General features: G+C 41.4%; 214 protein-coding genes and 2 tRNA genes (2 of these 216 only partly in view). 106 read left to right on the top strand and 110 right to left on the bottom strand.

All coding sequences use genetic code 11. The features are described 5' to 3' along the window. Window positions 1-16 carry the 3' portion of a 3-keto-disaccharide hydrolase gene (locus SKC37_RS10145; RefSeq protein WP_377981361.1) on the top strand. 692 nt of this gene lie to the left of the window's left edge, so 16 of the gene's 708 nt are visible here — the last part of the coding sequence; the start codon falls outside the window, past its left edge; it ends in the stop codon at window positions 14-16. Between the two features lie 86 nt (window positions 17-102). On the opposite strand, the gene SKC37_RS10140 is transcribed toward SKC37_RS10145, so the two are convergent. Continuing rightward, window positions 103-1,110: an SMP-30/gluconolactonase/LRE family protein gene (locus tag SKC37_RS10140; RefSeq protein WP_377981360.1), complete on the bottom strand. Its 1,008-nt coding sequence runs from the start codon at window positions 1,108-1,110 to the stop codon at window positions 103-105. 49 nt (window positions 1,111-1,159) lie between these two features. Here SKC37_RS10140 and prmC point away from each other — a divergent pair, with 49 nt between their 5' ends. From prmC to lpcA, 5 genes are read left to right on the top strand one after another with little or no spacing between them, the layout of a single operon-like run. Continuing rightward, window positions 1,160-2,005, top strand: a complete 846-nt coding sequence (gene prmC / locus SKC37_RS10135) for a peptide chain release factor N(5)-glutamine methyltransferase (RefSeq protein ID WP_377981359.1) — start codon at window positions 1,160-1,162, stop codon at window positions 2,003-2,005. Between the two features lie 50 nt (window positions 2,006-2,055). Further along, complete coding sequence (locus SKC37_RS10130; protein ID WP_377981358.1) at window positions 2,056-2,670, top strand: LemA family protein; 615 nt, start codon at window positions 2,056-2,058, stop codon at window positions 2,668-2,670. 2 nt (window positions 2,671-2,672) lie between these two features. Further along, complete coding sequence (locus SKC37_RS10125) at window positions 2,673-3,095, top strand: TPM domain-containing protein (protein WP_377981357.1); 423 nt, start codon at window positions 2,673-2,675, stop codon at window positions 3,093-3,095. An 8-nt stretch (window positions 3,096-3,103) separates the two neighbouring features. Further along, on the top strand, window positions 3,104-3,856 hold the full coding sequence (locus SKC37_RS10120; RefSeq protein ID WP_377981356.1) for a TPM domain-containing protein: 753 nt from the start codon (window positions 3,104-3,106) through the stop codon (window positions 3,854-3,856). Window positions 3,857-3,869: 13 nt separating this feature from the next. Next, window positions 3,870-4,442: a D-sedoheptulose 7-phosphate isomerase gene (lpcA, locus tag SKC37_RS10115; RefSeq protein WP_377981355.1), complete on the top strand. Its 573-nt coding sequence runs from the start codon at window positions 3,870-3,872 to the stop codon at window positions 4,440-4,442. Here lpcA and ftsA read toward each other — a convergent pair. The 17 genes from ftsA to SKC37_RS10030 form a co-directional block, all read right to left on the bottom strand. Beyond that, window positions 4,439-5,767 (bottom strand): cell division protein FtsA, encoded by a 1,329-nt coding sequence (gene ftsA / locus SKC37_RS10110; RefSeq protein WP_377981354.1) that lies wholly within the window; start codon window positions 5,765-5,767, stop codon window positions 4,439-4,441. The two genes, lpcA and ftsA, sit on opposite strands and share 4 nt — an antisense overlap. Before the next feature lie 45 nt (window positions 5,768-5,812). Continuing rightward, a complete protein-coding gene (locus tag SKC37_RS10105) occupies window positions 5,813-6,586 on the bottom strand; it encodes a cell division protein FtsQ/DivIB (protein ID WP_377981353.1) in 774 nt (257 codons plus the stop codon). A 13-nt stretch (window positions 6,587-6,599) separates the two neighbouring features. Further along, a complete protein-coding gene (murC, locus tag SKC37_RS10100; protein WP_377981352.1) occupies window positions 6,600-7,976 on the bottom strand; it encodes a UDP-N-acetylmuramate--L-alanine ligase in 1,377 nt (458 codons plus the stop codon). Continuing rightward, window positions 7,973-9,055 (bottom strand): undecaprenyldiphospho-muramoylpentapeptide beta-N-acetylglucosaminyltransferase, encoded by a 1,083-nt coding sequence (gene murG / locus SKC37_RS10095; RefSeq protein WP_377981351.1) that lies wholly within the window; start codon window positions 9,053-9,055, stop codon window positions 7,973-7,975. Before murG ends, murC begins: the two co-directional genes overlap by 4 nt. Continuing rightward, a complete protein-coding gene (locus tag SKC37_RS10090; protein ID WP_377981350.1) occupies window positions 9,055-10,251 on the bottom strand; it encodes an FtsW/RodA/SpoVE family cell cycle protein in 1,197 nt (398 codons plus the stop codon). The genes murG and SKC37_RS10090 overlap by 1 nt, the downstream gene beginning before the upstream one ends. After that, window positions 10,244-11,569: a UDP-N-acetylmuramoyl-L-alanine--D-glutamate ligase gene (murD, locus tag SKC37_RS10085; RefSeq protein ID WP_377981349.1), complete on the bottom strand. Its 1,326-nt coding sequence runs from the start codon at window positions 11,567-11,569 to the stop codon at window positions 10,244-10,246. Before murD ends, SKC37_RS10090 begins: the two co-directional genes overlap by 8 nt. A gap of 151 nt (window positions 11,570-11,720) precedes the next feature. Further along, window positions 11,721-12,554 (bottom strand): translation elongation factor Ts, encoded by an 834-nt coding sequence (gene tsf / locus SKC37_RS10080; RefSeq protein WP_377981348.1) that lies wholly within the window; start codon window positions 12,552-12,554, stop codon window positions 11,721-11,723. 12 nt (window positions 12,555-12,566) lie between these two features. After that, complete coding sequence (rpsB, locus tag SKC37_RS10075) at window positions 12,567-13,376, bottom strand: 30S ribosomal protein S2 (RefSeq protein ID WP_130895015.1); 810 nt, start codon at window positions 13,374-13,376, stop codon at window positions 12,567-12,569. Between the two features lie 78 nt (window positions 13,377-13,454). Then, window positions 13,455-13,844, bottom strand: coding sequence for a 30S ribosomal protein S9 (gene rpsI, locus SKC37_RS10070; RefSeq protein WP_130895016.1), 390 nt, complete (start codon window positions 13,842-13,844; stop codon window positions 13,455-13,457). Between the two features lie 14 nt (window positions 13,845-13,858). Continuing rightward, window positions 13,859-14,302, bottom strand: a complete 444-nt coding sequence (rplM, locus tag SKC37_RS10065; RefSeq protein ID WP_377979181.1) for a 50S ribosomal protein L13 — start codon at window positions 14,300-14,302, stop codon at window positions 13,859-13,861. A 223-nt stretch (window positions 14,303-14,525) separates the two neighbouring features. Then, window positions 14,526-15,869, bottom strand: coding sequence for an acetyl-CoA carboxylase biotin carboxylase subunit (accC, locus tag SKC37_RS10060; protein WP_377981347.1), 1,344 nt, complete (start codon window positions 15,867-15,869; stop codon window positions 14,526-14,528). Between the two features lie 3 nt (window positions 15,870-15,872). Next, window positions 15,873-16,337 carry an acetyl-CoA carboxylase biotin carboxyl carrier protein gene (gene accB, locus SKC37_RS10055; protein ID WP_377981346.1) on the bottom strand — a complete coding sequence of 155 codons (465 nt, stop codon included), beginning with the start codon at window positions 16,335-16,337 and terminating at the stop codon, window positions 15,873-15,875. Between the two features lie 35 nt (window positions 16,338-16,372). Continuing rightward, the gene (gene efp / locus SKC37_RS10050) at window positions 16,373-16,936 is read right to left on the bottom strand and encodes an elongation factor P (protein WP_377981345.1); all 564 of its coding nucleotides are present in this window, start codon (window positions 16,934-16,936) and stop codon (window positions 16,373-16,375) included. Between the two features lie 6 nt (window positions 16,937-16,942). Continuing rightward, window positions 16,943-17,944, bottom strand: coding sequence for a beta-ketoacyl-ACP synthase III (locus SKC37_RS10045; protein WP_377981344.1), 1,002 nt, complete (start codon window positions 17,942-17,944; stop codon window positions 16,943-16,945). Window positions 17,945-17,949: 5 nt separating this feature from the next. After that, window positions 17,950-18,894, bottom strand: a complete 945-nt coding sequence (gene plsX, locus SKC37_RS10040) for a phosphate acyltransferase PlsX (RefSeq protein ID WP_377981343.1) — start codon at window positions 18,892-18,894, stop codon at window positions 17,950-17,952. 126 nt (window positions 18,895-19,020) lie between these two features. Then, complete coding sequence (gene rpmF, locus SKC37_RS10035) at window positions 19,021-19,212, bottom strand: 50S ribosomal protein L32 (protein ID WP_377979187.1); 192 nt, start codon at window positions 19,210-19,212, stop codon at window positions 19,021-19,023. 14 nt (window positions 19,213-19,226) lie between these two features. After that, the gene (locus tag SKC37_RS10030; RefSeq protein ID WP_377981342.1) at window positions 19,227-19,766 is read right to left on the bottom strand and encodes a YceD family protein; all 540 of its coding nucleotides are present in this window, start codon (window positions 19,764-19,766) and stop codon (window positions 19,227-19,229) included. Between the two features lie 88 nt (window positions 19,767-19,854). On the opposite strand from SKC37_RS10030, the gene SKC37_RS10025 reads away from it, so the two are divergent. Both SKC37_RS10025 and SKC37_RS10020 read left to right on the top strand, forming a co-directional pair. After that, complete coding sequence (locus SKC37_RS10025) at window positions 19,855-20,472, top strand: phosphatase PAP2 family protein (RefSeq protein WP_377981341.1); 618 nt, start codon at window positions 19,855-19,857, stop codon at window positions 20,470-20,472. Next, window positions 20,450-22,063 (top strand): ArnT family glycosyltransferase, encoded by a 1,614-nt coding sequence (locus SKC37_RS10020; RefSeq protein WP_377981340.1) that lies wholly within the window; start codon window positions 20,450-20,452, stop codon window positions 22,061-22,063. The genes SKC37_RS10025 and SKC37_RS10020 overlap by 23 nt, the downstream gene beginning before the upstream one ends. On the opposite strand, the gene SKC37_RS10015 is transcribed toward SKC37_RS10020, so the two are convergent. Next, the gene (locus tag SKC37_RS10015; RefSeq protein ID WP_377981339.1) at window positions 22,064-22,474 is read right to left on the bottom strand and encodes a nucleoside-diphosphate kinase; all 411 of its coding nucleotides are present in this window, start codon (window positions 22,472-22,474) and stop codon (window positions 22,064-22,066) included. It lies immediately after the preceding gene. A 71-nt stretch (window positions 22,475-22,545) separates the two neighbouring features. Between SKC37_RS10015 and SKC37_RS10010 the strand changes: the two genes are divergently transcribed. The 10 genes from SKC37_RS10010 to SKC37_RS09965 all read left to right on the top strand — a co-directional run bounded on the left by SKC37_RS10010 (window position 22,546) and on the right by SKC37_RS09965 (window position 32,675). Then, complete coding sequence (locus tag SKC37_RS10010; protein ID WP_377981338.1) at window positions 22,546-23,574, top strand: DHH family phosphoesterase; 1,029 nt, start codon at window positions 22,546-22,548, stop codon at window positions 23,572-23,574. Window positions 23,575-23,584: 10 nt separating this feature from the next. After that, window positions 23,585-24,424, top strand: a complete 840-nt coding sequence (locus SKC37_RS10005; protein ID WP_377981337.1) for an FKBP-type peptidyl-prolyl cis-trans isomerase — start codon at window positions 23,585-23,587, stop codon at window positions 24,422-24,424. A 4-nt stretch (window positions 24,425-24,428) separates the two neighbouring features. Next, window positions 24,429-25,274 carry an FKBP-type peptidyl-prolyl cis-trans isomerase gene (locus SKC37_RS10000; RefSeq protein WP_377981336.1) on the top strand — a complete coding sequence of 282 codons (846 nt, stop codon included), beginning with the start codon at window positions 24,429-24,431 and terminating at the stop codon, window positions 25,272-25,274. A 2-nt stretch (window positions 25,275-25,276) separates the two neighbouring features. Further along, window positions 25,277-26,155 carry an FKBP-type peptidyl-prolyl cis-trans isomerase gene (locus SKC37_RS09995; protein ID WP_377981335.1) on the top strand — a complete coding sequence of 293 codons (879 nt, stop codon included), beginning with the start codon at window positions 25,277-25,279 and terminating at the stop codon, window positions 26,153-26,155. Then, entirely contained in the window at window positions 26,155-26,754 is a 600-nt protein-coding gene (rdgB, locus tag SKC37_RS09990) for an RdgB/HAM1 family non-canonical purine NTP pyrophosphatase (protein ID WP_377981334.1), read from the top strand. The genes SKC37_RS09995 and rdgB overlap by 1 nt, the downstream gene beginning before the upstream one ends. A gap of 55 nt (window positions 26,755-26,809) precedes the next feature. Continuing rightward, window positions 26,810-29,329 carry a DUF5686 and carboxypeptidase-like regulatory domain-containing protein gene (locus SKC37_RS09985; protein WP_377981333.1) on the top strand — a complete coding sequence of 840 codons (2,520 nt, stop codon included), beginning with the start codon at window positions 26,810-26,812 and terminating at the stop codon, window positions 29,327-29,329. A gap of 102 nt (window positions 29,330-29,431) precedes the next feature. Then, window positions 29,432-30,076 (top strand): glycerol-3-phosphate 1-O-acyltransferase PlsY, encoded by a 645-nt coding sequence (gene plsY / locus SKC37_RS09980; protein ID WP_377981332.1) that lies wholly within the window; start codon window positions 29,432-29,434, stop codon window positions 30,074-30,076. 20 nt (window positions 30,077-30,096) lie between these two features. Continuing rightward, window positions 30,097-31,467, top strand: coding sequence for a dipeptidase (locus tag SKC37_RS09975; RefSeq protein ID WP_377981331.1), 1,371 nt, complete (start codon window positions 30,097-30,099; stop codon window positions 31,465-31,467). 1 nt (window position 31,468) lies between these two features. Further along, on the top strand, window positions 31,469-32,293 hold the full coding sequence (gene murQ, locus SKC37_RS09970) for an N-acetylmuramic acid 6-phosphate etherase (RefSeq protein ID WP_377981330.1): 825 nt from the start codon (window positions 31,469-31,471) through the stop codon (window positions 32,291-32,293). A gap of 58 nt (window positions 32,294-32,351) precedes the next feature. After that, window positions 32,352-32,675, top strand: a complete 324-nt coding sequence (locus SKC37_RS09965) for a c-type cytochrome (protein WP_377981329.1) — start codon at window positions 32,352-32,354, stop codon at window positions 32,673-32,675. A 52-nt stretch (window positions 32,676-32,727) separates the two neighbouring features. On the opposite strand, the gene SKC37_RS09960 is transcribed toward SKC37_RS09965, so the two are convergent. Genes SKC37_RS09960 through yihA form a run of 3 tightly spaced genes read right to left on the bottom strand, consistent with a single transcriptional unit; the run spans window position 32,728 to window position 34,352 of the window. Continuing rightward, window positions 32,728-33,204 carry a GNAT family N-acetyltransferase gene (locus tag SKC37_RS09960; protein ID WP_377981328.1) on the bottom strand — a complete coding sequence of 159 codons (477 nt, stop codon included), beginning with the start codon at window positions 33,202-33,204 and terminating at the stop codon, window positions 32,728-32,730. A gap of 5 nt (window positions 33,205-33,209) precedes the next feature. Continuing rightward, complete coding sequence (locus tag SKC37_RS09955) at window positions 33,210-33,704, bottom strand: DUF5606 family protein (protein WP_377981327.1); 495 nt, start codon at window positions 33,702-33,704, stop codon at window positions 33,210-33,212. 33 nt (window positions 33,705-33,737) lie between these two features. Beyond that, complete coding sequence (yihA, locus tag SKC37_RS09950; protein WP_377981326.1) at window positions 33,738-34,352, bottom strand: ribosome biogenesis GTP-binding protein YihA/YsxC; 615 nt, start codon at window positions 34,350-34,352, stop codon at window positions 33,738-33,740. Between the two features lie 164 nt (window positions 34,353-34,516). Here yihA and SKC37_RS09945 point away from each other — a divergent pair, with 164 nt between their 5' ends. Beyond that, window positions 34,517-34,804: a four helix bundle protein gene (locus SKC37_RS09945; protein WP_377981325.1), complete on the top strand. Its 288-nt coding sequence runs from the start codon at window positions 34,517-34,519 to the stop codon at window positions 34,802-34,804. 230 nt (window positions 34,805-35,034) lie between these two features. Further along, entirely contained in the window at window positions 35,035-36,066 is a 1,032-nt protein-coding gene (hemE, locus tag SKC37_RS09940; RefSeq protein WP_377981324.1) for a uroporphyrinogen decarboxylase, read from the top strand. 46 nt (window positions 36,067-36,112) lie between these two features. Here the strand turns inward: hemE and guaB are convergent, their stop codons facing one another. Beyond that, on the bottom strand, window positions 36,113-37,582 hold the full coding sequence (gene guaB / locus SKC37_RS09935; RefSeq protein ID WP_130895041.1) for an IMP dehydrogenase: 1,470 nt from the start codon (window positions 37,580-37,582) through the stop codon (window positions 36,113-36,115). Window positions 37,583-37,735: 153 nt separating this feature from the next. On the opposite strand from guaB, the gene SKC37_RS09930 reads away from it, so the two are divergent. Genes SKC37_RS09930 through SKC37_RS09885 form a run of 10 tightly spaced genes read left to right on the top strand, consistent with a single transcriptional unit; the run spans window position 37,736 to window position 45,505 of the window. Further along, entirely contained in the window at window positions 37,736-38,104 is a 369-nt protein-coding gene (locus SKC37_RS09930) for an NADH-quinone oxidoreductase subunit A (protein WP_223131237.1), read from the top strand. A 47-nt stretch (window positions 38,105-38,151) separates the two neighbouring features. Beyond that, entirely contained in the window at window positions 38,152-38,700 is a 549-nt protein-coding gene (locus SKC37_RS09925; RefSeq protein WP_130895043.1) for an NADH-quinone oxidoreductase subunit B, read from the top strand. A gap of 2 nt (window positions 38,701-38,702) precedes the next feature. Further along, window positions 38,703-39,200, top strand: coding sequence for an NADH-quinone oxidoreductase subunit C (locus SKC37_RS09920; protein ID WP_377981323.1), 498 nt, complete (start codon window positions 38,703-38,705; stop codon window positions 39,198-39,200). Window positions 39,201-39,209: 9 nt separating this feature from the next. After that, window positions 39,210-40,445: an NADH-quinone oxidoreductase subunit D gene (locus tag SKC37_RS09915; RefSeq protein WP_130922892.1), complete on the top strand. Its 1,236-nt coding sequence runs from the start codon at window positions 39,210-39,212 to the stop codon at window positions 40,443-40,445. Between the two features lie 3 nt (window positions 40,446-40,448). Continuing rightward, window positions 40,449-40,934, top strand: a complete 486-nt coding sequence (locus tag SKC37_RS09910) for an NADH-quinone oxidoreductase subunit NuoE family protein (RefSeq protein WP_130922893.1) — start codon at window positions 40,449-40,451, stop codon at window positions 40,932-40,934. Between the two features lie 8 nt (window positions 40,935-40,942). Continuing rightward, window positions 40,943-42,283: an NADH-quinone oxidoreductase subunit NuoF gene (gene nuoF, locus SKC37_RS09905; RefSeq protein WP_377981322.1), complete on the top strand. Its 1,341-nt coding sequence runs from the start codon at window positions 40,943-40,945 to the stop codon at window positions 42,281-42,283. A gap of 20 nt (window positions 42,284-42,303) precedes the next feature. Further along, window positions 42,304-43,335 carry an NADH-quinone oxidoreductase subunit G gene (locus tag SKC37_RS09900; RefSeq protein ID WP_377981321.1) on the top strand — a complete coding sequence of 344 codons (1,032 nt, stop codon included), beginning with the start codon at window positions 42,304-42,306 and terminating at the stop codon, window positions 43,333-43,335. After that, window positions 43,336-44,460: an NADH-quinone oxidoreductase subunit NuoH gene (gene nuoH / locus SKC37_RS09895; RefSeq protein ID WP_377981320.1), complete on the top strand. Its 1,125-nt coding sequence runs from the start codon at window positions 43,336-43,338 to the stop codon at window positions 44,458-44,460. It begins immediately after the preceding gene. Between the two features lie 4 nt (window positions 44,461-44,464). Further along, entirely contained in the window at window positions 44,465-44,983 is a 519-nt protein-coding gene (locus tag SKC37_RS09890) for a NuoI/complex I 23 kDa subunit family protein (RefSeq protein ID WP_377981319.1), read from the top strand. 6 nt (window positions 44,984-44,989) lie between these two features. Beyond that, window positions 44,990-45,505, top strand: coding sequence for an NADH-quinone oxidoreductase subunit J family protein (locus SKC37_RS09885; RefSeq protein ID WP_252623960.1), 516 nt, complete (start codon window positions 44,990-44,992; stop codon window positions 45,503-45,505). 265 nt (window positions 45,506-45,770) lie between these two features. Here SKC37_RS09885 and SKC37_RS09880 read toward each other — a convergent pair whose 3' ends face one another. Then, window positions 45,771-47,372 carry a hypothetical protein gene (locus tag SKC37_RS09880; RefSeq protein WP_377981318.1) on the bottom strand — a complete coding sequence of 534 codons (1,602 nt, stop codon included), beginning with the start codon at window positions 47,370-47,372 and terminating at the stop codon, window positions 45,771-45,773. Between the two features lie 121 nt (window positions 47,373-47,493). Here SKC37_RS09880 and SKC37_RS09875 point away from each other — a divergent pair, with 121 nt between their 5' ends. Then, entirely contained in the window at window positions 47,494-48,345 is an 852-nt protein-coding gene (locus SKC37_RS09875; RefSeq protein ID WP_377981317.1) for a WG repeat-containing protein, read from the top strand. Between the two features lie 152 nt (window positions 48,346-48,497). Here the strand turns inward: SKC37_RS09875 and SKC37_RS09870 are convergent, their stop codons facing one another. After that, window positions 48,498-49,190 carry a hypothetical protein gene (locus SKC37_RS09870; protein ID WP_377981316.1) on the bottom strand — a complete coding sequence of 231 codons (693 nt, stop codon included), beginning with the start codon at window positions 49,188-49,190 and terminating at the stop codon, window positions 48,498-48,500. 157 nt (window positions 49,191-49,347) lie between these two features. Here SKC37_RS09870 and SKC37_RS09865 point away from each other — a divergent pair, with 157 nt between their 5' ends. Beyond that, window positions 49,348-50,403, top strand: a complete 1,056-nt coding sequence (locus tag SKC37_RS09865) for a sensor histidine kinase (protein WP_377981315.1) — start codon at window positions 49,348-49,350, stop codon at window positions 50,401-50,403. A gap of 10 nt (window positions 50,404-50,413) precedes the next feature. Continuing rightward, window positions 50,414-51,121, top strand: coding sequence for a LytR/AlgR family response regulator transcription factor (locus SKC37_RS09860; protein WP_377981314.1), 708 nt, complete (start codon window positions 50,414-50,416; stop codon window positions 51,119-51,121). Here SKC37_RS09860 and SKC37_RS09855 read toward each other — a convergent pair. The 11 genes from SKC37_RS09855 to SKC37_RS09805 form a co-directional block, all read right to left on the bottom strand. Continuing rightward, window positions 51,099-53,003 (bottom strand): TonB-dependent receptor, encoded by a 1,905-nt coding sequence (locus SKC37_RS09855; protein ID WP_377981313.1) that lies wholly within the window; start codon window positions 53,001-53,003, stop codon window positions 51,099-51,101. The two genes, SKC37_RS09860 and SKC37_RS09855, sit on opposite strands and share 23 nt — an antisense overlap. Before the next feature lies 1 nt (window position 53,004). Further along, window positions 53,005-53,775: a hypothetical protein gene (locus tag SKC37_RS09850; RefSeq protein WP_377981312.1), complete on the bottom strand. Its 771-nt coding sequence runs from the start codon at window positions 53,773-53,775 to the stop codon at window positions 53,005-53,007. Window positions 53,776-53,795: 20 nt separating this feature from the next. Next, complete coding sequence (locus SKC37_RS09845; protein ID WP_377981311.1) at window positions 53,796-54,560, bottom strand: glycosyltransferase family 2 protein; 765 nt, start codon at window positions 54,558-54,560, stop codon at window positions 53,796-53,798. Beyond that, window positions 54,547-55,752 (bottom strand): glycosyltransferase, encoded by a 1,206-nt coding sequence (locus SKC37_RS09840; RefSeq protein ID WP_377981310.1) that lies wholly within the window; start codon window positions 55,750-55,752, stop codon window positions 54,547-54,549. The genes SKC37_RS09845 and SKC37_RS09840 overlap by 14 nt, the downstream gene beginning before the upstream one ends. Continuing rightward, a complete protein-coding gene (gene wecB / locus SKC37_RS09835; protein WP_377981309.1) occupies window positions 55,752-56,891 on the bottom strand; it encodes a non-hydrolyzing UDP-N-acetylglucosamine 2-epimerase in 1,140 nt (379 codons plus the stop codon). The genes SKC37_RS09840 and wecB overlap by 1 nt, the downstream gene beginning before the upstream one ends. Before the next feature lie 122 nt (window positions 56,892-57,013). Continuing rightward, a complete protein-coding gene (locus SKC37_RS09830) occupies window positions 57,014-58,384 on the bottom strand; it encodes an McrC family protein (RefSeq protein WP_377981308.1) in 1,371 nt (456 codons plus the stop codon). Continuing rightward, entirely contained in the window at window positions 58,377-61,172 is a 2,796-nt protein-coding gene (locus tag SKC37_RS09825; RefSeq protein ID WP_377981307.1) for an McrB family protein, read from the bottom strand. Before SKC37_RS09825 ends, SKC37_RS09830 begins: the two co-directional genes overlap by 8 nt. Window positions 61,173-61,235: 63 nt before the next feature. Continuing rightward, window positions 61,236-61,592, bottom strand: a complete 357-nt coding sequence (locus tag SKC37_RS09820; protein WP_377981306.1) for a KTSC domain-containing protein — start codon at window positions 61,590-61,592, stop codon at window positions 61,236-61,238. A 15-nt stretch (window positions 61,593-61,607) separates the two neighbouring features. Then, complete coding sequence (locus SKC37_RS09815; RefSeq protein WP_377981305.1) at window positions 61,608-62,822, bottom strand: glycosyltransferase family 4 protein; 1,215 nt, start codon at window positions 62,820-62,822, stop codon at window positions 61,608-61,610. Then, the gene (locus SKC37_RS09810) at window positions 62,819-64,315 is read right to left on the bottom strand and encodes a lipopolysaccharide biosynthesis protein (protein WP_377981304.1); all 1,497 of its coding nucleotides are present in this window, start codon (window positions 64,313-64,315) and stop codon (window positions 62,819-62,821) included. Before SKC37_RS09810 ends, SKC37_RS09815 begins: the two co-directional genes overlap by 4 nt. A 49-nt stretch (window positions 64,316-64,364) precedes the next feature. Further along, on the bottom strand, window positions 64,365-65,459 hold the full coding sequence (locus SKC37_RS09805; protein WP_377981303.1) for a glycosyltransferase: 1,095 nt from the start codon (window positions 65,457-65,459) through the stop codon (window positions 64,365-64,367). Between the two features lie 71 nt (window positions 65,460-65,530). Here SKC37_RS09805 and SKC37_RS09800 point away from each other — a divergent pair, with 71 nt between their 5' ends. Beyond that, on the top strand, window positions 65,531-66,457 hold the full coding sequence (locus SKC37_RS09800) for an NAD-dependent epimerase/dehydratase family protein (RefSeq protein WP_377981302.1): 927 nt from the start codon (window positions 65,531-65,533) through the stop codon (window positions 66,455-66,457). Here the strand turns inward: SKC37_RS09800 and SKC37_RS09795 are convergent. Beyond that, complete coding sequence (locus SKC37_RS09795; protein ID WP_377981301.1) at window positions 66,444-67,145, bottom strand: class I SAM-dependent methyltransferase; 702 nt, start codon at window positions 67,143-67,145, stop codon at window positions 66,444-66,446. The two genes, SKC37_RS09800 and SKC37_RS09795, sit on opposite strands and share 14 nt — an antisense overlap. Further along, a complete protein-coding gene (locus SKC37_RS09790) occupies window positions 67,135-68,247 on the bottom strand; it encodes a tetratricopeptide repeat protein (protein ID WP_377981300.1) in 1,113 nt (370 codons plus the stop codon). The genes SKC37_RS09795 and SKC37_RS09790 overlap by 11 nt, the downstream gene beginning before the upstream one ends. An 82-nt stretch (window positions 68,248-68,329) precedes the next feature. On the opposite strand from SKC37_RS09790, the gene SKC37_RS09785 reads away from it, so the two are divergent. Genes SKC37_RS09785 through SKC37_RS09760 form a run of 6 tightly spaced genes read left to right on the top strand, consistent with a single transcriptional unit; the run spans window position 68,330 to window position 74,622 of the window. Then, on the top strand, window positions 68,330-69,571 hold the full coding sequence (locus tag SKC37_RS09785) for a M16 family metallopeptidase (RefSeq protein WP_377981299.1): 1,242 nt from the start codon (window positions 68,330-68,332) through the stop codon (window positions 69,569-69,571). Beyond that, the gene (gene ispF, locus SKC37_RS09780) at window positions 69,568-70,047 is read left to right on the top strand and encodes a 2-C-methyl-D-erythritol 2,4-cyclodiphosphate synthase (RefSeq protein WP_377981298.1); all 480 of its coding nucleotides are present in this window, start codon (window positions 69,568-69,570) and stop codon (window positions 70,045-70,047) included. The genes SKC37_RS09785 and ispF overlap by 4 nt, the downstream gene beginning before the upstream one ends. A gap of 1 nt (window position 70,048) precedes the next feature. Then, window positions 70,049-72,301, top strand: a complete 2,253-nt coding sequence (locus SKC37_RS09775; protein ID WP_377981297.1) for a RelA/SpoT family protein — start codon at window positions 70,049-70,051, stop codon at window positions 72,299-72,301. A gap of 47 nt (window positions 72,302-72,348) precedes the next feature. Next, the gene (locus SKC37_RS09770) at window positions 72,349-72,834 is read left to right on the top strand and encodes a Fur family transcriptional regulator (protein ID WP_130895069.1); all 486 of its coding nucleotides are present in this window, start codon (window positions 72,349-72,351) and stop codon (window positions 72,832-72,834) included. 9 nt (window positions 72,835-72,843) lie between these two features. Further along, complete coding sequence (locus SKC37_RS09765; RefSeq protein WP_377981296.1) at window positions 72,844-74,124, top strand: adenylosuccinate synthase; 1,281 nt, start codon at window positions 72,844-72,846, stop codon at window positions 74,122-74,124. 9 nt (window positions 74,125-74,133) lie between these two features. After that, window positions 74,134-74,622 carry a hypothetical protein gene (locus SKC37_RS09760; RefSeq protein WP_377981295.1) on the top strand — a complete coding sequence of 163 codons (489 nt, stop codon included), beginning with the start codon at window positions 74,134-74,136 and terminating at the stop codon, window positions 74,620-74,622. A gap of 208 nt (window positions 74,623-74,830) precedes the next feature. On the opposite strand, the gene tsaD is transcribed toward SKC37_RS09760, so the two are convergent. Beyond that, the gene (tsaD, locus tag SKC37_RS09755) at window positions 74,831-75,847 is read right to left on the bottom strand and encodes a tRNA (adenosine(37)-N6)-threonylcarbamoyltransferase complex transferase subunit TsaD (protein ID WP_377981294.1); all 1,017 of its coding nucleotides are present in this window, start codon (window positions 75,845-75,847) and stop codon (window positions 74,831-74,833) included. Between the two features lie 32 nt (window positions 75,848-75,879). Between tsaD and SKC37_RS09750 the strand changes: the two genes are divergently transcribed. Further along, window positions 75,880-80,361 carry a translocation/assembly module TamB domain-containing protein gene (locus tag SKC37_RS09750; RefSeq protein ID WP_377981293.1) on the top strand — a complete coding sequence of 1,494 codons (4,482 nt, stop codon included), beginning with the start codon at window positions 75,880-75,882 and terminating at the stop codon, window positions 80,359-80,361. Between the two features lie 47 nt (window positions 80,362-80,408). Here the strand turns inward: SKC37_RS09750 and SKC37_RS09745 are convergent, their stop codons facing one another. Continuing rightward, window positions 80,409-81,353 carry a hypothetical protein gene (locus SKC37_RS09745; protein WP_377981292.1) on the bottom strand — a complete coding sequence of 315 codons (945 nt, stop codon included), beginning with the start codon at window positions 81,351-81,353 and terminating at the stop codon, window positions 80,409-80,411. 130 nt (window positions 81,354-81,483) lie between these two features. On the opposite strand from SKC37_RS09745, the gene nadB reads away from it, so the two are divergent. Next, a complete protein-coding gene (gene nadB, locus SKC37_RS09740) occupies window positions 81,484-83,064 on the top strand; it encodes an L-aspartate oxidase (protein WP_377981291.1) in 1,581 nt (526 codons plus the stop codon). Here nadB and udk read toward each other — a convergent pair. After that, window positions 83,047-83,670: a uridine kinase gene (gene udk, locus SKC37_RS09735; protein WP_377981290.1), complete on the bottom strand. Its 624-nt coding sequence runs from the start codon at window positions 83,668-83,670 to the stop codon at window positions 83,047-83,049. The two genes, nadB and udk, sit on opposite strands and share 18 nt — an antisense overlap. Window positions 83,671-83,729: 59 nt before the next feature. Then, a complete protein-coding gene (locus SKC37_RS09730) occupies window positions 83,730-84,233 on the bottom strand; it encodes a hypothetical protein (protein WP_377981289.1) in 504 nt (167 codons plus the stop codon). A gap of 45 nt (window positions 84,234-84,278) precedes the next feature. On the opposite strand from SKC37_RS09730, the gene SKC37_RS09725 reads away from it, so the two are divergent. Together SKC37_RS09725 and SKC37_RS09720 are read left to right on the top strand one after the other, a co-directional pair. Continuing rightward, complete coding sequence (locus SKC37_RS09725) at window positions 84,279-84,779, top strand: gamma carbonic anhydrase family protein (protein WP_377981288.1); 501 nt, start codon at window positions 84,279-84,281, stop codon at window positions 84,777-84,779. Beyond that, window positions 84,779-85,228, top strand: coding sequence for a SixA phosphatase family protein (locus tag SKC37_RS09720; protein WP_377981287.1), 450 nt, complete (start codon window positions 84,779-84,781; stop codon window positions 85,226-85,228). Before SKC37_RS09725 ends, SKC37_RS09720 begins: the two co-directional genes overlap by 1 nt. Before the next feature lie 314 nt (window positions 85,229-85,542). Here SKC37_RS09720 and SKC37_RS09715 read toward each other — a convergent pair whose 3' ends face one another. The 6 genes from SKC37_RS09715 to SKC37_RS09690 are packed head-to-tail and all read right to left on the bottom strand — an operon-like array spanning window position 85,543 to window position 91,840. Beyond that, window positions 85,543-86,070, bottom strand: coding sequence for a YfiT family bacillithiol transferase (locus tag SKC37_RS09715; protein WP_377981286.1), 528 nt, complete (start codon window positions 86,068-86,070; stop codon window positions 85,543-85,545). Continuing rightward, the gene (locus SKC37_RS09710; RefSeq protein WP_377981285.1) at window positions 86,063-87,763 is read right to left on the bottom strand and encodes a D-alanine--D-alanine ligase family protein; all 1,701 of its coding nucleotides are present in this window, start codon (window positions 87,761-87,763) and stop codon (window positions 86,063-86,065) included. The genes SKC37_RS09715 and SKC37_RS09710 overlap by 8 nt, the downstream gene beginning before the upstream one ends. Window positions 87,764-87,770: 7 nt before the next feature. Beyond that, window positions 87,771-88,013, bottom strand: a complete 243-nt coding sequence (locus SKC37_RS09705; protein ID WP_223131273.1) for a NifU family protein — start codon at window positions 88,011-88,013, stop codon at window positions 87,771-87,773. Between the two features lies 1 nt (window position 88,014). Continuing rightward, complete coding sequence (locus tag SKC37_RS09700; RefSeq protein WP_377981284.1) at window positions 88,015-89,094, bottom strand: Mrp/NBP35 family ATP-binding protein; 1,080 nt, start codon at window positions 89,092-89,094, stop codon at window positions 88,015-88,017. A gap of 23 nt (window positions 89,095-89,117) precedes the next feature. After that, window positions 89,118-90,080, bottom strand: a complete 963-nt coding sequence (locus SKC37_RS09695) for a GSCFA domain-containing protein (RefSeq protein WP_377981283.1) — start codon at window positions 90,078-90,080, stop codon at window positions 89,118-89,120. Further along, window positions 90,080-91,840 (bottom strand): DUF885 domain-containing protein, encoded by a 1,761-nt coding sequence (locus SKC37_RS09690; RefSeq protein ID WP_377981282.1) that lies wholly within the window; start codon window positions 91,838-91,840, stop codon window positions 90,080-90,082. Before SKC37_RS09690 ends, SKC37_RS09695 begins: the two co-directional genes overlap by 1 nt. Before the next feature lie 88 nt (window positions 91,841-91,928). Between SKC37_RS09690 and SKC37_RS09685 the strand changes: the two genes are divergently transcribed. Both SKC37_RS09685 and SKC37_RS09680 read left to right on the top strand, forming a co-directional pair. Beyond that, window positions 91,929-94,571 carry an MGH1-like glycoside hydrolase domain-containing protein gene (locus SKC37_RS09685; protein ID WP_377981281.1) on the top strand — a complete coding sequence of 881 codons (2,643 nt, stop codon included), beginning with the start codon at window positions 91,929-91,931 and terminating at the stop codon, window positions 94,569-94,571. Next, entirely contained in the window at window positions 94,558-95,031 is a 474-nt protein-coding gene (locus SKC37_RS09680) for a RidA family protein (protein WP_130895086.1), read from the top strand. Before SKC37_RS09685 ends, SKC37_RS09680 begins: the two co-directional genes overlap by 14 nt. A gap of 1 nt (window position 95,032) precedes the next feature. On the opposite strand, the gene nadA is transcribed toward SKC37_RS09680, so the two are convergent. Together nadA and nadC are read right to left on the bottom strand one after the other, a co-directional pair. After that, on the bottom strand, window positions 95,033-96,019 hold the full coding sequence (gene nadA / locus SKC37_RS09675; protein ID WP_377981280.1) for a quinolinate synthase NadA: 987 nt from the start codon (window positions 96,017-96,019) through the stop codon (window positions 95,033-95,035). Continuing rightward, a complete protein-coding gene (nadC, locus tag SKC37_RS09670) occupies window positions 96,016-96,870 on the bottom strand; it encodes a carboxylating nicotinate-nucleotide diphosphorylase (RefSeq protein WP_377981279.1) in 855 nt (284 codons plus the stop codon). The genes nadA and nadC overlap by 4 nt, the downstream gene beginning before the upstream one ends. A gap of 82 nt (window positions 96,871-96,952) precedes the next feature. Here nadC and SKC37_RS09665 point away from each other — a divergent pair, with 82 nt between their 5' ends. From SKC37_RS09665 to SKC37_RS09655, 3 genes are all read left to right on the top strand, one after another. After that, on the top strand, window positions 96,953-97,282 hold the full coding sequence (locus tag SKC37_RS09665; RefSeq protein ID WP_377981278.1) for a hypothetical protein: 330 nt from the start codon (window positions 96,953-96,955) through the stop codon (window positions 97,280-97,282). Between the two features lie 208 nt (window positions 97,283-97,490). Next, entirely contained in the window at window positions 97,491-100,421 is a 2,931-nt protein-coding gene (gene secDF / locus SKC37_RS09660; protein WP_377981277.1) for a protein translocase subunit SecDF, read from the top strand. 66 nt (window positions 100,422-100,487) lie between these two features. Continuing rightward, entirely contained in the window at window positions 100,488-101,939 is a 1,452-nt protein-coding gene (locus SKC37_RS09655; RefSeq protein WP_377981276.1) for an APC family permease, read from the top strand. A gap of 119 nt (window positions 101,940-102,058) precedes the next feature. On the opposite strand, the gene SKC37_RS09650 is transcribed toward SKC37_RS09655, so the two are convergent. After that, window positions 102,059-102,781 carry a DUF3800 domain-containing protein gene (locus tag SKC37_RS09650; RefSeq protein ID WP_377981275.1) on the bottom strand — a complete coding sequence of 241 codons (723 nt, stop codon included), beginning with the start codon at window positions 102,779-102,781 and terminating at the stop codon, window positions 102,059-102,061. A gap of 145 nt (window positions 102,782-102,926) precedes the next feature. Here SKC37_RS09650 and SKC37_RS09645 point away from each other — a divergent pair, with 145 nt between their 5' ends. Then, window positions 102,927-104,519 (top strand): peptide chain release factor 3, encoded by a 1,593-nt coding sequence (locus tag SKC37_RS09645; protein ID WP_377981274.1) that lies wholly within the window; start codon window positions 102,927-102,929, stop codon window positions 104,517-104,519. 132 nt (window positions 104,520-104,651) lie between these two features. On the opposite strand, the gene SKC37_RS09640 is transcribed toward SKC37_RS09645, so the two are convergent. The 5 genes from SKC37_RS09640 to SKC37_RS09620 all read right to left on the bottom strand — a co-directional run bounded on the left by SKC37_RS09640 (window position 104,652) and on the right by SKC37_RS09620 (window position 108,503). Further along, on the bottom strand, window positions 104,652-104,828 hold the full coding sequence (locus SKC37_RS09640; protein WP_377981273.1) for a hypothetical protein: 177 nt from the start codon (window positions 104,826-104,828) through the stop codon (window positions 104,652-104,654). A gap of 155 nt (window positions 104,829-104,983) precedes the next feature. Next, entirely contained in the window at window positions 104,984-105,301 is a 318-nt protein-coding gene (locus SKC37_RS09635) for a hypothetical protein (protein ID WP_377981272.1), read from the bottom strand. A 154-nt stretch (window positions 105,302-105,455) separates the two neighbouring features. Then, on the bottom strand, window positions 105,456-107,192 hold the full coding sequence (locus tag SKC37_RS09630; protein WP_377981271.1) for a phospho-sugar mutase: 1,737 nt from the start codon (window positions 107,190-107,192) through the stop codon (window positions 105,456-105,458). Window position 107,193: 1 nt separating this feature from the next. Next, window positions 107,194-107,967, bottom strand: a complete 774-nt coding sequence (gene dapF / locus SKC37_RS09625; protein ID WP_377981270.1) for a diaminopimelate epimerase — start codon at window positions 107,965-107,967, stop codon at window positions 107,194-107,196. Between the two features lie 8 nt (window positions 107,968-107,975). Next, on the bottom strand, window positions 107,976-108,503 hold the full coding sequence (locus SKC37_RS09620) for a DinB family protein (RefSeq protein ID WP_377981269.1): 528 nt from the start codon (window positions 108,501-108,503) through the stop codon (window positions 107,976-107,978). A 75-nt stretch (window positions 108,504-108,578) separates the two neighbouring features. Here SKC37_RS09620 and SKC37_RS09615 point away from each other — a divergent pair. From SKC37_RS09615 to SKC37_RS09585, 7 genes are all read left to right on the top strand, one after another. Then, window positions 108,579-108,655: transfer RNA gene (locus SKC37_RS09615), tRNA-Asp, on the top strand. Between the two features lie 200 nt (window positions 108,656-108,855). After that, window positions 108,856-111,561: a substrate-binding domain-containing protein gene (locus tag SKC37_RS09610; RefSeq protein WP_377981268.1), complete on the top strand. Its 2,706-nt coding sequence runs from the start codon at window positions 108,856-108,858 to the stop codon at window positions 111,559-111,561. A gap of 192 nt (window positions 111,562-111,753) precedes the next feature. Next, on the top strand, window positions 111,754-113,070 hold the full coding sequence (locus SKC37_RS09605; RefSeq protein WP_269007218.1) for a sugar porter family MFS transporter: 1,317 nt from the start codon (window positions 111,754-111,756) through the stop codon (window positions 113,068-113,070). 4 nt (window positions 113,071-113,074) lie between these two features. Continuing rightward, window positions 113,075-113,995, top strand: coding sequence for a carbohydrate kinase family protein (locus SKC37_RS09600; protein ID WP_377979256.1), 921 nt, complete (start codon window positions 113,075-113,077; stop codon window positions 113,993-113,995). A 26-nt stretch (window positions 113,996-114,021) separates the two neighbouring features. After that, the gene (locus SKC37_RS09595) at window positions 114,022-117,159 is read left to right on the top strand and encodes a SusC/RagA family TonB-linked outer membrane protein (protein WP_377981267.1); all 3,138 of its coding nucleotides are present in this window, start codon (window positions 114,022-114,024) and stop codon (window positions 117,157-117,159) included. A 60-nt stretch (window positions 117,160-117,219) separates the two neighbouring features. Further along, window positions 117,220-118,926 (top strand): RagB/SusD family nutrient uptake outer membrane protein, encoded by a 1,707-nt coding sequence (locus tag SKC37_RS09590; protein ID WP_269007215.1) that lies wholly within the window; start codon window positions 117,220-117,222, stop codon window positions 118,924-118,926. Between the two features lie 101 nt (window positions 118,927-119,027). Continuing rightward, window positions 119,028-120,485, top strand: coding sequence for a glycoside hydrolase family 32 protein (locus tag SKC37_RS09585; RefSeq protein WP_269007214.1), 1,458 nt, complete (start codon window positions 119,028-119,030; stop codon window positions 120,483-120,485). 653 nt (window positions 120,486-121,138) lie between these two features. Here the strand turns inward: SKC37_RS09585 and SKC37_RS09580 are convergent. From SKC37_RS09580 to SKC37_RS09540, 9 genes are all read right to left on the bottom strand, one after another. Beyond that, window positions 121,139-123,316, bottom strand: coding sequence for a B12-binding domain-containing radical SAM protein (locus SKC37_RS09580; RefSeq protein WP_377981266.1), 2,178 nt, complete (start codon window positions 123,314-123,316; stop codon window positions 121,139-121,141). 51 nt (window positions 123,317-123,367) lie between these two features. Then, window positions 123,368-124,561 carry a hypothetical protein gene (locus SKC37_RS09575; RefSeq protein WP_377981265.1) on the bottom strand — a complete coding sequence of 398 codons (1,194 nt, stop codon included), beginning with the start codon at window positions 124,559-124,561 and terminating at the stop codon, window positions 123,368-123,370. Next, a complete protein-coding gene (locus SKC37_RS09570; protein WP_377981264.1) occupies window positions 124,558-125,091 on the bottom strand; it encodes a hypothetical protein in 534 nt (177 codons plus the stop codon). Before SKC37_RS09570 ends, SKC37_RS09575 begins: the two co-directional genes overlap by 4 nt. Before the next feature lie 20 nt (window positions 125,092-125,111). Then, a complete protein-coding gene (locus tag SKC37_RS09565) occupies window positions 125,112-127,619 on the bottom strand; it encodes a DNA cytosine methyltransferase (protein ID WP_377981263.1) in 2,508 nt (835 codons plus the stop codon). Window positions 127,620-127,769: 150 nt separating this feature from the next. Continuing rightward, window positions 127,770-128,651, bottom strand: a complete 882-nt coding sequence (locus SKC37_RS09560) for an energy transducer TonB (protein ID WP_377981262.1) — start codon at window positions 128,649-128,651, stop codon at window positions 127,770-127,772. Window positions 128,652-128,714: 63 nt separating this feature from the next. Then, window positions 128,715-129,056 carry a hypothetical protein gene (locus SKC37_RS09555; RefSeq protein WP_377981261.1) on the bottom strand — a complete coding sequence of 114 codons (342 nt, stop codon included), beginning with the start codon at window positions 129,054-129,056 and terminating at the stop codon, window positions 128,715-128,717. 11 nt (window positions 129,057-129,067) lie between these two features. Beyond that, the gene (locus SKC37_RS09550) at window positions 129,068-129,505 is read right to left on the bottom strand and encodes a hypothetical protein (protein ID WP_377981260.1); all 438 of its coding nucleotides are present in this window, start codon (window positions 129,503-129,505) and stop codon (window positions 129,068-129,070) included. A gap of 251 nt (window positions 129,506-129,756) precedes the next feature. Continuing rightward, complete coding sequence (locus SKC37_RS09545; RefSeq protein ID WP_377981259.1) at window positions 129,757-130,449, bottom strand: alpha/beta hydrolase; 693 nt, start codon at window positions 130,447-130,449, stop codon at window positions 129,757-129,759. Further along, window positions 130,449-131,756, bottom strand: a complete 1,308-nt coding sequence (locus SKC37_RS09540) for a flavin-containing monooxygenase (protein WP_377981258.1) — start codon at window positions 131,754-131,756, stop codon at window positions 130,449-130,451. The genes SKC37_RS09545 and SKC37_RS09540 overlap by 1 nt, the downstream gene beginning before the upstream one ends. Before the next feature lie 119 nt (window positions 131,757-131,875). Here SKC37_RS09540 and SKC37_RS09535 point away from each other — a divergent pair, with 119 nt between their 5' ends. Then, the gene (locus tag SKC37_RS09535) at window positions 131,876-132,304 is read left to right on the top strand and encodes an ACT domain-containing protein (RefSeq protein WP_377981257.1); all 429 of its coding nucleotides are present in this window, start codon (window positions 131,876-131,878) and stop codon (window positions 132,302-132,304) included. Window positions 132,305-132,337: 33 nt separating this feature from the next. On the opposite strand, the gene SKC37_RS09530 is transcribed toward SKC37_RS09535, so the two are convergent. Both SKC37_RS09530 and SKC37_RS09525 read right to left on the bottom strand, forming a co-directional pair. Further along, window positions 132,338-133,243 carry an alpha/beta hydrolase gene (locus SKC37_RS09530; RefSeq protein WP_377981256.1) on the bottom strand — a complete coding sequence of 302 codons (906 nt, stop codon included), beginning with the start codon at window positions 133,241-133,243 and terminating at the stop codon, window positions 132,338-132,340. Window positions 133,244-133,250: 7 nt separating this feature from the next. Then, window positions 133,251-134,564 (bottom strand): serine hydrolase domain-containing protein, encoded by a 1,314-nt coding sequence (locus SKC37_RS09525; protein ID WP_377981255.1) that lies wholly within the window; start codon window positions 134,562-134,564, stop codon window positions 133,251-133,253. A gap of 219 nt (window positions 134,565-134,783) precedes the next feature. Here SKC37_RS09525 and SKC37_RS09520 point away from each other — a divergent pair, with 219 nt between their 5' ends. Together SKC37_RS09520 and SKC37_RS09515 are read left to right on the top strand one after the other, a co-directional pair. Next, window positions 134,784-135,986 (top strand): hypothetical protein, encoded by a 1,203-nt coding sequence (locus SKC37_RS09520; RefSeq protein ID WP_377981254.1) that lies wholly within the window; start codon window positions 134,784-134,786, stop codon window positions 135,984-135,986. Further along, window positions 135,980-136,843 carry an EamA family transporter gene (locus tag SKC37_RS09515; protein ID WP_377981253.1) on the top strand — a complete coding sequence of 288 codons (864 nt, stop codon included), beginning with the start codon at window positions 135,980-135,982 and terminating at the stop codon, window positions 136,841-136,843. Before SKC37_RS09520 ends, SKC37_RS09515 begins: the two co-directional genes overlap by 7 nt. On the opposite strand, the gene SKC37_RS09510 is transcribed toward SKC37_RS09515, so the two are convergent. From SKC37_RS09510 to SKC37_RS09500, 3 genes are all read right to left on the bottom strand, one after another. Next, window positions 136,840-137,136 (bottom strand): hypothetical protein, encoded by a 297-nt coding sequence (locus tag SKC37_RS09510; RefSeq protein ID WP_377981252.1) that lies wholly within the window; start codon window positions 137,134-137,136, stop codon window positions 136,840-136,842. The two genes, SKC37_RS09515 and SKC37_RS09510, sit on opposite strands and share 4 nt — an antisense overlap. Before the next feature lie 90 nt (window positions 137,137-137,226). Next, window positions 137,227-139,605, bottom strand: a complete 2,379-nt coding sequence (locus SKC37_RS09505; RefSeq protein ID WP_377981251.1) for a zinc-dependent metalloprotease — start codon at window positions 139,603-139,605, stop codon at window positions 137,227-137,229. 62 nt (window positions 139,606-139,667) lie between these two features. After that, a complete protein-coding gene (locus SKC37_RS09500) occupies window positions 139,668-140,618 on the bottom strand; it encodes a phytanoyl-CoA dioxygenase family protein (protein WP_377981250.1) in 951 nt (316 codons plus the stop codon). A gap of 116 nt (window positions 140,619-140,734) precedes the next feature. On the opposite strand from SKC37_RS09500, the gene SKC37_RS09495 reads away from it, so the two are divergent. Next, window positions 140,735-141,580, top strand: a complete 846-nt coding sequence (locus SKC37_RS09495; RefSeq protein ID WP_377981249.1) for an AraC family transcriptional regulator — start codon at window positions 140,735-140,737, stop codon at window positions 141,578-141,580. Here the strand turns inward: SKC37_RS09495 and SKC37_RS09490 are convergent. After that, entirely contained in the window at window positions 141,572-142,528 is a 957-nt protein-coding gene (locus SKC37_RS09490) for a Fic family protein (RefSeq protein WP_377981248.1), read from the bottom strand. The two genes, SKC37_RS09495 and SKC37_RS09490, sit on opposite strands and share 9 nt — an antisense overlap. A gap of 85 nt (window positions 142,529-142,613) precedes the next feature. Further along, complete coding sequence (locus tag SKC37_RS09485; RefSeq protein WP_377981247.1) at window positions 142,614-143,522, bottom strand: nuclear transport factor 2-like protein; 909 nt, start codon at window positions 143,520-143,522, stop codon at window positions 142,614-142,616. Between the two features lie 174 nt (window positions 143,523-143,696). Between SKC37_RS09485 and SKC37_RS09480 the strand changes: the two genes are divergently transcribed. Beyond that, window positions 143,697-144,188 (top strand): ester cyclase, encoded by a 492-nt coding sequence (locus SKC37_RS09480; RefSeq protein WP_377981246.1) that lies wholly within the window; start codon window positions 143,697-143,699, stop codon window positions 144,186-144,188. A 23-nt stretch (window positions 144,189-144,211) separates the two neighbouring features. Here SKC37_RS09480 and SKC37_RS09475 read toward each other — a convergent pair whose 3' ends face one another. Then, entirely contained in the window at window positions 144,212-145,327 is a 1,116-nt protein-coding gene (locus SKC37_RS09475; RefSeq protein ID WP_377981245.1) for a helix-turn-helix domain-containing protein, read from the bottom strand. A gap of 117 nt (window positions 145,328-145,444) precedes the next feature. On the opposite strand from SKC37_RS09475, the gene SKC37_RS09470 reads away from it, so the two are divergent. Then, the gene (locus SKC37_RS09470) at window positions 145,445-146,794 is read left to right on the top strand and encodes a 3-oxoacid CoA-transferase (protein ID WP_377981244.1); all 1,350 of its coding nucleotides are present in this window, start codon (window positions 145,445-145,447) and stop codon (window positions 146,792-146,794) included. On the opposite strand, the gene SKC37_RS09465 is transcribed toward SKC37_RS09470, so the two are convergent. Beyond that, a complete protein-coding gene (locus SKC37_RS09465) occupies window positions 146,791-148,185 on the bottom strand; it encodes a Gfo/Idh/MocA family oxidoreductase (protein ID WP_377981243.1) in 1,395 nt (464 codons plus the stop codon). The two genes, SKC37_RS09470 and SKC37_RS09465, sit on opposite strands and share 4 nt — an antisense overlap. Before the next feature lie 183 nt (window positions 148,186-148,368). After that, on the bottom strand, window positions 148,369-149,421 hold the full coding sequence (locus SKC37_RS09460) for a helix-turn-helix transcriptional regulator (RefSeq protein ID WP_377981242.1): 1,053 nt from the start codon (window positions 149,419-149,421) through the stop codon (window positions 148,369-148,371). 85 nt (window positions 149,422-149,506) lie between these two features. On the opposite strand from SKC37_RS09460, the gene SKC37_RS09455 reads away from it, so the two are divergent. Beyond that, on the top strand, window positions 149,507-149,779 hold the full coding sequence (locus SKC37_RS09455) for a hypothetical protein (protein ID WP_377981241.1): 273 nt from the start codon (window positions 149,507-149,509) through the stop codon (window positions 149,777-149,779). Here SKC37_RS09455 and SKC37_RS09450 read toward each other — a convergent pair. From SKC37_RS09450 to SKC37_RS09420, 7 genes are read right to left on the bottom strand one after another with little or no spacing between them, the layout of a single operon-like run. After that, the gene (locus SKC37_RS09450) at window positions 149,776-150,660 is read right to left on the bottom strand and encodes a PorP/SprF family type IX secretion system membrane protein (RefSeq protein WP_377981240.1); all 885 of its coding nucleotides are present in this window, start codon (window positions 150,658-150,660) and stop codon (window positions 149,776-149,778) included. The genes SKC37_RS09455 and SKC37_RS09450 overlap by 4 nt on opposite strands. Next, window positions 150,661-156,147 (bottom strand): putative Ig domain-containing protein, encoded by a 5,487-nt coding sequence (locus SKC37_RS09445; RefSeq protein ID WP_377981239.1) that lies wholly within the window; start codon window positions 156,145-156,147, stop codon window positions 150,661-150,663. A gap of 54 nt (window positions 156,148-156,201) precedes the next feature. Then, window positions 156,202-157,113 (bottom strand): bile acid:sodium symporter family protein, encoded by a 912-nt coding sequence (locus SKC37_RS09440; RefSeq protein ID WP_377981238.1) that lies wholly within the window; start codon window positions 157,111-157,113, stop codon window positions 156,202-156,204. Between the two features lie 31 nt (window positions 157,114-157,144). Continuing rightward, window positions 157,145-157,873: a hypothetical protein gene (locus SKC37_RS09435; RefSeq protein WP_377981237.1), complete on the bottom strand. Its 729-nt coding sequence runs from the start codon at window positions 157,871-157,873 to the stop codon at window positions 157,145-157,147. Next, window positions 157,870-158,406 carry a YceI family protein gene (locus SKC37_RS09430; protein WP_377981236.1) on the bottom strand — a complete coding sequence of 179 codons (537 nt, stop codon included), beginning with the start codon at window positions 158,404-158,406 and terminating at the stop codon, window positions 157,870-157,872. The genes SKC37_RS09435 and SKC37_RS09430 overlap by 4 nt, the downstream gene beginning before the upstream one ends. Then, entirely contained in the window at window positions 158,403-159,314 is a 912-nt protein-coding gene (locus SKC37_RS09425; protein WP_377981235.1) for a DUF5777 family beta-barrel protein, read from the bottom strand. Before SKC37_RS09425 ends, SKC37_RS09430 begins: the two co-directional genes overlap by 4 nt. After that, on the bottom strand, window positions 159,314-159,745 hold the full coding sequence (locus SKC37_RS09420) for a Rieske 2Fe-2S domain-containing protein (RefSeq protein WP_377981234.1): 432 nt from the start codon (window positions 159,743-159,745) through the stop codon (window positions 159,314-159,316). The genes SKC37_RS09425 and SKC37_RS09420 overlap by 1 nt, the downstream gene beginning before the upstream one ends. Before the next feature lie 152 nt (window positions 159,746-159,897). On the opposite strand from SKC37_RS09420, the gene SKC37_RS09415 reads away from it, so the two are divergent. Together SKC37_RS09415 and SKC37_RS09410 are read left to right on the top strand one after the other, a co-directional pair. Next, window positions 159,898-160,494: a DUF4956 domain-containing protein gene (locus SKC37_RS09415; RefSeq protein ID WP_130895125.1), complete on the top strand. Its 597-nt coding sequence runs from the start codon at window positions 159,898-159,900 to the stop codon at window positions 160,492-160,494. Beyond that, on the top strand, window positions 160,487-162,604 hold the full coding sequence (locus SKC37_RS09410; protein ID WP_377981233.1) for a TonB-dependent receptor domain-containing protein: 2,118 nt from the start codon (window positions 160,487-160,489) through the stop codon (window positions 162,602-162,604). Before SKC37_RS09415 ends, SKC37_RS09410 begins: the two co-directional genes overlap by 8 nt. 109 nt (window positions 162,605-162,713) lie before the next feature. Here the strand turns inward: SKC37_RS09410 and SKC37_RS09405 are convergent, their stop codons facing one another. Then, window positions 162,714-165,143 carry a TonB-dependent receptor gene (locus tag SKC37_RS09405; protein ID WP_377981232.1) on the bottom strand — a complete coding sequence of 810 codons (2,430 nt, stop codon included), beginning with the start codon at window positions 165,141-165,143 and terminating at the stop codon, window positions 162,714-162,716. 267 nt (window positions 165,144-165,410) lie between these two features. Further along, a complete protein-coding gene (locus tag SKC37_RS09400; protein WP_377981231.1) occupies window positions 165,411-166,814 on the bottom strand; it encodes a PQQ-dependent sugar dehydrogenase in 1,404 nt (467 codons plus the stop codon). 76 nt (window positions 166,815-166,890) lie between these two features. On the opposite strand from SKC37_RS09400, the gene SKC37_RS09395 reads away from it, so the two are divergent. The 5 genes from SKC37_RS09395 (at window position 166,891) to SKC37_RS09375 (ending at window position 175,434) form a co-directional block, all read left to right on the top strand. After that, on the top strand, window positions 166,891-169,539 hold the full coding sequence (locus SKC37_RS09395; protein WP_377981230.1) for a M14 family metallopeptidase: 2,649 nt from the start codon (window positions 166,891-166,893) through the stop codon (window positions 169,537-169,539). Then, window positions 169,523-170,452, top strand: a complete 930-nt coding sequence (locus SKC37_RS09390) for an alpha/beta fold hydrolase (protein ID WP_377981229.1) — start codon at window positions 169,523-169,525, stop codon at window positions 170,450-170,452. Before SKC37_RS09395 ends, SKC37_RS09390 begins: the two co-directional genes overlap by 17 nt. Next, window positions 170,453-172,132: a cellulase family glycosylhydrolase gene (locus SKC37_RS09385; protein ID WP_377981228.1), complete on the top strand. Its 1,680-nt coding sequence runs from the start codon at window positions 170,453-170,455 to the stop codon at window positions 172,130-172,132. It abuts the gene before it with no gap. A gap of 67 nt (window positions 172,133-172,199) precedes the next feature. Beyond that, window positions 172,200-173,831: a carboxylesterase/lipase family protein gene (locus SKC37_RS09380; protein ID WP_377981227.1), complete on the top strand. Its 1,632-nt coding sequence runs from the start codon at window positions 172,200-172,202 to the stop codon at window positions 173,829-173,831. A 4-nt stretch (window positions 173,832-173,835) separates the two neighbouring features. Further along, on the top strand, window positions 173,836-175,434 hold the full coding sequence (locus SKC37_RS09375; protein WP_377981226.1) for a carboxylesterase/lipase family protein: 1,599 nt from the start codon (window positions 173,836-173,838) through the stop codon (window positions 175,432-175,434). A gap of 65 nt (window positions 175,435-175,499) precedes the next feature. On the opposite strand, the gene SKC37_RS09370 is transcribed toward SKC37_RS09375, so the two are convergent. Then, complete coding sequence (locus SKC37_RS09370; RefSeq protein ID WP_377981225.1) at window positions 175,500-175,763, bottom strand: heavy-metal-associated domain-containing protein; 264 nt, start codon at window positions 175,761-175,763, stop codon at window positions 175,500-175,502. Window positions 175,764-175,837: 74 nt separating this feature from the next. On the opposite strand from SKC37_RS09370, the gene SKC37_RS09365 reads away from it, so the two are divergent. Together SKC37_RS09365 and SKC37_RS09360 are read left to right on the top strand one after the other, a co-directional pair. After that, entirely contained in the window at window positions 175,838-176,455 is a 618-nt protein-coding gene (locus tag SKC37_RS09365; RefSeq protein WP_377981224.1) for a flavin reductase family protein, read from the top strand. Further along, window positions 176,439-176,891, top strand: coding sequence for a hypothetical protein (locus SKC37_RS09360; protein WP_377981223.1), 453 nt, complete (start codon window positions 176,439-176,441; stop codon window positions 176,889-176,891). The genes SKC37_RS09365 and SKC37_RS09360 overlap by 17 nt, the downstream gene beginning before the upstream one ends. Here SKC37_RS09360 and SKC37_RS09355 read toward each other — a convergent pair. Both SKC37_RS09355 and SKC37_RS09350 read right to left on the bottom strand, forming a co-directional pair. Further along, complete coding sequence (locus tag SKC37_RS09355; RefSeq protein ID WP_377981222.1) at window positions 176,883-178,097, bottom strand: BaiN/RdsA family NAD(P)/FAD-dependent oxidoreductase; 1,215 nt, start codon at window positions 178,095-178,097, stop codon at window positions 176,883-176,885. The two genes, SKC37_RS09360 and SKC37_RS09355, sit on opposite strands and share 9 nt — an antisense overlap. Then, window positions 178,094-178,459, bottom strand: a complete 366-nt coding sequence (locus SKC37_RS09350) for a cupin domain-containing protein (RefSeq protein WP_377981221.1) — start codon at window positions 178,457-178,459, stop codon at window positions 178,094-178,096. The genes SKC37_RS09355 and SKC37_RS09350 overlap by 4 nt, the downstream gene beginning before the upstream one ends. A gap of 107 nt (window positions 178,460-178,566) precedes the next feature. Between SKC37_RS09350 and SKC37_RS09345 the strand changes: the two genes are divergently transcribed. Further along, a complete protein-coding gene (locus SKC37_RS09345) occupies window positions 178,567-179,211 on the top strand; it encodes a Crp/Fnr family transcriptional regulator (protein WP_377981220.1) in 645 nt (214 codons plus the stop codon). On the opposite strand, the gene SKC37_RS09340 is transcribed toward SKC37_RS09345, so the two are convergent. Both SKC37_RS09340 and SKC37_RS09335 read right to left on the bottom strand, forming a co-directional pair. Then, window positions 179,177-180,241, bottom strand: coding sequence for a hypothetical protein (locus tag SKC37_RS09340; protein WP_377981219.1), 1,065 nt, complete (start codon window positions 180,239-180,241; stop codon window positions 179,177-179,179). The genes SKC37_RS09345 and SKC37_RS09340 overlap by 35 nt on opposite strands. 431 nt (window positions 180,242-180,672) lie before the next feature. Then, window positions 180,673-181,893 (bottom strand): serine hydrolase domain-containing protein, encoded by a 1,221-nt coding sequence (locus tag SKC37_RS09335; RefSeq protein ID WP_377981218.1) that lies wholly within the window; start codon window positions 181,891-181,893, stop codon window positions 180,673-180,675. An 83-nt stretch (window positions 181,894-181,976) separates the two neighbouring features. Between SKC37_RS09335 and SKC37_RS09330 the strand changes: the two genes are divergently transcribed. Beyond that, complete coding sequence (locus SKC37_RS09330; protein WP_377981217.1) at window positions 181,977-182,231, top strand: hypothetical protein; 255 nt, start codon at window positions 181,977-181,979, stop codon at window positions 182,229-182,231. A gap of 33 nt (window positions 182,232-182,264) precedes the next feature. Here SKC37_RS09330 and SKC37_RS09325 read toward each other — a convergent pair whose 3' ends face one another. From SKC37_RS09325 to SKC37_RS09315, 3 genes are read right to left on the bottom strand one after another with little or no spacing between them, the layout of a single operon-like run. Then, a complete protein-coding gene (locus tag SKC37_RS09325; RefSeq protein ID WP_377981216.1) occupies window positions 182,265-183,524 on the bottom strand; it encodes a prolyl oligopeptidase family serine peptidase in 1,260 nt (419 codons plus the stop codon). Window positions 183,525-183,536: 12 nt separating this feature from the next. After that, window positions 183,537-184,163, bottom strand: coding sequence for an acyl-CoA thioesterase (locus SKC37_RS09320; RefSeq protein ID WP_377981215.1), 627 nt, complete (start codon window positions 184,161-184,163; stop codon window positions 183,537-183,539). A gap of 14 nt (window positions 184,164-184,177) precedes the next feature. Then, on the bottom strand, window positions 184,178-185,182 hold the full coding sequence (locus SKC37_RS09315) for a proline iminopeptidase-family hydrolase (protein ID WP_377981214.1): 1,005 nt from the start codon (window positions 185,180-185,182) through the stop codon (window positions 184,178-184,180). 81 nt (window positions 185,183-185,263) lie between these two features. Here SKC37_RS09315 and SKC37_RS09310 point away from each other — a divergent pair, with 81 nt between their 5' ends. The 3 genes from SKC37_RS09310 (at window position 185,264) to SKC37_RS09300 (ending at window position 187,237) form a co-directional block, all read left to right on the top strand. Then, window positions 185,264-185,917, top strand: a complete 654-nt coding sequence (locus SKC37_RS09310) for a glycosyltransferase family 2 protein (RefSeq protein ID WP_377981213.1) — start codon at window positions 185,264-185,266, stop codon at window positions 185,915-185,917. A 2-nt stretch (window positions 185,918-185,919) separates the two neighbouring features. After that, window positions 185,920-186,654, top strand: a complete 735-nt coding sequence (locus SKC37_RS09305) for a hypothetical protein (RefSeq protein ID WP_377981212.1) — start codon at window positions 185,920-185,922, stop codon at window positions 186,652-186,654. 199 nt (window positions 186,655-186,853) lie between these two features. Then, on the top strand, window positions 186,854-187,237 hold the full coding sequence (locus tag SKC37_RS09300; protein ID WP_377981211.1) for a DUF805 domain-containing protein: 384 nt from the start codon (window positions 186,854-186,856) through the stop codon (window positions 187,235-187,237). Window positions 187,238-187,320: 83 nt separating this feature from the next. Here the strand turns inward: SKC37_RS09300 and SKC37_RS09295 are convergent, their stop codons facing one another. Continuing rightward, entirely contained in the window at window positions 187,321-188,475 is a 1,155-nt protein-coding gene (locus SKC37_RS09295; protein WP_377981210.1) for a dipeptidase, read from the bottom strand. 13 nt (window positions 188,476-188,488) lie between these two features. Next, the gene (locus SKC37_RS09290; protein WP_377981209.1) at window positions 188,489-190,024 is read right to left on the bottom strand and encodes a glycoside hydrolase; all 1,536 of its coding nucleotides are present in this window, start codon (window positions 190,022-190,024) and stop codon (window positions 188,489-188,491) included. A 64-nt stretch (window positions 190,025-190,088) separates the two neighbouring features. Here SKC37_RS09290 and SKC37_RS09285 point away from each other — a divergent pair, with 64 nt between their 5' ends. Further along, a complete protein-coding gene (locus SKC37_RS09285; protein WP_377981208.1) occupies window positions 190,089-190,340 on the top strand; it encodes a 4a-hydroxytetrahydrobiopterin dehydratase in 252 nt (83 codons plus the stop codon). A 1-nt stretch (window position 190,341) separates the two neighbouring features. On the opposite strand, the gene SKC37_RS09280 is transcribed toward SKC37_RS09285, so the two are convergent. Beyond that, window positions 190,342-190,797: a hypothetical protein gene (locus SKC37_RS09280; protein ID WP_377981207.1), complete on the bottom strand. Its 456-nt coding sequence runs from the start codon at window positions 190,795-190,797 to the stop codon at window positions 190,342-190,344. 27 nt (window positions 190,798-190,824) lie between these two features. Then, window positions 190,825-191,157 carry a hypothetical protein gene (locus SKC37_RS09275; protein WP_377981206.1) on the bottom strand — a complete coding sequence of 111 codons (333 nt, stop codon included), beginning with the start codon at window positions 191,155-191,157 and terminating at the stop codon, window positions 190,825-190,827. A 92-nt stretch (window positions 191,158-191,249) separates the two neighbouring features. On the opposite strand from SKC37_RS09275, the gene SKC37_RS09270 reads away from it, so the two are divergent. The 4 genes from SKC37_RS09270 (at window position 191,250) to SKC37_RS09255 (ending at window position 195,273) form a co-directional block, all read left to right on the top strand. Then, window positions 191,250-191,702 carry a hypothetical protein gene (locus tag SKC37_RS09270; RefSeq protein WP_377981205.1) on the top strand — a complete coding sequence of 151 codons (453 nt, stop codon included), beginning with the start codon at window positions 191,250-191,252 and terminating at the stop codon, window positions 191,700-191,702. A 5-nt stretch (window positions 191,703-191,707) separates the two neighbouring features. After that, entirely contained in the window at window positions 191,708-192,637 is a 930-nt protein-coding gene (locus SKC37_RS09265; protein WP_377981204.1) for a proline iminopeptidase-family hydrolase, read from the top strand. A 105-nt stretch (window positions 192,638-192,742) separates the two neighbouring features. Then, window positions 192,743-194,836 (top strand): PQQ-dependent dehydrogenase, methanol/ethanol family, encoded by a 2,094-nt coding sequence (locus SKC37_RS09260; protein WP_377981203.1) that lies wholly within the window; start codon window positions 192,743-192,745, stop codon window positions 194,834-194,836. 14 nt (window positions 194,837-194,850) lie between these two features. Next, window positions 194,851-195,273, top strand: coding sequence for a nuclear transport factor 2 family protein (locus tag SKC37_RS09255; RefSeq protein WP_377981202.1), 423 nt, complete (start codon window positions 194,851-194,853; stop codon window positions 195,271-195,273). A 36-nt stretch (window positions 195,274-195,309) separates the two neighbouring features. Here the strand turns inward: SKC37_RS09255 and SKC37_RS09250 are convergent, their stop codons facing one another. Beyond that, window positions 195,310-196,089, bottom strand: coding sequence for a 3-keto-disaccharide hydrolase (locus tag SKC37_RS09250; protein ID WP_377981201.1), 780 nt, complete (start codon window positions 196,087-196,089; stop codon window positions 195,310-195,312). Window positions 196,090-196,220: 131 nt separating this feature from the next. On the opposite strand from SKC37_RS09250, the gene SKC37_RS09245 reads away from it, so the two are divergent. After that, window positions 196,221-196,817, top strand: a complete 597-nt coding sequence (locus SKC37_RS09245) for an SOUL family heme-binding protein (RefSeq protein ID WP_377981200.1) — start codon at window positions 196,221-196,223, stop codon at window positions 196,815-196,817. A 1-nt stretch (window position 196,818) separates the two neighbouring features. On the opposite strand, the gene SKC37_RS09240 is transcribed toward SKC37_RS09245, so the two are convergent. Together SKC37_RS09240 and SKC37_RS09235 are read right to left on the bottom strand one after the other, a co-directional pair. Beyond that, window positions 196,819-197,580, bottom strand: coding sequence for a hypothetical protein (locus tag SKC37_RS09240; RefSeq protein ID WP_377981199.1), 762 nt, complete (start codon window positions 197,578-197,580; stop codon window positions 196,819-196,821). A gap of 68 nt (window positions 197,581-197,648) precedes the next feature. Further along, window positions 197,649-198,410 carry a hypothetical protein gene (locus SKC37_RS09235; RefSeq protein WP_377981198.1) on the bottom strand — a complete coding sequence of 254 codons (762 nt, stop codon included), beginning with the start codon at window positions 198,408-198,410 and terminating at the stop codon, window positions 197,649-197,651. A 102-nt stretch (window positions 198,411-198,512) separates the two neighbouring features. Here SKC37_RS09235 and SKC37_RS09230 point away from each other — a divergent pair, with 102 nt between their 5' ends. The 20 genes from SKC37_RS09230 to SKC37_RS09135 all read left to right on the top strand — a co-directional run bounded on the left by SKC37_RS09230 (window position 198,513) and on the right by SKC37_RS09135 (window position 218,140). Continuing rightward, entirely contained in the window at window positions 198,513-198,857 is a 345-nt protein-coding gene (locus SKC37_RS09230) for a hypothetical protein (protein WP_377981197.1), read from the top strand. 51 nt (window positions 198,858-198,908) lie between these two features. Then, entirely contained in the window at window positions 198,909-200,105 is a 1,197-nt protein-coding gene (locus tag SKC37_RS09225) for an acetyltransferase domain-containing protein (protein WP_377981196.1), read from the top strand. A gap of 86 nt (window positions 200,106-200,191) precedes the next feature. Next, window positions 200,192-201,553 carry a glycoside hydrolase family 30 protein gene (locus SKC37_RS09220; protein ID WP_377981195.1) on the top strand — a complete coding sequence of 454 codons (1,362 nt, stop codon included), beginning with the start codon at window positions 200,192-200,194 and terminating at the stop codon, window positions 201,551-201,553. A 165-nt stretch (window positions 201,554-201,718) separates the two neighbouring features. Continuing rightward, window positions 201,719-202,651 (top strand): 5'-nucleotidase, encoded by a 933-nt coding sequence (locus SKC37_RS09215; protein WP_377981194.1) that lies wholly within the window; start codon window positions 201,719-201,721, stop codon window positions 202,649-202,651. Window positions 202,652-202,665: 14 nt separating this feature from the next. After that, window positions 202,666-203,073, top strand: coding sequence for a hypothetical protein (locus SKC37_RS09210; RefSeq protein ID WP_377981193.1), 408 nt, complete (start codon window positions 202,666-202,668; stop codon window positions 203,071-203,073). Window positions 203,074-203,148: 75 nt separating this feature from the next. After that, window positions 203,149-204,096, top strand: coding sequence for a transglutaminase domain-containing protein (locus SKC37_RS09205; protein ID WP_377981192.1), 948 nt, complete (start codon window positions 203,149-203,151; stop codon window positions 204,094-204,096). 121 nt (window positions 204,097-204,217) lie between these two features. After that, window positions 204,218-205,198, top strand: a complete 981-nt coding sequence (locus SKC37_RS09200; RefSeq protein WP_377981191.1) for a hypothetical protein — start codon at window positions 204,218-204,220, stop codon at window positions 205,196-205,198. A gap of 26 nt (window positions 205,199-205,224) precedes the next feature. Further along, entirely contained in the window at window positions 205,225-205,869 is a 645-nt protein-coding gene (locus SKC37_RS09195) for a hypothetical protein (protein WP_377981190.1), read from the top strand. Window positions 205,870-205,893: 24 nt separating this feature from the next. Continuing rightward, window positions 205,894-206,619: a hypothetical protein gene (locus SKC37_RS09190; protein WP_377981189.1), complete on the top strand. Its 726-nt coding sequence runs from the start codon at window positions 205,894-205,896 to the stop codon at window positions 206,617-206,619. A 21-nt stretch (window positions 206,620-206,640) separates the two neighbouring features. Then, window positions 206,641-206,937: a WYL domain-containing protein gene (locus tag SKC37_RS09185; RefSeq protein ID WP_377981188.1), complete on the top strand. Its 297-nt coding sequence runs from the start codon at window positions 206,641-206,643 to the stop codon at window positions 206,935-206,937. Window positions 206,938-207,348: 411 nt separating this feature from the next. Continuing rightward, on the top strand, window positions 207,349-207,906 hold the full coding sequence (locus tag SKC37_RS09180) for a restriction endonuclease subunit S (RefSeq protein WP_377981187.1): 558 nt from the start codon (window positions 207,349-207,351) through the stop codon (window positions 207,904-207,906). Window positions 207,907-207,912: 6 nt separating this feature from the next. Then, on the top strand, window positions 207,913-209,472 hold the full coding sequence (locus tag SKC37_RS09175; protein ID WP_377981186.1) for a type I restriction-modification system subunit M: 1,560 nt from the start codon (window positions 207,913-207,915) through the stop codon (window positions 209,470-209,472). After that, on the top strand, window positions 209,469-210,749 hold the full coding sequence (locus tag SKC37_RS09170; protein ID WP_377981185.1) for a restriction endonuclease subunit S: 1,281 nt from the start codon (window positions 209,469-209,471) through the stop codon (window positions 210,747-210,749). The genes SKC37_RS09175 and SKC37_RS09170 overlap by 4 nt, the downstream gene beginning before the upstream one ends. 4 nt (window positions 210,750-210,753) lie before the next feature. Then, on the top strand, window positions 210,754-211,176 hold the full coding sequence (locus SKC37_RS09165; protein ID WP_377981184.1) for a hypothetical protein: 423 nt from the start codon (window positions 210,754-210,756) through the stop codon (window positions 211,174-211,176). Between the two features lie 19 nt (window positions 211,177-211,195). After that, window positions 211,196-211,357, top strand: coding sequence for a restriction endonuclease subunit S domain-containing protein (locus SKC37_RS09160; protein WP_377981183.1), 162 nt, complete (start codon window positions 211,196-211,198; stop codon window positions 211,355-211,357). Between the two features lies 1 nt (window position 211,358). Next, window positions 211,359-212,441, top strand: coding sequence for a DUF4917 family protein (locus SKC37_RS09155; RefSeq protein ID WP_377981182.1), 1,083 nt, complete (start codon window positions 211,359-211,361; stop codon window positions 212,439-212,441). A 23-nt stretch (window positions 212,442-212,464) separates the two neighbouring features. Beyond that, window positions 212,465-212,698, top strand: a complete 234-nt coding sequence (locus tag SKC37_RS09150) for a DUF2188 domain-containing protein (protein WP_377981181.1) — start codon at window positions 212,465-212,467, stop codon at window positions 212,696-212,698. A gap of 231 nt (window positions 212,699-212,929) precedes the next feature. Then, a complete protein-coding gene (locus SKC37_RS09145) occupies window positions 212,930-216,157 on the top strand; it encodes a type I restriction endonuclease subunit R (protein WP_377981180.1) in 3,228 nt (1,075 codons plus the stop codon). Beyond that, window positions 216,157-216,852 carry a M48 family metallopeptidase gene (locus SKC37_RS09140; RefSeq protein WP_377981179.1) on the top strand — a complete coding sequence of 232 codons (696 nt, stop codon included), beginning with the start codon at window positions 216,157-216,159 and terminating at the stop codon, window positions 216,850-216,852. The genes SKC37_RS09145 and SKC37_RS09140 overlap by 1 nt, the downstream gene beginning before the upstream one ends. A 193-nt stretch (window positions 216,853-217,045) precedes the next feature. Further along, complete coding sequence (locus tag SKC37_RS09135; RefSeq protein WP_377981178.1) at window positions 217,046-218,140, top strand: Fic family protein; 1,095 nt, start codon at window positions 217,046-217,048, stop codon at window positions 218,138-218,140. Window positions 218,141-218,174: 34 nt separating this feature from the next. On the opposite strand, the gene SKC37_RS09130 is transcribed toward SKC37_RS09135, so the two are convergent. Further along, complete coding sequence (locus tag SKC37_RS09130; protein ID WP_377981177.1) at window positions 218,175-218,555, bottom strand: DUF2237 family protein; 381 nt, start codon at window positions 218,553-218,555, stop codon at window positions 218,175-218,177. Between the two features lie 119 nt (window positions 218,556-218,674). Continuing rightward, window positions 218,675-218,749: transfer RNA gene (locus tag SKC37_RS09125), tRNA-Val, on the bottom strand. A 148-nt stretch (window positions 218,750-218,897) separates the two neighbouring features. On the opposite strand from SKC37_RS09125, the gene SKC37_RS09120 reads away from it, so the two are divergent. Then, on the top strand, window positions 218,898-219,710 hold the full coding sequence (locus SKC37_RS09120; RefSeq protein ID WP_377981176.1) for a TerC family protein: 813 nt from the start codon (window positions 218,898-218,900) through the stop codon (window positions 219,708-219,710). Here the strand turns inward: SKC37_RS09120 and SKC37_RS09115 are convergent. The 9 genes from SKC37_RS09115 to SKC37_RS09075 all read right to left on the bottom strand — a co-directional run bounded on the left by SKC37_RS09115 (window position 219,703) and on the right by SKC37_RS09075 (window position 230,079). Then, window positions 219,703-220,110, bottom strand: a complete 408-nt coding sequence (locus SKC37_RS09115) for a lipocalin-like domain-containing protein (RefSeq protein WP_377981175.1) — start codon at window positions 220,108-220,110, stop codon at window positions 219,703-219,705. The two genes, SKC37_RS09120 and SKC37_RS09115, sit on opposite strands and share 8 nt — an antisense overlap. Window positions 220,111-220,282: 172 nt before the next feature. Beyond that, entirely contained in the window at window positions 220,283-220,696 is a 414-nt protein-coding gene (locus tag SKC37_RS09110; RefSeq protein WP_377981174.1) for a thioredoxin family protein, read from the bottom strand. Window positions 220,697-220,887: 191 nt separating this feature from the next. Further along, complete coding sequence (gene dnaN / locus SKC37_RS09105) at window positions 220,888-222,012, bottom strand: DNA polymerase III subunit beta (protein WP_377981173.1); 1,125 nt, start codon at window positions 222,010-222,012, stop codon at window positions 220,888-220,890. Between the two features lie 107 nt (window positions 222,013-222,119). Further along, complete coding sequence (gene gldG, locus SKC37_RS09100) at window positions 222,120-223,778, bottom strand: gliding motility-associated ABC transporter substrate-binding protein GldG (RefSeq protein WP_377981172.1); 1,659 nt, start codon at window positions 223,776-223,778, stop codon at window positions 222,120-222,122. 61 nt (window positions 223,779-223,839) lie between these two features. Then, complete coding sequence (locus tag SKC37_RS09095; RefSeq protein ID WP_377981171.1) at window positions 223,840-225,957, bottom strand: peptidylprolyl isomerase; 2,118 nt, start codon at window positions 225,955-225,957, stop codon at window positions 223,840-223,842. Window positions 225,958-226,052: 95 nt separating this feature from the next. After that, on the bottom strand, window positions 226,053-227,180 hold the full coding sequence (locus SKC37_RS09090; RefSeq protein ID WP_377981620.1) for an aspartate aminotransferase family protein: 1,128 nt from the start codon (window positions 227,178-227,180) through the stop codon (window positions 226,053-226,055). 92 nt (window positions 227,181-227,272) lie between these two features. Continuing rightward, window positions 227,273-228,214 carry an N-acetyl-gamma-glutamyl-phosphate reductase gene (gene argC, locus SKC37_RS09085; RefSeq protein WP_377981170.1) on the bottom strand — a complete coding sequence of 314 codons (942 nt, stop codon included), beginning with the start codon at window positions 228,212-228,214 and terminating at the stop codon, window positions 227,273-227,275. Window position 228,215: 1 nt separating this feature from the next. Next, window positions 228,216-229,409 (bottom strand): argininosuccinate synthase, encoded by a 1,194-nt coding sequence (gene argG, locus SKC37_RS09080; protein ID WP_269001566.1) that lies wholly within the window; start codon window positions 229,407-229,409, stop codon window positions 228,216-228,218. 7 nt (window positions 229,410-229,416) lie between these two features. Then, on the bottom strand, window positions 229,417-230,079 hold the full coding sequence (locus tag SKC37_RS09075; protein WP_377981169.1) for a GNAT family N-acetyltransferase: 663 nt from the start codon (window positions 230,077-230,079) through the stop codon (window positions 229,417-229,419). Between the two features lie 223 nt (window positions 230,080-230,302). Here SKC37_RS09075 and aat point away from each other — a divergent pair, with 223 nt between their 5' ends. Next, window positions 230,303-230,686, top strand: the 5' portion of a protein-coding gene (gene aat, locus SKC37_RS09070; protein ID WP_377981168.1) for a leucyl/phenylalanyl-tRNA--protein transferase. Its footprint extends 225 nt past the window's final position; only the first 384 of its 609 coding nucleotides appear in the window; it begins with the start codon at window positions 230,303-230,305; the stop codon falls past the right edge of the window.

The following is a 230,686-nucleotide window of genomic DNA, read 5'->3' as shown; positions in this document are numbered from 1 at the left end:
GATTAGAAAATTATAAGAAAATGAAAGGCCTCGATTTTGTGATTGAGGCCTTTTTTTATGTTTTCGCACGGATTCGAGCGGATTTGTACGGATTCGCGCGGATTATTTCAGCCCTTTCGTTTTCGTCTTCACCCGCAATAAATTCATCTTCGAAGTAATGAACAAGGTCGATCCATCTTCGCCAAAATTCACATTCGAGTTCGGGTTCCCCGTCTCAATTCGTCCTAGTAATTTTCCCGCTGGGCTAATGATTAATATTCCCCCAGGACCTGTCGTCCAAATATTGCCTAGCTTATCCAGCTTCATCCCATCGTAACCGCCGCGGATTCCTTGCTTAGCTAGTTCTGCTGCGTCGAAGAATACGGATGGTTCGCCTAAATTTCCTTTCTTGTCTACCGGGAACGCTAAAATATGGGATTCTTTCGGCTCAGATGACCCCACATACAAGATGCTCTCGTCTAGGTTCATCGCTAGGCCATTTGGTCTCGCCATTTTATCGTATTGTAAACTCAATTCGCCTTTTTTAGAGAGGCGGTACACGCCTTGGAAAGCGATTTCTTTCGCAGCTTCTTCTTTTCCGCGGCCCGGTAAACCGTAGGGTGGATCGGTGAAATAGTAGTCTCCATTATTAGCTTGGATGACGTCGTTCGGGCTATTGAGTTTTTTGCCCTCCCATAATCCAGACAGTGATTTTTTTGATTCAGGTTTTCCCAAAGACATTTCGGCAATCCTCCTGTCCCCATGTTCTGCGGAAACGAGATTTCCTTTTTGGTTAATAATTAAGCCATTCGCACCGGGTTCGTAGGAATAATATTCCTTTCCTGAATAGCCTGATGGAGTTAGATAAAGCACGGCACCTTTCTCCGCGGTCCATTGGTAAATCTTATTTTCAGGTACATCAGAAAATAATAGATAGCCACCTTTCTTCACCCAAACAGGCCCCTCAGACCAGGTATATCCCTCTGCCACCACCTCAATAGGGGTGGAGGGATCGATAAGGGTTTTGACAGATTCATCATAGACGTGAATCTTCCCTATCGTCTTGTATTGTGCGTTCACCGCTGTGCTTAATCCCAGGATTGTGATGAGCGGTAGTATTAATTTTTTCATAGCGTTTTCATCGGTTTATAATTCGTAAATTTACCCAAATTCTCCACAAATGAAATCGATTGCCAGTCCTATTCTCATCCAACAAATTACCGACGCGATTACGCCTCATTATGAGCCCTCAGAGGCCCGTGCGATTGCCTTTCGTTGCTTGGATTTAGGTTGGAATTTGAGTTCGATGGATATTATCTTGAAAAAAGAAGTGGACTTGCCGGTGGATTGGGATAAACGATTAGCACGCTTAGTGGCTGGGGAACCCTTGCAATACGTCATGGGGAAGACCTATTTTCGAGATCATTTGTTTCAAGTGAATGCAGATACCTTGATTCCGCGTCCGGAAACGGAAGAATTAGTGGACCTCGTTTTGAGCCACGCTCCCGAGAATGCCTCCGTTTTAGACGTAGGGACTGGTTCCGGTTGTATTCCTATTTCCTTAAAATTAGAACGGCCCTCGCTTTCTGTGGAGGCTTGGGATATTTCTACCGCTGCTTTAGGTATAGCTCGCCAAAATGCGAACGCTTTACAAGCAGACATCGAATTTAAACAACAAGATATTTTTGACTGGTCCACTTCTGAGGGTACTTGGGAGGTGATTGTATCGAATCCACCTTATGTGACAGAGGGGGAGAAAAAAGAGATGGCGAATCACGTGGTAGACTTTGAACCGCATTTGGCCCTATTCGTACCTAATGACGATGCCCTGAAATATTATGAGGCATTAGCAGACTTTGCTCTCGAAAGATTAACACCTAGAGGATACCTATGTCTAGAAATTAACCAGTACTTTGGAACTCAAACCGTAGAGCTCTTGTTTAGCAAGGGTTTCCAAGAGGTCAAGCTATTGCAGGACTTCAAGGGGAATGACCGGATGATTGTGGCACAGAAATCAGGTCTTTAAAATTTAAATAGTATTTTTGTTTCAGTTAAAACCAATTAAAATTTAACAAGATGAATAAGACAGTAGTAACGTTATTGATTGTTTTGGGAGTGATTGTATTCTTTTTTGGCGTCCTGTTTTTCTGGGGCGTAGGCGCACGTAACAGCATGGCCACCAGTTCCGTTGAATTAGATGCAAAATGGGCAAATGTGCAAAGTGCGTACCAACGCCGTTCGGATTTAATTCCAAACCTAGTAAAGACCGTTCAAGGCGTAGCTAATTTTGAGAAATCAACGTTAACAGCGGTAATCGAAGCGCGAGCAAGTGCCACACAGATGAAGTTAGATGCGAAGGATTTAAGTCCGGAGAATATGCAAAAATACCAGGCGGCTCAGTCTTCTTTAGGCGGTGCTTTATCGCGTTTAATGGTAGTAGCTGAAAATTACCCACAATTAAAGGCAACAGAAAACTTCTCTGAATTGCAAGCTCAATTAGAGGGAACGGAGAATCGCATCAAAGAAGAGCGTGATAATTTCAATTCGGCAGTGCAAACCTATAATACTTTGTTAGTGACTTTCCCGAATAGCTTAATCGCCTCATTCTCTGGTTTTACGCAGAAAGGTTTCTTCCAAGCGGAAGCAGGTTCAGAGAAAGCGCCAGAGGTTAATTTTGACGAGAAGAAATAAGGATGTTGTCAGCAGAGCACCAAAACCTAATTTTGCAAGCCATTCAGGACGCTGAGTTACAGACGTCTGGAGAGGTTCGTGTACACGTAGAAAGTCATTGCGCCGGACACCCGATCGATCGGGCAAAGGAGGTCTTCTTTCAATTAGGCATGAATAAGACGGATTTGCAGAATGGGGTTTTGGTGTATTTGGCCATCAAGGACCGCAAGTTTAGTATCATCGGGGACAAAGGAATCGATGCGAAAGTGCCGGCGGAGTTTTGGGAAACGATTCGCGATGAAATGCGGGCCTATTTAGCGAAGAATGAATTCGGAGCTGGATTAGCGCACGGCGTGAAGCGCACGGGAGAGGTCCTAGCGGGCTTTTTTCCCTACGAGGCGGGAGATGTAAATGAATTGTCGAACGAGATCTCCTTTGGTCTCTAATGTCTCTTATGCGCAAAATTTTACTACTCCTATTGTTCATTAGTTCCGCTGCATTCGCTCAAGAGGGCATTCCTGCGAAACCGAATGGCTATATTTTAGATGAAGCGGGTTTGTTGAATCCCGAGGAAGAGAATGCGCTCGAGCAGAAAATGCGAGGTTATGCGGATTCGACTTCCACTCAGTTCGCAATTGTTCTTGTCAATTCGACGAACGGCCGCGATCCCTATGATTATGCCATCGATATCGGTAAAACATGGGGTGTAGGCCAAAAAGGCAAAAACAACGGCGTGGTCATCCTCGTAGACATGCAAGATCGCAAACTGCGCATTGTCACAGGTCGCGGCATCGAAGATGTTTTGCCAGATGCCATTTGCAAACGGATTATCAACCGGACATTAAAGCCCACATTCAAGGCAGGGGCGTATTACCAAGGTTTGGATGAAGCTACCACCGAAATGATGCGTCGTGCTAGCGGAGAATTCAAAAATGAAGATAGTGGCGAGGGGGAACCTCAAGGGATTCCGCCCGTTGTGATGATCTTCCTTATTTTAATTGTAATTACGATCATTCAAGCTCTTCGCAAGGGTGGTGGTGGTCGTGGACCTGGATCACGCGGAGGCGGCATGTTCTTTCCTCCAATCTTTTTAGGGGGTGGAAATTACGGAGGTGGTTCCAGCGGAGGCGGTGGAAGTGGGGGATTTGATTTCGGTGGCTTTGGCGGAGGGGACTTCGGCGGAGGCGGTGCCGGCGGCGATTTTTAATTATCTTTGCATTATGAATAACCTGATTACTCAATCACTTCAAGAGTCACAGCAAGTATTAGCTGATTTTTTAAGCAATCCTGCTAAGATCGATTCGATCGAAAAAGCAGCGGATGTGTTAGTGAATGCCTTGAAAAAGGGGAATAAGATTTTGTCTTGTGGAAATGGTGGGAGCCATTGCGACGCAATGCATTTCGCGGAGGAGTTATCGGGTCGCTACCGGGAGAATCGTCCCGCTTTAGCGGCGATGGCGATTTCGGATCCATCTCACATCTCTTGCGTGAGTAATGACTTTGGTTATAATTATATCTTCTCTCGCTTTATCGAGGGCCTAGGAAACGCGGGGGATGTCCTAGTGGGCATTTCAACCTCCGGGAACTCTGAGAATATTATTGAGGCGGTGAAAGCAGCTCAGGCGAAAGGAATGGAGGTTGTTCTTTTGACTGGTAAAGACGGCGGAAAATTAGCGGCTTATGGTTGCCACGAAATAAGAGTGGACCACTTTGGTTACGCAGATCGCATTCAAGAAATCCACATCAAAGTGATCCACATTTTGATTCAATTGATCGAATCACATTTGTTCTAGTACGAGGCGTTACCGCCATCATCGTCCCCCATTACGACATCCACCATTTTGCGGAACAAGTCGCCTATGCGAGGTCCTTGTCTAGGAGGGGTCGGAGGAGTATAAGGTCCTATTTCATCGGTATTTTTAGGCTCTTCCTCAGGTTCCACCGTTTCTTTCTGATCGTAATATACCTGCACTAATCCGATAACGGTTGCAAAGGATGGATCTTTGATTTCAGTGGCAATAGCTGGGTTCGTAGAAGTGGCATTCGGATCTCCGATGCGCGCGTCTAAGCCCGTATATTTTTGGAACAATTCATCAATGTAAGGTAATTGAGCTCCGCCACCAGTTAAAACAAGGCCAGCTTTCAATTGCTTGATGTCTGTCTGCTTTGAAATTTCCGCAACGATAATCGCTGCTAATTCTTTCAAACGCTCTTCGATAATGATCGCTAGATTCTTAACGGACACAGGATTTGCCTTACGGCCTGCAATACCTGGAATCATGACTACCTCGTTCACAGGAATATCTTTTTGAATCGCTGATCCAAAACGTACTTTTAAGGTTTCTGCGTGATCACGCGAAATCTCTAATCCTGCTTGAATGTCATCTGTGATTAAATCACCACCCCAGTTTAGCACGACAGCGTGCTTTAACCGGTTATTTTGGAAGATACTAATCTCTGAAGTGCCACTGCCTAAATCAACTAAGACAACACCCTCTTGTTTCTCCTCTTTGTTTAAAACAGCGCTCGCGGTAGCTAAAGAACTGAAATACACATTCCCTTTCTTTAAATGCTTCGTTTCAGCAGATTTTAAACATTGAGTCAGCAATTCGTTTTTGCTAGGATTTGCTGAAATGAAGACGAAATCGGCTTGAATTTTTTGACCAATTTGACCGATAGGATCTAAGGTATCTGGCAAGTTGCCTACTTTAAATCCAATAGGTAACGTATGTAAAACGCACGGATTTTTATCAGCAAAAGTCCGCTTAGCTTCTTCGAAAAGGCTCATGACCTCATTCGCAGAAACAGCTTCTCTTTCGTTTTTACGTGTTTTAGATAGCGAAAACGGTTGCACTTTGATATGCGATCCGGATAAGTTCGAGGCGAAGAAATGCTCTGAATTTTTCCCATCTAAAACGTGGGAAATTTGATTCATGGCTTCAGAAATTGCGGCCGTTGTTTTGCTAATGTTAACAATCTCTCCGTTCAACACATTATTCGTATTGATAGCGGATCCAGTAGCTAAAATCTCTAATCTGCCTCGGTCGTTTTGCTTTCCTGCAATGGCTCTCACATGAGAACTACCAATATCTAAACCAATAATTAAGTCGTTACGCATTGTATTTTTTTTGTAGAACGGATATTAAATTAAAAAATTTGGGTCTTATTCGCAAATAAGCTGATTCTTATATTTTAGCTGTACCCAAGTGTACTTATTCCAACCCTTGTTCGGGACAACTTTCTGATAAAAAATTAATAATTTCTTGAATTTGTTTTCAATATTCATCGGTAGGCCAAAGTCGATGCGCGTCGTACCTATCGTAGGGATAATTACGATACCGCCATCTTTTGCCACAATGATTTGGGAAATTTGGGCTTTCCAAAACGGATTGTTTTCTATGAACTGAAAGAAAGGGATTAACGTCTTTCCGCGCTTGTCTGTTAAGCTGCGCTTACCATCGAAATAAGGTCCACCGGTGACTAAAATACGCGGAGTAAACAAAGGACTTGTCCCAATAAACTTCCCATCTTCTGAGATGTATTGATCTGATAAAGGGGAGGTGCCTATGGTTGAACGAACGATACGGGCGATGGGCTTATATTCTTTGACAGAGATCGAAATGACGCCACTAAAATCGTGGTGTGCTTCACACGATTTAACTAAGGGAATCCGCTTTACGCGCTCTTCAATTTTGCGTAGCGAAATCTGCGTGATAGGTTTGTCTAAGAAATAATCAGTTCCTTGTTCAGACACCATTAATTTGATGTCTTTTTTGCTCAAAAGCGCTTTTTCATTCTCTGAATCGAGGTTGATTTCAACGCCTTTACAAACCACTTGGTTAAAACTGATTTCTGCAAAAACGACAGCCGTTAGTACGAGGGTGAATAATATCACCATCCCGATCACTTGCTTAATTAACGTCGCGTTTGCTTTCATTTGAAAAATAATACTAAGATAAGCTCAATTTTAAATCATTCAAAAGAAGATCGATATCTCCTGCCCCCATCGTGACTAAAAGTTTCGGTTTTTTGGCATCGATCACGTGTAGTAGATCTGCTTTCGAGATGACCTGCTTAGCGTCCAGCTGTATTTTGCTCAACAACCAATCCGACGTAACACCCTCCATCGGTAATTCGCGGGCTGGATAAATATCCAATAAATAGAGTTCGTCAGCGATGGCTAGGCTTTTGGCAAAGTCATCGATAAAGTCCCGAGTTCTCGAGAACAAGTGTGGCTGGAATACGGCCGTAATTTTCTCTCCAGGATAGAGCGCTCTAACTGAATTCAAACAAGCAGCGATTTCTGTGGGATGGTGAGCGTAGTCATCGATCATGACATGCTCATCCGACTCAACGTGGTATTCAAAACGGCGTTTCACCCCTAAAAAGGAGGCAATACCTACCTTAATCTCTTCGCCAGTCACACCTACCTGCATCGCTAAAGCAGCAGCTGCTAAGGCATTTTCAATGTTATGGAATCCGGGAATTCGCATGGGAATATCGATTACTTCACCACCGGGGTAAGTCATATCAAAAATCATTCGGTGATTTTCGATGCGAATATTATGGGCCTGAAAGTCCCCGGTATCAATTCCAAAAGTAGCGTCACCCAAAGCAGACTGTAAGCTTAATCCCTTTTTCTGGATGAAGAATCCGCCGGATTTAATTTGGTTCACAAATAATTGAAAGCTTTCTAGGACAGAATCTCCATCCCCATAAATATCTAAGTGGTCTGCATCCGTGGAAGTTACCACCGCAGCTTGTGGATGAAGTGTCAAGAAAGAACGATCATATTCATCCGCTTCTACCACGCAGACGATATTTTCTTTCGAGTGGTTGGGGATAAAGTTGGTGCCATAATTAACGGTAATTCCTCCTAAAAAGGCGGTAACGTTTTTGCCGGCGCTGATTAACAAATGGGTTAAAAGCGACGAAGTGGTTGTTTTACCATGCGTTCCCGCTACGGCTAGGGTAGGGATTTGTTGAGTAATCCAGCCTAAAATTTCAGAACGCTTGTACAGGCGAATGCCTTTAGAAAGCAAATGGTTCATCTCTACGTGATCCTTAGGAATAGCGGGCGTATAGATAAATAAACTATGCTCTACGTCTGATAAACAGGCTGTTGGAATTAAGTCAATCGTGTCTTCGTAATGAATGTCCATTCCCTCTTCCGCTAATTTTTTCGTCAATGGGCTCTCGGTTTTGTCATATCCAGCGACTGGAAATCCATTGTGCAAAAACCAGCGAGCAATGGCAGACATGCCAATTCCACCGATGCCTAAAAAATAGACTTGTTTTAAATCGCTAAGGCTTAACTCTTTTTTCATGCTTGTAAAATGGATAGGGCAATTTCGTGGGCAGCATTCGGCTTGGCTAGCTGAAGACTATTTTTTTCTAAAGTGCTTAAGTCGGTTTTCAGTGCCGCTAAAGCTGCCGAGACTAATTTCTCTTTGACCTCCACATCGCGAACTAGAATAGCGGCGTTTTGGGAAACGAGGCTTTTCGCATTCTCGGTCTGGTGATCTTCCGCAGCGCTCGGTAACGGCACTAAAATACTTGCTTTGCCTATAAGACAAATTTCAGATACAGAAGAGGCTCCGGCTCTCGAAATGACTAAGTCAGCCATCGCATAAGCGAGGTCCATTTCATAAATGAATGCGGAAACATAGGTATTGGGGTGAAAGGAGGCCGCTTGTTTCGCGGTGGATTCAAAGGCAACACCTGTCTGCCAAATCACTTGAATACCAGCTTTTACTAATTGATCTAGCCCTGCTAAAATACTCTGATTAATGCTTCGAGCTCCCTGACTTCCGCCGATAATCAAAATGGTTTTTTTCGCTGGGTCCAATTGGAAGTGCGCAGCCGCTAGTTCTTTTTTGCCTGCTGCATCAATCAGATCTTTCCGGACAGGATTTCCACTGAGGGTAATTTTCTCCGCCGGGAAGAATTTTTCCATCCCGGGATAGGCCACAAAAATGTGTTCTGCTTTAGCGGCTAAGGCTTTATTGGTAATTCCCGCAAAGGAATTTTGTTCTTGAATATAATAGGGGATACCTAGAAATCTGGCAGCTAATAAAAGCGGTCCTGACGCATAACCACCTACACCTACAGCCACATCGGGCTTGAAATGTTGGATGATCCTAACAGATTGCCAAAGACTCTTGATCAATTTGAACGGAAAGAATAGGTTCTTCCAAACTTGGGTTCTTTGAATGCCGACGATAGGAAGACCGATGATTTTGAAGCCCGCTTTGGGCACTTTTTCCATCTCCATTTTTCCCTCCGCTCCCACAAATAAAAATTCGATGGCGGGGTCGATTTCTTTCATTGCATTCGCAATAGAAATCGCCGGGTAAATATGCCCTCCAGTTCCACCTCCAGAAATAATGACGTGTTGAATGGACATTAGGCAAGAGCTGTTTGGGCAGGTGCTGGTGCGGATGCCGTGGCAGGATCTTTATCTTTACTAACCGCTAAAATAAGCCCAATAGAGACCGCCGTAAATATGAGGGATGTTCCACCCGCAGAAATCATAGGCATAGGTTGGCCCGTCACTGGTCCTGCATCTACCGCTACTAACATGTTAATAAACGCCTGGAATACAATCGAGAATGTTAGCCCCGCAGATAATAATCCGCCAAAAGGCCGGACACTATATTGTATCGCTTTCGCCCCTCGGTACATGAAAATCAGAAAGAGGAGCGGTATGGCAAGTCCTCCCACGATACCATATTCTTCGATGATAATGGCATAGACGAAATCGGATTCTGCCTGAGAGAGAATATACCGTTGCTGACTTTTTCCCGGTCCTTTCGGATGAATAGCGCCCGTGGCAATGGCAAACAAACTTCGGGTGATTTGGTAATCTTCATTTTTACCTTTGCTCACTTTTGATTCTGCATCAGCTTGGCCTCTGCGTTGAATATAATTCTCGATCCGCATCTTAACTGTTTTTGCTCTTTGACCAATTTCAAAGTACACCACACCCACCGCTAGGAATGCAACCGCTGCCACAATTAAACCAATTTGTTTAGCAGGTACACGTCCAAAGTACATCAGGATAATACTGGTCAAAAAGATCAATACGCTCGTAGAGAAGTTAGAAAGCATAATTAAGAAGCAGGAAATGCCAATCTTAAATAGCATTCGAATAAACATGACGTAATTATACGATTCTGGATCAGCCTGTTTAGAAGAGAAATCTTTTGCCAAACTGGTAATCAGGCACAATTTAACCATGTCCGAGGGCATAAATTGAATCGGTCCTACCGCCACCCAGCGATTTGCTCCACCGATGGTGGGGCCAAACAACAAAGCTACTACGACTAAGCCCCATGAAAATAGCAAGGCTAAATCACTGAATTTGGCCACCCTACTGTAATTGATTTTAGAAAAGTAGGACATCAAATAAAAGGAAATGCATAGGATGGCAATCGTCTTGAAAAAGCTCGTAAGCGGTTCCAACGGACCATCCATCGCCATCTTCGCTTTGGCCGAGAATTGAATTAACAAACCAAACGCATTTAGAATAAATACGATTAGCCAAATTTTATAATCCCCTTTTAAGTGGTCTTTGAAGAAAGCTTTGATTTTACTATCCATGGATCAGTTGTTTTACTATGTTCTTAAATTGATCTCCTCGATCTTCGTAATTCTTAAATAAATCAAAGCTAGCGCAAGCCGGCGATAGTAATACGACATCACCTGGTTTTGCCCACTCTTTTGATTTTATGATGGCCCTTTCGATAACCCGCGTCGAAAAAATTTGGGGTACTATACCTCCAAAATGGGATTCTAATTTAGAATTATCGTCCCCTAAACAAATTAATCCTTTCACTTTCTCCTTTACTAGGGGATCCAATACCTCGTATTCATTCCCTTTGTCTACACCACCCATAATTAAGATTAATGGTTGCTTGTAGCTATTTAAGGCATAATATACCGCATCCACATTCGTGGCTTTCGAGTCATTGATAAATTCCACCCCATCCCATGTTCCACATGATTCTAATCGATGCGGGGCATTTTCAAACAACGGTAAGGACGCTAAAATTTGTTCATAGGCTACACCAGCCTCATGCGCTGCTAAGATGGCCACGGCCATATTGATGGCATTGTGAGGTCCCTTTAAAGGCGCGTCAGCTAAAGTTAGTGCTGCACCCTCGAATTGAATGGAATCTGCAGTAATATAGGCGTCTGCTTTCGTGTGAAAACTAACCGTTTTTAAACGTGCACTTGTGGGAATTGTAGTGGCATGTGCTTTGATGACCTCATCATCTGCCCAAAATACACAACTCGTGTGTGCATCTGCATTTTGGAATATTCTAAATTTCGAGGCGATGTAGTTCTCAAATTGGTATTCGTAGCGATCCAGATGATCTGGAGTGATGTTCAATAACACGGCCACGTCGGGTTTGAATTCAAAGCAACGGTCTAATTGGAAGCTGGAAATTTCCAAGACATATACGTCATGTTGATCTTCCATCACTTGCTTCGCAAAACTTTGGCCTATATTGCCTGCCAAACCGACTTTAAGTCCTGCTGATTTTAGGAAATGATAGGTTAGTAGGGTAGTGGTTGTTTTGCCATTCGAACCTGTAATAGCAACAATCTTCGCTTTCGTGTAGCGCGCCGCAAATTCGATTTCTGACACAAGGGAAATCCCTTTTGCCTTAATGGCCTTAACTATATCCGTTTTTTCTGGAATTCCTGGGCTGATAATGATCTCTTGAGAGGCTAAAATTCGCTCTACACTATGTTCACCCGTCTCAAATTCAATTTGGTTTTCATGTAAGGTTTGTTGGTAGTTTTCTTTCAACGCACCCGCGTCGGATAAAAACACGTCAAATCCTTTTGATTTAGCTAATAGAGCGGCTCCTACGCCACTTTCTCCCCCACCTAAGATGCTGATTAATGCCATGCTCGACTTGAAATTATCCGAAATTGAATTGAGTTACAAGTTAGAAAATGTCCCGCATTCTATCAACTCAAAATGAGCATCCGGCAGAATTTTTCTGACAAAAAAAAGACCCACCGTTTCGGGTGGGTCTTTCCTATGAATTCGAGTGGAATTAAACCAAAGCGATACGTTTGAACGAAGAAATCGTTAAACCTTTTTGCGTTTGCTCTAATAGTTGACGAATCGTGATCGATGAGTCTTTTACGAATTGTTGGTTCAATAAAGTTTGCTCTTTGTAGAACTTCTCTAATTTACCTACCGCAATTTTCTCTAACATCGCCTCCGGCTTACCTTCTTGACGTGCTTGATCTTTTCCGATTTCGATTTCTCTTTCAATAGTCTCAGAATCTACTCCATCCTTGTCTAAAGCGACAGGTTTCATCGCCGTGATTTGCATCGCGATATCTTTACCTACTTCAGATACATCTGCTCCTTGCACATTTTCGAATGCTACTAAAACACCGATTTTGTTATTCGAGTGAATGTAAGAAACCACTTTCTCAGCTGATACGTTTTCGTACGCTGCTAAGGTGATTTTCTCTCCAATTTTACCTGTTAAGTCGATGATGTGACCTTCTACTGAACGTCCATCGGCTAATGGCTCAGCTAATAAATCATGCGCTGAAGGAGCGTGAGACGCTGCTGCTTTGTCAATGATTGATTTAGCTAAATTATTGAAGTCAGCTACTTTAGAAACTGGTTCAGTTTCACAAGCTAAAGCGATTAATTTACCGTTCGAGTGATCTGCATTAAGTGCTACTAATACAACACCTTCATTAGTTTCATTGTCCGCACGTTTCGCTGCTACTTTTTGACCTGCTTTACGAAGGATATCTACTGCTGCTTCGAAGTCACCATTGGCTTCAGTCAAAGCTTTCTTGCAATCCATCATTCCGGCACCGGTCATTTGACGTAACTTGTTAACGTCTGCTGCTGTAATTGACATATGTATGAATATTTATTCTTGTTCTGCTTCTTTTTCGTATTTAGCCGCTACCTTAGCTGCCTCTTGTGAATCGTCGTCCGCTGCTTTTTTAGCTTCTACTTCTTCCGCCTCACGAGCATCATCCTTATCTTGTTTTCTTTCTGCTAAACCTTCTTCGATCGCTTTAGAAATGGCAGTGATGATGATAGAGATAGACTTGTATGCATCATCGTTTGCTGGGATTGGATAATCAACTAAATCTGGGTTAGAGTTCGTATCACACATAGCGAAAACTGGGATACCTAATTTCTTAGCTTCAGAAACCGCGATGTGCTCACGCTTAACGTCTACTACGAACAATGCCGCTGGAAGACGAGTTAAGTCAGTGATACCACCTAAAACACGCTTTAATTTTTCTTCTTCACGAGTTAACATTAAACGCTCACGCTTGGCGATTGTCTTCACGATAACTTCGTCTTTTAACATTTTATCAATGCTAGACATCTTCTTGATAGACTTACGTACAGTCGCGAAGTTAGTCAACATACCACCTAACCAACGGTCAGTTACGTACGGCATTTTTAATTTATCTGCTTCTGTCGTCACAATTTCTTGTGCTTGTTTCTTCGTTGCAACGAACATTACCTTACGGCCTGAACGTACAATCGAACGAAGAGCTGCTGAAGCTTCTTCTAAAGAAGAGATAGTTTTATTTAGATCAATGATGTGGATACCATTTTTCTCCATAAAGATATATGGAGCCATTTTAGGATCCCACTTACGTGTCAAGTGACCGAAGTGAACGCCTGCGTCAAGCAAGTCGTTGTAGCTTAATTGTGCCATTTTGGTTGTTTAAAAATGTGAATAATAAAAAGGTGGAAAAGGCATCGGCAACAGACAAGCCTTTTCCACGAACAAATCTTAACGCTTAGAGAATTGGAATCTCTTACGAGCTTTCGCACGTCCTGGTTTCTTACGCTCCACCATACGTGGGTCACGAGTTAAGAAGCCTTCTTTTTTCAAAGGAGAACGTAATTCAGCATCTTGCGTTTGAAGTGCACGTGAAATCGCCATACGAAGCGCTTCAGCTTGACCTTTGATTCCACCACCATCTACGTTAGCAGTTACATCAAAAGAACCTACTGTGTTCGTTAAAGCGAAAGGTTGATTAACAACAATCTGAAGAATTTCAGATGGGAAGTAATCAGCTAATACACGGCCGTTGATTTTAATCTGGCCTTTACCTGGTGTCATAGAAATACGAGCTACTGCCGTCTTTCTTCTACCGATTTTACTTGTTATTTCTGCCATTTTCTTAGTGTCCGTTAAAACTTAATTTCTTTTGGTTGTTGAGCTGCGTGAGGATGTTCTGATCCTGCATAAACGAATAGGTTGTTGAATAAAACACGACCTAAACGGTTTTTAGGTAACATACCTTTTACGGCTGATTCGACAACACCTCTTGGGTTTTTAGCTAAAACCTCACGTGGAGTTGCGAAACGTTGACCACCTGGGTAACCCGTGTGACGGATGTACACCTTGTCTGTCATTTTCTTACCAGTTAAGCGAATTTTGTCCGCGTTGATAACGATAACTTGATCGCCACAATCAACGTGTGGAGTGTAAGAAGGCTTGTGCTTTCCACGAATGATTTTCGCAATTTCAGAACAAACACGTCCCAAAACTTGATTTTCTGCATCTACAACAAACCAAGCTTTCTGTACAGTAGCTTTGTTTGCGGAGATGGTTTTGTAACTTAAAGTATCCACTTGTTTATAATTTAACTGTTTGAATCGTTTCCACCTAGACCACGGAATTTGTCTAAAGGAATTGATTATGACCTATTTTATCTTTCAAACGGGCATTCAATCGAAAAATGGGAGTGCAAATTTATAAAATCTTGATTTGATATGCAAGTGTCTAAAAGAAAATGTTTTAGAACAAAAAAAGGAGGCCTACAAGCCTCCTTTTTCACTACCTTTTTAGGTCAAATTATAAATCGCTCAAATCGAAGCTTTCCATGAAAGCCGTCGTGAATTGACCCGACTTAAACGTAGGATCATCCATCAACTTGATGTGGAAAGGAATCGTTGTTTTGATACCCTCAATCACGAATTCTTGCAAGGCACGCTTCATACGAAGTAATACTTCTTCCCGGCTTTGGCCTGAAACGATTACTTTCGCAATCATTGAATCGTAATTCGGTGGAATGGTATAGCCAGAATATACGTGAGAGTCAATACGAACTCCGTGGCCACCTGGAAGGTGAAGATTCGTGATCTTACCCGGTGATGGACGGAAACCGTTCGCTGGATCTTCCGCGTTAATACGGCATTCTAAGGCATATAATTTAGGGAAGTAGTTTTGGCCCGAAATCGCGATGCCCGCTGCTACCTTAATTTGCTCCTTAATTAAATCGAAATCCGTTACCTCTTCCGTGATCGGATGCTCTACTTGGATACGGGTATTCATCTCCATGAAGTAGAAATCTCCGTTTTTGTCCACTAAGAACTCGATCGTGCCCGCGCCTTCGTAACCGATGGCTGTAGCACCTGCGATCGCTGCCTCACCCATTTTCTTGCGCAATTCTTCTGAAAGGGCAGGGGATGGAGTTTCTTCGCACAATTTTTGGTGACGACGTTGAATCGAGCAATCGCGTTCTGATAAGTGACAAGCTTTGCCAAATTTATCTCCCACAATCTGAATCTCAATGTGACGAGGCTCTTCCACGAATTTCTCCATGTACATCGCATCGTTTCCAAAAGCCGCCGCTGATTCCATCTTCGCATCTTCCCATAGTTTGTCAAATTCTGACTCCTCCCGGATGATACGCATCCCGCGGCCACCACCACCAGCTGTCGCTTTGATGATTACCGGGTATTTGATGGCTTTCGCTAATTCTTTTGCTTCTTCTACGGTGTCGATCAAGCCGTCAGAACCCGGAATAACCGGAACACCTGCGCGCTTCATCGTCTCTTTCGCTGTCGCTTTGTCTCCCATCGAATTAATCATGTCTGCCGAAGCACCGATGAACTTAATCCCATGTTCTGAACAAATACGTGAGAATTCAGCATTCTCAGAAAGGAAGCCGTAACCCGGGTGAATCGCATCAGCTCCAGTCACTTCTGCAGCCGAAATAATCGCCGGGATACTCAAATAAGATTGTCTGCTGGGCGGAGGTCCGATACAAACGGCCTCATCCGCAAAGCGAACGTGTAAACTGTCGCGATCGGCGGTAGAGAAAACAGCCACCGTTTTGATGCCCATCTCCTTACAAGTCCGAATAATACGCAAGGCAATTTCCCCGCGATTCGCTATTAATATCTTTTTAAACATAGATTACGCTTTTTCAACCAAGAATAAAGGTTGATCAAATTCTACAGGACTTGCATTATCAACTAAGATTTTAACGATCTTTCCAGAGATCTCTGAATCGATTTCGTTAAATAATTTCATCGCTTCGATCACACAAACCGTTTTTCCTGGAGCGATTTCCGTTCCTACTTCTACGAAGTTATCTTTATCTGGACCTGGAGCACGGTAGAATGTACCGATCATAGGAGACTTAACGGTATATAAGTTATCTGCTACGGGTGCAGGTGCTGCTGGAACCGCTGGCGCCGCTGCTGCCGGAGCTGCCGCTACTGGAGCCGCTGCTGGTGCTGCAGAAACCACACTTACTACCGGTGCTGCTTCTCCGTGTTTCTTAACAGAAACTTTTAAACCTTCTGTTTCGATGCTAACCTCCGCTAAGGGAGATTTAGCGATATAATCGAGTAATCGTTGAATTTCTTTAGTATCCATTCTTTTTGTTAATTAAACGCTACAAAGGTAGCTAATTATTTTACACGCTCAGCGTATGAATAGGTTCTTGTATCTACTTTAATTACTTCATCTTGTTCGATGAAAATAGGCACGGTAATCGTTGCTCCTGTTTCTACCGTTGCTGGTTTCTTAGGGGAGTTAGCCGTATCGCCACGAACACCTGGCTCTGTGTACGTTACCTTTAATTCTACAAATGGAGGCAATTCACATGATAAAGCAGCATCGTTTTCCGTGTTGATCAAAATCTCTACTTCTTGTCCTTCTTTCATCAAATCAGCCATCACACATAAATTCTCATTTAATAGAATTTGCTCGAATGACTCTTGGTCCATAAAGTTAAAACCAAACTCATCCTTGAAGATGAATTGGAATTTTCTACGTTCTACACGTACTGGATAGATTGCCACGCCTGAGTTAAACGTGTTATCGATTACTTTCCCTGAAGTTAATGAACGTAATTTAGTCCGAACGAAAGCCGGGCCTTTTCCTGGTTTTACGTGAAGGAATTCAATGATCGAGTATAAGTCATCATTGTATTTAATCACCATCCCATTTTTAATGTCTGCTGTAGTTGCCATTTCTAATTATTTAGGGTCGTATGCCCATTTAACGTAAGCTGATCCCCATGTGAAACCTCCACCGAAGGCCGCTAAGATCAGATTATCTCCTTTTTTTAGTTTGTTTTCGTAATCCCAAAGACAAAGCGGAATTGTCGCCGCCGTCGTATTTCCATATTTCTGGATGTTCAACATCACCTTATCGTCACTCACACCCATGCGATTTGCTGTCGCATCAATAATACGTTTGTTCGCTTGGTGTGGAACTAAGTATTTAATATCGTCACCCGTCAAGTGATTGCGCTCCATGATTTCTGCCGAAACATCTGCCATACGCGTCACCGCAAATTTAAATACGGATTGACCCTCTTGGCGAATGTAATGCCATTTTGCTTCCACCGATTCTACCGTAGGAGGGTAGGCGCTACCGCCCCCTTTTTGCATTAAGGACTCACATCCTTCGCCATCCGATTTCAAGATAAAGTCTTGTACGCCTAAACCTTCTAAATTAGGTTCTAACATGACCGCTGCCGCTCCATCCCCAAAAAGAATGCACGTCGTACGATCCGTATAGTCCACAATCGAAGACATTTTGTCCGCACCTACTACGATGATTTTCTTGTAACGACCTGATTCAATGAAGGCAGTACCAGCACCTAAAGCATTTAAGAAACCAGAACAAGCTGCTGCTAAGTCAAAGGAAGCCGTTTCACGGATGCCTACTGCCTTGCAGATCAAGTTCGAAGCGGAAGGGAAAAAGTAATCTGGAGTTACCGTCGCGCAGATTAACATATCTACTTCTTCTGGCTTGGTATTGGTTTTCTTCAAGAGATCCTCTACCGCTTTGGCCCCCATAAAAGACGTTCCCAGGCCTTCGCCTTTCAAAATACGTCTTTCTTTGATGCCGGTGCGAGAAGTGATCCACTCGTCGTTCGTATCAATGATTTTTTCTAATTCTTGATTCGTCAGCACATAATCCGGTACATATCCTGCGACACCGGTGATGGCTGCACTTATTTTTTGGCTCATATTCATTATTGGTTCTCGATGGCGGCCTTAATCTTACCGCACACATCTGATTCTACAACGGATCTACAAAGTTTGATCATGTTTTTGATTGCCAAAGGACTAGACGCCCCGTGTGCAATAATCACATTCCCATTAATCCCGATGATCGGGCTACCGCCGTATTTTTCGTAATTCGTATTCTCCACAAAGTCATTCGTGATTCCCTGGTCTTTCATGATCTTGTAGATAGATTCCCCCATCTTCAAAATAATGTTTCCTGTAAATCCGTCCGTCACAATAACGTCTGCTTTGTTCTTGAAGAAGTCTTTTCCTTCTAAGTTTCCAATGAAGTTGATCTTCTTGTTCTCTTTTAAAAGGGCGTGTGTCGCTAGCGAAAGGATATTTCCTTTTTGCTCTTCCTCGCCTATGTTCATCAAGCCCACACGTGGTGCTTTCTTTCCCGTAGTAGCCTCAAAATACACTGAGCCTAAAACCGCAAATTGATCTAACATCTCTGGTTTGCAATCCGCATTCGCGCCAATATCCAGCATTAAAGCGTAGGTGCCGTCCTCTTGCGGAACGAAACCGGCTATCGCTGGGCGAGAAATTCCTTCGATGGTTTTTACAGAAAATAAAGAACCGACCATCATAGCGCCGGTATTTCCTGCAGAAGCAAAGACGTCAGCTTTGCCTTCTTTTAAAAGATGAAACCCAACTCCGATACTGGAATTGGGTTTTTGAGAAAGTGCCTTGGTCGGATGTTCACCCATTTCAATTACCTGATCCGCGTGAATGATGGCAATTTGCTTGCCTGCATACCCGTGTTTCGATAATAATTGCTCGATGGTGTCCTGTGGACCTACGGCTAATATAGTGTCGTCGTTTGAAAGACTAGATAACGCTAAAAGTATTCCTTCAATTACAGCTTCTGGGGCATAATCCCCGCCCATCACATCAACGGCTATTTTCATTTAATTATGTTTAATTACTAAAGCTTTTGGCAAAAATAGCATTAAATTTAGTCAAAAAATAGCATTTTAACGGGATTTTTTCAGTTTTACTGAAAAAACAGAGAAAAGCTGCAGTCTACCAGGGAATTACTTAACCGTGAATCCTTCTACGATCATTTTTCCTTTGTAGAACAAGTTACCTTCATGTACGTGAGCACGGTGATAAAGGTGAGTTTCGCCTGTTTGTGGATCAACTCCTAAATGTCTTGGAGTTCCGAAATCATGCGCTCTTCTTGTATCACGACGAGTTGTAGAGATTTTTCTTTTAGGATGTGCCATTGTATTGTTATTTATTAATTATTGTCTGTTAATTTTTTTAATGCTGCCCATCTTGGATCCATTTCTGGCTCCTGATCGGCTTTATTTTCGTCTTCTGGGTCTGTTGTATAAATCAACTCGCCGTCTACATTCTCGTCTAAAGGTTTCACAAACCGCGGGTGCAACTTTTTCATAGGCACCTGCAAGGCAATGAAATCAAACAAATCTTGCGATAAATCTAATTTAGGCGACTTTCTGTCTAACAAGAATAAGTTGTCTCCCATATCTTCATTGTGATCCGAATATTTATAAATAATCTTCTCATCAATGTGGATGGGGAATTCAAATTCCTCATTTGATCGATCGCAAATTAATTTCAAATGGCCATCGATAACCAGTTTCACCTGTATCATCGTAGCCGATTTATCTAACGTCGCTTTCGCGTTAAATTCGCCCTTTTGGACCCATTCCTGCTCGAAAGCAGCGAAAAATTCATCATTCCCAATGAAGGAATACGGGTATACTTTATCCTCTAAAGAAAGTATCGGTATCTGGTATGCTTCTAGGACGTTCATTTTCACTCTTGGGTAAAAAAGAATGCGAAATTACGAAAATATTCGAAAACAGCAATAGTAGCGCTGAACAAATTCGTAATTTCGAGGCATGAAGCATTGGAGTCCGGCTATAAAAGCATTTTTAGCAATCTTTATTTTTTACGAAGTACTCGGTTGGCTTTTCGTGGGTTCATTTGAACGTATTGATCAGCTTCAACTCATCAACGGAAATAACTCCTCTCTTGCTGACTTGGCCTTTCAAGCGCTGACTGCCACGGCTGAAGTCGTTCTACCCGTTTTGCTTTTGGTTTACTTGTTTCGTTTTCAGAAAGCTTACGCTTTGCCTTATGTGTATTCCTATGCCTTGTCTACTGGTTTGATTCAAGGATTAAAGCATCTGGTGTTTACGGACGCGCTGCGACCTTTAGCCTTTTTTGCTGGTTCCGGTGTGAAATGGCACCTCATTCCCGGACTTCTAATCAGCGAATACAATTCAATGCCATCTGGTCATACAGGGGCTGCCTTTTTTATGTTTTTCTGGGTGGCGGTGCTGTTGCGTCGCTGGTTCTGGGGAGCGCTGGCTGGCTTAATGGCCGTGGGCGTTGCTTATTCCAGAGTCTATTTATTTCAACATTTTCCAGTGGATACCCTCGTGGGGGCGGCCATCGGAGTAGGCTCATCGGCCTTATTTTATTCGATCCACTATGCTAAAAGCAGTTCAAAGTAAACCTTACCTTTTCTGGGCCCTCGTGGGAGCGGCAGTTTATATTCCTTTTTTAGGGTCGACACATCTATTCGATTGGGATGAGGTGAACTTTGCGGAGTCTGCCCGGGAGATGATCGTGACGGGGGATTTTTTAAGCGTACAAATTAATTTTCAACCCTTCTGGGAGAAGCCACCTTTGTTCCTTTGGTTACAGGCTTTGAGTTTTATGGCCTTTGATTCGTTCTCAGGTCAATCAGACATTTCGATGGAATTTGCCGCGCGTTTTCCCAATGCGATCATTGGGATTGCCACCCTTTGGTCACTGTATGCGATAGGGAAGAAGACCTGGGGCGCGAATTTTGGGAACCTTTGGGCATTTTCTTATCTGGTCGCGATTACACCGCATGTGTATGCGAGTTCCGGGATTATCGATCCGCTTTTCAATTTGTTGATTTTTTTAGGGGTTTATTTCTTTTCGGAATTTTTTCAGGATGCGACGCGTTTCAGAAATGTCATATTTGCCGGTATTGCCATTGGTTTAGCCTTGTTGACCAAAGGTCCCGCGGCATTGCTCCTTTGGGCATTAACCCTCTTTTTTGTAGGGATTTTGTACCGTTCGAGAGTAAATGGCCGCTTGTTCACCGGTGCGGTTGTTGCAGGATTGATCTCTGTATTTTTCTTTGTGGCTTGGTATGGTTTGATTGCCTATAAATTCGGCTGGCAGATCATTGAGGATTTCTTTACCTACCAGGTACGCTTGATGACCACGGGGGATGCAGGGCATGGTCAGCCCTTTTATTACCACTTTATCGTCTTGTTGATTGGATGTTTCCCGGTGTCGATTTGGGCGGGGGCTCGTTTGTTTCGTTGGAAGCGCGAGGAATTGGACTTTTCGAACTGGATGAAAGTTTTGTTTTGGGTGGTTTTAATTCTATTTAGTATAGTGAAGACGAAAATTGTGCACTATTCCTCTATGTGTTGGATCCCGTTGACTTATTTCTCTGCGGTGGTACTGCAAGAATGGCAGGCAGGTGGATTTCGCTTTAATTGGAAATACAACACGGCGATAGGCTTTGTGGGTTTATTATTAGCGACGGTGTTGACTGCGGTTCCATTCATTGGCCAAAACGCGGGCCTCATTTCTCCCTACATTAAGGACGTATTCGTGCAAGGGAATTTACAAGCACCCGTATATTGGGCGGGTTGGGAGTTTTTGATCGGCTTGGTATTTGCTGTAGCCGTGATCTATTACCTGTTCACAAAGAAATTACATACCTTAATGGCAGCTTCGCTAGTGACTATTATGGCTTATATGGCGATAGTTGTGCCTAAAATTGAGGGATATACGCAGGCGACCGTGATTGATTTTTATATCGCAAAGATGGGCCAAAAAGTCTACATCGAGCCCGTAGGTTTCAAGTCCTACGCTCAACTATTGTATTTTCAAAAGCCCGCAGGAAGTCCCGCGGGCGATGAATTATTGGCGGCGAAAAAGCTGGATAGACCGGCTTATTTCATCCTGAAAGCAGATGCAGAAGATAAGTTTAAATACCATCCGAACTTGATCTTACTAAAAGAAGAGAATGGATTCCTCTTCTACAAGCATCGCTAATTAAACTCCTGGGAAGAAGAATGCTCCTTCGATGGCTGCATTCTCGTCTGAATCAGATCCGTGAATGGCATTAGCCTCCAGAGATTTGGCAAATTGCTTACGAATAGTTCCTTCTGCTGCTTCAGCTGGATTCGTGGAACCGATGAAAGTGCGGAAATCAGTTACCGCGTTTTCTTTCTCCAAAATCATCGGGATAATCTCGCTCTTCGACATATAGTCGCATAGGCTTTGATAAAAAGGACGCTCGCTGTGAACAGCATAAAATTGACCCGCTTGCTCTGGGCTCATTTTTAATTTCGTGATGGCCACAATTTTGTAACCAGCCTTTTCGATTTGTTGAATGATGGGACCTGTGTGACCGTCTGCGACCGCATCCGGCTTAATCATAGTGAAAGTTCTATTTGTTGACATGGGTATAATTTTGAACAAATTTATCTCTAACTTTGCGTTTGCCCAAATTTATTTCCGGCAAGCCCCATTTTATGACCTCCATTTCTGAGTTAAAAGCCTTACTTATTCCCGGCACAAAAGCTGTGATTGCCGCCCATTATAATCCGGATTCGGATGCAATTGGTTCGACTCTTGCTTTTCAAGGGTATTTAGCGAAAAAAGGCATTCAGGCGACAGTGGCAGTGCCCTCATCTGTAGCTGCAAACCTACAATGGATGCCCGGGGCGGCGGATATCTTGACTTACGATGAGCTTCTTCATAAGGTGCAAATCGATGCGCTGGTGGAAGACGCTGATTTTATTTTCTGTCTCGATTTTTCAGGCATTCAAAGGCTGCACAATATGGCACCGGTGGTGCGTAAGTCGAGGGCTAAAAAGGTGGTCATTGATCACCACTTGGATCCGGAAGACTTTGGTGACTATTATTACCACCGAACGATTGCGGCGTCTACCTGTGAGTTAATCTACGATTTAATCTTGGAGTGGGGCGATGAAAATCTGTTGGATCCAGCGATCGGATCTTGTTTGTATTCCGGCATTATGACGGATACCGGCTCTTTTCGTCACCCGAATACGACCGCTCATGTGCATACGGTGGTAGCAGCTTTGATTGAATTAGGGGTGAATACCAATGAGGTGCACCGCAAAGTATTTGACTCGTCTAGTATCGATCGGTTGAAGTTTATTGGTCATGTGTTGGGCCAAAGAATGGAGTATTTGTCTGAGTATCACTTAGCTTTCCTGTGGATTACAGCGGAGGATTTAACAAAATTTAATTCCCAAGCCGGAGACACGGAGGGTATCGTAAATTATGGCTTGCAAATCTCGGGATGTGTTTGGTCTATCCTAATGATAGAGCGTCCAGATGGCGTAAAGCTATCATTTAGATCCATTGAACCTTTTGCCGTGAATAAATTTGCATCCACTTATTTTGAGGGCGGAGGACATAAAAATGCGTCCGGAGGACGTTTTTCTGGGGGAAGTTTAGAAGAGGCGAAGAAAAAACTAATGGAAGTGTTACCTTTGTACCTTTCTGAAATAAATCGAGTTAAAAATTTATAAATTCAAAATCATGCGTAAACAACTAGCAGTAATTTTAGTAGCGGCAATGGCACTAGCTTCGTGTAACAATGTCGAAGTAATTGACGGAGTTAAAATCCAAAAACACGAACATGATGATAGCGCCGCTAAATTAAAAGAGGGTGACATCATTACGTTTGATTTAGTGATCAAAAACGATGCCGATTCAACCATTAAAGATTCTCGTAAGGAGGGCAAACCATTACAAGATTTAGTTCCTCCAGCTGCACCGGCAGGCGCATTTAAAGGGTCATTTGAGAATGGCTTACGTCTATTGTCGGTTGGTGATAGCGCAACTATCTTCGTTCCGGTAGATAGCTTGTTCAAAGATGCAAACCAACCCGTTCCTCCATTCTTGAAGCGCGGTACAGATGTTCGTTTCATTGTAAAGATCAAAAAATCTCAATCTCGTGCAGAATTCGAAAAAGAGATGACGAAATTATCAGCTGAGCAAACAGGCAAAGACGCGAAATTAATCGAGGCTTATGTGGCAAGCTCAGGTAAGCAATTTACGAAGACGTCTACCGGTTTATATGCTTCGATCTCAAATCCAGGAGCTGGCGAAAGCCCTCAAATGGGAGAGTCATGGGTAGTTAATTACATCGGAACGTTCTTAGATGGAAAAGAATTTGACAAAGGGGCTGGTGTAGCAATGCCTCCAGTAGGTCAATTAGTTCCAGGTTTCAATGAAGCGTTAATGTTGTTGAAAAAAGGAGGTAAAGGTACTTTTGTGATCCCATCAGCGTTAGGCTATGGTGCACAAGGAGCAGCTCCACGAATCCCTGCAAATGCTATTTTAGTATTTGAATTAGAAGTATTGTCTAAGAAATAATTGAATGAAAGTTTTAGGATTCCTATTTATTGCCCTTTTTACGTTTTCATGTCTCTCTGATATAGTATTAGAAGATGATTTGAAAGCGAAAGAAAATCAAACACAGATTTTAGCCTATTTTGCTGGTCAAAATCAAACACCAGCTGCCTTGTCTGATGGGGGCTATTATTTTGTGACTAAATCGAATCCAACGGGGGAATTAGCGTCTAAAGGCGACTCGCTATATGTGCATTATGAGTTCTCTAACCTGGTGACAGGGAAAGTACTAGATAGCACAAATCGGGCGACTAATTCTCCTTATTTTTTACGTTACGGCAACGGTAATCCTGTTTTTGTTTCTTTGCTGACAGCACTGAAAGAGGGGGAGGAAGCCACTTTGGTGATTCCTGGCACGGCTCAGGCTTTCCCAGACTTGCCGGCCTACACGCCCATGAAAGTTAAAATTAAGTCGTATGTGGTAAGAACACAGGATGATTTAATCCGGGATTATATCACCCGCAATGGCTTTACCGTAACGGATACGCAAACTGACGGTCTTCGTTACATACGTTTGCAGGCTGGAACTGGTGATATTCCAGCTCAAGGAAAAGTAGTTAAAATTAAATACACGGGTCGTTTCTTAAGTTCGAAAGCTTTTGATGGCAACATGGCTCGCACAGACAGTCTGAGCGTGACCATCGGAGGAACGCAAACGGTTCCAGGTTTCCAAATGGGAATTGAGAAAATGCGTTTAGGCGAGAAAGCGGTTATTGTGTTTCCGTCTGCACTAGGTTATGGAGCGAATGGGAACAGCAGTATTCCGGGGTATACGCCTTTAAGTTTCGAAATCTACGTGGCTAAAATTGAATAAGCATGTTGAAGTATCTAGTTTTATTTTTCGCGTTAGCGGTAGCTATATCAAGTTGTTCTGTAGAAAATCCTGTTGAACAGGAGGTTTCTAAGAATAATACAGATATTCAAAACTATTTAAAGCAACGTAATCTAACCTATCAAAGTACGGCAGATGGTATGTATTATTCCATCACTTCAGCCGGTGCAACCACAGCTCCATCCGTAGCTGATTTAGTTACTTTACATTATAAATTGACATTGTTAGATGGGACCTTGGTTGATTCGACCTCTAAGGTCGCCAATCAATCGAAGTCCATTGTATTCGGTGTCTCGCAGAGTTTGTTCACCTTGCCGGTTTCGTTCATGAAAGCAGGTGATAAAGGGACTTTTTTGTTGCCATCCTCTCTAGCGTTTGGGGCTAATACATTCGGGAATGTGCCTGCTTATGCCGTTATAAAAGCGGAAGTAGAAGTAGTTTCCATTAAGAACCAAGCGGATCAAATTACGGCGATGCAAACCACTTATGGATTTACAACACCTGAAAAAACCACTTCAGGCTTAGTTTTTCAAAAGACGGTAGAAAATCCAACGGGAGCAGCCATCGTGACTGGCCAATTAGTGAAAGTGAATTATACTGGTCGTTTAGGCTATGGATATATTCAAACGGATGCGTCCAATAAGGTTGTATATGATTCCAAATTCGGTTCAGGCACCTTGTCTTTCAATGCAGGCGCTGGACAGTTAATTCCGGGATTTGAGGAAGCGGCTTTAAAATTAAAGGTGGGTGAAAAAGGCAAAGCTATTTTACCGCATACACTTGCTTATGGTGCCGCTGGTAATTCCTCGATTCCAGGTTACTCTCCCTTGTATTTTGAGATCGAAGTAGTTTCCGCTCAATAGTGCTCCCCATTCTTTATTTAGCCACTCAAAACAAGCACAAAGTCGAAGAACTTCGTGCGTTGCTGGAGAATCACTTTACGGTACGGGATTTGAGTTCTTTGGCACTCACAGAAGAGATTCCTGAAACAGGAGCAACTTTGACGGAGAACTCTCTCCAAAAAGCCCGATATATCGCGGAGAAATTCCAAGTATCTTGTTTAGCAGATGATTCAGGACTCGAAGTGGAGGCATTAGGTGGAGAACCTGGCGTCTATTCTGCCCGTTATGCGGGAGAGCCTAAAGACGATCAAGCGAATCTCCAATTACTTTTACACAACCTACAGGGAAACACAAATCGAAACGCCCGTTTTGTTACGGTATTGACGTATTTCGATCATAGTTCATACTATTCTTTCGAGGGAGAGATTCAAGGTACGATTGTGAAATCGCCACGGGGTACTCAAGGCTTTGGTTATGATCCGGTTTTTCAGCCCGAAATGGAGTCGCGTACTTTCGCCGAAATGACCTTGGCAGAGAAGAATAAAATCGCCCATCGGGCACGTGCTTTGGAGAAATTCAAAAACTTCTTAGACGAAACACAGAAATGTGCCGACGTATAGCGAATTATTCGCTTAGCTTGCTATTTTTGTAACGTTTGCAAATAAAAAACCCTCCATGAAATTGAAATTCAGCATTTTGCTGGCCATTTTCTTATACTTAACGGTTTTCCAGTCTAGTGGTCAATTTGTGATCAAAGGACGTGTGTCGGACGCAAAGAATGGTGACCCAATTCCTTTTGCTTCCGTAGGACTTGTGGGGGTTAGCCAAGGCGCCACCACAAACTTCCAAGGGGAGTTTACCCTTAATTCAAAATATTCTGCTGATAGTCTTTTTGCCTCGTTTGTAGGCTATAAAAAGCGTGTAAAGAAAATCACACGGGGGGCTAATTTACAAGAAGTTGACTTTCAGTTAGAGCCTACGGGCCGCGAAATGGCGGAGGTGATTGTGTATTCGGGTGAAAATCCAGCATTCAAAATCTTGCGCGGAGTGATTCGTAACCGCGAAAAGAATGATCGTTCTAAGTTAACAGCCTATGAATATGACTCCTATGCGAAGATGGAGTTGGATGTTGATAATATCTCCGAAAAATTCAAAGAAAAAAAGGTGATGAAAGACATCGCTCAGGCGATTAAGAAATTTGAAAAAATAGCTGGAGAAGATGGTAAGCTGATCATTCCTACCTATATCTCGGAGTCAGTAGGTAAGTTTTATTATTTAGAAAGTCCGCAACGTAAAAAGGAAACAATCACTAAGACCAACATTAAGGGTGTGGGGGTCAAAGATGGTTCTTTAATTTCACAGTTAGTAGGAGGGAATTTAGTGGCGAATTATAATTTCTACCAGAACTACGTGGGCTTTTTTGGCAAAGACTTTGCTAGTCCCATCGGGGAAAATTGGAAAGGAAATTATAGCTATTTTCTAGGTGACACCGTGAATGTGGATGGTCATGTTTGTTACCAATTGGATTTTGATCCTAAGAATCCAATGGATTTGGTATTTAGAGGGCAAATGTGGATTGATACGACTTCGCTAGCGCTAGTTCAAATCGATGCAGCGGTTGACAAAGGAGCAAATTTAAACTTCATCGATAAGATTAAGATTTCACAAGAATTAGAACAAACGAGTTCGGGTGCTTGGTTGCCCGCGCGTACCCGATTCCTGATTGACTTAGAAGAAATTACGAAAGGAAGCGCCGGGATGTTATTGAAGATGTATATCTCTAACAAAGATTTCGTGGTCAATAAACCGCGCGAATTGGGCTTTTATGATTTAACTACAGAGGTCGCGGAAGATGCGATGCAGCCCAATCCTGAATTTTGGAAGTATGCTCGTCACGAACCTTTGAGTACACAAGATTTAATGGCATCTGCCTTGATTGATTCTGTACAAAATCTCCCTATAGTTCGAACCTATGTGGAGATCGCGGAAATTATTCTAAGTGGATACAAGAAATTTAATGACATCGAGGTGGGGCCTTATGTGTCTAGTTTTGCTGTCAATAAAATTGAAGGTGCTCGTTTTCGCCTGGGTTTTAGAACGAATGCAAACTTTGATAAACACTGGATTTTAAGAGGAAATGTGGGTTTTGGGACGAAAGATCTAGTCCCTAAGTATGCAGCTGAAGTGAATTACCTATTCTCGAAAAAGAAATGGACCGTCGCTGGTATTCGACATTCTTATGACATCGAGCGAGTGGGTCTAACTCCTGAGTTGATTGGGGACAATAAATTATTTTACTCTTTTACTCGTTGGGGAGCCTTTTCTGGGGCGTTCTTTAGGAGGGAATCGGAAGCCTTTTTCTCGTCGGAATTATTCAAAGGTCTGACGGTAACCACCTCCTTGAATACACGTTCTTTTGATCCCTTATTCCGTTTTCAATACCGATTAAATCCAGAGTTGGGGCGTGCGTCCGCGGTGCAGGATTATTACCAAGAGACTTTTGCGACCGTGGAACTTCGATTCGCGAAGAATGAGACATTCATCATGAATGGAAATGAGCGGATTACTTTAGCTACGAAGCGAATTCCGGTGATAACCCTTAAATACCAGCATGGGTTTAAAGGCTTTTTAGGAGGAGATTTTACTTATGATCGAGTTACTTTAAAAGCGCACCAAACGTTCCGTTTAGGTACCTTAGGGCGCTCAGATTATACTTTTACTGCCGGTTATACCCCCTCTAATTTACCGGCGCCACTCTTGTTTCCTCATTTAGGTAATGAAACGTTCTTCTTTGTGCGGTCCGCTTATTCAACGATGAATTATTTTGAATTCGTCAGCGACCAATATGCGTCCCTCCAATACAATCATAATTTTGAGGGATTATTGTTTAACCGCATTCCCTTGATCAAAAAATTAAAATGGCGTTTCATTGCTTCTGGTAATATTTTAATGGGAAGTCAGCGTACGGCGAACCGTGAAATTATGAAAGATGTGAATAGTCCTTTACGTTCGAAATTCTTAGATCAATATTCGTTTGATTCTTTGGACCCCAACAAGCCATTTGCGGAAGTGGGCTACGGTATTGATAATATTTTTAAAATTTTACGCGTACAGGCCTTTCATCGATTGACCTATTTAGATCATGGTAATCCTCAGCGATTTAGGTTGATGGCCTCGGTTAATTTCTCTTTTTAGAACATTCCAAAGACAAAAGTTTAAACATTTCAAGAATGTTTTTGCTGTATTTGATTTCATAAAATTGGAGCCCTATATTTACAAGGTTACAACCATTCTATTATGCTTTTAATTCTCGTAGGTCTATCATTATTAAGTTACCTGTTAGGGTCTATCCCGACGGCAATTTGGTATGGTGATCGCTACCACGGGATTGATATTCGCGAACATGGGAGTGGTAATGCAGGTGCAACCAACACCTTTCGTGTCTTAGGTAAAAAGGCGGGTTCGATCGTTTTGTTTGTGGATGCCTTAAAAGGCTTTGCCGCAGCTAGTTTAGCCACCGTTTTATATTCTTTCGGTTTAGTGGATTGGCAAACCTGTGTAACGCTGAAAATCTTGTTTGGATTCTTAGCTATCATTGGCCATCTTCTGCCCGTTTTTTGTGATTTCAAAGGGGGCAAAGGGGTTGCAACGACCTTAGGGATGGTTATCGCCTTACATCCGCAGGCAGCTTTAGTGAGTAGTTTGGTATTTTTGCTCGTATTTGCCATCTCACATTATGTTTCTTTAGGTTCGATGGTAACCTCTTTAGTTTTTCCTCTATTGCTTCAATTTGGGGTGTTTGGGAAAGAATTACCCATTTTGATTTATTTCGGATTTATCATTTCCTTTTTAGTGATCTTTACGCACCGTAAAAATATCGGTCGAATCATTTCAGGAACCGAAAATCGGATGTATCTTATTCCTCGAAAAGGACGTTTATAGCCTTTCTATCTTCATTTATTATGCAATCAACACACGAATTTATTGCCGCTCACAAGGATCGGTTTTTGGCGGAGCTTTTGGACTTATTACGTATTCCTTCGATTTCGGCGGATCCGGCTTATGCAGGTGACGTACGCAAGGCGGCGGAATGGGTAGCTAACAATTTGCGCGCTGCTGGAGCAGACCACGTTCGATTAGAAGAAACACCAGGTTACCCAATTGTCTATGGAGAGAAAATGGTGGATCCGTCTGCGCCTACTGTTTTAGTCTATGGTCATTATGATGTGCAGCCAGCAGATCCGTTGGACCTGTGGGATAATCCTCCTTTTGAACCGGTCATTAAAGAGGAGGTCATTTACGCACGTGGTGCTTGTGATGATAAAGGGCAGGTTTTTATGCATTTGAAAGCATTTGAAGCTATGCTAGCCTCTGGTAATTTGACGTGTAATGTGAAGTTCATGATCGAGGGTGAGGAAGAAGTGGGCTCTGATAATTTAGGCAATTTTGTCGCGGCGAATAAAGAGCTACTGAAAGCAGATGTTATTTTGATCTCAGATACCGCTATTATTGCGAACGATATTCCGTCCATCGATGTGGGATTACGTGGATTGAGTTATATGGAAGTGGAAGTGCATGGTCCTAACCGCGATTTGCACTCCGGTGTTTATGGCGGTGCAGTGGCGAATCCGATTAATATTTTATGCCAAATGATTTCCTCGATGCATGATGAATTCAATCACATCACCATTCCTGGATTTTACGATGGGGTTCTAGAGGTAAGCGCGGCTGATAGAGCAGCGATGGCACAGACCCCTTTTGATTTAGAAGCTTACCAAAAAGATTTAGGCATCGATACCGTTTATGGGGAAAAAGGATTCACGACGATAGAACGTGCCTCCATTCGCCCAACGCTAGATGTCAACGGAATTTGGGGAGGATATACAGGAGAGGGAGCCAAGACGGTATTGCCTTCAAAGGCGTATGCTAAAATCTCAATGCGCTTGGTGCCTAATCAATCTTCGGCTGAAATTACGCGTCTATTTACGGAACACTTTAAAGCGATTGCGCCTAAGGGAGTGAAGGTGAAAGTGACTGCTCACCACGGTGGAGAGGGTTATTTGATGCCTACAGACAGCCTTGCTTTCCAGGCGGCTTCAGAGGCAATGACGACCACTTTTGGGAAAGAACCCGTGCCTACAAGAGGTGGCGGTAGTATTCCGATTGTGGCCTTGTTCGAAAAAGAATTAGGGATTAAGTCTATTTTGATGGGTTTTGGCCTAGATTCTGATGCAATTCATTCTCCTAATGAGCATTATGGTCTATTTAATTTTTACAAAGGGATAGAGACGATTCCTCATTTCTTTAAAAACTTCGCGTCATTATCGAAATAATATGTCTGAAAATTTAAGTGCTTTAGCAACAGAATCTACCTCTACGTATGACAACCTAGAGCAACAAACGGTAGATACGATCTTGCGTCAAATCAACGCGGAGGATAAAACGGTTCCTTTGGCCGTCGAAAAAGTCATTCCAGCGATTGAAGCTTTAGTGCACGAAATCGTTAAGCGAATGAAGCAAGGCGGTCGTCTGTTTTATATCGGTGCTGGAACTTCTGGTCGCTTAGGCGTAGTCGATGCATCTGAATGCCCACCTACTTATGGAGTGCCGCATGACTGGGTTATCGGATTGATTGCTGGTGGCGATTCAGCCATTCGCAAGGCAGTAGAGAATGCGGAGGATGATGAGAAACAGGCTTGGCTGGATATGGAAGCTTATGGTATCGACGAACTAGATACCGTGGTAGGAATCGCAGCTTCTGGACGAACGCCTTATGTAATCGGAGGTTTACGTGATGCAAACGCACGTGGTATATTAACGGGATGCATTGTCTGCAACGCTGGGAGTTCCGTGGCTGCTGAAGCGAAGTTCCCTATTGAAGTGGTGGTAGGTCCTGAATATGTTACAGGAAGTACTCGAATGAAATCTGGGACAGCCCAAAAACTCGTTTTGAACATGCTATCCACCGCCGTGATGATCCAATTAGGTCGTGTAAGAGGAAACAAAATGGTGGATATGCAGTTAAGTAATCACAAATTAGTCTTGCGTGCAATTCGTATGGTTCGAGAAGCAACAGGCGTTAGTGATGAGGTGGCAGCAGACCTTTTAGAAAAACACGGCAGCGTACGAAATGCAGTAGATGCAATTCAAGCAAAATAAATTGGGATAATAACGCTTTAATCCCTTAATTTGTATCATAATTAATCAAATACCTCGTATGAAAAACATATCAAAACTTATTTTAACATTTGTGTTCGGAACAATGGCTTTTGGCTTTCAAGCAAAAGCAGAAGATTTTCCTGCAGACATCAAGCCTTTAATGACTAAATATACTTGCTTCGCTTGTCACAAAGTAGACGCTCGTTTAGTGGGTCCAGCTTACAAAGATGTAGCTAAGAAGAAATATTCAGTAGATAAAATTGTTGCTTTAATCGCAAAGCCACAACCAGCTAACTGGCCAGGTTACCCTCCAATGGCACCTATGACAGTACCTAAAGAGGACGCAGTTAAATTAGCGAAGTATATCAACTCGTTGAAATAATTGAGCTAAACAGATAAAAAAAGCCCTCGAGAAAATCGAGGGCTTTTTTGTTTTATAAAGCTTTCAGCATCCAGATGTCACATCCATCGTGACCACTGTTTCCCAACGGATGATCAAGTGGAGCGAATCCTACTTTTTCATAAATGGAAACGGCCTTTTTTAATTCTGGCATCGATTCCAGGTAGACATGCGTATAGCCATTTTCTTTTGCCCAGCTCATCGATTGCTCCATCAATTGTTTACCTAATCCGGTTCCTCTTGCTTCTTTCGCTACATAGAGCTTAACAAGTTCGCAGGTACCTTGAGGTAAATTTTCCGTGGGGAAAATTCCGCATCCGCCCACGACTTTCTCGTCTCGAATGGCTACGTAATAAAACGACCCGGTTGTTCGGAATAATTCGTACAAGGCATCCGTAGTCGGATCAAAATAGACCGTACCCGGCTTATTCGCCCCAAATTCCGCTAAAGCCGTACGAATTACTTTCGCCAGTGCTTCATTATCTCCGGATTCAATGGGCCGAATCTGCATATTGATTATTTTGCGGCTTTCTTCGCGGCTGGTTTTTTCTCTGCTTTTTCAGCTGGGGCTTTCTCTGCCTTTGGTGCTTTTTCTGCTTTTGTAGCTGCTGGGAATAATTCTGGCGTATTAGCTACCAAAATCAAATACCAGCTTAAGATTTTTTTGATGTCTGACGCGAATACGCGGTCTGTATCGTAGTTAGGAACTACAGTTGCTAAGGTGCTAAATAATTCAGCATCACTTGCTTTTTTTGCCTCGATAGGTAAAACGCCATTGAATTTAGCGTGGATTTGTAAGAACAAATCAGCTAATGGTAAAGTGCTATCTTGGTGATCATCTAAATACAAAGAGATGTCCTTTAAAACTGAGATACGTGTTTGACCACCTACCACTGATTTTTGTTTCGCAGCGTCCAAAGTCTCCACAATCACACCTGTCCGCGTAGGTTTTAATACTTTGTACAATCCACTTTTTCCCGAGATATGGGCAACTTCATTCAATAAATCCATGTTTTTTCGCTTGTTATGGGGGCAAAATTAGTACTATTTCCCTATTCTGTAAGGGGATGTTTGAATTAATTCATCGATGGACTTCAAAATATCCTCGCGACCTACGTGCTTTTCCGCCGAAGTAATGAACAAAGGAGGAAGTTCATCCCACATTTCTAATAGGAAGTTTTTGTATAAGTCCACACTTTCGTTCACTTGCTTTTGAGATAACTTATCAGCTTTCGTAAATACGAGATAAAACGGAATTTCATCCTCCACCATACGGCTCATGAACTCAATATCCACCGCCTGAGGCTTCAAACGAATATCAACTAACACAAACAAGCAGGTCAAATTCTCCCGATGAATTAAATAATCAAAGATCATTTTCTCAAACTCCTTGCGTTTTTCCTTGCTGACTTTTGCAAAACCATAACCCGGTAAATCCACTAAATACCACTTCTCATCAATAATGAAGTGATTAATCAATTGCGTTTTTCCAGGAGTTTGAGATGTTTTCGCTAAACCTTTATGAAAGGTTAATGAATTTATCAAAGATGATTTTCCCACATTCGAACGGCCAATAAAGGCAAATTCAGGAAATCTTGCTGGAGGGCAATTCTTAAAGTCGGTGTTACTGGTAACGAATTTAGCGTTAATCTGAGCCATGGGGCGGGTGATGATGAGGTACAAAGGTAAGGAAAATAGTCCGAAGGGAAAGAGTCCGATGGGAGGGAGTCCGAAGTCCGGAGTAGATTAGTTAGAAGTCCAAAGTAGATTATCAGATTATTGATACGATAGATATCCTAAAAATCGTTTAGGAAATAAACTATATGCGAGTTTCTAGGTTTGAGGATCTACTTGTTTGGCAAAAATCAATTAATCAATCTCTTTTAATATATAGATATTATGCAAAAAATCTAGATTGGGGATTTAAAAATCAAATTCAAAGAGCCTCAGTTTCTATAGCTAATAATATTGCAGAGGGGTTTGATCGAAGTTCAGACAAAGAGTTTAAAAGATTTTTATTTATTGCGTTAGGTTCAGCAAGTGAAGTGCGGTCGATGAATTATTTAGGCTTTAAATTGAACTATATTTCAATCGAAGAATATAATGAATGAAATAATCAATTAATTGAAATTTCAAAAATGTTAAATGGTCTATCGCGGTCGCTAAACCGGAACGAAATAAAGTATCTCTAATTCCCTTCGGACTCCGGACTCTTTCCCTTCGGACTCCGGACTCTTTCCCTTCGGACTCCGGACTCTTTCCCTTCGGACTCTTCCCCTTCGGACTTTTTCCCTCCGGACTCTTTCCCTTCGGACTATTTTACCTTAACTTTGTGTCAGATATGGAAAAACTACAAAACGATCTTCTTCTTCGTGCCGCGCAGGGTTTGCCTGTGGAGCGAATCCCGGTTTGGGTGATGCGTCAGGCGGGGAGGATTTTACCTGAATATAGAGCGGTGCGTGCGAAAGCAGGTTCTTTTATTGGTCTAGCGACGCATCCAGAAATGGCGGCGGAGGTGACGATTCAGCCGGTGACGCGTTTTGGGGTGGATGCGGCGATAATCTTTTCTGATATTTTGGTGGTGCCGGAGGCGATGGGTTTGCCCTACGTGATGGAGGAGCAAAAGGGTCCGGTTTTTCCGGAGGTGATTCGGTCGAAAGCGGATTTGGCGAAGATTAGGGATGCAAATCCGGAAGAGGATTTGAAATATGTATTAGATGCGATTAAGATCGTGAAAAAGGAGTTGGCTGGTAAGGTACCTTTGATTGGTTTTGCCGGCGCGCCTTTCACGATTTTCTGTTATATGGTCGAGGGGAAAGGGTCGAAGACGTTTTCGCAGGCCAAAAAGATGTTATATGCTGAGCCTGAGTTAGCGCATGCTTTGTTGCAAAAGATTACGGATTCTACGATTTCGTATTTGAAAGCACAGGTCGCGGCTGGGGCTAATTTAGTTCAGATTTTTGATTCATGGGCGGGGATTTTGTCTCCTGCGCAATATTCGGTGTTTTCAACTCCTTATTTAAAGCAAATTTGTGATGCGGTGACGGAAGTTCCGGTGACGCTTTTTGCCAAAGGCGCATTCTTCGCTCGCGAGGAAATGGCGGCACTTAATTGTGCGACCATTGGTTTGGACTGGAATATGGATATCGCGGAATCACGTCGATTAGTAGGTCCTAACAAGACTTTACAAGGAAATTTAGACCCTTGTGCTTTGTATGGCGACTTTAAGACAGTAGAAGCGGAGACTAAAAAGATGATTGATCAATTTGGGACGCAGCGTTATATTGCGAACCTAGGTCATGGGGTTTATCCCGACATTGACCCAGACAAGGTTCAGTGCTTCGTGGATACGATTCAGAATTATCAAGCATAAAAAAAGCCCTGAGAGATCAGGGCTTTTTCTTTTATAGACTAAAATCTTATTTCGCTGAATAGTTAGGCGCTTCTTTCGAGATGCTCACATCGTGTGGGTGACTTTCTTTCACACCGGCTGAAGTGATTTTCACGAACTTCGCTTGTTGCATCGCTTCGATGGAAGAAGCTCCGCAGTAGCCCATGCCGGCTTTTAGTCCACCGACCATTTGGTATAAGATCTCCGTCACCGAACCTTTGAAAGGTACGCGACCTACGATTCCTTCTGGAACTAATTTTTTGATATCGTCTTCCGCATCTTGGAAATAGCGGTCTTTCGATCCGTCTTCCATAGCTTCTAAGGAGCCCATTCCGCGGTATGATTTGAATTTACGTCCTTCCAAAATAATCATCTCACCTGGTGCCTCGTCCGTTCCGGCTAAAAGAGAACCGATCATGACGGTGCTAGCGCCGCCTGCAATGGCTTTGGCCACATCACCTGAATAACGGATACCGCCGTCAGCAATGACTGGGACATCGTATTTTTGTAAAGCTTTGGCCGCTTCATACACCGCCGTCAATTGTGGCATACCCACACCGGCGATAATACGCGTCGTACAAATACTTCCTGGGCCTACACCCACTTTCACCGCATCCGCTCCCGCTTCTGCTAAAGCAACGGCTGCTTCACCTGTCGCGATGTTACCTACGATCACATCCAACGTAGGGAATGCTTTCTTCACTGATTTCAAGGCATCGATGACGCCTTTCGAGTGACCATGAGCCGTATCAATACTGATAACGTCGACGCCCACTTGTACTAGGGCTTGCACGCGGTCTAATAAATCTGGCGTTACACCCACCGCTGCACCTACGCGAAGACGACCTAGTGGATCTTTCGATGCCAAAGGATGAGACTTGCGCTTCAATATATCTTTATAAGTAATCAATCCGATCAATTTGCCATTCTTGTCGATGATCGGTAATTTTTCAATTTTGTATTCTTGCAAAATGCTTTCGGCCTCTTCCATGCTGATTCCTTCTTTGGCCGTAATCAAATTGTCTTTCGTCATGATCTCTCTAACTGGACGAGCGGTTTGCTTTTGGAAACGTAAATCACGGTTCGTCAAAATGCCCACTAATTTTCCGTCATTATCGATCACAGGGATGCCACCGATCTTGAATTCCTTCATGATTCGTTGTGCATCTCCTAAAGTAGAGTTGTCTTTCAAGGTCACCGGATCGATGATCATGCCTGATTCAGAACGCTTTACCTTCCGAACTTGAGCGGCTTGCTGTGCAATCGTCATGTTCTTATGGATGATCCCGATGCCACCTTCTTGCGCTAAAGCGATCGCTAAATCAGCTTCCGTAACGGTGTCCATCGCCGCAGAAACAATCGGAATGTTTAACCAAATGTTGCGCGTAAGGCGTGAGGAAGTACTTACTTCACGGGGTAAAACCTCGGAATAAGCGGGAAGCAAAAGTACGTCATCGTACGTTAAGGCTTCGAAAAGAAATTTAGTGGAATCAAGCATAGCAAATAATTTGTACCGGGTGTTGAATGAGTGCCCTTATTTGCAGGACAAAATTACACGAAATTTCTTAAATAATTCAATCCTTTTCTGAAATTTTCTCCCAGATTTAGATTTTTAGCTGTAAATTGCGGCTTGAATTTTTAAGCCTTCGTAATGAACTATCAACCTCAGGATTTCCTTCCTATTTTTGTTCAGCTAGCAGCTGCTTTGGCATTTATCGTCGCTACGATGTTAGCCACTCACGCATTGGGTCCTAAAAGACACTCTAAAAAGAAAGATGATGCTTTCGAATGCGGGATTGAATCCATCGGTGATGCACGTACCCCTATCTCAGTTAAGTATTTTTTAGTAGCCATTCTTTTTGTGCTATTTGATATAGAAATCGTCTTTATGTATCCTTGGGCGGTTAATTTCAAACAATTGTCTTGGAACGGTTTCTATGAAATGCTCGTATTCATGGGCTTACTATTAGTAGGCTTCTTGTACGTATTGAAAAAAGGAATTTTAAAGTGGGAAAAATAAACATATTGGTCTTGCCAAAGTTTATATATTCAACAGATAATTAAGATATGAGTAATTCAACAGTTCAAGTGGCTGAAGCGCCTCCAGGAGTAGAGGGAGCGGGTTTTTTCGCTACGTCTTTAGATAGTTTAGTGGGTTTAGCACGCGCTAATTCACTTTGGCCTTTACCTTTCGCAACATCTTGCTGTGGTATTGAGTTTATGTCGACGATGGCATCTCATTATGATATCGGTCGTTTTGGTGCGGAGCGTTTAAGTTTCTCTGCCCGTCAAGCGGACGTTTTGATGGTGATGGGAACCATCTCTAAGAAGATGGCGCCGGTTGTAAAACAGGTATATCTCCAAATGGCTGAGCCACGTTGGGTATTGTCGGTAGGGGCTTGTGCTTGTTCTGGCGGTATTTTTGATACGTATTCTGTACTGCAAGGAATTGACCGTATCATCCCAGTGGACGTATATGTGCCAGGTTGCCCGCCACGTCCGGAGCAAATTTTGGATGGCTTTATGCAGATCCAAGAATTGGCAAAAAATGAAACTACGCGTAGAAGAAATGAACCAGAATACAAGGCTTTATTAGCTTCTTACGGAATCGAATAAGTATGAACGATCAGATAATCGAAGCGCTTCAAGCGCAGTTTGGCGAAGAAGGTGTTTATGGAATAGGCGAGTCACACGGCATTTTGCAGGTGACTACGGCGGTAGAAAATATCGTTCCCATGATTCACTTCTTGTATGCACACCCGGTATTTAAGTTTCAATTTTTGACGGATTTAGCAGGAATTCATTTTCCGGAGGCTAAAGGTCAGGAATTGGGAGTGATTTACCATTTACATTCTTTGGAAAATAACGTGCGTCTTTGGATTAAGGCTTATGCGCCTATCGAATCGCCTACTTTCCCTACGATCACCGGCCTTTTTGCTACGGCTAACTGGATGGAGCGCGAGGCGTTTGATTTTTATGGTATCATCTTCGAAGGTCACCCTAATTTGACCCGTATCCTGAATATGGACGAGATGGATTACCACCCGATGCGTAAAGAATATCCGTTGGAGGATGCGACGCGTCACGATAAGATTGATGAATTGTTTGGACGATAATAAAAAGACATGTCTGAAATAGCTTTAGTAAACAGCCCTAATGTAGGATTAGATAAAACACAAAAAGGGGGACCTTATGTGAATGAATTATCTACGTTAAACTTAGGTCCTACGCACCCAGCGACGCACGGTATCTTCCAAAACATCTTAACGATGGACGGAGAAACCATCGTAGACGCTGAGCAAACGGTGGGTTATATCCACCGGGCCTTTGAGAAAATTGCAGAACGTCGTCCTTTCTACCAAATCACGACTTTAACAGACCGTATGAACTATTGTTCAGCTCCTATTAACAATATGGGCTGGCACATGACGGTAGAGAAATTGTTAGGCATCGAAGTTCCTAAGCGCGCGCAATACATGCGTGTGATCATGATGGAACTTGCGCGTTTGACGGATCACATTGTGTGTAATTCCATCCTAGCGGTAGATACCGGAGCCTTAACGGGTTTCTTGTACGTGTACCAATGGAGAGAGTTTATCTACGAGATTTACGAGGAGATGTGCGGTGCACGTCTGACGACGAATATGGGTCGTTTTGGTGGTATGGAGCGTGATTTTACGCCTGTAGCGATTGAGAAAATCCAAAAATTATTAAAAGAACTTCCAGCCGCTTTGAAGGAATTCGAAGGCATGGTAATGCGTAATCGTATCTTCATGGACCGTACCCAAAACGTGGGCGGTATTTCAGCTGAGCGTGCCTTAAACTACGGATTTACAGGTCCTAACTTACGTGCTGCAGGTGTCGATTATGATGTACGTGCCATGAACCCGTATTCTTCGTATGAAGATTTCGAATTCGATGTGCCAGTAGGTACAAAAGGCGACACCTATGATCGTTTCTTAGTGCGCGAAGAGGAGATGTGGCAAAGTTTGCGCATCATCCAACAAGCGATGGACAATCTTCCAGAAGGAGCTTATCACGCAGATGCACCACACTATTATTTACCGAAAAAACAAGACGTCTACCAAAACATGGAGGCCTTGATCTACCACTTCAAAATTGTGATGGGAGAGATCGATGCACCGGTAGGTGAGGTTTATCACTCAGTAGAAGGCGGAAACGGGGAATTAGGTTTCCATTTAGTTTCTGACGGAGGTCGTACGCCCTACCGTTTGAAATTCCGTCGTCCCGGATTTATATATTACCAGGCTTTCCCAGAGATGATCAAGGGAACCACCCTTTCAGATGCAATCGTAACGATGTCATCGATGAACGTAATTGCAGGAGAGTTAGATACATAAGACATGAGCAAGATTGTTTTCCCAGCAGAAACGCTGGAATTAGTGAAAAAAATTATCGCCCGCTATCCGGATGGAAAGCAGAAGTCGGCCTTGTTGCCTATTCTTCACTTAGCGCAAGCGGAGTGGAAGTGGTGCTCGCCGGAGGTAATGGATTATGTAGCGTCCCTACTTTCCATTTCTCCAATCGAGGTATACGAGGTAGCGTCATTCTACACGATGTTCCACTTGGAACCGGTAGGAGAGCACGTGATTGAGTATTGTCGTACGGGCCCTTGTTGCTTAATGGGTGGCGTGGAAGTATACGATCACTTGAAGAAACGTTTGAAAATTAACACCGGCGAAACAACGAAGGATGGCAAGTTTACCATCAAAGAAGTGGAGTGTTTAGCCGCTTGCGGTTGGGGTCCTGTATTCCAAATCCGTGAAAAATACTACATGCACTTAACGAAAGAGAAAGTGGATGAAATTATAGATGAACTGAGCAAATAAGGCCTAGGATGAAGATATTAACCGAACATATAGACGTACCTAACATCGACACGATAGACGTGTTCATGAAGCATGGTGGGTATTCAGCGGTCAAAAAAGCGATTAAAAAAATGACTCCTGACGAAGTCACGGAAGAAGTGAAAAAGTCAGGTCTACGTGGTCGTGGAGGCGCAGGTTTCCCGGTAGGTATGAAGTGGTCGTTTTTGGCTAAGCCTGAGGGTGTGCCTCGTTATTTAGTGTGTAATGCGGACGAATCAGAGCCTGGTACGTTCAAGGACCACTATTTGATGTGGAAATCTCCACATACCTTGATCGAAGGAATGATTGTTTCTTCGTTTGCCCTAGGCGCAAACACCTCGTACATCTATGTGCGTGGCGAATTGATGTATGTGATCAACATCCTTGAAAAAGCGATTCAAGAGGCGTACGATAAAGGATTATTAGGTAAGAATATTTTAGGTTCAGGTTACGATCTTGATCTTTTTGTTCAACCTGGTGGTGGTGCTTATATCTGCGGAGAAGAAACCGCTTTATTAGAATCCTTAGAAGGTAAACGAGGTAATCCTCGTAATAAGCCACCTTTCCCAGCGGTGAAAGGTTTATGGCAATGTCCTACGGTAGTGAATAACGTAGAATCTATCGCAGCCACTTCGTGGATCGTGAATAACGGTGGCGATGCCTATGCGGCGATTGGTGTAGGACGTAGTACAGGAACGAAATTAATCTCGGCTTCTGGTCACATTAAGAAACCAGGTGTTTACGAGATCCCATTAGGAATTACGGTCGAAGATTTCATCTACTCAGATGAATGGTGCGGCGGTATTCGCGATGGACATAAATTAAAAGCAGTCGTAGCCGGTGGTTCGTCTGTGCCGATCTTGCCAGCCGAGTTAATCTTGACGACAGCAGCTGGAGAGAAGCGTTTGATGACTTATGAATCTTTATCGGATGGTGGTTTTGCTACCGGTACGATGTTAGGTTCAGGTGGTTTTGTGGTGATGGATGAGACAGCTTGTATCGTTCACAATACCTTAACGTTTGCGAAGTTCTACCACCACGAGTCGTGTGGACAATGTTCTCCATGCCGCGAAGGTACGGGTTGGATGGACAAGGTATTAAACCGCATCGAGCACGGTCAAGGTCGCAAAGAAGACATCGGTTTGTTAGTCGATGTAGCGAAGAAAATTGAAGGAAATACGATTTGTCCATTAGGGGATGCGGCGTCTTGGCCAGTGGCTGCGGCGATTCGCCATTTCCGCGATGAGTTCGAGTGGCATATTGAACACCCAGAATTAGCGACAAAACCAGGCGCGGTATTTATGCGCAAGGGGGCTAGTTGGACAAAATAATTTGGCAGAAATTAACGAATATGAAAGTTACGATAGATAATATCACCCTTGAGGTAGAACCAGGAACCACCATCATGCAGGCAGCTCGCATGATCGGGCCTGAGGTTGCTCCGCCAGCTATGTGCTATTATGAGCCTTTGAAAGGTTCAGGTGGAAAATGCCGTGCTTGTTTAGTGAAAGTGACAGCGGGTTCTGAAAAAGATCCTCGTCCGATGCCTAAATTAGTTCCAGCCTGCATTACAGCCGTTCAAGACGGGATGATCGTGGAAAATACGGTGAACGAAGACGTGTTAGAAACACGCAAGGGCATCGTGGAATTTTTGTTATTAAATCACCCATTGGATTGCCCAGTGTGTGACCAAGCGGGTGAATGTCACTTGCAAGATTTCTCTTTCGAGCACGGTGTTTCATCGACGCGTACGGTAGAAGAGCGTAATACGTTTGAGCCGACGGATTTAGGTCCGAACATTCAGCTGAACATGAACCGTTGCATCTTGTGCTACCGTTGCGTGTATACAGCGGATCAAATCACAGATGGTCGTGTTCACGGGGTGATGCACCGCGGAGATCACGCGGAAATCAGTACCTACATCGAGAAGGCGATTGATAACGACTTTTCTGGTAACGTGATTGATGTGTGTCCGGTGGGCGCTTTGACAGATAAAACCTACCGCTTCAAGAGCCGTGTATGGTTCTCGAAGCCAGTAGATGCGCATTGCGAGTGTGAGAAATGTTCAGGTAAAGCTACGATCTGGTACAAAGGGGAGGAAGTAATTCGCGTGACGGGTCGCAAGAACATGTGGGGCGAAGTAACGGATTTCATTTGTAATGGATGTCGTTTTGACAAGAAAAAGACGTCTGATTGGGTGATCGAAGGACCGACGAATGTGTCTCGTCATTCGGTGATCTCAGCGAATAAATATGGTGCGAATTTGATTAAGCCAGCGTTCCCAGTGTTACAGGCGGCGCGCGATTACAAGCAAATCAATGATGATCGTGACCGTAGTTTTGTAGGCATTCAACCTGCTTTACCTAAATCTAAAAAGAAATAGATGGACTTATTTGATTCAGTATTTTTGGCCAAAGCTTCTTTCATAGGGATCGTATTCGCGATCACTTTGGGGATTGCAGCCTATTCAACGTATTTTGAGCGTAAAATTGCGGCGTTTATGCAAGACCGTATCGGACCAGATAGAGCGGGTCCCTTTGGGATTTTGCAGCCTTTAGCGGATGCGGTGAAGATGTTCATGAAGGAGGATTTCATCCCGGCGAACTCTAACAGGTGGCTGTTTATTATGGGCCCGTGTTTATCCATGTTAACGGCGTTGATGACTTCGGCGGTGGTTCCTTTTGGAGACACGATCACGATCGGAGATGTAACATTTGACTTACAAGGTATCGATGTGAACATTGGTATTTTATGGGTATTCGGTATCGTTTCTTTAGGTGTTTATGGCATCTTAATTGGTGGCTGGGCATCTAATAACAAGTATTCTTTATTAGGCGCGATTCGTGCTGCATCCCAAAACATCTCTTACGAATTAGCGATGGGTCTTTCGATCATCGCGATTTTGATGATGACAGGTTCCCTTTCAACCAAGGCAATCGTGGAGGCGCAACAAAACGGTCACTGGAACATCTTGTACCAACCGATGGGCTTTATTATCTTCTTGATTTGTGCCTTCGCTGAATGTAACCGTACGCCATTTGACTTACCGGAGTGTGAGACTGAATTAATCGGGGGATACCATACGGAATATTCTTCTATGAAATTAGGCTTCTATTTGTTCGCGGAATACATCAACATGTTTATTTCAGGAGCAGTGATGGCGACGCTTTATTTTGGTGGCTATGATTATCCAGGAATCGATTTTGTAACAGCTCAATTAGGTGCTACGGCAGCGACTTTGATCGGAGCAGGAGCATTGATTGGAAAGGCTTTGGCCTTCGTATTCATCTTTATGTGGGTACGCTGGACATTACCCCGTTTCCGTTACGATCAATTAATGGGCTTAGGCTGGTCAGGCTTAATTCCTTTAGCGATGTTTAATGTGGTGGTAACCGGATTAGGTATTTTATTAGACCAACAGATTCTAATTGGAATCGGTGGAGTGGTCGTTTTCATCGCGGGAATCGTGGTGTACGATCAATTATTTGTGAAGAAAAAATTAGCATAGCGATATGAAATTAAGTAACCGATCGAAGGTAGTCGAGCAAGGCGAAATGACTTTAGCGGAACGTATGTATCTTCCTGCCATCGTAGGGGGTATGGCGACCACGTTAAAGCACTTTTTCTCTAAACCGGTGACCATTCGTTACCCAGAGCAAACGCGTTATTTAGGGCCGATTTACCGCGGTCACCACATCTTGAAGAAGGATGAGCAGGGGGCAGAACGTTGCACGGCTTGTGGTCTTTGTGCCGTGGCTTGTCCAGCGGAGGCTATTTCTATGGTCGCTGAGGAGCGCAAGAAGGGTGAAGAGAAATTGTACCGCGAAGAGAAGTATGCCAAAGTATACGAGATCAACATGCTTCGTTGCATTTTCTGTGGTCTTTGCGAGGAGGCTTGCCCTAAAGAGGCGATCTTCTTACGCCACGATCAAATGGTTCCTGTGTTCAGTAGCCGCGATGAGGTGATTTACGGGAAAGATAAATTAGTTGAAAAAATGGACCAACGCTATTTGCGTGGGGGCTGGAAATAAATTCTTATGGAAATTTCTAATATTTGGTATTTTCTTTCAGGTTTAACTTTACTAAGCGCCTTAATGGTCGTTTTAGCAAAGAACCCGATTCACTCGGTCTTGTACCTAGTGTTTACTTTCTTTTGCATCTCAGGACATTACGTTTTGTTAAATGCACAGTTCTTGATGGCGGTGAATATCATCGTTTACGCGGGAGCTATCATGGTTTTATTCCTTTTCGTGATCATGATGTTTGATCTGCGCAAGAATCAACCAGAATCTAAATCTAATTTGACTAAACTAGCAGGCTCAGTAGTTGCAGGCTCCTTATTAGTGGTTTTAATCGCTTTAGTGCGTCAAAATAACTTCCAAACTCCTTTAGCGGATGGATTTGTGTCCCAAACGGGTATGGTTGAAAACCTAGGAAAGGTCTTGTATTCTGAATACTTGTTACCTTTTGAGCTGGTATCTATCTTGTTCTTTGTGGCGATGGTGGGTGCGGTGTTGTTAGGTAAGAGAGAAGCAGGTGAAAGGAACTTTTAAAGCATAAAGAATAAAGCACAAAGTATAAAGTTTGTATTAAAAAAGGGGGTCAATTCGATCCCCTTTTTTAATGATTTCGTGTAGCTCATTTCACATACGTATCCGCGCAGCGGATTCTAACTTTGTACTTTATTCTTTGTGCTCTATGCTTTAAATCTTTACTCTCTACTCTATTATCTATACTCTATAAAGAATAAAGTTTGTATTAAAAAAGGGGATCAATTTGATCCCCTTTTTTACTGATTAAGACTCGGTGTTTTTGTATTTACCTCACAGAAACACTAGCTACTTTGTGATTTACGACCTTAATGTATAGTTTCTTACTCCGATCTAGGAGTGAATAAAGTGAAAGGCTGAATCCATTTGTAAAGGTAGATCTGCTATAAATTTCCCAAAGTTTTAACGGTATGGGTAATAAGTCTTCCGGCATATTGATGACCACATTCCCATTCAAGGCTTCATTTACATACCTAGCCCCATATTTTTTAGTTAATTGATCTATAATTTTTTGGTTTTCTATTTTTTCATCAATGTTACCTACTAATCTTTGGAAAGCATTTAATGCTTCGAGTGCTACTCCGCGTTTCGTATACTTAGCAGTTGTTCCATAGGCTCCAGTTGAATGTCGAACAAAGGAAGACGCTTGAGAATTTCGGCTATACTCTTTAAATGGTAAGAAGTTGATGAAGTTAAAATTTAGATTATCGACTCTGGTATCATATTCTTTACCAAAAAAGGAGATTGTATTTGCTGACAATTTCTGGAAAAAAGGGAGTTCGTTTTCATAAGCTATTACCCTTAATTCGGGATTAGCATGACTCACGATTTCGGTGATATTCATCATTAACATACTATTCCTTGAAGATGGAACTAACGACATGACAAAAGTCGATTTTCCGAAATATTTTTCTTCAATCTTTTTAGCCCAATAGTCTATCGAATTGTATTTTGAATAACTTTTGAAATTTTTATCCACCTCGGCGGTTTCCTTGTCATAAGAAACGCCATAGGGTAAATTAATGCCTATAAATGTTAATAAAGTATCGCTTTCGGCTAAATCAATCCTTGAGATTGCTTTGTGAAACCATACGGAATCAACTTCCCAGTTGCCATTCCCAAAGGAGGATTCCGGCACTTTAGCTGCATTTTTTAGATCCCTTGTGTTACCAATGGCAAATCCCTCTGAAAATATTTTTTCAGCGCTGCTATAGTTCAATTCTTGATCATAAATGACTTTGTATTTTACTTTGAATAAGTACAAAGAATCCGTTGGAAATAGTTTTTTCTTGAACTCTTTTAATCGGTCATTTACGAGAGAATCTTTTTTTAACTTTTCGGCTAGTTTTTCTTTCGCCTTATTTTCTGCAATATTCAAAGCTCTTCTTCTGTAATCACTCGTTAAAAATCCCTGTTGGAGCCATTTTTCTTTGTTTACGAAATTGTATATTATTAGCGTATCTTTTACTATCTCCGGCCTAGTATATGACAATACCTGGTATTTATAACCTATTCGATCAATTTTATGATCTTTTAGTTCAAATGATGGATCGATTAACAGATCCCCTTTAATTATAGCGTACTTTGGTTTGTTATTTTTAATAAATAACGAGTCGCTCTTACCGATGGTTGCAATATAATAGTCATATACCCCATGTAAGTTGAATTTTTCGAGATTTTGATATCCGATGAAATTTAACATGACTATTTCACTAGAATCACCAGATTCGGCCTCTATAATATATTCGTTTTTCGTTAAAATTTCATTGAGTTTACTTTGGTCTGACAAATCAGGAGCTGATGAATCTTGAGCATGTCCCTGCTCCATGCATTGTAATAGGATCACCAATAGGATAATTATCTTTTTCATGTACCTAAGGTATTAAAAGTTGATTAGCCCTTTTTGTCCAAATAGGTACAAATGAATCCTGGATTGATTTTTCTACTTAGTAATGTATATCATTGCAATTATGAACAATTAACAATTGAAAATGAAAAGTACTAAAACACAAGCTCTGATTTATGTAGCATTGATGCTACTTACACCTCTCTTTGCTCACAGTCAAAATTGGCAAGTTAAAAGGCAAATTGTCGACGGTGCTCTTAAGTGTGGTTATGTCGACAAATCTGGTAAAATAGTCATTGATTTAAAATTCGGTCAAGCACAAGATTTCATAGATGGCCTAGCTGTAGTAGGAGAGCAAGCATTAACTCCTAATGGGAGATCCAAAAAGAAAGTTATTAATACAAAAGGCGACTACATCATCAATGAAGAGTTCGATAATGCTACTAATATTGGGAACGGTTTAGTCGTTGTAGGAAATAATAATAACAGGGGAGATTATAGTTATGGCTTATTGTCTAAAACTGGCAAAATCATTGTGCCTATGGGTGAATATAGCGACTTTAAAGACCCAGCAGAGGGTTTAATTGTTGTTCGCGCATCAGCAAATGGACTTTACGGTGTCATAGATTATACAGGTAAAACAATTATTAAGCCTCAGAATAACTATACACTTTGGGATAAATTTCAGTTTGGTGTGGTGGTTATTGAGGGTGTTAAGCGATTTCAGCACGGTCTAATGGATAAAACAGGAAAAGTGATCTTAGATCCTTTAACTCATAAAATTGAAATAGGAGGAGATTTTAATAAATCAAAAGTGGCCATAATAAAAAAAGAAAACCGATATGGCCTTATAAATTCCTCAGGTAAAATATTAGTCGAACCCATTTATTCTAGAAATAGCGGACTAAAGGATGATGGTATTAAATTGTCTAGAATGGATGAAAGTAACCATTTGGTTACAGATAAATTTAACGGCCAAGGGATAAAACAAAAATAGCCTTGTATCATGAAATCATAAAAAAAGGGGATCAATTTGATCCCCTTTTTTTATGATTATTAGCAACACATTTCATAAATGTATCCGCGGAGCGGATTCCAACTCTATACTTTAATCTTTGTGCTCTATGCTTTAAATCTCTACTCTATTATCTAATGAGCATTCGCGGAGCGAATGCGTTTGTCAAAAACCCCCACTTTCACCCCAATCGTACCAGCTGCTCTTGACATTCCGTCTGTTTTCTCTTCCCCAAAAGCTAAGCGGTAATTAGCACCACCGAACACTTTTACGTATTTAAATAGATTGACTTCAAGGTTAATACCTGGTTGCACACCTAAAGCACGTGGGCCATTTCTGTAAGGATCATTTCGGCCCCAGTTACCACCAAATCCCGGTCCTGGCTGTGGCATCGAACTCATATAACTGTGTGTGTAGTTATAAAGCGGAGCCTCCTCCTGAATACGTCCAATAGCTAGAGGGAAACTTAAATGAAACACCTTATTAGCCATAGGTGTGATTTCCATCGTCAAAGCATTAAATCGACGACGTGGTTCATCAGCATAGCGATTCGGGTCATCATTGCGTGGATTCGAATTAAAAGAAGCAATACCTAGAGATAATTTGTTGTTCAAATGAACTTGAAATCCCATGGAACGTTCTGGACCACCTTTGCCGAAAAGCATTTGAGATTGTAGTGATAAACCGATAGACGTCAGTTTATGCGGTTTGAAAAGCGTCTTCATGGAAGAAGATGATGTGTCTTTTTTTATTTTGAATACCGTTTCTTGGCCAAAAGATTGAAATCCAATGAACAACAACAATGCAAGGCGAATTGAATGTTTCATATTTTGTTTTATTTTTTACGAATGTACAAATTATAACGTTTCGATATTTCTAATTAGATGCATGGGCTGTATTTGAAGATTAACGGTCTTATTCTATCGATGAGGGGAGCAGGTGGATTCCACTTATTTGGCTAGATTTGTAAAAATCATTTGTGCTATGTGGCAGGTTATTAATTCTAGGAAAACGAAGCGCACCTTTCAGGTGTTGTTTAACCTGATTCTTTGGGGAATGTGGGTGGGTTTACCTCTATTAAGTCCTGTCCATCAAACGCACGAGGTATCACATCCGCATCCGCATGATAATCCAGAGTTTTCCGAGCATATCTGGGTGGAGCTGATTACTGTGATGCCGTTGTTCTATGTGATTACGCTACTTTTGATTCCTTTTGTTTTTAAAAAGAAAGGCATTTGGTTCTTCTTTGCTAGTTTAATACTAACAAATGTGGCGTTCTTTTTAGTCCAAATGTTGTTCCACCACTTGTTCTTAGAATTTGAACATGAGCATGGTACTGCACCGGAGATTTTGGGCGCTTTCCCGCTCATCATGGTTTCTGCGATTGCGTCTGCTTATGGTTTATTGTTAGAGTTTTTAGAGCAAGATGCGAACAAGGAAGAACAGAAAAATGAGCAGCTGAAATCAGAGTTAGCGTTTTTGCGCTCTCAGATTAGTCCGCATTTTATCTTTAATATCCTGAATAGTATTGTGTATTTGATCAGGACCAAAGCCTCTGAAAAAGCAGAAGATGTAACGATGCGTTTGTCTTCTTTGATGCGCTATATGTTGTATGATTCGGACCAAACAATGGTTCCATTGACTAATGAATTTGCCTATTTAGAGAATTATATTGATCTCCAAAAAATGCGCTTTGACGGGAATGTTGATTTTAAATTCCAAGTGAATGGGGATGGAGCAGGCCATTTAATTGAGCCAATGTTATTAATCCCTTTTGTGGAAAATGCGGTAAAACATGGCGTGGGTTTAGTGGATAAGCCGTTTATCTATGTTACCCTAGAAACGACAGATCACGGTTTGCATTTTCAGGTTAAGAATAAAAAGGGAAAAGAAGAACAGGTTTTTAAAGACCCTAGTTCAGGAATTGGGTTGAAGAATGTGAAGCGACGTTTGGAATTATTATATCCGAAAAAACACGAATTAGTCATTGAAGAGGACGACGTGAATTTCTCCGTGGATCTACACTTAACATTGAAATAAGATGGTAAAGATGAATTGCGTTGTCGTAGACGACGAGGTAATGGGACGTAAATTACTGGAGGAAAATGTGAAGCAGATTCCATTTTTGAATCTAGTGGGTTCTTGTTCGAATGCGTTCGAGGCGATGGAGGTGCTGCAAAAGGAGCAGGTTGATTTGTTGTTCTTGGATATTCAAATGCCGGGTTTGTTAGGGACGTCGTTCTTGTCTTCTTTGGCCGTAAAACCTCTCGTGATTTTCGTGACTGCTTATGCGAATTATGCAGTGGAAAGTTATAATCTGGACGCTGTAGACTACTTAATGAAACCGGTGAGTTTAGATCGGTTTGCCTTAAGTGCAAATAAGGCGTATCATATTTTTGTAGGTAAAACGGTGGTTGAAAAGGAGCCTCTAGAGGACTTCTTTTTTGTGAATGTGGAATATTCACTCGTACGAATTTCGATTCCCATGGTGACACATGTGGAGGGTTTGAAAGATTATGTGAAGATTTATGTGGAGGGAGAGCGTTTTCCTATTTTGACCAAACAAACAATGAAAAGTGTAGAGGCTAAAGTCATGCCACATGGTTTCATGCGCGTGCACAAATCATTTATCGTGAATCTTCAGAAGATCGAATCGATTAAGCAGCAACGCATTAAAATCGGTAATTACGAAATCGCAGTGAGTGATTCCCATTTAGCGGAATTAATGGAGCGACTTAACGCGAGTAGGCTAGGTTAAGTTGAAGTCCAATGTGAAAGTTTCGACCCGGAGAAGGATTATAAAAGCGCCCTCCTGTAGCGTTTAAATCTGGTCCGGAGGAATAACGCTCATCTCCTAGATTATCAACCGCTGCCCAAAGTGTCCAGCGCTTTTGCGCATAACTTATTTTTGTATTCCAAAGTCGATAGGAGCCCATTTGCTCCGTATTAGCATCATTCAAGAATTGGTAATCCACGAATTGAAAATTTTGAACCAGACTTATACCTAATGGGTGTCGCCAAACCAGTGTAGTTGCCTGTTGGTAAGGAGTCGTTCCCGTTAAGAAATTCCCATTCGCAAATCGGAAGTTTTGCCAAGTATGCGATTGTTCTAATGTCAAAGTAGGGTGGATCATCCAGGTGCTAATAAGTTCCAAACCTTGTTGGGTCGTAGAACCAGCGTTCGTAAAATAATCTGATCCATCAGCCGCTCTTCTTAACACGATGGTTTCGTCCAGATTAAATTGATATACGCTCAAATCCCAGTTGAATTTCGTGTATTTACCTCGGTAAGTGATTTCGTGGTTCCAGCCTTTCTCTGCTTTTAATTCAAGATTAATTTCCCCTGTCGACGGTCGTAATTCACTAATGCTGGGAGGTGAATAGCCATGTGCTACTTTGGCAACAATACTCTGATGCGCCCCTAATTTACGTAGAACCGCCAAACGTGGGGAGAAGATGGCTTCGTTCCCGATATACTCCGTCCAATAGCTGCTCAAGCTACCAGAGAAAGTGAAGAGCCAATTCGCCAACCCGGCATATTCATTTTGCAGGAACAAACTACCTTGCTGGACATGGGTATTTTGGTTCAGTTGCAAGGTGTCTTTTACACTGTTTCGATTCCCAAAAGTCGAACTATTCATCTGGCCATTTTGGTATTCAAATCCCAGGTCGCTGTTAATAACTCCTTTTCTGTGGAGTACTCCGCGCGTGGAATAATTGGGTTCATGGCGAACTTCATAATTCCGTATCGTCGGATTTTCGATATCGTTTACCTGTAGTGCCTGACTCAAATCCCAAGCCCATAGGTTATTCAGCACTTGAGATGCCCGAGCACTTAAGCCATAACTTTTTATTTTAAAGGTCGCCCCTTGCTGTTGCGCACTCTTGAAAGCGCCTGCCGCAGGTCTAGCCTGCTGAGGATTCGCAAGGTATTGGGCTTTTGTCAGGCCACCCGGAGTTTGGTAGGCTAGATCAACATAATAGGTGCTTAGATCTAAATTGAGATCTTTCGCAAAGCTGTGGTGGAATTCGTAGGAAATCCATTGCTTCTTCATCGCAGATTGTGCTCGGTAACCCTCTTGCTGATTAAAGGAGGCGTAGAGTCGATGATTTTCAGCGGATAAATCGATGGCCGTTTTCATTCCCCCTAAGGAATGGTAAACCGTCTCCGCACTCAAGGCATTTCCACTTGGTTCACTTTCAAATAGTAGAGCTCCTCCAGTTCCTGCTCCATAAATTCCAGCTGATGGGCCTTTCGTGATGGTTAAGTTCGAAAACAATGCGGGTTCTAATAAGGAGATATAGGTGTTATTCCCGGCATCTGTGAAAGGAATCTGATTCCAGTAGACTTTGGTATTTCGAACGCCAAAGGGTGCCCTAAGTGAGCTACCTCTTATCGCAATTCGGTAACTACCTGGAGATCTTTCTTCCATCCGAATACCTGCCATTGAATTAAGCGTGGATACAAACTGAGTTGAGCTATAACGCTGAAGATCTGCACTCCGTACAAAGGCATCTGGGGTAGTAAGTGCACTTCGTTTTTGCTCAAACACATAGACTTTTACTTCCTCGAGGACTTTCGTTGAGTCTTTTTGGGCCAAAACTGGAAGGCAGAAAAGGAGCAGAATGAATTTCTTCATGTTAGAAGAAATAGGTTAGTAAGGTAGAGGGAATAATCGCTTGAGAAGCTTTGATCGATTTTGATTTTGGATTTTCTGCCCCACCTAAATTGAGTGTTTCTAAGTTCAATGTCCAACCGAATTTACCTTTAATTACTTGTATTTTAGCCTTGAAATTCAAGTGCTTATCAGAGACTAAAGATTGGTAAGGAACGCCCACGTAGCGGCCGTATAAGGTTACTTCCTCATACAATGGTTCAAATACTTGTGCTTGTATGGTTACAGCCGTTTTACCTGGGATAATAAGGCCTGCGCCAGCACTAATCCCGTGCAACGAATATTTTTCCTCCTCGATATATTCAGACTTTAGGGAGCTGATTTTTCTGGCTAATGATCGACTGTAAAAACTTAGTAGGGGTGTTAGGTGGACCTGCTTTTTGTTCTTGTGAGTATTCCAAATAACGCCAGCTTCCGCTTCTCCACCTCGGTAGCCAGCCTGCAATACTTCATTAGGTTGAATTGGTTGATTGAAATTGTTCATCGGAGGTTCGATGAACGTGTAGGTTTGTCGATCGATCGCTGTTCCAGTGAGATTACCCATCGTTTTTAAGGCGATGAATGTTTTGCGATTTTTTTCAGGATTTTGGAAAGAGATTTCCGCGGCGAAATCCAAGGTCATTTGTTGTTCGTGCCACGAAATGAGGGAGGTTCCCACACCCGAATTAAAGCGGAATTTTTGTCCAAAGTTGACAAAGGTAATCGCGAGAAAAAGGAGGGTTAAACGAAATCTCATAGAAACAAATATAGCAGTATTTACCAATACTTACCTCGTTTCTTCAAGGCAAAAATCAATCCTCTGGTAATGATTACCAAGTGGTTGATTAAATTAGGTAGTAAGCCAAAATGCGATCTCAATACTTGGTATCTTTCTTCCCAGGATCTCTTCAAATTTTGCACAGAAGCGCCTCCCATCAAATAGGTGCAAATGGGAGTGGCGGATTTCAAAATGTGCTGGCTTTTTTTCAATACTTGTATCTCCCAATCGATATCAGAACTTAAGCGATATTCCAGATTAAATAAGGGAGCAATGCTACGCTTCGCAATGAAAGCCTGGTGGCAAACTAACATGCCGAAACGAAAGTTCCGCCAAGTTAAATTAAAGGGCAAACGATGTGGTGTCACCTCACTGCGCAAGCCTAAAGATTCACCGTCGTTATTTACAAAAACTGCCTCGCCGTACAGGACATCCGGATTTTCTCCCAGTTCTCGTAAGATATTTTTCAAAGTCGATGAAGACGCAAATGTATCGCCCGCATTCAAAAACAGGATATAATCCCCTTTGGCGAGTTGCATCCCCTTATTCATCGCATCGTAAATTCCCTTGTCTTTCTCAGAAATGAGTTGATTAATCTGGGCCTTATTTGCCTCAATAATGGCTAGGGTACGGTCTTTCGACGCCCCATCCACCACGATATAATCGATTTCCTCCGCACAACCTTGTTCGAATACACTTTTTAAGGTGCGTTCGATATAGGCCTCTGCCTGGTAGGTGATGGTGATGATACTAAGCTTGGGCATAATAGGCGAGGTGTTGTTGGGCAACGGTAGTTTGGTCGTATAATTGTAGCGCGCGTTCCCTAGATTTTGTTCCAGCGGAAGTAGACTCGAGACACCATTTTATGCCTTTTGCCAAATCTGCTGGGTCAAATGCCGGGGCCACATAGCCAGTCACTTCGTGTTCAATCATCTCCGGAATTCCTCCCACTTCGAATCCGACGCAGGCTGTGCCACAAGCCATCGCTTCCATAATTGTATTGGGTAAGTTTTCTTCCAAAGAGGGAGTGACAAACACATCTGCCGCGGCATAGATATTACGCATTCGAGCTGGGTCTGAAATCTGCCCGAAATTATGCGCTTTCAAAGGTAATTCTTCCGCCATCTCTCCACCCACAATCAGAAGTTCAGTGGTAGCAGCATCCAAATATTGCAAGGCCTCTTTCAAAAGATGAAATCCTTTTGCCGGCGCATTGACACGCATGGCAACGAAAAGGACATATTTCTTGTTCGGATCTAATCCCAAGCTAGATGCATTAGGCGAGAAGAATTCCGTATCAATTGCATTCGGGATGGTTTTGATATCATGACCTCCTAAGATGCTACTTTGTCTCGCTCTATTTCCTAGCCAATCGCTGCAAGTGATGATATGTAGGTTTTTCTCCGCAAACCCAGTTTTCTTAGCCTCCCACATTCGGTGTGAAAGATCAGTCGGATTCGGATTTTTCAAGAATTTGCAATCCCCACAGCTTTGTTGAAAATGCTCGCAAGCACCGCTGTGGTGACAGCCTCCGGTAAAGGCCCACATATCGTGCAAGGTCCAGAAAACTGGTTTATTTAGTCTAGTCAGTTGAGTAATATTGCTCACAGATAAGAAACCAAAATTCACCCAATGCAAATGGACAATATCTGCCTGTTGGATCAGCGGATGCTTCGAAATATCACTCCCAAAAACGCCCGGATTGAATAGGAATCGAATCGATTTGTCTTTTTCGAATCGCAGAAAGAACAAGCGCTCAGCGATGAATTTCAACCAAGAAATCAGGCCATTGCCGAATTTTAGGGCGCTGGAAGTGCTCCCTTTTTCTCTCACAAGGTAGTCGACTTGATGGCCCTCTTTTTCCAAAGCTACTTTCAGTCTGCCCGCCGCAATCCCAGCCCCGCCATTGCTGTCGTGGTAGGAGAGGAGGACGATATGTAGCTTTTTGGCAGACATTATGCAAAAATTTCAGCTAGTTGAGCGGCTATTCTTTCGGCTGCCTTACCATCCCAAAGCGGAGGAATACTCCCTTTCTTCACCTTGCCAGCCAATATCTCTTGCAAGGCTGCATAGGTTTTCTTTGGATCTAAATCGGATAATAATTGGTTTGTACCTAAAGTCACGGTGATCGGACGTTCCGTCGAATCGCGGAAAGTTAAACAAGGGACTCCTAAATAGGTTGTTTCCTCTTGAATGCCGCCTGAATCGGTTAAGATCGCCGTCGCATTGGACATCAATTGAATGAATTCTAAATAGCCCAAAGGCTCCGTCATAATCAAGTTTTGCGCCTGATCTAATCGCTCCGCTAAGCCAAATTTCTCCATGTGCGCCCGAGTTCTCGGGTGGATAGGAAAAATGATTTTCGTGTCCTTGCTGCTTAATTCAATTAACTCTAGAATGGACTCAAGTCCTTCTTTCGTATCCACATTCGCTGGGCGGTGCATGGTCATGACGATATAGTCGGCAGTGGTCAGTGGGGAGTCGGCAGTCGATAGTCCGGAGTCCGAAGTCCGTAGGCCGAGGTCTACTAAGATAGTGGTGGTTTTCGCTTTCTCTTGGTAGCGCACCAGCGAGTCAATCATCACATTGCCGGAGAAAAATACACGCTCATCTGCCACTCCTTCATTTTTCAAGTGTTGTAAACCGCTTTCCTCTGTCACAAACAAATAATCCGCCACGCTATCCGTCAAGATACGGTTCAGCTCTTCCGGCATAGTGCGGTCAAAACTGCGTAATCCAGCTTCCACGTGAGCGACTTTGATACCCATTTTGATGGCTACTAAAGTACAGGCCAAAGTCGAAGTAACATCTCCCACCACAATAATCAAGTCTGGTTGTTCCGCTTCTACAATTTTCTCAAAAGCGACCATAATCTTGGCAGTCACTTCCGTGTGGCTTCCACCCCCAATTCCGAGGAAGAAATCCGGTGTAGGTAATTCCAGTTGCGTAAAAAACACATCACTCATCTTAGCGTCAAAATGCTGACCCGTATGAACGATCTTCGATGTCCATCCGGTTAACTTTTGGATCGCACGATGTAGCGGTGCTACTTTCATGAAATTGGGGCGCGCGCCGACTACTTGGATTACTTTCATTATTACTGATTTATAAACTTAAAATTACGGATTTTAGATTAGAGATTTGAGAGTATAGAGTAGAGAATAACCTAAGATATATTGATTTGAGCTTAATTTAATTCGAAGAGTTTTATGAATTTTTATTCAAATGCCTTTAGATCAAGTATTTTTTCTAGTTTATCTTTCAATTCAGTTTTTGTAGTCTCGAAAAGTTCTTTCAGGTTAGTTTTTGTATTTAGTTCCTTATTCAAGAGGCTAATGTTAATAATCGGTAATTGAAATGCTTTGATTGAAATCTCTTTATTGTTAGCTAAAGAGTCTTTAATGAGTATTTCAGTTGAATTCTCTTGATTATGTTTTATGGTGTCGGGATAAAAAAGAATTATTTCATCAACTTCAAAACGAATCGCATAGGCAAGCATTTGATAGATATCATTTTGAGAAATTCCTTTTTTAGGATCTTTTTCGTCAGAGTAGACAATTTTATATTTAGTGTCCGCTATAAGAGATTTAAATTTAGTTTTTAAAAATAAATCTGGTTTGAGGTTAAAGGATTTTGATTCATCAAGATATATATCGCTGCGTTGAGCTTTTGCTTCTATTAATGGAATCTCCTTTTGGATAAAACCAAAAATGAAATCTTCGAAGATATACTCCATCGGAAGTAGGAAAGCGAAGAGTTTTAAGCCATTTTTATGGTCAAAAGATATGCTATTTGAGAGGAATAATTTGCAGTAATCTCTAACTATTTCAAATTCCCCAAACATTGGGTTAAATGTCATTTTTTCGCACTGCTCAGCACTAGCTTTTTCGTCAGTTACCTCGTCCAGTATAAACAAAATTTCCCTTAAATTCTTTTTGTTATCTGAGCTAGATGACGCATTGATTAATAAATTTGAGACATATTTAATTATCCGGTTAAATTCATTGTCAAATATAAATGCATCAAATGTGCAGTTTAACTGATGCCATCGGCCTTTACTGATGTTTTCATTTATATATTCATTTATATTTAAGCGGCCTTTCATGAACGTTAATTCTTTATTTACCTCCTCGTATTGTTGGTAAATAGAATTGCTCAATAGTTCTCTAGTGTATTTCGAGAATAAGTAAATTAGGACTTCAAAAAAATCACTTTTTGTGCTGCCAAGTGGAGCTTGGTAATTAGGGAATTTGATTTTCTTACAATAGCTCAACCACCATAAAATGTGGTTTTGTATTTGATTTACTTCTTCAGGTTTATATTCTTTTCCTGAGTCGAAGAAAATTTTAGGCAAAAGATTAATTTTATTGCCATTATAGTTAATTACACCAACGTATTTATTTGATTTTAATTCGTTCGATTTATGAATAAATTCGATAAATCTTTGCGATTCGATTTTCTCCTCAAAGTTTTCTGTATAAAAAGAATTCTTTTCACGGTTTGCCCAAATTTCATCTAAAAAACTTTCTAGACCATCAAAATTATCTTTGATGACTATCTTGTTTTGATATTCAAATAGATTAAACACGTTTCCCGGAAATTTTTAATGGCCAAGAATTTTCAACTATTTGAAGACCTGCATTGTATAATATTCCTTTTACTTCTTTATCATCATTCATAAAGTATTCTAAAAGAAGAGGAATTACTTTTTTATTCATTCTCTGTACTAAATCTTTATTTTCACCCATAAAATAAGCATGTCCAATTTGGAAGTCATGGCCTTTAGATTTTATTATTTGCTCATTTAATTTGAGTAATATATCCTTATCGTAGATTTCAGCACCTTCAATTTCATACATCGGGTACATTGATTCAAATTCAAAACGTCTTCTTAGCGCAATGTCTAGTAATGCAATAGATTTATCAGCAGTATTCATCGTTCCTATTATGTAAAGATTAGATGGAACCACAAAATGATCTCCTGACGGTAGTTTTACTTCAAGTGGAATATCCCCATGAGATCTTTTATCTGGTTCAATTAACGTGATAAGTTCTCCGAAAACACGCGAAATATTAGCTCGATTAATTTCATCTATTATTATGACGTAGTTTAATTGGCTGTTCGATTGTTCATTTTCAATTAAATATTCACAGATATTGTATAAAGTACCCTCTATTCCAAAATAGTATTTTTCTACACTACTATTAATCAAATGTGGCAGGTCAAGATCTTTTCTCTTTTTAATATCATCAAGAGTGATTTTGTTTGACTTAATACCCTCATACAAATCAATAATTAATTGATAAGGTACGTACCTAACAGACTTTGTTTTTTCAGAAAATAGTTCAACAATATCATCATTAGACTTAATTACTCTATAGTCTTTTAATGTTGTTCCTACTGGAATGAAGTACGAATTTTGTTTTGCTTTATCTGCAATTCGTTTAAATACACCATCTTTCTTATCAAAAGTTAAGGAAGATTTATTGTCCGTTTCAGGTCTTAATCCTTGAATAAAGTCCTCATAACTATAGTTTTGATGGAATGTGATAAATTCAATCCTATTATGAAGATTATCATTGAAAACCTGCAATGCCTCTTGATATGAATCGATTTTCTTGTTTTCAATAATTTCTGCAGCCCTCAAAATTGTATGGTATGTTTTACCGGTGCCGGGTGGGCCGTAAAGAATTGTGTTTAGAGGAAAATTCATATGATTGTAGGTTATTGGTTCATTATTTTCGAAAACGTAGTTTTCAAATTCAATATTATTATATTTTCTATAGCCTGATCTCGAAGAGCGTGATAATTCTTCTTTTATCGATTCGATTATAGATTCCCATTCTGATGGGGTGGGATTAAGCGTTTCTAAATAGTTGTAAAATGGTGGTGGAGTTCCACCATTAAAAGGTTCACTTTTTTCATGTAATGGATTCTTTGATATTACCCCGAAATTGCCTCTACTTTCTGATGCGTATAGGTTAAAGCAATATCTCTGTCCCACTGTAAAATTCAAGCTTTTTTCCCTGACACTGAAAACAACTCTTTCGTCATTTATTGAAATAGTCATTCGCTTTAGAATTTCCCTCAAATTGTCTATAAATGAATCAAATATGTGTCTTTCAAATTGAGATTTAACTTTTTCGAAAGCACTTAATGATTTTGTGTCTCCAAAAATAAGGTCAATGTGTTCTATTTTGGATAAATGATGAACAGTTGATCCATAACCTCCTAGTTCATATTCTCTATAAATAGGAGCCTCTAAATATTTTACATTAATTCTATGACCAAGATTATTTTGGTCATAGCTATAAACCTTACCCTCCTCGTTTGCAACAACCTCACAAATGCCAACAATAGATAAGAATCCTTTATTTCCTTTAGGTGACCCACTTGCTTTAACCGCAATTTTGTCACCTATCTTAATGCCTAGAAAGTGTTTTAATGCATTGATTGAACTTTGACTTTCATTCCCTTCTTTTAAATATTCGATGATTTCATTTTCATCTGATAAATAGAAGTCATTCAAATCTAAATGTGAGGCAAATCCGACTGATATAACTTGATCTGCCCTCATTTGTTGAAACATATCTATATCATTATTCTCTCCATATTTTGAGCCAATTATAAAGTAGTTTGGCTTTCGCATATAGCCAATAATTAAATCAAAGTAATGAATATTTAGAATCTTGCTTTTTATGTATTTGTAATTTTTGTCATTTTCCTCTTTGATAATATTTGACTTACTTAATTTATGAGCGAGTATAGTTCCAATTGCCCCCATATAAGCTCCTAGGCTTACATGTTTTGGATTATCAAAAGTTTTATAGAATTCACATAAACTATCATAATCATCTTTTTTCTTAAGGACTTCTCCTAGAATATTTTTCCAATATTTATAATACACTGGAAATTGATTCGGATTTTGACAGTGTTTGATTATTGAAAATAAATGAACAATAAATGAATTTAAATTTTTGTTCAAGCCAAAGTTCAATTCAGAAAATTTATTTGTCCTTTTTATTGTGTTAAACAAATCAAAAAGTACTAGCAGTCTTCCATTATCAAGTTCCGCACCCTCTTTAAAATTATTTATTCGATTAGCAATTCTTACAATCCCATTGATTTGACTTACAAAAGTTGAAAGTTTCGAACTGTCATTAGCGGAAAATAGATAGTTAGGTGATTTTAGTTTTGAAATTACATAATCGATATCTGATTTAACACTTCCAGTTAACCGGTGTGTTTTATCCTCTAAGTTTTTTAACCATTCTTTTTCTCGGTTAAACTCAAAATCATATTCGGTTTTGTAATTCTGTTTTACATTTTTAAATGTAAGATTACATTCGTCAATTATCTCTTTTAATTCTTTCATTACATTGCTTTTAAAGCCTATGTTACTTTAAATTTGCCAATTAAATTACATAAAAATAGTCTACTAATTCACTGATAATTGATACCTATTTTTGATTTTTAGGTTATAAAAACTTCCATACGAATTTGTATTTTTAAAGTTGTTCCAAACACGTATAGGGAGGTCTTTGTGTATATAGATTTGTTTATCTGTTCTGATTATAAAATAACCATTTTTATTGTCGCAACTAAAATAGGATGCACTCCTTATCCAAGAGCTTTTTGAGGTGTTAATTTTTTCAGTAAAAATAAACTTTGTGCTTTTGATTTTACTTAAGGCTTCGTTGAAATTGTTAAAATTTGATTGTAGTTTATTGCAGTCTTGCTGTCCTAAGGAGGAAATTGAAATAAAATATAAAAGATTTAAAATTAATATTTTCATTCTTTTAATCCCCATTTAGATACTGGATTTGACTAATTCCCGCCCCATCGCCCCCCTAAACGCCTCCATGTAATTCCCCAGCACCGAATGTATATTTATCTCCTTTTCAATAATCTCCCTAGACCTTTGGCCCATCTTCGTAATCATCTCTGGATTTGAAAAAAGCTTTTCAATTACCTCTTGCAGACTTTCTAAAGAGCCCGATTCAAAATAATGTCCATTGTTTCCCTCCCGTACTAAGCGTTTTTCGGTGCCATCTGCCACGGAACAAACGACGGGTTTCGAGAAACACATCGCCTCATTAATAGACAATCCACCCATGCCGGCTAAGACATAGATTCCCGATTCGCAGGTGATTTTACCTAGTTCTTTGGGGTCATAAATACCGCCATGAAACTGGATGAAATCGTGTCCTGAAGCCTGCGCTCTTAAAGGTTCCAGCTCCGGCCCGTCACCTACAATACTTAATTCGGTCTGCGGGTATTTCGCACGTAAAGCAATTGTCGCTTCGATCAATAAATCGACTTGTTTCCATTTGACCAGACGTCCGATATGCAAAAGTCGGAATGGATTAGCGGCAACGTCTTTTAATTCGTTCGCAGTATGTAAAAGCGCATCGGTGTCTGGGGAATTCGCCGTGATAAATACTTTCTCAGCCGGAACGCCATAGCTTCCGTGTAAAGCAACGGCCTCCTCTAAATAATTGATGTGGGCGTCTACCAGGTTGGAGAAACGCTTTCTCGTTTCGCGCACGATGAAGAATTTTAATCGGGCCAAAAGAGAGGGATTCGATTGGTGCGCTTGGTTGTTTTCCGTTACACCGCCGCCTTGTAAATAATAGGAGATGGCGTTGTCGTAATGAGGAACTTGGAAGGGAATCTCTTTGGAAATAAGCGCCACTTTGTGCTTGCGCAAGAAACGGTACCAGCCGGGGTAAAAGACAAAAGAGGCTTGGTAGGGCCAGTTGACCATTAAGACGTCTGGTTTTTCTGCCAAAATCAATTCCTTCAACCCGCGGAAAAACTTCTTTCCATAATAGGTCGTATATTCCTCGCGACGGAAAACCTTGAATTCGATGCCTTTGTCCGACGTATACACCCCAGCGCCCAGCGTAGCCCCTTTTTCTGTGGGCACCACTACGCAAACCTCCACCCCATAATCGCGTTGCAATTTGTTTAGGACTAGGTTATAATAGTGAGGCAGGCCACCGGCCAGGGACATTATTTTCATTTCTTAAACCAATTAGTAACTAGCTCGCTGATGTCAGGAGATAGCTTGAATTTCGTGACGGCTAGGATAAATAATCCACCTATCGCGGCACTTCGAATTCCCACATTTAGTAGCCAAGCTATCACAGGGCTGCCTTCGATGACCGGGATTTGGGAAACAACGAAGTAGATCAACACGCTAACGATTAGAATCCCCAGGGATCTAACATCAAACGGTTGTAGGTCTAGTTTCCACCAGATAAAGCCAAATTTCAATACATTATAGCCAGCCAAAGCTAATAAGGAAGCTAGAGCAGCACCGTTATAAGAATAAATAGGAATCAGAATCAAATTACCAACCACTAAACCTACCGCGAGAATGATGTAGAAGAGGAGGTCGTAACGGTAGTATTTGGAGTTAATCAATACCTCTGAATTCAGGCCCGTTCCCATATCGATGATCTTGCTTAAGCCCACCATTAGAACTACCCAGCGGCCTGCTTCGTAGATTTCGTGGCGTGGAATGATGGTGTAGATGAAGTCCAAATTACACCAGATCAACAGGAATAAAACGCAGCCGATGAGCAAGAGATTTAGGGACGATTTTTGGTAAATATCCTGAATATTTTCGCGGTCATTCCGGTTCCAAGCCTGGGCTAAAATGGGCGCCGCAATCGCCGCAATGACATTCCGAGGAATCGAAATCATGATTGCCATCCGGGAATTAATGTCAAAAATCGCCGTCGTGCTCAAACCGCCCATATAGGCTGGTAACATAATCTTTTCGATGTGCTGAATCAGCGTAAAACTCGCCCCCGCTAAAATCACCCAGCCACCATACGATAGCATTTCTTTAAAAACTGGGGTGCGTAAAAACGAAAAATCTACTTTGGTATAAAAGCGCTTCAGCTGCTTAATATAGGCTAATAAGCCCGCGACAGCGACTACATAGGAAAGCGTAATCGCTAAAATCAACTGATTGAATGTCAAATAGCCGAGAGCAAAAGCAATGACTAAAACCCCATTCGAAACCCGTAGATACAATTCCCGGATAATCGCCGGCACCACAATGCGCAGATGCACTCGGGCATAGGCTTCGAGCACACTCATATAGAGGTAACTAGCTGTTAGCGGAATAATGTAATAGAAATACTGGGGTAAAAGCGGCGAATTCGTCCCATATGCCTCGAAAAACAGTGGTTTTAAGGCTAAATATCCTAACACAAAAAGAGTTAAACCGAATAGCGGCGCGACGAGCAGAAAGGTGAAAAACCCTTTATGTCCATTCGCCGGATCATCGAAGTGCGGGAAAAAACGCACCGCAATGTGCGGAATTCCCAGCTGAGTAAACGAAGCAAAAATAAGGGGAATGCTGACCAAAGCACCGGCAATCAAGCCCACCTGCTCCTGCGAAAGAAACTTATTGTACAGGAAGATCACGTTAAAAGTCCCAATCGCCGTTCCCAAATAGGTAACGATTGAACCCTTTAAACTTTGTCGAATGACGATCCCCATGCCTTGTTTTGAATGTAATTTACAAAAATACGATTTTGCGGGGCATTCTTTATACGAGAAGACCTTTGATTTTCGCGGATAGCTTTACCACGTCATAAGCCTCCTCCATGTGTTTACGTGCAGCGACACCATAGGCACGCGTCGCCTCGGAATCTAAGGCTAAGGATTTTAGTGCAGCAGCCATTCCCTCCACATCGTGTTCATCCACCAAAAGCCCCGTTTTACCCTCGATGACCGCTTCCGGAATACCGGCGTGTCTAGTAGAACAGATAGCTAATCCGCAAGCAGAGGCTTCTAAAATGGCTACCGGAGTTCCCTCGGAATCCCCGCTAGGCGTTAAGACCGAATGCTGAATGAAGACGTTAGATTCCTGTAATAAGGGCAGGTAGTCAGATTGCCCCATCGCTCCTAGGAAATGAATATTATCAGAGAGACCTTGCGTAGAAACATACGCTTTCGCTTCTTCCCACAAGGGGCCATCGCCTATCATGCGTAATTGCGAATCGGGAAAATCACGCAACAAAATCTCAAAGGCTTGAATGCTTTTCAAGGATCCTTTTTTCTCTGCAAAACGTGCGACTGAAATAACGTTGAATCCAACTTTCGGAGTACCAGGGATGAACCTTGACGTATCGACGCCGCAAGGAATCACATGTAAATTCGGTAATGGACCGGCGATTTCTTCCAAGTTCGCTCTCATGGATTCAGCCACACAAATGATGGCTTTCGCACGCGGTAAACTGAGGGCGTAACGCGCACCATAAGTCGCTAAAGTCTTTTTTTCTGCTGCATCGAATCCTAAAAAGACGACAGAGTAAGGAATGCCTTCAGCGAGGCACGCCTCGTAGATATTAGTGCCTAAAGGACCGTAATTCGCTAAGAAGGCGTCTGCTTTATGGACGCGTAAAAAGCGCCTTAAGTAATAGGTATAAATCTTCTGATAAAGTCCAGGAATGATACGGCGCAAAATACCTCTAACCGCTAGAATAGAAAATGGAAATGAAAAGAGAGAGCCGCCAGCCTTTAATCGGCTCGGTTGCCAGCCCTCGTATAGGACGTGAATGGGTTCTAATTGATTGATCTGCTCTTCGATAAAGGTCTCGGAGTACGAAAAGAAATTAGAGCGGGCAATGATTAAACGCATTCAGGGCTGATTTTTAATGCAAAACCGAAATTAGCTAAATTTTTCGGCTATTTTTACAGCAAATACGCGTCATGGAGAAAAATTTAGTCGTTGGAGGAAGTGGTTTTTTGGGCTTGAATTGGCTGGCTTATTTGCAGCAACACGGTGCAGGTAGTAAGGTCGTAGTTTTCGCGCACGAAAAACCGGCTGGCATTGAATTTCCTTCTTTCGTGACGTTCGTTGAGGGCGATTATGCGGATGCGACAGCTTTGGGTGACTTATTTAGTGCCCATCATTTTGATCGCGTATTCCATTTTGCCTCTTCCATTATACCTGCCATTTCTTCTGAAAATATTCGCCAAGACATCGAGTCTAACTTGTTGCCTACCATCGGTTTGATGGAGATGATGAAAAAGCACCAGGTGTCTAAATTGCTTTATTTATCCACAGGTGGGGCGGTTTACGGGAATGTAACGGAAGAAAAAGTAAAGGAAGAGTATCCTTGTAAGCCTATTTCATCATACGGGATTATCAAGCTAGCCGTGGAGCATTACATCGAATTGTATGCGAAATTATACCAAATCGATTACTTGATTTTGCGCTTGTCTAATCCATTCGGCGAATTTCATCGCTCGCCTAAACAGGGCGTGATCAATATTGCGGTTCGTAAGGCGCTGAGAGGAGAGGTGATGACGGTTTGGGGGGATGGGTCGCAGGCCAAAGATTATATCTACGCCGCTGACATCGGTCAGGCCATCGATGGTTTGATCAAAGCGGGTGTAAAAAATGAAACGATCAATGTGGGTTCAGGCGAATCACTCAGCTTGAACGAGATAATAAATCGCATTCAAACGAAACTGCCCGCATTCGTAGTCGAATACAAAGACGCGAAGTTGACGGATGTGCAGAAAATCTGTTTAGATACGTCGAAATTAGCGTCGAAAATGAATTGGAAAATCACCTCATTCGATCAAGCCTTAGAAGCTACCATCGCGTACGAAAAAGCTAGACTTTCTTAGCCACCAGCACAAAAGTGCAGGCATCCTCATTGCGTGATTTAGCTGTGATGATCTTATCGAAAAAGATGATCAAAGGTTGCAGCATTAAGGACAATAAGAAACGAAGCGGCTTAGGCAATTTGAATAAAAGGCCATCTTGGAATAATTGCAATCCCATCGCAGAACGCCCTAAAATTCCTTCGAAATAAACCACTTCGAATCCCGCTTCCGTCACAATTTTTTTCAAACCTGTCGAAGTCCAACGCCAAAAATCCGTCGGATCCGGGTGAAACATCCAATATCCGTGCGTAGATAAAATCAATTTGCCTTCTTTCTCTAGGATGCGGTGTGCTTCTTTTAAATAGGCTTTCGGGTCTTCCACATGTTCTAAAACTTGTGTTGATAAGACGAATCCGACGCTTTCTTCTGGCATATCGATGATCCCGGCGGGGTCTACGACCACATCGGCTTTCGTATTATAAGCTAAATCTAGACCGATGTATTGTTCCACAAAAGGGGTGAAAAGCGGCTCGTAAGGTTTGTTTCCACAGCCATAATCTGCTAGTAATTGATGTGGCGAATTGCGTACATACAAGGAAATGACACGTTCTAATTGCTTGCGCAACTGGATGAGGTAGTAGTAGCGCGCGGACATGCGGCCCGTGATTTTGGGGTATAAGCGTTCAATGCCAGCTTCTCTACTTTCCATGGGATAGGCGTTTATATTCAATGAGCGAGTTTTTATATTCAATATAATCCGCTGATTGTTTGACGTATTTTCTAAATAAATGGGGCTTATTTTCTCGGTAAGAAACCCGAGCTAAACCTAGGTAGGCGAGCCCTCGGATATCTTTGGTCAATCTTTCTTCGAAAGGAAACGCGATCGCTTTCTGATACCAATATTCCGCTTTTTTCAAGTCCTTGCGTTGCACCTCTTCCCGCATTCCCCGTAAAGTATAGGCGGCACCTGTATAATAGCCTGATTTTATGGCCTCCATTTTTTCAATGTAGGGTTCAGCCTCTTCGAATTTTCCACTCAAAGTTAGTAGTTCGGCTCTTTGCAAGATATACCAGTGGTTGTTCGGGAAATTCTCCACTAACTGTTGGTTGTAGGCCAAAGCTCGGGCGGGATTTCCCTCATATTTATTTTGGACATAGCCCATGTAGAACAAACATTCATTTTTTACAAATAACGTTCGCCGGGTTCCGGCCTCCAGTTGCGTTAGGCCTAATCGCTTATTGCCATCTTGGAATAGAAACATAAAGGGTTTCAATACGGGATGAATTTCTGGGTAGGCGACGCTGTAATAATTGTACATCCCCGATGAATAAAGGAGTTCGGGTTGTTTGTCTGTATTCTGCATGCCTATTTTTAGGAATCCGTAGGCTTTTTTGGCGTAGGAAACGACTTTCATGAAGTTCTGTTCATCTGCTTCATAAGCCGCCAAAAATCCGAGGGAGGCCGTGCAAAAAAAGGACGCTTCTAGGTCGTTTTCATTCTTATTATACAGATTTTGGGCTAATTCATAGGCTTTCTCTAAATGCGCTAAGTAATTTTTACCTTGAGCTGGATGGTCTTTTAAAGGGAAATATTGTTGTTCCCATTGCATCGCTAATAATAGGTAGGGAGCTGGGTGACGCGGGTATTTCGCTTTTAAGGAATTGAATATCGCAGAGGACTCTTTGAAATCGTATTGATATAGGTTGTTTAGGCCTTGAGAAATTTGCGCTTTCGCGGCGGGATCTTGCAAGATTTGGGCTTGCAATTGACTACAAAATAAAAGTAAAAATAGAAGTAACGCCCGAATCATGATAAATGTTTACCCCGCAAATTTAGTTAAGCTATGTGGTTTTTGGGTCGATTTTTTTACTTTTGTTTATAAACCCTACGACATGATTTCATTTGAACAATTTACGCTTGCAAACGGACTTCAAGTCATTGTACATGAAGATCCGTCTACAACCATGGCGGTATTAGATGTGATCTATAATGTAGGTTCTAGGGATGAGGATGAGAATCTAACCGGCTTTGCTCATTTATTCGAGCACTTGATGTTTGGAGGATCAGAAAATATTCCCTCTTTCGATACTCCCTTGCAAAAGGTAGGAGGTGAAAACAATGCCTTTACTACCCCTGATTTAACCAATTATTACATAACCGTTCCAGCTCAGAATATTGAAACAGCGTTTTGGCTGGAATCGGATCGAATGAAACAATTAGCTTTCAATGCGCAAAGTCTGGAAACCCAGCGTAAAGTGGTGATTGAAGAATTTAAACAGCGTTATTTAAATCAGCCATATGGCGATTTATGGTTAAAATTTAGACCCTTAATTTACCAAAAACACCCCTACCGCTGGCCCACGATCGGGGCTGGGATTCAGCACATTGAGGAGGCTCAGATGAGTGATGTGAAAGCTTTTTTTAAAAAGCACTATGTTCCCAGGAATGCCGTACTTGTTGTAGCTGGTCGAGTGAAAGTTGATCAGGTAAAAGCCTTGGCTGAAAAATGGTTCGAACCAATTCCCGCTGGCGTTAAACCGGAACGTAATTTGCCTCAAGAGCCCATTCAAACAGAAGATCGCTCGATGGAAATCGAAGCAGATGTTCCGGCAAATCGCCTGTATAAAGCTTATCGAATGGGTGGCAGATATGAGCCAGGTTACCATGCCATCGACTTGATGGCAGATTTGCTCGGACGTGGCGAATCCTCCTTTTTATATGAGCAGCTGGTTCAAAATCAACGTATTTTCGATACGATTAGCGCTAGTTTGACGAGCTCGATCGATCCGGGATTAGTTGTTATCAGTGGACAGGTTGCTGACAACATCAGCTTAGAAGCGGCTGAAGAGGCATTAGAAAAAGCGATTCAGAAATTTGCTACCTCGAGTATTGCGGAAAAAGACTTGCAAATGGTGAAGAACCAGGCGGAGGCTAGTTTGGTTTTTGGCGAGGTAGAGGTGTTAAACCGAGCCATGAATTTAGCCATGGCGGCGAATGTGGGCGATCCAAATTTGGTAAATACGGAGGCTGAAAAATTAGCCAGTGTTCAGAAAGAAGAATTGGAATCTTGGGCCAATAAATTGTTTATTCAAGGCAAATCGAATACCTTATACTATAAAAAAATAGCCAAATGAAAATTCGCGTAGGTCAAGGTTATGATGTGCATCGCTGGGTAGAGGGTCGTCCTTGTATCTTAGGTGGAGTGGAAATTCCGTCCGAGAAGGGGCCTTTAGGTCATTCGGATGCGGATGTGGTTTGTCACGTATTGTGCGACGCCTTGTTAGGGGCCGCAAATATGCGCAATATTGGGTATCATTTTTCAGACAAAGACCCATTGTGGAAGGGAGTTGCTTCGACGCTTTTATTGAAAAAAGTGATGGAGATGATACGCGAGGCAGGCTGGGAATTAGCGAATGCGGATGTGACGGTGATCTTGGATCAGCCGAAGTTGAATCCGATTATTCCGGCCATTAAGGATAATTTAGCCTTAGTGATGGGAGTGGAGGTAGACCAAATCTCGGTGAAAGCAACCACTTCAGAGGGCTTGGGTTTTGTGGGTAGAGCAGAAGGTATTTCTGCGATGGCAGTGGCCCTTATTCAGAAAGATTAAGATGCAGATAGATTTAGAAAAGGAACGTTTAGAGATTTTGAAGCGCTACCGCAAACTTTTGCGGACGGCAAAGCCTTTTTTAAAGGACGACGACGCAAAGCAAATCAAAAAAGCATTCTTGATTTCAGCGGAGGCGCACAAAGAAATGCGCCGTAAATCCGGCGAACCCTATATCTATCATCCCTTAGCTGTAGCGCAGATTTGCGTGGAGGAAATTGGACTCGGAACTACGTCGATTATTGCTGCGTTAATGCACGATGTGGTGGAGGATACGGATACGACTTTGGCCGATATCGAAAAACAATTCAATCCGAAAATTGCCTCCATTATTGATGGATTAACGAAAATCGCGGGGACTTTTGAATATGGAACCTCTCAGCAGGCAGAGAACTTCCGCAAGATGCTTTTGACGCTTTCAGATGATATTCGGGTGATTTTGATCAAGCTTGCGGACCGTTTACATAACATGCGGACACTGACGAGCATGGCGAAAGAAAAACAGTTGAAGATCGCTTCGGAAACGATTTATTTATATGCGCCTTTAGCTCACCGCTTAGGCTTGAATGCGATTAAATCGGAATTAGAAGATTTAGGTTTGAAGCATACGGAGCCGGTAGCCTACAAAGAAATTGCTGATAAATTGACAGAAAATAAGCGAAGCCGTGAAAGCTTTGTGGAAAATTTCATCAAACCAATCAAGAAAACATTGGACGAGCGTGGATTGAATTATACGATCAAAGGCCGCCCAAAATCCATCTTTTCTATTTACAATAAAATCAAAAAAGGCAACACGCCGTTTGAAAAAATATACGATCTTTTTGCGGTGCGCGTCGTTTTAGATGTGCCCGTTGAAAGGGAAAAATCTGACTGTTGGGAAGTGTATTCTGTGGTGACGGATCATTACCGCCCTAATCCGAGCCGTTTGAAGGACTGGGTTTCTACCCCTAAATCGAATGGTTACGAGTCTTTGCACACAACTGTCATGAGTATGCCTTTTGCGCACGATAAAGAAGGTCGTTGGGTGGAGGTGCAGATTCGTTCGAAGCGAATGGACGAAATTGCGGAGAAAGGGGTGGCGGCACACTTCAAGTACAAAGGAACGGATACACGGACGAGTAAGGCGTTTGAGTCATGGCTTTCGCAGGTGCGTGAAGCTATCGAAGCAAACGACAAGAGCCAATCTGCAGTGGAATTAGTGGAGGACATTAAGAACTCGCTTTACCACGAGGAGGTTTTTGTCTTTAGCCCGAAAGGCAAATTGATTGTTTTGCAATCCGGTGCCACGGCCTTAGACTTTGCTTTTGAGATTCACTCGGAGGTAGGGGCGCGTTGTATAGGGGCCAAAGTAGGCGGAAAACTCGTTCCCTTATCCCATAAATTACAGAATGGAGATCAGATCGAAATCCTAACCTCTTCGAAGCAAAAACCATCGGAAGATTGGTTGCGCATCGTGTATACGACAAAGGCGAAAGCACGCATCAAGGACTTCATCAAAGAAGAGAATAAATCACATATCATTAAGGGGCGCGATTTGATTGAGCACCGCCTGAAGCATTTGGGTTATCCTTTATTGACTTTAGAAATTACGAACCAGTTGCGGGCTTATTTTAATGCCAAAGACGCGAACGATTTGTTCTACCGTTTTGGCAAAACCTACATCAACATCGACCAGCTAAAGCACTGGAAATTAGATCGGGAATTACACGAAAGAAAGCAGGCTGAGAAATCGATTCAAGCGCCTATCGTGGATAGCAAATCCTTTAGAAAGGAGATGCAGCAATACCACAAGGAGCGCAAGGAATCGGATACCTTATTGATCGGAGAGGATATGGATAAGGTAGATTATACTTTAGCCAAGTGTTGTAATCCGATTTCAGGCGATGAGGTGTTCGGATTTGTGACCATTAATGAGGGGATCAAAATTCACCGGGCAGCCTGTCCTAACTCGCCAGAATTACTTTCTCGTCACGGAGATCGAGTGATTAAAGCACAATGGACGTCTCAAATAGCGATGTCATTTGTCGTGGATTTGGTTATCCGTGGTATCGATCGAGTAGGACTTGTGAATGATGTGACTCGTTTGATTTCAGAGAAGCTTCAAGTAAATATTACGGGTCTGAATATTGGGGTGAAAGATGGACTATTTGAGGGTCAAATATCATTAATGGTACAAGACACCGATCACCTCGATAGCTTAAGCGCAGAAATGGAACAAGTTCCGGGCGTAATTGAAGTGGAGCGAAAAGTTTCTTAGTTTTTGTCCGTTATTTTTGCTTATTTTACGTCGTTTTTTTTCCATAAATGTCCCAAGAATTAGATAAACTAGATTCAGTAAAAAAGATCTTCACTGCCTACCTGGAAAACAAGGGTTTGCGGAAGACTCCGGAGCGCTTTGCGATCCTGGAAGAGATCTATTTACGGGACGATCACTTTGATGTGGAGGAGTTGTATATCTCCATGAAAAACAAGAAATACCAAGTCTCAAGGGCTACCGTTTACAATACGCTCGATGTGTTAGTGGAATGCGATTTAGTGGTGAAACACCAGTTTGGACGCAACCAGGCACAATTCGAAAAGTCTTATGGACGTCGTCAACACGATCATTTAATCTGTACCGATTGCCACAAAGTCACCGAATTTTGTGATCCTCGGGTACAAACTATCCAAAGTTTAGTAGGTGAAATGCTGCAATTCAATGTGATGCACCATTCCCTTATTTTTTACGGTTCTTGTACCAACAAGAACTGCGAACACCGAGCAAATTACCAAGCAAGAAATCAAGAATAAAACAATATTATGGCAGTTGATGTATTATTAGGCTTACAATGGGGTGATGAAGGGAAAGGAAAGATCGTAGACGTTCTAGCACCCAAGTATCAAGTAGTAGCGCGTTTTCAAGGCGGACCTAACGCGGGTCACACCTTAGAATTCGACGGTTTTAAGCATGTTTTGCATCAAATTCCATCGGGAATTTTCCGCCAAGAAGTTCAAAACATCATCGGAAACGGCGTTGTTTTAGATCCCATCATCTTCAAAAAAGAGATCGACGGTTTAGCGCATTTCAATTTGGACTTACGTAAAAACTTAGAGATCTCGAAGAAAGCATCGATCATCTTGCCTACGCACCGTTTATTGGATGCGGCATATGAAAAAGCAAAAGGGGATGCAAAAATCGGTTCTACTTTGAAAGGAATTGGACCTACTTACACGGATAAAATCTCTCGTCAAGGTTTACGTGTAGGGGACATGATTTCGCCTGATTTTTCTGCCAAATACAATGCATTAGTTGATCGCCACAAAGCGATTTTGGACGTATATAAATTCGAATACGATTTAGCGGCAGCGGAGAAGGAATTCTTCGAAGCGGTTGCTTTTATGAAAGAGTTCCACCTAGTGGATTCAGAATACTCTGTTAACCATGCCATCACCGCAGGAAAAACGATCCTAGCGGAAGGCGCACAAGGTTCACTTTTGGACGTAGACTTCGGTTCTTATCCATTCGTTACTTCCTCTAACACGATCACCGCGGGTGCTTGTACGGGTTTAGGTGTCGCGCCTAAAAATATCGGTGAGGTTTTCGGTATCTTTAAAGCGTACGCAACACGCGTGGGTTCAGGTCCATTCCCTACGGAATTAGAAGACGAGGTAGGCGAGCGTATGCGGGTGGAAGGCCGTGAATTCGGTTCTACGACTGGTCGTCCGCGCCGTTGTGGTTGGATCGATTTGCCAGCACTTAAATATGCCATGATGATTAATGGGGTGACTCAATTAATTATGATGAAGGCAGACGTATTGAATATCTTTGACGAGATTCAAGTGTGTACCGCATATGAAATGCCAGACGGTACAATTACAGACCAAATCCCTTTCGAAATCACCGATATCAAAGTAAAACCGGTGTACGAAACATTAAAGGGTTGGGCTTGCAGCTTAGAAGGCATGCGCGATTTCAACGAATTGCCTGTCGCTCTAGCGGATTACATCAAATTCTTAGAAAAACACTTGAACCTACCTATTAACTTCATCTCGACAGGTCCAGACCGCGAGGCTTGTGTGTTAAGAGGTTCATTAGCATAAATCATCAAAATGGAGGGGATTTCAGTAGCTGATTTGTACAAGTTCGACGAGATCTATTGGGTCCCGCAGGATAAGTCAGAGTCACAGCTAGCGGAATCCCCTGCTATTGAAGTCGCGCCTGATACCATAGCGGAAGTAAAACCTAAGGTTTCTACCCCTTGGGTCGTTGTAGGCCAAATTGCCGAAACCGAACTTTCCCGCCTGAAGCTTATTTTTTCTGCGCCTCCATTAGTACTAGGGCCATCTGATTGGTCAGTATACACGCCATCGGACGAAGAACCAAGCTTCTCTGAATTCCTGAAAGAGACGAGCGCAAAACGCTATATTTTTATCGGTCAGCAACCCGCTGTTTGGCAAGGAGAATTACCTACCACCGAGATTGACACCATTGAATCCAAATTAGTCTATTTCTTTCCACGCTATATTTCGTCGTTGACTGATGCGGAGAAGACGCTGAAGATGGCGTTTTGGAATGCGTTGAAGGAGATGAAAGGGTAATCACGACTGCGTCGTTTAGTCGCTGCTTCGCAGCTTAGTCATCGCTTCGCGATTTAGTCGGCGCGATGCGCCTTGGTCACGACTAAGCTGCGTAGTTGCGACCCTTTGACCAAGCGACGAATTCGCGACTCAGCCGTAGGCGACTAAGTCACAAAGTGACGACTCATTGACTAAATCGCGTAGCGATGACTAAGTCACAAAGTGACGACTAAGCGAGCGGCTTCGCAGCGAGCTCATACCTCGCCAACGGACTCACATCCTGCCCACAAAATTCCCCCGCTTCTGCCTTAAAGTGACCCGCCATGGCGATCATGCCTGCGTTATCTGTGCAGTAACTAAAAGCTGGTATGAAAACTTCCCAACCTAATTCTTGACCCATTTCGGTAAGTCTTGAACGCAAACCGGAGTTAGCGGAAACGCCACCGGCGATGGCGATTTGGGTGCAGTTCATTTCTTTCATCGCTTTTTTTGTTTTGCGAAGAAGCATGTCGATGAGGGATTTTTGAACAGAGGCGCAGATGTCTGCTTTGTTTTCTTCGATGAAGTTCGGGTTGTTTTTGACTTCTTTTTGTAGGAAGTAGAGGATGGCGGTTTTGATGCCAGAGAAACTGAAGTTCAAACCAGGCATTTCACCTAAGGAGAATGGGAAGCGGTCGGGGTTACCCTCTTTGGCCAACTTATCAATTAACGGACCACCTGGATAAGGTAGGCCGATCAGTTTTGCCGTTTTGTCAAAAGCTTCACCCACAGCATCGTCTTGTGTTTCGCCAATCACCTCCATCTCGAGGGCTGATTTTACCCAAACCAATTGCGTATGGCCACCACTAACGGTCAGGCATAGGAAAGGAAAAGAGGGTCTGGGATCCTCAATGAAATGCGCCAATACGTGCGCCTGCATGTGATTTACCTCGATTAAGGGAATGTCTAGACTCAAGGCTAACGACTTCGCAAAGGAGGTGCCGATTAATAAAGCTCCTAAAAGCCCTGGGCCCCTTGTGAAGGCAATGGCATTCAGTTCATTTTTGTTTATATTTGCTTTTTGCAGGGCCTCTGTCACGACAGGGATGATCGATTTTTGGTGAGCTCTGCTGGCTAATTCGGGAACGACGCCTCCCCATTCGGTATGGATGAGTTGTGTCGAGATGATATTAGACTTCAAAACGCCATCTACCATGACGGCAGCCGAAGTTTCATCGCAAGAAGATTCAATAGCCAGTAGCTTCATAAAAATAGAATTCTGCGCAAAAATACGGCAATATGGTCAAATATCTCAAAATCTTCGTCAAAACAATCCTATATGGGTTGCTGGGGATTTTTTTGCTGATTTTTGCTGGTATTTTACTCCTTAGAGCTCCCATTAACCAGACTTTTTTGGCGAATTATTTGACTCCTAAGATTGAAAAGGCGATCGGGTATCCCGTTAAAATGCGGGGAATTCAGGTCAAGTTTTTTGACGAAGTCAGTATTGTAGGTTTAGAAGTTAAAGATCCCTGGGGGGCAAAAATGATCCAAATTGAACAGCTAGATGTGAATTTTAGCATCACGCATTTGTTCTTGCAGCCGGGAAAACCGAGTTTGGATTATGCCCGTTTGACACGTCCAAATGTTCATTTGATTTTTGAAAAGAAGTCGGGAAAAATGAACATAGAGGAGTTTATTTTGCGATTAGAAAATTGGATATCCGGTGGTGTGAAAGTTCCGAAAAAAGGGCCGGCTTCAATATTTACTATACCCGAAGCAGAAGTAATTGATGGATCTTTTACACTAGATGATAATACCGTTAAAAACGAGGCGACCCGCCGACATTTTGATATTTCGCACTTTACATTAGCCAAAGTGTATTCCAAAGTCAAGAATTTTTACATCAAGAATGATACACTTGGTCTACAAGCGATTGGTTTGCGGACAAAAGACCCGTTAACAGGTTTTGACGTAAAAAGTCTGAATACGGTGTTTATGATTTCGGATCACCAAATGCGTTTCGACCAATTGGATTTGCGCTTTAATGATTCGCGTGTGACTCGGAAATTTGTCGTGAATTACCGCGATATGAGTTCGATGACACGTTGGATTACGGACGTGGATATGCAAGCGGATTTCAATGGTGCGCTGGTGAAAGGGGAGGATTTAGGTCGTTTTGTCGAGGCGATGTACGAGTACAAGGGAATGTATCGATTGAAAGGTGCACTGAGCGGAACGGTGGCGAAATTGAATTTAAAGAAATTTGAATTAGGCTTTGGTTCTAAAAGTGTGTTAAAAGGAGATTTTGGCTTTAAAGGCTTGCCTAATGTGGGCAAGACTGAGATGGATTTTACGATGAGGTCGTCTTTGTTTTATCCACAAGATTTAGGGACCTATATTACGAAGTCGGCGGCTGAAAATATGGCTATTTTAGGCCCAGTGGCTTTTGATGGGCTTTTCAAAGGGAATAATAAAGTTTTCAGAACCGCTGGAAAATTAAAGACCGGCCTGGGTTATGTGGAGGCGGATGTCAAGATGAATTTGCAAGATTCTATGGCATTTTCGCGCTATGATGGAAAGATCAAATTGCAAAAATTCAAGTTAGGTAAGTTGCTTGGGATGGAACCGGTGTTAGGAACCTTGGATGCTGAGGGTCACCTGAAAGGAAGTGGTTTTGCTAAGAAATCAGCTAATATTGATTTTGATGGAAAGGTGTCTGAAATCTATTTTAATCAATACCTCTACCATAAAATTGCTTTAAAGGGGAACTTCCAAAAACAATTATTTAAAGGAGATGTGATTGCCAAAGACACCAATCTCGTGGCGACTATGTCAGGTTTAATTGATCTTCGAGGGTCGAAACCGGTGTATCAAATGCATGGCGAAATTACCCGGTCTAATGTGCATAAATTACGTTTAATCGATACCCCCATCAGTGTTTCTACTGATTTTGAATTAGACTTTAAGGGTGATCGATATGATGATTTGGAGGGCCGTACGCTCTTTTCTAATACGACTCTACGGACCCCCAATAAACCAGATTTATATGTGGAGTTAGTGACGTTATCTTCACAAAATGGACCCCAACAAAAGCGACACTATAAATTGACATCTGATTTAGTTTCGGCAGAAATAAGTGGAGATTTCACCCCAAGTCTTTTGCAATCTCAGCTAGGTCAATTAGCGAAAGAATATGCCTTATATTTCCAAAAAGGAGCTGACGAACGCTGGGGATATTATGCCACACAAAAGCATGAAACGGAGACGAAATACAAAGCGGACTTTACCGTAGTTTGTCACCGGATTGATCCGATTTTAGCGCGTTTTTTCCCCTCTGTTCAAATTGGAGAAAATACCGTTTTCTCAGGAAATATAGCCAAAGGACGAACCCTTTCGGTGAGTTTGGAGGCTTATCCAGACACCCTGGTTTTTGGTGGATATCATTTTTATCAATCTGTTTTTTCTTTCCAAAGTTCTAAATTTTTAGGGGCTCCCGAAGTATCCTCTAGTCTCGTTTTTACGTCTAGAAAACAGCAATTAAACTTCTTAACTCCCACGGAGAATTTTAAATTGGATGCGCTCTGGGATCAAGATCGAATAAATTTTGGGCTTGATTTTAAGCAACAGGGGGAAGAAAATTCTGCTCACCTTGCCGGTGCTTGGGCCTTTGAAGAGGAAGGCTTGTCTCTTAAATTTAAGGACACCTACTTCCGTATTTTAAATCAAGACTGGGCGATGGATGCGGCCAATAAAATCACTATTCGGGGTCCTGAATGGAAAGCTGATCGAGTGGTTGTTTCTAATCAAAATCAATCCATTTCCTTACAAGGCAGCCTTTCAAACGATACGACGGAGACAATTAAATTGCGGGCAAATCATTTTCAATTAGCGACCTTAAAGCCGTTGTTTGCCACCAAGACCCAAGGAGAATTAAATGGGGAAATTGCCATTCAGGATTGGTACCATCATACGCGTTTGGATTCTTGGTTGTTAGTGGATTCGCTTCGGTTGAATAAGTTTTATATCGGTAATTTGCAGGGTGTGGGAACGTATTTGGCTGATGAAAAAGTGATGGATTTGAACCTGAATTTGAATCGCCAAGGTGAAACTGTTTTGTCCCTGACAGGGGGATACAAACCTTTTGAAGAAGAACAAAAATTAAACATAAAGGCGGAATTAAATCAAACAGATTTGCAGATTTTAGAGCCTTTTACAGAGGGTGTTTTCTCCGGTTTGAAAGGTTCCGCTTCGGGTAATTTACATATTGGAGGATTGCCTACTAAGCCTGAAATAACAGGCGATATCGTGTTTTCGAAAGCGGGGGCTGTCTTTGATTATTTGAAAACGTCCCTGTCTGTATCAGATACGGTAAACTTTACGCCTAGAAAAATTGTAGCTAAAAATTGGACGGTGCTAGATCCAGAGGGGAATAAAGCCTTGGTGAATACAAACCTATTTTTCCCAGAGGACAAACCCTTTGAATTAGATATTCAGGCGAATTTAAATCGCTATAAATTGTTGAATACAAGCCGAGAACCCAACTCCATTTATTATGGTTTGGGCTACGCTTCTGGTCCTATGCGTGTTTCCGGAACAATCGATAATTTAGTAGTTTCAGCTGATTTAAAATCGGAAAAAAGTACGCGGTTATTCATTCCTTTGGATCGGGAGGAAGATGCGACAGAGGCGGAGGATTATTCGTTTGTTTCTGATTTGAAAAAACCTACGACTGATCAAGCAGTAGCGAATGTATCGTCGAAATTACAAGAGGATGGGATTACCCTTGATTTGCGTTTAGCCTTGACTCCGGAGGCTTACGGGGAGGTGCAATTTGATGCAAAGAAAGGGGATGTGATGCGAATGTATGGCTCGGGTAATATCAAGATGAATTTGGACAAAAAAGGAGCGTTCAAAATGGTGGGGGATTATGCGATCGATCAAGGGGATTACACGTTTACTCTTCAGAATTTAATCAATAAAAAATTCGCGATTCAACGCGGTTCGAAAATATCTTGGACGGGAGATCCACTAGAAGCGAATGTGAATATTAAGGCGATCTATACGCAATATGCATCCTTATTCCCCATCTTGTTAGATACCACGAATAAAGGCAATTTACCGGAGTTTAAGCGACGGTATCCAGTGGATGTGACGATCAGCTTGCAAGATCGCTTATTGTCCCCTAGCGTGAACTTTGATATCGGTATACGAGACTACCCGAAAGACATGACTTTGAATGGGGCGGTTACCGCTTTTACAAACCGAATCAAAACGGATGATCAGGAGCTGACTCGCCAGGTGAGTAATATCTTGTTATTTGGGCAATTGGTTTCTCCTTTTGGTGGAAGCGGTTTGGCCTTGGGTAATTTGATGGGAAATTTCACGGAAATGTTGTCGAATCAATTAAGTAATTTGGCCTCCAAAATCAATAAGGATTTAGATATTTCTGTGTCTCTAGGCGGGGGAGCTTTGAACCAAGATATTCTGTCGAACTTACAATTGCGCGCTTCTTATAACTTTAATGACCGTCTACGCATCACCCGAAGCGGTGGGTTTACGGATGCTAGAAATCAAACGAGTCCGCAGATTTTAGTAGGGGATTGGGCTTTGGAATGGTTTGTTCGTCCGGACGGCAGCCTACGGTTAAAAACGTATAACCGCAACGTTCAAACGACAATCTTAGGATCCTTTAACTCCTATCAAATCAACCAAACAGTGGGCGCCAGCTTGCTGTATAACAAGGGATTCAATACATTCTTTTGGCAAAAGAAGAAATAAAAAAGGCCACCCTTTCGGATGGCCTCTCTTATAAAATTTGGAGGAAATTATTTTACCTCAAATGCACCTGTTCCGATTTGGAAACCCTCTGCATATAATTCAACTGAATATTTACCTGGCTTGTAAGCAACACCGCCACGAGGGTAAGTAACTGCTACTGTTTGGCCATCATTCGTATATTGGAAAGATTGTTTAGCAGTATAAGCTACTTCTTTACCGTTGATAGAGATACGGCCAGAACCGATCGCTTCATCTGACAAGGTAGCACCTTCGCCATCGATTACACGAACGTAAACCGTCTTGTTCTCTAATTTGGTGATCGGGTTAGTAGCTAAGCTAAATAACACTTTCAATTTCTCGATTTTCTTTCCATTCAAACGTGCTCTCTCTGTTTCTTTACCTTTTGCATTCACCGCTAAAACCTTTAAGTTTTGAGCTTTCAACGCAGCTGCGATACTCACCTTGCGCGCTAATTCTTTGTTGCGTTGGCTAACAGAAGATAGCGTATCGTTTAACGTTTGGTTTTGTGTTTTTAAACCAGAATTCTCGTTGTTTAACGTCGTGTTTTGCGTCGTTAACGTTTGATTGCTCTCTGTCAAAATGCCGTTTTGCTTTTTCAATTCAACGATTTCTCCGTCTTTAGTCGTTAATACCGCGTTGTATTCCTTGATCTTCGCTTCGTAAGAGGCGATAGTCGCGTGGTTTGAATTCTTTAAAGAGGCTTTATCTTGTTCTAGTTGAACTTTCAACGCTTCTAAATCCGCTACTTGGCCACCTAAAGATTTGATTTCAGCAATTTTAGCATCTAATTGCGTCGAAATTGAGTCTAATGAAGAGCGCGTGTTAGCTAATTCGGTTGCTTTTTGCTCGATTTGAGCAGCTTGATCCGTTGTTGTTTGGTACGAACGGAAGTACAAAACTCCTAATACTGCCGTTAGCAAGGCTAAGACAATAATGGCTGTTTTTGAATTGTTGTTAGGCGATTGTTCCATTTGGTATAAATTGATTTTTAAGGGTTTATAAATTTTAATGGCGCAAAATTACAAAATAAAGTCCACAATTCCGGGGGTATTTCGGATTGAAGACTCTTTTTGATTAATTTGCAGTACATATTTGTATCCTATGCCTACATACGACTTTATTGTCATCGGTTCTGGAATTGCTGGTTTATCCTATACGGTTAAGGTGGCTGACTATTTTCAGGAACGTCAAATTCCCATCAAAATTGCCTTGATTACGAAGACTGTGGCCGAAGAAACGAACACAAAATACGCGCAAGGTGGGATTGCAACGGTTTGGGATACAGCCGATTCTTTCGAAAAACATATCGACGATACGATGGTGGCGGGGGACTTTGTGAGCGATCGCAAAGTGGTGGAAATCGTCGTAAAAGAGGCGCCTGAACGCTTAAAAGAGTTGATTGCCTACGGTACGGATTTTGATCGCCAAGCGGATGGGTCTTTTGATTTGGTGAAAGAGGGAGGCCACTCCGATAAGCGTATTTTACATCATAAGGATTCCACCGGAAATGAGATTGAAAGGGCTTTATTAGCCAAAGTAAAATCGTATGCCTGCGTGGATTTCTTCACACATTATTTTGCCGTAGACTTAATTACCCAACACCATTTAGGAGAGAAAGTAACGAAAGATACGCCGGGTAAGAAGTGTTTTGGGGTATATGTATTGAATCTCAAGACGAATAAAATTGAAACCTTTTTAGGGAAAACTACCCTATTGGCCATGGGCGGAATTGGTCAAGTCTATCAATCGACAACCAATCCCACGATAGCGACAGGCGATGGAATCGCGATGGCTTATCGGGCAAAAGGTTTTGTGCAAGGAATGGAATTTATTCAATTTCACCCTACTGCCTTATATCATCCAGGTAAAAAACCTTCTTTCCTTATTTCTGAAGCTGTTCGCGGACATGGAGGTATATTGAAGAACCAAGATGGGTCTACTTTTATGGATAAGTACGATGCGCGCTTGTCTTTAGCCCCCCGAGATATTGTGGCGCGCGCGATAGATTCGGAGATGAAAAAGAATGGAACAGACCACGTTTTCTTAGATACACGCCACATCCCGAAAGAAGAGATTCTACAGCATTTCCCGATGATTTATAATCATTGCTTACAGGTATTGGGAATTGATATGTCCAAAGAAATGATTCCAGTCGTTCCCGCACAGCACTATTTATGTGGCGGAATTATTGTCAACGAATCTAGTCAAACGAACATCGAAAACTTATATGCTGCCGGTGAATGTTCGTTTACAGGTCTGCATGGAGCGAATCGTTTGGCCTCGAATTCCCTGTTAGAAGCCATTGTTTATGCTCACCGTGCTTTTGAAAAATCGGTTTCCGAATACGGTACGCACGTATTACCGGATGGTATCCCAGCTTGGAATGATGACGGCACACGTCATCCAGAGGAGATGGTTTTGGTAACAGAAATGACCCGCGAATTAGAGTCGATTATGTCGAATTATGTGGGAATTGTTAGAACAGATCGCCGCTTAAAAAGAGCTTATGATCGCTTGGAATTGATCTATTTAGAGCATGAAGAATTGTACCGTCAATCGAAAATCACGGTGCCAATGTGTGAATTACGCAATATGATTAATGTGGCCTATTTGATTATCAAACATGCCCGGGCACAACGCGAAAACAAAGGCTTGCACTATAACCTAGATCTGATTCTTTAGGTAAGAGACGATTACCTCTAATCCTTTTTCGAAGTGGTGATTGTTCGGAATCACGATGTCGCAACTGCGTTTGTGTGGCCGAATATATTCTTCGTAAGTAGGCTTCACGTGGTATTTCCAGCGGTACATGACATCTTGTAAATCATAACCACGCTCTTCATTATCGCGCTTAATTCTGCGCTTTAATTTGATTTTATCTTGGGCGTCAATAAAGATTTTGAGGTCCAAAAGCTGTGCCACCTCCGGGAAGTGAAACACAAAAATCCCTTCTACCACTAAGATTTTACGGGGATGAAAATGCAACATGTCAGGCACTTTCTCCGTGTTGTTGAAGGTGTATTCTACCCGACTTACTACTTCGCCATTACGTAATCTTTCGATGTCAGCCGCAAAAGCTTGGTCATCTATCGCACCGGGCAAATCAAAGTTCTCAATACCATTGTGATCTTTGGTTTGGTGCTCAATGGGGCGGTAGTAATTATCTTGAGACAAAAGACAGATGTCATCCGTCTTAAACTGTTCCATTAATCGGCTTAAGAAGAGGGTTTTGCCAGAGGCGCTACCTCCGGTGATACCGATAATAAAAGGACGTTCGATTGTTGACATGTGTATTAATTCCGCTGCAAATTTGCGAAAAGGTTTTTATTTAAGCTAAAAAACGCCTTTCATTTTCGGAATTTGAGGTAAATGGCCACCTCATCTTTCGTCTTTGTTTCCACATATTGCAGCCCGGATTGCTCGAATTCATCGATAATTTCCTGTTCAAAAAACAAGTCTTTTCCACAGCCCTCATGTTGTAGTCGCTCTGTTTTTGAGATTTCTTCTTCTATGATGACGATGCCATTCTCGTTTAATGAACTTTTAATTTTCGAAAGCATAGATGGGCGATCTTCGAATTCGTGCCAGGCGTTAAAGACCCAAATTTGATCTTTTTTCTGCAGGTTCTCTGGATTTAATTCGACCTCCGTTTTCCAAGGCAATCCCGTTTTTTCTGTAAAATAGTCAATGCTCTCTTGTATATCCTCCTCATTTACGAGTGGATCTACCAGTGCGATGTGGTGTGCAGGGTAATGTAGGCAGAGGCTTACTTCCCACCAGCCATGACCACACCCGATCGAAGCGAGGTGATCTTCCTTTTGCCAAAGCCCAAATTCGTAGAATTCTTTCATTGGCTCGCAATTTAAGGTATATTTGGTCAATAAAATAAAAACAACATGGCGATTTTTATTGCACCGACGGCAAGCGTAATGGGCCGCGTTATTGTCTCAAAGGATGTGTCTGTCTGGTATGGCGCAGTGATTCGTGCAGATGTGGAGGAGATTCACCTAGGCGAAGGATGTAATATTCAAGATAACGCCGTTTTACACGCAGATGAGGGTGATAAAACCATCATCGGGCCTCACGTCACAGTTGGTCATGGTGCCATTGTACACGGAGCAGAAATAGGGGAGGGGAGTTTAGTAGGAATGCAGGCTACGGTGTTAAATAGGGCCAAAGTAGGTAAGTTTTGCCTCATCGGTGCTCACGCATTAGTCACGGAAGGAATGGAAATTCCAGATTACTCGCTCGTTTTAGGTACACCCGCTAAAGTCGTCAAGACCCTCAATGAAGACCAAATCAATCGCCTAAAATATGGGCCACCTCATTACGTAAAAATGGGTGCCGAACATAAATCAGGCAAATTCCCTTTATTAACTGCAGCAGACTTCGAATAATGGAACTCATACTCATTCGCCACGCACACGCGGGTCCACATACGGCAGACGACAAAGGTCGCCATCTCTCAGAAAGAGGCATCGAAGAAGCTCTCCTTTTAGGCGAATGGATGCATTTGAAGCAATTTCCTGCAGGGTTTTGGTTAATCTCAGACGCCATTCGAACACGAGAAACGGCAGAATTACTAGGCAAGCCCTTTTCGGAATTTGAGTTATCTGAATTTTGGTATATCTCTAGCGGTCCGGATTATTTGACTGAAATCGCAAAGCGAACGGAACCCATTTTGTACCTTGTCGCGCACAATCCATCCATTTCTTATTTAGCCTCATATTTAACCGGCGATATGATTCAAATGGAAACAGCCGGTTGCGTATCTTTGCATTTTCCGGGTCTAAGCTCTTGGTCAGAAATCACCAAAGGCTCCGCCACCATCACGCATCAACTATGAACAAGAATCAGAAAGTATTTCGTTGGGTGTTAATATTATTTACTCTCCTGATGATCGCGTTAGCGGTTCAGATGGCAAGCAATACGACTGCGCCCTGGAATAAGAAAAAGCATTCTAGTCGGTAGGTAGTGGTCATCGCTTTGCGATTTAGTCACGACTGCGTCGTTTAGTCGCCGCGCTGCGGCTTAGTCGTTAAATATTTCATAAACGCATCGCCGCAGGCGATTCCAACTCTATGCTTTATTCTTTGTGCTTTATGCTTTAAAAGAGAGCTGTAGATTTTTCTCTCTACTCTCCACTCTCTAATCTATACTCTAAAGTACGCTTTCAATGTGCTTCAGATGATGCGTGCAATGCCACGCATAAATGCCCAACACTTTGTCTAAAGGGTAGGTAAACCCGCGTTCAGGATGTAAATAGGTTTTCTTCCAATCCGATTCGGTTAATGTTTCCATTAAGTATACCCAACGCAAGTGGATGTAGCGTAAACCCTCAATAGACCAAGCGATAGGTGCTTGATTGCCGTCTGGCATCGATGCCCAATCGTCTTCGCTGTAGGGTTTGATGGTCGGATTTTCTTCTGTTAATGCCATTTTGAAACGGATGTAGCTGTTCATATGGCTATCCATTAAATGGTGGATAACTTTTCGTGCTGACCAGCCGCCGTCACGGTAAGGTTTTTCTAATAAAGTTTCATCAACCCCCTTTAATAAGGATGTTAAATCGTCAGCTGTCGTTGCGATCGTTTTGATCCAAGCAGCTCTGATTTCTGGCGTAATAACCTCTGGCTGTTTGTATTTCCCGATTGGGTATTGCAATGGGTTCAATTCTGTACTAGACATTCGTATAAAATTTAGTGATGTCGATAGCTGCTTCTCTCGTATTTGCAATCAAGGGATGAACCCCTGTTTTGATGGCTTCTAGCATTTCTTTGGCCGTATCTTTACTCAAATGTGCGACGTGTAATGTAAGTAAAGTTTCGCCTTCTTCGATTTCTAAAGGAGTGCAAACGCGGAAATTTTCTGTACCAAGAGCGGCTAACTCCGCTGCCTGAACCTTAATGGCTTGGAAGCTGGCTTCTAAATCCTCTTCGGATGTACCGACGATCTCCAATACCTGGACTTCTTGTGCTGCTTTCGCTTTCAAGGAGGCTGCAATGGCTTCATCCAAGCCTTTTAATTGCTGGCATAAGACAAAGTAGTTTTTGCCCGTTCTTAAGCGCTCGCGGATGGATTGGCGGATGAAGTAGGTCAAAGAATCTGTCACATTAAGCCCGATTTCGGCCATTTGCTTGAAGATTAATGAGCTAGGCGACATGCCTGGAATCGTGTTAGGATCGTGTAAAACGACAATGCCATTCGTATCTAAGAATCCATCGATGCGGGTACAAACGCCAAAGCCCAAGTCTTCAAAAGCTTGTTTTACCTGCGCTTGAATCACTTGAAGGTGAGCAAGGCTCGCATGCATGGGGATGCGTTTGCGTGTTAATTTTGATTTGTATTTGGCATTAAAATCAAACACTTCAACCGATTCATCGATGACGATTTCGGTAGGAGGTAGGGCCACTGCCTGTCCGGCAGGGGTTTGGATGACACCGCAGCTAAATTCGTTTCCATTCACGAATGACTCTAATAAGATGGCATCCTCCGAGTGAATAGATTGAATGCTTGCTTTTGTAACGGTATGCGTGAAGTACTCGCGTAGGGCTTCTAATAAGTGAGCCGGGTGGTGGTAAACTTGTTTTTGGAACACGACTGGGAAACCAATTCCCTCGTCTAGATTCACCATTTTTTGCAATAAAGCTACTTGTGCCTCGTCGTCTAGTTTAATCCACTCCTCGCGGTAAATTTCCTCGATGAAAAGACATTTCTTAATGGCTTGATCGAAAATTTCGAGGGAATCCTCTTTCACGAAAGCAAGACCGATGGAGGATCCTTGGTGAGGAGCTTTGGCCACAAAAGGGATACCGATTTCTTTTTTTACTTGCTCGAAAAGAGTTTCGCGACCATACTTGTTATAATCATCTCTTTGTAAAACGAAAAATTTCTTCTCCAAACCAACGGACTTCTTCAGCCATTCATTTTGTTTGGCTTTATCAATACCAATAGCCGATCCTAGTACACTAGGTCCCGAATAAGGAATGTTGTACCACTCTAATAGTCCCTGAATACTGCCGTCCTCTGCACCTGGACCGTGCATCGCGATGAAGGCAAAGTCAAAGTGTTTCGCAAAATCAGCTGGCTGAATAATCGTGCCGACTTCTTTTAAGAGAGCCGTAGCATCCGCATCTGGCAAAGATTCGATGTAAACGTTGAAAGGAGCTGTTTGTAAGCGTTTAGGTGGGTAAAATGAACGAATCGATTCCTCGAAAATGAGCTCTTCCTTGATCAAGATGAAATTGCCTAAGCTATCCACAAAAACGGGGATAGGCTGAAACAAAGCCTTGTTCAGGTGGGCCATGGCTGTTTTGCCTCCTAAAAAACTGATCTCCCGTTCACGTGCGGGGCCACCAAAAAATATTCCTATCCGCATCATATGCCTTTTAGGGTTTTACTTCTTCTACTGCTATAATTTCTGGGACATCTCTTCGGATGGCCTCTTCAACCCCTGCTCTAAAAGTCATAGCTGACATATTGCAAGATTGACAATTGCCTGTCAGGGCTAATTTAAGCACATTTTCTGGCGTGATTTCGACAATTTCTACATTGCCACCATCGGCTACTAAATAAGGTCTAATGCTATCTAACGCGGTTTGAATGCGATTATGTAATGGGTGATTTTCCATATTAAGAGGCTTGATTCGCGTTAGAAATGGCTACTTGCTGCGCTAAATTTGCGGCAATCGACGCAAATGCATCGGCACTTGGGCCTTCGCTCGACGCTATAGGTTTGCCATCGTCTCCTGCTTCGCGAATCGCTTGAATTAAGGGAACCTCACCTAAGAAAGGTACCGCGTATTTTTCGGCTAATTGCTTTCCGCCATCCTTGCCAAACAAATAATATTTGTTTTCAGGCAATTCTGCCGGAGTGAAATAGGCCATATTTTCAACTAAACCTAACAAAGGAACATTGATGCCTGCTTGCTTGAAGAAGGCTAATCCTTTCGTGGCATCGGACAAGGCGACTTTTTGAGGAGTCGTGACAATCACCGCGCCGGTTAGTTTAATTAGCTGAACTAAAGTTAAGTGGATATCAGAGGTTCCGGGAGGGAGGTCGATTAGTAAATAGTCTAATTCATCCCAGTTTGTATCCCCAAAAAACTGACGCAAAGCCTGCGTCATCATTGGTCCTCTCCAAGGCACGGGACTTTCTGTAGGGGCTAAAAAACCCATTGAAATCATCTTGATGCCATATTGCATGATAGGTTGTATGCGGTTCTTTCCGTCTACTTCCGTCACTAAAGGTTGTAAATCTTCTGCCCCAAACATCACCGGAATCGAAGGTCCAGAAATATCGGCATCTAAAATGCCCACTTTCGCACCAGCATTTTTCAAGGCCATGGCTAAGTTTGCCGTTACGGTAGATTTACCTACGCCACCCTTACCGGATGCTACCGCAATCACGTTTTTAACGCCAGGAATAAGGGGGTCTTTAGAGGTCAAAGTGGTTACTTCGGCCGTCATATTAATGACGATTTTGAGATCTGGATGCACTAAGTTGTGTATCGCGTCCTCGCAATCTTTTCTGATCTTTTCTTTCAGTGGACAGGCAGGTGTCGTTAAAACGACTGTAAAGCGAACCTCGCCCACGCCTAATTCCACGTCCTTAATCATATTCAAGGTCACTAAATCTTTCTTTAGATCTGGCTCTTGAACGGTACTCAAGGCACCTAATATAATCTCTTTGCTTACGCTTAATTCTCCCATGAATCTCTTTTCCTTTTCAAACCTCAAATATACGTGTTTTTTATTTCATGCGCGACGTATTCGGCGATTTTGCACGTATCAATTTCTTGGTATTTTTCTGCATTTAATTCCGCTAATAAGACTTCTAGTACACGACGGTGATCGATTAATTTAGATGGATGTGGTCTGTGTGCCAAAGTTCGGTAGATGGAATCCCACCTCTTTGTAATGGTCTGTAGTTCTGGGTCGAAATAGGTCGAAACAAATCGCTCCCAAATATAGTCTTGCGCCTGCTGGTTCGGATGGATCATATCTGCCTCATAGAAGCGGTAGTCGCGCAATTCATCCAGCATAATTTCGTAGGCTGGAAAATAGTGTACGTTCTCGAATTGTTTAGAAACGATGTCTGCCGCTACGCGTAAAGTAGACTTAGAAACTTGGTTCTCCGTCATTCCGTCTTTGGTGTGGCGAACAGGGGAGACGGTTAAAACGACTTGCGTTGTAGATGGGAGAGAGGAGAGTAGAGCGCAAAAATTGGAAACTATCTCATCCACCGTTGATAATCGTTTTTCGAAACGATCTGATGGCATCTTGTGGCAGTTAGCCACCGTTTTATTTAGATGTTTGTCAAAATAACTAAATGAAGTTCCCCAGGTAAGGATTAAAAAGTCAGACGAGCCGGCGAAAGAGGTAACCTCCGTTGCCACGGAGTGAATGTCTTCGAATAATTCTGTGGAGGAAGTCGCTGTAAATATAGAATGGTAATCCGGGTGCAAAAAATACCCACCTTGCTCATATAAATCTTCCGAAATCTCCCCTGACAAAGCCCTTGATATCGCAAAAGGATGGAATAGAGTGCCAAAAGGCTGCGTCATTACCTCCAGCGGCAATTTACTCAAACGCGATCCCATCGAGGCGGCAAAACAAGAACCCATCGTCAGCACCCGACTCTGATGATTCATCAGAATGGGTGCTGCAGGAATGGGGAAAGTGGTTGTTAAATTCATTATTTCACAGAAGTCGCCCAAGCGTTCATTTTGGTTTCCAAAACGTCTAAAGGCATATTTCCATCCTTCAAAAGTTCGTCATGGAAATCTGATAACTTGAATTTAGGGCCCATTTCTTTCGTCAAACGCTCGCGAATCTCGCGGATTTTCAAGGCGCCGATTTTATAACTCAAGGCTTGCGCTGGAATCGCCATATAGCGTTCGATTTCAGCGATCGTGCCTTCCTCGCTTAATGGCTCATTATCCATCATGTATTTGATGGCTTCCTCGCGTGTCATATTCTTCGAGTGCATTCCTGCATCGACAACTAGTCTGATCGCGCGGTGCATTTCATCCCCTAAGGCTCCCATATATTGGTATGGATCTGTATAAAGGCCTAATTCCTTGCCTAAACTTTCGGTATATAATGCCCAGCCTTCTGCATAAGCAGAGTTGCCTCCGAAGCGACGGAACTTAGGTAAATCAGCATTTTCTTGTTGCAAGCTAATTTGGTAGTGATGTCCTGGGATCGCTTCATGTAAGAATAAACTTTCCATTCCGGAGGTGAAATTGAATTTTTTTGCGTCCAAAATAGGTACATAAAAGATCCCCGGACGAGTTCCGTCTTCTGATCCTTGGAAGTATTCTGCTGATGCTGATGCAGCACGGAAAGCTTCGGTTTGGCGAATTTCAAATGGTGTCTTCGGTACGCGACCAAACATCGTCTTTAATGACGGTTCCATCTTCTTATGAATGGCATGGAATGCGGCTAAAACCTCTGCCGGAGTCTTATATGGGTAGAATTTCGGGTCAGTCTTCATATGTGTGAAGAATTCTGCTAGCGTTCCTTTGAAGCCTACTGCATTCTTCGTTTTCTCCATCTCGGTACGAATACGCTTTACTTCGCTTAAACCAGTTTGGTAGATTTCGTCTGCCGGTTTATCCGTGGTCGTTAACACACGGATAAGGTATTGGTAATACGCTGCGCCATTTTTCAGGGCACTAATTCCTGTTGTAGTACGTGCTTTTGGCAAGTATTCATCCTGTAAAAAAGTAGCTAAACGAGCGTAAGCTGGAAGAATTTCGTTTTGAATCGCCGCCGTGTATTCTGCGGTAAAACGCTTTTTGTCTGCTGCTGAGAAAGAGGCCGGGAATTGCTTTAATGGACCATAGAAAGTGGATTCCTTGATGTCCTTAACAGCGAAAGAGGTTAATTGAGGGATGATTTTGACTACCAAAGCTCGTGGCAACATGTAATCCTCCTTCATTCCTCTACGGAAATAAACAATCGAAGAATCTAAATAGGCCACCCCTCTTTTCATACGTTTAGCCCAGTTTTCATAATCCTTTACCGTCTTGAAAGGCTGCATTACTTGGCCCGAGCCTAATTGAGCAAAAGTTAGGTGGAAGCCATAGAATTGATTCAACGGGGTCAAATTATCTGGATAAGTCAATCCCTCCAAGCCTAATTTGATGTCGCGCGTCAATAAATCATAGGTGATTTGATCGTTTGCGTTCGGATCTGCACGATTTAAGGCAGCTAAAGATTGCTGGTATTTTTCTAAAACCGATTTGACTAATGCGCGGTGGCTGTCTGTAAAATCGATGTTTAATTGATCATTGTAACGGTTATCACCGTTTGCTGTCGCCGATCCGGGATTGAGTTTTAATTGCTCTTCATAATAATCGCCTACGATGGTGGCTAATTCGGAAGAGGGTTGATCTGACTTTTTGCAAGCGAAAAAGGTCATAAGAAGACCTAAGTAGAGGAGTTTTTTCATAGTGAATTTGCTGATTTTAGAGGCAATTTACGTAAATTGGTCTTTGCATTTATACCTAAGTTACGAATTTATACATTAAAGATTTACTATGTCAGGATTGGGAGCGGAGCGCGCACGATTACAATTACGAAACGACAATAAAGGTTGGAAAAAATGGGGTCCTTATTTGACGGAACGTCAGTGGGGGACAGTGAGAGAGGATTATTCAGCCCATGGAAATGCCTGGGGAACGATTACACACGATATGGCTCGGTCTAAGGCCTACCGCTGGGGTGAAGAGGGAATAGGCGGTATTTCAGATAATAAACAACACGTTTGCTTTGCTTTTGCCTTTTGGAACCACCGAGATCATATTTTAAAAGAACGCTTTTTTGGTTTAACGGGATCGGAATCGAATCACGGAGAGGACGTTAAAGAACTCTATTATTACCAAGATTCGACGCCTACGCATTCCTACCAAAAAATGCTGTACAAGTATCCGCAGCACACATTTCCCTACCAAAAACTGATTGATGAATCCTTAAAGCGAAATCGTCAAGAGCCGGAGTACGAGCTTTTGGATACGGGGATTTTTGATAATAATGAATACTTCGATATCTCGATCGAATATGCGAAAGCGGACGAACAAGATATTTTAATCAAAGTAACCGTGGAGAATCGCTCTAAAGTGGCGGCGCCCATCACGGTTTTACCTACCATTTGGTATCGCAATACCTGGTGCTGGGGTTACGAGAAATACAATTACAAACCACTTTTAACGGGTGTAGGAAATTCGTTCATCGAAGTAGATCACCGCGTGGTGGGGCGTTTTAAATTGTATGCTGAAGATGCGGATGAATTCCTTTTCTGCGACAATGAGACTAATTTTCAGCGCTTACATAATTCAGATAATCTGTCGCATTTTACCAAAGATGGGATTAACGAATATATCGTCAACAAGAATAAACATGCGGTAAATCCGAACCATATCGGGACGAAAGCTTCTGTTAAATACACGGATAAAATTCCAGCTGGAGGCAAGAAAGTTTACCGTTTGCGTTTGAGTAATATCACGCAACGAGAGCCATTTGCGGATTTTGACCAAATTTTTGAAGACCGTATTATCGATGCGGATCAATTCTATGCGGAATTGCAGAAAGGAATTGAGGACGAGAATCTGCGTACAATTCAGCGCCAAGCATATGCTGGGATGCTGTGGACGAAGCAATGGTATTACTATAATGTGTTCGAGTGGATTAAAGGTGATCCTTCGATGCCGAAGCCTGATGCGAGCCGGAAAAATGGTCGAAATAGCACCTGGAGGCACATGTATGCGGCGAATATTTTGTCGATGCCGGATAAATGGGAGTACCCGTGGTTTGCGGCCTGGGATTTAGCGTTTCATACTTTGCCTTTGGCCAGATTAGATCCTGATTTTGCCAAAAGACAGCTAGCCGTTATCCTCCGCGAATATTACATGCACCCGAATGGCCAAATTCCGGCCTACGAATGGTCTTTCTCCGATGTAAATCCTCCAGTGCACGCCTGGGCAACCTGGAAAGTATACGAGATCGACAAGGAAATGAATGGCGGAAAAGGGGACGTAGTCTTCTTAGAGCGTATTTTCCACAAACTATTATTGAACTTCACCTGGTGGGTAAACCTGAAAGACGAAGGAGGAAATAACATTTTTGGGGGAGGATTCTTAGGAATGGATAACATCGGGGTGTTCGACCGCTCCGCTCAATTACCGACCGGTGGACACTTAGAACAGGCCGATGGAACGGGTTGGATGGCAATGTACAGCTTAAACATGCTACGCATTGCTTGCGAAATCGCTCTAGAAAATCCGGTATACCAAGATATGGCCTCGAAATTCTTCGAACACTTCTTGCACATTGCCGGGGCGATGCAGTCGATTGGTGGTGATAAGTTAAATCTATGGGACGAAGACGACCAATTCTATTATGACATGTTGCATAAAGAAGATGGATCTGCGGAATTATTGAAAGTGCGCTCCATGGTAGGTTTGATTCCTCTGTTCGCAGTAGAGACCTTGACATCTGAGATGCTCGAGAAATTGCCGGCCTTCAAACGCCGCGTGGAATGGGTTTTAGCTAACCGTCCAGACCTAGCGAATTTGATTTCGCGTTGGTATGAACCCGGAAAAGGAGAGACGCGTTTGCTTTCAATCTTGCGGGGTCACCGGATGAAGATGATCATGAAAAGGATGTTCGATGAGACGGAATTCTTATCCGATTTTGGCATTCGTTCTTTGTCCAAATTCCACAAAGAGAACCCATATAAATTTGCCTATGAGGGAGGTACGCTGCAGGTTGATTATACGCCGGCAGAGTCTACGGGCGATATGTTTGGCGGAAATTCGAACTGGCGCGGACCTATTTGGTTCCCGATGAACTACTTGATTTTGGACTCCTTATCGAAGTTTTCTGACTATTATGGTTCAGACTACGAGGTAGAATTCCCTACGAATTCTGGCGAAATGATGAACATCAAAGACGCAGCGCGTGGGGTTTCTGAGCGTTTGTTAGCGATGTTTGTGCCCGGGAAAGACGGTAAAACACCGATGTATGGTGAATACGATAAGTTCAAAGATCCGCATTTTAAAGATTCACATCTCTTCTTCGAATACTTCGACGGAGATACCGGAAAAGGATTAGGCGCGAACCACCAAACGGGTTGGACGGGCTTAATCTCCGAAATAATCAGACAATTACATGGCAAAAACTAGTCCAGAGGAAAATTTTGCGGCCTTAGGCCTGACACTTCCACCAGCTCCTAAACCTTTAGGCGTATACAAACCGGGTTTACAGGTAGATCATTTCTATTATGTTTCAGGCCATGGCACGGTGCAGACGGATGGCTCTTTGATCATCGGTCGCATCGGAAAAGACTTGGATATAGAAGAAGGGAAACTAGCGGCGAGGCAGGTGGGTTTAGCGATTTTGGCCACCTTAAAAGCACAGTTAGGATCTTTGAATCGAATCAAACGCGTCATTAAAGTCCTTGGAATGGTCAATGCAACAGACGATTTCTTGCGTCATCCCTATATTATCAACGGATGTAGCGAATTATTCGCCCAGGTGTGGGGAGAAGAAAATGGCATAGGCGTTCGATCCGCGGTGGGAATGGGGACTTTGCCTGATAATATTCCGGTAGAAATCGAAGCAGTTTTTGAACTGAACGACTAAACTAAGCGGAAACCTCCAGCATCGCTTTCAAAGCCTTGTAAGCTGGAACGCGCGTTGCTTCTGGTAAATTGATTTCCGGCAACTCGTAATACAAGGCATTATACAATTTCTCCAGCGTATTCATCTTCATGTATGGACATTCGCTGCACGCGCAGGTGTTTTGCTCGTTTGCAGGAGCTGGAATCAAGTGCTTGTGCGGCACCGATTGCTTCATCTTGTGCAAGATTCCCGCTTCCGTTGCCACGATGAAGGTGGAATTAGGCGATGTTTCTACGAATTTCAACAGGGCCGTCGTCGATCCCACATAGTCCGCTTCTTTCAAGATCACTTCCTTGCATTCCGGGTGCGCGATTAACAACGCCTCGGGGTATTCTTGCTTTAGTACGGCTAATTTTTCTAAAGAAATATCGATGTGCACCATGCAAGCTCCTTCCCAAAGGATCAACTCACGACCCGTCTTGTGAGCCACATAGCGACCTAAGTTCGCGTCTGGAGCAAAGATGATTTCGCGATCTGCAGGAATGGATTCCACGATTTGAACCGCGTTTGACGAAGTACAAATAATGTCTGTCATCGCCTTGATATCCGCAGAGCAGTTAATATAAGAAACCACCACAGCATTCGGGTGCTTCGCTTTCAAAGCCGCAAACTCAGCCACTGGTACGGAATCCGCTAAGGAGCAACCTGCGTTAAAGTCTGGAACCACCACTTTTTTAGTAGGATTTAAGATTTTCGCTGTTTCGCCCATGAAATGAACACCACAGAAGACGATTAAATCCGCCTCTGTTTTCTCAGCAGCCTGGGATAAACCTAAGCTGTCGCCTACGTAATCCGCCAGTTCTTGGATTTCACCATCCACATAGTAGTGTGCCAAAATTACCGCATTTTTCTCCTTCTTTAAGCGTTGGATTTCGGTGATGAGTTCGACACCTTTAGGGGTAGAACGGGCAATGTAGCCCACAGAGGTTGCTTCTTCTAGTAAATTCATTTCGCTTTTAGGCTTAAATCTAAACTCTTCACTTGGTGGGTTAAAGCCCCCACGGAAATATAATCGACCCCGGTTTCGCCATAGGCGCGGAGTGTTTTTTCATTGATACCACCAGAAGCTTCTGTTGTGAAACGTCCGTTAATCTTGCGAATCGCATCGCGCAAACGATCGGGAGTGAAATTGTCCAACATGATGCGTTGAATTCCTCCGATGGCCATCACTTCGTCTAATTCTGTCTCGTTTCGTACTTCAATTTCAATCGCTAAAGGCTTTTCGAGTGTCTTGTTGTAGCTAAATGCTTTGTCTAAAGCCTGCTTTATCCCTCCCGCAAAATCTACGTGATTATCCTTGATCAAGATCATGTCGAACAAACCATAGCGGTGATTGACTGCTCCACCTATTTTGCATGCCCATTTTTCAGCCAAACGGAAGTTAGGTGTGGTCTTTCTTGTATCTAATAATTTTGCTCTAGTTCCCTCTAGTATATTGACCAAAGAGCGTGTGTAGGTCGCAATACCCGACATGCGTTGCATGCAATTCAGAACCAAACGTTCTGCTTTCAAGATCGATTGAGGCGATCCACTTACTTCTAAGACCACTTGTCCCGGTTCTATCCAGGTTCCATCCTGGATAAAGACCTGTACCTGTAAGCTAGGATCAACTTCTTTAAAAATAGCGCGAGAAAGTTCAACTCCAGCCAAAATTCCCCGATCTTTCACCTTTAGTTCCGCCGTTCCTTTTGCATCCGCTGGGACCGTAGAAAGGGAGGTGTGATCTCCGTCACCCACATCTTCCCGAAGGGCTGACTGAATGAATGCTTGAACGTAAGATGGGTCTTCGTAGTTGAACATGCGTCTATTTTACGCTCCAAAATTACGAAAATTACCCGGAGAATTGATTTCTAAGAAAAATATCCTATTTTTGCTACCTACAATGCAAAAGAAGGTTAAAATATCCCATCTCATCCTGTTTATCCCGGTGCTTTTTTGGCTCGTGGCTAAGCCTATTTCCCTGTTCGCAGTAGAGACAGGTGCAGTAAAGACGGAGAAGACTTCTAAGCAAACGATTGTAAAGGCCGAACAGCATGTTTATCAGTCTGCTACCACTTTACAACTCGATTTTCCACAAGATTGGAACTTCACCAGCCCTACCGAAATCTTCGTTGCGCGCTCGATGCAAGCCATTAAATTGCCTGCATTCACTCATCGCACGCAATTCTTACGAATTTTATTTACCCAATTTATAGCCACTCTGGCGCCGTGAGGCAATGAGTCCGAAGGGAATGAGTCCGAAGTCCGGAGGGGATAAGTCCGTAGGGTGGTAGTCCGAAGTCCGGAGGGGATTAGTCCGAAGGGAATGAGTCCGAAGTCCGAAGGAAATGAGTCCGAAGGCATCATTCACCATTTACCATTCACCATTTATTTACCATTTACCATTTACCATTTACCATTCACCATTAACCATTTAAGTTATGCGTTACAAAAGTGCCATTATTTGGCTGTCTACGATTATTTCAGCCTTATGTATTTTCTTCCTATCGTTTACGTGGAAGTCTAATCAATTAAAAGAACAAGCTATCCAATATGCTACGACGGCAGATGGCAAAGTAGATGCGGCGAAGCGTTTACATTTCATTGATTCCCTTTGGAAACAACCGGTATATATCGGATATACCTTACAAGAAGTGACTCAGTATGCTTTGCAAAAAGGTCTTGACTTAGAAGGTGGTTTACACGCGGTTTTAGAGGTTTCTCCAGCAGAAATCTTACGTGCCTTGTCAGGTAAGTCGAACGATCCAGCATTCGAGAAAGCCTTAGCAGCGGCAGGTGCGGCGCAAGCGACTTCGACGAAATCGTTTAACGAATTGTTCTACGAAGAATTCGCGAAGGCGGCTCCTAACCAAACTTTGGCATCCGTATTTGCTAATTCAGTGAACCGCGGTAAAATCTCGTCTACTTCAACTGATTCACAAGTTCAGAAAGTAATCGATGCAGAAATCGACGGTGCGGTAGATCGCGTTTACAAGATCATCCAAGCGCGTATCGATAAATTCGGTGTAGCTAACCCGAACATCCAACGTCTTCCAGGTACTAACCGTATCCAGGTTGAATTACCGGGTGTAGAGAATCCAGAGCGTGCACGTAAATTATTATCAGGTGCAGCGAAATTAGAATTCGTAGAGTGTTATGAATTGAACGAATATGGCGGAGGCTTAAATGCGTTAGGTGCTTTATTAGATAGAGAAGCGAAAGCGCCAGTAGCAACTGCACCAGCGGCGGCTCCGGCGACGAAGGATACGGCGGCTAATGCTTTGGCAAACAAATTAGCAGCAGCTCCTGCGACTAAGGATTCTGGAAAAGCAAAAGCAGATACGTCTGCAGGTTCTGCTTTAACGAAATTATTCTTGCCTTTAGGAAACAACATCGGTGTTTATGTAAAGGATACAGCTCGTGTGAATGCATTATTCGCTCGTGCTGAAGTGAAAGCGATGTTCCCTGCGAACTTAACGTTTGCTTGGGCAGCGAAAGGAATTCCAGCGAAGAATGGCGACGAGATCCTTTCTTTAGAGGCTCTGAAAAAAGCTGAAGGTCAATCAGCTCCATTAGAAGGTGATGTGATCACGGATGCAGCACAAGATTTTGATCAAGCAGGTCGTGCGGAAGTAACGATGGCGATGAACGGAACGGGTGCTCGTATTTGGAAAAATTTAACAGGTGCTAATATCGGACGTCGTATCGCGATCGTTTTAGATGGTTATGTATATTCTGCACCAGTGATTAACGGTGAGATTCCAGGTGGTCGTTCTTCGATCTCAGGTAGCTTTACGGTAGAAGAGGCAAAAGACTTAGCGAACGTATTGAAAGCGGGTAAATTGCCAGCTCCTACGCGTATCGTGGAAGATGCGTTTATCGGTCCATCTTTAGGGGCTGAGTCGATCAACCAAGGGTATATGTCAATGGCTTTAGGTTTATTATTAGTGATCGTGTTTATGATCGGTTACTATGGTACTCCAGGTTGGATGGCGAACTTAGCCTTGTTCTTTAACGTCTTCTTTATCGCAGGTGTTTTAGTCCAAATCCAAGCAGCTTTAACGCTTCCTGGTATCGCAGGTATCGTGTTAACTTTAGGTATGGCGGTCGATGCGAACGTATTGATTAACGAGCGTATTCGCGAGGAATTACACAAAGGAAAGGGCTTGTTAGATGCGATTAATGCTGGTTATCAAAAAGCGTTAAGTGCGATTTTGGATGGTAACATCACGACGGTATTGATCGGTGTGATCTTGATAATCTTCGGTTCTGGTTCTGTAAAAGGTTTCGGGGTAACGCTTTGTATCGGTCTGGTAACGTCTGTATTTACAGCGGTATATATTTCTCACATCTTAATTGATTGGATGGCTAAACGTGCGATTAAAGCAGGTAAGGAGAAAGAAATGACTTTTGAAACATTCATCTCGCGTGATCTTTTCAAAGGAATGAATTTCGACTTCATCGGAAAGCGTAAGTATTCATATTGGTTCTCATGGTCATTAATTGCTATCGGAGCTATCGTGTTATTCCTGCAAGGCGGTTTCAACTTAGGTGTGGATTTCAAAGGTGGTCGTTCGTACGTGGTTGAGTTCAATCAAGCGGTACCGACTGACAAAGTGAAAGAAGCGTTAGCGGATGATTTCGGTGGAAAAGGCGTTGAAGTGAAAACTTTCAACGGTGCTACTAAGCTAAAAATCACAACATCTTACTTAGTGGAAGATGAGTCGATTACAGCTAATAACACGGTTCGTATGGCATTAGACAATGGATTGAAAGAATTTGCAGCACAAGGTCCTAAGGTAGTTTCTACTTCCAAAGTAGGAGCAACCGTAGCCGATGATATTTTGACACAATCATTCGTGTCAATCTTCTACGCCTTGATCGCGATCTTTATCTACATCTTGATTCGTTTCCGTAAATGGCAATATTCATTAGGTGGTATTGTTGCCTTAGTTCACGATACTTTAGTGGTATTAGGCATGGTAGGTATCGTTCGTTTGTTTGGCTTCGAATTAGAAATCGACCAAGTATTTATCGCGGCGGTATTAACGGTGATTGGTTATTCGATTAACGATACCGTGGTTGTATTTGACCGTATCCGTGAGGAAATTGGTTTGGATGCTGACTTAGGTAACAAAGAATTGATGATCAAAACGATCAACGAATCGATTAACCACACGATGTCTCGTACGGTAATGACAGCCACTACGGTATTCTTAGTAGTAACGGTGTTATTAATCTTCGGTGGTGACGTGTTAAGAGGTTTCTCTTTCGCGATGTTCGTCGGTGTTGTGTTCGGTGCTTATTCGTCTATTTTCGTAGCGGCACCGATTGTGATTGACTTCGGAACTTCGAAGAAAGAAAAGAAATAGTTTGTTCTGCTGGTTGCTCGAAAGGGTGACCAGCATTTTTATATTTCATCTAAATAATTAAAGACTATGAATAACAGTATTTGGAGAAAAAAACCAATGCATATGTTTGAGCAAGACATGCAAAAAAGCGAGCTCAAGCGTGTATTAGGAAAATGGAGTTTGACTGCGATCGGTATCGGAGCAATTATCGGTGGTGGTGTTTTCGTTTTAACAGGTACAGCCGCTCACTATCACGCGGGTCCTGCTTTAGCTATTTCATTTGTTATCGCTGGTATTGGCTGTATTTTCGCAGCCCTTTGCTACGCAGAGTTTGCGGCTATGTTACCGGTAGAAGGTAGCGCGTATGCGTACGCTTACGGAACGGTAGGTGAATTATTTGCTTGGATAATTGGTTGGGGATTGATCCTCGAATATGCGATGGGTGCCATGACGGTCGCCGTAAGTTGGTCCGGTTATTTTAATAAGCTGCTTGGTCTCTTTAAAATTGAAATACCGGCATATTTAACCAATGACCCTATTTCTTATAAAGGATTAGCAGTTAATTTACCGGCTCTTGTAATCGTCTGGTTTGTGACTTGGATCCTAGTTAAAGGGATTAAAGAGGCAGCTGGAGCGAATAACTTAATTGTTATTTTGAAAGTGGCCGTGATCTTGTTTGTGATCATCATGGGAGCTTTTTATATTAATGTGGATAATTGGACTCCGTTCATTCCTGCTGCGACAACAGTTGCACATGAAAATGGAGAAATGCTTCCAGCGTATGGCTGGGGAGGTATTATCTCAGGAGCTTCAGCGATCTTCTTTGCCTACATCGGTTTTGATGCCGTATCAACACAAGCAGGTGAGGCCATCAATCCGAAGAAAGATATGCCTTTCGCAATCATCGCGTCTTTATTGATTTGTACGGTATTGTATATTGCAGTTTCCTTAGTGTTAACCGGGATGATGAATTACAAGGATATTAAAGATGAGGCATTAAAGGCTCCAGTTGCCTATGCTTTTGAAAGTGCGGCACACCAACCTTGGGCTGTTTTTGTCATTACAGCAGCAGCGACAGCTGGTTTGTTATCAGTAATGCTCGTGATGATGTTAGGTCAAACACGTGTGTTCTTAGGCATGGCGAAAGATGGTTTATTACCTAAATTCTTTGCAGAGGTTCATCCTACATTTAAAACACCTTGGAAATCAACCATCTTAGTAGGAGCAGTTGTCTCACTAGTGGCAGGTTTTACTCCCATCTCTTTATTGGGTGATATGACTAGTTTTGGTACTTTATTCGCTTTCACTATGGTTTGTTTAGCGGTATGGATTCTTCGTTTCAGAGATCCAAATCGTGATCGTCCATTCAAAGTGGCTGGATTGAATATCATTGCTCCACTAGGCATCCTAGTGAATGCGTTCTTAATACTCAATTTAGGTCGCACCGCTCAATTATTTGCTTTGGGTTGGTTATTGTTTGGATTAGTGGTTTACTTCTTATACGGTAGACCAAAGTCTCACTTGAATACGAGAGAGTAAAGATTATAAGTTAACAATGAATATTAAATTTTAATTTTAGTACATTTGTTGAGGATTGGGTGTAGCCCGGTCGGTAGAAGAGTCAACGGTAACCCGTTGGCTCTTCTATTTTTTTGCCATTATTTTAAAAGAATCTTAGAGAGTGATTGATGAATTTTTTCTTCAATAATTTCGAATGCAAGATTTTCTCTTTTATTATTTAACGCATATTTAGCAATTGGATAGGCAATTAAATCCGCTAATTGAAGTCCATTATTGTTCTCTTTTTTACTTTTAAAAGAATAGTCAATTTCAAATTTTTGGATTAGCGATTTTGAAATTTTGTTCGTGCCATTAGCCATAATCTTGTTAAGGTGTGTTGCTAATTGACTGTCCTCTTTTTTGCCCCTTTTTTCTATGATTATTTTAAGTTGATTGGGCTTATTTGCAATTCCATTTATAATTCTGACTGTATTATCAATGATGTTTGATAAGCATAGCTCATAAGGGTCACTACATATAAGGCCATACTTTTCAATGTGATTTTGTTTATGTATTCCGGAGGGAATGATAGAGAATATGGATTCTTTTATTAACAAATTTAGTTCTTTGTGAAATCTCGATTTTAATTCTAAATCAAGAAGAATTTTAAACTCTTTTGAACACTTTCTGATATCTCTAGAGTGAAATATGATATCTGATGTATTCCAAAAATTCGTTTTTATTGTTTTCGCTCTTGTATGGAAAATCGAGAATTCTATGTCTGATATCAATACTCCACAAAGTAAAAAGATGGGGAATTTTGGGTCAATAAAAGATAATCCATGGTCTCCGGTTTCATCTAAATACAAGTGATATTTCATGATTCAATTTAGCCTAATTTAAATTCACTCAATGTTTGGATTATCATTTTGCCAACTTGTTTATAAAATTTAATAACGATAGGCTTACTTTTTATCTAGTAGATTTTGGCGTATTTTTGCACCTTGATTTTTTAATAAAGAACGAATGAGTCAGATAGTAACTGAAATTGCGAAACGCAGAACCTTTGGGATTATTTCTCACCCCGATGCTGGTAAAACCACATTGACGGAGAAATTGCTTCTCTTCGGGGGAGCAATCCAAACAGCCGGTGCCGTAAAATCGAATAAGATTAAGAAAGGCGCTACGTCTGACTTTATGGAGATTGAGCGTCAGCGTGGGATCTCGGTTGCAACATCCGTGATGACTTTCGAGTACAATCAATTAAAAATCAATATCCTGGATACGCCGGGTCACAAGGACTTCGCAGAAGACACCTACCGTACCTTAACGGCGGTGGATTCCGTGATTTTAGTGATTGACTGTGTAAAGGGTGTGGAGGAACAAACGGAGCGTCTGATGGAGGTTTGCCGCATGCGTAAAACACCCGTGATCATCTTCATTAATAAGATGGACCGCGAAGGCCAAAACCCGTTCGACCTTTTGGACGAATTAGAACAAAAATTAGGCATCTCAGTACGTCCATTGACTTGGCCGATTAATATGGGCCAAAACTTCAAAGGCGTATATAACCTCATGGAAAAGTCGTTGAATTTATTCTCAGCGAATAAGACCAAAATAGAAAAAGAAGTCGTTGCTGTCGATATTGATTCCGCTGAATTAGATACCCGCGTGGGAGAAAGAGACGCGAATCAGTTGCGTGAAGATGTCGAATTAATCGATGGTGTTTACGAACCCTTTGATCGCAATGATTACCTAGCTGGTGATATCGCCCCTGTGTTTTTTGGCTCTGCTGTGAATAACTTCGGCGTTCAAGAACTATTAGATACCTTTACCCGCATCGCACCATCCACCCAAGCGCGTGGAACAGACGTGCGTACGGTAGAACCAGAGGAAAAGAAATTCACTGGATTTATCTTCAAAATCCACGCGAACCTTGACCCGAAACACCGCGACAGAATCGCTTTCTTGCGCATCTGTTCAGGTACTTTCAAACGCAACACTTTTTACCAACACATTCGTTTAAAGAAGAACGTTCGTTTTGCGAACCCTTACAACTTTATGGCCCAAGATAAAGAGGTCATTGAAGAGGGCTTCCCAGGCGACGTAGTAGGTCTTTACGATACAGGTAACTTCAAAATCGGCGATACCCTTACCGAGGGCGAGGTATTAAACTACCAAGGTATTCCCTCTTTCTCCCCTGAGATTTTTAAGGAGTTAATTAACCTAGATCCGATGAAAGCCAAACAGCTAGAGAAAGGTATCGACCAATTAACAGACGAGGGAGTTGCCCAATTATTCTTGCAACCCCAATTAGGTAACCGTAAAATCGTAGGAACGGTAGGGGAACTTCAATACGAAGTAATCCAATACCGCCTAGAACACGAATATGGCGCGAAGTGTCGCTTCGACGGCATGTCCGTAACCAAAGCCTGCTGGATAACCTCAGAGGACCCTAAAAAACTTCAAGAATTCGTCCGACTAAAAGGCCAAAACATCGCCCAAGACAAAGACGGTAACTACGTCTTCTTAGCCGAATCAGATTGGATTCTTCGCATGAATCAAACGAACAATCCAGAGATTGAATTCCACTTTACGAGTGAGTTTAAGTTAGCATAAAAAATAAAAAGCATAGAGCATAAAGCACAAAGAATAAAGATTGTATAAAAAAGGCCTCAGAATAGAGGCCTTTTTTTATGCGTTTAGCAATATTTCATAGAGTTATCTTCGAGGGAGATTCTAACTCTATGCTTAATTCTTTTTGCTTTGTGCTTTCAATTTTAATTCAAACTCCTTACTAGCTATAGCAAGTCTTGCTAATATTTGATCAGGTGTCAAATCTTTCATCTCTAGACTAATTTTTGTTTTAATACGACGAAAAGTTTTCACTGAATCAAATCCTTGCTTTACTTGTAATTCCTTTTTCATAAGATTTCCCTTGGGGATTTAATTGGAATTTTATCGTAACCATAAGCTGAATTTACGTCATTATAACCGGTAATTCTATCTGAGTTTACAATATGTTTGAAGTTCCAGCTCAAGAGTGCATCTACATTGTGTAATGTAGCTGTCGCGATATGAATTCATTCGTCCAAACTTGTATAGCCCACTACCTTGTTTTTAATATAATGACCTGCTAATTCGAGGCATTCTGGAGTTACTATAATTTTCTGTTTGAATTGTAGTGGTATTTTTTCTACTAATTTACGTATTCGACTAGGGGCTAGAATCAATTCTTGTTCACATAAATCCGAGTAGATGCACAAAATTTCACCTTCTAATACGAGATCAAAAATTCGCATTGTTTCTTGTGAAAATTCGGGATCAAAAAAACCGCCAAATACGGAAGTGTCAAAATAATATCGCTGAATCATTTTAGCAATTAAATGTTCAGCAATCACCTTAATTAATAAGATTAAAATTGAAAATTAACTGATAATCTAGTTAACTAATCACTTTAATTATAAAAAAAAGGGGGCCGTAGGCCCCCTTTTAAAAGATAGGAGAACAGAAATTAAAATTTTAATCTCCTCTCTCTACTCTATAATCTCTACTCTACACCAACCCTAAATCCCCCTGAATCACCCCCACTTTCTTCTGCAATTCCGCATACACGGTAAAGAAGTCTGCCGCAGAAGCTAAAGGAGCGTTTACAGAAACATAGAACTTAATCTTAGGTTCGGTACCCGATGGACGAGCGGAAACTTTAGATCCGTCTGCAAGAATTAATTGAATTACATTAGAAGCTTCGATACCTAAACCTACTTTGATAGGCGTTTTTTTGCCTGTTAATAAGTCGGTTGAAACTAAACCCTCGTAGTCTAAAACGCGAACAGGCTTCGAACCTGCCACCGTGGCTGGGACGTTCGAGCGTAAGTTGATCATCATTTGTTTGATCTCCTCGGCGCCGGCTTTTCCTTTTTTGGTCAATGAAATAAGGCCTTCATAGTAGAAATTGTTTTCTACGTACATCTCGGCTAGGAAGTCGAAGAGCGATTTGCCCTGATCTTTCGCGTAAGCGGTTAATTCTGCGATCATCGCGCAAGAAGCCACCGCGTCCTTATCACGCACGGCATCTCCTATTAAATAGCCATAGGACTCTTCTCCACCGCCTAGGAACTTTTCTTTTCCTTCTAATTCGCGGATCACTTGGGCGATGTATTTGAAGCCGGTTAAGGTATTATAGCAAGGCACGCCTTTAGAAGCGCACATTTTGTCGATCAAATCGGTCGTTACGATGGTTTTCGCGGCGAACTCGTTGCCCTTTAAATCCGATACTTTTAATAAGTAATAGAGGATTAGGCTGGCCATTTGGTTCCCGTTTAACAGGGCCCATTCGCCGTCTGGGCTTTTCACAGCGGCTCCTACGCGGTCTGCGTCGGGGTCGGTGGCGACGACGAGGTCGGCATCGATTTCTTTGGCCTTATTTAATGCCAAAGTCAAGGCTTCCTTCTCCTCCGGATTCGGATAAATCACCGTAGGGAAGTTTCCGTTCGGAATCGCTTGCTCTTCTACGACCGTCACCGCTTCGAATCCTAATAGGGCCAAAGCAGGCGGCACTAACGTAATCCCGGTTCCGTGAATAGGGGAGAAGACGATTTTAAGGTCTTTTTGGCGTTTAATTACTTCCGGCTGGCGGCAGTTAACTAAAATAGTTTGTAAGTAGGCCTCGTCGATTGCGCCATCTAACAGGTGCAATAGGGAATCGTTTCCTTCGAATTTGATGTCCGCAATGCTCGTAATCGCGTTCACCTCATTCACGATGTTCTTATCGTGCGGGGCAACTACCTGAGATCCATCAGACCAATAGGCCTTGTAGCCATTGTATTCTTTTGGGTTGTGGGATGCCGTGATCACTAATCCTGCTTGGCAGCCTAAATGGCGTACTGTAAAGGAAAGTTGTGGTGTGGGACGCAAAGCCGGGAATAAATAGACTTCGATGCCGTTTGCGGTGAAAATGTCCGCTGCGATGCGCGTGAATTCGGGTGAATTATTGCGAGAATCGTGGGCGATGGCAACTTTGATTTTTTGGCCTGGTAAAGACGCATTCAGGTAGTTCGCAAAGCCTTGTGTGGCAGCGCCTACTGTGTATTTGTTCATTCGATTCGAGCCTACACCCATCTCGCCGCGCATTCCACCCGTTCCAAATTCCAGGGATTTATAGAACGAGTCTGTCAAAGTCGTCTGGTCGCCTTTCGCGATCAAGTCTTGAATAGTTGCCTTGGTTTCAGCGTCGTAAGGGCCTGAAAGCCATTGGTCAATCGTTTGTTGCGTGGTCGAATCTAAGGTCATATTATGCTGAAATTGTGCCAGTGAACACTTGTTTCGCTGGGCCGATCAAGAAAATATTGGTAAAACCGGTGATGGCATCGCCGTCGAAATTGACCGCTAATTCACCACCTAGGGTTTTGATTTTAATAGGAGTTTGTACGTTTTTAAACGTTTTGGCCACTAAAGCCGCCGCCGTCACACCCGTACCACACGAATACGTTTCATCTTCCACGCCGCGTTCATACGTACGTACGAAGAGGGTTTGGTCATCTAATTTTTCAACGAAGTTTGCATTCGTACCATTCATAGGCTGGTATGCCTCGGAGTAGCGAATTGCTGAGCCCGTGTTTTTGACATCATAAAACTGCACCTGATTCGTAAAACGCACGAAATGAGGCGAACCCGTATTCGTAAAGTAGTCATCGTTGTGCTGCTCGATACCCGGAACATCCATCATTTGTAAGGAGATGGTTTCAGGAGTAATGTAGGCCAAATGTGGCCCATCTACCGCGATAAAGTGGGCTTTCTCGGTCACAATGCCTAAATCCGCCGCAAAGCGAACTAAACAGCGACCGCCATTTCCACACATCGTCCCCTCGGTTCCATCAGAATTATAATAAACCATTCGGAAATCATAGCCCTCAGCCTCTTGCAAGAGCATAAAGCCATCAGCCCCTATCCCAAAACGGCGGTGGCAAAGCAACGCAATCGCCTCTTGATCTAGGCCAAAAGTCTTTGCGCGGTCATCGACCACCACAAAATCATTTCCAGTTCCTTGGTATTTGTAAAAATGCATAAGGCAATTTAAGAAATTTGGCTTAAATATCGCTCCTTAATTATCCTAAGGTGGTGTTTTTCATGACCAGCAATCATCCAAGCTAATGCACGTGCACTGATCGATTTGCCATTTGCCTGGCCCATTTGGTTCCATTGCTTGCTGGAAAATGAGTTCAATAAAACTAAGGTCGCGACACGGGTAGCCTTGTATTGTGCTAAAATATCCAGTGCTTCCTGCGTTTCGTATTCTGATGCCGCCTGGTATTCATTTTCGTCAAATCCTGGTAAGGCTGTTTTTTCGCCTCTGGATAGTGCCAAAACGCGGTATGAAAAGATTCTTTCCGTATCAACCATATGTCCTAATAAACCTTTCAGGCTCCACTTTCCTGCTGCATAGGCGAACTCTGCTTGACCTTTAGGTAAATTATCATACAAGTCGATGATTTCTTTGGACTGATTTTTCAATACTTCGAATAAATTTTCTTCTTTCTCAAAACTCAGATATTCAGCGAAATACGGAGCATTCGGGTATTCGTAGCTAGCAGGTAAATGCATATTTTCTTATTTTTTTACCCAAAGGTATTGTTTCAAAGCAGAAAATCCCTAATTTTGTGCCACCAATTACAAGACGGTCCGGTAGTTCAGTTGGTTAGAATACATGCCTGTCACGCATGGGGTCGCGGGTTCGAGTCCCGTCCGGACCGCCAACTACAAATTAAGTCTCTGATTTTCAGGGACTTTTTTTATGCCCGGTGCTAAATCGGGTGCTATAAATAAATTCTATTTTTATTTAAAGTAAATATTCCTTCACTTTAAGACTCCTGATTAAATATACTTTGTAACATTATTCATAGTATTTGTCTATTTTTCATAAGTATATTTAGGAAGGATTCCCCAATTTTATTGAATGAAGACTTTTATTAATTCGCTTCTTTTAGCTTTTATTATTCTGATTGCTAATTCATGTTCCTTCAAAAAAGAATACAAATACCGTATTGTTTTTTTACAATGCTGTCACGATGATTGGCGAAATGTGATGAATAGTGAAATGAGAAGGGAGTTGGCATTTCATCCAGATATTAAGTTTGAAATCATTGAATCGTATAGTGACACTAAAAAGCAATTAGAACAGATTAAGGAAATTGATAAGCAAAAAATTGACTTATTAATTATTTCTCCCAACGAATCCAAGTCCTTTTCCACTGCTATCGATGAAATATATAAGTCGGGGATTCCAGTAATTTATGTTGATCGAAAAACTAATTCCGAACAATATTCTGCTTTCATTGGAGCAGATAACTATGAAATAGGAAAAACGGCAGGCAAGTTTATCGCTAGTCAGTTTAAAGGTCGAGGGAATGTCATTGAATTAGAATTGGAAATGACCTCTTCACCTGCCATCGAAAGAAATCGTGGATTTAATGAGGCTATTAACCTTTATCCCGAACTGAATAAAGTGGCGACTCTCGAAGTCAAAAATATCGAATTAGATATAAATAAGAAATTAGCAGGTACATTAAAAAATCACCCTGAAACGAATATTATTTTCGCGCACACTGATTTTTTAGCATTATCTGCCTATCGGACGGCCCAAAAATTAGGGAAAGCAAAAGACTTATTCTTTGTTGGTATTGATGCAATTCCGGTGATAAATGGTATGCAATTGGTTAAAAATGGCACATTAAATGCCACTTTATTGTATCCTACGGGTGGCGCTGAGGTAATCCAAACCGCTGTTAAAATTCTTAATAGACAAGCCTATAATAAAGAAACGAAGCTTTTGACAAATGTGATAACATCGGATAATGTCAATATTATGTTATCCCAAATCCAGAAAATAAAAGAACAACAAGTTGAAATTGAGCGGGAAACATTAAAAATTAATGATTTGAATAAAACCTACTCAACCCAAGGAAACCTTTTATATTTTATAACTGCTTTGCTTACGTTTATGGTTGTTTTAGGGGTTTTTCTATATTTTCTTTTAGATGAAAAACAGCAGTCTAATCGAATTTTAGAAGAGCAAAATTTGGCAATTCTCGAACAAAAAAATGAAATAGAAAAAGTGTCTCTTTTAGCAAAAAAAGCAACAGAAGACAAAATGAGGTTTTACTCCTATATTTCACATGAATTCAAAACACCTTTGAGCCTGATCCTTACTCCGACTGAGGATTTGTTGCAAAGAAAAAGTACCGACTTAAAGGAAATACAATTAACTCTAAAATTGATCAATAAAAATGCTTATCGCCTATTACGTCTCGTTGATCAATTTTTAGAGATGAGAAAGTTGGATGCAGGGAAAATGGAATTAGAAATTGGACAAAATGATTTAGTTGCTTTTATCAAAGATATAGTACAAGATTTTAATTTAAAGGCAAAACAAAAACAGATTGACCTTCAATTTATTAGTCCTTTTAAAGAGATTCAATTCGGATTTGATCCTGAAAAATTAGACAAGGTCTTATTCAATCTCATTTCAAATGCTTTCAAATACACCCCAGATGGGGGCTTGATTCACGTGTCAATTTTAAGAAATATAGATAAAATTGAAATAAACATTGCCGATAATGGGATCGGTATGACCCCCGAAGAAAAAGCTAATGCTTTTGATTTGTTTTACAGAGGAAACAAAAATATTTCTTTAGGAACAGGATTAGGCTTGGCTCTTTCACAAGAGTTTGTTGCCTTGCACAAGGGAGAAATCACGATAAATTCAGAAAAAGGCAAAGGGACCACCTTCAGAATTGTACTTCCTATCATGGAGGTAAAGCACCTTTTGTTAGATAATCCTGTACTAGTTTCTTCTAAAAATAATACTGAATTTGAGGAGGATAGTGCTCTGATGATAGAAAATAATACGCAACTCACGTTTGAGAATACGATAATCTTGATTGAAGACAATCATGATTTGAACCAATTTCTAACCCGAAAATTAGGAAAAAACTATACAGTAGTTGCTACGGATAACGCAGAAGATGGTTGGCAAGAAATTTTAACCTGTATTCCTGACATAATTATTTGTGATGTGATGTTGCCTGGTATGGATGGCTTTGCTTTGACACAGAGGGTAAAATCTGATTTCAGAACCTCTCACATTCCGGTAATTTTATTGACTGCTAAAAGTCAAATTGAAAGTCAAATTGAAGGGACAAAAGCTGGGGCGGATGATTATATTTTAAAACCGTTCAACCAGCAATTATTAGAGGAAAAATTGAAAGGTTTGGTTGAAAATCGAGAACGTATGAGACGCAGATTCTCAACTGAAGTTATTCATCCCAATCAAGTTCAGAAAGGAGAAAGAAGATTTTTAATTGAATTTGAAGCATTAATCGAAAAGAATATTCAAGACAGTTCACTATCAGTCGAGAAATTAAGTCAAGAGTTAGGAATGTCCAGAGTTCAGTTATTTAGAAAAGTATCAGCCTTGACAAACCGAAATGTGGCGGATTACATTGCTGATTATAAATTGCGAAAAGCAAAGATTCTCTTAAATGATCATGAAAAAAACATTTCCGAGATTGCTTACGAGTTAGGCTTCAGTACCCCAAGTTATTTTACGACCTTCTTCAAACAAAAGACAGATAAGACGCCAAGTGATTGGCGGAATAGTTAAATGTATCAATTTTGGTATTTCGTGTTACAATCCTTGTATTATGAGATTGATCTCTCTTTAAATATTATATAAAGTGCTGATAATAAAGTACTTAAAAATTGTTACAGAACTGTAAGTATTTGAAAGAATTCTAATATCCTACCCTAAAGTATTGCTCTAATTTTGATTCATTAAAAACGTAACAAGTTTGTAATGAATCAAAATATTAAAATATTTTTCTGGTCGCTCTCAGCTTCTTTGGGCGGTTTTCTTTTTGGCTTCGATACGGCAGTAATTTCTGGTGTTGAACAAACACTTCAAAAACTTTGGGAACTCAATTCCTTAGAACACGGAGTGACCGTTTCCATTGCTTTAATAGGTACTGTTGTAGGCTCTCTAATTGGTGGTATTCTTGCCGATAAATTTGGCAGAAAAAAATCGCTTTTCATTATCGGCATTCTTTATTTGCTTTCTTCTTTAGGTACCGCTTATGCTTTCGATTGGTCGGTATTTTTAATATTCAGATTTATGGGCGGTCTAGGAGTTGGTGTTTCATCGGTCGTTGCTCCCTTGTATATATCCGAAATCGCTCCAGCTCACAAGCGCGGACGTTTGGTAGCGATGTTTCAGTTCAATATCGTTTTAGGGATTTTAATGGCCTACCTATCAAATTACTTTTTATCTGGTATAAGTGAAAATGAGTGGCGTTGGATGTTAGGAGTGCAAGCCTTCCCTTCGCTTATTTTTACCATTACGGTTATGTTAATTCCTGAAAGCCCACGCTGGTTGATACTTCAAAGAGGAGATGTTTCCACCGCACGAACTATTCTTCATTCTATTGACAAAGATGCTGCTGAGAAGATCATCGTCTCAATCCAGAAAAATACCACTAAAGCGAAAGTAGTTTTGTTCCAAAAAGCCTATAATCGGCCAATCTTGTTAGCAGTGTTATTTGCGGTATTTAACCAAGTTTCTGGTATCAATGCCATTATATATTTCGCTCCTCGCATTTTTGAAATGGGAGGTATTGGTAAAGATTCGGCTTTATTGTCTTCGGCGGGAATTGGGCTAATGAACCTCATTTCTACATTGTTAGGTATTTCGATGATTGATCATTTTGGACGCCGAACCTTAATGAAGGTAGGCTCCGTCGGACTTATTCTTACACTTATTTTGGTTTCTCAGGCATTATTTAGCCAACAAATGAGTTTAAATGTTCCTTTTTATCTTTTCGCGTATATCTCTTTCTTTGGTTTCTCTCAAGGAGCAGTTATTTGGGTGTTTATCTCGGAAATATTTCCTAATGAAGTCCGAGCTAATGGACAAGCCTTAGGCAGTTTTACACATTGGCTAATGGCGAGTTTCATCACTTTTACCTTCCCTTATTTTGCTGAAACCTTTGGGGGTGGGATCGTCTTTGCCTTTTTTGCTTCTATGATGGTTTTACAATTGCTTTTTGTATGGAAACTCATGCCTGAAACTAAAGGAAAATCACTTGAAAACATGGATAACATAATAATTACGCACTAGAAATATGCAGATTCATAAAAACAAGATCATTTGCTTTGGCGAAATGCTTTGGGATATGCTTCCTACAGGAAAAATGCCTGGTGGAGCCCCCATGAATGTTGCTATTCAATTGAAAAATATGGGTAATAATGCTGTAATCATTAGTAGAGTGGGCACAGATGATTTAGGGAATGAGTTGCTCAGATTTATAAAAGATAATGGGCTATCAACGCAATTTATCCAACACGGACAAACGCACCTAACTGGTGTTGTGAAAGTGAATATTGAAGATAAAAATAATGTTAGCTACAAAATTGTCAAACCCGTAGCTTGGGATTATATCGGAGTAGAAAATGATGCATTGGAAGCAGTTAAACATTCGGATTGTTTCGTCTTTGGAAGTCTTTCAGCCAGGTCAGAGGAAACCTTTAATACACTTAAAATACTCTTGGAGGTGGCAAAGTTTAAAGTGTTGGACATTAATTTACGCCCACCTTATTACAACAAAGAAACTATCACGTTTTTACTGAAAAAAGCAGATTTTCTGAAACTTAATCACCTTGAATTAGATGAAATATCAGGCTGGTTTTGTACCAAAGGGACAATTCAAGAAAACCTAAATCATTTGTCCGAATTATTTAACATCGATACGATTTGTGTAACACAGGGTGAAGATGGAGCAATGCTTTTACATCAAAAGGAGTTTTTCCACAGTTCGGGATTTGTGGTTGATGTAGTGGATACAATTGGCAGCGGTGATTCTTTTTTAGCCTCCTTTATCTCAAATTTCTTAAAAAACGTCGCCCTAGAAAATGCCCTGATTGAAGCATGTGCAGTGGGAGCATTTGTGGCCACCCACCATGGAGCTTCTCCTCTTATTTCCAAAGAACAAATTCAGCTTTTAATAAATAATCATTCAGTACGAGTTCCTTTTAGTAAAGTTTAATACATACAATTAAAACAATTCAAATTATGAAAAAAACCCTATTATCTTTTATTGTGATGTTTTTAACATTACAAGCGGCTTATGCCCAACGCCAGGTGACTGGCACGGTCCGAGGAGGCGACAATAATGTGCCTCTCATCGGTGCAAGTGTACTAGTGACTGGTACAAAAATTGGTGCAATCACCGATGTAAATGGCAAGTTTTCAGTTTCAGTTTCTGAAAGTGCTTCTACTATTCAAGTAAGTTTTAGTGGGTATGAAAAACAGGACGTATCCATTAAAGGAGTTAGCGATGTACAAATTACCTTAGCTTATGGAAAAGAATTGAGCGAAGTAGTAGTAGTTGGTTATACATCTCAAAGAAAACAAGACTTGACTGGATCAGTGGTGGTGGTTGATTTGAAACCCATCAAAAATATCAGCTCAGGTAACCCGATGCAATCTTTGCAGGGGCGTGTACCTGGTTTGTATATTGAAAAAGATGGTTCTCCTAATGGAAGTAACTCCCGAATTTTGATTCGTGGAGCCAATACTTTAGGAAATAACGACCCGCTTTATATCATAGATGGAATTCCAACTACTCGTCCTGAGGTGTTCCAAAACATGAATCCAGCCAATATCGAATCAGTTCAAGTATTGAAAGACGCTTCGGCGGAATCTATTTATGGAGCTAGAGCCTCGAATGGGGTTATAATCGTTACCACCAAAAATGGGGGTAATACAGACGGAAAAATTGAATTTCAATTCAACAGCAGTATTTCTGCGCAATCAGAAAAATCGATGCGTTTTAATATGTTGAACTCTTTGGATAAAGGTAAAGCCTTGTGGCAAGCCTCTGTCAATGATGGACAAGATCCCGCTGCTGGTTATGGTGATATATATTCCTTTGACTGGAATAATAATTTCCAAAGTCCAAAATTAAATGGCGTTTCCCTTAAACCTTATGTAGGTGGAGACGCTAATACACCAGCAGGTGATACCAATTGGCAAGATGTCATGTACAAAACAGGTATCGTGACAAAAAATGATTTTACTGCTTCTTATGGCAACAAAAATTCTTCGTTAGAAATCAATATTGGGCAATTGAAAAATACGGGGATGTTGCGTTATACGAACTACGACCGTTTGAGCGGAAGCATCAACGCCATGACGCGTGCATTCAATGATAAATTAAAGTTTGGTGTTAATCTTCGTGTCGCGAATTCAAATGAAACACTTACTGCAAGAGATTTGGGAGGTGCTTCAACTACTTTTTTAGCTGCTACGCTAGTCCCTACCATTCCTGTTTTTCAGAAAGACGGCAAAACCTATGCGGGTGCATCAGGCGGTGGCTATTCGGATAGAAATAACCCTTTGCACATGCAAGAACTTGCGAAATGGAACAATGCAAATCGTTTGAGTTCATTTGGAAATATTTTCGTAGAAATTCAGCCGATCAAAAATCTCTTTTTTAAATCGAATTTGGGCGTTGATAACGCGACATACTTAAATAAGGTGATAACGCCTACATTTTCGGAAGGTGCTTTTAACCGTACGACAAATAGCTTAGCTTTTGACCAAAATCATTACATCAGTACTACTTGGTCAAATACATTGCGTTATAATTGGGATTTGAATGCGAAGAATCAGTTCAAATTTTTAGTTGGTACTGAATATATCAAAACAGATTTGGATTTTCAATTCACGAAGAAAGAAGGATTTGCTCTTCAATCAGAAGATTATTTTACGCTAAATGCTGGAACAGGAAACACCACTGTTTCAGGAGGTTCTACAGGAAGTCGTTTATTCTCTCAATTTGCTCGTGTTGATTATAATTTTTCAGATAAATATTTAGCTGCGGTTACAATTCGTCGTGATGGTTCATCTCGTTTTGGTTCAGATAATCAATATGGAATTTTCCCTGCAGCCTCTTTAGGTTGGAGAATTGACCAAGAGAATTTCATGAAGAGTAATAAAATTTTCTCTGAACTCAAGGCAAGAGTCGGCGTAGGTCGTGTAGGTAATCAACAAATTGGTGATTTAGCTCGTTTTGGTTTATTTGATACAAGATACGGAACAACTCAGGCTCAATTAGTGGGTGGTTTTTGGGAACAATATATGAACATCGGTACAGCTTATTCTTTGTCAGGAGCTAATACCGGGACATTGCCTTCAGGATTCGTTCAAACACAAGCGGCCAATTCGGGATTAAAGTGGGAAACTACAGATGAAATTAACGTAGGTCTAGATTATGCTATTTTGAACAATAAAATTTTCGGATCATTTGATTATTTCACGCGTAATACTTCCGGCATTTTGATTACGCCACCAGTAGCGGCAACGCTTGGTGAGGGACAATCAAAAGCAGTTAATGGTGCATCAAAATCAAATAAAGGCTGGGAATTTGTATTAGGATACCGTGGATCAGTAGGAAATGATTTGAAATTCAATCTTGTTTCAAACTTTGCACATTTCAGAGATGAAATTACCGAATTGCCAGAAAATGTACGTCCAGCTTATGCAGGGAACTTGGTAAATACCATTATTGGACATTCACAATTTGATATTTTCGGTTACAAGACCAATGGACTTTTCCAATCGCAAGCTGAAGTAGATGCGGCTCCTAAACAAATAGGTGCTGGCCCAGGAAGAATTCGATATGTGGATATTAACGGAGATAATAGAATTGATGATTTGGACAGAACTTGGATTGGTACCACTTTACCAGCACTTGAATATGGATTACGATTGGATTTGACCTATAAAAAATTCGATGCCTCTATTTTCGGTTCAGGTGTAGCGGGTAGAGAAGGTTTTGATGTGTATACCGTTTTCAATAATTTAATGAGAAGTAGAGAAAATGTTGGTCCCGGTGTATTTAACGCATGGACACCCCAAAACACAAATACCAATGTGCCTGCTCTAACATTGAAGGATAACAATGGGGAAGGTCGTACATCTGACTATTTCATCGTCAATACTTCGTATTTCAAAATGCGAAACATACAAGTAGGTTATACCCTCACTCCTAAATCTGTATTTTCAAGAATTCGTTTTTATGGAATGGCTGAAAACCTATTTTGGTTAAAAAGCAAGAATTACTTGAGCCCAGATCCAGAGCGTATTGACCTTGACCCTGTGCCGATTCCAAAAACCTTCACTTTCGGAATTAACGCATCTTTTTAAAACTAAATCGAATTAATGAATGACCTCCAAGGGGGTAATAAAACTTAAATTTTTAAAAAAATGAAAAACATAATAGTTTCAACTATAATCGTTTCGAGCCTATTTTTATTCGGCTCCTGCCAGGATGAACTAAATTATACACCCACAGGTGTATTGTCTTCATCTGATTTGACCTCTCCAGCGGCCATTGATGGTTTGGTGACATCTGCTTATGCGGCCATTGGAAATGGTGATATGATTGGACCCATCTATAGTGACTGGGTATACGGAAGTGTTCGTTCTGACGATGCCTACAAAGGTGGGGGTGGTACGGGTGACGTTGGAGAAATAGATGCCCTAGAACACTATAATCTGACTACTCCCACGCTTGGTGCCTTTGTAACTCGTTCTTGGCAAAACCTTTTCAAGTCAATTTCTAGATGTAATGTCGCCCTTCGTGCCGTAAATACTCTAGATGAAGCCAAATATCCATCTAAAAAAATACGTTTAGCTGAATTGCGTTTTTTAAGAGGGCATAGCTACTTTGTTATGAAAAGATTGTACAAAAACATTCCTATTTTCGATGAAACTATTTCTGATGAAGAGATTCTAAAAGTTTCTAATACGATAAGTAATGATGAATCTTGGAATAAAATTGCGGCTGATTTTCAATTTGCTATTGATAATTTACCAACTACACAACAAGAGGTAGCTCGTGCAAATAAGTTAGCAGCTCAAGCTTATTTAGCCAAGGTGCGGTTGTACCAGGCTTATGAGCAAGATGCAACTCATAAAGTTGTAAATATCAATAAAACAAGATTGCAAGAGGTTGTTTCCCTTACACAAGCAGTTATTTCTTCCGGGAAATATAGATTAAGCTCGGACATTGCAGATAATTTCTTGCAGGAAACGGAGAATGGTCCAGAATCCATCTTTGCTATCCAATTTACTGTAAATGATGGAACGACCGCAGGACGTATGAGCTACGAAGATGGATTGAATTATCCGCATGGTGCTCCACAATATGGATGTTGTGGATTTCATGCAGCTAGTCAAAACTTAGTGAATGCACATACAACGGATATTGACGGTTTGCCAAATTTTGAAACATTCAATGAAAGCAATGCAAATCTAAATACTCAAACCGTTGATCCACGCCTTGACCACACCGTTGGAATCGATGGACACCCATATAAATATGATAATTCAAAACCTTTCAACAATAGTTGGGTACGTGATGCAGGTGTATATGGCAATTTTCATACCATGCGTTTTCAACAATTGGCCTCTAGTGGTTCATATTTCAAACTTGGACCATTTATGGGAACTGCAAAAAATTATGATATTCTACGCTTCGATGATGTCTTGTTAATGCAAGCCGAAGCTTACATTCAATTAGGACAACAAGAGAAAGCCTTAGACATCATTAATCAAATCAGAAATAGAGCAGCGGCAAGTACGGGAAGACTAAAAAAAGCAGACGGAACATTTGCTTCCAAGTATAATGTAAAGCCTTATTCATCTACAACCTGGACACAGAATTTTGCTTGGAAAGCATTAATGTGGGAGCGTAGAATTGAATTTGCTACAGAAGGCTCACGTTTTTTTGACTTAGTTCGTTGGGGTATTGCTGAACAAACTCTTAATGAATACATTTCAAAAGAGAAAGTTAGAAGACCGTATTTAGCTACAGCGAAATTTACAGCTGGAAGGGATGAATATCTACCAATTCCACAAGCGGAAATCACTTTTACGAATGGTTTATACAAGCAAAATCCAGGTTTCTAAAACATCTAACAATTTTAGTAGAGGTTAAGAATGATTCGAATGGTAGTAGTTTTTTACTACTACCATTTTTTTCTAATTCATCAATTATAAACTCAAAATCAATGCAAAAATTAGTCACTTTTTTGGCTGTTGTATGCCTGTTAAATGCTTGCATCCCATCTGCAACTTACCGTCCCGCTTACCATTACACTCCGGAGAAAAATTGGGTGAACGACCCCAATGGATTAGTCTATTTGGATGGAGAGTACCATCTTTTTTATCAGTATAATCCAGCGGGAGATAAATGGGGGCACATGAGTTGGGGGCATGCTGTGAGCAAAAACCTTAAAACTTGGGAAGAACTACCGCTTGCCATTCCTGAAACGATGAACGCGGATGGTTCAACTAACATGGTATTTTCAGGAGCGGCCGTTGTGGATAGTCTAAATACGTCGGGTTTTTTTGAGAAAGGTTTTACCAAAGGTATGGTGGCCATATATACTTCTCACTTAAATAAAAATGGAGAAGGTATGGCACAGAGTCAAAGTTTGGCTTATAGTTCTGACAAAGGAAGAACATGGAAATTCTATGATAAGAATCCTGTCTTAGCTATCGGTTTGAAGGATTTCAGAGACCCCAATGTGTTCATGCAGGAAGGAAAGTGGAAAATGATTGTTGCAAAACCACTGGAATTTATGGTGCAGATCTATGAATCTACAAATCTGAAAGAGTGGACATTATTGAGTGAGTTTGGCAAAATGGGTGATGTAGCAAAGATTTGGGAATGTCCATCTCTATTTAAGGTTCCTGTCGAAAATTCAGATAATTCAAAATGGGTAATGCTGGTTTCGAGCGCAGCGGAGGCCACAGAATTTACTGGGATGCAATATTTCGTAGGGGAATTTGATGGAAAATCATTCGTGTCAGACAAACAAGAAGGGGTTTTAAGATTGGATCGAGGGAAAGATTTTTATGCTGCAATCCCCTTTCAAAACCTCCCTTCAAAAGACAAAAATCCAATCATTATGGGTTGGGGTAGCAACTGGAGCTATGCAGGAGATATTCCTTCAGAAGGTAGGAGAGGGATGTTTTCTATGCCACGAAAATTATCTTTGGTCAAAGAAAATGGGCAATTTCGTTTAGTTCAAAAGCCAATCTATTCCAATCGTATCCACTCCAAAGAGTTAAAACTGAAAGCGAGTGAATTGACAAAACCGAAAACTTGGGAAATGAAAAATAATTCCTACAAACTAGGCTTAGTTATTGACTTAGGAAATTCCAATGGTTTTGCAATGGAATTGCTAAAAAATGAGGAAGAGAAATGTGTGCTAACTTATAATGCAATGACTCAAAAATTGTTTTTTGACAGAACCAAGTCTGGAAAAATTGACTTTAACAAAAATTTCACAAGTATCGAAACTATGCAGGCGGTTCCCCAAAATGGCGTCCTGAAACTGGATATTTTTGTAGATAATTCAATTGTTGAAGTATTCGCCAATGAAGGTGAAGCCGTATTGACTGATTTGGTTTTCCCCCAAAAAAATGGAGGGAAAATAATCCTTTCTTTGTTAAAAGATTAACAAGGCACCAAGTTTAATTTATTCCATTTGGTTTAATTATTCATTAATTGTTCCCAAATATTCGAATTATTAATTTTCGATTAAAAAGTAATAAAAAAGAATATTCAGGAAAGAATTATTCCCTGTTCGTACCTTAAAAAAATCTGTAGGTTGTTTTGAAATGGTAAATACGGTTCCTTTTTATTTTTTATATAAATGGTTGATCCCGCCTTATGAGGCTACTGGAACTATCATTTATTTTAAAAGGGTTGTCAAATTTTTGAGATCATTTTTATTACTTTAAGGCATTTAATTATGGAAACATTTGCTGCAATTAAACTTGGTCCTAAGCTAAATAAAATTGGTGTACCCAGAATGAAAGACGTGGGATAAAACCAAAAAGCAAACCCAAGCACCCAACATTGAAACCTCGTATTCATAAATCTGGAGATTCTAAAAAGTAGGTTAGGGTGGTGCTAAAACCGAAGCAGAACCACCTGATTTGATACAATTTCGATACAATTAGATTAACCAATATAATACCTACACTATTATATTTTGACGTTTTTGTCCGATTTGAGTTCAGTCAGATTTGTTTCATTCCCACCGTCCGGACCGCCAACTAAGAGAAAAGCTTCAAAGAAATTTGAGGCTTTTTTGTTTTCAGCCCAGCGCTATATTACTAACAGCCCCATCTCTCGCAATTCTTCTGCGATTTCTCCCTCCCAGAAGTTTTCGAAATCGCCTAAGCCGGTCTTTGAAAATGACGCTTCGAATTCAGCAAAGATTCCCGTTTTTTCAGAGCTCAAGGATAATTTGGGCAATGCATCCATCAACCAAGCACCTAGTTTTCCTGACACCTCTAATTCAACTTCTTCTTTCCCTAAACTGAATAATAGGTATTTTTTAGACTTTGTGGGAACTGGTCCGAGCCAACAAATTTTTGCGGTGGGTTTAGGGAACGATTCTGCCGTAGGTGCTAGAATGCGCTTAATATAATTTTTCGGTATTTCTGTACGCGGAATTTTGAATTCAAACCATTCCTGCAAAGGCATATCTAATCCAATTCCATGCATATAATTGAACAAGGATTTCTTTAGGCCCTCACTAAACAAGGCATGATCAGTTCCTGTAGGATCTGCGTGTTCTAAATCGTTATTCGCGAAGTGTCCTGGCTCGGGATTCAGTATTTGAATCTGATAGGTATCTGGATTAAGACCTACGGGACTATGCGCGGTTAACGCAAATTGATGCCAAAATCCCGAATGCATTACTCCGTTCTCTACCAGCTGTCGTACTACTTCTAGTGAATCCACTGTCTCTTGTGCGGTTTGGGTAGGGAATCCATACATCAAATAGGCGTGTACTAAAATACCGGCTTGTGTAAAATGATCCGCTACTTGGGCCACTTGGGCCACCGTTACGCCTTTATCAATTAATTCAAGTAAACGATCTGAGGCCACTTCCAACCCACCCGAAACAGCGATGCAGCCCGAGCGAACGAGTAATTGGCATAAATCTTTGGTAAAACTCTTCTCAAAACGGATATTCGTCCACCAAACAACGGTCAAATCTCTTCGGATAATTTCGAGCGCCACGTCGCGCATCAAGGCTGGTGGCGCGGCTTCATCCACAAAATGAAAACCATTGTTTCCCGTTTGTTGAATCATCGCCTCGATTCGGTCGACTAACATAGGGGCCGTCGTAGCCTCGTAATCTTTAATATAAGATAAAGAAATGTCGCAAAACGTACATTTGCCCCAATAGCAACCGTGCGCAAGGGTCAATTTATTCCATCTTCCATCGCTCCACAAGCGGTGCATCGGATTCGCGATTTCAATGACCGATAAGTAGTTGTCCAAAGGCAAATCGGTGTAATCCGGAATACCCACATCTTTCTGCTTCACGTCAGGATCTTTCGATCCATTCAGGTAGGTAACGGTTCCATCGATGCAACAAAATGTGCGTTTCAAATCCTTTAATTCGCGTGTGCCTTTTAAATGTTCTAGCAGATTCATCAAAGGCGTTTCCCCATCATCTAGCGTGATAAAGTCGACAAATTTAAACACGCGCGGCTCTTGTAAGGAACGTAATTCCGTATTCGCATAACCTCCACCAAAGGCTACTTTAATGGCAGGATGGTGTTTTTTAATCCACTGTCCACAACGCAAAGCACTATATAAATTACCTGGAAATGGCGCGGTGATGGCCACTAGATTGGGTTTCTCTTGCTGGATTTTGGCCTCCAAAGTTTTCACCAATAACTCATCAATATAGGTCAGCGGGGCACTCAACGCCTGGTTCAACTCGTGAAAACTCGAGGCAGATCTGCCCAGACGCTCAGCATAGCGACTAAACCCAAAATGCGGATCCACCGCATCAATAATTAAATCAGATATATCTTCTAAATAGAGCGTCGCTAAATGCCGAGCTTTATCGCGTACGCCCATGCTCCCAAATGCCCATTCTAAATCTGATACCTGCTGAAAACGAGATGCTTCCGGCAAATAGTTTTGCTCCGCAATGACGTGGGCCAGGGTGGGGTTTTTATCGTGTAAAAAGGAAATAACCGGGTCAATCGTTCGAATGTAGGACTGTTTCAGTCGAAGCATACGTTGCCCATTTTCATTCAGTTTTTTACCTGCACTTTCAATGTGTGCAAATAAGTTCTGTAGTCCGTTGGAAGAAAAAAGCAGGAGAATAACCTCCAGGCCTAAGTCAGCCTGATAAGCGGCAATACCTTTGGTATTCAAAAATCCTTTCAAATAAGCCGTAGCAGGGTAGGGCGTATTTAACTGGGTAAATGGAGGAGTAATGAAAAATACCTTCGGGTCTTTTGTGCTCATGCGCATCAAAAGTACTTGAAAAGCGCTAAAAAGAAAAGGAGCGCTACTATTTCAGCATCAAAGTTGATTATAAATGCGCGCTAATTCCGTTTTGATCTCCCTGAAAGTTAAATCCGCTTTAAGCTCTTGATTCAGTGCCGTATTGATACAATAAATGAGTGATTCTTTTCTATAGTAAAGTTCATTTTTCTGTAATGACTTTTCAATACTATCTGTTTTGGCTAGCAAGCAAACAAGTTGGTAATCAGTGTCAATTGAATCGGTTTTATTATTGGGGTGTGCTTTTGTATAATGTTGAGTGGCTGTCAGTTTGATTAAGTTTTCCAAATAGTGTGCTAGTTGTGGGGACTTACTTTTAGGGAAAATATGATGAACTTGTGTGGCTTCGCCATTCGCCCATTGATCGTTTACTTCCGATTCTGAATACATTTTTTTGATTTGAGTCATGGCCTTTTGTCCTAAATAGGCGTTGTATGCAGTATCAGGTAATACATTTTGTTCACTAACAGCGTTGGCTTCTTGCCTCGAAATCGTTTTAGTTTTGGATAAATCACGCCAATTTTTGCGATTATACATCAAGTCAGTGTAGTAAAACTCATTTTTAGACATCTTACCAAGAATCGATCCAGGCAAGTTGTTTTCACAAGCATAGACATTCAATAATTTCGGAAAAATTCGTCTCACTTCTAAGTCTCGATTAATCGCCGTGTTACCGATGATGAATTTGATAAAACGCTGTTGCAAGTCTTCAAAGTCATTTTTAGTCAAATTCCCCTTTTCATACTTATTTTTGTACTCTTCAAAGTGCTTTAAAAGCCCACTGTCTGACATTACTTTGACAAAGTATTTGTACAAAAATTGATAAGCGTTTCTGTCCTTTAAGGAAACGAATTCTAAAACAGCTAGATTGGCAATTTTAAAATAATTGGTCGTTCCACGTTTTTCAAGATCCAATACTCCCGCATAGGCTAACAATCTCAATGGTTGATGAATGAATTTATCGAATTCTCTTTTCGTTGTCGGATTTTTAGCAGAAGGCTTGTTGAAAATGGACTTGACATTTTTGACGAAATAGGAGGAGTCCCAAATATCTTGAACAACAAACTCTTTTTCCGGATCACTTTCGCGCAAATTCAAAACACAATCTGCCAAAATACATACCACATCCGGAGTGCATTTTTGGTCCATGAATCTAGCGTCACCAGTGATTCTTACATCGTAATTTTTGCTTTGTACTAAGTTGTCAATCATCGTGTTAAATTTTCAATAGGTTGTAAGATCGAAGTGGGAACAGGGCTACCGGGAAAAGGGTAATTACCGCCATCCGGTCTTCTATAGGTGGGTGGATATTTTTCTATTATTACTTTCGTTTCAATAAAGCCTATGGGATGCCAATAATCTACTTGGTCTCTAATAAACATGCCAAAAATGACTAAGTCATATTTAGAAAGAAGAGAAAATTGCCCTTTGTTAATTAATCGTCTGCCATAAAGTTCATCATCTTTGATAGTCTTATTTAAAATCTTAGTGGCATAATTTGCCGGAACGGTCTCTGATTTCACATCAATTCTTTTGCCATTTACTACAAAATCGAAATCATCGATAGTCAGATAATTTTCTCGGATGTTGTTCTTCCAATCTATCCCTAATGCATCACAACAGGCGAATTCGCCCAGAAAACCCAGTTCGTCCCTTTCTTGGTGTGTCAAATGACTTACTTGAAAATGGTGTTTGATAAAAGCGTCTCGCCTAGTAGATTCTAAGGTAGCTTGCTTGCGCATTTCATCAGATAGCTGGATTTTCAATTTACATCTTTTAGAAGTCCGAAGAAAAAAACAGAGTTATTATCAATATTTAAAGACCTGGTGCCATAATTTCGGGCGACCCGGTAAAACTTTTCAAATTCTTTCGACCCATAATAGGCCAAATCTTTTTCAGTCGGAAGTCTACTTCCATTCTTTAACGTTAATAAGGCCACCGAACCATCCACAATGGTATTCTGAGGAAGAAAGCTCGCTCTAGGATAATAGGTGAGGTTCGGGATCATAACGATACCCTCTTGGTTCAGAAATTTAGCGACAGCTAAATTTTCTGTGTCGTCTATATAGCAATCGTAATTTTCCAATTCCAACACTTGATTGCTGCCAATATTTCGAGATTTTAAAACCCTGATTCTGCCGCTCTCTTGGGTAATTTGTTTTGTGATCTGCCTGTCACGGAAACTTTGGAAAATATCAAACTTCATTTTGTTGCAGATTTGGTCAAATTCATCATTTCGATAGATCAACCAATAGGGGAATTCATTCGATAATAAATAGGATTTCCTTTTTTCTTCAACAGTTTCAGTAATGTAACTTTCAATTAAGATACTTTCAGATTGCTTTTTAGGCGCAGTTTCAAGTAAAAAACTAATCGTTTCAATTTTCACGCCTTTGAATCCTTTTTCGCCATAGTCACTAATCTTTAACAGGTTCTGCTCTGTTAACATCGTTCTAGTGATGTTAAATTCGGGTGAATTTATTAGACTTTTAGGGACGATGAGGGAAACAAATTTTCCCAATGAAAGGGCCTTTTCAATGAAAAATGAAAACAAGTTATTCGTCTCCGTATTTCTGAGATTCGATTTATACAAAGACAATAAGGCAGGATTGTTCGTCACCTTTCTATATGGCGGATTGCCCACCACAAGATCATATTTGACCGAGAATGCGTGAGTAAGAAAATCTGCGTGAATAAAATTGAACTTGAACTTTTGCGGTATTTTCAGTTTTTCAAGAATGTTTTTAAGTACAGCAATGGAGTTGCTGTCTAGGTCAACCAGGTCAAAAATGACTTCATCTTTGTCCTTGTATTTTTCAACGAGTAACGGAATGAAATTACCAATACCGACGGATGGTTCTAGAATTCGAATTTTCTTTTTTCCTTTCAGTGCTGGCAAGTCTTTAACCACGGAAAAGGCAATATCTTTACGGGTGAAATAAGCTGAATTTTCTTGGCGACTTGCATTCGCATATTCGGCAATTTGGAAAATATTTTCAAGCCCGTAATTTTTGAATTCAGCATTGATAAACGAAAGTAAGTTTCCCGTTTGGCTTAGTTCTTCTTTTTTGATTACGGCACTTATTTCAACGGCATTGATAAATTTTTGACTCAGTACTTCTTTTACTCTTTTAGCAATGTTGTTAAATACGCCGGTGGGTACCGCTTCCCCGATACAATGCCGGATATTTAATTCTTCCTTTTTTAAGAACGCTTTCTTCTCCAAAACACTTAAGCTGTTCAGGTTTTCCACAGGCTGATTTGTCCATTGAAAATCTGCCGGAATACTCATCATTAACATCAATTCGCGAATACTGAATACCCTGTTTTCTGCTGGATGAACAGTGTTTTGGCTAGCTAAAATATCATTTCTGGTGTGAATGCACGGACCCTCTTTGTCCCAATACCAACGTGCGTATTTATCCCCATTCTTACTTTCATTAACAACCATTTTCCCCTCCTTAATTTGATGAGGAATTCTTTTTTCATCGGTATTCTCAAAAGCAGATTGACCCTCTTTTAAAGTCTCAATCCAAGGAAGCATATGACTATTATACTCTCTAAATGAATGGAAAATGTCCGTTTCAGAAATTTCCCCCATCTCATTTAATTCTTCCAATCCAGTAAATAGCTTGCGCAAGGTTTGTGGATTTTGTTTAGCAGGGAATAGATCGTATGGACTGCAATGTTGTAAATCTTTACGCACGCCTATCACCAATGTTCTTGTTCTGCTGGAGTTAGCGCCGTAATCCTTGAAATTAACTACTTTGAAAAGGATATTGTAGTGCCCTCCTAAATTTAGTTTGATGGCTTCTTCTATGGGTTTTTCGAGCCCATCCGTGTCCGTACAAGTGGTTGTTAAAAATGCTCTTACATTTTCAAAAATGAAAAATTTAGGGTTTACTTCTTTTGTAATTTTGATGGACTCTACGACTAAGGAATTTCTAGATAATTCTTCGTTCTTCTTGTGATTTGCGACAGACATTCCTTGGCAAGGAGGCGTAGCTATAATCACATCCGGGGTGGAAATTTTGTGGAGTTTTTGCCACCTATTTATTTCAGCAAACAGTTTTTCCTTAATTTCAGTGGTTGAAATATCTCCATCTAAGTAGCCAGTTTCGTATTTGCATTTATGATTATACGCTTGAATCTTTAAGCGCTTGGATAAAATTTCGTTGGTAGCAATACACTCGAAACCATTTTGTTTAAAGCCAAAACACCCAATTCCTGCGCTACTGAATAAACTTATATAGGTAATGGGTTTCTTCATTTTTTAGAATTTCATTTCTGCTTTTTCTGCTTTTCAAATAATGACAAATTACCAAAAATCGCTTCATTGAGACAAGCGATTGTCACAAATATTAATGATAATTTTAGCTCCTGAAAAGCTTTCGTTGCCTCAGTGAAATTTCAAACGGTCTTATTGCACTGCAAACGTGATTGGTTGTGTAAAACGCGAACGGACTTTTTTCCCTCCCTGTATGGCTGGGTTCCACTTAGGCATGGCTTTGATCACTCTTATGGCTTCTTCGTCGCATCCATATCCCATTCCTCGCAAAAGTTGTACATCTTCCACAGAACCATCCGTGTTGACAACAAAGGAAACGAAAACCCGACCGCCCATTTTGGCTCGTTGTGCAGCGGCGGGATATTTTAGGGTGGTGCTTAGGTAACGACCCCAGGCAGCAATACCTCCAGGAAATTCTGCTTGGTGTTCGACAGACGTATATATTTCCTCCTCTTCTTCTTCTACTTCTGACTCTGCAATAATTTCTTCCTCCGCTGCGATTGTCTCCACTTCTATGGTTGTCTCCTCAGTTTCAGGCTCTATATACTCTACCAATTCTTCGGCGGCTACTGTATCTACTTCAATAGATTCCTCTTCCATCTCTTCTTCCACTTCCTCGGGATTAAAAAGATGGCAGGCCTCATCCAGCCATTGTTCGCCTTTAGATTCGGGAATTACATCTTGAAATTCGACAGAATAGGCGGGTATGACGGTATTATTTAAGACCGTTCCAGCGCTATTATAGACAGTGGAACTAATTAGCGCAATTTGCTTTTCATCGCAGTGGATGTCCCATAAAACAATATGTTTTCCTTTTATGAAGACTTTTTTGCCGGCTGAGTTCTTATATTCAATTTTGGTCCCTTCTTCCTTTATCCAAACTTTAGTGTCATTTGGATTTTCTGAATGTTTTCTGATATAGAAATTCGAGTTATCTCCTACCGAAATTACTTTCCAATCTTGCGCAAAAAGGCAGAAAGGAAGAATTAAAAATGAAATGAATAAGGCTTTCATACTTGATTAATGGGGTTTATGCTTTGTACTGAGATTTTTTGGGTCATCCTAGGAGGCGGAAATTTATTCCTTTACCTTTTTTAAGGTAGTGGTATCTCCCTTACCCACTAACACTAACTCATCACTAGTTAAGGTTATGATCTGTAGTTTTTCAGCACTTTTTCTGCGAGATTCTCTTAATTCAATCGTGGAATCACTCGTTAATAGCCAGGTACCCACAATTCCTTTGCTGGCTATAACGGCTACACCCTCTTTGCCCAGATTTAATTTAACGTCTTCTTTAGTCACATCTTTACCGTCGACACTTGTAATCAACCAAATTCCTTCGAGTTGTTCTTGTTTTGTCGCACAAGAAAATAAAAGCGAACTAATAAAGACGGTTGATATGATTATTCTCTTTTTCATAGTTGTTGGATTTAATTGTTTCTTCTGGCCAAAGGAGTGAAAATAACTTTAGGGGCATCCGGAAATCTTTGTGCTGTTCCCATATACCAAATGTCTGTTCCAAAAGCGAAACTTTCCAAGATATACCATTTGCCATTGCTTTTTTTGAATAGCGATGTGGCATAACAGCAATCGTGTGGTAAATCATCATCGGGAAATTGAATTTCTTTACCGTCTTTTCTTTGTGCATTCCCCTCGAACCAGGCATAATTACCTGCTACTTTAAAATGAACTACGGCGAAAATAAGTTCTTGTTTAACCATTTTATACAAGTCTGCTCTCAGCAGGTCAAGCATCATGGTCCGATCTTTTTCGTTGGATGTATTTTTAACTTTGAAATCTTGCACCGTTTGTGCGTATGTTGATTGAATACTAAATCCCAAGAATAGAATAAATAGTAATTTTTTCATAGTGTAGATTATTATCAACTCAAGATAGATAGGCTCGGGTAGAATTTTAAATAAAATTTATTTAACGGTTCACCTATTCAAGAAAAAAGCAGACCATCTATTGATAGCCTGCTTTCTTTTTTTCTCTTTTTTCTTCTTTTTTCTCCTTAGGAGATTTAGCGGGTTCTTTCTTTGCCGCCTTTTGGGAATTCATGCCTTTGGCCATCTTGTTGGGGTTTAGAGTGGCAAGGTCGGGAAAAATATTTACTTTTTTACTCCAACCAGTTAATTATCGCATCGGCTGTTTTCGCATAATCTGTATCGAGCATCAAATCGTGCGATCCACCTTCAATAATTTCAAGTCCCGCATTATACTGTTTAGCCGTTTGTTGAAACTCTTTGACCGTAATTAATCCGTCACGGGAACCTCCTACAACAAGTATAGGAATCGAGATAGGGTGAAAGACCGGAATAAACAATCCCAAATAAGCGATGAACGATTCCGCGCACATAAAGGAGGCGAAACCAGCCGTTTCATTGAACATTAATTGGGGATACTTTTTGAATCCGCCAAGTAAATTCCTCTGAAGTAAATAGGGAATCAAACCTAGATAACGAAAGAGCGCTCGCAAACTCGCGCGAAAAACTCCAGTCGGTGGCACAGACGCGAGTAGAATCGCTTTTTTACAGCTCCCCGTTTTCAGAAAGCGCTGAAGAATCATGCCACCCATGGAATGACCGATGATGATGGGAGGCTGATCTAATTTTTCTACGACCTGGTGCAGTGCCTGTACATAATTACCTAGCGAATAGGTAATGCGATGCGTACTCCCTTTATGTTCATGACCGGGAAGATCAAAAGCGATGCATCGGAAGCCCTTTTTCTCAAAATAGGGAATGAAATATTCGTTCCAGCACCAAGCGCCGTGACACATACCGTGCACAAAAACAATCGTTTCTTTCATCAAATAACTGATTTACTTACGTAGTTTTTGGGAAGATGTTTCTTGAGCTGTTTAATAAATAAATGGAAATCAACCGTAATGGTGTGTCTAGGCGTTTTGATTTGATTTAAATGTGGGTGAGTGACCTCTCTTTGGCATAGTTCTGCGATGTTATTAGGTCTTTTCCAAAGTCCCTTAATCGCTCTCGCCGCGATTTTACTCTGCAATTCTGAACCCGGCCAAATACAACCTAATGGCTGGAACATGCCCACGAAAAAGAGATTTTCATATTTCTCATGCAGCATTTTCAAATACAAAGGCACATCGCCTTCACTGTAATTCAGGAAGTCTTTTCGGAAAAACGGATGTTCTAAAATATAGCCTGTGCAGGCAATGATGGTGTCGAATTCTTCCACCGAGCCATCTGTAAAGTGCACGTTTTTGCCCTCAAAATGATCGATATCGGGTTTTGGGAATACTTTGCCATGTCTTACTTTGTACAATAATTCCTCATTAATTGTGGGATGGGTAGCTGTGATACTATGTTCTGGCTCAGGTAGACCATAATTTTTATTGGACCCTGAGAATATCTTCACGGATAATTCTGACAAGAAAAATTTCAATCGGGTAGGGAGCCAAGCTAAACGAGAAGCAACTACATCACTTGGTTTCCCAAACAAAAACTTAGGTACAATCCGGTATCCTCTTCTCCAGCTGATACTCGTCTTTGTACTCACGCGGCTCGTCTCCACCGCTACGTCGCAAGCTGAATTTCCTCCGCCAATCACTAAAATGCGTTGATCGCGAAACGGCTCTGCTTTTTTGAAGTCGTGTGAGTGCATGAATTTGCCACTGAATTCTCCGGGATATTGAGGCATTCTTGGTAGCCAATGGTGCCCGTTACAAACAACGAGGTGGGTAAATGTTTCTGTTTTTTCGACGCCATTATGCTCCGTTTTTACTACCCAATTCTTCGCTTCGTCAAGTTCACAAGACTTTACTAAGGTATTAAATTCAATGTGTGGATAAAGATTGAAATGGGAGGCATAGCCTTGAAAATAACGTCTCAGTTGATCGTGAGATGGGTAGTCAGGCATTCCTTTTTCAAAGTCATCAAACGTGAAGTCTTCGTACTGAGACAAGGTTTTCGAACTAATGATGTGCGTCGTCTCGAAAACACTGGAGTGCCCCGTTTTCTCATTGTAGACCCAGTTGCCTCCTACTTGAGTATTGAAATCATAACAAACAGCTTCTAGGCCTTGATCTAAAAGGTTTTTCAACGCGGTGATTCCGGAAGGTCCGGCACCGATTACGCACACTTTTTTCATGGTTTAGAGAGTATTTTTTCAAATATAGTAAAAAGACAACATGTTCCCATTTCCGCAAAAGGGAACATGTTCGATGAACATGAAAAGAATTTCTATCAAAAAATGTGGTTCTTTGGCCTATGAAAAAAATACTACTACTGTTGTTTATTTGCTATATCGCGAATGCACAAAAACGCAACCTCACGCTATCCCTTATGCCGGACTCCTACGCGGTTTGTCGCCTAGCACCAAACGCTAAAGTTCCCGATTGGGCCTACCAAGGTTCTTTCTATTCCATCTCGAAAACAAGTGATGAATTATCTATTGTGGTAGATCAGCGCTATGCGCCGGCTGGAATTAAGAAAGCAGAGAATTGGAAAGGATTTAAGATCGAGGGGCCTTTGGACTTTTCGATAACCGGTATATTAGCCGCTTTGTCGAAGACGTTGGCAGATAATAAAATTCCCTTATTCTGTGTGAGTACGTTCGATACAGATTACATTCTGGTCGAAAGTAAATACTATGAGCAGGCGAAAAAAGTGCTGGCGATAGAAAATACGATTAAATAAAAAAGGCTCACCGGATGATGGTGAGCCTTTATGTTATTTGTCTGCCTTATGGCCCTTTCCTAGTGTTCGATCGACTGGGAGACCATAGAAGAAATAGAGAATTTTGCCAGTTAGGGCGCCTATTTCTGATACATGACTTTCATCTTGGAACACCTGGTGTTTTACCGTTAGCCCTGGGTAGTTTCTGCTTTTCAATGCGGTAGCTAAATTCAAGGCTCTTTTCTCGAAGAGATTTTTGCCCTCTAGTGAGGAGGCAGAGATGAATACTTTTCCTTTTAACGTTTTTTTCGAAGCATAAAATTCTTTCTCTAAACGCATCGTTTCATCGTCATTGACGAATAGAGGAGCGCTGTTAATTCCTATTTTGGAGAAATAACCTGGATCTTTAAATAAGACGTGGCTTGCAAATAAGGAACTTAACGAGTGACCCGTTAAACCTCGGTCAGTGGACGTTTTGTAATTCGCCTCGATGAATGGGATGACCTCTTTTTTGATCGCATCGTAATACAAAGCGCCATCTCCAGAATGCAATTTCACCGGAGCGCCACGTAATGCCATGGCCACTTGGAAAGAATCCTCATAGGCCACATTGTCAAAACTCAAGATAGGGTAGCGTTGAATAATCCATTCGGGCAGACTTATGCGATCGTCACCAATCCCTACGATAATGGCTGGTTCGATTTCTCCAGCCATCATCTTGTGCATTTCGTGCATCAAGGGGAAAGAATAAAAGCCATCTAAAACATACAACACAGGGTATTTTGTGTCTGCTTTAGGATCGTAACCCATCGGAACAGAAACGGAAATCCGAATGTTGCTCTTGATGAATTTCGACGGAATATCATAGGCCACAGCGCCGTGAAGCGTTGCGGGTTGTGCCGTTTGGGCAGTTGCCTGTAGAGCAACGAGAGCGAATAAAAGAGTGACTAGTTTTTTCATGATTTTTTTATTTAGCAATACTTCCCCATACAAGGTGTCTGAATTTTTCATTAAAATCAGTAGGCTCCGGAGCGAGCTGGAAGAATAGTAAGGCAAACATATCTTCCTTTCTATCGATCCAATATTGGGTCCCAAAATAGCCTTTCCAGAAATACGAACCCGCTGAAATGGTTTCAAACTTCGCTTGTTCTTCTGGATAGACGTAAACCGTAACGCCTGCCTTGAATTGAGAACGTCCGGTTACACTCATCGCGACTCCATCTTTAGTTGCTACGTCGAACAAAGGCTTTTCAATCATTTCTACGGTCTTTTTGCTCAAAAGCTGTGTGCCGTCTAATTGACCGTAATTCAATAACATCTGGAAGAAACGGGCATAATCATCTACATTACTGATGATATCGGTCCCACCCATAGCTAAAGGAGTATTGGTGTTTCTGTAGTAGTCCATCGTCATTTCAGTCGAAAAACCTAAGAGCTTCTTGCCTACCTCGTCAGTGTATACACTCTTTTTGCCAGTTTTATCTTGTGTGTATACTTGGGCCATATTTTTCCATTCAGCTGGAGGTACACCCACATACGTGCGGTTCATTTTTAAAGGGACGAAAATCTCTTGACGTAAAAAGTCTGAAAAAGTACGGCCATCCAGCACCTCGATGACGCGACCGAGTACCTCAAGGTTCATGCCATAGTTCCAGCTTTCCCCTGGTTCGTGAACTAAGGGTAATTTGGCGGTAGTTTGAGCGATATCGGCTAAAGTTAATTTTGTATTCGCTTTAGGGAAGGCAATGGTCACATTCGCGTTTAAATATCCTTCCCGACCTAAATTGGAGAAAGGAGGATATGCAATTCCCGAAGTATGCGTGAACAAGTGCTTCATCAGGATTTTATTTTTAGCAGGACGCGTGATGAATTTGTGGTTTAAGGTGTCGTATCCCACTAAAATCTGCATATTGGCGAATTCAGGAAGGATAGTTTCCAAAGGAGTATCCATCGTAAACAGCCCGCGCTCGTACAATTTCAAGCCAGCCACTCCGGTGATGATTTTAGTCATACTGGCCATTCTGAACAAATGATCCGTACGCATGGCCTCGCCTGTTTCTAGGTTTGCTTTGCCAAAGGCTTTTTTATACACCACTTTCCCATGGCGAACCACCATGCCGATGGACCCGGGGATGATTTGTTTTTCGCTTTGGGAAGCTAAAAAAGTCTCCACCCTTTGTAAACCGTCTTTGGATAATCCGGCTTGGATCGGATCGCCGGATGGTAAGTTTTGTGCGATGGCATTCAGCGCGAGAAATAAAAGTAAGAGTAATTTTTTCATTGGAGTTATTTTCGGTTAAAACCAAAAATAACTGTTTAGAATCGCTATTGCTGTGGTGCCGTGATTTAGTTTGTTCCCTTTTACGCAAATGGGAACAAATGGTTCTGTTGCATTATGTCCAAATGAGTCCAAATGACGGAAGAGTTGACTTTGCTTCTAACGCACTAATATAGCTTAACTAATTTTAATCGTATATTGAGTGGTAATTGTTCTTAAACCATGCCCGCATCTATACCTATCAGTTTTCACGAAAAAAAGTGGCTCATTAAAATCATCCAAGAAGTGTATGGTATACAGGTAGTAGATGCCTATTCTTGCCAAAATCTTAGCGAAGAATTAAAGCGAAAATCCAAAATATCTATTTCATATAATACCTTAAGGCGACTTTTTGGCATCATTAAAGGTCCTACCAATGCCTCTCGATTTACATTAGATAGCCTTTGTAAAGGAATTGGTTACCTGAATTTTACTTCATTTCAACAGGCAGTAAACCAATTTGAGAAAGACTTTTTCAACGAAATGCTCATATTAAATCGATTGGGAAATCAAAAAGATGATCAAATAATCTTGGGGATAGTTCAGCAATTTCAGCTGAAAAATTGGGATGAAGTGTATCAGTTTAAATCGATTGTTGATCTTTGTTTGGAAGTAAAAAATTTCGAATTGTTAACTAAAATATTTGAACTCTCATTTGATACGAAAGATGAGGATGTAGTTTGGAGACTTTATGTTTCCTTTCAATCGATCTATGTGCAAAGTTGTCAAAACAACGAAGCTGTCATCGACTATGTAGCCCAATTGTTGAAAACTAATGAACTTGCTCAGCGCATACTTTTGCAACTGTTTGTGGAGGAGGATTGCTTGCAGGGTTATTATGGTAAATGGCTATTGGCGACCTCTGAGGATTTAATAGAAGACATGCCTGTCTTTAAGAATCTGATGCTATGTCAGCTTGCTTTCGAATTGAACAATTTGCCTGAAGCTAAGCGCCATTTAGCCCTGAGTAAAAAAGCTTTTAAAGAGGAAATGCATCCTAATTTGAAAGGTCGAATGGCTGCTTGGGATTATATCTTGGAATCTAAATCAGAAAGTGCCTATCAATTTTTTGACGGATTGCAGGAATTCTCTACGAAGCTTTCTTTTTTGGTTTTTTTCTACCGATTGTTAGAAGTCTATCAGCAGGATTTAAGTGTTTTTGATTTTATTGAAAGATTTGAAGTGGACGATTTACTGATTAATTTTTCGTTTCCTGAGAAGCATAATCTCAATAAAATGTATCTGTTAAAAGCCCGGTATTTTATTCAAAAAGGCAATAAAGAGGAGGCGCGCTTTGCTATGAGTCAGATTAATTTACTGTACATATACAGTTGTGATAAGGGCTGGGTGAATCAACAAGTAGCCTTTATCGATGCGGCATGCTAGGCTTACTGTACATTCTGCTTAGTTCGTCTTTTTATGGGTTTAGCAATGCCTATTGGAAAAAGGCCATACAGGGCTATTCGTTTTTGCAAGTCATTTTTACGAGAGGGCTATATACGACCACGTTTTTTGGCATGTGTTATTTTGCGGATTATCAGTGGGGTATGTTTACACCCTGGTTAGGTGTGAGACCGGCTTTTGACCTAGTTCAACTCGCCCAGAGTTTGGGCCTTTGCATTTTTAGTTTTTTTGGACTCTATTTTTTTGTTCGCTCCCTGAAATCAAAGACAGTTTCACTTGTAGCACCTATATCATCGATTAACTTATTTGGCTTACTTACTGCAGTTTTATTATTAGGGGAATCGTGGAAAATTTCGTTTTCAATAGCTGCTCTTTGCGTCTTGGGTGGTATAATTTTGATTTTTCAAAATGAGTGGCATTTTACGTCAATTCGTTCTTTTGTGAAAGCCTTGGGTGGAAGTATCTTAGCCTCATTCTTCTGGGGTGTTTCTTATGCTTTATTTAAGTATCCTGTCGCCTGGCTGGGTGTGCTTCCGTTTTCCTTTCTTTTGGAATTATGTGTGACACTATGTGTGGGTGGATTTTTACTTTTCCAAAAGCAAAAATGGCAGCCAATACCTCAAACACCCATCCGTATTTTGGCATTATGCCTTATTTTAGGTACGATTTTTTTAAATATTGCCTACAAAACGGCTACGGTTACGCAAATAATTTTTGTTAGCAAATTTCAACTCATTTTGACCCTTCTATTTGGCCAAATACTCTACCGTGAAAAAGTAAAGGCATTAAAATTACTAGGGATTGCTTTACTGGTTTTGTCGATTTACTTGGTCATCTAAAGCAACATCGCTAAATAACTCTTAAACCCGAAGGCTTCTTTTGGACGTAAATGCCGCAGCGAACAAAAACGATTTTCGGTGAGGGCAATAACCGTGTCTGTTAGCACGAGATTCTCAATATTTCGAACTTGAACAACATCAGTAACAGAGAAAGTGCTTACAAGCTTTCTCCAACGAAATAAACGGAGTGAATAGACTTCAAACATTTCCTCCCGAATGATGACCTCATGACCCTCTTTTCCCATCAATAGAACATACCAAGGGCTTTTACAGAGGCAACGTTTTGTTTCCATAGCTTTTAAATTTCTATGGAATAAAGCTACGCTAACTGCAGGTAATATCTCTTGGCCAAATGGGGCCAAATAAGCGTTACTGAGTAAAGCTTATTCGAAGCAATCCATTCCAATAGGCGCACCATCTGGAATCACCGGCGTCTGCATCGGTTTCCAATCGGCAGGGTTCTTTTTAAATTGTTCGATTGTTAGCATAATAAAGGCAGGAAATGGCCCCGTTTTTTTTGCATATTCCCATCGAAGTGATTGCACTGAAGCATTTATTTCTGCAGCCGCCAAAGGCGAAAGACTAGGTGCATTCAAAACATTTAATAAAGAAGTCAGCACTTTGAAATTAATGGTCTCTTGAGTGGCCTGTAAATAGAGGTCTGCATGTGTGGTATAAAGTGTCGCTTGCAATAAAGTGTTCACCATTTCCGTAACCCCTAATTGTTGCGCATTCACCGCTTTATTGCCCGCTAAACGAGATAAGCGATCAGGGTGCAATAAAAAGTCTAAGGTGAAATCGGCAGCGGATTCTACTGCGCCCATTGGATCAAAGGTAATCCCTGTCTTGCCTTTAAACGATTCGCGTGTCCGTTCATTGTTGAAAGCGCGTGGAGGGAAGAGTGCTAATTTATCCTTAGGAATCGCTAGGTTGCGCGCGTCCAAAGTCTGGGTCACCGCTTTTAAAGCTTGTGTTTGTGCCGCAACTGAAGCAGGTTCTAAAATCAATTCCTTTCCACCTCTCACCGCATAATTGTATTCGGATCCACCGATGATTTTCGTGGTCGCTTCTGTTTGGTAGCGGTGTAAGAAATACAAAGGAACGAAGACGTCTTCTAGGTGAGAATAGGTTTCGTTCGGGCGAATATTGTTAACGGAGAAGTTAGCTATCGCTTTTTTGCGTACAGCTAAAATGTGCTCAAGTTCGTCTACGATGGTTTTACCATTATCCCAAAGGTGGGCATAGATATGTGCGCCACCCGGGTTGCGCGCATCGGAGTCGGTGATGAAGCGAAGCCCTTTGGCATACGCCTTGTCAATGACTTGATTTAATTCCGCTCTGGTTTTATGTTCTCCGTAAGCGTAATCAACGGATACCTTATCCCAATCCCCGATTTTCGTATCGTAAGCGTGGCTGAAATCCATTTGATCCCCTTTGAAGTCAATCTGTGGATGTGGATAATCCATGACACTCGAATTCTCCCTTGCACTCGCCGCATAATTGTGGGCAAAACCTAGTGTGTGACCTATTTCGTGCGCCGCCAGTTGTCTAATACGGGCCAAAGACATCGCCATCATCGGTCCATTCGCCGAGCCATCAACCGCAAAAGGGGCGTTCATCAGCGCCTGAGCGATCAAGAAATCTTGGCGGATTCTAAGGCTGCCTAAACTCACGTGGCCTTTCATGATTTCGCCCGTTCTTGGGTCTGTAATGGAAGCGCCATAGCTCCAACCCCGTGTAGAACGGTGCACCCATTGGATGACGTGGTAGCGCACATCCATCGGATCTGCGTCTTCCGGCAATAATTTTACTTGGAATGCGTCTTTATATCCAATCGCTTCGAATGCTTGGTTCCACCAGCGACCACCTTCCATCAAGGCTGAGCGAACCGGTTCCGGGGTGCCATTGTCTAAATAATAGATGATCGGCTTAACGGCCTCGCTAACGGCCGCTTGGGGATCTTTTTTCTCCAAACGGTGGCGCGTAATCCACTGCTTCAATACCACCTCATTCACTGGGGAAGAATAATCTTGAAAGGAGATCGCGTTTGCTCCTGAACGTGGATCAAACAAGCGTGGCGCGTATTTATTATCAGGTAATTCGATGAAAGAATGGTGTTCTACCACCGTCACATAATCTGCATTAGGTACTACGGAGCGTACTTCTGCCCCTGTTCCATTGCCTGCAAAAGTTAGGCGCGCCTCGAATTCGCTATTTTTAGGGAAGGATTTAGTGTGCTCTAATGCCAAAGAACTTCTGCTTTTGTCTAGACTATAGCTTCCTTGCTTCGCTTGCGTTAAGCGTTTCAATACACCATGTGCGTCTTGCATTAGGAAATCAGTTATGTCGATTAAATAGGCTCCATCCGAAGCGCTTTCGATTTTAAAACCATATAACACGGACTTAGCGAAAGCTTGTTGCACGGATAATTTCTCCAAAGCATTGCTCGTATTTGCCCGGTATTGAGTATTCGGCTGAACTAAGAAAATTTTGTTTCCTTGTTTTTCAAAGAAGACCACTTGCTCGTTTCCTAGTTGTCCCCGGTCTAATCCGAGGTCATTGTTTCCCACGCCTTGGGCAAGCGAGTACGTGTAAAGGAACTCCTCATTCAACTTTTTGACCTCTAAAAAGATCTTGTCGTTCGACTCATCGTAAAAGAAGTTGAAATAACCCGTATGGGCTTTCATTGATTTAACTTTCTCAGCGATTTGCGCGGTGGTGCTAAAGCTGATTAAGGCGAAAAGGAGGAGCAGTTTTTTCATATCACAATGTAGGAATTTACACTGGTAAAAGAAAAAGCCCGAATAAATTCGAGCTTTCCATTTTACCAGCGATCTAATCCTAGAATCTTTTTACCTAATGCATTCAGGCTAGCTGTTTCGTATTTCGTTTGTTCCCATTTGCGCGGATCGCCTGGGAAAGCATAGCCTTCAGGTGCGATGCGATCTCGCCAGGAGTTTACCCGCCATTCGCGTAAAGAGTCATTATCTTCTTCCGCCGGCATCATCGAGATGTATTGTGCACAACGTACCTTATCACTATTATTCGCTCGGATTCCGTGAGGTTGCAAGCTATTGAAAATCAAGAGATCTCCCGCCTCTAATTTGACTTTAGTAGGGGTGAAGCCGGTCGTATCTGGAAGGAAGCGATTGCGGTCCTCTGGTTGTGTTAATTTCCACGTATCGTAGTTGCGGAATAATTCTGGAATACATTGGAAGCCTCCCATATTCTCGTCTAATTGATCTGCTAAGGCCAAAACTCCTTGGACGTTTACCGGCTTCGTCTCCGGATCGTAATCCCAGTGAATAAAAGCTTTGTATTCGTGTCCTGGACGAATCGGAAAATTCAAATTCGCGCGATCAATCGTCACCCATAATTTCTCTGTCCCCCAAATATCCGCAAAAGCATCATAAACCCGCTGGGTCGAGCGATTATCCCATTGCAATTGGCTATTGTAACATTCCACCATTCCCGTGTTCGCCAGCTCTTTCATCTTCATTTCAGCCCGAGGCGCCGTATACCAGGTCGAGGAATCATTCGGATCTTTCTCCTCAAATTCATACAAGAATGCCGCGGTCCTCAATGCCTGTTCGCGTGAAACCGCTTTTTTAATCACCACATAGCCATTGTGTTTCCAAAACGCCCAATCCTCTTCGCTTAATACACGAAGTGGCTCGCCGTTTGAACGGTCGTTTAATTTTACCGCACTACTTTTAGCGGTGGAGGGATTGCCGGGAATATCGTAGTGGCCGTTATTAGGGATATCAGTTTTCATAGGTGATAAATTTATAGGCCAAAGGTAGAGTTCATGAAGTACCTTTTTTTCTGCTCTATTGATAATTATTTGCACTGTATTGATATATTATTTCCGTATTTAACTATTTTAGGCAAATGAAATTGAATTTAGAGCAAATTCTGCCGGATAGTGATAGTTCGTTTAGGTTTCTTTTGACCCCTAAATTGAACGAAGTTTTCTATTGGCATTTCCACCCTGAAATCGAATTAGTGTATGTGGAAGCTGATAAAGGAATTCGCCACATCGGAGAACATATCTCGACCTATGAGGGATGTGATTTAGCCTTAATCGGATCCTATATTCCCCACTTGAATTTCGATTATGGCGTAAAGGCAACGGTGGAGACGGTAGTGATTCAATTTCCAGAGACCTATTTCGAGAGTGGATTAGTCCGAATTCCGGAATTAAAAAAGGTGGTAGATTTGATGGAACGTGCGAAAACGGGATTGGCTTTTACGGGAGAAACGAAGCGGATAGCTGGTGTACGGCTGAAAAAATTAGAACATTTGGATCGATTTCATCAGTTTATGGAGTTGATGAGCATCTTCCAGTTTTTGGCAGAATCAGACGAATATGTAGACCTCGATGTTCGCCCCATTTCCAGCCAAACCATCCTCAAACAACAAGAACGGATGCACCACATCCACCAGTTTGTGGAAGCAAATTTCCAAAAAACCATCGACACCCAGCAAATCGCGAACGAAGTCAACCTCTCACTTCCGGCCTTCTGCCGCTATTTTAAGAAAACCACTAAACTCACCTATACAGATTTCGTTAATCAATACCGCGTTCAATTCGCCAAAAAACTCTTGATTCAAGACAAGAATGTGACCGAAACCTGCTACGAATCTGGCTTCGAAAGTCTTTCCTATTTCAACCGGATCTTCAAGAAATGGACAGGTGAGTCTCCGTCGAGTTTTAGGAAACAGCGGTTACACTAGTACGCGGTAACGGGTGGCATTTTTCTCACCATACGTTGAAAATAATTCCAATGCGACTCCTTTTTTTAAATCTCTACTGGCCGTAGCGGTGGATAGGTTTTTGAAAATGCGCTGGTAGTCTTTTCTGGAGAAGTCTTTTGTGCCTATATAAATGAAGTATTCGATGCGTTCGGTTTCAGATAAAACCACGTTAGTCGTGTTTAGTAAATTCGCTAGGGATTTGTCTAAAACCCCCAGCATGTATTCGATGAAAGGCGTTAATTGTCCACAAGCGTCACTCGATGCAAGTGCTTGGTAATAGTCTGTTTGCGAGGACGCGATAATCGTTTCAAAAGGTAAGAATTCGAAAATGGGATGTGATTTTGATAAAATGAGTGATTGCCAAAATCGTCCCATCCGACCATTCCCATCTATAAACGGATGAATGAATTCAAGCTCATAATGAAATACACAACTTTTGATGAGAAGTGGATCAGGATTATCTGCCACATACTGAAAAAGATCGTTCATTAAATAGGGGACACGATCAGCAGGCGGAGCAATGTGCGTTAGCGTTTTTCCTTTTGTGATTCCCACGGATTTATTGCGGTATTCTCCTGGATTTTTGACTAGATCTTGCATCAAAAAACGATGAGCACTTAAAAAGGAAGTGTTTTTAGATGGCTTAAATTCGCTCCAGCGCTCATATAAGGCCATTGCATTTTGGACTTCTTTTTGATCTCTTTCAAAACCAATCAGCAATTCCCCCTCATTAATCGCCTGCACCTGCGATTCACTTAGCGAATTTCCCTCGATTCCCAGGGTTGCCTGAATTGTCTTAATTCGATTTTCTTTCCTCAGTTTAGGTGATGGCTTGTCCAAATAATGAGCAGAGGCTTTCCCTATCTTCTGAGAGATCGAAGCTACTAAATTCAGTATAGCGGCAGTAATCGTATAAGGTGGCTTCATGATAGTATCATATGATACTATCAAAGGTAAAATAAAAGGCCGAAGAACAATGTCCTCCGGCCTCTTTAAAATGGTCAGCTAAGGATTATTTTCTCCCTTGAGAATATTGATCAATACCAGAAATTTTTCCGTTTAAATCAAATTGGAAAATTTCAACTAATGATTTGTTCCAAACAGAACCATCCTTAGAAACACGCTTCTCTGTAGACGTTACAAATACCCCTGAAACTGGATCCGTATAGGCGATCTTAATAGGAATAATGCTTGTAAATTTCCAGTCTAGTGAAGTATAACCATCCATCATTTGGCTAAGGTCTTTTTTCGTCAACTCTAGTTTGTTGCCATCAAAGTCAGTGATTTTTACCTTTTCAGCGAAGAATGTTAAAACTGTAGTTACATCCATCGCATTATAGGCTTTGTTGAATTTCTCCATAGCTTCAATCTCACCGCGATTTGAGAATTGGAATGCTCTGCCATTTACTTCATTTTTAGGATCAGCTGTGATGAATTTTCCACCTGAAGTTTTGCCGAATTCGTTTGTCGAAGGAATTTTCGCGTATTGATTGAAGTTACTGATTTTGCCATCTTTGTTTACTTCGAATATCTCAAAAAGATTCATTTTTTCTTTTGAACCATCGATCATTTCGCGTGTTTCTATTGATTGTAATAATACAATTTCGTTTGTTGAACCAGCGACTTTAATAGGCAAAATAGCTTGTGGAACATTATTTAATGTTTTTGCATAAGCATGCCATTTATTGCTGAATTCGCCTGTTTCCTTTTGCATCTCTGGGGAATATAGCGCTAGATCTTTTGCGGCATCATTTGAATTATACGCTTTCACCATGTCTAAAACGACTTGGCTGCTTTTCTCCGAACCTAATTGAAATGCTTTTCCAGCATCTGGGCCAGAGAAATACTTACCTGCTGTCGTTTGTGCAGATACACTGAAAACGGATGCTACGATAGCACCTACTAGAACAAATTTTTTCATTGAGATTAATTTTTTGATTAGGTCGGCAAGTACGGCTGAAAAAAGGGTCTGTGGAAAGAAAAGGAGAATGCATTTGTTCCCAAATGCGCAAAAGGGAACAAATTCGCTTGTCCAAAATGAACAATAGCGAGGGAGATGTACTAGGTTTGGCAAACATTAAAAAAACTAATAACAATGAAAAAACTTATTTTATCACTTTGTGTGGCGACAGGATTATTCTCTTGCACGTCAGAGGCGGATCAAAAGGCAAAACTTGGTGCAGCAAACATGGCCTTTTACACGCGTGTTTTTGACGTGGCAGTGAATGAAGGTCGCACGGATATCTTTGATTCTGCCTATGTGGATGATGCAGTTTTGCACACCGTTCCTGAAGTAAAAGGTAAGGTGAATGCTAAAGCCTATTATTCTAATTATGTAACTGGCTTTTCGGAACGTCAATTTATCGTGAAAGAAATGTTTGCTGACGGGGATAAATTAGTGAAGTATTGGCAGTTTAAGGGAAAACATACAGGAACATTTTTTGGCATTCCAGCGACAGGAAAAACTGTTGATGTTATCGGCTGTACGATCGCGAAAATGAAAGATGGAAAGATTGCTGAAGAGCAAGATTTCATGGACAATATGGTCTTTATGCAGCAACTAGGCCTTCTGCCAGCAGCACAATAAAAACAATTGTTAAAGGTGGGGGTTTAGGCTCCTGCCTTTTCTTTGATATACACAGAAGGGGTTACTCCTTTGCGCGCCTTGAAGGCATCGATGAATTTCGAACGCGAGACGAAACCGGCATCAGATGAAATCGCTTCGATCGTAATTTTCTTCGCATTCCCCTCCTCAATTAATTGAGAAGCATATTCGATGCGCAAGTCATTCTTCCATTCGCCAAACGTTTTTTGCATTTCCTTATTGAAGTAATTCGATAGAAAACGTTCCGGCATTTTCAGGTCAAAGGACATTTGTGAGAGGGAAAAATCTTTCTTAACAAATGGGTGGGTGGCTAAATAGCCCTCTAATTCTCTTTCGAATGCGTAGAAGCTACTTGATTTCTTGGGTAAATTAGATTTGATTTCCTGAAAGATAGTACCATCAATTAACTCCACTTCATACGATACGTTACCGTAGAGGATTTTGGGAAATAAAAATAGAATGAAGTTTTGGACAAAAAATCCTCCACCACAAATCGCAAAGAAACGCGCCTCACTGAAAATAACTGTAGAGGGAATCCCTAAAATGGCATAATTATGGGCATATACCGTTAACATGTGTCCCAGGCTATTACCCGCAATCACCAGTTGTAAAAAGATTAATGAGAAAATCCACTTTTGAATTAACCGATGATTCGACGGCAATGAGCCATATTTCTGCAAAAGGTGACGCTTATTCACCAGAAAATAGATCACTGAGGCCACACAATAGAGAATTAAATGGATAGAACGGCCATACAAAATCTGCTCAAAAGTGACCCATTGGAAGTTTAAATTATAATCTTCCGTGATGTTCACAATCTCGTGAGCCATCGCCGTCTTGGTCGCTAACGACAAAGTCGTGAAAGGTAAGGTGGCTAATCCCGTAAAAATCGCCGGAATCAGATGTATTAAATCAGACAAGTGAAGTTGCTTGTCTTCTGAAACCGTGTGTTTCACATAAAAGAACAAGGCTGGACCCAGCAAGAATGAGAGCGGTAAAAAATGTACGAAGCAGATCCCCTCCCAAAATTCGATTTTACTGTAATGCAACCCAAAATACACCATCAATACGGAATTGCAGCACAAGAAAAACAAGGCTAAAAACGTATTTGATCTATTCAATGAACTAAGATAGTACAAGAGAATAAAGGATGTAAAGATGCCGAACAGCGGAGCTAGTATTGCCAAAACCTGATATTAATCAGCTACAAGATAATAATATCTGTTTAATTTAACTAGATGAACAAGGTTTACGCTACGGCATTTGATGCCATTTCTGATGTTTCTTCAGGCTCCTCGATGTTATTTGGTGGTTTTGGTTTAACAGGTGTTCCTGAAAACTCCATAAATGCGTTGCTGGACATCGGAACAAAAGAGATTCTCTGTATCTCAAACGAAGCGGGAATTGAGGGTTTCGGGCTAGGTAAATTAGTCGCTTCCCGCGCCATCAAAAAGCTCATCTGCTCCTATGTGGGCGAAAATCACCTGTTAGAAGACTTAATTCTAGAGGGTCACTTATCCGTCGAACTCGTTCCGCAAGGAACCTTAGCAGAACGCATTCGTTGTGGCGGTGCGGGAATCCCCGCCTTTTATACGCCAGCCGGGGTGGGAACGGATGTGGCTGAGGGGAAAGGGGTTCGGGTGTTTGAAGGGAAGAAATACTTATTAGAAAAGGCTTTAACTGCGGATTATGCTTTTGTCAAAGCCTGGAAAGGGGACACGGACGGTAACTTGATTTACAAGGGAACTTCCCGCAACTTCAATCCAGTGATGGCGCCAGCGGGAAAAATCACCATCGCAGAAGTAGAAGAATTGCTTCCGGCGGGCAGCTTAGATCCGAACGAAATCCACACGCCTGGAATTTACGTACAGCGCATTTTTCAGGGATCAAACTATGTCAAACCTATCGAACATTTTCCTGCCTTGGCACATTCAGAGGATGAACAGAAAGAAATCATCGCGCGTCGTTTAGCGAAAGAAATCAAGGATGGAGATTATGTCAACTTGGGTATCGGTATTCCTACGCGCGTATCGAATCATATTCCAGCGGGAATGAAAGTGATTTTACAATCGGAAAATGGACTACTTGGTATCGGGCCTTTGGCAGAACGTGGTCTGGAAGATCCAGATTTAATTAATGCGAGTAAGCGCCCAATAACGATTTTAAAGGGAGGCTCGATTTTTAGTTCCGCAGAAAGCTTTGCTATGATCCGGGGGGACCATATTGACGTTACCATTTTAGGGGGAATGCAAGTTTCTGAAAACGGAGATTTAGCGAACTGGAAAGTCCCTGGCAAAATGGTCAAAGGAATGGGAGGGGCGATGGACTTAGTCGCTTCTGCGGATAAAGTTATCGTAGCGATGCTGCATTTGACCTCTGATGGAAAATCGAAATTAGTGTCTTCTTGCGATTTGCCTTTGACCGGGGAGCGCTGTGTCACGCGTATCATCACTGATTTAGCCGTTATAGACATAAACCCCGAAGGCGGCTTTCTGTTGAAAGAGCGTGCCCACGGGGTTTCAGTTGAACAAATAAAAGCAGCTACGGCCGGACGATTAATCATCCCGGACCAGGTGCCAGAATTTTAGATTTTATAGTATTGCTCCCAACCTTTTCTTGGCGGCGCTCCTACTAAAAGGGAATTCGCTAGTGAGTTGTTCGTAATTTGTTTTGTCTTGCGATCAAATTGAAGTTTCGTATTCAGTTTTTGAGCCATGACACCTAGTGAGAACACTTGACTTAATGGACCTGCGATTTCGAACGGTGAACGAGTCTTTTCTTGACCCATACAGGCCTTTAAGAAGTTCGCGTAATGGTTAGATGGGCTAGCCTGCACTTCCGGTAATTTTAAATCTTTACCCGCATCGCCTAAAATTGAAAGCGTGCTTCCGTGTGATCCGCCTTTGAACGTTAAATCCTTGCTGTAGATAATCTTGCCCGGATTTAATTTAGCGGGCTGTATTTTCCCATTTCCTGCTGGAGGAATATTCGGATCTAATTCATTTGTTCCATAATTCGCTGGAACTGGTGGAATATTGTTCACTCCGTCATACCACGTTATATCCATCGCAGGCATATTCTTGCGCTCTGGGAATTTAAACTGAATCGTAGACGACATCGGGTAGAAAAAGTTATTGTGGCCATCTGCCCGGAGCATATTGATCTCCGTAGGTAAACCTAAGTCTAAAAATTCATGTGCGGTATCCATAATATGAGCACCCCAGTCGCCTAGTGCACCTAAACCATAGTCATACCAGCAACGCCATTGTCCGTTCACAAAATCTTTTTGGTAATCATGTGGCGAAACGACCCCTTGCCAAATATCCCAATCTAACGTAGATGGAATCGACTCTGCTGCGGGGAACTTCGTAATTTTCGGATCCCAACTGTGCCAGCGACGAGGCGAATTCATGTGCGCTGTCATCGACGTCACATCTTTAATGATGCCCGCCTCTTTCCAAGCTTTGAATTGAAAATAATTTCCCTCTGAGTGACCTTGATTACCCATTTGTGTGACTACTTTCGGGTGCTTGCGCGCTGCCGCCATCATTAACTCAATTTCGTTAAACGTACGTGCCATCGGCTTTTCTACGAAGACGTGCTTGCCTAAAGCTAAAGCCATCATGGTGATAGGGAAGTGTGAATGGTCCGGTACACCGATAGAAACGGCTTCAATCTGCGATCCCATTTTATCGAACATCTGACGGAAATCTTGAAAGCGGGGTACATCAGGAAATTTCTCTAAGACTTTCAATGTTTGAGGAGCTCCCATATCTACATCGCAAAGCGCTACGATATTAGCAAGCCCCGTATTATATAGGGACATCACGTCTAGGCCACCTTGGTTACCGATACCGATACATGCAAGATTAACTTTTTCGCCAGGTAATTTCGAAAGTATATTAGGGAAAGCTGCAGCAGCTCCTAGTAAGCCGGCATTTTTTAAAAAGTCACGGCGGGAATTATAATGTTGATTCATGATTTAATAGGTTTGCCTTTAAAAGCCAAAGACTTAGCTAAACTACTTGCCTCCCAAATCAAAAAAAAAGATGAAAGAAAAGTTCTTTCATCTTGATGCACACCAAACCACTAATTGATTTTGTAATAAGCGAAGATATGTCTAATTATTGGTTATCAAACATCGGTCTTATAGATTATCAGTTTATTGGTAAAACGAAACTGCGATCTCTAATTTTTTGCGTATTTTTTCTCGTAAATGAAATGGTTCAATTACCTGCAATTCAGTGGAATAACGTAGGAGGAAATTTTCTAGTTCTTGGTTAATTTCTACTGATAACTCAAAATGCAAGGAGTCAAGGGTGTTTTGCGATGGGTGGATGGGATACTTCGTCACATATTCCTTGATCCAGGAATCTTCTTGTATTTGGAGGAGGATTCGTTCCGCGTCGCTAACACCCCGGAATAAACCTAAGGTATTTTTAAAAAAATCCGATGGTTGGAAAGCAGGATGAATTCTCGTTTTAGCTGTTCTAGAACTCTCGCGTATTTCATCGATGCGGTCCAAAGCGAAAAGACGTAGCTGATCAAGCGAAATTTTCGTGACGGATTCTGCTTCAGGGATCTCTTGGAACAATAAATACCAGCCCGTATACCAGCCATTATTATATTCCTTGATGAGCAGAGGTAGGCCAGTTACTGATTTATTTTTGGACGACGCTGTTAAACCTTTGTGCGATATTTCGATGAGTTGCTTTCCAGCGATGGCGTCTACTAGAAATTTAACGTGTTCAGATCCTGAACGATCTCCTTCGTTAATTAATTCAATCGCAGGCCAAGAAGCTAGGTCATTATGTTTAATGAGGTTATTTTCCAACGAGATGGCCCGCAACTTATTCACAATTCCATTCCCATTTCCCCCTGTAAACAAATGTTTATTGAAATCGATCATGGAGGCAATTTGGTCTAATTCTTTTTCAGAAAAGGAGGGGAACGCACTGATGTCATCGCGGATATAATAAAAGCGATTTTCAGATTTAGAATAGCGAATTAAATCCCCATGGGATTCTTCTAGGCTCGGATACCGTTCTGCAAGTTTCTCCTTTAACGCTTTTAAGTCCCGGCTAAAGCTACGTTCACTATAGCTAATTTGATCAAACTGGTCTACGAAATAGGCGCTTACCGTGGAGGCCCTCATCGGAAATGATTTGCGCAGAAAAAGGTTATTGAGCTCTTTGAGGCGATCCGTTGTGTTCATAAGACGAATCTACTAAATTTTCAATAAGTCGCCAATTATTGGCGTACTACTGTTGCAATTTTGGGTATTCAAAAACGAAAACAATATGAAAAACATCAAAACATTACTTGTACTTCCTTTCTTTTTTTATGCAACAGAGGGCTATTTAAAAGCATTTCAAGTGAATAAAACGACTGGTGCAGTTAAGTTATTTGTGATCTGCAATTTCTTGATTTGCCTTGGATTGATTCTGGCAGATTTTCAATTTTTTGGAAATACGGATGCAGATGGATTTTATACGCAAGCGGTATTAGCGGAATTACTTTATTTGGCTGGGGGGGCAGGATTAAATTTGTTCTCGGAGTTAGAGACGCGTTAGTTTCCGCGCTCAAACTGGAACTTCAACACGAATTCATGGGTCTGATTCGTGATTTTAGAAATGGTATTAGTAGGCATTTCATATTGATAACCCAAGTAAACCGTAGGGCTAAATTGGACGCCTAAATTAAGGCCGATGGCATTTTCATTACGGTAGCCAAAGCCCACATCTAGTAACTCATAAAAGGAACCGGTTAGATTTATATCATAGCTTAAGGGTAAATCCGCAGCCGCCCTTACGATGGCATTGGTGTGCAGGGTGACGGCTTGACTTAGCACCTGCTTTTTCCCGATCATTCCATAATAGAATGAGGCGTCTTTGTATTTTCCGTTTTGTAGTCCAAAATCATTCCACAACATTCTCGGCTGAGAAATACTCACATAAAACTTATCTTCTTTCGCTAAACGAACACCCCATCCTGAATTAATCTGTAGTCCGGTTGAATAGTTTTGAGTAAACATTTCATCGGTTTGGTCTAACAGACTGAGGCCGGAGAAATCCAATGCCAGGTTCGTTACTCCTACTCGAATACCACCTGATAGCGCCCATTTGTCATTAATCAACGAGTGGTAGGCAAAATCGCTATTCACTGAAGTGGCCTTTACTGGTCCTAATTGATCTAAAAAAGAGGTAAAACCAACTCCCATTTTTTCGCCCCAGTTGAAATTACCCATTAATGCAGTGGTCACCGGTGTTCCTGGCATGGAAGTCCACTGATTTCGGTTCACTAAAATGAGTTCATTTTTATCACTGGCCCCCACAAAAGTAGGATTAATGACTTGTGGATATAAACGGAATAAAGAGAACACAGGATCTGTCTGGGCCTTTATTTGGCCAGCAAAAAATAATAAACACCCGCAAATGATACTGCGTAATCTCATTTATTTTTTCAATCGATTGATGTAAATATAAGTAGAAACCTTAGGTCTAACGCCATTGTAATCTAAAATATAGAAATATACCCCGTCAGGCAAAAGGCCATCCCCGGCTAAAAGAGGATTTCCCCGGTTTGTTTCCCCTCCCCAATTATTTGCATAATCCTTTGCCTCAAAAACCATATTTCCAATTCGATCATATACCGTCAGCGTATTCGGAGTGGTCCGCATGACTCCTGGAATAACTAGGTAGTCATTTTTTCCATCTCCGTTAGGGGATATCCCTTGGAAAGCCACTGGGTCACAGGCGTCTGGATCAATTCGGTTGTCCACGCCATCGTGATCGCAATCAGGCAACCCACCATAATTCAAATCATTTTCCCACTCATCTTTAATTTCATCCCCATCGGAGTCCAAATCATTATAGTCAGGAAGTCCATCTTTATCGGTATCAACTGGTTTATTTCTATCCCCGCCTATTTCAACAAGATCCGTGTAGCCATCTTTGTCGGTATCATAATTCACATCTTCAAGTACCGTGATGATGGTGCTATCGAGTCCTGGACCGGTAGAATTTCGGGCGGTAATGATGTAATTTCTAGGATTGGCTGGCCAAGTAGGAGTGCCAGAAATTACCCCTGTTTTAGGGTCTAAAGTTAAACCTGGAGGTAATAGGGAATCTGTCGTAAATATATCGACGATACCGATCACTACGGGTTTGAAACTAACCGGAACTCCTTGTTTGAAAACACCAGTCGCGGGGTAATCAATTTCTGGGAAAGCGATTAATACTTTGATGGATACCGTAAATATATCATACCCCGTCGTGTTGCTAGCGGTTATTTGGTAATCGATGAAATCCTGCGCTTTCGTAGGGGTACCCGTAATTGATCCTGTTAATGGATTAAGACTTAATCCAGCAGGCAATGGTTTGTCAATCGTATATAAGGTTGGATTGCCTTGTACCACTGGATTTAAAGGACTGATTTTAATCTTTTCCGTGTATATCTGTGGCGTTGCATAAGATAAACTGCTTGGTCTTGGAATGACGGTTGCTATACGAATGGTATCTGTCGTAGCAGCAGTACTGTTCGTAATGGTCACCACGTAGGTGGTAGGCGGTCTTAAAACCGTAGGTGTTCCAGAAATGATTCCAGTGGTGGGGTCAAAACTCAAGCCAGCCGGAAGAGGCTTATTGATAACGATGCTTCCTACGACTCCTTTTATAACTGGGACAAGTGGGGGATTTGTTTGGCCAAAAATAAACAAATCAACTCCCGCATATACTGGATTAATCTGAGCGCCCAATGGCGGTTCTGGATACGTAATACGTGGCCTTGCAATTAGCACCGTAATGATCACCCTAGCCCTAGCTGATCCCGTTGTATTTGTCGCCGTTACCCAATAGATGGTGGCTGGGATAGCTTTTGTGGGCGTTCCGGATATGATTCCCGTGATAGGATCTAAGCTTAACCCATCCGGCAATGGTTTGTCGATGGTATACGAGTCTACTCGTCCGATTACCCTTGGATTTAAGGGGGCAATCGCTACTTCCTCCTCATAAATCACCGGTGTGGCGTAGGCCAAATTTTTAGGAGGAGCAATCAATATTTCCAAATCCAACGGAGCAGAGGTAGATCCAGTCGAGTTAGACGCTGTTACTATATACCTCACGAGGCCCGTATAAACACTTGGTTTTCCTGTAATTTCCCCTGTAGCCGTGTTGAAAGTAAGTCCAAGAGGTAAAGGTTTGTCGATTGCAAAAGCCGTCGCTAATCCAGAATAGGTTGGCCTTACCGGTGCCAACGTGCTATCTTGAATTAATTTAGTCGGGCTAAAATAGGCCAAATTAGAGGGAGGGGCAATGACCACTGATATGTCAATGCTGGCCGTTGTAGAACCAGTACTGTTTCTGGCCGTAATCACATAGGTTTGCATCGAACTTAAAGCCGATGGATTACCACTAATGATACCCGTACTTGAACTAAAGGAAAGTCCTGCAGGTAGCGTTCGGTCGATGGAATACGTCGCAACGGTTCCCGTCACCGATGGCGCAATGTCAGGAATCACAAAGTTTTGGTATAACACCTTAGGAGTAGGATAGACCAAATTCCTAGGGCGGGCAATTAATACCGTAATAACCAGATTTGTGGAGGTAGATCCAGTGGAATTACTAGCTGTCACCACATAAGTAGTCGTTGGTTTTGCTAGTGTCGGTATTCCAAAAATTCGCCCAGTCGACGTATCTAATATCAAACCAGCAGGTAGGCTAGGGCTTACAGTATAAGCAGAGACAAATCCAGTTACGGCCGGGTTCAAAGGCGGAATATCGACTCCCTCTTCATAGACGTTCGGTGTATTGTAAGATAAACCGGTAGGCGCAGGAATGAGGACCGTAATGGGTAAACCATAGGAGCTAGACCCCGCTGCATTAATAGCGGTAATGGTAAAAATAGTGTTAGGTATCGCCTCTGTGGGAGTTCCCGTAATTACCCCCGTGTTCGTGTTGAAGAACAAGCCAGCGGGTAATGGTTTATCGATGGTATAAGACGCTACAAATCCAGTTACCGTAGGTGTCAAGGTACTTATGGTCGTTCCGGTATAATAGATAGGTGGATTTGTATAGGTTAAATTCGTAGGCGGTGGAATGGTTACCGTAATATCGACGAATGCCGTTCCGGTTCCAGTGGTGTTCGTGGCCGTAATGGTGTAAGTGGTTTGTGGAATCTGAACGTTCGATGCACCAGAAATAACGCCAGTACTCGTATCAAAATTTAGGCCACTAGGTAATCCTGGGCTAATTGTATAGGAGTTAACGACCGTTCCAAATTTGTTAGGACTTAAGGGGCTGATGGCCACTGTCTCATAATAGACATTCGGTGTTGTATAAGAGATTTGAGGTCTAGCAATCAGTACGGTGATGTTCGTAGTAGCCGTGGTAAATCCAGTTGAATTTCTAGCCGTAATGGTATAAGTAGCACTCGGAGTGGCCAAAGTAGGAGTACCATTTATCTGTCCATTGCTCGGGTTAAAATTAATCCCCGCCGGTAAAGTAGGATAAACCTCGAAAATATCTACTACGCCCGTAACGCCAGGATTAATGGGTGAAATAGGCACCCGTTCTTCGAAAATCAAGGGATTTGTATAGCTCAGAGTAGATGGCGCTGCGATTTTGACGCTAATCGTAATGGGAGCCGTGACAAAATCCGTCGAGTTAGAGGCTCTGATAATGTAGACGGTACTCGGGCTTGCTGCTGTAGGTGTTCCGGTAATTACCCCCGTATTGGGATTAATAGAAAGTCCTGGGGGAAGACTAGCCGCCGTAAACGTTATACCTGTTCCGGTGATACTTGGGGTTATTCCGGTAATGGGAATACCTTGGGTGAATTCATGCGGAGAGGAATAACTAAATCCACTTGGCGGAGGTATTACTACCCGAATACTTGTCGTATAAATAATCGACGCCGTACTATTGGCCGCTGTGATGGTATAGATAATTGGAGGGCTTAAAACAGACGGGAAACCTCCGATTTCTCCCGTGGTTGGGTCGAAAGTGAGCGCTCCCGGCAAGGTAGGGCTAATGGTATAACTAGAAACCGTTCCGGTAATGGTAGTGGGTGGAATGGGGGCAAAAGGTGTATTTAGATAGAGTGTTATCGGATTAGGATAAGTCAGGTTGGTAGGTGCCGGAATTAATACATCAAAAGAGAAGACTTCAGAATGATCGCCGTTTGCATTACTTCCTTTAATGACATAGGTGTTTAACCCTGTGGTTTCTGTAGGGGTTCCTGAAATAGTTCCTGTTAACGGGTCTAAGGTTAATCCACCCGGCAAAGGAGTGGTTGTGGTGTAAATGGTGACAGCACCTCCCATGGGTGCTCTGACCGGTGTAATAGGAGTAATGGCTGAGCCTGTAAAGAAGCGATTGGGTACCGTATAGGTAAAGTTAGGCGGGGCAATGATAACGGTGATGTCGATATTGGAGTCGGTGTAACTCGTTGAGTTTGTCGCTCGAATGGTATATCTGGTGGTTGGACTAGGCACCAGTGGGGTACCTGAAATTCGTCCGTTGCTAGGATCTATGGACAAGCCGCTAGGTAAGGTAGATCCTGGTGCCATGGCAAACGTGACACCTGCCCCTGTAACAGTGGGTTGAAATGGGGTTATGGGTGTGTATTGTTGAAATACATAGGCACTTGTTGGAAAAGTTAACCCTGCCGGAGGAGGGATAACAACGGTGAACACGACGGTGGCGGTGGTAGCTCCTTGGCTATTTCTACCCTCAATAACCACCGTTACTGGAGTTGAATTCAAGATAGTAGGTGTCCCAATAATATCTCCAGTATAAGGGTCAAGCGACATTCCAGGAGGCAACGTTCCACTAATTACGCTAAATGATTCTATATACCCAATGGCGCTGGCAATAGGCACAATATTTTGTCGATTGACTATGAGCTTGACAGGAGAATTATAGCTTAAAAATGCCGGTGGAGCTAAGTTAATTTGAACAGTAGCGGTATAATTATTGGATACACAGCCTGTGGTCGTATTTTTGACATTGACACTGAAACTATAATTTCCCACTTGACCAAAAGGAATGGTAACCGTTAACGATGTTCCACCCATTGGCTGATTCGTTAAAGGTGCAAATCCATTCATATTGATGGAAGTAGCCGAAAATTGAGAGGGGCTATTCGTCGGAGATGAATAGGGGATTTCAAAGGAGCGATCATTCGAAGTGATGGCAGCTACGGTACCCAAGGTGATCGTGGGTAGCGGATTTATCACAATAGTAATCGGGTTGCTTGCGCTGCTGACGATGCCACCAACGGTTGATTTAGCGGTGTAAACTCCGGCCTGATTCACCGTAATTGTCTGTCCTGATCCCGCGATAGGCACATTATCTTTGTACCAAGTAATCGTACCCCCTAGATTCGAAGTAAGGGTGGTGGAACTGCCTGCGCAGATGGCTTCTGTCCCTTTATTGTACCAGGTCTCAAAGGTGAGGTTACCATTATTGTCTCCTAAGGTGGCATCCGTAAAAGTGTATTTTGATCCACCAGCCCAGTTACCGATGTAATATTCATACACGTGATCAGCAGCGTATCCTACGGGAAAGTTAGGTAAGGGAGGGCAATTGCCCATTAATTTCCAAGTAACTTCCGCACAAGTGGAATTTAGCACGGGTGAATCCGTTCCTATGGGATTGGAAATATTCGAATTATAATAGGCCGCATCCATGTAGAGCGCAGTGGACGAAGCACTGGTCCCAAATGTACCTTTTACTTTGATCTTGTAAAAATAATTGGGATTGGTGGAAGAAGAAATTTGACTTGAAGTTCCAAATGGCAACCTCATACTCTTTAAATCCTCCCCTAATTTAAACCATTTCGCATCATCACTAGTCCCCTCAATCATAGGCGCAGGACTCACAGATTGAGCGCGTGCTATAATTTGGATGAATAGTAACAATAAGAGAAACAGTTTTCTCATGTAGTTTTAAGAACAGATATAAGCTAAAATTAGGTAAAATAAATGGTTTTCGATTTATTTTCCTTTCCAATAATTTGCCAGCGCGGAACCATTAATATTCATGACTGGGCCAAAAATCGCCGCAGGTAATCCTAGCGTCCCCACTTTACCCATCGCCATGGCTAATCCGGAGGCAAGACCCGCGTTTTGGAGCCCTACTTCAATGGCGATAGTTCTGCAATCTTTTTCTGGTAACCGACTCAAGCGCCCTCCCCAATAACCCAATATAAATCCAAATAGATTGTGCAACAAACAAACCAATACCAACAATGGTCCCACCGCCACCAGCGCATTTCTGCCATTAGCGGTGATGATGACCACAATCGTTCCCACACTCCACATCGAAATGGTGGGTAGTGCTTTTTCAAACCATATAAACCGGGATCCCAATAATTTATTGTACAACACCCCAAAGAAAATGGGTAAAATGATGAGTTTGCTAATTTCCCAAACCATTGCCCATAAATCGATCTCAATTAATTGACCTGCCAAATTTTTCATTAAAAGTGGCGTAAGAACTGGTGCCAGAATAGTGGCAATAGAGGTTAAGGTTAGCGATAAGGCAACATTGGCTTTGGCCAAATACGACATCACATTAGAGGCTAATCCACAGGGCATGCATCCGACGAGAATGATGCCAGCTGCGATTTCGGAGGGAAATTGAAATAATTTAGTGAGCCCCCAGCCCACGAAAGGCATAATGGTAAACTGAAAGAATACACCTAAAACCACTGCTTTTGGTGAGCGCAACACTTCCGCAAAGTCAGTCATTTTCATGGTTGTTCCCATCCCAAACATAATGATTTGCAACAGGGGAATGATGAAAATTTTGAATTTCAAATCGCCGAAACCAATAAAGGGTTCAGGAAAAATGAGTGTTACAATGACAGCTAGAATGATGCTAAAGGTGAACAATAAGCCTTTCATAAGAGGTTTTTGCTGTCAATTTACAAAAAAATTAATTGTTCAACGTGCCCTCTGAAATCCAGGATTTGATTTGGCTAATCTCGCAAGATCCTAATTTCGATGTACTGGATGGCATAGGCTTGTAACCTGCTGTATGATTTATAGAACCCATCAATTTGCCATTAGCGGCATACACCTTTACGGCTGCGTGCGAATTTAGATCAATGCCTGCAGATGGCGTTGTGCCACTGTGACAACCGGTGCAATAGGTTTTCAAGGTGGGGAAAACGGTCACACTGAATGAAACAGCAGTCGTGTCACAACTGATAGCGGAGGCATTACATGAATTGTTTTTTGCTCCTTGTTGTATCCATTTCAAAACGAGTCCTTTGTTCGCCAAACTAAATTCAGCCGCTGGCGCAGGAGGCATTCTATCGTCTCCCGTCTCAATTAGGCATTTGTAAAGATCACTTGAAGTGGGGGAGGCTACTTTTACCTCGCGCATGATGTTAGTATAATCCGTCAAAATGACGCCGTCTTTTTTTGAGATAGCATCGTGACATCCACTCATCGCACAGTTAGAAGTGATCAGCGGAAGAATGGTTTGGTGGAAGTAAACGGTGTCTGGGCTACATGAAGTAACGGCTGGACCTGCAGGAAGAACTGGATTTGTAGCCGTTGTCGTATCAACCACAATGGGTTGATAGGCTAGTGGAGTGTTCTTGTCATTTAGGCAGGACACAAATACGATAAAGCTTAAAATAAGTCCTAGGATTCTCATTTTTTGGTATAGTTCATTTTGCTAGAAATCTTGATAACCTCGGCGATTTTGGCAAAAACAATCTTCGGGATGTCGACTTTGTAGTCCACTAGTTTCACTTCGAATTGACACGTTAAGGCTAAAGTCGAACCCGTTGAAACGATTGTTCCTTTCAATTCAATGGGACGCGTTACTCCGTGAATGGTGGCAGACCCGGATGCGGTGATAGGGTAAGTTCCAGCCACTGTTAGATTGACGGATTCTTTAATTTTTCCTTTGAAAGTCGCAGAGGGAAATTTTTCACTTTCCAAATAATTCTCATTAAAGTGCTCCTGCATTAATTTATTTGGGAACACGAAATTCGTGACACGCATTTGAACCGCTACTTCATTCGTAGCCGTATTGATGATGCTGGATACAGATTTGTTGACGGCATCGATATCCTCCATTGGAGTTTTGGAGAAAAAGGAAACTTCCCCGTTCGTCGTCATAAATAACTGTGCCTTGGATTGAAATCCAACAAATAAAAGGGCTAAAAGGAAGAGTTGTTTCATTTTTTCTTAGGTTCTAAACTGAATGTACGGGCCATATTGAAGCCATAAAAGATGTCGCCAGCGCCCCAGGTACCTAGGGTTTGGCCTATAAAATGTTTCTCGGTCATTCCACGAGAGTTCGTCAAATGCAATTGAAAAACGTGTCCGCCTGTCTCGATATCAAAACCGACAGAAAAGGAATCTTGGTAGGGGTAAGGAGTACCGGCACCCTCTTCGTAATCCTCTTTATCGACGATGTTCTTGTAGTATTCTGCTGAAATGCTCAAGCGATTCGTCAGCTTGTACCGACCGCCAAATCCCATCGAGGCTAAATTATTTTCTAGGTAAATGGATTCTGATTTGTTGTTGTGTAAAACAGTAGGCATTAGCTGTAAGGAAAGCTTATCGCTGAATTTACGCGCGATGAGTAGTTGTCCAAAATAGGACTGGCGTTGCAAATTATTTTGATAACGCATCACATTTCCACTTGAAGTCGTGTAGCCTGTGGGCATCGTATTAGTCGTCATTCCTCCATATAAAGTAACAGTAACAGGCATCTTATTCGATTGTGCTAGTACTTTGTACTTCGAATAGATATCATACGTCTTCTCGATGGTAGAGCGACCCGCCCCTATGAGCCATTTGTCTGTGAGGGAATATTCAAGACCTAGACGGATTTTGGCCTCATCTAAACCCAGAAAATTATCCATGAATCCAGAGTTGACAGATCCAAAACGATGCGAGATCCAAAAATTTAGGTGCTGTTTCGCCAGTGTCTCCACCGTTTGACCATTAATCAAACGCGTTCCTTTAAAAGTGGCCTGGGTAAAGGTGGTTTTTTTCGCATCTTCTTTCTCGAGCATATCGAGAAGATCATCCTGTGCAAAAACAGTAGTGCTACAAAAAAGGAATAAGAATAATTTTTTCATTACGAGAAAATTCGAAGTGTCGTGCCAGATAAAGAAGTTTGGTAAGCTTTAATGCCTTTGCTACCATTCGCATTTGTGCCAGTGCCGTTTGTAGAAAAAGTCGCCCCATGTTGAGTACAATAAAATCCACCTCCGCTGTAAATGACATTCGCCTTGTTTTCGTGCGAGCAAACTTGGGTTACCGCAGCAAACGTAGTACTGGAAACGCGCGCTACAACAATGCCATTCGCGATGACATAATTGCCTACCGTATTTAATTTGCTATAGGTCGCATTCGTTAAATCGAGAGTGAAATCAGCGCTGCTTGCGGGTGTTACGGACTCATTTGTGCAAGAAGAAAGGGAGGAAACGCCGCAATAAACGGCTAAAAGTGAAGCTCCTTTCAAGCCAAGGGACTTTAAGAATTCGTGGCGTTTGATTTTATTTTCCATTCTATTTCAGGGTTTGTGATGCAATTTAGCCTTTTAAACGCGTTAAATAAATGATTATTGTCAGTAGTCGATGAACGCGCTTTTCAGAATGATGAATAAGTGAATAGGGCAGATAATAGGAAATGGTTATATTTGAAGATAAATAAGAACAAATGCTAGAAACCTTTTTGATTCGTTACGCCCTGAATTTACTTTTTACGTTCATCGTCGTGCGTTTTATCTATTATCCTAAGTACCGGAATAACGACTTCGTTTTCACTTTCTTCTTATTTAATACCATCCTCTTTGTGCTTTGTTATTTGTTAGCGGAGGCTGATTTGAAGTTTGGTTTTGCCTTTGGATTGTTTGCCTTATTTTCGATGTTCCGCTACCGGACGGTGACGGTACCCATCGGAGAAATGGGTTATTTTTTCTTAGTGGTGACGCTGGGAATTATCAACTCTTTGGCCTCTTTAGTGAACATTGAAATGCTTTTAGTGGCTAATGCTGTGTTAGTGGCGATGACTTTTTTATTAGGTCGTACGTTGCAATTAACACATGAGAATTTTCAGACGCTTAATTATGAAAATTTGGGCTTGATTAAGCCAGCTGAACGCGCTGAATTATTAAAAGATTTAACAGATCGCACAGGATATCCGATCCACAAAGTTCAGGTCGTTAAGGTTGATTATCAACGTGGAATCGCACAATTACGGGTGTATTATTTTTCCAAAGAAAATGAGTCCGGCCCTCTTGACTTAGATGCATAAGTTTCTATTTCTACTATTTCCATTTTACGCTTTTGCGCAGAAAGATACCTTGCTTACTAAATCCTTGCAGGAAGTGCGGGTTAATGGCATTCGCTCGGAGTACACCAGCGATCCTTCGAAAAAGGTGTTTCAGGTAGGGGCGAATTTGACGAATGTAGGAGGAAATCTCTATGATGTCTTAAGCAACATTCCGTCCATCTATGTGACCAGTGATGGGAATGTGAATTACCGGGGGAATCAGAATCTCACGATTTATTTTGATGGGAAGCCATCCGGAATTTTGAGTTCCTCCCGGGCGAATGCCTTGAGTTTATATCCCGCAGATCAGATTGATCGGATCGAAATTATCTCGAATCCGGGTGCTAAATATTCCGCGGAGGGCAGTTCTGGTATTTTAAATATCATATTAAAGAAAGGCTCGAAAACGGAGTCTTTACGAATCAATTCAAACCTAGGAACGAATGACAAATATGCGCTATCGGCTACCTATGCAAAAGGTTACAAACGTTGGACGCATTTGGTAGATTTGAATTTACGCCAAAACACGCGCAACAACTACCAATACCTATACCGCGAAAATCCAAGTCCCTTTGGCTTTTCTCAAATCGCTCAAACAACCAACGAGATCAACCGGGATTATAACCAGTCTATTCGGCTAAATTCGATTTATACTTTTAGCAAGGACCGGACTTTGGGGATTTCATTCATTGGCCGTTTATCGTCTGACCATAATTCAGAAGTGCGCTATAATAAAAGCGAATTCAGCTATGCGGCCGATCGATTTTATGCCCGGGATGCGGACAAGAAAGGAAGTGATTTTGGTTTTGATTTGAACTTGTCCTATAGTCCAAGCGCGAACGGTAAGATCGATTTTTTATGGATTCAAAACGAGGGTTCAGACGCCAATCAATTCTACCAGCATTATTTTTACGGGGATTTTGATACCCCTAATCCAAACATTCCTGTTCGCAATGAGCGTTCGTCTGCCTCTAGCGCAAACTCTACATTGTTATTACAAGGGGATTGGACTAAGTCGTTTTCGAAAAAGCTTTCGCTCGATTATGGATTCAAATTGAATTCGCGCTTTTTTGAAAATTCCTTCTTATATGAGAAACAGAAGGAGGGAATTTATGTCAAAGACGGCGTTCGTTCAAACGGATTTACGTACGAAGAACACATTCAAGCGGGCTACCTATCCTTTTCTGAAAAAGCGCGTTATCTTCAGTTAGATGGGGGTCTCCGCGTCGAGGCCACTGAAATTGCGGGTGATGTGCAACAAAACTATGTGAATCTATTTCCATCACTTTCCATTTTGCATCCCATTTCTTCTTCACAGTCGATTTCGTTTGCCCTTTCTTCCCGGATCACCCGACCGAGTTACAAGTCCCTGAATCCATTCATTTCCTTTGCGGATCCTTTGAATTTGAATGCGGGCAATCCATCGCTGAAGCCAGAAAAGGCCATGCTTTTAGAGCTTTCGCACGTGAAAGATTTTAAGTCAATCTCTGTTTCGAACTCCGTATTTTACCGCGAAATCACGGGTTTAGTCGGCCGCGTTAGAACCTTTTTAGATGGAGACACTACCTTGACGCGCTATGAGAATATCTCCAAATCCCGTGCCTGGGGCTTCGAAAATCTAAGTACTTGGTCCGTTTCAAAGGCTTTCAAAATAACCCTCAGTTCTTCCGTGTATCAAACCGATTTACAAGGTTTAATCAACGGGACTCAAGTTTCTGAAAACCGCTGGAGCTGGAACTCCCGTTTGAATCAACAAGTCAAATGGAAAAACAATTGGTCTGCCCAGCTATCAGGAATTTACCAGTCCGTTCAAATCAATCCTTTGGGAATTATTAGCCCCTATTATACCGTGGATCTAGGCATGAAAAAGGACCTAGGCCGACTCACGATTAATGCCCGCATTAATGATTTGTTCAATACCCAAAAAACCATCTACGACTCCCGTCCTTTCGGTTTTGTCAGTGATCTCGAACGCAAGAAAGAAACCCGCATTTATTACATCGGCTTTAGCTATAAGTTTGAAAGCAAGAAGATGAAAGAGGCGAGAGAGCGGAAGAGGGTGAACGAAGAAGAAATAGATATCGAAGAATAAAACGAATGCTAAAAATGCGCTGCGCGATATTTTTATGCATTTCGTTTTATTCTTCTCTCTCTCTCTTAGATTAAAGATATGAGATTAGAGAGTAAAGATAAATCGGACTTTACTTACTTTTCACTCTCGACTTCTCCGCCTCTAACCCCGTCGCTCTCTCCCTCGCTCCTTTAATAGCCATATTTCCGAATCGATACGTAAAGTTTAAACGAACTACGCGGGAATCTTGACGAGGGCGAACAACGATATCTAAATCGCCATATTTAATAAATACATCCGGGTTAGAGGTTAAAAGTACGTCCTGCGCATTGAGGCGGATAACACCGCGTTTGTTCATGACCGTTTTTTGGACTCCTAAGTTTAGTGCTCCACCTGCCCCAAAAATAAAGGCACTCTCTAAACCTCCAGTAAAGTAATTGCCGCCGATTTCTAAGCGGAATGCCTTGGGTAAAGTGAAGATGTGGTTTGAGCTGATGTAAAATTGATTATTGACAGGGCTAAGACTCGCATTTTCTACTTTTCCGACTAATTCCGCGCGGTTAAAGTAGATGTCATTATTAGTAGACCACCATTTCGCAATGGGGATAGGTAAAGAGAATCCAAGGCTATAATTAGTTCTCTCAGCCATATTTGCTGATGTCTGGTATGATTTTCTGGCCTGCGTGTCTTGCTTTAGTATCTCCGTGATCACATTTGTTGTGTGGCTATAGCCCAAAATCGTGCTGAATGCCCCCATATAAGTATGGCTTAATTCCACCGAGTTCGTTAACTGTGGGGTTAACATGGGGTTTCCTACTTTGAAAGTGTAGTTGTCCAAAAAGAATACAAATGGATTCAAATCCCCATAACTTGGACGGTCAATTCGACGCGAATAATTCAAGCCTAAGCTGTGGTTTTTAGATAGGTCATATTGAAAAAAAGCACTCGGAAATAACTGCGAGTAGTCACGGTGGAAAGTGGAATCTTTTGAGTTCGCCGTGTATGCCTGCGATAACCCATCCGCTACCGTCCACTCGCCACGTAAGCCAATCTGGTAACTAAATTTGCCGATGGCACGTTCCGTGTTCAAGTAGGCGGCGTGAATTTGTTCTTCATAGACGAAGTGATTACTTTGGCCCGTTAAAAAAGTATAGGATGAAGCCCCATCGTTCTTGCCCTGGAAGCGTAAATCGTTATCTGTTTTCACATAAGAGGATTTCAAACCTGTGCCCCATTTCGATTTCAAGAAGGAGGGTAGAACGTAATCTAATTTGAAGGAATATTGGTCTACCAGGGAGTTTGCATTATTTAACAAAAGGGAGTCTGCACGCAAAGTGCTAAAGTCCCCTCGCTGGAACTGTGAACGCAAATTAGAGCCACTATTATCCACAAATCGCGCATAGTCTAGGTCAATCGTTAATTCCCGACCCGTGCTATCATAGCTATGCTTGAAGTTGAAATTCGTAGCATAATTATGGCTCGGATTTCCTACATTATTGTAGGTGTTTAATCGGGTCAAAGCCGTTCCAGCACTCGTATATTGAATCGTCTGATTCAATCCATCGCGTAAAGTAAATTGGTTAATGTTGCCAGAAACCAAAATTCCCACAGTCGTCTTCTTCGAATAGTACCAATCCACCCCACCTTTCAATTGTGTCGTCTGATTCTCATTTTTGAAGGCAAATCCATTTTCCCAAACTTCATTTTGGGCTCTAAAATAACGCGTTAGGTTATTTCGCTCTAGCATTTTGCGGTTCACTACGGAACCATTCCCAAACCAGTTCCAGCCATTCTTTCGGTAGTTTAAATTCACCCCCGTGCTTTGGCGAGAATAGACTCCTTGTGCCAAAGTCGCGTTCGCAGAACCATTCAACCCAATATTTGAATTCTTTTTCAACTTAATATTGATGATTCCACCCGTTCCAGCCGCGTCATATCTTGACGACGGATTGGCCATAATCTCTAGCTGAGAAACCTGGTCTGCGGGTAAATTCTTCAGATAATTAGCTAAGTCAGCCCCACTTAAGTACGAAATTTTTCCATCAATCATAATGGCAGCACCCGATTTTCCTCTTAGGGAAATGTTGCCATCTTTGTCCACGATCACACCTGGAGAACGCTCCAATAATTCCATGGTCGTATTTCCGGCCGCCATGGCAGAATTCTCCACATTAACGATCGTTTTGTCTAGCTTTTTTTCGATGAACGGTTTTGTTGCCGTCACTTTTACTTCCGCTAATTCGGTGCTTAATGGCTGCAATGTGATGACCCCTAATTCGATTTTAGTATTCGCTGATATCTCATCTAAAGCGATTTTCGTTGGTTTGAAACCCGTCGATTGAAGGGTTAAGGTGAATTTACCTAGGGGTAATTTAGTGACCCGTAATTCCCCATTTTCATCCGTATTCATCCCTTTTACAAGGCTAGAATCAGTCGTTTTTTTCAAAAGTGCTGTCGCAAAAGGCAGTGCTTCTTTATTAGCATCTTGAAGGCGGAGGTGTAAGGAGTTTTGGCCAAAAGCCGAAATCGAACAAATGAGTAGTAAGGCAATTAATTTCATGACGCAATTTCCCACAAAAAAGTGTCAGCAAGAAGTGATTCTTGACAAATGGTTAATTTTCCATTTAAAGCACAAAGAATAAAGCACAAAGCATAAAGTTGGAATCAAAAAAAGGGCCGAAGCCCTTTTTTTGATAGTATAGTAATTTTGTAAAGCACAAAGCACAGAGCATAAATTGTAATCAAAAAAGGGTCGAAGCCTTTTTCGATAGTATAGTTATTTATAAATATCCACTAATCTTCTTTATTCTTTGTGCTTTATGCTCTATTATTTTAAAACCGTAGGTTTTAGTCTAAAAACCATCCCCGGACTCTCAACCCCCACATACAAATACCCATCGCGGCCTTGCTTCACATTGCGCATACGGCCCACGTTGATTAATACCTTTTCTTGCTTCACCACCTTGTTGTTCTTTACCTCCACACGGTTCAAATAATTGAAACGTAGTGATCCGATCATCAAGTTACCTTTCCAAGCCGGGTATTTATCACCCGTCACAAAAGTCAATCCAGATGGAGCAATGGATGGGATGAAATAGGAGATAGGTTGCTCCATTCCGTCTTTTTTGGAGATAGCTGAAATCGGTTTTCCATCGTAGTTAATGCCATATGTAATCACCGGCCAGCCGTAGTTTTTGCCTGCTTTGATGATGTTAATCTCATCGCCGCCTCGAGGACCGTGCTCCGTCTCCCAAATATCGTCCGTCCATGGATTCGTCGTCAAACCTTGTGGGTTACGTTGTCCGAAAGAATAGATACTTGGGTGATCTGTGTTCTTGTATGGATTATCCGCTGGCACCGTTCCATCGTCATTTAAACGGTGAATTTTACCGTTGTCATTATCTAAACTCTGAGGGAATACTTTTTCCATTCCACGTTCTCCTACAGAGAAGAATAGATGTCCTTTTTTGTCAAATGTAATGCGAGAACCGTAGTGGAAAGAAGTTTTCGTGTAAGGTTTCGCTTCGAATATCTCTTGAGCTTCTACCCAGTTATTGTCTTTGATTTTTCCACGAACGATGGCTGTTGTATTTACTTTGGCACCATCCTCCATTTTAAACTTCGAGTAGGATAAGTAGATCCAGCCATTTTGCTCGTATTGCGGGTGAAGTGTGACATCTAATAAACCACCTTGTCCCTGCGCATACACTTCTGGAGTCCCTTTGATCGCCGTTTTGTTGCGTTTTTGATCTACTAAATACAATACACCCGCGCGATCTGTAATTAAATAATCGTTCGAAGGTAACTGCGTGAAACCCCAAGGGCTATCGAAACCAGTGGCGATCGTGTCTAAAACGATGGTCATTCCATCCGACTTGAAGATGTTTGACGTTGGTTTATTGGCAAATTTATATTGCTCAACACCAGCTAAATTTTCAACGATTAAATCTGCCAGTTTTTCAATTTCTTTAGGTGTCAAAACCTCTTTCCACGTAGGCATTCCGGCGTCCGGGTAGCCGTGCGTAATGCTGTTAAAGATGTCTGATTTTTTGTCTCCGTGCTTCCACTTGCGGTCCACAAATGCTTCCACTTTTTCACCGTGGCAAGACGCACAATATTTGGTGTAATTAACCTCTGCTGGCTCTTCAGCAACAGCTGGAGCATTCGTTAAGGACATGGTACTTAAAGCGGCCATCGCAATCAGGCCAATAAAGGATATTTTTTTTAACATAGCTTGGTATTTTTCTGCCACGAAGCTAAATATTAATTTCTATATTTCTATCTTTAAAGCTTACCTGATTCAACTTATGAAAAAAATCTTACTCGTTCTATTATTCGCGTCGCTGACGATTCGCGCGCAGGTTCCTAGTCCTAAATCGCATTTTGGCTTTAACATAGGCGATAATTACCATTTAGCTACGTTTACGCAGACGGAAGGTTACCTGAAAAAGGTCGCCGCAGCGTCCAATCGCATAAAGTTGCAGTCGATTGGAAAGACCGAAGAGGGACGAAATCAATACATGGTCATTGTTTCTGATCCGGCAAATATTAAGAATCTGGCGAAGTATAAGGCCATTTCGCAGCGCTTGGCGCGGGCGGAAGGCTTGTCTGAGCAGGAGGCTAAGTCTTTGGCCAAAGAAGGAAAAGCCATCGTCTGGATCGACGGCGGTCTACACGCCACAGAAACGGTAGGAATTCACCAATGGATCGAATCCATCTACCAGTTCACGACCAGAAACGATGAGGAAACGAAACGCATTCTTCAAAACACGATCATCCTATTTGTCCATGCAAATCCAGATGGTCAGGAACTCGTTTCCAATTGGTACATGCGCAAAGCAGATACGCTGAAACGCTCGACCGATAACTTGCCTCGTCTGTATGAAAAATACATCGGACATGATAATAACCGCGATTTCTACATGATGAATATGAGCGAGTCTACGAATATGGCTCGCCAACAATACATCGAATGGATGCCTCAAATCCTATACAATCACCACCAAACGGGTCCAGACGGAACCGTCGTTGCAGGTCCTCCTTACCGCGATCCATTCAATTATGTGTACGATCCGCTTCTTATTACAGGAATCGATGCCTTAGGTGCGGCGATGAGCTCACGCTTAAACGCAGAAGGCAAGCCGGGTTATACGATGAAATCAGGTTCCGTTTATTCGACTTGGTGGAATGGTGGATTGCGTACCACAGCCTATTACCACAATATCATTGGTTTATTAACGGAGATTATCGGGGATCCAACTCCTGAAAACATTCCATTAGTACCTAATCGTTTGATTCCCAATTCGGCGACACCATTCCCCATCACGCCGCGCAAATGGTTCTTCAAGAATTCGATTGATTATTCGCTTTCGTTGAACTATGCCGTGTTGAATTACGCGACTCGTTACCGTGAAGAGGTGTTGATGAATATTTACAAGATGGGTAAGAAATCGATCGACTTAGGATCTCAAGATTACTGGACGATGTCTCCAAACAAAGTGGAGAAGTTAGCAGAAATTTCAGGTGGAAATTATAAGAAGAAAGCAGATAGTTTATTCGCCGCTGTCTACAAGAATCCGGCGACTCGTGATGCGCGGGCATACATCGTGACGGCAGATCAACCCACTTCAGGTATCGCCTTTATTAATATCTTGATTAAAAGTGGTATCCGGGTTGAGAAGGCTACAAAAGCTTTTGAGGTAAAAGGAAAAGCCTATCCAGCAGGTTCTTATGTCGTGAAGACAAATCAAGCTTTCCGTCCGCACGTGATTGATATGTTCGAACCACAAGATCACCCGAATGACTTCCAATACCCAGGAGGACCTCCAGTTCGTCCGTATGATGCTGCTGGCTGGACGCCTGCTTATACGATGGGGATTCAGTTTGATCGCATGTTGGAAGACGTAAACGGTCCATTCGAAACGGTTCCTTATGGCGAACTTCAAAAGTCTAAACCCGTATTTGCTACGGGTGCTTATTATTCATTCTCCACTTCGGATAACGCATCGTTAACCTTATTGAATGATTTGCTAAAAGCGGGTGTAGAAGTGTCGAAAAACGCTTCAGCGTTTTATGTGAAACACAGTGCGGCAGCAGCAGACATTTTGGCGAAGGCGACCGTGAAAACACAAGCACTAAATGCTTTGCCAGCTGATGTTTCCCGTAAAGTAGGCACGAAGCGTGTGGGTCTTTGGGATACCTATGGTGGTTCGATGCCGTCGGGTTGGTTGCGTTGGATTTTAGAACAGCACCATTTTGACTTCAAATTAGTGTTCGCTAAGGAGATCGATAAAGGTGGATTACGTTCGAAATTCGATGTCTTGATTTTTGTCAAAGGAGCCATTCCAGGTTTAAGAGCAGAGCCGGCAAACGAGTGGGATGAGAAAGAACCAGTAGAGGCTGATATTCCAGCGGAATACCAAGAGACGATGGGTAAGATAACTGCAACTAAATCTGTACCTGCGCTTCGCGCTTTCTTAGAAGAGGGCGGAGATATCATCACGATTGGATCGAGTGCGAACTTGGCCTATCATTTAAATCTGCCTGTAAAGAATGCTTTAGTGGAAATGGTGGGAGGAAAAGAGCGCAATTTGCCGGGTGAGAAATTCTATATTCCAGGCAGTGTGATGCAAGTGACGGTAGATCAAAATTCACCAGCAAACTGGGGAATGGCGCCTAAAGCGGATGTGATCTTTGCAGCAAGCCCCGTGTTTAAGTTAGCGCCGGAGTCTATCTCTCGTGGTGTATTAACTCCATTAGCGTGGTTCGCGACAGAGAAAACGTTGCGCAGTGGTTGGGCTTTTGGCCAGGCTTATTTGCAAGATGGGGTAGCAGCTTTCCAAGCGAAAGTGGGTAAAGGAAATTTATATGTGTATGGTCCAGAAGTAACGTTTAGAGGCCAAACACACAGCACATTCAAAATGGTATTCAATCAATTGTATGAAAACAATCGCTAAGATTTTAGGGGGCTTTATTGGCCTAATCATCATTTTACTTTTTATCGTCTGTGAACGAGACAGACCCGTAGAAGAGCTGATTCCTCTGTACGCGAACAAGGATTCTAAATTCATGCCTATCATGGGAATGAAAGTGCATTACCGGGACGAGGGTGTCGCAACTGATACCTTGCCGCTGATTTTATTGCACGGAATGTCTTCGTCTTTGAATACCTGGGATAGTGTGGTGATTGATTTGAAGCAACATAGACGGGTGATTAGCCTTGACTTACCAGGATTTGGACTAACGGGACCATCCCCTGAAATGGCCTATAATTTCCCTTATTATTCGAAGTTCATCGATTCTTTTGCTACGCGTCTAAAAATCAAGCGATTCATCTTAGCGGGTAACTCATTGGGCGGGGCAATTTCCTGGAATTATGCCTTACACAATCCATCACGCCTCGCTAAAATGATCTTGATCGATGCGGCCGGATATCCGAAGAAAGGGGAAAGTGGTTCCTTAGGATTTAAGCTGGCATCCACTCCTGTGATCAATAATTTATTGTTGTATGCCACTCCCAAAGCCTTAGTGCGTAAGAGTTTAGAAACGGTCTATTATGATCCAGCTCGCGTGACGGATGAGCAAGTAGAGCGTTTCCATGATGTGGCGATTAGAGAAGGAAACAGAGAAGCCGCATTGATGATTTTCAAAGGCTCATTTAAAGGTAATCCAGAAAGCATTAAAGAAGTCAAGACGCCTACTTTGATCTTATGGGGCGATAAGGACAACCTGATCGGGGTGAATAACGTCGATAACTTCTTGAAAGATATCAAAGGAAGCAAAGCGGAGATCTATAAAAACGTAGGACATGTGCCTATGGAAGAGGTGCCTGGAAAGGTGGCGGCTTCGATATTATCTTTTGTGCAGTAAATGAAGAAAATTGTCTTGCTATTACTTTGGTGTTATTCCTTATCTGCCCAAGATTTAGGCAGAGGGATAAACCTAGGTAATATGTTTGAGGCTCCCTCAGAAACTGCCTGGGGTAATCCATTCAAAGAAGAGTACATTACGAAGATTGCCGAGCAAGGTTTTAATCATATCCGAGTGCCGATTCGCTGGGATGTGGCGGAAAGGACACAGCTCACCGCACCCTATACCGTTAACCCCGTTTTTTTAGCGCGGATTAAATCGGTTGTGGATTTAGCGATTTCTAAGAACCTCTATGTGATCATCAATATGCATCACCATGAGGAGATTTTTACTAATCCGGCTGGGGCAAAACCTCGTTTCATAAGCCAGTGGTCTCAGATAGCGAATTATTTCAAAGGCTATGATCAACACCTGCTTTTTGAAGTACTGAATGAGCCGCATGATGCCTTGACGCCTGATTTGTGGAATGTGTATTTTGCGGAGGCTTTGGCAGAAATCAGAAAAACGAATCCGACTAGAAAAGTACTCTTAGGAACGGCTTTGTACGGAGGTTTGGAGGGGGTGAAAAATATTAATCCGCCATCGGACCCGAACTTAATTCTGAGTGTACATTATTACAGTCCTTTTAATTTTACACATCAGGGGGCAGATTGGGCTGGAAATAAAGATAAATACCTGGGGACGAAATGGGAGGATTTGCAATTAGAAAGGGATCAAGTGATTGCGGATTTTAGCTATGCCATCCAATGGGCTCGTTCAAAGAATATTCCGCTCCACGTGGGCGAATTTGGGGCCTATGAAAAAGCCGATATGGCATCTCGTGCCAGATGGACTACTTTTTTAGCTAGGTGGATTGAGTCGCAGGGCTTGAGTTGGGCGTATTGGGAGTTCTCCGCTGGTTTTGGCATATATAATCCTGTCTCTGGCACATACAATACAGAATTAGTCAATGCCTTATTAAAAAATCCGTTGCCTGCTGCTAAAGTACTTCCGACGAAACAATTGTTTGATTTAAATGGTACCGCAGGCTGGAATTTGAACCTGAATTCGGGCGCCTCTGCCACCATGAATGCGGAGGGGACAGGCCTTAAAGTAGCCATTTCATCGGTGACAGGTACGGGTTGGCATATACAACTAGCCAGATCGGGATTTCCTCTTTCGTATAAAAGAAGGTATTTAGTGAAGTTTAGGGCCAAAGCAGACAAAGCCATTTCCTTTACCGGCTATATGGGTCGCGCTTCAAGTCCCTATAATGCTTACAGTAATTACAACTCATTTACCGTAGGTACAACTGAATCTGAATACACGTTTTTATTCACGATGAATGAGCCTTTTGACGCTAATGCGCGGATATCTTTTGACCTAGGTAATTCTACAGGAGTATTGCAAATTACGACACTAAAAGTGGAGGAAATAGTGGACGAAATCCCATTAGAGGCACGCTTTGAGCAGAAAACTCCAAGAGTCTACCCTAATCCGTTTAATCAATTTGTGCATATTGAGGGTGAGGGTCCGCAGGAAGTTCGATTTGTGGATTTGACTGGTCGAATTCATCAAAGTTCAAAGATGGAAACAGGAGGAGTGTTGGAAACGAAAGGGTTAATGCCTGGACCTTATATTTTGCAAGTTAGTACCGGCAAATCAAATGAATTTGAAACGGTGAGCGTATACAAGCAATAGGACTTTCCAAAAGATTGTTTTATTATTGTATCAATTATTGACAATAAACCTATTTAACAAGTAAACTATGAAAAGAATCTGGCAACTTACTTGCCTGCTAGGCCTAATTGCGTCTAGCGCGTTTGCACAGACTGATTTTAAAATGCCTGTTCAGGCTAAAATCGAATCAGGAATCATCGAAGGTGATTACAATACACAAACAGGAGTTCAGACGTATTTCGGTGTACCTTTTGCCAAACCACCGGTAGGAGATTTACGTTGGAAAGCACCAGTTCCGGCTGAACCTTGGTCTGGAGTGAAAAAAACAAAAGCTTTTGGACCACGTCCTATTCAGGCGATTGTTTTCGGGGACATGGGATCTCGTTCTGCGGGTCTAAGTGAAGATTGTTTATATCTGAACGTTTGGTCTCCTGCAAAAAGAAATACGAAAAACTTACCTGTCTTAGTTTACTTCTACGGCGGTGGCTTATTCGCGGGGGATGCATCGGAGCCACGCTATGATGGCGAGGCGATGTCTAAACAAGGAATCGTGGTCGTGACGGTGAACTACCGTTTAGGCCTTTTTGGTTTCTTTACTCACCCGGAATTATCAGCGGAGGCTTCTTATAAGGCCTCTGGAAATTATGGCTATTTAGACCAAAACTTAGCCTTGCAATGGGTGAAGAAGAACATCGCTGCTTTTGGCGGAGATGCGTCTAAAGTGACGATCGCTGGGGAATCAGCAGGTTCTGCCTCTGTATCTGTCCAAATGGCTTCACCGCTATCAAAAGGCTTAATCGCCGGAGCCATCGGCGAAAGTGGTGCGGGAATTAATCCGACGATGTCCCCGGTACCTTTAGCGCAAGCAGAGAAAGCGGGTGTAGCTTTTGCGGAAAAAGCAGGAGCGAAGTCTTTGAAAGATTTACGCGCCATGTCATCTCGCGAATTATTTGAAATCGCTCAAGAGACTCGCACCATGAGTTTCTCTACGGTGGTGGACGGTTATTTCTTGCCAAAAACATTACCAGAATTATTCAATGCAAAACAGCAATCGATGGTTCCTTTATTGTTAGGTTGGAACTCAGCGGAAATTCCGGGTGGAGCCTTTATGCAAGGCAAGCCGTATACGCATGATAATTATGTGGCTAAAGTAAAAGAAGCATATCCAGTAGATCACGAAACCGTTCTAAAATTATATCCATCGGGTTCTGAGGATGTGATCGAGCGTTCAGCTACGGCTCTAGCGGCGGATCGTTTTATCTCTTACAGCACGTGGAAGTGGTTTGATTTACATCGTAAGAATTCAACGCAACCGGTATACCGTTATTTATATTCACGCCACCGCGCTCCACTAGTGGACAAGTCAGTCGCGTCAGGTTTAGCTGGGGGAACAGTGAAAGCGGATCCAAATGCACCGAAACCTCGTCCAGCGGTGGGAGCTCCTCACGCTTGTGAGATCGAATATTGCATGGGCAACTTGCACTTGATTAAGGATTACGCTTTCACGGCGGATGATTATACGGTTTCTAAAACGATGTTCACCTATTTCGCGAACTTCGTAAAGACGGGAAATCCGAACGGAGGAACTTTGGCAAACTGGCCAGCAGCAGCTCCACAAGATAAGGAGCCAGGTGTGATGGTGATTGATGTGGAATCCAAAGCAATCAAGGCGACGGATGACGCACGTTATGAGTTCTTAGACAAATTCTATAAAAACTAATCTTATGAAAAAATTATTAATGGCTAGTGCGCTAATTATGGCCTCCATGGGCTTGAAAGCGCAAATTACGACCGGTAAAGATGTGGCTATCGTGGCGACGGATGCCGGTAAAGTACGTGGTTATATTCACAGTGGAATCTATACCTACAAAGGGATTCCGTATGCGGAGGCGGCTCGTTTTGAAGCACCTCATAAACCTAAACCTTGGGCTGGCGTTCGTTCGTCTATGTCTTATGGTCCGGTTTCACCCTTAATTGACGAGACTACTCAGATTCAGGACGAATCAGAATTCGTATTCAACCACAACTGGGGTTTTACGAATGAAGATTGCATGCGCATTAACGTGTGGACGCCTGGTATCAATGATGGAAAGAAACGTCCGGTGATGTTCTGGATTCACGGTGGTGGATTCACAGCTGGTTCGGCGATTGAATTGCCGTCTTATGATGGAGAGAATTTGGCCAAAAAAGGGGACGTCGTAGTCGTTTCCATCTCCCATCGTTTGAACATTACGGGTTATTTAGATTTATCGGCTTACGGCGAGAAATACAAATACTCGGCAAACAATAGCGTATTGGATATGCGTGCGGCGTTAGAATGGGTAAAAGAAAATATCGGCTCTTTTGGGGGTGATGCGAAAAACGTAACTATCTTCGGACAATCTGGCGGAGGCGCGAAAGTAAATACCTTGATGGCGATGCCTTCAGCGAAAGGCTTGTTCAGCAAAGCAATCAACCAAAGTGGCTCCTTCCGCGCAAACATGTTAGACAAAGCAACGACTCAAAGCATCACTGCCGAAGTCTTGAAAGCGCTTAACATCCCAGCAGCGAAAGTAGATAGCTTGCAAACGATCCCATATCCGGTATTAGCTTCTGCCGGAAAGAAAGCCTTAGCAACCATCGCTGCCCAAATGAAAGCAGCAGGAAAACCCGTAGTTGGTTTTGGCCTTAGCTGGGGACCATCAGTAGACGGCGACTTATTGCCTTACCAATTGTTCTCGAAAGAGGCATTCGAATTATCTAAAGACGTGCCTTTGTTAATCGGAACAGTGAAGAACGAATTCATGCCATCCATCATGACAGGAATGTCCGATGCGACAGCAGAACAAGTGGATGCCTATATCAAAAGAACCTATGGTGACAAAGCGGAGGCGTTCAAGGCAGCCGTAAAGAAAGCCTATCCGAATGACACGAAGCCATCTGATTTAATGGATGTGGACGTGATGTTCCGTCCAGGAGCAGTGGTTCAGGCGAAAGAGAAATCAGCTCTGAAAGCGGCACCCGTTTACATGTATTTAATGACGTGGCAATCACCCGTGATGGATGGTAAATACAAAGCTTTCCACTGCATGGAATTACCGTTCTGCTTCAATAACATCGCGCGTTGCGAGGAAATGACAGGAGGCGGAAAAGAAGCCTATGTCTTAGCAGACCGAATGAGCTCGTCTTGGATTAACTTTGCTAAAACGGGTAACCCGGGTCACAAAGGTATCCCGGCTTGGCCTACGTTCGATACTGCAAATACAGCGACGATGCACTTCAATAATACTTGCGAGGTGAAACCTCAGCAAGATGCGGAATTGTATAGCTTGATTGCTAGATAAATCATTGCTTTGTAATAGAAAAGGCCCTTTGCGAGAAGGGCCTTTTTTGTATACTATAAGAAAGATTAACTCATTTTACCTATCGCACAACTGACATAGGACTTGGCTTGTTTGAACACGGAGTTTTCTCCTTTTTGTGGGTAACCCATACTATTTAACGAATCAATGACCTCGCTTAATTGATACTGATCTCCCGTTAAGCTGACCTTTTCCTCGTCTTTATCGATTTCTACTTTTTTGACACCAGTTATTTTTAATAAAGCGTGCTTTATGCTCGTCATACATCCTGCACACTTAATGTTTTCAACGAAAATCTCTTGCGTTTTCATGGTGTTATTATTTGTTTAGTCAAATGTAGCCTATCTTTAAGCCATAAAAAGTGATATAAGTCACTTCTACCTTTATGAGCAAACATTTTTCTCTTTCAGAACTCCAAACCTGGGACCGTTTCACCCGCGCTAATTTAATCAACTCCTTGAGTGGATTTAAAAGTCTTTCGCTGATCGGAACGGTGAACGGCAAAGGCGTTTCAAACCTAGCTGTTTTTAGCAATATTGTTCATTTAGGAGCTGATCCAGCGCTGATTGGTTTTATTAATCGTCCTTTAGCGGCTGCTCCTCATACCTTACAAAATATCCAAGAAACTGGTATTTATACGGTTAATTTAGTGACGGAATCGATGTACAAACAGGCGCATCAGACGAGTGCGAAGTACCCGGATGGCGTTTCAGAGTTTGAAATGACTGGCTTGACAGAGGAATTCAAAGAGGGATGTCTTGCGCCTTTCGTGGCGGAATCCCCGGTACAGTATGTGTTGAAATTCGAGCAAGTGATGCCCATTGAGTTGAATAATACTTTTTTAGTTATTGGATCTTTGCAGGAGGCCTATGTGCCAGCAGGAATTCAGGAGGAGGATGGCTTTTTGGATTTGGCCAAAGCCGGAGTCTTAACCTCCCTGGGAACCTCAGGTTATTACAAAACAGATAAAATTGATAACTTGCCGTATGCAAAAACTACTTAATCTCGTAGACGAATTAGCGTCTTATATTCCGCAGTTAGAAGCTCGTAATGAGACGGTTTCTTCGTCCTCTGTGGGCTGGCAAATTGAGCATAGTTTATTAGTTATTTCCTCTGTGATAGAGGGCGTAACGAAATCAGATCCTTCAAAATACAAATGGAGTTTTCGCCCTATTAAGTATTTGATTTTTTGGCGTGGGAAAATCCCAAGAGGTAAATCTAAGGCGCCTAAATTTGTGGTTCCTGATATATTTACGGCAGAGACGCTTCAAAATCATATCGATCTATGTCGCACTAAAATAAGGGCATTTGAATCGGTAGGAGCGGGACATTATTTTTCCCATCCTTATTTTGGCGATACGAAAAAGAAAGATGTCATTCCGTTTTTAGTGATGCATACAGATCACCACATGGTGATTATTAAGGATATTCTAAAGTAAACCTGCGCTCTTACCAGCAATAAATCCGGTCGTCCAAGCGGATTGAAAATTGAATCCACCGGTGATACCATCGATGTCCATTACTTCACCCGCAAAAAATAAGCCAGGGCACTTTTTACTTTCCATGGTTTGGACACTGATATCTTGTAAGTCAACGCCGCCAGCAGTCACAAACTCTTCCTTAAAGGTCGTTTTCCCTTGGACCACATAACGGTCGTTAATCAAGGTATTGATTAATTTATTGAGCGCTTTGCCACCTAATTCATTCCAGCGTAAGCTGGTCTTGATTTCATTCTTTTCTAGTAAGTAGACCCAAAGTCGATTCGGCATCGCAAAGGGATTCAAATTGGACATCATTTTGGCCCCATGCTCTTTGATGACTTGCGTGATTAGCACCCGCAATTCTTCTTCTTTTGTTTCGTCTAACCAGTTCACCAGGATGGCGCATCGGTATTCTTTCTCTGCCAAAATCCGAGCTCCCCAAGCTGACAGTTGCAGAATAGCCGGTCCACTCATTCCCCAATGGGTGACTAATAGAGGCCCTTGGCCTACAAGTTTTTGGCCCTCAATCCGAACACGGGCTTTCTCCACCACAATTCCCATTAAATCGCGTATAGGTTCCTGCGGCATGTTGAATGTAAAAAGGGATGGGACTGGCGGAATGATCTGATGTCCTACGTCTTCTAGCCAAAGCAATCCAGACATCTTCGGTTGTCCACCGGTCGTCACAATCACGCGATCCGCGTCATATTCTGTATCATGGCAATGGATGCGAAAGCCTTTCGCTGTAGGCTTTATTTCTTCCACTGATTGACAGCTATGCAGGTTAATGTGCAAGCGTCTTGCTTCCGACATAAAGCAATCGATGATGGTTTGGGAATCGTTCGAAAGGGGAAAAATACAATTGTCGTGGTAGGTCTTCAAAGCTACACCTCGAGTCTCTAGCCATTCGACCATAGAGGATGCATTAAAGACCTCAAAAGCCTTGCGGAGGAATTTCTCTCCTCGTGGGTAGTTCTCAGATAGCAAACGGGAATTAAATGTAGCATTGGTCACGTTGCAGCGACCACCACCAGATATTTTGACCTTTCCTAAAAACTTGGATGTTTTCTCCAGGATGGTTACTTCGGCCTCAAGGTTGTGTTCTTTGGCAGAAATAGCAGCGAAAAATCCAGCGGCTCCACCACCTATGACGATTATTTTCATTGGATAAAATCTGCGCGCATAGGATTAAACGAATCCACCAAAATGCCTTCTTCAAGAGCGACTACACCATGGTCAATAGAGGGAGGGATGAAAAACACGTCACCTTGTTTCAGGATCTTCTTTTCATCACCAATTTTCACCTCAAAAACCCCACTTTCTACATACGAACCTTGGGTATGGATATGTTGGTGAATTGCACCGACTCCTCCTTTTTTGAAATGCACTTTTACGATCATTAGACCGTCATTATAGGCCATGATTTTGCGTTTGCAATATTCGTCTAGGATTTCCCATTCGATATCAGCGTCTGCGATCCAATGTGTCCTGTTTAAAGGTGCTTTGCTTAAAGGTGATTTACTCATGTACAAAAATAAGATAAAATCAGGAAGCAAATCGCATAATATCAGTTTACTGTTATTATGACTCTTTTGAATCCACTAGTTTAGTGTCATTAAAACGGATAACCACTATGAATAACCTAAAGTCAAAGAAGCGATTAAGTCAATTTTTGGAATCATTTCATCTATTGTCGACCGAAGAATTAGCGATCATTTTGCGCGCTTTTAAATACCAGCAGACTAAACGTAATCAACCCATTACCTCTTGTGTCGACTTGAATCCGCGTTTATATTTTGTTGTAGATGGCCTTCTTCGACACTTTTCTACAATTCCTAACACAACACAGCAAGACGCCACTATCGATCGAGGTTTTGTCCTCCCTTCTACTTTCTGTTTATCAGCTGCTAGTTTCCAGCCTACTAAACTAACAATCATTCATTCGGAAACGATTAAGCGAACAACCCTACTTTACCTTGATCGTTGCGTACTCGATCAACTATTCGTTCAGATTCCTGTTCTCTCTCTTCTTTTTCGTCAACTAATGGAGCTCTATTTTTTTGAAATGGAACACCTAAACTTGATTTTACACATGGGTAATTGTCAAATGCGTTACGAGTATTATTGTCTTCACTTTGCTGCGCATATCAAACAAGTACCTGATAAATACATTGCTCAATTTCTGAATATCAGTCCTTCAGAATTAAGTAGAATTAGAAGTAGAATGGCAAAAGGGAAGCCATTTAAGGCAAATGCTTCTCCTTCGTTTGTTGATTAATTTCTTCTTCTATGGCAGACGGTAGCGGTTTGAAATTCGGATGAGAAGCAGCTTTTTCCCAATAAGGGTCGCTGTAAATAGATAAATCCCCTAGTGAAGTTCTCTTAGAGAATCCTTTTTCGTCCCCTTTTTCGATCTCAGCGGAATGAATAAAAAATTCCGTGATGGAATGATATTGATCAAAGTGGGATTTTCCTTTCGCTTTGAAATTTATTTTATTCACATTCTTATGATAGATGAGCTGGATGGGATCGAAGTTTTCTCTATTCTCGACTTGAGCGATACTTTCTTCGTCGTTCACTAAGATGTGCGATTCCATTCCCAAACTTTTAAGTATTTGAGGTTTCCCTAGTGGATATTGATGAATTGCCACTTGAAGAAGTTGGACATTTATTCGATTCATTTGACCCCAGCGAACCCCTGTCTCAGCTTGTATGAGCGCAACTGAATCTTGCCTCGCGTTTAGGGCTTGGGCCGAGGCTTGTAAGTCTCTAGTTCTAATCAATTCGAGGATAGGAGGGAGGGTGATGGTCATGCCGTAACTCGTCGATTTTCCCTGAGAAGCCATTTTAAACAATTGGCCTTTGAAATTTCGTTGTTGAATCCGTTTGTATTCGACGCTTTTGTTTGGATTTGCAGGGACTAGGACTTCTATCTCGCCATCACTGAAAAACTCTAGACTATCATTTCTAAATTGAAAGCTCCGGAAATAGCCTTTTAGTAAAACGCCCATTTTCCGTTTATTCGATTTTACTTGAACGTCAGCTAACTGAATGCTGCGTGGTTTTAAATAAACTTGCGGTGTCGTCGCTGTACTTGTTTTGCTTTCGTACAGAAAATGAGAAAATAGAAAAGTGGCTGGAGATTTCAGCTCAACTTCGCCTTTTGCATCACTGAGTCCCATTAGAACGCCTGTAAGGGAATAGACCTCTATACCTTCGATAGGTTGTTGGTTTTTCTCATTTAGTACGCGTATTTGTGCCAAAGAGGAATAGGAAAGGGCGAGTAATAATACGATTTTATGTAGCATAGTATTGGGAAGAATAATAGGGGTTAGGACCGAGGTCCTAACCCGTTTATTAAAATATTTTTTTACCAAAAAGATAAAAATCAACTTCTGTATTGTGTTTTATGCCGTCCATGACTCCAGAGATTTCTAATTTAAAGATGTTTAGAAAGCAAGCTTCTGAGGTTTTGATTGTCGGACTTGGATTGATTTGAATACTCGAAATGAGTAGTGCGGCTAGAGTAATGCTAGCTAGAAATCGATTCGATTTCTGAATTGTTGATTTTAGGTATAACATGGTTAGGTATGTAAATAATGGTCACCTACTCTTTTATTAGGTTTTTCGGCAGTCACCTGAGGTTCGCGATCCTTAGGTCAAATGTCCACTATTAAATACGAGTAATTCTTGCGCTAGAGCAAGAAAAAAAAGCCGGGACGATGCCCGGCTTTCTGTATTAATCTGCCAAAGTCTGGTAAACCATCTGGCGTAAACTGTTGTGGTATTCCCAGGTGAAATTGCTTTCTTGAGTCATAAATAAGGCGATTAGTTTTTCTTTCGGGTCGATAAAGAAGTGAGTGTTGTTCGCACCTCCCCAATAGAATAATCCTTTTGACGCCGGAGTTTTCGTCGCTGGCCCGTCGGTTACCACGGCAAAGCCTAGGCCCCATTCTGTTCCTGGAGTTGGGAATAAGTCTCCCGTGTGATTGGAGGTCATTAATTCCACGGTCTTGCGGCTCAAGTATTGTTTCCCTTTATAGGTTCCGCCTGCCAGCATCATTTGGCAAAAAGTCGCATAATCTGCAGCCGTCGAAAACAAGCCATTCACGCCACTCCAAACCGTCACGTTTTCAAAAGGAGGCTGGTTCGCCGCAACAGAAATCGTTCCATTTTTACCCTTAGTATGCAAGGCAACAATTTTAGCTTGTTCCTCTTTAGGCACATTATACCCCGTATGTTTCATCTCCAAAGGCTCAAATAAGCGAGACTTCAAAAACTCATTTACACTCATTCTGGAGAATTTTTCGATCAAAACACAAAGCACATCTGGTCCAGCGCTATAATTCCATTCCGTACCCGGTTGAGTCAATAAGGGGAACTTCGTCATATTGGCCACACGCTCTTGAATCGTTTTAATGCCGGGTTTGAAATAGCCATTTCTGAATCGAATCTGAACAGGGTTTTGGTCCAAACCATGCGTTAATCCACCACTATGACTTAATAATTGTGTCATTGTGATCTGCGACTTTAACGAATCAGTTGGAGCATCCGGGCCATCATTTACACTTCTTACTACGCGCAAGTTTTTAAACTCGGGTAAGTACTTCGATACAGGGTCGCTTAATTTGAAATACCCTTCTTCATACAACATCATAAATGCCGTGGAGATGATGGGTTTCGTCATGGATTGAATATAAAATAAATCATCCGTCGTCATGGGTGCTTTCGTGGCTACGTTTTTGTACCCCAAAGCCCCTTGGTGAACCACCTGGCCATTGTGAATGATCATCGTCACAGCTCCAGGAATGTTTCCCTTATCCATTTCGGACTGAACAAATTTTTCTAATCGTTTTACCCGGTCGACATTGATGCCGGCCACAATTTTGGGTGCCTGTGCACTGATTTCGCCTACGAATAGGAGACTAATCAGGAGGAGGAGGTGTTTAGTGAATTTCATTGTTTTGATTTTATGAGAGGTATTAACGTAAAGGTGCTAGAATTTGTCTAGATTACAAAACACAATTTTAACCACTACATACAATGGAAAACACCTTAAGTCTTTACCTGAAAAAGTACGGCATTGCCGCCGGTATTTTGGTTGATCAACTCATTTGCATTTTTATACTACATCGCGGGCAAGACTACGAAAGTTCTAAGATGTATGTTCATTTGGGAACTTTGGTATTAGTTGCCTTTATGTGGATCAAATACCGTGAATACCAGCGCATACATTGGAAAGCCATGTTGGTAATCGCCTTTCTCTTATTGATCTTTTACCTACTTGTTGCACGATAAAAAAAAGGACAGCCGTTAAGCTGTCCTTTTTAATTATTTCCCTTTTTTCTGTGCCGCCATCCATTCCATAATAGAGACCGGCTTGCCATTCACTCGAACGGGTGATCCGTCTAGATCCGTTCTGGGTAGGTTTTCGTGTAGGTAAACCCAGGACCAGTGGCCATTGTATTCGAAGCCTTTTCCGCCGTAGAAATTAGTGATATCAGTTACGTGATCATAGTAGGTGAAGTGGACGTTTTTCGCACCTGCCTTGCGTAAACGATCGAACACAGGAACCACTGTAATGTCAGGAATGGTGGTTCTGTCGTCTTTGGAGTGTACAAACCAAATAGGCACATTCTTAATCTTCTGAATATCACTTTCTGCAATGTATTCTGATTTATAGGCCAAAGCGCTAATGTATCCAGCTGCGAAATAATCCGGATTCAAAAAGATCAATTTCAAGGCCATGTATCCTCCGTTTGAACATCCGCCTACATAAATGCGGCTAGGGTCGATGCCTGGATTTGCTTTGACATAGTCTTTTATTAAGGCCATTAAGCCCTCGTTATAGATATCGTTGTCTTTACCTTGCGTACCCACTCCTTGCGCATTATGCATCCAGGCGCCTGGGCATTGCGGAGATAATACGTAGGCTCCTTCGAAGATGGATTGAATACCTTCAGCGGCATAGTTGGCTGCTTTGTTTCCCAAAAGAGGGACCGTAGGATCCGTTCCACCTTCGCCACCGCCGTGAAGCCAGATGATCAAAGGCGCTTTGTCCTTCTTTACTTTAGGGGTGAAAGTAGCGTAAGACATCGTTAATTTATCATTGAACACGTATTTGCCAGTTAGGTCAAATTGATCAATCAATGGCATGATTTTGCCTGTGGAAGTATCCCAAATTTGTCCCGTCTTAGGCTGTAAAATCGTTAAGGAATAATCTACCCAAACGTTTCCTTTGCTTCGCAAGTATTGAAAAGGGGAGCTAATGGGTAACTGAGGCCCCACGGATAAAACCAGTGTAATGTTTTTGCCTGTTCGAACACGCGCACCATTTTCATCCGAAACGTAAGCAGTAACGATTTCGCGTTTAGTATCTTGGTCTGCGATAGGGCCTGTGCTTAATTTTCGGCTAGCATAAACGGTATAGTCTGCCGCATTCACTTTAGAGGTGGTGTCATTCAAGGCTAGAATGACTTTGTTTACTCCGGCGCCCCAGTCGAAGCCTTCAACGACGATTTTGTAGGTGCCTGTGGGTTTTGCTACCGCGCTGAAAGCAAATAGCGAAAGAAGTAAGAAGATTTTTTTCATATTTATATAGGTTTAGTAAGTTAATTCACATTTCTCCCCATCGCACATCTTACGAATGTCGCCAGAATAGATATTTTTAAGGTCAGATTTCAATAATTCACGTTTTTCTAAGGATAGTTTACGAAGTAATTTGCCCTCTGCGAAGCGGCGAGTTTGAGTTTCATTTTCCAAAATCAAGCCAGGGACTTCTGTCAATTCGCCATCATCATTCTTTGCCGCCATGGTAAAGTAGCACGAGTTCGTATGGGTGACCACACCCGTTTTTGGCTTTAAGGATTCAATTCGCATTCCGATAATCATCGTAGTTCTACCTACGTAATTTACCGAGGCTTTGATGGAGACTAAATCGCCCACTTCCACTGGATTAAAGAATTCTACACCTTCCACGGCCACGGTTACGCAGTAATTACCGCTGTGTTTTGCCGCGCAAACATAGGCGACTTTATCCATCAAAGAAAGCAAGGTGCCCCCATGGATTTTGCCACTGAAGTTAGCAAACGCTGGAATCATTAATTCAGTAATCGTGGTTTCAGAATCGGTAACTCGCTTAGGAATTAGCATGTAGGTGGATTTAGTAGGCTCTAAGCTAGCTAAATTTTGGCCATAAAAAAAGGCCACCCCTTTCGAGATGGCCTTCAACTGAATTAGGAAGATTATTCCCCATCCACTTTCTTAATGAAAGAAATAACGCCGTTCATGTAGACTTTTTGGTCATCCCACATCGCTAAATGGCTGCCGTTAGGACAGTATAAATAGGATCCTTTTTGGACTAATTTACTTTGTTCTTCCATCGCTTTCGGATCCATCGTGTCGTATTTTGCACCGATCATCAGGGTAGGAACATATAGTTCTTTTAAGCGATTTTTAATATCCCATTTTTCCAAAAGTCCGCTAATCCCAAATTCGCTCGGCCCTTGCATACGGACATAGATGTCACTATTACCATGTTTTAACGTGCGATTCAAGGCATCTGGCCACTCTTGTAAGCGGCAAATATGTTCCTTGTAGAAGTTAGGAATCAATAATTCCATGTAGCGCGGATTGTTAAAATCCTTTTTTGCTTCGATCGCTCTTACTTCCGCTAGGACTTTAGAATCCATCTGTTTGGCTAAAACCTCCTCCGCATATTTTCCATATTCTGGAGCACTCGCTACCATGTTCGAGACCAAAAGGCCCTTCATGTTTTTCTGGTATTTCAGCGCATATTCCATGCCTAAAATGCCACCCCAGGAATTTCCGATGATGTAAAAGTTAGACGAATCAGCACCGATGGCCTTGCGCACTTGTTCTACTTCCTCAACAAATCGCTCCGTTTTCCAAAGCGTCGAATCCGTCGGTTGATCACTGTAATACGAACCCAGTTGATCGTATTCATAGAATTCGAAGCCCTCTCTTTGGAAAAAAGTCTCAAAACATTCCATGTATTCGTGCGTCATCGCCGGGCCGCCGTGTAGCAAGAGGATTTTGATTTTAGGATTAGTGCCAAAACGCTTCGTCCATACCTTATAGGTGCCGGATGGCGTCTGTATAGGAATCATTTTTACACCGCCAGCTTCGAGGCTGTCTGGGTAAGTGAAGTAATTAGAGGCGGTTTCACTACTTTTCGAACAGGAGGAAAGGGTAAAAATAGAAAAGGCTAATAGTAGGAGTTTGTTCATCGTTTTTTTACTTAAACATAGTAATATTTGACTACATTTGCCTCCGTTAAAGCCTATTTTGGTGCAACTTATTAGCAGATCATGTCTAAGAATGTTAAAATATCGGTGTTGATGGCCGTCTATAATACGGACTTTCAATTAACCAAAAGAGCCATTGATTCTGTTTTACAGCAAGATTTTCAGGATTTTGAGTTGATCATCATTGATGATGGAAGCACAGAAAATGACCGTAAGGCCTTATTAGAATACGTAGAAGCCTACGAGGAAAAAATCGTTTATATTAGGCACCGCAATCGCGGACAAGCTGAATCCATTAATCGTGGTGTGTTAAATAGTGTGGGGGAATTTATCACTATTTTAGATAGTGATGACGAATACAAGCCCTATCATTTGAGCACTTGTTTGAAAGAAATTGAAAACGTCGATTTGATCTGTTCTACGGCAGAAACGGTGGTGGACACCGTGGAAGATTATTACGTTCCGGATAAAAATGACCTGAGTAAACCGATACATTTAGATGATGCGGTACTTTTTGGAACCTTATTTGGGCATCAAAAAGTGTTTAAAAGCATTGACTTTAAAGGAGGTTTTGCAGCGGATTCAGCTTTCTTTGAGCGTGCTGAGATAGAATTCAAAACGAAGAAAGTATTCCAAAGATCCTACATTTACTACCGCAATAATCCGAATTCTACCTGCGCTTTATTGAAGCAAGAACTCCTGTTGAACGCGAATTAATCATGCAACATCTTGTTTTAGCTTGCCACATTACCGGAGTGTATGACGTGAATCGCAACATGACGTTAGCAGATGATTCCTATGATCTCGTTCAAGAATGGGCGGAATCAGTGGCTGCGGCTAAGCTGAAAGGCGTTATATTTCACAACAATTTTTCAGACGAGAATTGTGCGCGTTATTCAAATGAATACATTTCGTTCGAGCGCATCATGTATAATCCAGCTTTTAATCCGAATGTCTACCGCTATTTCGTGTACCGCGATTATCTAGCTAAGATTACGCAAGTTCAGGGTGTATTTGTGACGGATGTATCTGATGTGACTTTGGCTCAAAATCCGTTTATTCACCCACTCTTTACAGCTAATCCAGATTCTCTTTTCTGTGGGGATGAGCCCAAAACTTTACATAATGAGTGGATGCTGGCGCATGCGGAGCATCTGCGTGGGCAAATGGAAGATTATGCCGCCTATGAGGAACGTTTTGCTTCTGAGGCCCTTTTAAATTGTGGCGTTTTTGGTGGATCTTTTCCGCTCTTTTTTGACTTTTTGCAGCAATTATGCGCCTTGCATGAAACCTACAATCATAGCAATAAAACTGCCTATACAGGGGATATGGGGGCCTTTAATTACCTGGCTAGAACTCGATTTAACGCAAATTTACACCACGGAGCTCCCGTGAATACCATTTTCAAAGCCTACGAAAATGACCGAACAGATTGTTGGTTCAGGCACAAGTAACTATTTGTACGAATTTCAGGAAATGGTCCATTTTAGGTGAATAAAACTTACCGTTAAATAAATAGTGCAATTTAATAGAGGAATATTGTTATTTATTTCAATAAATTGGCAAAAATTTATTCTACCAGTGGCCGATCACTTTAAATACGGGGCGGATTCTGAAAAGCCTTATGAGTAGGTAAACCTAAAAACTATTACTATGAATTATTATTTAAGTATTTTGAAAAATTATGCAACGTTCACTGGCAGAGCTAGAAGAAGCGAATTTTGGTATGGTATTTTATTTAATTTTTTAGCACTTATCGTAGCCAATGTGTTGGATAATGTGCTTGGTACTAAAATCATGACTGATTTTGGTTTTGAACTGCCTTATGGCTATGTATACATTGGCTATGTTTTATTAACATTCATCCCTTTTTTAGCTGTTCAAGTAAGACGATTACATGATGTAGGCAAAAGTGGTTGGTTTTATTTGATAGTACTTATCCCTTTAATTGGATTTATTTGGTTGCTAGTTTTAGATTGCACAGAGGGAACTCCAGGACCAAATCAATATGGAGAAAACCCTAAAAATGTAGGCTAGTAATTTATTCTCCTTTTCATAAAAAAACACCTTAGTAATTATTAAGGTGTTTTTTTATGATTATTACCTGATCGATTCTTGTCCTAATCGAGGTTATTTGCCTTATAAACCCGCAGAAAATTCCCTCCTAACACTTTGCTGATATCCTTGTCTGAATAGCCACGCGTGATTAAAGCCTGGGTGAATAGGGGATAATCTAGTACTGTTTTCAGTTGTTTAGGTGCTGAATTAATTCCATCGAAATCAGAGCCCAAACCCACGTGATCTACCCCGATTAATTTCACAATGTGATCAAAATGTTTCATCAATTGTTCCAAATCTGGTTTGATGGCGTCACTTTCTTGTGGGTATTTATCTGAAATGACCGTGAAAGCATATTCTGTTTGCATTCCCGTCTTGAGTAATGAATCGATTTCTGCGGTATGGTTTTTACGGAAAGCGGCGTCTTTTTTGAAAAAATCTACATCCACGAATCCAGAGAAGAAATTCAGGTGGATTACGCCGCCATTTTTTCCTATCGCTAAAATTTGGTCATCTTTCAGGTTTCTTGACACGGGACACACACTGTATGAATTGCTATGTGAGGCAATAATTGGTTTTGTCGTCGTATTTATCACATCCCAAAACGTCGCCTCGCCCACATGCGATATATCCACGATCATACCTAGTTGGTTCATTTTTTTTACCACCGTTTTGCCAAAATCCGTTAGACCTTTATACCCCTGATACGCTGGATTTTTTTCATCTGCATGTGAACTTGCCCAGCCCGGCGAATTATTCCAAGTCAGGGTCATATACCTAGCTCCTCGGTCATAAAAAGTGACTAATTTCTTCAAATCGCTTTCAATCATGTGGCCACCCTCCACCCCAAATTGAGCGGCTAATTTATTCTCATTAAAAGCGCGATTAAGGTCTTTCCAGGATTTGGCAATCACCATTTTATCCGGATTCCTCGCAGCCACAGCATATAAACTATCCATTTCCCGCATGGCCCAAGCATATGGATTTGCTTTCTCCCCATCACACCAAATCGAAAACAATTGGTAATCCACCCCGCCCTTTTTAAATCGGGCTAAATCTGAGTGATTAATGCCGGTCAAATCCTGATCAAGCGACACCTTTTTCTCGATACAAGCCGTCAAACAGTCGTTATGCGTGTCCACTAAAATGGAGTTGAAATGGATATCCTGCGCGAAAGTGGCGGTGGATAGGAGTAGTAAGAGCCATGTTTTTTTCATCGTGGAATGTTTATTAATTCGCTGCGAAAACCAAGGTTGTAATAGAGTTTGCAGACAATTGTACTTGACTAGAATCTATGTTTTGGTATTTTAAATTTTGTGTGCTGGAAGTCGTATAGCTTGATAATGTATGGTTCGATGTAAAGCTTGAAACGTTTAAATTAAATTCATCGCCTGAGTTGATTACTACTAAAACAGTAGAATTTTGATCTTTAAAGCCTGAAATTAAACATTTTGGTTGATCTATTGCTGCGTCAAATCGTTTCATTCCAGGTCGGACGAATTGAGAATAATTGCCTAGAGCCCAAAGTGTTTTTGAATCATACAGGTCCGCGTCGAATTTATTTTGATCATTCTCCCCTTTATTCTCTCCGTTAAAGATATAAATGAGTCCATCTTTGTAATCATTCGCGCTTACTGCGAGCCACCAGCTCCAGGAGGAGGCATTTGCATGTACTAAATCAGCATGAATTACTTTGGCAACGTACAACGCCGTTTTCATCCCTAGATCAACCCCGTTGCCCTTAATTTCGCCAGCATTATCCCCGAGTATACAATATTCGGATTGCCAAAAATCAAGATCAGCTTTAGCTTTCTGTATATTGAGTTGTTTACGCATATCAATCAGCGCGTTTGCCGGTGAGGTGGTAAAGTAACTATGTCCACTAATTATTTTTTCTACACTAAATTCGTTTCCCAGGTAAGTCGACTCTTCGGGAGAAAAGAAGCTAACTAGTTGATTGTCTTGATTAGGCCTATTGGTGTTTTTTTGAAATAAATAAGTAAGTTGTCCTGCCTCTGGAATGATAATTTTGGCTGAAGCCGAAGTAGTTTTAAAGTTATGGCTAAGTCTTTTAATGGCCCAGGCTATATCTGTATTATTGATGGAGGTTCCCTCTTGGGAGGCTAACCCTGATTTATTCGGTCCCCAATCCCATTGCGGTTCATTAAATGGGCTAATATAATTGAATTGGAAATGGTTGGCTACTGTAGTAATAAAGGTAGTCCACTCCGCTATTTTTTCTGTATTAAAATTCCAATCCCCTAAATTTCCACTCCCGAAAGCCAGGCCATTTTTAGTCATTTGGACAGGTGAAGAATTCAGAAATCCGAGTGTATAGGGTACCTTATATTTAATGGCAGCCTCTAAAAACCATTGTTGCCCTGCTTGTTTTGTCCAATCGAACTTTCCAGCCGTATAAAAACTCTCTGATCGTCTCCACTCAGAAGTTATTTTACTTTCTATTCCTTGTTCTGTGCTTCCGGCGCCTATATTGAATCGCCACATAGACAAACCGATTCCTTTCGGATTTCCAAAGCTATCTTTTTCCCTGCTAAAGAGCCATTCTGCTATCTGTTTTTTCTTGCTTTCAGGATAGTATTTTCCTACCATGGCTATAGACCAGCAATCAGATGCTCCAAAACTATGTATCGTCTGATAGGTTTTGTCTAGATCCAGTTGAATTTTTTGGGAGAACCCCTGAAATGATAGGCAAACACTTATAAGGAATAGTGTGAGCAGGTTAAATCGTCTTCTCTTGTTGTCCATAGCTTCAACGGTTAAATAAATATAGTATTATTGCTAAAGAATTCAGAATTAAACAGACTAAGATATGATGATTCAATGGATAGAGGAAAATCAAGCTCTAGAAAAGACCTTTACATTCCCCACCTTTGAGGATGCCATGCTATTTATGCAATTAGCTACCCCTTTAATAAGTAAACTAGATCATCATCCTACTTGGTCAAATACCTATAATCGGGTACACGTCACCTTAACCACCCATGATGTGGGTAATGTCGTGACAGAAAAAGATCGCGAATTAGCTAAAATTTTCGATGAGATTTACTCGGATTTATGGTAGGCTAAAACTTCTTTATGAATGTTTTAGGTCCAAAACAGGATTCTCCAGCCGCATTCGTAAAGCGAATTTCGCTCAGTTGTCGTCCAAATGCTGATTCATCAGAGCGCATTTTTACAGAAATGGAAATGTTTTGATCTTTAAATGACCAAATACCAGTTTTGGGGTTGGGAGTTAATTCGTAGAATGTTAATTTATCACATTTTGATGCGGCGGTAGGAACATAATAGAAGTGTATTTTTGAACTTCCTACGATGGAATAATCTGACTCTGACGAATCCCAATTTAAACCCAGTTTCCAGCATCCCGCTGTCTTATTAGTGTTTGCACAAGCATCAAATAATTCGTAGAATTTAGGCTCATTACCTAGGTTTTTGTATTTTTCAATGGAGTTTGCATCCTGCGAAAAACCAGTGATGGCGAGGGAACAAAAGAATAGGAGGGTTAAAAGTTTTTTCATGTTATTATTTTTTAAAAAAAATGTGATTTATTTATCTATGATGCAATCCCACTCATTATAAAGTATAAAGACAGGTTTGTTGTAATTATTCACTTTGGTATTTAATTGGCTACCTCTTGGTGAGTAAATATCCCCTTTAAGAAAAATTATTCCATCTTTAGTGGTTATTTTTTGGGTGCCAAAAAACGACCAACTTGTTCCTCTGTTGGAGAAATCTTCAAATTTCACATTGCCTATTTCTTTGAAAACAGAATTTGTTGTAGTCTTGGGCGAGCAGCTATATTTTTTGTTTTCTACTTTTTGTGCTGAAGAAAATAATGGAAGCAGAAAGAATAAAAAGAGAATCGATGCTTTTTTCATAGTTAAAATTAACTTCACTCAGTCATTAGATCTTTTACTATCAAATGTAAATTATTTTATAATATCTTTAAAAAATTATTTATTTAACGCACATGAAATTTAAAATAGTTGCCTTATTTGTATTTATACCGCTATTTGTTTTCGGTCAAAACCAAAAACAAACCAAAGACGAGGACCAGATCAAATCCGTCATTTTGAAGACCTTTTCTGCGATGAAATCGGTTGATTCTGTTGCTTTGAAGTCTTGTTTTACAAGCAATGCTATGTTGCATATTAGTCAGGTGAAGCCGGAGGGAAATGCGCTGAGAGAAGTGCCCGCTGCTAAATTCATCCAAAATGTGATGACCAGAAAACCGGGTGACATGGATGAGCGTGTACTTTCTTGGGGACCTATTTTAATCGACCAAGAAATTGCGACTGCGTGGGTTCCTTATGAGTTTTACTTCAATGGAAAGTTTACACACAAAGGCGTGGACGTATTTTTATTGGTTAAATCGGGCAATGAATTTAAAATTCAGACACTCTTGTACAATATGCATCAATAGGTTCTATGAAAAAATATCTACTCGGTTTATTTACGCTGTTTTTGCTGAATGCTTGCACTAATCCTGCACCTCCTAGGGAGGGTTTTATAGAGGTAGAGGGAGGTAAAATATGGTACCGCATTGATGGAGAGGGAGATAAAACTCCTTTGCTCTTATTGCACGGGGGACCAGGGTCATCGAGTTTATATTTAGAGCCATTGAAAGAATTGAGTAAGGATAGGCCGGTCATTTTTATTGATCAATTAGGTTGTGGCCGTTCTACCCGAATTACGGATACTACCTTGATGACTATTGAGAAAAATGTGGAGCAATTAGAGCAGGTCAGAAAAGCACTCAAGCTGGAACGTTTTTATTTGTATGGGCATTCTTGGGGCACCATGTTAGGGATGGATTATTATTTGAAATACCCTAAAGGAATAAAGGCGCTTATTTTTGCGAGTCCTTTATTTAGTACCAAAATTTGGACACAAGATGCTGATACCTTAATCGCCGCCTTGCCAACAGCGACTCAATTAGCGATTAGAGAAAGTGAAAAGCAAAAAAACTATGCGTCTGAATCTTACCAACAGGCGATGAAAGTATATTATAAAGCGCATTTAAGACGCGGAAACGATACAAAATCGCGGAAGGATACACTTGATCGGTATTTTGGAGAAAAGGTCTACACCTTTATGTGGGGGCCTAGTGAATTTAAGGCTACGGGAAATTTGCTTCACTATGATCGATTAAAAGAGTTGGCTACCATAAAGGTTCCTACGCTTTTAACAGCTGGGGAATTTGATGAAGCTAGGCCAGTAAGCGTCCGCTATTATACAAGTTTAATCCCAGGAGCTCAATTTCAAGTCATTTCCGATGCTGCTCATGTAACGATGGGAGATAACCCAAAGGAAAATAACCGCGTTCTGCGTGAGTATCTACAGAAGATCGAAAAATAACTGTTTCCCATTTACTATTTTTTAGACATTTTTTTCTTTGTTAAAATTTATTTGGTATTATTGGTATACAAAAGATACCAAATCTAATCTATACCTTATCATACAATGAAAAAAGTAGTACTCCTGTTCTCCGCAGCTGTCCTTGTTCTAGGCAGCATCGCATTTATCACAAAATCAATTCCAGGATCTCCATCGCACATTGCTAAAGTAGTGGGTGCCGTTCAGGATCAACAAATTGCCAGTGTTGATGATAACACGGGCGATTGGTTGACCTATGGTCGTAATTATGGAGAGGAACGTTTTAGCCCATTGGGTCAAATTACTAAAGACAATGTAAGTCAATTAGGTTTAGCATGGAGTTTGAATTTAGGAACAAAACGAGGGATTGAAGGCACGCCTTTAGTCGTGGACGGGATCATGTTTTTAAGTGGTCCATGGAGTGTCGTGTACGCTATTGATACGCGAAAAGGTAAAATATTATGGACCTATGATCCACAGGTACCTAAAGGTTTTGGTGAAAAGGCATGTTGCGATGTAGTAAGTCGTGGTTTAGCGATGTACAAAGGGAACATTTTTGTGGGAACCTTGGATGGACGTTTGGTGTCCATTAATGCGGCTACAGGTAAGAAGAAATGGGAAGTATTGTCTGTTTCGCATGATCGTTCCTACACGATTACAGGCGCTCCACGTGTGATGGATGGTAAAGTCATTATCGGTAATAGTGGAGCAGAGTATGGTGTGAGAGGGTATGTGACGGCATATGATGCGATGACTGGGAAGAAAATTTGGCGATTCTTCACGGTTCCAGGGAATCCTGCGAATGGATTTGAGCATCCTGAAATGGAAACAGCCGCGAAAACTTGGAATGGAGAATGGTGGAAATACGGTGGTGGCGGCACGGCTTGGGATGCCTTTGCTTATGATCCTAAGTTGAAACTTATTTATGTGGGTACCGGAAATGGTTCTCCATGGAATAGAGAAATCAGAAGCCCAGGCGGTGGAGATAACCTATACCTTTCTTCCATCTTAGCTATTCATGCGGAAACAGGGAAATTGAAATGGCATTACCAAACTACTCCAGGTGATTCATGGGATTTTACAGCGGTACAACAAATCATTTTGACCCAATTAGAAATCAAAGGCAAAAAGCGCGAGGTCTTAATGCAGGCACCTAAAAACGGGTTCTTCTATGTATTGGATCGTAACACAGGGGAGTTATTGTCAGCTGAACCTTATGTGTATGTGAACTGGGCCTCTAAAGTGGATATGAAAACCGGACGTCCTGTTGAAAATCCTAAGGCACGTTATATAAATAGCAATGAACAAATTTACCCAAGTGTAATTGGTGGGCATAATTGGCAAGCGATGGCCTATAATCCGAAAACGAATTTAGTCTATATCCCGGCAAGAGAACAATCTTGGAATTTCGGTAACCAAAAAGATTTTGTGTACGATAAGGATTATTGGAGTGTAGGTACACATAATAATCCGGCGAACCCTACGAACAAGGATTCCTATGTGGCAAAGTCACTGGGTAAATTAATTGCATGGGATCCAGTTCAAAACAAAGAAATTTGGCATAAAGCGGAGAAAACCGGTTGGAATTCGGGTGTACTTACCACGTCGGATTTAGTATTCCAAGGAACTGCAGAGGGCGATTTTAACGCTTTAGATGCGAGAACAGGTAAAGTACTTTGGACTAAAAACCTAGGTACAGGTATTGTTGCACCTCCTATTACGTATTTAGTAGATGGCGTGCAATATGTAACGATCGCTGTGGGTTGGGGTGGAGTGATGGGATTGTCTAGTAGAAGTACGGAACAGATAAATCCGGGGACGGTATATACTTTCGCTATAGGTAAAAATGTGGCGATGCCTGTGTATGATAAGGAGCCAAAGAAGGAATATTTAACCTTGCCTGTCGAAATTTCAGACGAGCAGGTCGCAAAAGGTTCGGGTTTATTTGGCAAATATTGCAGTCCTTGTCATAACCTAAATGCAGGAAATCCTGGTGGAACCATTCCTAATTTGACCTATTCACACCCAGATATTATGGGTGCTTTCCATCAAATCGTTAGGGACGGTATTTTCTTGCCAAAGGGTATGCCGAAGTTTGGCGGAAGACTAAGTGACACAGATATTTCGAACATCAAAGGGTATATCCTGGCGACTGCGAAGAAAAATAGAGAGAATAAATAAACGTAAATTATCATATGAAAAAGATCTTATTAGTTGCCCTTTTAGTAAGTAGTTCGGTGCTTGTTTTTGGACAAAACAGCCCGAAAAAAGTGGATGAAGCCACTACTTTAGCGGTGTTTCAGCACCACAGTAAAGCCTTAGGAGAAAATAATCTCGATGAAATTATGGCTGACTATACTGAGGAATCTGTTGTCATTACGCCAGATGGTACTTTCAGTGGATTAGCTGAAATTAGAAAAGCCTTTGTGGAATTAGTAAAAGCTTTCCCCACGAAGGGATCTACTTTTAATGTGATTAAAACTGCTGTAAAAAATGATTTATTCTATATAGTTTGGTCAGCAAAAACTCCTGTGGTAGAATTCAACTATGCAACGGATACGTTTATCATTCAAGGGGGTAAAATCTTGCGCCAAACCTTTGCAGGAAATAAAAAGTAAACAAAAAAGCCCCTTCGATTTTGAGGGGGCTTTTTTTTATTGTTTAGACAAATCCAGAATCTCAATATTCCTAAAGTCAATTTCCTGCCCCTCGCTTTGGAGTGCAATGAAACCACTTTTTAATAATTGCCCATCTAACTTAAGTGCGGGGTTGTAGCGATTAGCCACCCCACCACCTATTTGAGGTTGGCTATATTCTAATACTGTTTTTCCATTGATTTTGTGGGTGACCAATGAGTCACCGCGAACGATTAATTCAGCCGTAATCCAGCGTTCGTTTTCATAGGTTTCTGAGCTTGAATTTATGCAATGGCGTGAATCGATTCTGCCTTGGTAAACGACGTCTGTTCCAGGCGAACACATGTTTCCGGTGGGTCTGGGTTTTCCATCCGCTAATACGCCTAAGAATTGCATTTCCACGGAGATGGGCCAATCTTGTTCTTTCGGCATAGTACGAGGATCTTGTGAATGAAACATCACACCGGAGTTTCTCTCGGTATAAATGGGAGCATCATTTCGCCAAAGCCCCGTAAAGCGGTATTGCAATCGAAGGATGTAATTTGAGAATGGTTTATTGAAATACAAATGCCCGTAGCGTTCATTGAAATGGTCATATTGATCATAGCGCACTTTGATCATTCCGTCTTCGGCTCTAAAGGTGTTTCCGTAATTATCGCCCACTTCATGGTGGTGGATTTTGACTGTCCAGTTCTTTAGGTTTTTGCCATTAAACAGTTGAATCCATTTTTCTTTTTTTGGCTTTGCATTTGAAAGGAATGCTAAACAACAAAGTGCGGCAATTACGAGCGTTTTCATAGGAGAGGTAGAGCTTAATATCAGCATTAAAGTAAGTGAAATACGAGCAAAAATGAAATTAAGTTGCTGGTTTTCTGAACTATATACTGCTTGAGTTAGTTAAGAGGAAATATATGCTAAACTAAATTGATATGAAAGCTTTTTATCTCGTTGCCGGCATTGCGTTTGTTTTCTTGATGATACAATCCTATAAAGTTGTGAGTAGCAGTCTGAAAACGGAGAACCAAAAATATAGGTTAGTGCGTACAGAAGCTCAGTTCGAAATTCGCTTTTATCCGTCTGCTACCTTTGCTAAAATTTACAGCCAAGGAACGAATTATAAGTCTGTCGCGAGTAGTGGATTCAGGAAATTAGCGGGCTATATTTTTGGAGGTAATGAACAGAAACAGAGTATTGCCATGACGGCGCCGGTTCGAATGGAAATGACGGATAAAGGTTCTACCATGAGTTTTGTGATGCCCGATAAATACAAAGAATCGGATTTGCCTAAACCCAATGATTCCAGTGTGCAAATCGTGAAATCGAGTCCGCAATATGTGGCGGCTATCACTTTTGGCGGCTATGCGGATGATGAAAAAATCAAAGAGAAGCGGGATCAATTACTAAAACTAATCCAAGAAAAAGGCATTAAAGTAGCCGGAGAATATTCTTTTTTGGGCTACAACGCACCTTTTCAATTTTGGGGTAGAAAAAATGAAGTCGTTATTCCGATAGAGTGGAAAGAGTAAATTAATGCGCTAGTTCTTCCTCTAAAAGTGAGATTAATTCTTTCGCTTTTTGCTTTTGATTATTCGACATGAGGATATAATAGGAGATATACCCTTTCATGGTACCTGTTGTGTTTGCATATTCATGAAATGCATTTTTATTTGAAGTTAGAAATGCGCTTCCCGTTTGTTTTTTTATTCTATCCAACAGAACTCTATCAAATCCGAATTTTCCAATGGACTCTTTTGTAGAGAAAACGGTTGTTTGAAGTACAGCATTTTGAATTCGATGCACATTTGCTCCACGCTCTAATAATTGATCTAATTGAACGTTCATGGTCACTTTCCCTTTTTCGTATTCTGAAATTTTACGAACAATTTTTTCATTTTGAATAAGGCGAAACCCTCCGGCATTACGTAACTGATCGATAGTGCCAGATGAAAAATCGATGTTATAAACTCTGGTTACCATGATAATACTATTTAAGTAAATGGAATCAATATCTGCTTCATTCCAAGTAGGTTTGAAGATTACTTCATTGAGTTTATTGGCAGCATTAATTATTTCTCCCATTCTGAATTCTTTCGAATCCATTTCAACTAAATCCGCTTTCAAATCCTCCTTCATACTCACTAAATAATCATGCTCCTTATGTCTCTCCGCTCTGTATTCGAGGTAATATTCAGCCATAAAGCCTAAGAAGACGGCGAAGAAAAGCATTAAAAATTCTTGAACGTATTCTTTCCAGGATTTAGGGTGGTGTGTATGGTGGTGAACTTCCATGAGTAATAAGATTCTGTTTAGTTTAAAGGCAAGAAAATTAGTGAAATTAAGTTATAAGGGACTTATTATTAATGCGCCAGTTCCTCCTCAATGAGCTTGATTAACTCTTTCGCCTGTTGCTGTTCCATTTTAACCATGATCTCATAATAGGCGACATAACCTCTTTGGACCCAAATATAATTCGCGTATTCATATAATGTTTTTTTGTCAGAAGTTAGAAATTTGCTACCTGTCGATTCTTTAATCCTTTCTAGCTCAGCTTTATCTAATCTAATGTCATTCAGTTTTTCAGGTAAACCTAAAGTGGTTACATGTAAGAGTTTATTTTGTAACAGGTGAATGTTTCTCCAATTGTGTGAATTGGATTCTTCTTGTAGTAAAATAGTTTGCTTCCATTTTTCGTAAGCAGAAATTTTATGGACTATTTCTTGATTTTTAATGAGTCGAAATCCTCCCGCATTTTTTAATTGATCTATTGTGCCAGTAGCAAAATTAGGTTTAATTAAGGTAGCGCTAAGATTAAGACTTAAAATGTAAATGGAATCAATGTCATTATCACTCCATGCTGGTTTATATAATAGTTTCTCAAGTCGTTGACCCACAGATTTGATTTTTTCCATCCCCATTATTCCCCTATCTATTTCCACTAAATCCGCTTTCAAATCCTCCTTCATACTCACTAAATAATCATGCTCCTTATGTCTCTCCGCTCTATACTCGAGGTAATACTCAGCCATGAAGCCTAAGAAGACGGCGAAGAATAACATTAAGAATTCTTGAACGTATTCTTTCCAAGATTTAGGGTGGTGGCTATGGTGGTGTACTTCCATTGGGTAATGTGGTAGGGTTAAGGTTTCTTGAAATTATCAGTTTTAATTGGTTATGCCAAAGATGGTTTAATTGGAAAACTGTTTTTTGTTATATTTGACCTTATGAAACATATAATCTTCGCAATCGCAATCTTAGTAAGTATACTTTCTTGTAATTCGAAAGGGGGGCAACCCGCCTATTCTATCCTTTCCGCCGTAAAGGTATATACCGGAAAGGGGATAGCAGGTGAGGTGCTTATTCCATCGCTTTCTAGAAGTTTACAGAAAGAGGAAAGAGAGCAGGTGCTAAGAGAAATTATGAAAGCCAAAGGTTGGCACATCATCTCAGCCTATACTTCAGTAGATGCATACAAAGAAAAAAACTGTGCACCCTACGAAAAGCGTTCAAAAGCTTATAAAGAAGGGTATATTGGAAAGGTAGATGAATTGGGTCAATTTAGTGAGTAGTATATCTTGTAAAAAACACCATTCTGACCTCTTACTATTCAATAAGCATTTATGTCATCTAGTTCCACTTTAAAACGAATCGATTCCATCGACGTATTACGAGGCATTGTCATGGTCATCATGGCGCTCGATCATGTGAGGGATTTCGTGCATGATCAGGCCTATACGGGTGACCCATTGAATGTGTTGACGTCAACACCATTTCTATATTTTACTCGTTGGATAACGCACCTTTGTGCACCTACGTTCGTTTTTCTATCGGGGCTTTCTATTTATCTGCAAAGTATTCGCAAGTCGAAAGCTGAATTGAGTTCGTTTCTATTTAAACGGGGGATTTGGTTATTATGCGTGGAATTTGTTTTGATATCTTTAGCCATTACATTCAATCCGTTTTATAATTTAGTCTTGCTGCAGGTTATTTGGGCGATTGGGATTAGCATGATTATTTTGGCTTTTCTGAGTCGTCTGCCGTATAAGGTGGTATTAGCCATCGGATTGATTATTGTTTTGGGGCACAATAGCTTGGATTTTTGGGAGGCTGAGCCTGGCTTTAAGGCTGGGTTTTGGTGGGATTTATTGCACCATGGGTCCTTTGCGATTTATCCCATAGTGGGAGATCATTTCCTGGCTATCATGTATCCTTTTGTTCCTTGGACAGGTCTAATGATTTTAGGTTATTGCTTTGGGATCTTTTTTACGTCCAAATTCACTTCGACTGAAAGACAAAAAATCTTATTTAAAACCGGGTCATTCTTATTGGGCTTTTTTGTACTTCTAAGGGCGATCAATGTCTATGGAGATCCGCATCCATGGGCTACTCAGACGAGCGGGTTAGCTACCTTTTTGTCCTTTATGAATGTGAATAAATACCCGCCCTCTTTGGCCTACATGTCAGTGATGATTGGGATAGCTATTTTGGCTTTGGCGGTTTTGGAAAATATTCAAAATAAACTATCGAACGTATTTCGTGTTTTCGGTAGGACTGCTTTTTTCTACTATATCCTACACTTCTATCTCGCACACTTAATCACTACGGTTTTGTTTTTTTATAGGGGACATTCACTTGATGATGCGTTAATTGCGCTTCAAAAAATCCCTTTCCTTTTTCAAATCGCAGGAGAGGGGTATAGTCTTGAAATCGTTTATCTTATTTGGGCACTATTAATAGTCAGCCTGTATCCCTTGTGTAACTGGTATGATTCCTACAAGACGGCTCATAAGGAAAAGTGGTGGTTGAGTTATTTATAGTTTGTGAAAGAGGAGCTAAACATAATCTGTCATTGTACATTTTATCCGGTTAGATTTGATACCTTTAACGAAATTATCAACAACCCATGAAACACATTCTTCTAGTATTCTGCACGTTAGCATTTTTATTCTCGTGCAGTAAAGAAGAACAGGTGCCAGTTCAAACGACACCTTCTCTTGATTTTTCAAACGCAGAATTCTACCAAAGTCTTCCTAAACAGAAATCCTTTTTTCAGAAAATTGATAAGCCTGGAGCGAGTGGTTCAGGCGATCTTTTAGTTGTAAATCCTGATTTAACGTTTCAAACTATCGATGGTTTTGGATTAGCCTTAACGGGAGGGAGTGCGCAAGTGATGTATCGCTTGGAACCGGTGAAGAGGGCTGCGTTGTTGCAGGAGTTATTTGGTAAAAATGGGATGACGGTGTTGCGCATTAGCGTGGGGGCGTCTGATTTAGATTCAGCGGTATTTTCTTATGAAGATGAGCCGGGTAAGTTTAGTTTGGCCAAATCGAAACCCGACTTAATTCCTCTTTTGAAGGAAATAATTGCGATTAATCCAGCCATCAAAATTATGGCATCTCCCTGGTCTGCACCTATTTGGATGAAGGACAATTATTCTAGTAGGGGCGGCTCGTTGATGGAAAAATACTATGTCACCTACGCGGAATATTTGGCGAAGTATATACAGGAGATGGCCAAAGAAGGTATTCCGATTTGGTCCTTAACTCCGCAGAATGAACCCCTAAATCCGGGCAATAATCCGAGTATGTACATGAGTGCACTGATGCAGGGTACTTTTGTTGCCAAAGCTTTGGGACCTGTATTTGAAAAACAAGGTATTCAGACGAAAATCGTCATTTATGATCACAATTGCGATCATCCAGAATATGCGATTGAATTATTAAATGTGCCGGAGGTTCGAAAGTACGTGAACGGTTCTGCCTTTCATTTGTATGGTGGGGATATATCAGCCATGAGTCAAGTACAAAGGGCGCATCCTGATAAGGATTTGTATTTTACAGAGCAGTGGACCGGGGCAAAGGGAGATTTTGCGAGTGAATTTATGTGGCACATGAAAAATGTCATTATAGGGTCAGTCAATAATCATGCCAAAGCGGTCATCGAATGGAATCTAGCCACCGATCCCACCTATGGACCTCACACGCCTGGCGGCTGTTCGGAATGCCTAGGTGCCCTAACCATAGGTGGCCAAGAAATCACGCGTAATCAGTCGTATTACATCGTCATGCAAGCAGCTAAATTTATCCCTCCAGGATCGATACGGATAGGCATTTCTGCTCCATTGGGTATTCAGGCGGCGGCTTTCAAGCGACCTGATGGAAAAATAGTTGTATTGGTTCAAAATGAGGGAGCTAAAAAGAGCGTAGCCCTTGGTAAACAGAATATAGAATTAGCGGCGGATTCGGTGCTAACAATTGTTTTATGAGAATAGGTAGCCTAATTTTAGGCCAAAGAAATTGAACTTTTCTACTATTATTTGGTAGCTGTGGGATTGTTGTGATGGAATGTTTTTTTACCTCTTTAGGGTATGCATATTTTATGTTCCGATTATGACAAGTACTTTGTTTAAATTTTTATCTAAATAGACTCTATGCCTATCAACATTTCAGATATTCTTGTAGTAGGGGTTTCCAGCCGCGCGCTTTTTAATCTAGAGGAGGAGAATGAAATTTTTAATACCCAAGGCATCTCCGGTTTTAGAAAATACCAATTGGAACATGAAGATGAACCTTTGGAGCCAGGGACGGCATTTCATCTGATTCAGAGTTTACTTCATCTTAATGAAACAGCTAAGAAGCGAATTGTGGAAGTGGTGGTCATGTCTCGCAATAGTCCGGAAACTGGTGTGAGAATCATGAACTCTGTGGAGAAGTATAAATTAGACATTACGCGGATGGCGTTCAGTGGTGGCGAATCGTTGGCCCCTTACATTGACGGATTTGACATCGATTTATTCCTGAGTAAAGACCTGATGGATGTCCAAAGTGTCATCGATGCTAAGAAATGTGCGGCGGCCTATATTTATGCACCTCCTACTGATTTCAAACCGTCTGATAACCGGGTTAAAATTGCTTTTGATGCGGATGCTGTGCTGTTTTCGGATGAATCAGAACATCGATACAAAACAGAGGGGATTGAAGCATTTCAAAAATATGAGCTTGAAAATCAAGATGTGCCTTTAGGAGAGGGGCCTTTTGCTAAATTGTTGATTAAACTTTCCAAAATCCAAGAGGAGCTCCCCACCACCATCGAATTATCCTCGCTGCGCATAGCCATCGTCACGGCTAGGAGTGCGCCCTCTCACATGCGGGTCATTAAAACCCTGCGTAAATGGGGTGTCTATGTAGATGAGGCGTATTTTTTAGGTGGACTTTCGAAAGACACGGTGTTGAAAGAATTTGGAGCACACATCTTTTTTGATGATCAAGATGTTCATTTGACCGAATCCTCTAAAGTAGTTCCCTCTGGTAAAGTACCGTATGCCTCTGATTCGCCTTTGCTGAATTTAAAGCCCAAAAAATAGTAAAATAAAGAAATATGAAAAACGTATTGATTTTAGCCACCCTATTACTTACCATTAACCTTGCAAAAGCTCAGTGTAAAGTCTATGCTGGGAATTATGCCTCTTATTCAAAGTTGGTTGGGATTGTAGAAGGCGGCAAAGTTTATGCTGGGAATTATGCTTCCTACTCGAAGTTAGTAGGCATTGTGGAGGGTGGAAAAGTGTATTCTGGGAATTACTCCTCCTACTCAAAGCTTGTCGGAATTATTGAGAGTGGAAAAATCTATTATGGTAATTATGCCTCTTATTCTAAGCTAGCAGGAATTGTTGAAAGTAGTAAAGTCTATTCCGGTAATTATGCTTCTTATTCTAAGCTGGTAGGTGTAGGCGAGGGTTGTGGACAGACGTCGCTAGGTGCCGCTGCTTTGCTTCTGTTGTTCTAGTCATTTTTATTAAATAAGTCTATAATTTCCTGAAGAAACGAACGTTAAAAGCTCGCTATCATCTGTCGAGCCTGCATGTCCAAAACTATCCTCTTTTTTCTTCTATTTCTATTCCCTTCTTTTCTTTTAAATGCCCAGTACGAAGACTACCAAGTCGATAGTATTGTCATTCACAAGCAGTACAAACAGAAAACGGTGGTGGGCTTGTCTAATGAAATTGCCAAAGATTTCGAGGATCGCCGGTGCATATTAAGGGCATTTTATATCTACATCACCTATAACATGAAATATGATGTTAAGGCTGGTAATGAGTCGCAACGTAGGATGGAAATGTATTATTCCGAGGGGAATATACGTAAAGGGGATGAGCAAGAGATGGAGACTTTGTTGAAGATAAATAAGGGGGTTTGTTGGCATTTTGGGACGCTCTTTGCGAAACTATGTGCGGTGCAGGGAATTGATGTTGAGTTGATTACAGGTACTAGGAGGGGGCTTGAGCTGCCGGAAACCTTAACGGCTAACCATCTTTGGAATGCGGTGGAAATAGATGGCGAGATGAAGATGATAGAATGTACGATAAATAGTACTTTGCCTTACAATAAGGAGGATTATGATGAGCTGTTTTTAGTGGATCCGGAGGTCTTTATTTATTCGAGTATTCCCCTGGATCCTGCCAAACAATACCTCGAAAAACCTATCAACTATGCCGCTTTCAAGCGACTAGTATGGCCATCAACTATGTTTAATCTTTTGCAGGTGAAAGAATTAGCTCCTAGTTTTAAATACATCAAACCACGCCGCGATGGTTCCGCTCAGATTAATTTTAAACTGGGCGATTTTCGCCAAATAGATTATATCGAGGTTTTCCAGAACAATCGGCTAATCAAGTCCATTCCAGTTAAAAAAGCTGCCATCTCCTTTACACTGCCCATCACAACAAAGGGCGAGCTTTCTATCCAGACGGTGAAGATAAAAAATGGCTATAGGTACCAGCACTATTTGTTGGATTACGAGGTGATGTGATGGGGTAAATTCTGTGACAACTATGAATGTAATACTAGCTTGACTGTATTATTTTTAATAGAATTGGGGTATATTTAATAAATACTTCTAATTCAAATTAGCTCAATTCTTCACTAACTGTATGAAAAAAATAGTCACCATTCTTGTAGCTTGCTTATTTATTCTAACCTCATGTTCTAAGTCAGATACCCCATCTGTTTCTGTTAAAGAAGCCACGGAGATTTTCAAAAATTTAAAACAAGTTCAACCCATCAATGTGGCAATTGCTTCCATAGATGATGTAGAAAAAATCGTTTGTCTTGCTAAGAAAAGTGGACCTGAAAGTGATCCTTATTCTGATAAGTATATAATTTATCTACTTACAAAATTTGCTGATACTTGGAGGGTTGAGTCAGAAAAAGAAATAATTAGTTTAGAGTTTGAAATGATTTCTTTTGAAAAGAATTTTGAAATTATAGAGTTAGACAATAAAGCATATCTATATTTTATCTATTCTACAGGACCAGTAGGCAATGCCATTTCATATGTTGATTATAATTTCTCCTTAGTCTCATTAAAAGACTTAACAATTTCTGAATTAGTGTATCAAGAATTGGGTGATGAAAGTGATTTTATAAATATTGAAGATTTTAAGGATAAGCCTACTGTCCTGAAATACTTAGAAGAAAGAGCAGCAAAATCTGAATTTATTAAAAAGCCTAGTGGAGTGGAACTTGATGTGAATAATCCTGTAAATTTTGAGAAAAAATGGAAAATAGATAATGCTAATATTTCGACTGTTTGGGAGGGAAACACTGCCATTAACAATAACATTAAAGTAACCTATTACCCTGAAAATATTTTTCCGGATGAGAAAAATTCATCATTTTCTAAAATTGAGAATGAGACATACCTTATCATTTCTATGTTTAGAAATGATGTTTTAGGTTATGACAAAGTAAAGAAAAAATATTTCCCTATATGGGTGGAGAGCTGCTCTCATGGGTGCAATAAGGAAATCGAATTTATTGATAATAATAAACTTAAAATCACCTATTCAGAATCTCAAAATGAAACGATAATTGTGGATTTGAAAACCATGGATTTTGAAATTAACAAGTAATGAAATAAGTATTTTCAGATTTAATAATGAGTACATACCAAATATCAGCTACGGAATACCAATGTCTTCAATACTGTATCGAAGATTTAAGTCTTACATCGGCTGATTTTATCAGGGATGGTCATGGAGGTTTTGACATTGAATATAATCCAGTTTTGCCCGAAACAACTGATAAGTATTTGTTGGATGAGATTATATCGCAATTAATAGATGATCTGAATATTTATTGGAATGTCCACTTAGAATTTACATCTGCTTGTGGTGGTCAGTTGGAAATTACTTATGTAGAGACTCGGAATGTAAGTGAGTATGAAGATGAATTCATTGAACAGCTCAATTTTATGAGTCCTGAATTAAACAAGCATATTGAAGAAACCTATGCTGTCGATTTTGAGTCTTGTGAGAAAATTCTCTTTTCTAGTATGGAGGGGAGTTCAGCCGGAGACTTTAACGTAGCTTCATTTTCAATGGTTGTCTTTGTTGAAGAAGACGAAATAGAAATTAGTGATGAGACAACAATTGCGTTGGCCGGAGTGTTACTTCATCAGAATGCGCTACTTTTTGGCCCTCAAGATGAACCATTTGACTATGGGTTTTCTAGTGAGGAACAATTTGCGGAGTTAAATATCATGCTAAGTCAAAAATCAATCCAATTAATAAAAGCAGATTAACCTAGTTAAAGGGAATAAACACGAATGATACAGAAATTCAAAGACAAAATAAGTTTTCTCTTGTATGTAACGTCTCCAGAAAATTACGGAAAACTTAAAATACGTTTTTCAGAGGTAGATTACGGCGCAATTGATCTCTCAATCTATCCGGTAGATTCATCAAAAAAGCTACCTAGTAATATTTATGACACGCTGCATGATATCATCTGGTATCACTTTTATGACACAACTGAGTTGTTAGGTCATTCATACTTAGAAATATCAGAATCCGAGTTCATCCTCCAAAACCAGGCTGGTGAATTGGAAATTGTTGCCTCTTCCTTTAGTAGTTCACATGATTTTGAAAAAGAGATTATGATAGAGCAGCTAAGTGAATTGCTGCAAGAGGTTCTTCAAAGGGAATTTATGCTAACAATTCATATCGCCGGTTCTTATAAATCAATCAAAGAAATAAAAATTGTTAGCTATTATTTAACGGATTATGACCAAAATGGCATTGAACGTGAAATAGCAGATAAGGATGGTTTAATCAAATCTTCCCTCATTCAATCTATCTCCAGTTGGGCGAAAAGCTTTAGTGATGAAAGTTCAAACGGGGAATATGATTTCGATGAATTTGATTTAGATTGTTCTATCTCCTCTTACCCTAAAATGGACACTTGGTGTAACTTTTATGAAGAAAGTAAAGGCGAGCTATTAGATATTTCTGTTTTAGAAATAAAACAGGAGGAAGTAGAGGTTGAAATTTAAAAATGTGATCGGTGAGATGATGTGATTAAAGAGCGAATATCCATTGAAATACTGTCAGAAACTTATAAATTTAAGGAAGCTCACGTATTGCTGACACCCGATGTTTTTGGCTTTAATGATTCAGGAGAGAAGTTTCCTATCAAGCTAAAATTAAGCATGCGCGCTATGCTCTTCCTAAAAGATGATTATCCGGCAACGGCTGATTATTTGACGGACCAAAAAGATGGCTCCTGGCTCCTCGAAGTAGAGGTGAATAGTATGGAGCCGGTGGAGCGGATTTTGAGGGGGATGCCGGGGGAGGTGGAAGTGGTTGGTTAAGAGTTTTACTATGGTTATTTAATGATGAAACGAAACAATCCTTAGTTAATTTATGCCTCAACGCAGGTCTTTACAAAAGATTTTTCGTGTATAATTAAGTACCAAACAATTTTTATGACTACTAATTAGCCATAATAGTAACAGTTAACAATCAATCTTTGGTACCCTCCTGGATTTTTTCTACGGCCATGATTTGAAACAGCCAAGATGCCCAGCTTCGCAATTAAGCAGTTGACTCTAAAAAAATCAAAAAAACGTTACCACTAAAAATAGATTTTCTATCACCTTGTAAATAACATCGTATACCATACTCTTCTTTTTTGTAGCGAAGCTACTTAAAATAATTTTATTTAAAATTTTGCGATAAGAAAACTTGGCGTATTTTTGTAGTGCCATTACAAAGGAATAAATTTGAGAGCACCTATAAAAAATATTGCGAACATTCAAACTGGACTTTTCGCTAAGCCTTCTGGTATTGGCGAATTGGTGTATCTGCAGTCTAAGCATTTTGACGAATATGGGCAATTACATTCAGTCCTTCATTCCGATTTAGTGGCTGATGGGATTCCTGAAAAGCATTTGCTGAAAAGCGGTGATGTGCTTTTTGCAGCAAAAGGGTCTAAAAATTTTGCAACCGTTTTTGAAAACCATAATGAGCCTTCGGTTGCTTCTACTTCCTTTTTTGTTATTAGGCTAACCGAAAAAAAATTGTTACCTCAATATTTGGCTTGGGTGCTTAATAGCCACACAACACAAATCTTATTGAAAGGACAGGCCATCGGAACTTCAATCCTTTCCATTTCAAAACAGGTTTTAGAAAATCTGGAAATAGTAGTACCCAGCCTTGAAACGCAAAAGGCGATTTTGCAAATCACTAAACTCCAGAATAAGGAAAAATCTTTGAAGAAGAAAATTGAAACATTAAAAGAGAAACAAATTCAACAACAAATAATCAACGCAATAAAATAAATAATAATGGATAAAATAACTCAGAAAGACATCAACGATGCAGTTTGGAAAGCTTGCGATACCTTTAGAGGTAGTATTGATCCAGGCGTTTACAAAGACTATGTACTCACCATGTTGTTTCTAAAATATCTCAGTGATGTGCATGATGATAAAATGGAAGGCTACTTAGTAAAATATAACGGTGATGTGGAACGTGCTAAACGAGCAATGCAGCACGAACGCTTTATTGTGCCGGAGAATAGTCATTTTAAATTCCTATATGATTCTCGAAACGAATCTAATGTTGGCGAACTTATCAATATTGCGTTAGCAGATTTAGAAGAAGCCAACCGCGAGAAATTATACAGTGAAGACGGGGCGGGTATTTTCCAGAACATTGATTTTAACAACAGCAAATTAGGTGAACCTAAGGATAAAAATACCCGTCTTAAAAACTTGTTGCTCGACTTTAATAAAGATGCCTTAGATCTTCGCCCCTCACATTTAGAGGGAAATGATATTATTGGGGGAGCTTACGAATACTTAATATCCAATTTTGCCAGTGATGCTGGTAAAAAAGCAGGCGAATTTTATACTCCAAGTGAAGTTTCTACTTTGTTGGCCAAACTCACTCATTCTAAGCCAGGTTCTCGTATTTGCGATCCTACTTGTGGTTCCGGTTCATTGTTAATTAAAGCTGGTAATGAAGTAGGCTCAGATAATTTCTCTCTCTACGGTCAAGAAGCAAATGGCAGCACATGGGCATTAGCGGTAATGAATATGTTTTTGCATGGTTTTGATAATGCTACTATCCGTTGGGGTGACACCATCCGAAATCCAAAATTGAAAGAAGGTGATGCATTGATGAAGTTTGATACGGTAGTGGCAAATCCTCCATTCTCACTGGATAAATGGGGCAAGGTGGAAGACAAAGATGGCGACAAAACTACCATTAGCTATGACCCTGAAAGTGATCAATACAATCGTTTTTGGAGAGGTGTACCTCCAAAAAGCAAAGGCGACTGGGCATTTATCAGCCACATGATAGAAACACTTAACGAACACGGAAAAGCTGGTGTTGTTGTACCTCATGGTGTTTTATTTAGAGGAGCAAGCGAAGGCCGTATACGCCAACGCACCATTGAGGAAAATCTTTTAGAAGCAGTTATTGGCTTGCCTGCGAATTTGTTCTTTGGAACAGGCATTCCTGCGGCAATTATGGTATTCAACAAAGCAAAAGTCAGTGAGCATGTATTATTTATAGATGCTAGTAAGCATTACGAGAGTGCTAAAAACCAAAACAAGCTCCGTGACAGTGATATTGAACATATTATATCTACTTACCGTGAATTCGCAAAAGGTAAAATGGGACCAGGAGTTGTTGAAGAGAAATATAGCTATGTGGCAACATTTAAAGAAATTGAGGAGAATGATTTCAATTTGAATATCCCTCGCTATGTGGACACCTTTGAAGAAGAAGAAGAGGTGGATATTGCTGCTGTGCAAACGGAAATTGACAAAATAGAAGATGAATTGGTAAAAGTGCAATTAGAAATTAACCAATATCTAACTCAATTAGTGAAATGATAAAAGCCGAACAAAATAGTAAAAAGTTTTATAATAGAAAAATTCCGCGTGATTGGTCTACTCCAGATTTTGGTGATGTTTTTAATTTCTTGAAAACATTTTCCTTTTCACGCGACCAACTTACTAGAGAAACCACTAATGATAAAATCAGAAACATTCATTATGGTGACATACACTCTACTTACGAAAATGAAATTCTCGATTTAGATATTGAACAGACAGTACCATACTTATTGGATGGAATAATTGATCCGAAGTGTTTTGATGATGAAAGTTTTCCTGCACTAAAAGAAGGTGATTTAATTATTGCCGATGCATCAGAAGACTATATGGGGGTTTGCGATTGTGTTGAATTAAAAAATATCAATGGTGCCAAAATAGTTTCTGGACTACACACATTCGCTGCCAGAGCGACAGATGGGAAAATCGCAATAGGCTATCGCACATATTCTTTGCAACATGAGCAAGTAATTAGAGAATTAAGAAGAATTGCGACGGGAACATCAGTATATGGCGTTTCTAAAACAAATCTTTCGAAGGTAAAAATTGCCCTCCCTCCTCTTCCCGAGCAAAAAGCCATAGCCAAAGTGCTAAGCACGGCAGATGCCGCCATACACACAACAGAAAAACTCGTTGCCCAAAAAGAACTCTGCAAAAAATGGCTCATGCAACAATTGCTTACAGGAAAGAAAAGATTGAAGGGGTTTGGTGGAGAGTGGAAGGAGGTGCCTTTAAGTGAAATGTTCTCAGAGAGAAATGAAACTAAGTATTTTGATTTGCCTTTATTATCGATAGGTCAAAATGGTGTATATCCACAAGATGAATCTATAAAGAAGGATACTTCAAATGATGATAAATCGAAATACAAAAGAATTCGCAAAGGCGATATTGGCTACAATACAATGAGAATGTGGCAAGGAAGAAGTGCACTGTCTGAGTTAGAAGGTATTGTTAGTCCGGCATATACTGTGGTAACACCAAAGAAAAATGCTGATTCACTTTTCTTTTCTTACTTGTTCAAAATGCCTAAAATGACCAATCTATTTTGGCGTAATTCACAAGGTTTAGTGGATGATACTTTGAATTGCAAGTACAAAGATTTTAGCATTGTTCGTGTTGTTCTGCCGCAAACCAAAGAAGAACAAACAGCAATTGCACAAATATTGAAAGCGGCTGATTTAGAAATTGGATTGCTCAAAGCTAAAGCAGAAAAGTTGAGGGTACAGAAGAAGGGGTTGATGCAACAGTTGTTGACAGGAAAGAAACGATTAATATAAATACATGAGAATTCAGATATTAAATCCGATTGTTAATACTGGTGAAATGGAACCCCAAGTTGCACGTTTCTTTATGTATAATGAAGAAGGTGAATTAACAACTTATCATGTTTCAGAAAATTACATCATCATATTCAACCATAGGTTCATACATAAAAATATTTCTCATCCACTACGTTCAGGAGATAAACGATATTACAAGCGAATTCATTGTTTAGAATTTCAAAATAAAAGAGTCTATTTCCTGAGTCTGTTTGGCTCAGAAAACTCAAAAGGATATCACGTTGGGTTGTCTTGGTTTGAAAATCAACGATTTTTATGGAAAATGTCTGACCATTGGTTACAACAAGAAAAAAATATTAGGTATATAATTAATCTTATTTTTTTAATACTTGGAGCATATCTAGGGTTTAAAAATTTGAAATAAATGGCAATTAAAATCCAATATGCCATCAGTTGAAGAACAAACTGCTATTGATCAAGTATTTCAAGCGGCAGATAATGACATCCGTTTGCTTAAAGCTAAAGGAGAGAAGTTGAGAGAGCAAAACAAGGGATTGATACAGAAGTTGTTATCGGGAAAAGTGAGGTTGAAAATAAATGAATAGTATGAAGACAATAACATTTACTAAAGCATTAGAGTTGGCATCAGGCTATAACAAAAAGAACCTTTTGTTGGGTAATGGCTTTAGTATTGCTTGTGTGCCCACGATTTTCACTTATTCCTCTTTATACAAACAGGCAGATTTCTCCAAAATGCCTGAAGTGAGAGAAGTTTTTAAAACCCTTAAAACACAAGATTTTGAAGAAGTAATTCATGCACTTGAATATGTTGCCCTTGTTTTGCCATCATACAAAGACAATTTGCCAAGGACAATATCAAAACTTCAAAGACATGCAAAAAAAATCAAAGAAATACTCATTCAAACCATTGCTAAAAACCACCCCGAATGGCCTAGTTCCATAGATGAAGCTAAGTATAGGTCTTGTATTCAATTTCTTAACAACTTTCTTGGCAATGATGGAACAATCTATTCTATGAATTATGACTTACTACTCTATTGGACATTAATGTTTGGCTTAAATGAAAAACTAATCAATACTATGCCCAATGATGGATTTGGAAAGGATGTAGAATTAAATGAAGATGGTACTCCAATTTCGGTTTCAGACTATGTGATTTGGCAGGGAGAAAGCAATGCTCATGGTCAGAATATTCATTATTTACATGGGGCATTGCATGTATTTGAAAGAGATGCTGAAATTGAAAAATTTACATGGATTAATACTGGCAAACCTTTAATGGAGCAAACCAGAGAAGCATTGGAGGCTAATCGGTTTCCCCTCTTTGTTGCAGAAGGTGACAGCACAAAGAAGCTCACAAGAATTACACACAGTGGCTATCTGTATCATTCTTACAAAAGCTTTAGCCAGAGAATGAAAACTGGTGACAAAAAATCAACCGCCTGTTTATTTACTTATGGTGTTTCATTTTCTGCAAATGACGAACACATCATTAATAAGATAACAGCTGGAAAAATTAATCACTTATTTGTAAGTATATATGGGAATCCGGATTCGGAAGCGAACAAGAAAATTATTCAAGCAGCTGATTCAATTAAAAGAAAAAGAAGAAACCAAGACTTTGAGGTCAGCTATTATGATGCTGAATCGGCAGAGGTTTGGGGATAATAAATTAATAAAATCAAAAGAATATGCCACGAAAAGAAAGACATGTAGTTCCCAATTCTAATAAAGGAGGATGGGATTCAAAAAGAGAAAATGCTGAAAAGTCTTCCAAGTATTTTGAAACTAAAAAAGAAGCCATGGATTGGAGTCGTGAAAAAGCGAAACAAGAAAAATCTGAATTGATTCCACATGGAAAAGATGGAAAAATTCAAAATCCTAACAGTCATGGAAATGATCCAAATCCTCCGAAGGATAAATAAAATTAATAAAGTGTAATCTTTAAAATAGTTTAGTAATTAATTGTGCAAAGCAGATAATATTAGAATCATGACAATGCCAGAACTAAAATATATTCTCGACTTACCTCGGAATCTCACTGCTAGACTAAATTTCAATTCTCTGTATCAAGCTACGGATTCTTTGTATTGGAACTTGTATCGGTAAATTTAAATTCTCTGTATCGGGCATCCGGTTCTCTAAAAAAGTAAATAATGGAAACACCAAGTTTTAAAGAAGACCATATCAGCCAGATTCCTGCATTGCAAATGCTGGTGAATTTGGGCTATACCTATTTAAGCCCGGCAGAAGCCGACAGGCAAAGAGGTAGTAAAACTAGCAATGTATTTCTGGAAGATGTATTGCGGAAGCAGTTAAAGGAAATCAACAGTATTCGGGTTAGTGCCACCAAAACCAGTATTTTCACAGACGATAATTTTGAACGGGGCATACTGACATTGAAAAACCTGCCCATGAACGAAGGCTATATTGCAGCCAGTGAAAAGGCTTACAACCTGCTTACTTTAGGTCAGGTATTGGAGCAAAGTGTAGATGGTGACAAAAAGAGTTTTACTCTGCAATACATAGACTGGAAAAACATTAGCAATAATGTATTTCATGTAAGCGAAGAATTCAGCGTGATGCGGAGCACAAGCAAAGAGCATTACCGCCCCGATTTAGTGTTGTTTATAAATGGTATTCCGCTTTGCATTATTGAATGCAAACGACCAGATATGAAAGAGCCATTGAAACAGGCTATCAGTCAGCATTTACGCAATCAACAAGAAGACGGCATCCGCAGTTTGTATGTCTATTCACAATTGACGTTGAGCATCGCCACACAAGAGGCTGCTTATGCAACCAATGCCACACCTGAAAAATTTTGGGCAAAGTGGGAAGAGAAATTTACCAGTGATGAGGAAGAGAGTGATTACAAAATCAACTTACAAGAACTCAAAAACAAACCGCTTTCTGTATCAGTAAAAGAGCAACTTTTTACTGACCGTTTCAAATATATTCGCCGGTATTTTGATGCTTTAGAACAGCAGGAAATTCTTCCAACCGAACAAGATAATTATTTATTTGGTTTATGCCGGCCTGAACGATTAATGGACATTGTTTTCAATTTTGTGTTATTCGATAATGGTAATAAAAAAATAGCCCGTTACCAGCAGTTTTTTGCCATCAAAAAATCCATGCAACGCATCAGGAATGTGGAGCACGGTAAAAGAAAAGGTGGCGTTATATGGCACACGCAAGGAAGTGGAAAATCATTAACAATGGTAATGTTGGCACAAGCTATTGCTATGGAACCAAGCATTCGCAATCCTAAAATTGTATTGGTTACAGATAGAACCGATTTAGACAATCAAATTACAGGCACTTTCAGAAAATGCGGAATGTTTGTTGAAAATGCAACCACTGGTCAGCGTTTAGTAGAATTGCTCGAAAGCAAAAGTGATTCGGTAGTTACAACCATCATCAATAAATTTGTTGCAGCCGTTAAGAAAATAAACAGACCATTAGAAAGCCATGACATATTTGTGTTGGTAGATGAAGGGCACAGAACTCAGCATGGCACGTTCAATATCGACATGCAAAAGACAATGCGCAATGCCTGTTTTATTGCCATGACGGGAACACCGCTTTTCAAAAAAGATAAAAGTACCGCAGAGAAATTTGGTGGTTTAATAGATGCGTATACAGTTGACCAAGCCGTAAAGGACAAGGCAGTAGTTCCATTGCTTTATGAAGGAAGATTGGCATTGCAGAATGTGAATGCAAGTCCGATAGATACGTTTTTTGGGATGGTTTCAGAACCTTTAACCGAATACCAAAAAGCAGATATTAAGAAAAAGTTTGCCCGAAATGACCACTTGAATTCAGCCGAACAAAAAATGCGAATGATTGCATGGGACATCAGTTATCATTTTCGTGATAACTGGCAAGGTAGAACACCATTTAAAGGGCAATTGGTTTGCGATAAAAAAGTGAATGCCATTAAGTACAAAGAATACTTGGATGAAATAGGTATTGTGAGTTGCGAAGTTTTGATTTCATCCGTTGACGAAAGGGAAGGCGAAGAAAGTGCCTATGAGAAGTCAACCGAAAAAGAAAATCAGTTCTGGAAAAAGATGATGGATGAACATGGCAATTCAAAAAGCTATGAGAAAAACATCATCAGTCGTTTCAAAAATCAGAAAGACCCGGAAATTATTATTGTAGTTGACAAATTGCTTACGGGATTTGATGAACCGAAAAACACCGTTTTATATCTCACAAGAAATTTGCAAGGACACAAACTCTTACAAGCAATTGCAAGGGTAAACCGCATTTATGCCGACAAAGAATTTGGTTACATCATCGACTATTATGGTGTAATTGAAAATTTAGATGATGCCTTGAAATTATATTCTACTTTTGAAGATTTTGATGATGAAGATTTGGCGGGAACACTCACCAATATTTCGGATGAAATTAAAAAACTTCCGCAAAAGCATTCAGACCTTTGGGATATTTTCAAAACCATTGCTAACAAACGAGATGCAGAAGCCTATCAGCAATTATTGAAAGATGAAGTAATCAGGGTTTTGTTTTACGATAAACTAGCTGCCTTTGCCAAAAGTTTGAAACTGGCATTATCTGCCATTCAGTTTCACAAAGATGTTGAAGAAAAAACGATCAATAGGTACAAAGAAGATTTGACCATGTTCCTGAAACTACGCTTGGCAGTTGTGGAAAGATACAGTGATGAAATTGACTACAAACAATACGAAGGGCAAATTCAAAAACTGATAGATACACACATTACCACTGAGAAAATTGAAACGATCACAGAACTGGTAAATATTTTCGATAAAGAAAAATTTCAGCAAGAGGTAGAAAATACAACAGGCAAAGCAGCTAAAGCAGATAAGATTGCCAGCAGAACAGCGAAGCACATCACAGAAAAAATGGATGAAGATCCTGCTTTCTATAAAAAGTTTTCACAAATGCTGAGAGAAACCATTGCTGACTATGAAGCAAAACGAATCATTGAAGCACAATATCTAATCAGAGTTCAAGACATCATGAACAATGTTTTGGCTCATACCGACAACGATATTCCAGAACAATTGAAGGACAGAGATGTTGCCAAAGCTTTTTATGGTTTGACAGTTGAGGCGTTGTCTGAAAAAATTCAAGAAAATATTGTTCGTAAAGAAGTCGCAACACAAACGGCTTTGCAAATTGACGACTTGGTTCAATATTCTGTTTTAGACAACGGCAAAGCCATTATTGACTGGCAATACAAAACGAACATCACCGGAAAATTGCTGATTGAGATTGGCGATTACTTAATTGATGAAGTAAGAGATAAATACAATTTGGATTTGCCATTTAAAGATATGGACAAGATTGCAGAAGACTTTATTGAAGTTGCTAAAATCCGATACAAGTAATGAACGAATCGATACAATTTGGAAGCAGAACAATAGATTTTCGTTTGGAGTATTCAGACAGAAAATCGCTTGGCATTACGGTAACACCCGAATTGGAAGTGTTGGTGAGAGCTCCTTTTGGGGCAACGATAGAAAAAATAAAAGAGAAAATTATAAAAAAAGCACCTTGGATACTTAAACAACAAAGCTTCTTTTTTTCTTTTCATCCAAAAGTATTACAACGAAAATACATAAGTGGTGAGACACATTTGTATTTCGGCAAACAATACCGCTTACAAATCTCTATTGACAAGGAGGAATCTGTAAAACTTAGAGGCAAATTCATAGAAGTAATAACATTTGACAAGACAAGAGCAAAAGACTTATTAAACGATTGGTATTTACAACATGCGCAGACAAAGTTTTACTTAATTGCAGCACCTTTAATTGACAAATTTAAAAAGTACAAAGTAATGCCAAGTTCCATTGTTTTGCAAGATATGCCAACACGGTGGGGAAGTTGTACCCCAAAAGGAAAAATCATTTTGAATCCAGAATTGATTAAAGCACCCAAAGGCTGTATTGAATACGTTATTATACACGAGCTTTGTCATTTAATACACCTCGACCACACACAGAAATTTTTTGATTTGCAAACTAAAGAAATGAAAGACTGGGAAAAGTGGAAAATGAAATTAGAAAAACTATTAGCATGAGAAGCCCACTTACAAAGTATAAAAAATATAAATATATTCAATCTGTAAAAGCCCATATTTAAATTATTAAGTTCTCCTTTCTAAAGAAAGCGATTTTATTATACCTATAAACTCCTTGCGTCGATTAATTTCCTTAATCGACGCATTTTTGCGTAGAATAATCGATATATTTACCGCATTGAATTAATTGAACATGGCGAAATACATCTATCAATCACCCACTTGGCCTAATTTCACCTGGAAAGAAGCAGAACTAAATCTACTTTTAGGGGAGGTTCGCTTATTACAGGGTAAAATTTCTGGCCAAATGTCTGCGATCGGGTTTCTGTCCAGACAAGATGCTCAGCTGAACTCGTTGACTTTGGACGTGGTCAAATCGTCTGAAATTGAAGGGGAACACCTAAACTATGATCAAGTTCGATCTTCGGTGGCGATTCGATTGGGAATCGAAGCGGGTGGATTAGCCACTGACGACAGGAGAGTGGATGGAGTAGTCGATATGGTTTTAGATGCAACGGTAAATTTTCTAAGCCCTATCACGAATGAACGTCTATGCGGTTGGCATGCCGCACTTTTTCCTACCGGTTATAGTGGTCCCTATAAAATAGAGGTGGGCCGCTACCGGTCGGGAGAAATGCAAATCGTATCGGGTGCCTTGGGTAAAGAGAAGGTGCATTATGTGGCGGTAGAAGCTGCCAGGGTCTCACAAGAAATGGACATTTTCATCGATTGGCTAAACAGCGATGTGCCTATGGATCCCGTGCTAAAAGCGGCCGTCGCACACTTTTGGTTTATTATCATACACCCTTTTGACGATGGAAACGGACGTATTGCCCGGGCGATTAGTGACCTGTTTTTAGCCAGATCAGAAAAATCAGCTGAACGCTTTTACAGCATGTCCAGTCAAATGCTGATCCAGAAAAAAAACTATTATGCCACTTTGCAAAAAGTCCAACACAGCGACGGGGACATCACAGATTGGATGCATTGGTTTCTAGACTGTGTACACTTAGCGCTATTAGAAACAGATTCACAGCTCCGCACCTTGCTGGTGAAGACGGAATTTTGGCATAAAATGGACAAAACCTCTATTAATGAACGCCAAAGAATCCTTTTAAACAAATTGTTTGACCACTTCGATGGCAACCTAAGCACCTCTAAATGGGCTAAAATCGCCAAATGCTCCCATGACACCGCCTTACGCGATATCAAAGACCTAATCGAAAAAGGAATACTAAAGGAGGATCTAGCAGGCGGGCGAAGTACGAATTATGTGTTAGTTCTGTAAGTTTCTCTAATTAATCGAAAGTTTACATTCGGCATTAACCATTTGTCAAAGGCTTATATTCAAACTTCATCAGCTCCTTCAGTGAGATGTACTCCAAAGTCTTAACATGTGTCGCCTTTAATATAAGGGGAGGTGCCACATTAGCTTGGTAGGCCTCTATCCACCTGGATACACAAAGGCACCATTTATATCCCTCCACTAAACCGGTAAAACCAGATGCTGGATAATCCACGGTCAAGTCGTTCCCCCTACTTTTGGAAAACTGCAAAAATTCATTGGTCACCACCGCACAAACCGTATGCGTACCTCTATCGTTCACACCCGTGTTACAGCAACCATCTCGATAGGCCCCCGTCATCGGACTAGTTCCACAAATCAGCAAAGGCTCGTTGAAAACATTGAGTGAATTATTCATTAGGGTCATTTAGCGATTAATTGTATTCCTATAAAACTATGTTTTTTTAATTAAAATAAGCTAAAGGCAGATTTAAATGTAGGACAATAAAAAAACCACCTCGTTTGAGGTGGTTTTTGTGGTCCCACTAGGATTCGAACCTAGGACCCCCTGCTTGTAAGGCAGGTGCTCTGAACCAGCTGAGCTATAGGACCATTTCGTTGAATTGGTTTGCAAATATCTTATTTTATTTTAAAATATGCAAGTCTGGGTTTGAAAAAAGTTGATAAATTTTGTCTCAGAGGCCCTTTTCTTTGATTATCTGCCTGAAACACACCATCTTTGCGGCAGAAAAATATTTTTATGGAATCATTGCTTTCGGTAGATAGTATTGTCAGTTTATTGACATTGACGTTTTTGGAGATCGTATTAGGGATCGATAATATCATCTTTATTTCGATTACGGCCTCCCGCTTACCTAAAGAGGAGCAGGGCAAGGCGCGCAATATCGGTCTTATGCTGGCGATGGTTTTCCGCATTATCCTGTTGTTCGGGATCTCGGTCTTGATTTCACTGCAGCAACCCTTTACGCACATCGACTATCCATGGCTGAAGGCCGCACCGTCTGGCCAGGCGATCATCCTCTTTGTGGGTGGCTTGTTCCTACTTTATAAAGCGACGAATGAAATCTTCCAAAAGCTAGAAGGCGAGGAGCACGAAGTCTCCGGTGCAAAGAAAGCAGTGAATTCAGTAGCAAAGGTTGTAACGCAAATCGCGCTCATTAACCTAGTCTTCTCCATAGACTCTATCTTAACTGCCATAGGCTTAACTAATAATATGCCGGTGATGATTATCGCCGTAGTCGTATCTGCGTTAATTATGATGGGATTCTCGGGCCCTGTAGGCCGTTTTGTGAACAATCACCCGTCCTTGCAGGTTTTGGGACTATCATTCTTAATCATGATCGGTTTCATGCTGATCGCAGAAGCGAGCCACGACTCTGAACTAACCATCCTAGGCAACTCCATAGGCAGCATCCCTAAGGGCTACCTCTACTTCTCCATCGCATTCTCCCTATTCGTAGAATTCATTAACATCCAGATGCGCAAGCGCAGCACGAAGAAAGTGGAAATAAACGATATGAAGAACCAGGCGGAGAGAGAAGGAATTATCTAGAACTCACTTTTCTCCAAACAAGTTCTTGCCCTTTTGTCTCCTTAGGCTTTAATGTTAGAACTTGTCCATTTTCGCTAAATGAATAGTCCCTAATAAAAATTGGTACTGGGGTTCCTTTTGGAAAAGGAATAAGGGGATAGAAATCTCTAAAGTGCGTGACAACAGACTCCTTAGTATTAATTTTATATTTGCCACTATAGCCTATGATCAGGCTGTCATTTCTACTCAGCAAAGCAACCATATGACCGTCAGGGCTGTACATGATCATCCCTTTGTCTAAGGTATTAATAGTTGAACTACTCAGGTGCCAAGTTCCAATGAATGCTTTCCTAATACTTTTGTAGCTAGTTTTACATCCAAAAAGGCTTAAGGTTAATGCGAGAAATAGAGTATTTTTCATCTGATTGCTATTTGTTAAACAAATGTAATAGCATCTGTTCAGATGATGTTACGAAAGAGTAGGGCAATCTGTTCCTGTTTCGGATTTCGGAACAAATTATTATTTGGCGGCAAAAAAAAAAGCCTCATGAATTTTCTTCATGAAGCCTTTGGAATTTATTTCTTGTAGTATCTTATTTAATACTTTTCGCTATCGCTAGCAGCTCTTTCGCGCCACCCTGAGGCAGGCCTAAGACTTTCTTTTTTACCTTGCCTGAGGCATCTAAAAAGAAGACAGTAGGATAACCCTCTAATGGATACATATTCGCTAAGGCTGGGCCTTCTCCCGCTTCCATGTCCACACCGATAGACACGAAGTGTTCGTTGATGTAAGCACCTAATTCTGGGTTAGGGAATACTTTAGACTTTAATACCTTACAAGGACCACACCAAGTCGTATACGCATCGAATAGGATGCCTTTGTTCTCTTTCTTGGCTTTGGCCATCGCTTGTCTGAAAGTTCCTTCGAAGAAACGTACACCAGCTGGTTCGTCTTGCGCGATGCTAGCAAAAGAAACGAACAATAGGGCAATTAGTAGGTATCTCATACATCTAATGGTAAATGGTGGATGGTGAATGGTGAATGGGAAAAGGCTTAAATCGAAATCATTTACCACTTACCATTTATCATTTACCATTTTTCGGTTTTACTCTCTACTCTATAATCTTTGCTCTTTAACTGTCGACTATCGACTACCGACTGTCGACTATGTTGAATTCATATAATTAATCCTACGGATTAATTATATGAATTCAACATCACCGGCATCACCAACAAAAGAATATCCTCATTCTCATCTTGATCCGATGGGATGATTAATCCCGCTTTGTTAGGCTCGCTTAATTTGATGTCTACGAATTTCGCAGATAGGTTTGATAGCAATTCAGAAACTAATTTCGCGTTGAAACCGATTTCCATTTCTTTTCCTGCGTAGTCGCAAGCAAGTACTTCGTTTGCTTCGTTCGAGTAGTCTAAATCCTCTGCTGAAAGCGTAAGCTTGTTAGCGGATAGCTTTAAGCGGATTTGGTGCGTTGTTTTATTCGAGTAGATCGAGATACGTTTTACCGAGCTCAAGAACTCTAAACGGTTGATCGTTAAGATCTCGTTGTTTTCTTTCGGGATCGCGTTCTCGTATTCAGGGAAACGTTCGTCGATGATGCGGCAGATAAGGGAGAAGCTTTGGAAGCTGAAGAATGCGTTTGAGGCGCTGAATTCAACGGTTACATTCGTGTCATCTGCTGGAAGTGTAGATTTTAATAGGGCCAAAGCTTTCTTTGGCAAAATCAAGCTACTCTGTGCCTCCGGGCGAATGTCATTGCGACGGTAACGTACGAGACGGTGACCATCAGTCGCTACGAAGTTCGTGTGATCGCCAGCCATTTGGATTAAAACACCAGTCATCGCTGGACGCATATCGTCATTAGAAACCGCTAATAAGGTATTGGCAATCGCTTCTCCTAAAACCATAGAAGTAAGAGAAATCGTTTGATTCTTCGCTACTTCTGGGATACGCGGGAAGTCGATTGGGTTTTCGCCGGATAATTTGAAACGACCGTTTTGAGTCGAGATCTCTGCGCCAAAAGTTGCTTGGTCTGCTGAAATCGTTACCGGTTGTTCTGGTAAGCTACGTAAGGTTTCTAACAATAAACGCGCTGGTAAAGCGATGGATCCGTTTTCGAATCCTTCCACTTCTAAACGCGTCGTCATCACCGTTTGTAAGTCTGATGCCGTTAAGATCAAGGTATTACCCTCTAATTCCACTAAGATGTTCTCTAAGATAGGAATGATAGGATTGCTAGCAACCACCCCATTGATGGCTGATAATTGCTTTAATAAGACATTAGAGGCTACAAGAAACTTCATTATAATTTAGCTTTAAGATACGTGTAAAAGGGTTTTCGACAGGCTGTCGTTCAAACCTTGAAGTTAAAATAATTTAGGCTTTCTACCAAAGGTTTTGGCATATGTATTTAGCGATTGTATTTACGCTTTCTGTAAATGACCACGGCTAAACTTAACAGTGTGGCAAAAAGAAGCGGCACCGCAATGTTGATGACCTGATAGAAAGTGCCGTCTGCTTGGATTTTGGCCTTATCCAATGGACGAAGCTGTATCGATTTAGACCGCGCTAACAGCGGCGAGTTATCATCTATCAGGTAGCTAAACGCATTTAGTAAGAAGTCCTTATTCGCAAAGGTATTCTTCATGAATGGGTCGAACCCTAATGGCAAAGCCTGCCGTGTTTGATAATCCACACCATTCACTGCCACATCGCCATCGCCTACCACCACAATGGCAGATTCACTGTTACTGGACGCGACGAGATTCGAATCCTCGCGAATGTGTGTGAAAGCAGACGTAAATTTTCCCTCCACTAAATAGGCTGTCGTTTGCATGCCCGCATTATATGCGGCTGGGTCAAAATCCTTACCCGCAGAGCTGAAAGAAAGTAAGGCAGGAGCTTTGGACAGCTGCGTATATTGACTGGTACGTAACAAGGCCGTTTTGCGCAGAGGAACCCCAGAAATGGTATCCAATGTCGAAACAAAACGCCCATAAACCGCATCCAAGTTTTTCGTAATCAAGAAAGAGGGATTGCCATTTAATAAGGGAAAAGCCGGCCAAGGCATCAGCTGGATGTTTGGCTTATTGCCCATATTGCCCACTTTCAATGGAATCATACCTGAAAGCTGTGCGTCCTTTACTAGGTTCGCGTTGATTCGCAAGCCATAATGGAACAGGATATTTTCTAAACCCGTTTTGTGCGGGCTAATCGCCAGACCTTGATTCTCCAATGTATCGATTTTCACCCCATCCATCAGGAATAGTGCCTTACCGCCTTTGACAATAAACTGATCAATTTTATACGCATCAGACTCGCTGAATTCGCGGGTCGGTTGCAGCACACAGATGGCATCTAAGCCGTCCAAAGTAGGAGAGGCTGCTAAGTCGACCGGGAATAGGTCATATTTGCGTTTTAAGCTGTTAATTAGATCAATCTGTGCAATCGCCGGGGTAGATGAATATTCAACGAAGAAGCCGATCTTCTTGCGCTCTTGGGGTAACAAAGTTTGGATTGCCTGAACGATCTCAAATTCTAATCCCTCAATCGACTGATTGATGATCTCTTCAGGCCCCGCTAATTTATTTCCTTTTAATAAAAGTACCCCCGTTTTTAACGCCCCTTTCGAGATAACAAGACCTGGAAACACGAGTTGTTGCACCTGCTTGCCATTGTCCTTATGGACTAAATTAGTAGGAGGGATGCCTAAAGAATCCAACGTACGTGTCAAGGCAGCCCGCGCCTCATCTGTGGGATATTCATCGTAGACATCGACAACTTGTACTTCGATATTCGCTGCGCTCACAGATTTTAGATCAGCCAGCAAATCCAAGGTTTCTTTTTGGAGACGTTCAAAACCTCCCGGCAAATCATCTCCACCTAAATACACTTGAATGAGCAGTGGGGAATCGATACTGTTTAAGATGACTTCACTCGATTCGCTCAAAGTATACTTACCATCTTCGCTTAGGTCAAAGCGACCACGCACAAGGGGGCTAAGCGCCATCAGCAGGAGGCCGATTCCGATCAGGTAATAAGAACCAAAACGATTCAAGTTCGTCTTCATATCGTGTTAAACAAGAAAAGCATCCCTTGCAGAATGCTTTTCTAATCGAAAATTCTAAATCTTAATAGAACTTGTAGCGCTTGTCTACGATGTTCGCATTTTCTTTAATTGCTTCGTTAATGTAGAATGAAGAACGTTGTGTGTTCATCATTTGGATTTGGTTCTTGTAAGAAGAGTAATCCGCTAAAGCTGGTGCCGGTGCTCCGCTGATTTTCTCCGCGATAAACACGCCGTTATCTCCTACGAATACTTTCGAACGCTTACCGTTTTTCAAACCTGCGATACGACCTAATGCAATTGCATCAGGACCCGCTGTATTTAACATACCACTCGCTAACGTAATATCTTGAACCGTTTCTACTAAAGCACCCGCGCCATAAGCCTGTGCGATTTGCTCTAATGAACCTTTCTTGTTCTCTAATTTCTTAGCGATCATTTCGCCTTTCAATTGATTGCGAACTAAAGCCGTTAATTCGATGCGGAAGTCTTCTACTTTCACATTCTCTTTCTCAGACTTACCCGTCACATACGCCACGATGTATTGAGAATCTTGCTCAAATACTTTCTTAGAACCATCGCCTACTGCCGTGTTGTCATCAAATGCCCAACGTACGATTTCACGTGCGTTCGATAAGTTATTTACCGCAGATGCATTCTCTGTCAAACGTTCAGCGCGCATCATGATTAAGTTTTTGTCTTTTTTCAAAGCCACTTCGAACGAAGCTAAGTTGCCATTTGCATTCGCAAACGCATCAGCCGTCGTGAACACTTTATCCATAGTCGCTTGAGATGGCGCAATCGTTTTGTTGATCGCGGCTAACTTATAGCTGGTGTTTGTTTTCGCGTCTGTTACTTTCACGATGTGGAAACCAAATTCAGTTTCTACTACACCTGGCATTAAACCAGCGCCATTGAAACCGAACAACGCTTTTTCGAATGACTGAGCCATCGAACCGTTATTTTTGAAATAACCTAAATCACCACCTTGTTGTGCAGATCCGTCCATTCCGTTCATTTGGGCCAAAGTCTCGAAGCTTGCGCCTCCTTTGATTTGTGCCAAAATTCCTTCTGCACGTGTTCTCGCTTGTGCTTTTGCTGAATCTGTCTTGTTCGCTGGTGCGATCAAGATATGGCTAGCACGCATCGTGAATAAGGTATCTTTCTTTACACCACCATATTTATAGATGGAATAAGATAAGCCATTTCTGAATGGTCCGTAAATTCCACCTACTTGGAAAGTTCCTAATAGAGGTTTAACCGCTTCAGGAATTTCTGAATAAGAAACTAAATATGGAGTACGAACATCCGAGTTTAACATCGCAAAAGCTGAATCGTTTTGCGCTACCGCTAAATCTTTCGCTAACTTCTTGATAGAGTTATAGAACTCTACTGTATCTTGTTTTGTAGGAATCACTGGGAACGTAGCGTATTGGATAGAACGGGTGTTCGTTCCTTTGAACTCGTCTTTGTGTTTCGCTAAATACTCCTCTAATTGAGAATCTTGTACCTTAATGCTAGAATCAGCGATAGAGAAGAACGGAACGAATAAGAACTTCGAATTGAACTTCGCTGTTTGCGATTGGTATTCTTTCGCCGCATCTGCTTGAGTTACGTAGTTAGACATACGCATCAAGTTCTCGTATTTTGCACGGATACGATCTTGAGAGATAGACTTCTCAAAACGATCCCACGCTTGTTGTTGCTCTACTGGCAATGTTTTCAAGTTCTTTAAGAACTGAACCACGAACATCTTATCGAATTGACCCGTTTGAGGGTTAGTGAATTGCTGACGAACAGATGGGTGGATGTTGTTTCCTTGCACCATGTCGATTAATTCTTCGTCAGAAACCTTGATACCTAAGGCATCGAATTCTTTCTTGTATGCGATGTCTAGGATTAGTTGGTTCCAAACTTGGTCACGAATCATGCTCGCTTCTTGCTCAGATGGACCTTTACCCGTTTGGGCAGTATAATTCTGAGTAGCTTCTTCTACTTTCTTTTGGAAATCTTGGATCATGATGCTTTCTCCAGCGATTTCACCTACTTCTTGCGAGTTAGACCCGAACAAAGAGGATTTACCTTGGAAAATATCACTTCCTACTAGGAACAATACTAAACTGATAGCAATCGCCGCCGCCGCTACTCCAGACTTCTCTCTAATTTTTGTAATTAATGCCATTATAAGGATAAATAGTTGTTTTTACTCTTTATTTTGCTCTTGTGTTTTGAACAAAGAAACGCAAAATAATCACATTTCTAGTTCAAAAGCAAGGGTTAATTTGCTAAAACCGTTTTTAAACTTTGTAAAAATTGATCCGCAATTTTCTGATCGATCGCTAAGCTAGGCAAAAGACGCAAGGTATGTTTCCCTGAATAACCGCAGAAGAGGTGTTCTTTAAACAATAAAGCATCTCTCACGGTCCCCACAGGCTGTTCTACCTCAATCCCGATCATCAAACCGCGACCTCTCACTTCCGTAATTCCATGGATGCCTTTCAGCTCTTTCTGAATATAGTCACCTATCTTCGCCGCATTCTCGATCAACTTTTCTTCTTGAATCACATCCAGCACCACATTTGCTGCCGTACAAGCCAGGTGATTCCCCCCAAAAGTCGTACCCAACAAGCCATAACTCGCCTGAATATGTGGCGCGATTAACACACCACCGATAGGGAAGCCATTGCCCATACCTTTGGCAGTCGTCATCATATCCGGATGAATTCCGGCAAACTGATGTGAAAAGAATTGTCCAGAACGGCCATAGCCACACTGCACTGAGTCCAAAATCAATTGCGCCCCCGTCTCATCACAACGCTTTCTCAACGCCTGTAAAAACGCATCGCTCGCCACCTGAATACCTCCCACACCTTGAATTCCTTCCACAATTACCGCCGCCGTTTCTTCCGTAATCCCCGCTTCCAATCCCTCCAAACCATTAAATGGCAAGAAACTCACATGAGACGAGTCATTAATAGGCGCCACAATGCTCGGATTATCCGTCACCGCCACAGCCCCAGCCGTTCTCCCGTGGAAAGCCTTCGAAAACGCTACCACTTTCTTACGACCCGTATGAAACGAGGCTAATTTTAAGGCATTCTCATTCGATTCCGCTCCTGAATTCGTTAAGAATAGGGTATAATTTTCGTATCCAGACACGCGACCCAGCTTCTCCGCCAACTCTTGTTGACCTGAAATGATAATCGAATTCGAGTAGAAGCCAATATTGTTTAGCTGTTCCGTCATTCGCTTCACATAGGTAGGGTGCGAGTGTCCGATGGAAATCACCGCGTGACCACCATATAAATCCAGGTATTCCTGGCCGTTTTTGTCCCACACCGTACTTCCTTTCGCTTTTACAAGCTCAATGTCGTAGAGGGGGTATACGTTGAATAAGTTCATAATTCAGTTGTCAGTTGTCAGTGGGCAGTGGGCAGTCCGGAGGAAATGAGTCCGGAGGGAACATTTATCATTCACCACTTACCATTCACAATTTTTTAAAAGCCAATGGCTTTTAATTTCAATCCAGCATCTTCCTCCCACCCCAGCATCAAATTCATATTCTGAACCGCTTGGCCGGACGCACCTTTGATCAAGTTGTCGATCACGGAGCTGATGAGGATTTGGCCCTCATGGACCTGTAAATGAAGAAAACACTTGTTCGTATTCACCACTTGTTTCACATCCACCGCCTCTGGGCTAAGGAAAACGAAGGGCGAATTCGCGTAGAAATCTTCGTATAGTTTTTCGGCCTGTTCCTGCGTCCCGCTGTAAGGCGTGTACACATTTGCCATGATCCCACGCGAGAAATTGCCGCGGTAGGGGATAAAATGGATGGCCTGCTGAGTACCTAAAGTCTGTTTAATTTCTGCCAAATGCTGGTGCGTAAACGTCTTGTACACACTCACATTGTTATTTCTCCAGGAGAAATGGCTAGTAGGCGAAAGCGATTGACCCGCGCCAGTCGAACCGGTGATCGCTGAAACGTGCACGTCTTCGGTGATTAATCCAGCTGCCGCTAGAGGCAAAAGGGCTAATTCGATCGAAGTGGCGAAGCAACCAGGGTTCGCGATTTTGGTCGCGGATTGGATCTTTTCTTTTTGGAACTCAGCTAAACCATAGACGAAGCCTTCGGATTCATCGCGGAAGTCCGTGCTTAAATCGATGATTTTCGTGTGCCAAGGAATGTCGTTCGCGGCTAAGAATTTCTTCGATTCGCCGTGTCCAGAACATAAGAAGAGGACGTCTACGGGTGTTAGGTCTTTGGAAAAACGTAAATGCGTTGAGCCCAATAAATCCGTGTGCACATCCGAGATCAATTTTCCCGCCTGTGAATTCGATAATATACAGGTCAAATGCACATCCGGGTGATTCACTAAGATTCTTAGTAATTCGCCTCCAGTGTAGCCTGCGGCCCCTACGATTCCGATCTTTGCCATCTTATTGTTCGTTAACTTTCCGGTGGATCATCGTTTGGTTCGACGCGATTTTAGAGAATCCTCTCACATCGTCACCTGTCCACGCTTTGTTCATCTCTCCGTACGCCCCAAAAACAGACGACATCAAATCATATTTCGATTCCATTCCCGTCACCATAAATTGGTAAGGAGATAAGGTCACATAAACCGTACCCGTCACATTGCCTTGCGTATCCGCTAAGAACGTTTCGAAATTACGCATCACTGGCTCTAGGAATTGGCCTTCGTGTAATAGCGTTCCGTACATATCACCGATGTTTTGTTTCCAATACAATTGGTGCTTCGTCAATACGTGTTTCTCTAATAAATGGTGTGCTTTAATAATGATCAAAGGCGCTGGAGCCTCAAAGCCCACACGTCCTTTAATCCCGATGATCGTGTCACCCACGTGGATGTCACGGCCAATCGCGAAAGCACCCGCTCTTTCCGTCAACTCACGGATCGCAGCCACAGTCGATGGGAATTTCTTTCCATCTAAACCGACTAATTGACCCGCTTCGAATTGCAAGCTGATTTTCTCAGGAGCAGTCTTTGTTAATTGAGTAGGCCAAGCCTCTTCAGGTAAATAACCGTCAGAAGTCAAGGTTTCTTTTCCACCCACTGATGTACCCCAAAGGCCTTTATTGATCGAATAAGTCGACTTGTGCCACTCTTGCACCACGCCTTTCGATTTTAAGAATTCGATTTCTGCTTCTCTCGATAATTGCAAGTCGCGGATAGGCGTGATCACCTCGCACTCAGGTGCTAGGATTCTGAACACCACATCGAAACGAACTTGGTCGTTACCCGCGCCTGTACTTCCGTGCGCGATGGCTTTGGCTCCTAATTTGGCAGCATACTTAGCGACTGCTGTAGCTTGAAAAACGCGCTCAGCAGAGACAGAAAGGGGATACGTATTATTTTTTAAGACGTTTCCGTAGACTAAATACTTCAAACAATCCTGGTAATATTCCTCCACCACATCTAACGTCACGTGCGAAGTCACACCCAGCGAATAGGCTTTCTCCTCGATCGTTTTCAACTCCGCCGGAGAGAAACCACCCGTGTCCACTAAGGCTGAGTGCACTTCCATGCCGCGCTCTTCCGTTAAATATTTCACACAAAAGGAGGTGTCTAAACCACCACTAAACGCTAGAATTACTTTAGGCTTGCTCATATTATTTCTATTTTGCCTTCTTTGTGAAAGGCTGTAATAATTTTTCTTTAAACTTCTTCAAACGCGTGAAATCGGCGATATTCTTCAAGAATAGCCATTTCTCGTCTTTTTCCTCCGGTGTTTTCTTATCCGGATTCTCTGGATCGTAAATCATTCCAGTGCACAAACAGGTCTTGCGTTCTGTTCTCGTCAGGATGTCAAAATTCACACAGGACTCACATCCTTTCCAGAAATTATCATCCACCGGCAACTCTGCAAAAGTCGTGGGTTCGTAACCTAGGTCAGAGTTAATCTTCATCACCGCTAGGGACGTCGTGATACCAATGATTTTAGCGTCCGGATACCGAGTGCGCGATAACTCAAAGGCGCGTTCCTTTACTGCTTTCGCCACACCAAACTGTCTGTAACTCGGTTTTACGATCAAACCAGAGTTCGCCACAAACTTCCCGTGTTGCCAGGTTTCTACATAACAGAAACCCACAAAAGAGCCGTCTACGTCATCAGTTGCGATGATCGCTTTGCCTTCTGACATTTTTTCTTGAAGGTATTCTGGGGTACGCTTGGCAATTCCGGTTCCGCGGGCTTTGGCTGATTCAGCCATCTCGTGGCAGATGGATTCGGCTAGGGCGAAATGTTGTTCGCTAGCCACTTGAACGGTATATTTATTCATTTAAGAACGTAAAAAAGAATGAAACAAATTATACAAACACCTTCAGGGTATCAGACCCGGAAGATGAATCGTCTCCTTCGTCGAAGAGGAGAGGTGGAGTAATAATTTGAATTAGTAAACGTCATTCTTTAGTTTTGCCAAAGCTTTGTCAAGTGACAATCGCATTTAAGGGTCGAATTTCGTGAAATCTTCGTTTAAATCCCAATAATCAAGTAATTATTTCATGGAAGCCTCCACTCCACTCACCGCCGAAACCCTAGTCTATGCCTACGCATCGGGTATGTTTCCCATGGCGGAAGAGACTGGAGAGATTTTTTGGTATAGTCCAGATCCCCGTGCAATCATTCCCATTCAGAGTTATAAGCCTGCCAAATCGCTGAAGCCCATCATCAACCAAAAACGCTTCGAGATCCGCGTAGACACCTGTTTCGAGCAAGTCATGCGCAATTGTGCCTTGCCCCGTCCTACGGAAGATGAAACCTGGATTTCCGAAGAATTGATCGCAGCCTACACGGAATTACACTCTATGGGTTTAGCCCATTCAGTGGAGGCCTGGCAAGAAGATAAACTGGTGGGAGGTTTATATGGCGTTTCTTTAGGGGCCGTA

The organism is Aquirufa esocilacus (assembly GCF_042715595.1).
Classification (GTDB): Bacteria; Bacteroidota; Bacteroidia; order Cytophagales; family Spirosomataceae; genus Aquirufa; species Aquirufa esocilacus.
This window is presented reverse-complemented; position numbering and strand designations above follow the sequence as displayed.

What these genes read in the sequence shown, in the direction of transcription:
- SKC37_RS10140 (WP_377981360.1), bottom strand. Translation starts at nt 1,110, where the DNA reads ATGAAAAAATTAATACTACCGCTCATCACAATCCTGGGATTAAGCACA.
- prmC (WP_377981359.1), top strand. Translation starts at nt 1,160, where the DNA reads ATGAAATCGATTGCCAGTCCTATTCTCATCCAACAAATTACCGACGCG.
- SKC37_RS10130 (WP_377981358.1), top strand. Translation starts at nt 2,056, where the DNA reads ATGAATAAGACAGTAGTAACGTTATTGATTGTTTTGGGAGTGATTGTA.
- SKC37_RS10125 (WP_377981357.1), top strand. Translation starts at nt 2,673, where the DNA reads ATGTTGTCAGCAGAGCACCAAAACCTAATTTTGCAAGCCATTCAGGAC.
- SKC37_RS10120 (WP_377981356.1), top strand. Translation starts at nt 3,104, where the DNA reads ATGCGCAAAATTTTACTACTCCTATTGTTCATTAGTTCCGCTGCATTC.
- lpcA (WP_377981355.1), top strand. Translation starts at nt 3,870, where the DNA reads ATGAATAACCTGATTACTCAATCACTTCAAGAGTCACAGCAAGTATTA.
- ftsA (WP_377981354.1), bottom strand. Translation starts at nt 5,767, where the DNA reads ATGCGTAACGACTTAATTATTGGTTTAGATATTGGTAGTTCTCATGTG.
- SKC37_RS10105 (WP_377981353.1), bottom strand. Translation starts at nt 6,586, where the DNA reads ATGAAAGCAAACGCGACGTTAATTAAGCAAGTGATCGGGATGGTGATA.
- murC (WP_377981352.1), bottom strand. Translation starts at nt 7,976, where the DNA reads ATGAAAAAAGAGTTAAGCCTTAGCGATTTAAAACAAGTCTATTTTTTA.
- murG (WP_377981351.1), bottom strand. Translation starts at nt 9,055, where the DNA reads ATGTCCATTCAACACGTCATTATTTCTGGAGGTGGAACTGGAGGGCAT.
- SKC37_RS10090 (WP_377981350.1), bottom strand. Translation starts at nt 10,251, where the DNA reads ATGGATAGTAAAATCAAAGCTTTCTTCAAAGACCACTTAAAAGGGGAT.
- murD (WP_377981349.1), bottom strand. Translation starts at nt 11,569, where the DNA reads ATGGCATTAATCAGCATCTTAGGTGGGGGAGAAAGTGGCGTAGGAGCC.
- tsf (WP_377981348.1), bottom strand. Translation starts at nt 12,554, where the DNA reads ATGTCAATTACAGCAGCAGACGTTAACAAGTTACGTCAAATGACCGGT.
- rpsB (WP_130895015.1), bottom strand. Translation starts at nt 13,376, where the DNA reads ATGGCACAATTAAGCTACAACGACTTGCTTGACGCAGGCGTTCACTTC.
- rpsI (WP_130895016.1), bottom strand. Translation starts at nt 13,844, where the DNA reads ATGGCAGAAATAACAAGTAAAATCGGTAGAAGAAAGACGGCAGTAGCT.
- accC (WP_377981347.1), bottom strand. Translation starts at nt 15,869, where the DNA reads ATGTTTAAAAAGATATTAATAGCGAATCGCGGGGAAATTGCCTTGCGT.
- accB (WP_377981346.1), bottom strand. Translation starts at nt 16,337, where the DNA reads ATGGATACTAAAGAAATTCAACGATTACTCGATTATATCGCTAAATCT.
- efp (WP_377981345.1), bottom strand. Translation starts at nt 16,936, where the DNA reads ATGGCAACTACAGCAGACATTAAAAATGGGATGGTGATTAAATACAAT.
- SKC37_RS10045 (WP_377981344.1), bottom strand. Translation starts at nt 17,944, where the DNA reads ATGAGCCAAAAAATAAGTGCAGCCATCACCGGTGTCGCAGGATATGTA.
- plsX (WP_377981343.1), bottom strand. Translation starts at nt 18,894, where the DNA reads ATGAAAATAGCCGTTGATGTGATGGGCGGGGATTATGCCCCAGAAGCT.
- rpmF (WP_377979187.1), bottom strand. Translation starts at nt 19,212, where the DNA reads ATGGCACATCCTAAAAGAAAAATCTCTACAACTCGTCGTGATACAAGA.
- SKC37_RS10030 (WP_377981342.1), bottom strand. Translation starts at nt 19,766, where the DNA reads ATGAACGTCCTAGAAGCATACCAGATACCGATACTTTCTTTAGAGGAT.
- SKC37_RS10025 (WP_377981341.1), top strand. Translation starts at nt 19,855, where the DNA reads ATGAAGCATTGGAGTCCGGCTATAAAAGCATTTTTAGCAATCTTTATT.
- SKC37_RS10020 (WP_377981340.1), top strand. Translation starts at nt 20,450, where the DNA reads ATGCTAAAAGCAGTTCAAAGTAAACCTTACCTTTTCTGGGCCCTCGTG.
- SKC37_RS10015 (WP_377981339.1), bottom strand. Translation starts at nt 22,474, where the DNA reads ATGTCAACAAATAGAACTTTCACTATGATTAAGCCGGATGCGGTCGCA.
- SKC37_RS10010 (WP_377981338.1), top strand. Translation starts at nt 22,546, where the DNA reads ATGACCTCCATTTCTGAGTTAAAAGCCTTACTTATTCCCGGCACAAAA.
- SKC37_RS10005 (WP_377981337.1), top strand. Translation starts at nt 23,585, where the DNA reads ATGCGTAAACAACTAGCAGTAATTTTAGTAGCGGCAATGGCACTAGCT.
- SKC37_RS10000 (WP_377981336.1), top strand. Translation starts at nt 24,429, where the DNA reads ATGAAAGTTTTAGGATTCCTATTTATTGCCCTTTTTACGTTTTCATGT.
- SKC37_RS09995 (WP_377981335.1), top strand. Translation starts at nt 25,277, where the DNA reads ATGTTGAAGTATCTAGTTTTATTTTTCGCGTTAGCGGTAGCTATATCA.
- SKC37_RS09985 (WP_377981333.1), top strand. Translation starts at nt 26,810, where the DNA reads ATGAAATTGAAATTCAGCATTTTGCTGGCCATTTTCTTATACTTAACG.
- plsY (WP_377981332.1), top strand. Translation starts at nt 29,432, where the DNA reads ATGCTTTTAATTCTCGTAGGTCTATCATTATTAAGTTACCTGTTAGGG.
- SKC37_RS09975 (WP_377981331.1), top strand. Translation starts at nt 30,097, where the DNA reads ATGCAATCAACACACGAATTTATTGCCGCTCACAAGGATCGGTTTTTG.
- murQ (WP_377981330.1), top strand. Translation starts at nt 31,469, where the DNA reads ATGTCTGAAAATTTAAGTGCTTTAGCAACAGAATCTACCTCTACGTAT.
- SKC37_RS09965 (WP_377981329.1), top strand. Translation starts at nt 32,352, where the DNA reads ATGAAAAACATATCAAAACTTATTTTAACATTTGTGTTCGGAACAATG.
- SKC37_RS09960 (WP_377981328.1), bottom strand. Translation starts at nt 33,204, where the DNA reads ATGCAGATTCGGCCCATTGAATCCGGAGATAATGAAGCACTGGCGAAA.
- SKC37_RS09955 (WP_377981327.1), bottom strand. Translation starts at nt 33,704, where the DNA reads ATGGATTTATTGAATGAAGTTGCCCATATCTCGGGAAAAAGTGGATTG.
- yihA (WP_377981326.1), bottom strand. Translation starts at nt 34,352, where the DNA reads ATGGCTCAGATTAACGCTAAATTCGTTACCAGTAACACCGACTTTAAG.
- SKC37_RS09945 (WP_377981325.1), top strand. Translation starts at nt 34,517, where the DNA reads ATGCGAGTTTCTAGGTTTGAGGATCTACTTGTTTGGCAAAAATCAATT.
- hemE (WP_377981324.1), top strand. Translation starts at nt 35,035, where the DNA reads ATGGAAAAACTACAAAACGATCTTCTTCTTCGTGCCGCGCAGGGTTTG.
- guaB (WP_130895041.1), bottom strand. Translation starts at nt 37,582, where the DNA reads ATGCTTGATTCCACTAAATTTCTTTTCGAAGCCTTAACGTACGATGAC.
- SKC37_RS09930 (WP_223131237.1), top strand. Translation starts at nt 37,736, where the DNA reads ATGAACTATCAACCTCAGGATTTCCTTCCTATTTTTGTTCAGCTAGCA.
- SKC37_RS09925 (WP_130895043.1), top strand. Translation starts at nt 38,152, where the DNA reads ATGAGTAATTCAACAGTTCAAGTGGCTGAAGCGCCTCCAGGAGTAGAG.
- SKC37_RS09920 (WP_377981323.1), top strand. Translation starts at nt 38,703, where the DNA reads ATGAACGATCAGATAATCGAAGCGCTTCAAGCGCAGTTTGGCGAAGAA.
- SKC37_RS09915 (WP_130922892.1), top strand. Translation starts at nt 39,210, where the DNA reads ATGTCTGAAATAGCTTTAGTAAACAGCCCTAATGTAGGATTAGATAAA.
- SKC37_RS09910 (WP_130922893.1), top strand. Translation starts at nt 40,449, where the DNA reads ATGAGCAAGATTGTTTTCCCAGCAGAAACGCTGGAATTAGTGAAAAAA.
- nuoF (WP_377981322.1), top strand. Translation starts at nt 40,943, where the DNA reads ATGAAGATATTAACCGAACATATAGACGTACCTAACATCGACACGATA.
- SKC37_RS09900 (WP_377981321.1), top strand. Translation starts at nt 42,304, where the DNA reads ATGAAAGTTACGATAGATAATATCACCCTTGAGGTAGAACCAGGAACC.
- nuoH (WP_377981320.1), top strand. Translation starts at nt 43,336, where the DNA reads ATGGACTTATTTGATTCAGTATTTTTGGCCAAAGCTTCTTTCATAGGG.
- SKC37_RS09890 (WP_377981319.1), top strand. Translation starts at nt 44,465, where the DNA reads ATGAAATTAAGTAACCGATCGAAGGTAGTCGAGCAAGGCGAAATGACT.
- SKC37_RS09885 (WP_252623960.1), top strand. Translation starts at nt 44,990, where the DNA reads ATGGAAATTTCTAATATTTGGTATTTTCTTTCAGGTTTAACTTTACTA.
- SKC37_RS09880 (WP_377981318.1), bottom strand. Translation starts at nt 47,372, where the DNA reads ATGAAAAAGATAATTATCCTATTGGTGATCCTATTACAATGCATGGAG.
- SKC37_RS09875 (WP_377981317.1), top strand. Translation starts at nt 47,494, where the DNA reads ATGAAAAGTACTAAAACACAAGCTCTGATTTATGTAGCATTGATGCTA.
- SKC37_RS09870 (WP_377981316.1), bottom strand. Translation starts at nt 49,190, where the DNA reads ATGAAACATTCAATTCGCCTTGCATTGTTGTTGTTCATTGGATTTCAA.
- SKC37_RS09865 (WP_377981315.1), top strand. Translation starts at nt 49,348, where the DNA reads ATGTGGCAGGTTATTAATTCTAGGAAAACGAAGCGCACCTTTCAGGTG.
- SKC37_RS09860 (WP_377981314.1), top strand. Translation starts at nt 50,414, where the DNA reads ATGAATTGCGTTGTCGTAGACGACGAGGTAATGGGACGTAAATTACTG.
- SKC37_RS09855 (WP_377981313.1), bottom strand. Translation starts at nt 53,003, where the DNA reads ATGAAGAAATTCATTCTGCTCCTTTTCTGCCTTCCAGTTTTGGCCCAA.
- SKC37_RS09850 (WP_377981312.1), bottom strand. Translation starts at nt 53,775, where the DNA reads ATGAGATTTCGTTTAACCCTCCTTTTTCTCGCGATTACCTTTGTCAAC.
- SKC37_RS09845 (WP_377981311.1), bottom strand. Translation starts at nt 54,560, where the DNA reads ATGCCCAAGCTTAGTATCATCACCATCACCTACCAGGCAGAGGCCTAT.
- SKC37_RS09840 (WP_377981310.1), bottom strand. Translation starts at nt 55,752, where the DNA reads ATGTCTGCCAAAAAGCTACATATCGTCCTCCTCTCCTACCACGACAGC.
- wecB (WP_377981309.1), bottom strand. Translation starts at nt 56,891, where the DNA reads ATGAAAGTAATCCAAGTAGTCGGCGCGCGCCCCAATTTCATGAAAGTA.
- SKC37_RS09825 (WP_377981307.1), bottom strand. Translation starts at nt 61,172, where the DNA reads ATGAAAGAATTAAAAGAGATAATTGACGAATGTAATCTTACATTTAAA.
- SKC37_RS09820 (WP_377981306.1), bottom strand. Translation starts at nt 61,592, where the DNA reads ATGAAAATATTAATTTTAAATCTTTTATATTTTATTTCAATTTCCTCC.
- SKC37_RS09815 (WP_377981305.1), bottom strand. Translation starts at nt 62,822, where the DNA reads ATGAAAATAATGTCCCTGGCCGGTGGCCTGCCTCACTATTATAACCTA.
- SKC37_RS09810 (WP_377981304.1), bottom strand. Translation starts at nt 64,315, where the DNA reads ATGGGGATCGTCATTCGACAAAGTTTAAAGGGTTCAATCGTTACCTAT.
- SKC37_RS09805 (WP_377981303.1), bottom strand. Translation starts at nt 65,459, where the DNA reads ATGCGTTTAATCATTGCCCGCTCTAATTTCTTTTCGTACTCCGAGACC.
- SKC37_RS09800 (WP_377981302.1), top strand. Translation starts at nt 65,531, where the DNA reads ATGGAGAAAAATTTAGTCGTTGGAGGAAGTGGTTTTTTGGGCTTGAAT.
- SKC37_RS09795 (WP_377981301.1), bottom strand. Translation starts at nt 67,145, where the DNA reads ATGGAAAGTAGAGAAGCTGGCATTGAACGCTTATACCCCAAAATCACG.
- SKC37_RS09790 (WP_377981300.1), bottom strand. Translation starts at nt 68,247, where the DNA reads ATGATTCGGGCGTTACTTCTATTTTTACTTTTATTTTGTAGTCAATTG.
- SKC37_RS09785 (WP_377981299.1), top strand. Translation starts at nt 68,330, where the DNA reads ATGATTTCATTTGAACAATTTACGCTTGCAAACGGACTTCAAGTCATT.
- ispF (WP_377981298.1), top strand. Translation starts at nt 69,568, where the DNA reads ATGAAAATTCGCGTAGGTCAAGGTTATGATGTGCATCGCTGGGTAGAG.
- SKC37_RS09775 (WP_377981297.1), top strand. Translation starts at nt 70,049, where the DNA reads ATGCAGATAGATTTAGAAAAGGAACGTTTAGAGATTTTGAAGCGCTAC.
- SKC37_RS09770 (WP_130895069.1), top strand. Translation starts at nt 72,349, where the DNA reads ATGTCCCAAGAATTAGATAAACTAGATTCAGTAAAAAAGATCTTCACT.
- SKC37_RS09765 (WP_377981296.1), top strand. Translation starts at nt 72,844, where the DNA reads ATGGCAGTTGATGTATTATTAGGCTTACAATGGGGTGATGAAGGGAAA.
- SKC37_RS09760 (WP_377981295.1), top strand. Translation starts at nt 74,134, where the DNA reads ATGGAGGGGATTTCAGTAGCTGATTTGTACAAGTTCGACGAGATCTAT.
- tsaD (WP_377981294.1), bottom strand. Translation starts at nt 75,847, where the DNA reads ATGAAGCTACTGGCTATTGAATCTTCTTGCGATGAAACTTCGGCTGCC.
- SKC37_RS09750 (WP_377981293.1), top strand. Translation starts at nt 75,880, where the DNA reads ATGGTCAAATATCTCAAAATCTTCGTCAAAACAATCCTATATGGGTTG.
- SKC37_RS09745 (WP_377981292.1), bottom strand. Translation starts at nt 81,353, where the DNA reads ATGGAACAATCGCCTAACAACAATTCAAAAACAGCCATTATTGTCTTA.
- nadB (WP_377981291.1), top strand. Translation starts at nt 81,484, where the DNA reads ATGCCTACATACGACTTTATTGTCATCGGTTCTGGAATTGCTGGTTTA.
- udk (WP_377981290.1), bottom strand. Translation starts at nt 83,670, where the DNA reads ATGTCAACAATCGAACGTCCTTTTATTATCGGTATCACCGGAGGTAGC.
- SKC37_RS09730 (WP_377981289.1), bottom strand. Translation starts at nt 84,233, where the DNA reads ATGAAAGAATTCTACGAATTTGGGCTTTGGCAAAAGGAAGATCACCTC.
- SKC37_RS09725 (WP_377981288.1), top strand. Translation starts at nt 84,279, where the DNA reads ATGGCGATTTTTATTGCACCGACGGCAAGCGTAATGGGCCGCGTTATT.
- SKC37_RS09720 (WP_377981287.1), top strand. Translation starts at nt 84,779, where the DNA reads ATGGAACTCATACTCATTCGCCACGCACACGCGGGTCCACATACGGCA.
- SKC37_RS09715 (WP_377981286.1), bottom strand. Translation starts at nt 86,070, where the DNA reads ATGTCTAGTACAGAATTGAACCCATTGCAATACCCAATCGGGAAATAC.
- SKC37_RS09710 (WP_377981285.1), bottom strand. Translation starts at nt 87,763, where the DNA reads ATGATGCGGATAGGAATATTTTTTGGTGGCCCCGCACGTGAACGGGAG.
- SKC37_RS09705 (WP_223131273.1), bottom strand. Translation starts at nt 88,013, where the DNA reads ATGGAAAATCACCCATTACATAATCGCATTCAAACCGCGTTAGATAGC.
- SKC37_RS09700 (WP_377981284.1), bottom strand. Translation starts at nt 89,094, where the DNA reads ATGGGAGAATTAAGCGTAAGCAAAGAGATTATATTAGGTGCCTTGAGT.
- SKC37_RS09695 (WP_377981283.1), bottom strand. Translation starts at nt 90,080, where the DNA reads ATGAATTTAACAACCACTTTCCCCATTCCTGCAGCACCCATTCTGATG.
- SKC37_RS09690 (WP_377981282.1), bottom strand. Translation starts at nt 91,840, where the DNA reads ATGAAAAAACTCCTCTACTTAGGTCTTCTTATGACCTTTTTCGCTTGC.
- SKC37_RS09685 (WP_377981281.1), top strand. Translation starts at nt 91,929, where the DNA reads ATGTCAGGATTGGGAGCGGAGCGCGCACGATTACAATTACGAAACGAC.
- SKC37_RS09680 (WP_130895086.1), top strand. Translation starts at nt 94,558, where the DNA reads ATGGCAAAAACTAGTCCAGAGGAAAATTTTGCGGCCTTAGGCCTGACA.
- nadA (WP_377981280.1), bottom strand. Translation starts at nt 96,019, where the DNA reads ATGAATTTACTAGAAGAAGCAACCTCTGTGGGCTACATTGCCCGTTCT.
- nadC (WP_377981279.1), bottom strand. Translation starts at nt 96,870, where the DNA reads ATGTTCAACTACGAAGACCCATCTTACGTTCAAGCATTCATTCAGTCA.
- SKC37_RS09665 (WP_377981278.1), top strand. Translation starts at nt 96,953, where the DNA reads ATGCAAAAGAAGGTTAAAATATCCCATCTCATCCTGTTTATCCCGGTG.
- secDF (WP_377981277.1), top strand. Translation starts at nt 97,491, where the DNA reads ATGCGTTACAAAAGTGCCATTATTTGGCTGTCTACGATTATTTCAGCC.
- SKC37_RS09655 (WP_377981276.1), top strand. Translation starts at nt 100,488, where the DNA reads ATGAATAACAGTATTTGGAGAAAAAAACCAATGCATATGTTTGAGCAA.
- SKC37_RS09650 (WP_377981275.1), bottom strand. Translation starts at nt 102,781, where the DNA reads ATGAAATATCACTTGTATTTAGATGAAACCGGAGACCATGGATTATCT.
- SKC37_RS09645 (WP_377981274.1), top strand. Translation starts at nt 102,927, where the DNA reads ATGAGTCAGATAGTAACTGAAATTGCGAAACGCAGAACCTTTGGGATT.
- SKC37_RS09640 (WP_377981273.1), bottom strand. Translation starts at nt 104,828, where the DNA reads ATGAAAAAGGAATTACAAGTAAAGCAAGGATTTGATTCAGTGAAAACT.
- SKC37_RS09630 (WP_377981271.1), bottom strand. Translation starts at nt 107,192, where the DNA reads ATGACCTTAGATTCGACCACGCAACAAACGATTGACCAATGGCTTTCA.
- dapF (WP_377981270.1), bottom strand. Translation starts at nt 107,967, where the DNA reads ATGCATTTTTACAAATACCAAGGAACTGGAAATGATTTTGTGGTGGTC.
- SKC37_RS09620 (WP_377981269.1), bottom strand. Translation starts at nt 108,503, where the DNA reads ATGCATTTACCTGCTAGCTACGAATACCCGAATGCTCCGTATTTCGCT.
- SKC37_RS09610 (WP_377981268.1), top strand. Translation starts at nt 108,856, where the DNA reads ATGAAGACTTTTATTAATTCGCTTCTTTTAGCTTTTATTATTCTGATT.
- SKC37_RS09605 (WP_269007218.1), top strand. Translation starts at nt 111,754, where the DNA reads ATGAATCAAAATATTAAAATATTTTTCTGGTCGCTCTCAGCTTCTTTG.
- SKC37_RS09600 (WP_377979256.1), top strand. Translation starts at nt 113,075, where the DNA reads ATGCAGATTCATAAAAACAAGATCATTTGCTTTGGCGAAATGCTTTGG.
- SKC37_RS09595 (WP_377981267.1), top strand. Translation starts at nt 114,022, where the DNA reads ATGAAAAAAACCCTATTATCTTTTATTGTGATGTTTTTAACATTACAA.
- SKC37_RS09590 (WP_269007215.1), top strand. Translation starts at nt 117,220, where the DNA reads ATGAAAAACATAATAGTTTCAACTATAATCGTTTCGAGCCTATTTTTA.
- SKC37_RS09585 (WP_269007214.1), top strand. Translation starts at nt 119,028, where the DNA reads ATGCAAAAATTAGTCACTTTTTTGGCTGTTGTATGCCTGTTAAATGCT.
- SKC37_RS09580 (WP_377981266.1), bottom strand. Translation starts at nt 123,316, where the DNA reads ATGCGCATGAGCACAAAAGACCCGAAGGTATTTTTCATTACTCCTCCA.
- SKC37_RS09575 (WP_377981265.1), bottom strand. Translation starts at nt 124,561, where the DNA reads ATGATTGACAACTTAGTACAAAGCAAAAATTACGATGTAAGAATCACT.
- SKC37_RS09570 (WP_377981264.1), bottom strand. Translation starts at nt 125,091, where the DNA reads ATGCGCAAGCAAGCTACCTTAGAATCTACTAGGCGAGACGCTTTTATC.
- SKC37_RS09565 (WP_377981263.1), bottom strand. Translation starts at nt 127,619, where the DNA reads ATGAAGAAACCCATTACCTATATAAGTTTATTCAGTAGCGCAGGAATT.
- SKC37_RS09560 (WP_377981262.1), bottom strand. Translation starts at nt 128,651, where the DNA reads ATGAAAGCCTTATTCATTTCATTTTTAATTCTTCCTTTCTGCCTTTTT.
- SKC37_RS09555 (WP_377981261.1), bottom strand. Translation starts at nt 129,056, where the DNA reads ATGAAAAAGAGAATAATCATATCAACCGTCTTTATTAGTTCGCTTTTA.
- SKC37_RS09550 (WP_377981260.1), bottom strand. Translation starts at nt 129,505, where the DNA reads ATGAAAAAATTACTATTTATTCTATTCTTGGGATTTAGTATTCAATCA.
- SKC37_RS09545 (WP_377981259.1), bottom strand. Translation starts at nt 130,449, where the DNA reads ATGAAAGAAACGATTGTTTTTGTGCACGGTATGTGTCACGGCGCTTGG.
- SKC37_RS09540 (WP_377981258.1), bottom strand. Translation starts at nt 131,756, where the DNA reads ATGAAAAAAGTGTGCGTAATCGGTGCCGGACCTTCCGGAATCACCGCG.
- SKC37_RS09535 (WP_377981257.1), top strand. Translation starts at nt 131,876, where the DNA reads ATGAAAAAAATACTACTACTGTTGTTTATTTGCTATATCGCGAATGCA.
- SKC37_RS09530 (WP_377981256.1), bottom strand. Translation starts at nt 133,243, where the DNA reads ATGAAAAAACTAGTCACTCTTTTATTCGCTCTCGTTGCTCTACAGGCA.
- SKC37_RS09525 (WP_377981255.1), bottom strand. Translation starts at nt 134,564, where the DNA reads ATGAAAAAATTACTCTTACTTTTATTTCTCGCGCTGAATGCCATCGCA.
- SKC37_RS09520 (WP_377981254.1), top strand. Translation starts at nt 134,784, where the DNA reads ATGCCCGCATCTATACCTATCAGTTTTCACGAAAAAAAGTGGCTCATT.
- SKC37_RS09515 (WP_377981253.1), top strand. Translation starts at nt 135,980, where the DNA reads ATGCTAGGCTTACTGTACATTCTGCTTAGTTCGTCTTTTTATGGGTTT.
- SKC37_RS09510 (WP_377981252.1), bottom strand. Translation starts at nt 137,136, where the DNA reads ATGGAAACAAAACGTTGCCTCTGTAAAAGCCCTTGGTATGTTCTATTG.
- SKC37_RS09505 (WP_377981251.1), bottom strand. Translation starts at nt 139,605, where the DNA reads ATGAAAAAACTGCTCCTCCTTTTCGCCTTAATCAGCTTTAGCACCACC.
- SKC37_RS09500 (WP_377981250.1), bottom strand. Translation starts at nt 140,618, where the DNA reads ATGAAAACTGATATCCCTAATAACGGCCACTACGATATTCCCGGCAAT.
- SKC37_RS09495 (WP_377981249.1), top strand. Translation starts at nt 140,735, where the DNA reads ATGAAATTGAATTTAGAGCAAATTCTGCCGGATAGTGATAGTTCGTTT.
- SKC37_RS09490 (WP_377981248.1), bottom strand. Translation starts at nt 142,528, where the DNA reads ATGAAGCCACCTTATACGATTACTGCCGCTATACTGAATTTAGTAGCT.
- SKC37_RS09485 (WP_377981247.1), bottom strand. Translation starts at nt 143,522, where the DNA reads ATGAAAAAATTTGTTCTAGTAGGTGCTATCGTAGCATCCGTTTTCAGT.
- SKC37_RS09480 (WP_377981246.1), top strand. Translation starts at nt 143,697, where the DNA reads ATGAAAAAACTTATTTTATCACTTTGTGTGGCGACAGGATTATTCTCT.
- SKC37_RS09470 (WP_377981244.1), top strand. Translation starts at nt 145,445, where the DNA reads ATGAACAAGGTTTACGCTACGGCATTTGATGCCATTTCTGATGTTTCT.
- SKC37_RS09465 (WP_377981243.1), bottom strand. Translation starts at nt 148,185, where the DNA reads ATGAATCAACATTATAATTCCCGCCGTGACTTTTTAAAAAATGCCGGC.
- SKC37_RS09460 (WP_377981242.1), bottom strand. Translation starts at nt 149,421, where the DNA reads ATGAACACAACGGATCGCCTCAAAGAGCTCAATAACCTTTTTCTGCGC.
- SKC37_RS09455 (WP_377981241.1), top strand. Translation starts at nt 149,507, where the DNA reads ATGAAAAACATCAAAACATTACTTGTACTTCCTTTCTTTTTTTATGCA.
- SKC37_RS09450 (WP_377981240.1), bottom strand. Translation starts at nt 150,660, where the DNA reads ATGAGATTACGCAGTATCATTTGCGGGTGTTTATTATTTTTTGCTGGC.
- SKC37_RS09445 (WP_377981239.1), bottom strand. Translation starts at nt 156,147, where the DNA reads ATGAGAAAACTGTTTCTCTTATTGTTACTATTCATCCAAATTATAGCA.
- SKC37_RS09440 (WP_377981238.1), bottom strand. Translation starts at nt 157,113, where the DNA reads ATGAAAGGCTTATTGTTCACCTTTAGCATCATTCTAGCTGTCATTGTA.
- SKC37_RS09435 (WP_377981237.1), bottom strand. Translation starts at nt 157,873, where the DNA reads ATGAGAATCCTAGGACTTATTTTAAGCTTTATCGTATTTGTGTCCTGC.
- SKC37_RS09430 (WP_377981236.1), bottom strand. Translation starts at nt 158,406, where the DNA reads ATGAAACAACTCTTCCTTTTAGCCCTTTTATTTGTTGGATTTCAATCC.
- SKC37_RS09425 (WP_377981235.1), bottom strand. Translation starts at nt 159,314, where the DNA reads ATGAAAAAATTATTCTTATTCCTTTTTTGTAGCACTACTGTTTTTGCA.
- SKC37_RS09420 (WP_377981234.1), bottom strand. Translation starts at nt 159,745, where the DNA reads ATGGAAAATAAAATCAAACGCCACGAATTCTTAAAGTCCCTTGGCTTG.
- SKC37_RS09415 (WP_130895125.1), top strand. Translation starts at nt 159,898, where the DNA reads ATGCTAGAAACCTTTTTGATTCGTTACGCCCTGAATTTACTTTTTACG.
- SKC37_RS09410 (WP_377981233.1), top strand. Translation starts at nt 160,487, where the DNA reads ATGCATAAGTTTCTATTTCTACTATTTCCATTTTACGCTTTTGCGCAG.
- SKC37_RS09405 (WP_377981232.1), bottom strand. Translation starts at nt 165,143, where the DNA reads ATGAAATTAATTGCCTTACTACTCATTTGTTCGATTTCGGCTTTTGGC.
- SKC37_RS09400 (WP_377981231.1), bottom strand. Translation starts at nt 166,814, where the DNA reads ATGTTAAAAAAAATATCCTTTATTGGCCTGATTGCGATGGCCGCTTTA.
- SKC37_RS09395 (WP_377981230.1), top strand. Translation starts at nt 166,891, where the DNA reads ATGAAAAAAATCTTACTCGTTCTATTATTCGCGTCGCTGACGATTCGC.
- SKC37_RS09390 (WP_377981229.1), top strand. Translation starts at nt 169,523, where the DNA reads ATGAAAACAATCGCTAAGATTTTAGGGGGCTTTATTGGCCTAATCATC.
- SKC37_RS09385 (WP_377981228.1), top strand. Translation starts at nt 170,453, where the DNA reads ATGAAGAAAATTGTCTTGCTATTACTTTGGTGTTATTCCTTATCTGCC.
- SKC37_RS09380 (WP_377981227.1), top strand. Translation starts at nt 172,200, where the DNA reads ATGAAAAGAATCTGGCAACTTACTTGCCTGCTAGGCCTAATTGCGTCT.
- SKC37_RS09375 (WP_377981226.1), top strand. Translation starts at nt 173,836, where the DNA reads ATGAAAAAATTATTAATGGCTAGTGCGCTAATTATGGCCTCCATGGGC.
- SKC37_RS09370 (WP_377981225.1), bottom strand. Translation starts at nt 175,763, where the DNA reads ATGAAAACGCAAGAGATTTTCGTTGAAAACATTAAGTGTGCAGGATGT.
- SKC37_RS09365 (WP_377981224.1), top strand. Translation starts at nt 175,838, where the DNA reads ATGAGCAAACATTTTTCTCTTTCAGAACTCCAAACCTGGGACCGTTTC.
- SKC37_RS09360 (WP_377981223.1), top strand. Translation starts at nt 176,439, where the DNA reads ATGCAAAAACTACTTAATCTCGTAGACGAATTAGCGTCTTATATTCCG.
- SKC37_RS09355 (WP_377981222.1), bottom strand. Translation starts at nt 178,097, where the DNA reads ATGAAAATAATCGTCATAGGTGGTGGAGCCGCTGGATTTTTCGCTGCT.
- SKC37_RS09350 (WP_377981221.1), bottom strand. Translation starts at nt 178,459, where the DNA reads ATGAGTAAATCACCTTTAAGCAAAGCACCTTTAAACAGGACACATTGG.
- SKC37_RS09345 (WP_377981220.1), top strand. Translation starts at nt 178,567, where the DNA reads ATGAATAACCTAAAGTCAAAGAAGCGATTAAGTCAATTTTTGGAATCA.
- SKC37_RS09340 (WP_377981219.1), bottom strand. Translation starts at nt 180,241, where the DNA reads ATGCTACATAAAATCGTATTATTACTCGCCCTTTCCTATTCCTCTTTG.
- SKC37_RS09335 (WP_377981218.1), bottom strand. Translation starts at nt 181,893, where the DNA reads ATGAAATTCACTAAACACCTCCTCCTCCTGATTAGTCTCCTATTCGTA.
- SKC37_RS09330 (WP_377981217.1), top strand. Translation starts at nt 181,977, where the DNA reads ATGGAAAACACCTTAAGTCTTTACCTGAAAAAGTACGGCATTGCCGCC.
- SKC37_RS09325 (WP_377981216.1), bottom strand. Translation starts at nt 183,524, where the DNA reads ATGAAAAAAATCTTCTTACTTCTTTCGCTATTTGCTTTCAGCGCGGTA.
- SKC37_RS09315 (WP_377981214.1), bottom strand. Translation starts at nt 185,182, where the DNA reads ATGAACAAACTCCTACTATTAGCCTTTTCTATTTTTACCCTTTCCTCC.
- SKC37_RS09310 (WP_377981213.1), top strand. Translation starts at nt 185,264, where the DNA reads ATGTCTAAGAATGTTAAAATATCGGTGTTGATGGCCGTCTATAATACG.
- SKC37_RS09305 (WP_377981212.1), top strand. Translation starts at nt 185,920, where the DNA reads ATGCAACATCTTGTTTTAGCTTGCCACATTACCGGAGTGTATGACGTG.
- SKC37_RS09300 (WP_377981211.1), top strand. Translation starts at nt 186,854, where the DNA reads ATGAATTATTATTTAAGTATTTTGAAAAATTATGCAACGTTCACTGGC.
- SKC37_RS09295 (WP_377981210.1), bottom strand. Translation starts at nt 188,475, where the DNA reads ATGAAAAAAACATGGCTCTTACTACTCCTATCCACCGCCACTTTCGCG.
- SKC37_RS09290 (WP_377981209.1), bottom strand. Translation starts at nt 190,024, where the DNA reads ATGGACAACAAGAGAAGACGATTTAACCTGCTCACACTATTCCTTATA.
- SKC37_RS09285 (WP_377981208.1), top strand. Translation starts at nt 190,089, where the DNA reads ATGATGATTCAATGGATAGAGGAAAATCAAGCTCTAGAAAAGACCTTT.
- SKC37_RS09280 (WP_377981207.1), bottom strand. Translation starts at nt 190,797, where the DNA reads ATGAAAAAACTTTTAACCCTCCTATTCTTTTGTTCCCTCGCCATCACT.
- SKC37_RS09275 (WP_377981206.1), bottom strand. Translation starts at nt 191,157, where the DNA reads ATGAAAAAAGCATCGATTCTCTTTTTATTCTTTCTGCTTCCATTATTT.
- SKC37_RS09270 (WP_377981205.1), top strand. Translation starts at nt 191,250, where the DNA reads ATGAAATTTAAAATAGTTGCCTTATTTGTATTTATACCGCTATTTGTT.
- SKC37_RS09265 (WP_377981204.1), top strand. Translation starts at nt 191,708, where the DNA reads ATGAAAAAATATCTACTCGGTTTATTTACGCTGTTTTTGCTGAATGCT.
- SKC37_RS09260 (WP_377981203.1), top strand. Translation starts at nt 192,743, where the DNA reads ATGAAAAAAGTAGTACTCCTGTTCTCCGCAGCTGTCCTTGTTCTAGGC.
- SKC37_RS09255 (WP_377981202.1), top strand. Translation starts at nt 194,851, where the DNA reads ATGAAAAAGATCTTATTAGTTGCCCTTTTAGTAAGTAGTTCGGTGCTT.
- SKC37_RS09250 (WP_377981201.1), bottom strand. Translation starts at nt 196,089, where the DNA reads ATGAAAACGCTCGTAATTGCCGCACTTTGTTGTTTAGCATTCCTTTCA.
- SKC37_RS09245 (WP_377981200.1), top strand. Translation starts at nt 196,221, where the DNA reads ATGAAAGCTTTTTATCTCGTTGCCGGCATTGCGTTTGTTTTCTTGATG.
- SKC37_RS09240 (WP_377981199.1), bottom strand. Translation starts at nt 197,580, where the DNA reads ATGGAAGTTCACCACCATACACACCACCCTAAATCCTGGAAAGAATAC.
- SKC37_RS09235 (WP_377981198.1), bottom strand. Translation starts at nt 198,410, where the DNA reads ATGGAAGTACACCACCATAGCCACCACCCTAAATCTTGGAAAGAATAC.
- SKC37_RS09230 (WP_377981197.1), top strand. Translation starts at nt 198,513, where the DNA reads ATGAAACATATAATCTTCGCAATCGCAATCTTAGTAAGTATACTTTCT.
- SKC37_RS09225 (WP_377981196.1), top strand. Translation starts at nt 198,909, where the DNA reads ATGTCATCTAGTTCCACTTTAAAACGAATCGATTCCATCGACGTATTA.
- SKC37_RS09220 (WP_377981195.1), top strand. Translation starts at nt 200,192, where the DNA reads ATGAAACACATTCTTCTAGTATTCTGCACGTTAGCATTTTTATTCTCG.
- SKC37_RS09215 (WP_377981194.1), top strand. Translation starts at nt 201,719, where the DNA reads ATGCCTATCAACATTTCAGATATTCTTGTAGTAGGGGTTTCCAGCCGC.
- SKC37_RS09210 (WP_377981193.1), top strand. Translation starts at nt 202,666, where the DNA reads ATGAAAAACGTATTGATTTTAGCCACCCTATTACTTACCATTAACCTT.
- SKC37_RS09205 (WP_377981192.1), top strand. Translation starts at nt 203,149, where the DNA reads ATGTCCAAAACTATCCTCTTTTTTCTTCTATTTCTATTCCCTTCTTTT.
- SKC37_RS09200 (WP_377981191.1), top strand. Translation starts at nt 204,218, where the DNA reads ATGAAAAAAATAGTCACCATTCTTGTAGCTTGCTTATTTATTCTAACC.
- SKC37_RS09195 (WP_377981190.1), top strand. Translation starts at nt 205,225, where the DNA reads ATGAGTACATACCAAATATCAGCTACGGAATACCAATGTCTTCAATAC.
- SKC37_RS09190 (WP_377981189.1), top strand. Translation starts at nt 205,894, where the DNA reads ATGATACAGAAATTCAAAGACAAAATAAGTTTTCTCTTGTATGTAACG.
- SKC37_RS09175 (WP_377981186.1), top strand. Translation starts at nt 207,913, where the DNA reads ATGGATAAAATAACTCAGAAAGACATCAACGATGCAGTTTGGAAAGCT.
- SKC37_RS09170 (WP_377981185.1), top strand. Translation starts at nt 209,469, where the DNA reads ATGATAAAAGCCGAACAAAATAGTAAAAAGTTTTATAATAGAAAAATT.
- SKC37_RS09165 (WP_377981184.1), top strand. Translation starts at nt 210,754, where the DNA reads ATGAGAATTCAGATATTAAATCCGATTGTTAATACTGGTGAAATGGAA.
- SKC37_RS09160 (WP_377981183.1), top strand. Translation starts at nt 211,196, where the DNA reads ATGCCATCAGTTGAAGAACAAACTGCTATTGATCAAGTATTTCAAGCG.
- SKC37_RS09155 (WP_377981182.1), top strand. Translation starts at nt 211,359, where the DNA reads ATGAAGACAATAACATTTACTAAAGCATTAGAGTTGGCATCAGGCTAT.
- SKC37_RS09150 (WP_377981181.1), top strand. Translation starts at nt 212,465, where the DNA reads ATGCCACGAAAAGAAAGACATGTAGTTCCCAATTCTAATAAAGGAGGA.
- SKC37_RS09145 (WP_377981180.1), top strand. Translation starts at nt 212,930, where the DNA reads ATGGAAACACCAAGTTTTAAAGAAGACCATATCAGCCAGATTCCTGCA.
- SKC37_RS09140 (WP_377981179.1), top strand. Translation starts at nt 216,157, where the DNA reads ATGAACGAATCGATACAATTTGGAAGCAGAACAATAGATTTTCGTTTG.
- SKC37_RS09135 (WP_377981178.1), top strand. Translation starts at nt 217,046, where the DNA reads ATGGCGAAATACATCTATCAATCACCCACTTGGCCTAATTTCACCTGG.
- SKC37_RS09130 (WP_377981177.1), bottom strand. Translation starts at nt 218,555, where the DNA reads ATGAATAATTCACTCAATGTTTTCAACGAGCCTTTGCTGATTTGTGGA.
- SKC37_RS09120 (WP_377981176.1), top strand. Translation starts at nt 218,898, where the DNA reads ATGGAATCATTGCTTTCGGTAGATAGTATTGTCAGTTTATTGACATTG.
- SKC37_RS09115 (WP_377981175.1), bottom strand. Translation starts at nt 220,110, where the DNA reads ATGAAAAATACTCTATTTCTCGCATTAACCTTAAGCCTTTTTGGATGT.
- SKC37_RS09110 (WP_377981174.1), bottom strand. Translation starts at nt 220,696, where the DNA reads ATGAGATACCTACTAATTGCCCTATTGTTCGTTTCTTTTGCTAGCATC.
- dnaN (WP_377981173.1), bottom strand. Translation starts at nt 222,012, where the DNA reads ATGAAGTTTCTTGTAGCCTCTAATGTCTTATTAAAGCAATTATCAGCC.
- gldG (WP_377981172.1), bottom strand. Translation starts at nt 223,778, where the DNA reads ATGAAGACGAACTTGAATCGTTTTGGTTCTTATTACCTGATCGGAATC.
- SKC37_RS09095 (WP_377981171.1), bottom strand. Translation starts at nt 225,957, where the DNA reads ATGGCATTAATTACAAAAATTAGAGAGAAGTCTGGAGTAGCGGCGGCG.
- argC (WP_377981170.1), bottom strand. Translation starts at nt 228,214, where the DNA reads ATGGCAAAGATCGGAATCGTAGGGGCCGCAGGCTACACTGGAGGCGAA.
- argG (WP_269001566.1), bottom strand. Translation starts at nt 229,409, where the DNA reads ATGAGCAAGCCTAAAGTAATTCTAGCGTTTAGTGGTGGTTTAGACACC.
- SKC37_RS09075 (WP_377981169.1), bottom strand. Translation starts at nt 230,079, where the DNA reads ATGAATAAATATACCGTTCAAGTGGCTAGCGAACAACATTTCGCCCTA.